This is a genomic window from Lachnoclostridium sp. An196 (assembly GCF_002160135.1).
GTDB classification, from domain to species: Bacteria; Bacillota; Clostridia; order Lachnospirales; family Lachnospiraceae; genus Hominiventricola; species Hominiventricola avistercoris.
This window is the reverse complement of sequence record NZ_NFJZ01000005.1, coordinates 1-230,686: the sequence shown is the minus strand read 5'-3', so window position 1 is coordinate 230,686 and position 230,686 is coordinate 1. Positions and strand designations below refer to the sequence as shown.

The window sequence follows — 230,686 nt, the reverse complement described above, 5'->3', positions numbered from 1 at the left end:
GATATCCAGCCGCGAGATCGGAGAGATGGTGATGGAAAAGCTGAAAGACCTGGATTCTGTTGCGTATGTACGTTTTGCATCCGTATACAGGGAATTTAAAGATGTAAATACGTTTATGGATGAACTGAAAAAAATGTTGGGATAGAGGATGACATGGACAATCTGATTTTAATTGGTTTTATGGGCGCGGGAAAAACGACGGTTGGGAAACTGCTGGCCCGGGAAAAGGGGCTGCAGTTTGTAGATACGGACGACCGGATCGTCGCCGAGCAGAAACAAAGTATCCCGGATATCTTTTCAAAGTATGGAGAGTCCTTTTTTCGCGATCTGGAAACGGATCTTCTCCGGAGAATGAAGGAGGATACCAGGCACTCCGTGATCTCCGTGGGAGGCGGGATGCCGGTCCGGGAAGAGAACAGGCAGCTCCTGCGCGCTCTGGGATGCGTGATTTATCTTACCGCGGAAAAAGAGACGATTCTGGGAAGAGTAAAAAGTGACGGCAGCCGTCCGATGCTGAACGGAGAAGATCTGGAACAGAGAGTGGAACGGCTGATGAGAGAGCGGGAGAGCAGTTACCGGAAAGCGGCCCATCTCTGCGTCCGGACAGATGGAAGGAATGTGCATCAGGTGGCACAGATTATCCGGCAGGAGACACGCCGGATTCTGGACGCCTGAAAAAACAGTTGAAATAATAGCCATTCTATTATAAAATAGTATAAACTGTGAGGATTATGCGTTCCTCACACAACGTAAGGAGGAAAACAGAATGATTTCAGCAGGAGATTTTAGGAACGGCATTACCTTGGAGATCGAGGGAAATGTTTATCAGATTTTGGAGTTTCAGCATGTAAAACCGGGAAAAGGTGCTGCTTTTGTCAGAACGAAACTGAAAAATATCATCAATGGCGGTGTAGTTGAGAAGACTTTCCGTCCCACCGAGAAATTCCCGGCGGCACGTATTGATCGCGTGGACATGCAGTATCTGTACAGTGATGGAGACCTGTTCCATTTTATGAATACAGAAACCTTTGATCAGATCGCTCTGAATGCCGACGATATCGGAGACGCTCTGAAATTCGTAAAGGAAAATGAAATGGTGAAGATCTGCTCTTACAATGGAAACGTGTTCGCAGTAGAACCGCCTCTGTTTGTAGAGTTGGAGATCACCGATACAGAGCCGGGCTTCAAAGGAGATACGGCTACCGGAGCGACCAAGCCGGCTACGGTTGAGACCGGCGCTGTCGTAAGCGTACCGCTGTTTGTAGAGCAGGGAGACAAGATCAAGATCGATACGAGGACCGGAGAGTACCTGTCCCGCGTTTAATACGGATATCAAAGATCTGAACGACATGTCAGGCGGTTTGGCCTCCGGGGCCTGGCCGCCTGATATTTTTCGCAAATTCAGGCTTGCAATCTGCAGGGGAATCCGGTAAACTGTATATCAGATATAAACATTCTTGTGCTTTCGCACACTGATTCCACAGATACAATTTCATATTGAGACGGCAGGGAAAAGAAAAGGGGTAATTATGACATACACACAATTCCTGGATATGCTGGAACAGGAGATCTGTCTGTTGGCGGGAGAAGAGGAGCATATTCACAGAGTACGTGTACTGAAGAACAACAGCGTGAAAATGGATGGCTTTTCCTGCTGCGTCAGAGGACGAAAAGAGCAGCCGACGGTTTACGTGAATCATTATTATTATGAAGGTATCCACAGAGGCGAGATCCGTAAACTGGCGCAGCAGATTCTGAAAGTGCAGAGGGAAAGCCTGCTGGAAAAAGGAAATGATCTTCTGCAGGTGCTGGAATACGAAAAAATGAAAGAACGGATTTACTACCGTCTGATCTCGCGGGAGAGAAATGAAGAACTGCTTCGGGATGTCCCGCATCTATTCTGGCTGGATCTGGCGGTAGTGTTTTATCTGAAAATCCCGGAAGAGATTATTCGCAACGCAACTGCGTTGATTCATAACAGTCATATGAAACAGTGGGGGATTGATCTGAAGGAACTGTACCATATTGCTGCAGAGAATATGGCGGAAATCCCGGTTATGTTGGAACCCATGGAGCAGCTGCTGGAGGGGTATGGTCTGGAAGGGAAGACCAGCGGTATGTATGTGCTGGGGATCCGGGAAAGGGAGTATGGCGCGGCTGTGATGCTGATTCCTGATGTGCTGCGCCGGTGTTTCCGGCAGATCGGGGAAGAGTTTTATGTGCTTCCCAGCAGTATCCATGAAGTGATCCTTCTTCCGGTCAGTTATTCGGGCAATCCGGCAGAATTGGAGGCGCTGGTAAAGGAAGTAAATGAGACCTGCGTAACCCCGGAAGACTATCTGAGCGGACATGTGTATCGTTATTTTTCTGATACGGGCGAGCTGAAAATATAAAAAAATTATAAATATTACGGATTTATTACAAAAAACATTTGCTTATTTCCTCAACTTAGTGTATGATAGTTGAGGTAATAAGCCATGCACCTGTAGCTCAGCTGGATAGAGCACGGGCCTCCGACGCCCGGTGTCGCAAGTTCGAATCTTGTCAGGTGCATTTTTCATATGCAAAAATGGCCGGCTGCTGTCGGCAGAGGTACACAATGATTATTTTGGCAGGAGGTTTGATATGGAACAGATGAAGTGGAAAGAGTTGTTTATGAAATACAAAGTTCAAATCGGAGTTGTTGTAGCGGTAATCCTTGTGGTAGCTGTGGCGGCGCTGGCAGGAGGCGGAAGCGCGGCGAACCAGGAAAGTACGGCTGAGGAAGCGGCGCAGGGCAGCGACGCGGAGACGACAGAAGACACAGCGGAAGCCGTGGAAGAAGAGCCGAATGAGCTGGAGGAGAATACTCATGCCTCTATTGAGCGTCTGATCGAGAGATACTGCGAATATATGGCGAGCGGAGATGTGGATTCTCTGGAAGCGATTGTAGACGTGCTGACGGATGAGGATAAGGCAAGCATACAGAGCCGCTCGGCGTTTATAGAAGCTTATGAGAATGTGACTTCTTACACAAAAGACGGTCCGGTGGAAGACTCCTATATTGTATTTGTATGTTATGACATGAAGCTGATTAATATCGAAACCAGCGCGCCGGATATTATCTGCCTGTATGTCGGCCCGAAGGATGAGAGCGGAAACCGCCTGATCCATTATGGAGATATTGATGAAAGCATGCAGGAATATGTGGCGGAGCTGGAGCAGGATCCGGATGTGCAGGCGCTTTACGACGATGTCCGAACCAGATACCAGCAGGCACAGGAACAGGATCCTACGCTGGCGGAATTTATTCAGAGAATCAGCGGAGAGCTGACGGAAGAATCAGCTGAGAGTCAGGAGACAACAGAGACAACGGAGACGGAAGAGACAGAGGAACCGGCTGAGGAGACTGCGGATACCGCCGAGGCAGGAGAAACCGCAGAATCTGCAGAAACGGCGGAGGAAACCGGTGAAGGAACAGTTCTGAACCGTCAGACACGAGTCGCGGAAAGCGTCAACATGCGTGCGGAAGCGTCAACGGATTCCGAGAGGCTGGCATTGATCTATCAGGGAGAGACTGTAACACAGATCCAGGCTTACGACAATGGCTGGAGCCAGATTGAATATAATGGGGTAACCGGATATGTTATGACCGAATATCTGGAAGGCAGTTCCGCTTCGGCGGATACCTCCGGGGAGGAACAGAGCGCCGGAACATCTTCCGAAAGCCGTCAGACGAGGGTGACGGAAAGTGTCAACATGCGCGCGGAGGCCTCAACAGATTCCGAGAGACTGGCGTTGGTTTATCCGGGAGAGACTGTTACACAGATTCAGTCGTATGACAATGGCTGGAGCCAGATCGAGTATAATGGGATGACCGGATATATTCTGACAGAATACCTGGAATAGAAAAGTAAAAAGCTCCATACCCTAGTAGCAACTACCAGGGAAAGGAGCTTTTTTATGTTATCAGGAGCAGACAGAGCCGTTTTAGATGAGAGTTTTCGAAACGCGCAGATGGGCCGGGAAGCGATCAACGCAGTGATCGGGAAGGTAGAGGATGATGATCTGGCATTAGATCTGAATCGACAGGCCTGCAAATTTGTGCAGCTGGAAGAGAAGCTGCAGAAGGAGTATCAGAAAGCAAAAGAGACGCCTCCGGAGGAAAAACTGCTTAACCGTACTATGTTGTGGGGAGGCATTCAGATGAATACGCTGCTGAATGCAAGTACAGAGCATCTGGCAGAACTCATGATCCAGGGAAATACCAGAGGAATTACAGATTTAATGAAGGTTGTGAAATCGAATAAAAGCGTTCAGAAAGAATATTATGAACTGGCACAGGAACTGATGGATTTTGAAGAAAAAAATATCGAAAAATTGAAGGCTTATTTGAAATAAGGCATGTTTTGCATTGACCGTGCCTGTCGGGAACGACCGGCCGGCGCGGCAATGGATTATTTACTTCTCTTGGCAAATTTGATAAGATGGTGAGGGAGGAAAACAGATATGATTCGTTTAAATAAATATATGAGTGAGGCAGGGGTCTGCTCCCGCAGGGAAGCGGACCGTTTGATCCTGCAGGGCCGCGTTCTGGTGGACGGGAAAACTGCACAGACCGGAATGCAGATTCAGGAAGGTCAGAAAGTGGAACTGGACGGAAAGCCCGTCGTGAAGAAAAAAAAGGAGCGGATTACTTTAATTGCAGTCAACAAACCTCGCGGGATCGTCTGTTCGGAGGTCAGCCAGGGCGGCGATCAGAATATTATAGAGTTTCTGGGATATCCCAGAAGGATTACATATGCAGGCAGACTTGACAAGGATTCGGAAGGGCTGCTTCTGATGACGGATGATGGCGATCTGATCAATCAGATGATGCGGGGAGCGAATCTTCATGAAAAAGAATATGAAGTCATGGTAGACAGGCCGTTTAATGAACGGTTCCTGAAGGATCTGGAAGCGGGGGTGTATCTGAAAGAATTGGACGTGACCACCCGTCCGTGCAGAGCGGAGAGAATAGGAAAGCGCAGATTCCGGATTATTCTGACTCAGGGGCTGAACCGCCAGATCCGCCGGATGTGCAAAGAACTGGGGTATCATGTACAGGAACTGAAGCGGGTACGGATTATGAACATTCGCCTGGGACATCTTAAGACCGGCGGGTGGAGGAATGTAACAGATCAGGAACTGGAAGAACTGCTGGAATTGCTGCAGACAGACAATACAGAGACGGAGGACTGACAGAATGGATAAACTGGCACGCATACGGGAGCTGACCGCCCTTTTGGGTAAAGCGTCCAAGGCGTATTATCAGGAAGACAGGGAGATCATGAGTAATTATGACTATGACCGTCTCTATGATGAACTGGCGGCACTGGAACAGGAGACAGGGGTAGTGCTGGCCGGGAGCCCTACAGCGGAAGTGGGATATGAAGCGGTGGACGAGCTTCCCAAGGAACGACATGAGAGTCCGATGCTTTCCCTGGATAAAACCAAGGACGTGGCGGCACTGGCGGATTTTGCCGGAGACCATGAGGTGCTTATGTCTTGGAAACTGGACGGCCTGACAGTGGTGCTGACTTATAACCAGGGAGAACTTAAGAAAGCCGTTACCAGGGGAAACGGAGAAATCGGTGAGGTAATTACCAATAATGCCAGAGTGTTCCGCAATGTGCCGCTTTCAATTCCATGTACTTCAGAAGTGGTACTGAGAGGTGAGGCAGTGATCCGGTATTCGGATTTTGAACGGATGAACGCGGAGATACCGGAAGAAGAGGCCAGATATAAGAACCCCAGAAATTTGTGCAGCGGATCTGTGCGTCAGCTGAATAACGAGATTACAGCACAGAGAAACGTATATTTCTATGCGTTTTCTCTGGTGCGCGCCGATGGGGTGGATTTTGAAAATTCCAGAGAGAGCCAGTTCCGTTGGATGAAATCTCAGGGATTTGATGTAGTAGAGTATAAAAAAGTGACGGGTGCAGGCGTTCCGCAGGCAGTGCGGGAATTCTCAGACGCGATTCCCGGGAATGATCTGCCGTCGGACGGACTGGTCTGCATTTATGAAGATATTGCCTATGGACAGTCACTGGGCAGTACGGCAAAATTTCCAAGAGATTCTATTGCGTTTAAATGGAGAGATGAGATCCGGGAGACTACGCTTGTCAGGATGGAATGGAGTCCGTCCAGAACCGGTCTGATCAATCCTGTCGCCGTTTTTGAACCGGTGGAACTGGAAGGGACGACCGTCAGCCGTGCCTCCGTTCATAACCTGAGTATCATGAAAGCGCTTAAGCTTGGGATCGGAGACCGGATCACGGTATATAAAGCGAATATGATCATTCCGCAGATCGCAGAAGATCTGACGGGAAGCGGCAATATCGAGATCCCGTCTGTCTGTCCGGTCTGCGGAGGGACAACCTGTATTCAGAAAACCAATGACGTAGAGTCTTTGTACTGTACCAATGCCGAATGTCAGGCAAAAAAGATCAAGGCATTCACGCTGTTCGTAAGCCGGGATGCCATGAATATTGACGGTCTTTCGGAGATGACACTGGAAAAATTTATAGGAAACGGATTTGTCAAAGAGTATGCAGACTTGTATCACCTGGACCGGTACCGGGACGAAATTGTTCAGATGGAAGGATTTGGAGAGAAATCTTTTCAGAATCTGATGGATAGTCTGGAACGATCCCGTCATACTACTTTGCCGAGGGTAATCTACAGCCTGGGAATTCCTAATATTGGCCTGGCCAACGCAAAGGTGCTTTGCCGGGAATATGGATATGATCTTGACAGTCTGAGGAGTGCGGGAGCGGAAGATCTGAGCCGTATTCCGGGAATCGGAGAAGTGATCGGAGCCGGAGTGGAGACTTATTTTGCCGATCAGGAGCACAATCGCTGGCTGGATGATCTTCTGAAAGAACTGGATATTCAGAAAGAAGAAACAAGCGGACAACCCAGGAATCTGGAAGGAATGACGATTGTTATTACCGGGTCGTTAAATTATTTTGAAAACAGGAACGCTTTGAAAGAAGCGATTGAAGCCAGGGGAGGAAAGGTAACGGGAAGTGTTACTTCCAAGACAGACTGTCTGATCAACAATGATCTGACATCCAATTCATCAAAGAACAAAAAAGCAAAAGAACTGGGCGTTGAGATCCTGGCAGAACAGGACTTTATGGATCGGTTCCTGAAATAATATACAGGAGGACTGACTATGGATGAACTGACAAAACTGGAACAGTTTCTGCCGAAAATCCTGGAAATCGGCGGTTCCCTGATCTGGGCGCTCGCCGTCCTGTTTATCGGGCTGAAACTTTTAGGACTCCTGCGTAAAATACTGCGCAGAGCATTAGACAGATCCAGCGTGGACACAGGAGTAGTTCAATTTCTGGACGCGCTGGTAAAAATTGTATCCTATGTAGTACTGGCACTGATATTGATGTCTCATTTTGGTATTCAGACGGCTTCTTTTATCACGCTTTTGGGTACAGCCGGCGTGGCAGTCGGTTTATCGCTGAAAGAGAGTTTATCCAATATCGCCGGCGGAATCGTGATTCTTCTCACAAAACCTTTTTCTGTAGGCAATTATATTCAGACCAGCGGAAATGAAGGCACAGTGGTGGAAATCAACCTTTTTGCCACGATTCTTCATACGGCGGACAACCGGAATGTGGTTCTTCCCAACGGAGCTCTTGCCAACAGCAATATTGTGAATTTTTCTGCCAATGACACACGCCGCGTGGATATGAGCGTGGGAGTGGCTTACGGCACAGATTTGAAAAAGGCGAGGGAGATTATAGAAGGAATTCTGAACGCAGACGAGAAGGTCCTGAATGATCCGCCTTACATAGTGGCTGTGGACAGTCTGGATGACAGCGCAATCACCATTCTGGTACGTCCCTGGGTGAAATCGGAGGATTACTGGGATGTGAAATGGAGAACCATGGAACTTTTGAACAATCGTTTGACGGAAGCCGGAATTGAGATCCCGTTTCCGCAGATGTCGGTTCATATTCAGAAGGGCTAGTTCTGCAATCTTAAACAATTGTTCATGAAAAGTTTATGGAAAATCCACAGAGAAAAAGGTATACTAGGAAGCGTATGCAGGGGTGAGATAAATGGATGTAAATGAGATCCTGGAGAATGTAAGATCCGGACAGATAAAGATAGAGGAAGCGGAAGAACTTTTAAAAAAACTGCCGTACGAAGATCTGGACTATGCCAAGATCGACCAGCATCGGAAGCTGCGCCAGGGATTTGAAGAAGTTATTTACTGCCAGGGCAAAGAACTGGAACACCTGATCGGCATCTGCCGCCGGATGGCGGGAGAGAGGATCAACGTTCTGGCGACCAGAGCGTCCGCAGAACAGGCGGAGTCGGTCATGAAAGAGCTGCCTGATTTTCAATATGATCCTGCGTCACGCATTCTGAAAGCCATATACCACGAGACTCCGCAGGTCGGCAAGATTGTGGTCTGTACCGGGGGAACCGCGGATATTCCTGTAGCAGAAGAAGCAGCCAGTACGGCGGAGTTTTTCGGGACCAGGGTAACGCGTCTTTTTGACGTGGGCGTGGCAGGCATCCATCGCCTTCTGAATAACATGGATGTATTTGAATATGCTAACTGTGTTATTGCAGTTGCCGGCATGGAAGGCGCTCTTCCGGGCGTAGTGGCCGGACTGGTGGACGTGCCGGTGATTGCCGTTCCCACCAGCGTGGGATACGGGGCGAATTTCGGAGGCCTTTCCGCGCTGCTGACCATGATTAATTCCTGCTCTAACGGAATTACCGTAGTCAATATTGACAACGGCTACGGAGCAGGTTATGTGGCGACACAGATCAATCGACTGGCGGTGAATGGACATGAAAAGAATCGGTAGAATTTTAACGAGCCGGCTGGTGCTGGTAGGACTGGCTATAATTCTGCAGCTGGCATGGTTTTTCTTTTTTATGGAGCGGCTGACCAGTTACTCCGTGTTTATCAACGGATTTTTCCGTGTGGCCAGCATCTTTGTTCTTCTTTACCTGATCCGCAAGGATGAAAGTTCGGCTTACAAGATCGCATGGATCATCCTGGTCATGGGTCTGCCGCTTTTTGGAGGCATCTTGTATCTGCTGATCGGCAACAAAAAGCCCAGCAAAAATCTGGCGGTCCATATGGCGGAAGTGAAAGGCGAGATGAGCGAGGAACTCGTTCAGAACGAACAGATACTGAAGGAGATAGAAGAGCATGCTCCGGATGTGGCGGGAAATATCCGCTATTTGGGTGAGTATGGTCCCTATCCGGTCTGGAAAAACACACAGGTGAAATATTACCCGGTAGGAGAAGCGATGTTCGCGGACATGCTCCGGGATCTGGAAAAGGCGGAACATTACATTTTCCTGGAATATTATATCATTGAAGAGGGGATTATGTGGAATACCATGCTGGAGATTCTGGAGCGGAAGGTCCGGGAAGGCGTGGATGTACGTTTGATCTACGATGATGTGGGCTGTGTGTCCAAACTGCCGTATCAGTATGCGCAGCGAATGAAAGAAAAAGGAATCAAATGTATGGCGTTTAACCGCTTCGTGCCATTTCTGTCAGTGGTAATGAACAACAGGGATCATCGGAAAATTCTGGTGATCGATGGTCATACCGCTTATAACGGTGGGATTAACCTGGCGGATGAATATATTAACGAAAAGGTCCGTTTCGGGCACTGGAAAGATACCGGCGTGCGGATTTACGGGGAAGCGGTCTACAGTTTTACACTGATGTTTCTGGAGATGTGGAACGCGTTCCGGGAACCGGATCTGGATTACAGTATCTTCCGTCCGCGCAGATGGCATACAGATTCTTTTGAAAGCGACGGTTATGTTGTCCCCTATGCGGACACGCCGCTGGACAATGAAGAGCTTGGAGAGAATGTCTATATCAATATTCTGAATCAGGCGAAAGATTATGTCTATATCGCTACGCCGTATCTGCTGATCAGCGATGAGATGGAGAATGCGCTCTGCCTGGCGGCGAAGCGCGGAGTGGATGTGCGCATCCTGATGCCGGGAATCCCGGATAAACCGGTGGTATTTTTCATGGCCAAATCTTACTATCCGCCCCTGCTGAACGCAGGCGTGCAGATCTATGAATACACGCCGGGGTTCGTCCATGCCAAATCTTACGTATGCGATGACCGGATCGCCACTGTGGGGACGATCAATATGGATTTCCGGAGCCTGTATCTTCATTTTGAATGCGGGACATTCCTGTACGGCTGCAGGGCGGTTTTGGACGTGAAAAAGGATATGGAGGACTGTTTTAGGCAATGCCATCAGGTGACATTCAGCGATTGCCGCCAGGGCCTTCTGGGAAATCTGTTTACTTCGGTGCTGCGTGTGCTTGCGCCGTTGATGTAGAGGGCAGTCCGTGCATGGACTGCCGGAAAAAGGGGATAACTATGAATGTGTTGTTTTTTTTGACGCCGAAAAGCGAGGTGGCTCATCTGCATGAGGAGTGGACGCTTCGCCAGGCTATTGAAAAATTAGAGCGCAGCGGGTATTCAGCGATTCCGCTGATCGACCGCCAGGGACGTTACATAGGGACGGTGACAGAAGGAGATATTCTCTGGACACTGAAAAAAAGATATAATATGAATCTGAAAGACGCTGAAAATGTATCGATCCTGACCGTGGACCGCAGAATGGACGTACGTCCGGTATCTATTGACGCTACCATGGAAGATCTGGTGCAGACAGCCATGAACCAGAATTTTGTTCCGGTGACCGACGACAAAAAGATCTTTATCGGAATCGTTACCAGAAAAGATATTATCAGGTTCTGTTACGATGCATATGTCAAAAATCAGAAGGAGGAAATGTGCTATGAAACTGGAAGAATTGCAGAAAGCCATGATTGAGGCCATGAAGGCGAAAGACAAGGCGAGAAAGGAGTCCATCTCCGTGCTTGTTTCCGCTGTGAAGAAAGCCGGCATTGACGCGGGATGCAGAGAGGATATCCCGGAAGAAATGGTAAATCAGGCTGTTTTGAAGGAGATCAAGACGGTGAAAGAACAGATCGATACCTGTCCGGCATCCAGAACGGATCTGCTGGAAGAATATCAGGCGAGATACGCGGTTATGAATGAGTTCGCGCCGAAACTTCTGAGCGCGGAAGAAGTAAAAGAAATTCTGACTTCGAAATTTGCAGAGGTGCTCGCCACAAAGAATAAAGGCATGATTATGAAGACGGTGATGGCAGAGCTGAAAGGCAAGGCTGACGGCAAGGTGATCAATCAGGCGGTTGCGGATCTGACGAAATAGGCCGGTATTTTTGTGAAAAAAGCAGTTGACAAACCGGATGATCCGGCATAGAATATAGAACAGAAAGAAGAGAAACCGTTGAGAAAGAAGAGTAAGCTTTCCGATGAAGTCACAGAGAGCCGCAGGCGGTGGGATTGCGGTATGGAGCGGATTGCTGAATGGACTTTCGAGGGCAGCCCGAAATGCGAAGAGTAGGAACTGCCGGGAACCAAACCCGTTATCAATGAGGAGCGTATGATAGTACGCGTAGAGTGGACGAACGTCAATTTGAGTGGTACCGCGATTATAGTAGATATTATAACCGTCTCAAGCAAATGCTTGAGGCGGTTTTTTGCATAGGGAACAAAGCTCTGCAAAAAACACTTCGCGGGGACCGCACTGCGGCTGCAGTGGGGATTGCTCCACAACCAGGTTTCTTCATTTCGAAAATTATTTTATATCATTGGAGGAATGAAAAATGAAAAAGAAAGCAGTGAGCATCTTATTAACCATGGCAATGACGGCGGCAGCGCTTTCCGGATGCGGAAGCACTGCGGAAGAAAGCACAGATTCCACGCAGAGCACGGAGAGCGCGGGAGACGAAGGGGCGTCCGCAGAGACGGAAGCTTCTGCAGAAGGCGGTGCCTATAAAGTGGCGGTTGTGAAGCAGATGGACCATGCTTCCCTGGACGAGATTGCAGACGCAGTCTGCGAAGAACTGGACCAGCTGGCTCAGGACAATGGGGTAACCATCGAGTACGAGGTTTATTCCGGCCAGGGTGACCAGTCCGTTCTGAACCAGATCGGAACACAGGTGATCGCGGACGGCGTAGATGCGGTGATCCCTGTGGCTACGCTTGCGGCGCAGGTGATGGCGGTCTGCGCGGAAGAGACGCAGACACCGGTGGTATATGCGGCGATCTCCGACCCGGAGGCTGCGGAGATGACAGGAATTGATTATGTGACCGGTACATCGGATGCGCTGAATACAGAGTTTATCCTCGACATGATGCTGGCACAGAACCCGGATGTACAGAAGGTAGGCCTGCTGTATTCCCTGTCGGAAGCAAATTCCGAGACTCCGATTGCGGAGGCGAAAGCATATCTGGATGAAAAGGGAATCGCATATGAAGAGATGACCGGCAATACCAATGACGAAGTGATCGCGGCAGCCAGCGCGCTGATCGCGGACGGAGTAGACGCGGTGTTTACGCCCACCGACAATGTGATTATGGCCGCCGAGTTGGCGATTTATGAAGATCTGGCGGAGGCAGGCATTCCGCATTACACAGGAGCGGATTCTTTTGTCCGCAATGGAGCTTTTGCCACCTGCGGCGTAAATTATACAGAGTTGGGACGTGAGACGGCCGATCTGGCATACGAGGCCGTAACCGCTGGTATGGAAGGTATGGAAGATTACTATCTGATGGACGGCGGCATTATCACCGTGAACACGGAGACGGCCGAGACACTTGGGATAGATTATTCTGTGTTCAATGATATGGGAGAAGTTGTGGAAGTGACGACGACCGAAGAATAATTCTCCGGAGTCAGGAAAGGATGAGAGTATAGTATGCTTTATGTAGTTCAGACAGCCCTGGAGCTGGGATTTATGTATGCGCTGGTGGCGCTGGCACTGTTCTTGAGTTACCGTATTCTGGATATTGCGGATCTGACCACGGACGGGACATTTGTACTTGGCGCGGCCGTTTCTGTGACGGTCGCCGCGGCCGGGTATCCGGTTCTGGCAGTATTTGCCGCATTGGCAGCGGGGGCGTGTGCCGGATTTGTGACCGCGTTTTTACAGACGAGACTGGGTGTCCCGTCGATCCTGGCCGGGATCGTAACGAATACCGGATTGTATACGGTCAATCTGATGGCGATGGGATGGAGTTCCAATGCGAGTCTTTTACGGCAGGATACCCTGTTTACGCTGCTGAAAGACACCGGTATCGGCGGAGACTGGTATGAAATCTTATTGGCCGGAGGGATCACGGTTCTGGTCTGCGTGCTGCTGGTCGCTTTTCTCAAAACCAGGATTGGTCTGAGCATCCGTGCCACAGGAGACAATAAGGAGATGGTGAGAGCTTCTTCTGTCAATCCCGCCCTTATGATCACGATCGGGCTCTGCATCGCCAACGCGATGACAGCTCTGTCCGGCGCGGTGGTGGCACAGTATCAGAAATCCGCGGATATCAACAGCGGAACCGGTATCGTAGTTATTGGCCTGGCATGTCTGATTATCGGGGAGACGCTGACAGGGAGAAGATCGGTGACGCGGGGAGTGATTGCAGCAGTGGTCGGAAGCATCATCTACCGTTTTATCTATGCGATCATCCTGACCACAAAGATTGTTCCGATCGACTGCCTGAAGCTGGTGGTTGCCATTATCGTGGGGCTTGCCATCGCCATGCCTACTCTGAAAGAGGGCGCGGCGTTCCAGAGACGGAAGATGGCCGCTTCCCGGAAAGGAGGACGCTGATATGCTGAGACTGGAGGATATAAAAAAGACGTTCAATCCGGGAACGGTCAATGAAAAATGTGCGGTCAACGGACTTTCTCTTCATCTGGAACCGGGAGATTTCGCGACGATTGTGGGGTCAAACGGAGCCGGAAAATCTACGCTGCTTAATGCTGTGGCAGGCAGTTTTTACGTGGATGAAGGGTCTATTCTGCTGGACGGAAGAGATATCACATTTATGCCGGAACATCGCAGAAGCCGGGTGATAGGCCGTCTGTTTCAGGATCCTCTGAAAGGTACGGCGCCTCACATGACGATTGAAGAGAACCTGGCGCTGGCATATCTGCGATCCTCTGAAGGGAAAGCTCCGTTCAGCCGGATATCCAGAAAAGACAAGGAATTTTTCCGGGAACAGCTTTCATTACTTGAAATGGGACTTGAAGACCGTATGAAGCAGCCGGTGGGGCTTCTTTCAGGGGGCCAGCGTCAGGCGCTGACGCTTCTTATGGCTACGATGGTACCGCCTCAGCTTCTGATGCTGGATGAGCATACGGCGGCGCTGGACCCGGGTACCGCGGAGAAAGTGTTGGAACTGACGAAGAATATCATCTCGAGAAATCATATTACCTGCCTGATGGTGACTCACAATATGCATCAGGCGCTGACGCTTGGGAACCGGACGCTGATGATGGACGACGGACGTATCATTTTGGATATACGGGGGGAAGAGCGCAAAAATATGACCGTAGCGGGACTCCTGGAGAAATTCCGGGTAGGTGCGGGAAAAGATCTGGACAATGACCGGATCCTTCTGTCGGCCGAAAAAGATTCGTGACCATACAGCCTCCTTTTTCATTTTTTTGAAAAAGGGGGTTGATTTTTTCCCGGGATACGGTATAGTAAACACAGAACATTCATGAAGTTCAAAGATTCAGGGGCATTCGCCCATGAGATTCCAATTAATTCATAACATAACAGCAGGACCGATCAGTATGGATATGTATTCTGTATGGGAATTTCCGCGCTTCCTGATCCTTTTATGCGGGCTTGTGATGATCGCGAAGGCTGATCTGAAAGAGAGGATCATTCCTAATCAGATGATTATGGTATTGCTGGCGATAAGAAGTATACTGCTGCTTCAGGAATGCGTTTTGTCGTCGGATACATGGACACACATTGTGCTGCCGGCCGTATGGGGAACACTTTCCGGAGGAGGCTTTTTCCTGATCTGCAGGGAGATTTCTCGGGGCGGAGTAGGAGCAGGAGATGTAAAACTGTTTGCAACAATCGGATATTATCTGGGAGGAAGAGTCTGGAACTCGATTTTATGCAGTCTTTTTCTGGCTTCAGTCTGGAGTTTGTGCCTGTTTTTGCGTGGAAAAGGAAGATGGAAAAAGAAGATTCCCCTGGCTCCGTTCGTGCTGGCCGGGACGGCTCTGGCGATGCTGCTTGAGACAGGAGGACAAGATGAGATATTTTATTTCCTGCTGTACCGATGAAGGAAGAAGAAAAAAAGGAAATCAGGATTCGATATTGGTACAGAGGGCGGTGAGCGGCCGGGAGCAGGCGGTCCTGGCGGTATTGTGCGACGGAATGGGAGGCCTGGACAGAGGGGATATGGCGAGCGCTTCTGTAGTGAAGGCATTTTCGGGCTGGATGGAAAAGGAACTTTCGCGTTTACGGTGGACAAGGAAGAAGAAGATCTTTCTTGCTTTGGATCGGGTTTTGAAAAAAGCGGATCGCAGACTGCGCGCGTACAGCGGCAGATACGGTCTTCGGATGGGTACGACAGCCACGGTTTTACTGCTGTTCCGGGGAATGTATTATATTGCGCACGTGGGAGACAGCCGTGTCTATGAGCTGGGGAAAAAAGCGCGGCAGGTTACTTCCGATCAGACGCTGGTGGCAGAGGAAGTGAAGAGAGGACTTCTGACAGAAGAGCAGGCAGGAAATGATCCAAGACGAAATATATTGCTGCAGTGTGTCGGGGGGAACGGCTGCATCCCGGAACATATCTGCGGTACGGTGAAAGAAGGGGCGGTATATCTGGTCTGCAGCGACGGATTCTGTCATGAGATCAGTGCGGAAGAGATGAAGGACACATTTTGTCCGGAGCAGATGCAGGACGAGGAAACGCTGGAAGAGCGGTGCAGGATACTGGTGGAACGGAATCTGGAACGGGGCGAACGGGATAATATCTCCGTGATTGCCATAAGGACGGAAAAGGAGAGGCGGAATGCTGGAAATCGGTTCGGTCATTGAGGGTAAATATAAGATTTTAGACGTAATCGGGAAAGGAGGAATGAGTACTGTTTACCTTGCCCTGAATGAAAGAGCAAACAAGCCTTGGGCCGTCAAGGAGGTGCGGAAAAAAGACTACGACAGCTTTCAAGTGGATAAAAAAGAGATCCAGATGATGAGAAAACTGCGTCATCCCCATCTCCCCAGTATTATCGATGTGATAGAAGGCGATGGAACTCTTTTGATCGTTATGGATTATATAGAAGGCCGGTCCCTGGAGGACATTTTGTCAGAATATGGACGTCAGCCTCAGGAAATGGTGATCGGATGGGCAAAACAGCTGTGCGGGGTGCTGTCGTACCTGCATTCCAGGAAACCGGCAGTTATTTACCGGGATATGAAACCGGCAAATGTAATGCTGAAACCGGACGGAAATGTGGTATTGATCGATTTTGGCGCTGCGAGAGAATATTGTCCGGGAAACCATGGGGATACGGTTTCTTTGGGAACCAGGGGATATGCGGCGCCGGAACAATACACAGAGACGGAACAGAGCGACGCCAGAACAGACATTTATGGACTGGGTGTAATGCTGTTCCAGCTTCTGACCGGGGAAAGCCCGTATCGGCTGCGACCGGTCCGGGAATACGTCCCGGAACTGTCAGCCGGCCTGGAAACTGTGATTCAGCGATGTACAAAACCCAGAAAGGAGGAACGTTATCAGTCCTGCGAAGAACTCCTCTATGCGCTGGAGCATTATCAGGAGATGGATTCTGAATACTGGGCCATACAAAAAAGGAAGCTGGTCTGTTTTCTTTTTCCAGTATGCCTGACAGCCGCTTTTATATTGGGAGCAGGTGTTTTCGGGGCGCTGGAAAGTCATGCCAGAGGCAGCACCTATGAGGCGTTTTTGCTGGCGGCGCAGAATTCCGCGACAAAAGAAGAGGAATTGAATAATTACCGGAAGGCCATTGATCTGAACCCGGCCGGAGAAACGGCATATCTGTGTCTTCTGAAGTACGGGTTCCTGGACGACGGAATTTTGACGGCGGAGGAGAGTGAAAGGATGCGCGGCATTTTGATTTCATATGGAAACGGAAAGCAGACCAATGAACAGATATTTCGTGAAAACAGAAGAGGATATGACATATTTTCTTATGAGGCGGGAATCGCGTATTTCTATAAATTTGAAGAAGAAAGCAACAAAAAGAATGCCCGTGGATACTTCAAGACTGCGTCGGAATCACGGACGCTGGAACAAAATCAGGTGGAAAGAGCGAAACGTCTGTATCAGATATCTGATTATTACGCGCGGATAGGGATCGTGGACGAAGCGGGAGACGCATCGATTACTTACCGGGAGTATTGGGAAGATCTGACATCACTTTCCGAAGGAAATCTGGTGGCAATGGATAATGAGAGAACCGCGCTTGTGATATATGAAGAACTGGTCAGTCAGATCATATCCAGAACACCGGAATTTATGGATGCCGGAGTGGAGAAAGAAGAGATGTTGGATCAGTTGGAGCATGTAAGAGATCATTTGAATTCGGATTTTTCCGGAAGTCCGAAAGATGGGATTCGGGAAGAGGAAATTCCGGATCTGCAGGAGGACATAGAGACAGCGAGGCGAATGGTCTGGTCCGCTTACGGCCAGGAGGGAAAGTATGACTGAGATGACAGAATATGTGGAACTGTACCATATGATATCTCGGATCTGCCTGGCAGGCGCTGGTTTTTGCTCGGCGGCCGCCGCGTTTCTTTATATCAGAATGGATATGAGAAAAGTGCTGAGATTCTTCTATGTGAGTCCGGGAAAGAAAAGTGCGTCTTATTGTGTGGACAGAGAGATCCTGATCGTTCACACGGACGAAGTCGTATAGGGAGGGGGAAGAGAATGTACAGCCTGAGACGAAAGAAAGCATTTGCAAAGGCTTTGATGTCAGTGGTACTTATTGCCGGGATATGGTATTGCAAGGGACTCCCGGCTGCGGCAGAAGAGATACAGGTTCCGGAAGAAGAACCTGTACCGGATCCGGAGATCATGCTGCCGGCCGTAAAAGAGATAGAGATCTCTCCGGCTCCGAATGAAAACGGATGGATCCGGGAAGATATAGAGTTTACAGTTACCATAGCGAGTGAAGAAATGCCATATCTGGAGTACAGAAAAGAGGATGAGACAGAATGGGTCCGGGAAGAAGAAGCGGAGGTTTCGGACGACGGCTGCTATGTGTTTACTGTTATGGAAGAGGATGAGGAGTATGAGGGAGCGTATTATTTCCGGGCAGGAGACGCGTCAGGAAATGTGTCGGAGGAAACTGCCTATTCTGTAAAAAAAGATAAGGTCGTGCCGCAGGCGGACGGTATTCTGGCAGAGTACGTTGCTTATGGAAAAGAGGGGAGTCCCGTACAGTACCCGAAAGGTCTGTTTGCAAAAGAGGATGGACTGGAAGATTACATATTTGGAAAGGAAAAGATCCAGGTAACGTTGTACTTTCCGGATGAGTTATCCGGAGTAAAAACGGTACGGTATGAATATGGAGGAACCGAGGGAACGGCGGAATGCCTTTTCACAGAAGAGTATGATGAAAATTATTACTCTGTGGTCTCCTTTCCGATTGAAGCGGAGACCGAGGATACGCTTAAGATCCTTTCAGTTGCGGATTATGCGGGAAATGTGGCAGAACATGAGGATGGTTCGGCTGTGGCAGAGGGAGCGGCCACGCTGGTAATAGACCGCACAGCGCCCGAGGTACAGGCGGAATATCCCCAGTGGGACGGGTATAGCAATGAAAAAGGCTACTGCAGGCCGGAGGACGGAGAGATATCGGAAACGGTCAGGCTGATATTTACAGAGACATATTTTCAGGTACAGGAAGACATATTTGTCTATCCCGGGATCGCGGTGTATCAGAACGGGGTGCCGATAGTCCCGGAAGATTTTGTGAAATGGGGGGAATTTTCGGAGGGACAGGTCGAGGCGGTGATCTGTTTGCCGTATCTGGAAGGGCAGGAGGCAGATTATCAGATCGGTGCAGTCTGTGAAGACCGTTCCGGGAACAGGCTGGAATGGAAAGGAGAGCTTACGCTGGACGACAGAGCCCCGGAACTGACCGCTTTTTCCGTCACGGGAGAGTCTGACCGGAAGACGGTCGATGGAATCCCGGTATATCAACAAGGATGTGTGAAGATCCTGTTTTCGGTAGATGAACGGGAAGCGGACTGGAATCCGGACAGAGTGTCGATGACGGTCAGCCATCGTGCTTCGGGAACTCCGGCGGCGTATGTAAGGGGAGAGGATCTGGAGTGGAGCACGGAAGGACAGGTTCATCAGGCAGAATATGTGTTTGAAAGCCAGGCGGAGAGCGTGCCGTCTGAATATGTCGCCGAATTATCTTATCTGGATCCTGCCGGAGCGGCTTTAAGTCTGTCGGAGGGGAATCTGGAAGAGCTGAAAGCGGCGGGAGATCTCAATGGATCCGGGGCCTATGTCAGTAAAGCTTTTATCCTGGACGAAAAGGAACCTGTGCTGAAGGTTGCGTATACCAGGGCAGAACGGCTGGTTCTGGATGAGAATATCGGAAGAGAATATGATTTACAGGAGCAGGAACCGAAAGAAGGATATACGGCTTATTATGATGGAAACATCACAGTATCTTTCACGCTGGAAGAGGACTATGCACTTCCTGTACGGAACGGGGACGAAATGACCGGACTGGGAGATTACGAACTGTCGGTCCTGGAAAAAAGCGGCGCGGCCTGCAGTCCGGATATAGAGTGGAATCAGGAGGGGAACCGCTATGAGGGAACATTTACTTTGGAGGAAGAAGGCAGTTATGTCGTTTCCATGAAATACAGGGACGCTGCGGCCAATCAGGCGGCGTATGAAAGTCCCGTCCTGGTGCTGGACCGCACGCCGCCCCGCATTCATCTGTCATATGCGGATCTGTCTATGGAAGAGGTGTCCTCTGAAGAAGGCTTTTTTTCCAGACCGGTCTATTTAAAAATACAGGTGGAAGACGAGCATGTGCGCAGCCGGGAGCTGTTGGATGTCCTGAAAGGAGCAAAGGCGGCGGACAGCCGGGGCAGAGAGATACAGGAGCATGCTTTGGGCAAATTCCTGGAAGACGCGGATCCCGCATGGATGGATGAAGAAGGACTTACATGGTATCTTCCGCTTTTGACGGAAGCGAACTATGAGATCACGGCAGGATGTGAAGACCTGGCGGGCAACAGATCGGAATATATCTCTGTGAAAAATACGGTGGATCTGACAGAACCAAAGATCAGCCTGACCTGGAGTACGGAACCGGCCGGATTTCTGGACGCGGTAAATTACCGGGATCTGGGATATCTGTTTGCGGACAGGAAGATGACTCTGTCTGTGACGGCAGAAGATATGACATCGGGGATCCGCAGGGTCTGTTTCTTCATTACAGACGAAGAAGGGAATATGGAGGAAAAAGAATATCTCAGCGAACCTTCTTTTCAGGAAGCACATGAAATCACAGTTCCTGTAGGGGGACAGGATTTCAGAGGAAGTATCCGGGTAGAGGTATACGACTGGTCCGGAAATATGGGATCGCGGGAACACGGACATGTGGTGGAGAGTGAAGAAAGACATCGGAACAGCGGAAAGATAGAGATAGAAACACTTACAGAGCCGGGCAGGACAGTGGACGGTACCGCCTATTATAATACAGATATAGATCTGCGTCTGCGCCTCCGGGATGAGTGGTCGGGGATCAGAAGCTACGCGTATCTGGGTGGACATACTTTGTCAGGGTCGGCTGACTATGCGAAAGAAGCAGGAAATGATCTGAAAGAGGAGCCGCGGGAAGACGCAGTGTGGGAATATTCGGAGAGGATGACTTTGTCCGCGGCAGCCAACAACGAAAATAATGTTCAGGTGTATGCGGAATACACGGACAACGCAGGACACATGGAGCAGATCGTACAATACTATAATATCGACGTAACAGCGCCGGAGATTATGGTGGAATATGACAGGAATGAGCCGGCGGACGGCCGTTTTTACAACCGGACCCGGACGGCGACAGTCACGGTAAAGGAGCGGAATTTCCGGCCGGAAGATGTGGAGTTCCACATTACCAGTACAGACGGAGTTATGCCGGAGATCAGCGGATGGACTTCATCCGGAGAGGGGGATAATATGATCCATGTCTGTACAGTCACATTTTTTGCGGACGGGGATTATACTTTTACAGCCGGGTTTCAGGACCTGGCAGGAAACAGGGCAGATTACAGCCGGGTAGATGAATTTACGATTGACCAGTCAGAACCGGTTTTGACGGTGACGTATGATAATAATGAGAGCTGCAACGGTTATTACTACTCAGAAAGCCGGAGGGCGGTGCTGGAGATTCAGGAACATAATTTTGCCCCGGAACAGTTTCAGGTGTATGTTACTGCCGACGGGACTCCCATATCGGGAATATCTGCCTGGAACAGCGAGGGCGACCGTCATACGGCAACGGTGCTGTTCGAAAATGATGCGGAATATACGCTGGAGGTATCAGGGGCAGATCAGGCAGGAAATTCTCTGGAGGTTTATGGAGCCGATCATTTTGTCATAGACCGTACGCCGCCGGTCCTGGAAATCAGGCAGGTATCCCATCATTCAGCCAATCAGGGAGAAGTCACGCCGTTTATTCAGGCAAAGGACAAGAATCTTGATTTTGAGCGCTTTGATATTTCCCTGGAGGGATACAGGAACTTAGAACAGGAGATCAGAGGTGACAGAGGAAGAAATACAGATGGGATGTGGATACAGATGGAAGATTTCCCATATACGCCCGAAACAGATGATCTGTATACTCTGCGGGTCACAGCCTCCGATCTGGCCGGGAATCGGAGCGAGACAATAGTTGCTTTTTCAGTAAACCGTTTCGGGTCTGTCTATACACTGGAGGGATGGACAGATGCTTATTATATTAATGAAGCGCAGGATATCCGGATTACGGAAACAAATGTGGATACGCTGGAATTCAGAGAGATCACCTGTAACTGGAACGGAAACCTGAAAACGCTGGCAGAAGGAGAAGATTATACAGTCCGGGAGAGCGGCTCGGCGGAAACCTGGAAGCAGTACGAATATGTCATAAGCCGCAGCAACTTTGAAAAGGAAGGAATTTACGCGGTAACGGTCTATTCCGAAGACCGGGCAGAAAATGTTTCCGATAATCAGTCCAAAGGCATGACATTAGCATTTGCGGTAGACCGGACAAGCCCCAGCGTCCTGATATCAGGAGTGGAAGACCGCGGAAAATACCGGGAGAACAGCCGCGAGATCACGATAGATATACAGGACAATATCTGCCTGGCAGAAACTGCAGTGATCCTGGATGGAGAGAAAAAGGTATTTTCGGCATCGGAGGTGGAAAGCCGGGATGGAATCCTCATCATTACGGCGCCGGCGCGAAACGGCTGGCAGACTTTGCGGGTGACGGCACGCGACGAGGCGGGGAATGAGTTTGTATCGGATGAAATGCGGTTCCTGGTTACATCGGATATCCTGATACAGTTTTTTATGAATAAGCCGCTGCTTCTCGGAACAGCAGGAGGAATTCTGGCGCTGACTGCCTGTATATGGCTCATCCTGGCAAAAAGAAATGGGGGAAGTATGTGAGAGGGGAATTTTACAGCTGGATTATACTGACGTTTGCCGCTGTGGTAATGGCAGGGATTCTGGGTGCAGTAATCGCGGCCGGTCTGATCACTCGCAAAAAGAAAAAATATTATATGCCCACGGGGTTTCATGCCGGAAGTCAGCTGGGGGCAGTATACGCCAGACCTCCGGAAACGGTTCAGGATACACAGACCAGCGTGCTGGGTGAAAGCCCTGCGGAAACAGGGTGCCTGGATACAGGCTTTGCATGTCCCTGCGCCATGCTGATCCGCAGAAAGACAGGGGAACGCTCGGATGTGAAACGGCCGCTGTTCCTGATCGGCAAGGAGAGGCAGCGCGCGGATTTTTGGATTGCGGATAATGAAGCGGTGAGCAGAATCCATGCGGGGATTGTCTGCAAGGGAGACGAATATTATCTGATAGACCGGAATTCCACAAACGGGACTTATCTGAACGAGAGGAGGATAGAATCCGGACAGGAAGTGCTGTTAAAGCCGGGGGACCGGATAAAACTGGCGGATGAAGAACTGGATTTCTGGTTGTAAAGTTTGGAGGGGATAGTATGTCCGGAAGCATGCTCATAGCGTATGGGGCGGAGGAATGTCAGGAATTTACTCTGCCGGAACCGGAAATAATGGATCATAGGATTCAGCTGAAGGGGAAGGTGTTGGGAACGGACCGGGGATTGACCGTTTTGTTAAAGTCAGATGGGAAGAGATGGTATCTGGCGAAGGGACGGGAGTATTCTTTGCTTCGGCAGGAAGGAGGTGAAAGAACAGAGGCCCTGTTGGAAGACCGGCTGCTGCTTTGCCTGAAGAGCATGGAAGGAGGGCAGGTATTTCTTTTGTCAATCGACTGCAATGAAACATATCCGGTAATGAAAAAATATGAACTTCCGGGTGCCGGCAGAATACAGATCGGCACGGATGAAGACAGCGCGGTAAACTATCATTTTGGAGATTACATTTCCGGAAAACACGCGCAAATATTCAAAAAGCAGAATCAATGGAGAATCTGTGACAGCAGCAGGAACGGAAGCTGGCTGAACGGGGAAAAAATAACAAAGGAGGTGCCTTTAAAATTCGGGGATCAGGTTATTATATTCGGGCTTCAGATTATATGGCTGGAAAAATATTTTGCTCTGGGCGTCCGGTTCGGCGAGTGCGAGTTAGATGAAAAAGTTCTGCGGCCGATTCTTTATAAGAAGGAAGCGGAAAGACCATGCGCGGAAACAGCCCCGGATAAAGGGCCGGAGAGAATGTATTTAAAACGCGCGCCAAAAAGAATATTGACGTTTTATACCGACCGGGTAGAAATAGAGGCACCGCCGGCCATATCCCAAATGAAAAAACGGCCGGCATATTTAACGATAGGTCCAAGTCTGACCATGGCCGTTCCGCTGCTGCTGGGATATTTTCTGACCGCTGTCGGATCCGGAAACCGGTTTTATCAGACTGCAGGAATTCTGACCGCAGCAGCCTCGGCATTAACCGGCGCTTTATGGGCGGCTGCAGGATTAAGATATGCCGGCAGACAGGAGACAGAGGAAAAGAGGATACTATGGCAAAAATATGAAGCCTATTTAAGGCGTATGGAGAAGTTTCTCCAGCAGAAGCAGGACTATAACAGAGAGGTTCTTTTTCATAATTATCCGTCAGGAAAAGAATGCTGCCGGATGGATGGACATGACTGCAGGCTTTGGGCCTGCAGCACAAAAAGCGGGGATTTCCTGCAGGTTCGGGTCGGCACAGGGACGGTTCCTTTTCAGGCGGAGATCCGTGTTTTGGGAACGGTATCTGCCTGGGAGCAGAACGAAATGGCGGAAAAGTCATTTCAGCTTAAGGAAAGATACAAGGTGCTGCATCATGCGCCCGTTACCGTAAGTATTTATGAAAAAAGCATGCTGGGGATTATAGGAGGTGAAGGAAAAAGGGGATGTTATGGAATTGTCCGCAGTATGATAGCACAGATTGCGGTAAGCAGCTGCTATACTGATGTGAAAATGGTGTTTATACACGGAAACGGGCCGGACGATTACAGGCGCTGGTCGTCTGTCAGATGGTTTCCGCACGTGTGGGATGAGTCCGGCGAGGTTCGTCTGTTGGCAGAAGATAAAAGCCAGATGGGAGAAATCAGCTGCGAATTGTCCCGGATTTTCCGCATTCGGGCAGAGGCGGGAGGAAAAAATCCTTTGCCCCATTATATTTTGTTTGTGGACTGTCCGGAATTGTTGGAGGGGGAGCTTCTGGAACATTTTGTAATGAATCCGAAACCGGAATATGGACTCACCTCCATCCTTCTGGCAGAGAGGTATGAGGATTTGCCGAATGCCTGTGAGTATGTGCTCCGGAACGACGGCAGGGCGGCGGAGATTTTCGATATCCGCGGAGAAGAAGAGAATAACAGCCTGGTTTTTGAAAGCGTGGAAGAAGAAGATCTGGACCGTCTGTCCAGAGGTCTCAGCGGGATTCGGCTGGATGATGGAGTGGTCGGGAATAAAATCCCGGATACGGCAGGTTTTCTTGAAATGTATGATGTATGTACTGCAGAACAGCTTCAGATCGCCCGGAGGTGGAAAGCGGGACGGAGCGCTGAAAGCCTGCGTATCCCCGTAGGAATAGGGAAGGGAGGCAGACCATGTTTTCTGGATCCTCACGAAAAATACCATGGCCCTCACGGTCTGGTAGCGGGGATGACCGGATCTGGAAAGAGTGAACTGCTTCAGACTTTGATTTTATCCCTGGCGGTTAATTTCAGCCCTGAAGATGTGGCGTTTCTGGTCATCGATTTTAAAGGAGGCGGGATGGCGAACCTGTTTCGCGAGCTCCCTCATATGGCGGGCCAGATTACCAATTTGTCCGGCAATCAGATACAGAGAGCCTTGTTGTCCGTGAAAAGCGAGAATTTGCGAAGGCAGCGTATTTTGGCGGAACACGGAGCAAATCATATCGACCGTTATATGAGGTTGTATAAAAAGCATCAGGTCGAAGAGCCGCTTCCCCACCTTTTTATCATAATAGACGAGTTCGCGGAACTGAAAAAGGAGGAACCGGAATTTATGGCAGAACTGATCAGCTTGGCGCAGGTGGGAAGAAGTCTGGGAGTGCACCTGATTCTGGCGACTCAGAAACCATCGGGCACGGTGGATGAACGCATCTGGAGTAATTCCAGATTCCGGATCTGCCTCAGAGTCCAGGATAGACAGGACAGCAGAGATATGCTGCATAAGCCGGACGCCTCTTACATTACACTGGCAGGAAGAGCCTGCCTGCAGGTTGGAAACGACGAGGTATATGAGGAATTCCAGTCAGGATACAGCGGAACAGAATACATACCAGGAAAAGAAAGAGAAGGAGGCCGCGTGATCCTGATCGGGAAAAACGGAAGGGAGATACGGATATCGGGAGAAACAGGACGGAGGAAACGTGATATAAAGAGAGAAACACAGCTTCACGCATTGATAAAAGAAATCGCCGGGCAGGCTGAAAAAGAACATATTCCAAAAGCCCGGATTCTCTGGCAGCCGGTACTGCCTGCCCGCCTTGCGCCGGAAGATCTGGAGGGGCGGTGCAAGACGGAGGAGAAATCCGATACCCTGACAGCGATAATGGGATTGTATGATGATCCGGCCAGACAGGAGCAGGGAATTTTTAAAATCACATTTCCGGATGCCGGACATACGGCAGTCTGCGGTATGGCGGGAACTGGAAAAAGTACTTTTTTGAAGACCATGCTTTTATCACTGATCCGAAACCGCGATCCGCGGCAGCTGCAGTTTTATGTGCTGGATTACAGCGACGGTATACTGACAGTGTTTGACGCTGTACCGCACTGCGGAGGAGTTGTAACAGAGGAAGACACAGAAAAAACAGAAAGATTTTTCCACATGCTGAGGCGGATCATGGAGGAGAGAAAGCAGCTGCGAAAAAAGGAATGCGGCGGGAAGGAAAGGGGGTTGCCGGTTATACTGATAATTTTGGATGATTATCTGAGTTTTCAGGAGAAGACCGAAGGAAAATACGAAGATATGATTGCGCGGCTGTCCAGAGAAGGAGCCGCAAACAATATTTTCCTGGTAGTTACTTCTGCCGGGACCGGAAATGGGGGACTTCCTTTCCGAATCGTAGAAAATATCCGCACTGCTGTGTGCCTGGAAATGAATGATAGTTTTAAATACGCAGAAATGCTGCGTGTTTCGAGAGTCCCGGTGCTGCCGGAGAGGGGAATAAAGGGGCGGGGAATAGCATATGTGGACGGCAGGATTCTGGAATTTCAGACCGCTGCGGAAGGAGACGGTGAATACGTCATAGCCGGCGGAAGTTGGAATGGGGAACGGGCCAGGCAGATTCCTTTTATCCCGGCCAATCCGGTGTTTGACGATCTGAGCAGTCTGGAAGAATATCAAAGGCGAAAGGAGGACAGGAGATTCTTGCCGCTGGGGTATCTGGCAGAAGACGCATCGGTTTTTTCTGTGGATCTATGGAATACTTATTGCTGGATCATCCAGGGAAGAGCGGGAAGCGGAAAAAGGAATGTCATAAAAATCCTGATGCGTCAGGCAGCGGAGAAAAAAGACGCAAGACTCTGCCTGATCGATCTGAAGAACAGCGGACTTGTCGGTGAGGCAAAGAAACTGGGAGCAGAATGTCTGGAGAATGAGAACCGTATGTATCTCTTCTTTAAAGATACTGTGGAGGAGATCCGGGAAAGGAACCTGAAGAAACAGGAGCTGACCGCTGATGAAGCCGGACCGGATGAGATTGCGCGAAAGATGAACAGCATGTCTCAGATCTTTTTGTTTTTGCCGGATCTGGTTTCGTTTACAGAGGCTTCCGGCTGTGTCCTGGAAGGAAAAGGAAGCATGCAGGCATATTTGGAGAATATTACAGAGAAAGGAAAAAGCCTTGGGATCTACTTTTTTGCGGCTTTTAAACCGGAGGAGTATTCCCGGCTTGCCGGAAACAGGATCTTTCAAAATATGTGTTCGTACGGTACAGGAATACATATGGGTGGAAATGCGGGAGGGCAAAGGTTATTTTCGTTTCCTGACATTCCCTATCAGGAGCAGGGCAGATTTCTAAAGCCGGGGATTGGACTGTTTCCGTCTGCAGATGGAGAAACGAAGAAAATTATTATTCCATGGATGAGAAAATGATGCAGCGCACGGAAAGGGGGATAGAGATGATACTGGCGGAAATAGACGTGCCGGCTATGGGAAGCAAGTATGACGTACGCCTGGACGAGAACACACCGGTTGCTCAGATCCTCGAGGAACTTGGCTCCTTTCTGATTCCGGGAAAAGAAGAGCAGAATCTATGGTTGTGCAGCTATGATTATGAAAGGATTCTTCCTTTCGATAGGACACTTTGGCAGACCGGGATTGGGGACGGAGCCAGGCTGCTGCTGGTATGAAACGGTGGAAAGCGGGAAAAGAGATTGGAAAAGATATGGATAGAAGTTGACACGGCGGGATTGGAAAATGTGATTCTGGAATTCAGGGAATATGTGGAATATGCATGGAATTGTCTGGAGACTTTTTCGGAACTGTTAAACAGGATAGACAGTATATGGCAGGGGAAAGCCAGCCGGGCGTTTCGAGCAAGGATATGGCGGCAAAAATCGGATATGGAAAGCTGCCTGAAGGAGATACGCCGTTTTGCCGCCTGCATGGAATATGCGAAGGACGAGTATCTTCGCTGTGAGCAGGATAATAAAGAAAATCTGGAAGAAATTTAAGGCATTGGGGAGTCGGAATATGGGATATCGGGAAGAAATCTATGACGCACTGAAGGTGCAGCCGGAAACACTGATTCAGGGAATCTCCGAAGCAAGGCAGATCACAGGAAATATGCGGAATCTGCTGGGCGGGATGGAGCGCGCCGCAGAAAGGTCAGGGAGATACTGGAAAGGAAAAGCCGGAGATGAACACCGCGCTTATTTTTTCAGGCTGAAACAGAACGGAGAAAGAATCCTTTCCGGATTGGGCAATTCTATTGCTGACCTGGAGCAGATAACCGCCTCGTATACCCGGACGGAGCGGGCGGCGGCAGAACGGGTCGAGGTCCTTCCGGGGGATGTAATTCAATAAAAAAGGGGAAGAACATGAAATCATCGTCAGAGATTCGGATGGATTTTAAAAAGTCGGTACGTTATGCGGAAAAACTGGACAGACTGGCAAAAGGACTGAGAGAAGAGACGGGATATTATGAAACGCTGTCTTTTTGGGAGGGAGAAGCCGCATCGGTCTGGTCGGGAAAAGCATTGGCTCTGGAAAAAGAGATAGAGACCGGGGCAGAAGAACTGGAATACGCGGCAGATTCGCTCCGCCGGGCTGCGGAACGAATCTATGACGCGGAAATGCATGCATACAATCTGGCGAGAGAACGAAGATATTATGAGTAGCAGGAGGAATAGAAGATGGCTTTAATCAGAGTAACCGCATCGCAATTACGGGCGAAGGCAGAGGAATTATCGGGACTGAACCGGCAGTTTGAGACCCAGGCGGGGGAATTGGAGGCCTGTGAACAAAAACTGTCCGGCATGTGGGATGGGCAGGCCAAAGACGCGTTTCATCAGGCGTTTGCGAGGGACCGGATTCAGATGGCAAATTTTTCGTCTCTGATAGAGAAATATGTCAGCACTTTGCTGGCTGTCGCTGCAAAGTATGAGCGTGCCGAGAACGCGAATACACAGACGGCGTCAGCCAGAAACTATCAGTAGGAGGATACAGAAATGGAAGGTATTTTGAGAGTGACGCCGGAACAGCTGGAAGCGGCTTCCGGGGAATTTTCAGCAAAAGGGACACGGATCGGCAGTCTGACTGCTCAGATGACGCAGACGGTAGAAAGTCTGGGAGGTGTGTGGGAAGGAGAAGCCGCTCTGGCCTACGCGAACCGTTTCCGGCGTCTGGACGAGGATATACGAAAAATGGTCCGTATGGTGCAGGAGCATGCGGCAGATCTGAATGAAATGGCGAGAGTCTACCGGGAGGCAGAGAATGTTAACCAGGAAGAAATCGCTGTATTGTCCGGCGATGTGATTGTATGAGCACATTCAGAATAGATACGAAGGGCGTGCCGGGGAAGATGGATTCTCTGGCACGGCTGAGGAAAAAACTGACGGAGGGCGCAGACTTATTGGATCAGTATGTCTCTGAGCTGAATTCGGAGGAATTGTCCGGAATACGGTCTGTACTGAGAAAATTAAGTAAAAAACTTCAGACAGACGCCGAAGCCGTGAAAAAACTGGAGACGGGGCTGGAAGAGGCTGCAGGGAAGTATATGATTCTGGAAAACAGGCTGAGAACTCCGAAGCCGGCCGGGGAAAATCCGGCGTATGATGAAGAGGGAAACTGCGGAGGCAGCCAGCTCTCTCCGATGGCTTTTTACCGGGGAGAAGACGGGGAGATCCGTCAGGGGATACAAAGTATTATCAGATCCTATTATCCGGGGCTTGACGACAGGGGCACAGAAAAACTGCTGGCGGATCTGGAACTGGAAGGGTGCGGATATGTGGCGCTGGCAAACACATTGTTCGGACAGTATGCGGGTAGGGAAGAGCAGTTCCTGAAAGTGTTTGGATTCCCCATGTATGCGGGCACCGGAGAACTGAATTTTGAACTGTTGGTGACGGATCTGTACTGTTCAAAGGATAAGCGCTGGAAGACCGGTACCACCAGGGAAGAACGGGAAGAAATCTGGGAGGACTATCTGGAAGAGAAAGGAATACCGGTGGATGTGCGGACAGTGGAAGTAACAGCGGAAAATTACGAGGAATTATCCTGGGAGGGGGAACTGATCGTTGGGATTAATCCCTGTATTTTATTCGATTCTGACGGTAAAAAGGTGGTGGAGACAGAAGGAGGACATGCCATGACAATAACCGGTATGACCGATGACGGAATGTTTAAGGTATCCTCCTGGGGAATGGAATATTATATCATGCCGGATGATCCGGCATATGAAAGAATACAGTTTCAGCAGGTATGCTATTAGCCGTTGCTTTTTCCCCTTTTTCCGTATTATAATAAGTGCAGTATGAAAAAGAGAGAAAAAGGAGAATGCTTATTTTATGAATATATTGTTCGTGTCCCTTGGCTGCGATAAGAATCTGGTGGATTCTGAGATGATGCTGGGGCTTCTGGCGAAGAAAGGTTATGATTTTACAGACAATGAGACAGAAGCTGATGTTATCGTAGTCAATACCTGCTGTTTTATCGGGGACGCCAAAGAAGAGAGCGTCAATACGCTCCTGGAGATGTCGGAATACCGGAAAAGCGGACGATGCCGCGCATTGATTGTGACAGGATGCCTGGCGGAACGTTACAGACAGGAGATTCTGGACGAGATTCCGGAAGTAGACGCGGTGCTGGGGACTGCTTCCTACGACAGCATAACTGAAGCGGTGGAACAGGCGCTGGGGGGGAGGCATATGCTCCGCTGCGAGGACACCGGCCGTTTGGTACTGCCGGACGCAAAGAGAATCCTGACGACGGGAGGCCACTATGCACATCTGAAAATTGCGGAGGGATGCGATAAACACTGTACATACTGCATCATCCCTCATCTGAGGGGGCCGTATCGGAGCGTGCCCATGGAACGCCTGATAGAGGAAGCGGAAGAACTGGCAGGACAGGGTGTGAAAGAACTGATCCTGGTGGCGCAGGAAACGACTCTCTACGGCGTGGATCTGTATGGGGAGAAGAGCCTTCATAAACTGCTGCAAAAGCTGTGCCGGATTCATGGGATCCGATGGATACGGATTCAGTACTGTTATCCGGAAGAAATATATCCGGAACTGGTGGAGACGATGAAGGAGCAGCCGAAGATCTGCCATTATCTGGATCTGCCGATCCAGCATGCTTCAAATCGGATCCTGAAAAGGATGGGCCGCAGAACAACCAGGGAAGATTTGAAAGAGATTATCCAGGGACTGCGCAGGGAGATCCCGGATATTTGTCTGAGAACGACGCTGATCAGCGGCTTTCCGGGGGAAACGCAGGAAGACCATGAGGAACTGATGGATTTTGTGGATGAGATGGAGTTTGACCGGCTGGGAGTTTTTGCTTATTCGGCGGAGGAGGATACCCCTGCCGCTTCTATGGAGGATCAGATTCCGGAGAATCTCAAACAGGAACGCAGGGATGAAATTATGGAACTCCAGCAGGAGATCGCATTTGAAAAAGCAGAGGAGATGGTCGGCAAAGAACTCTGGTGTATGGTAGAGGGCAAGATTGCCGATGAGTACGCTTATGTGGCGCGGACTTACAGAGATGCACCGGATGTGGACGGATATCTGTTTATCCAGACGATGGAAGAACTGATGTCGGGAGACTTTGTGAAAGTACGTGTGACCGGCGCGGAAGAATATGATTTGATAGGGGAGATAGCAGATGAATTTACCGAATAAACTGACTGTGCTGAGAGTGCTGATGATTCCTTTTTTTGTACTGTTCGCGCTGGTGGATCTGGTGCCGGGCTGCAGCCATTATATTGCAGTAGCGATCTTTATTATAGCAAGCCTGACGGATCTTCTGGACGGAAAGATTGCCCGAAAATATAATCTGGTTACAGACTTTGGAAAGTTTATGGATCCATTGGCAGACAAGCTGCTTGTCTGCTCCGCTTTGATCTGTCTGGTATCCATGGACAGACTTCCGGCCTGGATGGTGATTGTTATTATCAGCAGAGAATTCATTATCAGCGGTTTCCGGCTGGTGGCGTCTGATAATGGAGTTGTCATAGCGGCCAGCTACTGGGGAAAGTTCAAGACTACTTTCCAGATGCTGATGATTATTGTACTGTTTTTAGATCTGGGAGGAATCTTTGATCTGATCGGACAGATTCTGACCTGGGCAGCCCTGATCCTGACGGTGGTATCTTTGGTGGATTATCTGGTGAAAAACAAGAGTGTGATACTGGAAGGGGATATCTGATATGCAGAAAGAACTGGATGAACTGTCCGGGCGTGTGATCCGGCTGCTGAAGAAAAAGACTATGACGGTTACGGCAGTGGAATCCTGTACCGGCGGGATGATCAGCTCATTGCTTACGGATATTCCGGGAGCATCAGAAGTATTTAAAGGGAGCTTTGTCACCTATTCTGACGAGACCAAGCACCGGTTTGTGGGAGTTGAAGAAGAAACGCTGAAAAAATATACAGCTGTCAGCGAGGAGACGGCCCGGGAGATGGTCCGGGGAGGCATCAGGATTGTTGGAGCGGATCTGGGAGTGAGCGTTACCGGCTATGCCGGGCCGGATGGGGGAGAGCGCGGCGAGCCGGCGGGGCTGGTGTATATTGGATGTGGCTCCGGGATCCGGACAGAGGTCAGAAAATTCTGCTTTCAGGGAGACCGCGGGCAGGTCCGGCGTCAGGCGGCAGAGGAAGCCCTACGGTTCCTGGAGGAATGGCTGCTGCGGCCGGAAATTGATTCTGAAGAGGAGCAGCATGCAGACGCGCCGGCAGAGACGGTCCGCATCAAATATTTCACAGATGAGATCGAAAAGCTGTGCCGCATTACGGAAAAATCCGACTGGATCGACCTGAGGGCGGCGGAGAATGTGGAGATGAAAGCGGGAGAATTCCGCCTGATTCCGCTGGGAGTGGCGATGAAACTGCCTGGCGGATATGAAGCCCATGTGATACCGAGGAGCAGCACTTTTAAGAATTTCGGTATTCTGCAGGTCAACAGCATGGGGCTGATCGATGAAAGCTACTGCGGGGATCAGGATCAATGGTATTTCCCGGCGCTGGCAGTGAGAGATACGGTGATTCATGTCAATGACCGTATTTGTCAGTTCCGCATTATGAAGCACCAGCCGCAGATTTACTTTGAAGAGACAAATCAGCTGTCGGAGACAAACCGGGGAGGTTTCGGCAGCACCGGAAAACAGTAAAACGGAGGAAAAAGACATGGCATGTACAATGTTCGGGGCGATCGATGTAGGAAGCTATGAAATTAACTTGAAGATCTACGAACTTTCTGCCCGCAGGGGAATACGGGAAATCAATCATGTAAAGCATCGGATCGAACTGGGAAAAGATACTTACGCTACGGGCAGAATCGGATCGGCAATGGTAGACGAGCTTTGTCTGGTCCTGCAGGATTTTCAGCGTATCATGAAAGAGTTTGGAGTGGAACAGTACCGGGCTTGTGCAACCAGCGCCATTCGGGAAACTAAAAATATGCTGATTCTGCTGGACCGGATCTATCAGCGCACCGGTATCCGGCTGGAGGTGCTCAGCAATTCAGAGCAGCGTTTTCTGGGATACAAATCCATAGCGTATAATTCAGAGCGCTTCCAACAGATCATAGAAAAAGGCACAGCTATCGTAGATGTGGGAGGCGGAAGTATTCAGATATCCTTGTTTGATAAGGACAATCTGGTTACAACACAAAATATAAGGCTGGGAACGCTGCGCCTGAGAGAGCGCCTGAGCGATGTGGCGCAGAGGACGATTCGTTATTCGGACGTGCTGGAAGAGATCATGAACAATGAGCTGCGGACATACCGCAGGCTGTATCTGAAAGACAGGAATATCCGGTATCTGATGCTGGTCGGAGATTATATCGACGGTATTAACCGTTATATTCATCGGGATAGCAGGGGAGATCAGATCTCCAGAGAAGAATTCATTACGTTTTACGATACATTTATGCAGAAAGATCCTAAGGTGATGATGGAAGAACTGGGGATTTCCCAGGAGAACAGTTCCCTGCTGCTGCCTACGCTGGTGATTTACAAGAGGCTTCTGGAAGAAACAGGAGCAGAGAAAGTGGTCACTGTAGGGATGGATCTGGGAGACGGACTTGCCTATGATTTTGCGGAGCAGCAGAAAATATTAAAATCTCCCCATAATTTTGAAAATGATATTATCGAGGCGGCCAGAAATATCGCGAAGCGTTATCATACCAACCGCAGTCATACACAGGTCATGGAAAAAATCTCGCTGGCTATTTTTGACAAGATGAAACAGGTTCACGGCCTGGGCAAACGGGAACGTCTGCTTCTCCAGATAGCCGTACTTCTTCATGACTGCGGAAAATATATCAATATGGCGCTGTCTTCGGAATGTTCTTACAATATCATAATGGCGACAGAGATCATCGGGCTTTCCCATCGGGAAAGAGAGATTGTGGCCAATGTAGTGCGTTTTAACAGCGGGCCGGTGTTGGGATTTGAAGAACTGGCGTCCGGATCAACATTGGAACAGGCGGATTACATGACGATTGTGAAGCTGACAGCGATTCTCCGTGTGGCGAACGCGCTGGACCGCAGCCATAAACAGAAGATCAAAGAGGTGCGTGTATCCTGGAAAGATCCTCATACGATGCAGATTTTTGTAGATACGTTGGAGGATCTGACGTTGGAACAGGCGCTGTTCTACGAAAAAGCAGAGTTTTTTGAATCCGTTTTCAGCATCCGTCCGGTGCTGAAAGCCAAAAGAGTATAGCGGGAGGACGACGTGGTGGGAAAAGAATACAAAAAACCAGAATATTTTGAGAACAGGGAACTAAGCTGGCTGGGATTTGACGAACGGATCCTGGGCGAAGCCAGGGATAAGGGAAATCCTCTATTTGAACGCCTGAAATTTCTCAGTATTACCGCCTCCAATCTGGATGAATTTTTTATGGTGCGCGTGGCTTCCCTGAAAGATATGGTCAATGCGGGGTATACGAAAAAAGATATTGCCGGGATGACTCCGCAGCAGCAGCTGGATGCGATCCATGACCGGGTTCATACTTTTATGAATACCCAGTATTCTACCTGGAAAAGGTCTTTGCTGCCGGGGCTGGTTCAGTGCGGACTGCATGTGGTTGAAAACCATGAGGAACTGAGTCCGGAGCAGGGAAGATTTGTGGATCACTATTTTATGGAGAATGTGTATCCGGTACTGACGCCGATGGCGGTGGACTCTTCCAGGCCTTTTCCGCTGATCGTGAATAAAACGCTGAATCTGGGCGCATTGCTGAAGAAAAAGGAAGAAAAAGAAGAGGTTCTGGAGTTTGCCACTGTACAGGTACCTTCGGTGCTTCCCAGAATCGTGGAGATCCCCTCCACTGAAAAAGGAGCAAGATCGGTAATCCTTCTGGAAGAGATCATTGAGCGGAATATGGCGAAGTTGTTCCTGAGCTATGATGTAATCTGCGTGCATCCGTACCGTATTATGCGCAACGCGGATCTGACCATTGATGAAGACGATGCTTCCGATCTTCTGAAAGAAATTCAGAAACAGCTGAGAAAACGCCGCTGGGGTGAAGTGATCCGTCTGGAGGTGGAAGAGAAGATAGACAAACGTCTTCTGAAGATCTTAAGGAAAGAATTTGAGATCAAAGAAGACGGCATTTACCGGATCAATGGTCCGCTGGATCTGACGTTCCTGATGAAGATGTACGGAATAGAAGGATTCGATGATTATAAAACGCCCAGATATATTCCGCAGCCGGTGCCGGAGCTGACCGGGAAACCGGATATTTTTGAAGAAATACGCAAGGGCGATATTCTGCTCCATCATCCGTATCAGACCTTTGATCCGGTAGTGGATTTTGTAAAAAAAGCATCCAGGGATCCCCAGACGCTGGCAATCAAGCAGACCCTGTACCGTGTCAGCGGCAATTCTCCTATCATCGCGGCTCTTGCTCAGGCTGCGGAGAACGGAAAGCAGGTGTCCGTGCTGGTGGAACTGAAAGCGCGGTTTGACGAAGAGAATAATATTGCCTGGGCCAAAATGCTGGAACGGGCGGGCTGCCATGTAATCTATGGTCTGGTAGGGCTTAAGACACACAGTAAGATCACTCTGGTAGTGCGCCGGGAAGAGGACGGTATCCGCAGATATGTTCATCTGGGAACCGGAAATTATAATGATTCTACGGCAAAGCTGTATACGGATATGGGACTTCTGACCTGCTCCGAGCCTATCGGAGAGGATGCCACGGCTGTGTTTAATATGCTGTCAGGATATTCAGAACCGGCCAGCTGGAACAAACTGTGTCTGGCGCCGATCTGGCTGAGAGACCGTTTCCTGGATATGATCCGGAGAGAGACTGCCCATGCGAAGAAAGGGGACCCGGCGCATATTATTGCAAAAATGAATTCTCTGTGCGATGAAGAACTGATTGAAGCTTTGTATGAGGCCAGTGCCGCCGGGGTAAAAATTGAATTGATTGTGAGAGGAATCTGCTGTCTGAAAGTGGGAATTCCGGGCGTCAGTGAAAATATCAGCGTCCGTTCGATAGTGGGAACTTTCCTGGAACACAGCCGGATCTATTATTTCCTGAATGGCGGACAGGAAGAGATCTATCTGTCCAGCGCGGACTGGATGCCGAGAAATCTGGACCGTCGGGTAGAGATCCTGTTCCCGGTGGAGAATGAACGGCTGAAAAAAGAAGTATTTCATGTGCTGGAAATCCAGCTGCAGGATACGATGAAAGCCCAGGTCAAACAGCCGGACGGCTCCTATGAGCATATCGACCGCAGAGGGAAAACAGCGCTTTGTGCGCAGGACTATTTTATGGAATATGCGAAAAGCCTGAACAGGTCTCAGGATGAGTCAATGCATGACCGGGTATTTGTGCCTGCGGAACCGATGGAGGAATAAAAAATATGACAGAAAAAAAGGTGCTTTTTCTGGATATGGACGGGACGACCCTGAATGATCAGCACGAGATTCCGGAAGATAATCTGTCTGCCATCAAGGCCGCATCTGAAGCCGGACATGATGTGGTCATCACGACCGGAAGGCCGGAAGCGAGCGCCAGAAATCTGATGAAAAAGTACCGTCTGGATCAGGCCGGATGCAGGTATATCATAGCCAATAACGGCGGAACGATACTGGATTATCGGACGGGAGAGATCCTCTTTTCCACCGGGCTTCCGCTTCCCTGGGTGCGGGAATTGATTCAGGAGGCGCGCAGACAGGATGTTTTTATCCAGACTTACGCCGGCGAAAAAGTGGTGGCGGAAAAGGAGAACGAGGGCCTGGATTATTATGCGAAGAAGAATGGCATGGAACGACTGGTGGTGCCCGATATTATGGCCGTACTGGAGAGGGAACCCGGAAAAGTTCTGCTGATTGACATGCATGACCGCAGACGTCTGGAGAAATACAAAGACAGTATGGAAGAATGGGGCCGTGACAAAGTAGAGATGTATTTCAGCAGCAGGGAGTTTCTGGAGGTGGTTCCGAAAGGGATCAATAAAGGGAATGCGGTCAGGGCTTACTGCGATATGTTTCACATACCGGCAGCCAATACGGTGGCGGCAGGAGACGAGCAGAATGACCTGCCCATGATCCTGGCGGCCGGCGTAGGCTGCGCGGCCGCGAACGCGGTGGACGAGGTCAAGGCAGGCGCGGACTATATCACGGAAAACGACAACAATCATTCGGCGGTGGCAGAGATTATAAAGAAATTCATGCTCTCATAGCCGGACGCGGAAAAGAGTGCGTTTCAGATCTTTCCAGCAGAACGGAATCAGCGGATAGAGATAACTGCGTCCGGAGAACGTATGACACCGCAGCAGACTGATAAAAAGGAAAACCAGACCGCCCAGGAAACCGGGAAGGCCAAATATCGCGGTCAGTATCAGGAGCAGGATCCGCATAAATTTGATTGCGTAACTCAGTTCATAGTTGGACTGCGAATAATTGGCGATGGTGACGAAGGCCATATAGAGCATGACCTCGGAATTGAACCAGCCGGAGTTGACGGCAAATTCCCCGATCACCAGGCCGGCGATGACGGACAGAGGCGTACTGAGCATGTCCGGCGTATGGATGGCGGCCAGTTTCAGTCCGTCTATGGCCAGTTCCAGCAGTAAAAACTGCAGGAGCAGCGGTACATATACAGTGTCGCGTACCAGAATAAACGAAAGCCATCCGGGCACCAGTTCCGGATGAGTCATCAAGAGCAGAAAAAGCGGCGTCAGGATCAGGGACAGAAAGGTGATCAATCCCCTGGACAGACGCAGGTATGTGCCCGTAATGGGCGGGAAATAATAGTCATTTGCCTCGTCAGTGATGGTAAAGAGGCTGACGGGAAAAATCATGGCGGAAGGAGAATTGTCCACCAGAACGACGACGCTTCCTTCCAGTATCGAAGCGGCCGCGGCATCCGGCCGCTCTGTAAAACGAAATCTTGGAAATGGATTATACCAGGGGCCTGGCAGAAGAAGTTCTGCCAGGCTTTCCTGGTTCATGGTCAGCGCGTCCGTATGGATGTCCTGAATCCGTTTTCGGAGCAGATTCAGGCAGTCTTCATTATCCTTCCCTTCCATGTAACAGAGGACGATGTCAGTGTGAGAACTGTCCCCTGCATTCAACATCTCCATATGAAGCCTGGAGGAGCGGATACGTCTGCGGATCAATGCCGTGTTAAAAACAATGGTTTCCACGAAACCGTCCCGGGACCCCCTGAGGGTCCTGTCTTTCAGCGGCTCCTCAACTCCCCGGGCAGGATAGGTACGGCAGTCGATGGCCAGGCATCCTTCTATGCCGGAAAGAAACAGACAGGCCACGCCGGACAGCAGATTTTGAACCACACGGTCCATATCTTCCAGAACTTCTGTCTCCACATAAGGAAGGAATCCGGCCTGAAAAGTCTCCGGCGAGGCGGGAAGGTCTTCCGGTTTCAGGCTGTAGAAATATTCCAGGATCTTTTCCAGAATCTCATCTTTTACAAATCCGTCAATAAAGAACAGGCTGGCGCGCTGTCCGCCGATGATCAGCCGCTTTTCCAGAATGTCAAAATTGTCGTCGATGCGGAGCAGGCGGCGGAGATTCGTAATGTCTGTCGTGTAGTCGTTTGATAATTTTTCCATAAATGCACCTCGGAGAGTAGTATGGCCGGGGAGGAGGGAAATTATGTATTTTGGTGTGTTAATTAATAGCATTAGCTCCAGCGCATCTGTAATCTTGGTACAAGTGCGCCGTTTATGCAATTTTTGAGGACCATTTTTAACCGCTGATTATATATTTCAAAAGTTGTGACCGGCACTCTTTTGTGCTATGATTTACTCTGATAAATCAAACGGAGGCACACCATGGAATATAAGACTTTGACGGGAGCTCCAAAACATATTTTCTTTGTGGAAGACGACTTAAGTCTGATTAACGGCCTGTCTTTTGCGATGAAAAAGCAGGGATATGAGATCTGGGTGGCCCGGACCTGCCTGGAGGCGGAAGGACTTTGGCAGGATGGGAAATATGATCTGGTCATTCTGGATGTATCGCTCCCGGATGGTTCCGGATATGATCTGTGCAGAAAGATCAGAGAGACTTCCGGAGTGCCTGTCATGTTTCTTACCGCGGCAGATGAGGAAACGGATATCATTATGGGACTGGATATAGGCGGAGACGATTATATCACAAAACCTTTTAAACTGGCCGTATTTCTGTCCAGAGTCAATGCGCTTCTGCGCAGAAGCGGCAACTTTCCCAGGAAAGATACAGAACTGAATTCCAACGGGATCAAGGTACAGCTGCTGAAGGGTGAGGTCAGCAAGAATGGAACGAAGATTGATCTGACAGCCAGTGAATACAAATTGTTGTGTCTGTTCATGGAAAATCCGGATATAGTTTTGTCATCGGAACAGATTCTAAGCAGACTCTGGGACCGCGATGAAAATTATATAGATAACAGCACTCTGACCGTCTATATCCGCAGGCTGCGTACCAAGATCGAAGACGATCCCGCGGATCCGCAGAACATAGTGACAGTCAGGCGTATGGGGTATAAATGGAATACCCGGCATCGGAGTCCATCATGAAAATATTGGCGAACCGTAAAATTAAACGTTTATTTTGCCGGGTACTGTTTTCTTTTGCGGCAGGTATTCTGGCAGCTGCGGCCGGAGCCGGCCTGGATCCGGAAAATGCCGTATGGTATCTGCTTTTCTCATTCGCGGGTGTTGGGGCTGCCGTTTTATGCGCCATGTACCTGTATTTCAGAGATCAGAGCAGAGTCATGGAGCGGTCCATATCTCAGATTCGCGCATATATTGCGGGAGATCCGGACGCGCGGATCGAATGTGATGAAGAAGGCGATCTGTACAGACTGTTTCAGGAAGTGAATTCTTTGGCAGCTATTCTGAACGCCCATGCCGAAAATGAAGGCAGGGCCAAAAAGTTCATGAAAGACACCATATCCGACATTTCACACCAGCTGAAGACTCCCCTGGCGGCGCTGAATATTTACAATGGAATCACACAGGAAGAAGCGGAAGATGCGGCTGCGGTCAGGGAATTTTCGGCTCTTTCCGAGCAGGAACTTGACCGGATCGAGACACTGGTTCAGAACCTGCTGAAGATTGCCGGGCTGGATGCCGGAACGATCGTGTTTGAAAAATCGGAAGAGAACCTTTCTGATATGATGGAACAGATAGGAAAACAGTTTGCTTACCGGGCCGAGAGGGAAGGAAAGAAACTGTCTCTCTCGGGGGATGATTCCGTTTTTCTCTTCTGTGACCGGACCTGGCTTGCGGAGGCGGTCAGCAACATTGTAAAAAACGCATTCGACCATACGGAAAAAGGAGATACGATCCGCATAGAATGGCGGAAATTTGCTTCCGTCGTCCAGATTGTTGTAAGCGACAGCGGCAGCGGTATCCATCCGGAGGATCTGCCCCATATCTTTAAGAGATTCTATCGAAGCCGATTCTCCAAGGACACCCAGGGGATCGGACTGGGGCTTCCTCTGGCAAAGGCGATTGTGGAGGCCCACAGCGGAACCATACAGGCAGACAGTGAACTGAAAGCCGGTACCGTCTTTACTATAGATTTTTTGGTTTCCTGACTTTGGCTGCTTCAGGGCATTTTTGACGATGCCCTGAAGCAAATGTTTTACAGCACTTCTAAAAGTTCCTCGTCATCTGTTTCTGGATGTGTTTCGATCACTTCAATGATATGCCGGATCTTGTCCTCCGGCTGTTCCAGTGCAGCTGCGATTTCGGGACAGGATTGACCGTTGCGTAGTTTTTTTCGTACTAAATTTAAGAGAAAAAGATTTTGGCCGTCAATCAGTCCCTCTTTCCTGTCATAATAACGTTCTTCCCAAGCCTGCATATATTTTACCCCCACTTTTTCATTTTGCTTTACATCCCGAACTCTGCGGTGGATCCGCCGTATACGCTCGCTGTCTGAGCTGTCTGCCGCTGTGTCTGTGGTGTTCTCCAGATAATGAAGGAAACTGACCAGTTCCGGAGAGATCTCGTCATCATTCGTTCCTCTGGTGTTGAGAAAGATCCGGAAAGCCCCATCCTGAAGGATACAGCCCGGTTCTTCCCGGCAGGCTGCCTGAAAGGTGTAGATATAACGGCCGTATCCGAACAGATCGAAAGGAGTGACCATGATCACATACGACTGATTCAGATCATTGTAGTCCGGCACACCCGGTTTCAGCAGCGAAGTATCGATCATGGACTGATAGTAACGGCTGCGTTTGGCCAGATCGGTCTGTTTTTTCTTCTGCATCTCTGTATTATAGATAGTTTTCTCTTCATCCATGGAAAATACATCCATGCGGATGGAGCGGACGGAAGGAGAGACCCGTAACTCCTTTTCCGTCTCGGCACGGCTGAGCAGAGGTATCTCCCGACCGAATATGATGGAAAGAAAATCCTGCTGTGTCTGCGCGTCTTCCATAACCTCGTCAAAAAGGAAGCGGTCTGTAAGGTTCAGGTCTTTTAATGGTACTATGTGTTTGAAATCCTGTTTCATTTATATACCCCTATTGTATCATAAAAACACAAAAATGAATAGTGAAATATAATGATTCTCCGGAAAGTATCTTTAAACTGTATAGAATTTTGAAACGGGAATCTTTCGGCGATCTGCCGTTGATTTATCTTTCAGACCAAGTAAGTATAGCATATGGCAGATGGGATTACAACACTTGTTTCTGCCTTATTTTCGTCCACTTTCACATTGTCTTTTCCCGCAAACCGTAGTACAATAAATCCTGAAAAGAACAGCCGGCATGGGAGAGAAGCGCATGTCCAGACAGTTTCCGATTTTTCTGGATATTTCCAACAAGAAAATATATGTCTATGGGGCAGGAAAGATTGCGTCCAGGAGAGTGATGACTCTGCTGGATTTTTCTCCGTGTCTGACGGTCGTGGCGCCGCAGGCGTCGCCGAAGATCATGGAAGCCTCGGAAGCAGGCATGCTCAGGTGGGTCTGCGAAAAATATGAGGCGGGGACGGTCCCGGAGGATGCTTTTATGGTGCTGGCGGCCACAGATGACAATGCCGTCAATGAAGCAGTCTGGCGGGAATGTAAGGGTAAGAGGATCCCGGTCAATGTATGCAGCGACCGCAGCCTGTGTGACTTTCAGTTTCCGGGGATCGCCATAAAAGACGATGTGGTGATCGGGATCAACGCCGGGGGCGCGGACCACCGGCTGGCAAGAGAGTGGACAGACAGAATACGAAAAGAGGTAGAGAAAGATGGATATGACGATCAGGCCGAGAAGGCTCAGAACGACAGCAAAGCTCAGAAAAATGGTCCGGGAGACCAGGATGGATAAGAGTTCCCTGGTATATCCCATATTTGTAAGAGAAGGGGAGAACATTAAAGAAGAGATTCCTACGATGCCGGGCCAGTACCGGTGGAGCCTGGACCGTCTGCCGGAGATCTTGACGGAGACAGCGGACGCGGGGGTAGGCAGCGTGATGCTGTTCGGCATCCCGGATCACAAGGATGAAGTGGGCAGCCAGGCGTATGCCTGCGACGGCATTATTCAGAAGGCCATGGCGAAAGCCAAGAAGGAAGTGCCGGATCTGTATTATATCGGGGATGTCTGTATGTGCGAATATACCAGCCACGGGCACTGCGGCATCCTGAAAGGTGATTATGTAGACAATGACCTGACTCTGGAAAAGCTGGCGCAGATCGCAGTATCCCAGGTGCAGGCCGGAGCCGATATGGTGGCGCCGTCAGATATGATGGACGGACATATCCAGGCCATCCGGGAAGCGCTGGATAAAAATGGATTCGTGACCACACCCATCATGTCTTATGCGGTAAAATACGCGTCTGCGTTCTATGGGCCGTTCCGCGATGCGGCGGGATCCGCGCCTGCGTTTGGCGACCGCAAGAGCTATCAGATGGATTACCATAACCGCCGGGAAGGCATGAAAGAAGCTCTGCTTGATATCGAAGAAGGGGCAGACCTGATTATGGTGAAACCGGCCATGTCCTATCTGGATATGGTGCGTGAGATCAAAGACGCGACAGACGTCCCCATGGCGGCTTACAGCGTCAGCGGAGAGTATGCGATGGTGAAGGCAGGGGCAAAACTCGGCTATATTGACGAGGATTCGATTGTATGCGAAATGGCGGCCTGCGCTTACCGGGCAGGGGTGGATGTTTATATGTCCTATTTTGCAAAAGAGCTGGCGCATTTCATGGATGAGGGGAGGATCGGCTGATGGGCAGATCGGAAGAGCTGTTTGAAGAGGCAGTGAACCTGATACCGGGAGGTGTGAATTCTCCGGTCCGCGCATTCGGGTCCGTCGGCATGACGCCCCGGTTCATCGCTTCTGCGGAGGGAGCTTATATGACGGATGCGGACGGAAAACGCTATCTGGATTATGTGGGCTCCTGGGGACCTATGATTCTGGGACATGCCAATCCCATGGTGCTGGAAAAGGTGATGGAAGCCTGCCGCAGGGGCTTAAGCTTCGGGGCGGCTACGGAAGCGGAAGTAGATATGGCCAGGCTGATCTGCAGCATGGTTCCGTCGGTGGAGATGGTCCGCATGGTGAATTCCGGTACGGAAGCAGTCATGAGCGCGGTGCGCGCGGCAAGAGGATATACAGGCAGGAATAAGATCATCAAATTTGAAGGCTGTTATCATGGACACAGTGACGCCATGCTGGTGAAAGCCGGGTCGGGAGTCATGACGGCCGGAGTGCCGGACAGTTCCGGAGTACCGGCGGGATGTACGGAGGACACTCTTTTAGCCGTTTATAATGATCTGGACAGTGTGAAAGATCTGTTTGACGCCTGGGACGGTCAGATCGCGGCGCTGATCGTGGAGCCGGTAGGCGCCAATATGGGCGTGGTTCCTCCCGCGCCGGGATTTCTGGAAGGCCTGAGGAAACTGTGTACAGAGCACGGCGCGGTGCTGATCTTTGATGAGGTGATCACCGGATTCCGTCTGGCCCGCGGCGGAGCGCAGGAGTATTACGGGATTCAGGCTGATCTGACCACTTATGGCAAGATTATCGGCGGAGGCATGCCGGTGGGCGCTTACGGAGGACGCCGGGAGATTATGGAAGTGGTCTCTCCGGTGGGAAAAGTCTATCAGGCAGGGACATTGAGCGGCAATCCGGTAGCCATGGCGGCAGGTCTGGCACAGCTGACTTATCTGAATGAGCATCCGGAGATCTATAAAGATCTGGAGAGAAAGGGAGAACTGCTGTACGGCGGTATGGAGAACCTCTGCCGTGAGCATAACCTGCCTTATCAGGTGAATCATGTATCCTCTCTGGGATGTTTGTTCTTCTCGGCGGATCCGGTAACAGATTACGCAAGCGCGAAAAAGTCGGATACAAAAGCTTTCACAGAGTATTTCCGGCAGATGCTGGAGAGCGGCATCTATATCGCGCCTTCTCAGTTCGAAGCTATGTTCCTGTCTGCGGCGCATACAGACGAAGAACTGGAATTTACACTGGAAAAAATGGCTCAAATACTATTAACAAAATAGCAAAAATATGTTAAAATTTCTATAGCTATGGGCGGACAAGCAGCCGCCATATGGGAGGAACAGCCGGACATGGATCAGAAAAAATATGTGGCATACGTAGGGACCTATACGCACGGGAACAGCAAAGGCATCTATATCTATGACCTGGACGTGGAAAACGGCCGTGTCGAGGAGAGAAAGGTCGTACCGATCAACAATCCGTCTTATATCAAAAAGTCTCATAATGGCAAATACCTTTATTCCATCGCGGATGAAGGCGTCAGGTCCTTTAGGATTCTTCCGGACGGGGATCTGGAACCGATGAACAGCGCGTCGATTTTTGGTATGAGAGGCTGTTACCTTTCCACGGACAAGGAAGACAAGTTCTTGTTTGTGGCGGGCTGGCATGACGGAAAGGTGACCGTGATGCGGCTGAAAGAAGACGGTACCATCGGAGAGATGACAGACGAGGTCTTTCACAAAGGACTGGGCAGCGTAGCGGAGCGGAATTTCCGTCCTCATGTAAACTGTGTGAATATTACGCCGGATCAGAACTATCTGTGCGCGGTGGATCTGGGCGTGGACCAGGTGAAGATATACAAGTTCAATCACGATACAGGCAAGATCAAGCTGGTGGATATGCTCCGCTGCGAGCAGGAGAGCGCTCCCCGGATTATCAAGTTCAGTCCGGACGGGAGGTTCGCGTATCTGATCTGTGAGCTGAAGAATTATATCAGCGTATATTCTTATACCGCAGGACCGAGAGGCCCCATATTTGAACCGGTGCAGACTATTTCCACGCTGAACAACTATCATTCCGCAAACAGCGCCGCCTGTGTGCTGCGGTTTTCCAGAGACTGGAAATACGTTCTCTGTTCCAATGCCGGAGACAACAGCGTGGGAGTTTTCAGCGTAGACAATCAGAGCGGGAAACTGGAGAAGATCTGTATCCTGCCCATCAGCGGGGACTATCCGAAAGCTGCGGATTTCTTCCCGGACAACCGTCATATCATGGCTTTGAACCATGAGTCTAATACTATGACGATCTTCCGGGTTAATTATGAAGAAGGCTATTTCAGCCTGTGGGGCAAACCGCTGAAAGTGGAGACGCCCAACTGCATTCTGGTTTCAGAGACCGGAGAAGTATAAAAGTCAGTAAAGCTGCCCGGCAGCGTTACCACAATATACATTTATAAAAGGAGAATGAATATTATGAAATTCATTGTTGAAACATCTGCTCGTCACGTACATGTAACTCAGGAGGATCTGGAGACTCTGTTCGGCAAGGGCTATGAGCTGACCAAGAAAAAAGACCTGTCTCAGCCGGGTCAGTTTGCCAGCAACGAGAAAGTAAAGATCGTAGGAAGCAAGAAGGAACTCACCGCCTCTATCCTCGGACCGGTACGTCCGGAGACCCAGATTGAGCTGTCTCTGACCGATGCACGTTCCATCGGCGTAGCTGCCCCGATCCGTGAGTCCGGCGATGTGGCAGGTTCCGGCGCATGTAAGCTGGTTGGACCTGCAGGAGAAGTGGAAGTAAAGGAAGGCGTGATCGCCGCAAAGCGTCATATCCATGCAACTCCGGAAGATGCGGAGAAACTGGGCGTGAAAGACAAAGATATCGTATCCGTGAAGATCGATACCGACGGCAGAAGCCTGGTGTTCGGCGACGTAGTAGTCCGTGTGAGCCCCAAATATGCTCTGGCTATGCACATTGACACCGATGAGGCAAACGCCGCAGCATGCGCCGGCGAAGTATACGGCGAAATCGTAAAATAGACGCGAAAGCATTGAGCAGTGCCTCCCGGTCAGAGGGAGGCCCGGATGCAAGCAAGCTTGCATCTGTGACCGGACGCTGGACAGGAGATAGGGCGAAAGCCCGTGTGCCGCCCGGCGGCACAAAAAGAATATAGATAGGGAGATACATAAAAATGAAAATTTTAGTGATTAACTGCGGAAGCTCTTCTCTGAAATATCAGCTGATCGACATGGATAATGAGTCCGTCGTTGCAAAAGGGCTTTGCGAGAGAATCGGAATCGAAGGTTCCAAGCTGACCCACAAAGCAACAGGCAAAGACGATTATGTAGTAGAGAGAGAGATGCCGACTCATGTGACTGCGATCGAGATGGTTATGGAAGCCCTGCAGGATCCGACTTACGGCGTGATCAAGGATACCAGCGAGATCGCTGCAGTAGGACACCGCGTTCTGCACGGCGGCACTACCTACAGCGATTCCATTATCGTTGATGAGGATGTGAAGCGCGTAATCAGAGAGTGCTTTGATTTGGGACCGCTGCACAATCCTGCAAATCTGATGGGTATCGAGGCATGCGAGAAGGCTATGCCGGGCACCCCGAATGTGGCGGTATGGGATACCGGTTTTGGCATGAAGATGCCGGAGAAAGCATATATGTATGCAATCCCGCATGAATATTATGAAAAGTACGGCATCCGCCGTTACGGCTTCCACGGGACGAGCCATCTGTTCGTATCCGGTGAGGCGATCAAATTCGGCAACCTGGATCCGGAGAAAGCCAAAGTCATTGTATGTCACCTGGGCAACGGCGCCAGCGTATCCGCTTCCATCGGAGGAAAATGCGTGGACACTTCCATGGGTCTGACTCCTCTGGAAGGTCTGATCATGGGAACCAGAAGCGGCGATATCGATCCGGCAGTCGTACAGTTCATCTGCAATAAAGAAGGCAAGGATGTAAACGAGGTTCTGAATATCCTGAATAAAAAATCCGGCGTGCTTGGCATGAGCGGCGGCATTTCCAGCGACTTCCGCGATATCGAGAAGGCTGCAGCCGAAGGAAATCATCTGGCGGAAGTAGCGCTGGAGGCATTTGTATACAGAGTAGCAAAATATATCGGCGCTTATACCGCAGCCATGAACGGCGTGGATGCCATCGCATTCACGGCAGGCGTAGGTGAGAACGATAAGAAAACAAGAAAGAATGTCTGCGATTATCTGGGATATCTCGGTGTGAAGATCGATGATGAGGCAAATGACGTACGCGGCGAGAGAAGAGTTATCTCTGCTCCGGATTCCAAAGTGAAGGTTATGCTGATTCCGACCAACGAGGAGCTTGCGATTGCAAGGGAGACCCTGGCACTGATTAAGTAAAGAAAGTGCTTGACATCCCCTCATGCGATGTGTATAATGTAACAAGTGTGAATTCTGAGAAAAGCATAGAGGAGGTGTAACCTGTGTCTATTTGTCCCAAAAATAAATCTTCCAAAGGAAGAAGAGATAAGAGAAGAGCGAACTGGAAGATGAGCGCTCCGAATTTAGTAAAATGCAGCAAATGCGGTGCTCTTATGATGTCTCACAGAGTCTGCAAGGCCTGTGGTTCTTACAACAAGAAAGAGATTGTTGCAGTTGACTAAGACTAAAAACAAATCGGGAGTCTGCGAAAGCAGGCTCCCGATTTTCGTTAAAGCTGTGGTTTGCCCATACAGTAGGTCTGGCGGACATTATAGTCCTGCTCCAGGACCGCCAGATCTGCATCCATACCGACTCCGATCGCACCTTTCCGGTCGGCCACTCCGATACACCTCGCAGGGTTGACGGTACAGGAATTGATCGCATAGTTGAACGGAACCATGGCCTCTTCCACCAGGATGCGAAGTCCCTGGTTAAGACGCAGCGTGGAACCTGCCAGTTTGCCGGAATCCACAAGATGCGCGCTTCCGTCCGGATAGATTTCGATCTCGTTGCCGCCGAAGAGATAATGGCTGCCCACAGGCGTGCCTTTCGCCATCAGCGCGTCGGAAACCATGACAGCGTAATCCGGTCCTTTACACATGAAATAATTGTTCAGAGCCGCAGGGGTAGAATGACAGCCGTCGCAGATGATCTCGCCGTACATGGTCCGGATACGGTAAGCGGCACCAACCAGTCCGTTGGCGCGGTGATTGAACGGGGACATGCCATTGTAAACGTGGGTCATGGAACGGGCGCCGTTGGCGTATGCCATGACCGCCTGCTCATAGGTGGCTGCGGAGTGGCCGATGCTGACCGTGACTCCGTGTTCGGAAAGATAATGGGTCAGGGCGAAATCCTCGTCTGTTTCGGTGGCCATGGTAATATAGCGGATGTGGCCTCTGGCCGCTTCCTGGTAATGGCAGAACTGTTCAATGGTCGGTTTGACGATGTACTGTTCCGGCTGAGCGCCTTTGTATTTCATATCCAGATATGGCCCTTCGAAATGGATGCCGAGGATTTCAGCTCCTTCATAGCTGCTTTCCATAACTTTTGCCACATTGGCAACGGCAGCGGTCAGAACCTCTTCGCTTTGTGTGATGGTAGTGGCGAGAAATCCGGTTACACCTTCAGAGACGATGTTTTTTGCCCAGCGGCGCAATCCTTCTTCATTGGCGTCATTGGTGTCAAATTCATAGGCGCCGTGGCAGTGGATGTCCAGAAATCCGGGAACAATGCGCAGGTCTCCATAATCAATATCTGCGGGCCTGCTTCCGTATGGAAAGATGCCGGTGATCTTTCCCTTCTGAATCTCAATAACCGCTTCGGTGAACTGGTCTGCAATCCACACTTTTTTGCTTTGAATCCGCATAGTAAACCCTCCTTGTTGTATGTACCCTTATGATACCAGAAAAAAGCCGGAAAGGATATGCCGTTTGAAAATATTTTGAATGAAAAAGTATTGACTTCATGATATGGTTTTCGTATTATGATATAGATAACAAGGAGGAATAAGGATGCAGGAGCTGGTCAGAGTAGCAGTGGACGCCATGGGTGGAGATTATGCGCCGCTGGAGATTGTAAAAGGCGCGGTAGACGCCGTAAACAGCAGAGATGACATCAAAGTATTTCTGGTAGGCCGGGAAGAAGCAGTGCGTGCAGAGCTGCAGAAATATCAATATGATGCTTCCCGGATTGAAGTGGTGAATGCTGCCGAGGTTATCGAGATGGCGGAACCGCCGGTGCAGGCAATCCGATCCAAGAAGGATTCGTCCATTGTGGTAGCTATGAAAATGGTGAAAAACGGTGAGGCAGATGCTTTCGTAGGCGCGGGAAGTACAGGCGCCGTACTGGTGGGAGGACAGCTGATCGTAGGAAGAATCAAGGGTGTGGAGCGCCCGCCTCTGGCTCCGCTTCTGCCGACGGAAAAAGGAGCTTCCCTTCTGATTGACTGCGGAGCTAACGTGGATGCAAGACCGTCCCATCTGGTACAGTTTGCCAAGATGGGTTCCATTTATATGGAACATGTAGTCGGCATCTCCAATCCGCGTGTGGCGATCGTGAACATCGGGGCGGAAGAAGAGAAGGGCAATGCTCTGGTGAAAGAGACATTTCCTCTGCTAAAGGCGTGCGATGACATTAATTTTATTGGAAGCATCGAGGCACGCGATATCCCGTCAGGGTATGCGGATGTAATTGTCTGCGAGGCTTTCGCGGGCAATATCATTTTGAAACTGTATGAGGGTGTGGGAGCCACGCTGATATCCATGGTGAAAAAGGGCATGATGAGCAGTTTTCGGAGCAAGATCGGAGCGCTTCTGGTGAAGCCGGCGCTGAAAAAGACTCTGAAACAGTTCGATACCAGCGAACACGGCGGAGCGCCGCTGCTGGGATTGAAAGGACTGGTAGTCAAGACCCATGGAAATTCCAAAGCGCTGGAGATCCGCAATTCCATCATTCAGTGTGTGACTTTCAAACATCAGCAGATCAATGAGAAGATTAAAGCCGGAATCGGGGAAAAAGAAAGTTAGGAAGGAATGAAAGCATGGAATTTGAAAAATTAAAAGAGATCATCGCGGAAGTTTTGAATGTAGACGCGGATGAAATCACGATGGACACTACATTTGTGGACGATCTGGGAGCAGATTCCCTGGATATTTTTCAGATTATTATGGGCATCGAAGAAGAGTTTGACATCGAAATTTCCAATGAGGATGCGGAGAAGATCGTATCGGTCGGGGATGCAGTAGAGCAGATTAAAAATGCAATAAACTAGATGGATACCCGCAGCTTGCTGCGGGTCTTTCATATTACAGAAGGAGAGTTCCATGAAGGAGAATACGCTTCTAAAAGAACTGGAAGAGAAGATCGGATATCGGTTTCAGAATCCGGCTCTTCTCACACAGGCTATGAGCCACAGCTCTTATGTAAACGAGAGACATATGGGTAAGCTCTTATCCAATGAGCGGCTGGAATTTCTGGGGGACGCGGTACTGGAGCTGGTGACCAGCGAATTTTTATATATAAAATATCCTCAGATGCCGGAAGGAGACGCGACGAAGACCCGCGCGAGCCTGGTGTGCGAGCAGAGCCTGGCACTTTGTGCGAAGGAGATCGGCCTCGGCAGATATATCTATCTGGGAAAAGGAGAAGAAGCCGGAGGAGGAAGAGAACGTCCGTCTATCACTTCAGACGCATGCGAAGCGCTGATCGGCGCAATTTATCTGGACGGTGGTTTTACTAGCGCAAAAGAATTTATTCTGAAATTCATACTGAATGATCTGGAAAATAAAAAACTCTTTTATGATAGTAAGACCATTCTTCAGGAGCGGATCCAGGCATGTCACGCGGAGCGGCTGCACTATGAGCTGATCCGTGAAGATGGGCCGGATCACCGGAAACTGTTCGTAGTACAGGCCCTGCTGGGCGATCAGGTAATCGGCGAGGGCAGCGGGCGGACCAAGAAGGCGGCGGAGCAGGCGGCAGCCTACAATGCATTGACAGAAAATGGCAGATAGAACAGGAATGGGTGCATGTATTTAAAAAGTATCGAGGTGCAGGGATTCAAATCCTTTGCAAATAAAATTGTATTTGATTTCCATAACGGGATTACAGGCATCGTGGGTCCTAACGGTTCAGGAAAAAGCAATGTGGCCGACGCGGTGCGCTGGGTGCTGGGAGAGCAGCGCGTAAAGCAGCTGCGCGGAGGCACCATGCAGGACGTTATATTCTCCGGTACAGAGAACCGGAAGCCGCTGAGCTATGCTTTTGTATCGATTACGCTGGACAATGCGGATCATCAGCTTCCGGTAGCTTATGAAGAAGTAACTGTCGCCAGGAGGTTATATCGGTCGGGGGAAAGTGAATATCTTTTAAATGGATCTGTATGCAGGCTGAAAGATGTACAGGAGCTGTTCTATGATACAGGTATAGGAAAAGAAGGCTATTCCCTGATCGGTCAGGGACAGATCGACCGGATTCTGAGTACAAAGCCGGAAGAATCCAGAGAACTGTTTGACGAGGCGACCGGCATCGTCAAGTTTAAAAAGAGGAAAAAAACCGCTGAGAAAAAACTGGAAGATGAACACCAGAATCTGCTGAGGGTCAGCGATATTTTAAGCGAGCTGGAGAAACAGCTGGGACCGTTGGAGCGGCAGGCGGAGAAGGCCAGAGAATACCTGAAAAAAAGAGAGACTCTGAAGAAATATGAAGTCCAGGCTTTCTTGATGGAAATGGAAAGTATCCGGTCGCAGGTGCAGAAGCTGGAAGCTGCAGAGACGACTGCCCGAAACGATCTGGCAGAGACCACGCAGGCATTTGAGAATACCCGGATAGAGTACGACAGGATCGAAAAAGAGCTGGAGGGAGTCGAGCACAGGATCGACGCCGCCAAAGAAGAAGCTTCCGCTGCCCGTGTGGAAAAACAGCAGTTAAAAGGCCAGATCGCGGTGCTGAAAGAACAGATGAAATCTGCCCAGTCCAGCGGCAAACATTTTCGGGAGCGGATGGAAGGGATCGAAGCCGATCTTGCCGGACGCCGGGAAGAAAAAGAACGGACCCTTGCGGAAAAAGAGGATCTGGATCTGCAGCTCTCCCAGGCTCAGAAGATACAAAAAGAGGCGGAAGAGACGCTGGCGGCCATCCAGCAGCGGCTGTCCGACTGCCAGACCAATATAGAAAACAGTAAGAATGAGATTATTTCAGTGCTGAATCAGCGCTCTTCCATCAAAGGAAAGATTCAGCGTTACGACGCCATGGCGGAACAGATCCAGATCCGCAAGGCGGAGGTGGATCAGAAGCTGATCAAGATGAAGAGCGAAGAGATGGGACAGGAGGAACTGCTGTCGGAAGAACGGGAGAAACTTCGCGTCATTCAGCAGGAACTGAAAGAAAAGAATGAGGAACGTGCCGGGATCGAAGGACAGATCGCGGAACTGCAGCAGCAGATCACGATCTGCCGGAAACGCGTGGAAGACGGACAGACGGTCTACCACCGTGAGGCATCGAGGCTGGAATCCCTGCAGAATCTGGCAGAGAGATATGACGGTTACGGCGGCAGTATCCGCCGGGTCATGGAACAGAGAGAAAAGGTGCCGGGGATCTGCGGTGTGGTGGCGGATCTGATCCAGACAGAGCAAAAATATGAGACTGCCGTGGAGACAGCCCTGGGCGGCAGTATCCAGAATGTGGTTACCGAAGACGAAGAGACGGCCAAGCAAATGATCCGGTTCCTGAAGCAGAACCGGTACGGACGGGTGACATTCCTGCCTCTGACGGCGGTCAAGCACCCGCCCTCTTTCGGCCAGCCGCAGGCGCTGAAGGAAGAAGGCGTCATCGGCCTGGCACATACGCTGGTCAGGTCGGAGGAACGTTACCAGAATATTCTGGCGCAGCTTCTCGGAAGAACCGTGGTGGTGGAGCACATCGACCATGCCGTGGCTTTGCAGCGAAAATACCGTTACAGCCTGCGTATCGTGACGCTGGAGGGAGAATCTCTGAATCCCGGAGGTTCCATGACAGGTGGTTCTTTCCGCAGCAACAGCAGTCTTTTAAGCCGGAACCGTGAGATCGAAGAACTGAAAGGAAAGGCGGAACGCCTGAAAAGAGAACTGGAGGACACCAGGAAAAAGTTGGTGGAGCTTCAGAACGAGAGAAGCAGATGCTATTCCATCCTGGATCAGGGGGCGGCTCAGCTGCAGGAAATCCGGGTGAAAGAAAATACTGCCAGGATGAATGTGGAGCAGCTGGAGGAGCAGAAGCGATCGTCCGGGGCAGGGATGGAACAGCTCCAGAAAGAAAGTCTGGAACTGGAACGTCAGAGCGGAGAGATCCGTGAATTGAAAGAAGCGAACCGGAAAGAACTGAAAGACTCGGAAGATATGGAGAAAGCACATACTTTCGCGGTGGAGACTTATCAGAAACGCCTGGAAGAGGAGCAGTCAAGGGAAGAAGAAGCGTCGAAACTGGTAGAGACCTATCATCTGGATACGGCGTCCTTACTTCAGAAAGCAGAGTTCAACAGGGCCGGCCTGGAGCGTATCGAAGGAGAACTGGAGAAGCTCCTGCATGAGAAAGAGGAACTGTCCAGGAATGTGCAGCAGGCGGAAGAAGATACGAAGAGCAGGGAAGAAGGCGCGTCGGCTCTTCAGGAGCGTATGAATGAAATCGATGAGCGAATCAGCGCCCTGGAAGAAAAGACCGTACAGCTTCAGAAAGAAAAAGAAGAACAGACTGCCTCCCATAAATCTTTTTTCGGCAAAAGAGAAGAATTGTCTGCCCGCATGAATAATCTGGACAAGGAACTGTTCCGGATAGGCAGTCAGAAAGAAAAACTGGATGAAAATTCCGAGACGCTCATGAATCATATGTGGGAAGAATATGAGTTGACCTATAACGCCGCGCTGCCGCTTCGCGATACCGCATATGCAAGTCTTTCCGAACTGAAGAAAAACTGCGGTACCGTAAAAGAAGAGATCAAAGAACTGGGCAATGTGAATGTCAACGCCATTGACGACTATAAGGAAGTGTCGGAACGCTTCGCATTCATGGACGGCCAGAAGAATGATCTGCAGGAGGCGGAAGCGGCGCTGAAAAATGTGATTCAGGAACTGGACGGAGGCATGAAAAAACAGTTCCGGGAGCAGTTCCAGCTGATTCAGAAAGAGTTTGACAAAGCGTTTAAGGAACTGTTCGGAGGCGGACGGGGCACGCTGGAGCTGATCGATGAGGAAGACGTGCTGGAATCAGGAATCCGCATCATTTCACAGCCGCCCGGAAAGAAACTGCAGAATATGATGCAACTTTCCGGAGGAGAAAAGGCGCTTACCGCCATCGCCTTGTTGTTCGCGATCCAGAATCTAAAGCCGTCGCCTTTCTGTCTTCTGGATGAGATAGAAGCGGCGCTGGATGATTCCAATGTGGTGCGCTTCGCGAAATACTTACATAAACTGACTGAGCATACACAGTTTATTGTGATCACGCACCGGCGTGGCACGATGAATGCGGCTGACCGCCTGTACGGAATCACCATGCAGGAAAAAGGAGTGTCCACTCTGGTATCCGTCAGCCTGATAGAAAATGACCTGGACAAATAGGAGGTGCCTTTTATGGCTGAAGAAAAGAAAGGCTTTTTCAGACGTCTGGCAGATGGCCTGACGAAAACAAGAAATAACATCGTATCCGGCATGGATGCGATTTTCAGCGGATTTTCGGATATTGACGATGATTTCTACGATGAGATCGAAGAGATCCTGGTCATGGGCGACATCGGGATCAACGCCACTACGGCGATTATCGAGAACCTGAAAAAGAAGGTAAAAGAACAGCATATCAAGAAGCCGGAAGAGTGTAAGCAGCTGCTGATCAACAGTATCAAGGAGCAGATGCAGGTGGGAGACACCGCGTATGAATTTGAGCACAGGACTTCCGTAGTGCTGGTTATCGGTGTCAACGGCGTAGGAAAAACCACTTCCGTAGGAAAACTGGCCGGAAAGCTGAAAGACCAGGGACGAAAAGTGATCGTGGGAGCGGCGGACACCTTCCGCGCGGCGGCAGGGGAACAGCTGGCCGAGTGGGCGAACCGTGCCGGCGTGGAGCTGATCCGCGGAAGTGAAGGCGCGGATCCCGCTTCTGTGGTTTACGATGCCGTCTGCGCGGCAAAAGCCAGAAAAGCGGACGTACTTCTGATCGATACGGCAGGACGTCTTCATAATAAGAAAAATCTGATGGAGGAATTGAAAAAGATCAACCGCATCATTGAGCGGGAGTATCCGGAGGCGTACAGAGAGACGCTGGTAGTGCTGGACGGCACCACAGGGCAGAATGCTCTGGAACAGGCGCGGCAGTTCGGCGAAGCGGCGGACCTGACCGGCATTATACTTACAAAGCTGGATGGGACGGCCAAAGGAGGCATCGCCGTGGCGATCCAGTCGGAGCTGAATGTCCCGGTGAAATATATCGGGGTCGGAGAACATATCGACGACCTGCAGAAATTTGACGCAGACGCATTTGTGAACGCTCTGTTTCTGTCGGACGACGTGTAGAGAAGTATATATGTCTATGACGGAGAACGGTTCAACATAAGAAGGGCGGTTCCGCAAACCCGCCCGTACAGCAAGGGAGAACAAACATGATGACTTTGGAAAAATTTGAAAAGGCCTGCGAAGTAGTGGGCCGGGTGACGACAGAAACCCATCTGATGTACAGCCAGTATTTCAGCGACCAGTCCGGCTGCAAAGTGTATCTGAAGCCGGAAAACATGCAGAAAACAGGCGCATTCAAGATCCGCGGCGCTTACTACAAGATCAGCACCCTGACAGACGAAGAGAGGAAAAAAGGCCTGATCACGGCTTCGGCAGGAAATCATGCCCAGGGCGTGGCCTATGCCGCGAAACAGTACGGCTGCAAGGCGGTCATTGTTATGCCGACGGTTACACCGCTGCTCAAGGTGAATCATACCAAAGAGTACGGGGCTGAAGTGGTGCTTTATGGAAACGATTATGACGAGGCGTGCGCGCATGCTTATGAACTGGCGAAAGAGCACGGATATACTATGATTCATCCTTTTGACGATCTGGACGTGGCTACCGGACAGGGAACGATCTCTATGGAGATTTTCAAAGAGCTCCCGCTGGTGGATTATATTCTGGTGCCGATTGGAGGCGGCGGACTGGCGGCAGGCGTTGCCACGCTGGCCAAGATGCTGAATCCAAAGATCAAAGTGATTGGTGTGGAACCCGCCGGAGCCAACTGTATGGAGCAGTCTCTGGCAAAAGGAGAGGTGGTCTGCCTGCCTCACAGCAGTACCATCGCGGACGGCACCGCGGTGAGAGAACCCGGCAAGAGTATCTTCCCGTATATCCAGAAAAACATCGACAGAGTGATCTCTGTGGAGGACGACGAACTGGTCGTCGCGTTCCTGGACATGGTGGAAAATCATAAGATGATCGTAGAAAATTCGGGGCTTCTCAGTGTGGCGGCGCTGAAACATCTGAATGCGAAAAACAAAAAAGTGGTCTGTATCTTAAGCGGAGGCAACATGGATATCATCACCATGTCTTCGGTGGTACAGCTTGGACTGATTCAGAGAGACCGGATCTTTACGGTGTCGGTGCGTCTTCCGGATAAGCCGGGCGAGCTGGTGAAAGTGGCTTCAATCATCGCTCAGGAGCAGGGCAATGTAATCCGGCTGGATCATAATCAGTTTGTGAGCACCAACCGTCTGGCTGCAGTAGAGCTGAAGGTAACGATCGAGGCTTTCGGAACAGAACATAAAGACCGGATCATCGGCGCGCTGGAAAAGGCCGGATACAGCCCGAAACAGGTAAGGACGGTTCTGTAAACAGAGACTTAGGAGGAAAGATGCGTTTGGAAAAGAAGAGTGGAATGCGGATCAGAGCGGCTCTTTTGGGGCTGGGAACGGTAGGCGGAGGCGTCTACAAACTGATGCAGAGAAGAAAAGAGGAACTTCCGCTGAGGATTCATCAGGCGGATCTGGACATCAAAAAGATACTGGTAAAAAATCTGACAAAAAAGAGAGAAGGAGTTCCTCAGGAGATTCTGACCGACGACTGGGAGAGTATTGTGAACGATCCTGAGATCGATATTGTGATCGAACTGATGGGAGGCATAGAACCTGCCCGTACCTATATCCGGCAGGCGCTGGAAGCGGGCAAACATGTGGTGACCGCCAACAAGGACCTGATGGCGGAATACGGCGGAGAGCTTCTGGACCTGGCGGAGCTGCATCACTGTGATCTGATGTTCGAGGCCGCGGTGGGCGGCGGTATTCCGATTATCCGTCCGCTGAAAGAGTGTCTGGAAGGAAACGAGATCACGGAAGTCATGGGAATTGTCAACGGAACCACCAACTATATTCTGACCAAGATGACTCGGGAAGGGATGGATTTCGCGGACGCGCTGAAAAAAGCGCAGGAACTGGGCTATGCGGAGGCAGATCCTACCTCTGATGTGGAGGGTCTGGACGCCGGCCGTAAAATGGCGATTCTGGCTTCTATTGCATTCCATTCCCGAGTGAAATTCGACGACGTGGAAGTGAAGGGGATCACAAAGATCACCGCAAAGGATATCCGGTATGCGAAGGAATTCGGATACACATTGAAACTTCTGGGCGTGGCGAGGAATACAGGAGGCGGAATCGAGGTGGGCGTATTTCCGATGATGATTCCGTCCAGCCATCCGCTGGCCAATGTAAACGATTCATTTAACGCCGTATTTGTTCACGGGGACGCGGTGGATGACGTGATGTTCCAGGGCAGAGGCGCCGGAGAATTCCCAACTGCCAGCGCGGTGATGGGCGATGTGGTGGCCGTGGCGCGCAATCTGGTGTACGGATGCTGCGGAAGACTGGGCTGCGGCTGTTACCGGAGTCTTCCGATCCGTGATTCCGGAGAGTCCAAGCACAAATATTTCCTGAGACTGGTGGTGGAAGACCGTACGGGCATCCTGGCCGGCGTGGCCGGCGTGCTGGGCAACAACGGAGTCAGTATTCATCAGGTGCTTCAGAAGCCTGCGGTAAACGGCGTGGCAGAACTGGTGGTTGTGACCGATCAGGTAGAAAACCGTCATTTGAACGACGCGCTTGTGATTTTTGAACAGATGTCCATGATCCGGGAAGTGGCGTCGGTGATCCGCGTATATACGGTAAAAACACAGGAAAACTGAACGAATGCCGCGGTGGCGGATATTCCCTGCGTATTTACGGCAGAATCGGGCATGCTTTTTGTGTGTGGTTCAGAAAGGAGAATGCCAATGGAAATCCCAAAGATTACCGGAGACCATTTTCAGGCTGAAGTGACAGGCGCGGGGCGTCCGGTCCTGCTGGAGTTTTATCAGGAAGGATGTCAGGCCTGCGAAGCACAGCTCCCGATTCTGGAGCAGGCGGCAGAAGAAGCCTGCGACGTAAAATTCTGCCGGGTGGATGCCGGGGAAGAACCGGAACTGGCAGACAGATACGGCGTGACGGAATTCCCTGCCATGCTGATCCTGAACGGGGAGAAAATTTTCCGGAAAGTTACAGGGCGGCAGACGTTGGAAACCGTGCTGGAATATCTGGAAATGTAATATACGAAGTTTGAAGTAGGGCTGCCGCAAAAACGCGGCGGCCTTATTTCGGCCGCGCGGCAAGAAACCGCAGGGCCGAATGGGGAGAGAAGTATGACAGAACAGAAGCTTTTAAGCCTGGTGCGCCAGGCCGTGGAAAGATACCGGATGGTTCAGGCCGGCGATAAAATCGCGGTGGGCGTATCCGGAGGGAAGGACAGTCTGACGCTTTTGTACGCATTGTCGAGGCTGGCTTCTTTTTATCCCGAGCCTTTCTCTGTCTGCGCGGTCTGCGTGGATCTGGGGATGGAAGGCGCGGATTTTGCGGGCATAAAAGAATTTGCCGGAAAACTGGATGTGGAGCTGAAGATTGTCGCCACTCAGATCGGACAGATCGTGCTTCGGGAACGTAAAGAGAGCAATCCATGTTCCCTGTGCGCCAAGATGAGGAAGGGAGCGCTGGTGAAAGAAGCGCTGGATATGGGATGCAACAAGATCGCCTATGCGCACCACAAAGATGATTTTGTGGAGACCATGCTCATGTCCCTGATCTTTCAGGGAAGGTTCTACGCTTTTCCACCGGTTACCTGGTTTGAGGATACCGGTCTTCAGATCCTGCGTCCGCTGATGCTGGCGGAGGAAAGGCAGGTACGGTCATTCTGCCGGAAATATGAGATCCCGGTTATGAAAAGTCCCTGCCCGGTGGACGGGACCACCAGCAGGGCGTACGCCAAAGAATTGCTGGAGCAGATCTGCATGGAACATCCGGGCGCGAAAGACCGGATGTTCCATGCGCTGACAGAGGGAAAGATCGAAGACTGGCCTCCGGCATTTTCCGGGAATCAACGGGGGAGGAAAGAACGCAGTTCTTCGTAAATCTCCGGCGTGGCGGCCAGAATGCAGGAATTGGCCAGGCAGGAGACCGGACGGGCGTTCCAGTCGGTGATCCTGCCGCCTGCTTCCTCGATGATCAGGGAAGCGGCCGCGTAATCCCAGGCTTTCAGGTTATACTCCAGGAAACCGTCCACCCGTCCGGCTGCCACGTAGCAAAGATCCAGAGCGGCGGAGGCGCTTCGCCGGAAGTCCGCCGTATGGATGAATATGTTCCGGAATATAGGAAAGAGCATATCCGCTTTCTCTTTCTCGTAAGGACTGGATCCGAAAGAGATGATACAGGTGTCAAAGGCATCCCGGTGAGAAACTTTGATCGGCACGCCGTCCAGCCAGGCTCCCTGTCCTCGGACAGCGTGAAAAGTCTCTTCGGTAAAAGGATTGTAGACGACTGCCTGTACCATTTGTCTGTTCTCATAGAGTCCCAGAGATACGGCGCTCATCTGATAGTCATGGATCAGGTTGGTGGTGCCGTCGATGGGATCCAGTACCCAGTAGGAGCCGTCGGGCGTAAGATCCCGGTTTTCCTGTTCTTCGGAGAGGAGGCGTGCCTCCGGGGATTTCTGCGCCAGTTCCCTGCGAAGATATTCCTGCACGGCAAAATCTACCTTTGTCACATAGTCTGCGGCGCCTTTTACAGTGACCGAATGCGCCATGTCTTTATCCATGATAATGTCTTTGGTGCTGTGCACCAGATCGATCAGTTCTTTATGGTTCATAAAAATCTCCTCCTAAATATCGTATTTTCTTCCCAACTGCCAGAAAGCGACGGCGCTGGCGGCGGCCACATTCAGAGAATCGACTCCGTGTGCCATGGGGATACAGATCGTGTAGTCGCATCCTTCGATGGTGGCGTTTTTAAGTCCGTCGCCTTCTGTGCCCAGGATGACGGCAAGCTTTTCTTCCTTCATGAGACGCGGATCATCGATCCGAATGGTCTCGGAGCGCAGCGCCATGGCGGCGGTCCGGAAGCCCAGATCTTTCAGAAGATGGATACCTTTCTCAGGCCAGGCAGGCGAGCGGTCCAGGAAAGTCCAGGGAATCTGGAAAACCGTCCCCATACTTACACGGACGGCTCTGCGGTACAGCGGGTCGCTGCTGTCCGGAGTGAGAAGTACCGCATCCATATGCAGAGCGGCAGCAGACCGGAAAATGGCGCCCACGTTGGTGGGATTCATGACATGCTCCAGGACGGCGATCCTTCCGGCATTTTTGCAGACATCCTCGACCGACGGCAGGGACCTGCGGCGCATGGCGCACAGCATTCCTCTGGTCAGGGGAAATCCGGTGAGCTGCTTCAACACTTCAAACGGCGCGGTATAGACGGGAACCTTATCAAGACGGGAAAGAATCCCCATGGTCTGGGGATCGGAGGCGTTTTCTTCCATCAGTGCCGATATGGGAATATATCCGGCGTCCAGGGCCCGTCCGATGACCCGGGGACTCTCGGCGATAAAGAGACTTTCCCCTTCCAGGTTTAAAAGCTGCCGTTCCGATAACCGGGCGTAGATATCCAGTTCCGGCGCGGCAAAGTCTGTGATTTTGATCTCATTTAACATGCGTATTTCCTTATTTTAGAATTTCAATCTCTATAATCTCGTCCAGCGGAATCCGGGTACCGTCCGCCATGACTACTGTATTTTCGAAGGGCAGGATCTTCTTCACCTGCCCGGAGAGAGTCCGGTAGGAACCGCCCTCCTTATGAATATCCGGAACGAACCAGGTAAAAGCGGCAGAGGGCTCTTCGTCCAGTCGTTCCTGCAGGAGCATGATCTTTTCATTGAGAAGATCCGCTTCTGCCTCATCCAGTTCGATGCGCCGGTCCGTGAGTCTGGCAGTCTCGCGGATGGCCGCGCTGTGTCCGTTCAGCGCCGAGAACGGAGCGAACTGCGCGGCCCGGTCCCGCATGGACATATGCGGATGAACTGAAGATACATGGTGAGGAAGCCGGATGATGTCGTCGTACCGGCGGGAATCGTCGGATCCATGCTGCATAGAATACTCCTTTCTGAAGGCCTGCGTCATGCCTTGTGACCGCCGATCTGCTGGTTGCGCTCCACGGCGGTTGCGCCTTCTTCCAGATTGATGCCCTTTAAAATGGCGTTTTTGCCGAACTTTTTCTGGATCTCCAGCACTGCTTTCTGCATCTTCTGTTCCCGTTCCAGTATGCGTTCTTTTTCTTCCCTTTCTTTTTGCAGGGCTTCATAATCCGTGAAAAGATCCATCTGCTCATAGGTTTCTCCCACAGACACAGAGGAAGCGGATACGATGCGGTTGGCGGAAAGGCTGAGCCTGCGGACCAGCAGTTTCCGGTTTACGATGCGGTCAAAAAGGGCTGTGGCCGCGTCGGTCATCAATATCGAAGAGGAAGTATGGCAGTCCAGATTGGCAGTCCCGTGGGCGTGCTTGGGGATCCGGCGTCCGTAACGGTCTACGGTCACTTCTCCCTGATACTGGTTCCGGATATTCGGATCCGACAGGTTTTCTATGTCGTAACCGATCGTCAGGACCAGCTGGTCGGTGACAAGTCCTTTGTCCACCAGATTCAAAGCCAGAGAGTCTACCATCTCCCGGAGGACCAGACGGGCTTTATCAAAGGAGTAAGGACATTGAAGCACCTGTCCGGAGACGATGCTGTTTGTATCCGGTTTATAGGATTTGATATCGGCCAGGGTACAGGGTTCCCAGCCCCAGGCATGGTCGATCAGCAGTTCCGCATTTACACCGAAAAGCCGGTAGAGCAGTTCTTCATTATAATAGTCGGCATCAGAACCCAGGGAACACCGGGCGATATCCCCCATGGTATAGAGACCGCATCCTTCCAGTTTCCGGGCATATCCCCTGCCTACCCTCCAGAAGTCAGTCAGAGGACGGTGTGACCACAGCATGCGCCGGTAACTCATTTCGTCCAGCTCCGCGATGCGTACGCCGTACCGGTCAGGCGCGATGTGTTTTGCCACGATGTCCATGGCGATCTTGCAGAGATACAGATTGGTGCCGATCCCGGCGGTGGCGGTGATCCCTGTGGTCTCTAAAACATCCCGGATTATTTTGACCGCCAGTTCCCTGGCGGTGAGTCCGTAAGTTTTCAGATACTGGGTGGCATCGATCATCACCTCGTCGATGGAGTATACATGCATGTCTTCCGGGGCGATATATTTTAGATAGACGTTATAGATCCGGGTACTGTACTCAATATAATATGCCATGCGCGGAGGCGCTGTGATATAGGATACTGCCAGGGAAGGGTCGGACTTCAGCGCGGTGTCGTCAAAGGATTCGCCCAGGAACCGTCTTCCGGGCGCCTGCCCTCTGCGTCTGGCATTGACTTCCTTCACTTTCTGTACCACTTCAAAAAGCCGGGCCCGGCCGGAGATGCCGTAAGCTTTCAGGGACGGGGACACTGCCAGACAGATCGTCTTCTCGGTCCGGCTTTCGTCCGCCACGACCAGGTTGGTCGTAAGAGGATTGAGCCCGCGCTCCATACATTCCACAGAAGCATAGAAAGACTTCAGGTCAATGGCGATATAAACATGTTCTGACGGCACGGCGCATTCCTCCTTTCTGTATACGGTACTTATTATAATAATGTGCGGGGAAAGTTTCAAGGGAACTTATCCGGGAACAGGGCTGAAAAATGCTTGTAACATCTCTGAGAGCGTAGTATAATATACGAAAAGTATCAGTTCTGGGAGGAGTGCGGTACGCCGTATCGCCAGTGTCTAGGTTCACACACAGAGATTATCCCGTAGAACACTTGGCGGCTGATACTCTTAAAAATACGGGGATATAGCTCAGTTGGGAGCCCGGTTGAAGCGGTAAACAACCCCCGTACAGGGAACATAAAAATTAAACATCACAATCTCTCTTATCTGGGGGTATAGCTCAGCTGGGAGAGCGCTTGAATGGCATTCAAGAGGTCAGCGGTTCGATCCCGCTTATCTCCACCATCACCAAGAGATTGTGAACGAAAACCTCACTTCTTCGGAAGTGGGGTTTTTGCTTTATGCAGCGATGGCAACGATGTCCATGCCCATGCTGAACTGCTCAAAGTCAATGTTAAAGTCGATATGCAACTTGTAGTCCCGGTAGACCTCCACCCGCTTGATAAGGCAGTTGACGATCATTTTCTTTGCCTCCATGCTGGCGGTGTCGTACATATCAGCCCAAGAGATAATGTCATCGTATTGGGCGTTCAAGTGTTCCAGCACAGCCTGTCCTTCGTCATAGGCCAGTTGCGCCGCCTCAAGCTGCTGCTGAACTTCGAGACATTTTGTCTCACAGTCAGAAATCAGAGAGCCGAGCAAGTCCTGCGAAAAAGCACTTTCGCCGCGCAGGGATTTAATGACCTCGGCCTTCAGCATATTCAGCTCGGCAGATACTTTTGTATGTTCGGCCCGGATGCTGCGGAGCAGCGCTTTCCGTTCCTCCATCTTTTCTTTGTATCGGATATTGACGATCTCACTTTTGGGGACAGCTTTCATACGCTCAAAGATCTGTCGCACCACCTTATCAATGATGCCGTCAAGGGTATGTGCCGTGTACCCGGTCTGACCGTCACATTCCGTTTGCTTGCGGGTTTTGCCGTAGCAGATATACCGTACACGCTTTACAATGCGGTTTGGATCGTCCTTGCAGGGATAAGCCTTGCCGTTTGTGGTGAGTGAGAGCCGGGAGCCACAATGACCACAAAACACATTCCCGGCCAGCAGGGACTGGCCTCGGGTGTTGAGAGGAACACGGCGCTCCTGTTCGGCAGAATTGGCACGGGAAGTGCGGATATGCTGTGCGGCCTCAAAGAGTTCCGGCGGGATAATCTGCAAGTGCAGCAGCACTTGGGATCGGCTATCGCCGCTGCGGAGTACGCCGGTATAGGTGAGGTTGCAGATGATACCCCGGATGCTGGCGTGGTGCCACATCTTACCCGACCTTGCCCGATACCCGAGCTTATTCAGATAGGTGGCGATCCGCTGGGCTCCGTAGCCCTCATGCACATACTTGTCAAAGATAATCCGCACCACAGCGGCCTCGGCCTCGTTGACAACCAGCTCATAAACCTCATGCTTTCGCTTGTTGAAGCGGCCACTTTTTACGAGATCGTAGCCGTAGGGAGCAAGCCCGCCTTTGAAACCGCCGTCCTCGACAAGCTGGCCGAGGGCGGTTTTTGTGCGGATAGAAGTCTTTTCGCTTTCACCGTCAGCTTGCCAGAAGCGGATATAGTTGGTGAGTTTGTCGGTGTGGGTATCAAAACGCTGCTCACCCTCTTGGGTACTCCATACCCGGATGCCGTTCTTGACAAACCATTCCACCACAAAGGGCGTTTCGTCAGCGATACGCCCGATGCGGTCAAACATGAACACCAGCAGAATATCGAACTTGCCCTGCTTGGCCCGTTCTTTGATGATTTGGAGTTTGTCGCGGTTTTCGGCCCGTACCTTGTGGCCGGATACGCCGTCCTCCTGTTCTTCGTGAACAATCGTCCAGCCCATCTTTTCACAGAAGCGGTGGCACTCTCTGCGCTGCATGGGGATGTCGGCTTGGCTTTTATCGTCATAGTCCACTTGCTTGTCGGTGGACACTCTATACAAACAGTCAACGCGAGTTCCGATAAGAATGTTATTTTCCATATTGATCCGTCCTTTCATTTGTCATAAGGGCAAACCAAAAGAGCGAATCAATACGCGGGAGATATGAACTTTTCAAGGTACATAGGGGCTACCCCCACTATTATTATCGCTCCGATTGGGGTGGATTGCAAGGATGTCGCCGTGGGTATGCTTGGCGGCATTGTTGGCAAAAGAGGATAGCAAAATCTGTTTCACATGGCCGAGGGCCGTTGTGTTTCTGCTATCGGCAAAGGTAGCGGATATTTGATAACCGTCAATGGCGAAAGTGGTTAATTCTCTTGTGCGCTCCATAGATGACCTCCTTCACAAATGGCGTAGAACTGATTGATCCCCGTTGTCTGTTGGGGAAACACGAAAAGGCGGCACCCGCGATTGGGTGTCGCCCTTTTGCCTTTCTCCACATTGGGACAATTTGTCTCGAAGTTAGAATAAGGAGCGCCGCGCTCATTTTCTTGGCCCGTCATAAGACAGCTATACTCGGCGCGACGCTCCTTGCTGGGGTGGTGCGGCAGCTCCGGGGGACAGGCTGCCAGCCTGTCCACTCGCGGATCGTGGCCGTGGGGTGGCAAGTCCCCACTTGCGGCGTTGGTGTGGATCGCTCGTCCTCCGTGTTGGAGAAGTCCTGGCGCACCCGCCGCCCGGCTCCTCGCACTATGCCCGGAGCCGCCGCTATTCAGTTGTGGAGAGGATCAACTCCTCTCATATACCAAGGACATTTGGAAGATGTTTTTTAACCCCCTACATCAAACATTTTGCAAATATTTTTTCATGGACTTCAAACCCTGCTGGATAGATTTATGTACGGCGGCCACGCTTACGCCATCGGCCTCGGCAACCTCAGTCATGCTCTTGCCTTCAATGATACAGGCATCAATGCGAAGCCCCTGCGTTTCGGGCAAAGTGTTCAGCGCGTTCCACAGATCGCAGAAACGCTCCATGCGCTCCAGCAGCTCCTGCGGGGTCGGCTCGGAAAGGCAGGCAGAGTATTCGATCCCATCATCACAGTCGAGGGAATACTGTGCCTTATTGCGGATTATCCGCCGCTGGTAGGCAGCCTCATACAGCTTGTCGGCCCGCAGCTCGGCGGCCACTTCATCGGAAACTTCGATATATTCATCATGGGTGTGCCAAGAGTAAAAGTCCTTCAGATTGATAGTAGTCATTATATTTTCCTCCGTTCAGATTTTTGTTGTGGGTGGACGATCTGAACGGGGGATGGCGGGGATCGGCAGCCGGGGCCGCCCCTGCCTACCTCGGGACAACTTGTCCCAAGGTGGGTATAGAAAAACGCGCTCGCATGGCGTGATGCCACACAAGCGCGTGAAATGACATTATTCTTAATGTACTGGCAAATTTCGCGTCCAATGCCGGACTTGCCCGGAGGGGGAGCTACGCTTTTTTTAGCTGGTGAAGATCATGCGTACTATGAAAAAGCAAAATGAACACGACGATCCCTCCTCGGAAACCGCCGTGTTCCTCATAAAGTCGTCGTATAACGCGGCGGCTTTAATTGACAGCCGCCGAAAACAAAAGAGCCGATAATCCGCGCCTGAGGGCTAACGGGTTATCGGCTCTGCGTCTGTGCGTCTGGCTCTGTGATAACTAAAATCTTAAATTTTTCTACGCTGATTAAAGTTTCTTGTTTGCATTTAGGACAAAACAAAGGAAAGTTTTTCAGCTCAGTATCTAACCGCAGCTTGATACGAGTTTTACTGTTACAGACAGGACATAGCAGCCACTCGAAGCTATCCATATCGTTCATTTCAAATTTCCCTGAGCGTCCAAACTTTTTGAGCTGTGATAACAGAACCAATCGCAATTATCATAGCCAATAGGAAGAACGAAAACTGTATTCCACTTATTGCCACTGTGTAAACATCGAAGAATTTTAATGGCGTTAAGCAGTACAGCATTGGAGCTTCAAGATATTCGGCGGTGATGCTGATGCCATAAAAGAGCAATAATATTCCCGCGCCTATCCGAACAGCCCCTTTATAGGTTCTCGTCAGGCTGGAGGCCAGAAGCGTGATTGCAAACAAAGTCAACCCTGTCAAAAACAGGCCCAATGTGGTGGTAAAAGCAGCGTTTCTTTGCTCTAAACCGCCTAGCGGTAAAATGGCGGTAAAATAATTACATAACCCGCTGAATACCGCAAGTGCAAGCAAATTACATACACAGGCAACTGCTTTGGCACAGACAACCTTGTTGCGACCCACTGGTTTTGTAAATAGATATTCTGCCGTTCCCTGCGCCTGTTCTTTCGCTACACACGAAACACCGAGATAGACCGCATAGCTGTTGGTTAGCATCGTGACCCAATAATACATACAGCCATACCAGCCCAAAGCAGAAGTCAGATCACCGCTCACACCAAACATAGCTTTCAGAATTTTCGGAAAATTCGATATTAGCCCTGTCAGCTCATTGAGGCTTTCCTTTAGTGACAAATACTCAAAGTAAGCGAAGCCACACAAAATCAAGACAATTCCCATCCAGATCAGCAGTAGTTTTCTTGTTAAGCGCAGCTCGTTTTTCACTAACGCCTTCATTCGTTTCCTCCTTTACACAGCCAACGCAATATCCCGCTTCAAGATTTTCCAGTATGCCAGCAGCGCAAACCCAAACAGCAGGAGCAGATACCAGAGCATATAGTCCCATGAATAAGTTCCAGCATTGTGGATTTCCGCTGGACTGAAAAAAGAAAACGGCGATAAAAAGCCGATTGCCCGGATATTGACAGTCCTCGAAAAAGAAGTGATACAATATTCCACAAACACAACCAATCCGGCTGTCAGAAGTGGGGAACGATTATTGGGGTGAAATATTCCAACCATCAGTCCCAATAGTGCAAAAAAGAGGGAGATGAGAATAAACGAACCTGCCACCAAGAAAAATTCCCCGATGGGAAATCCGAAACGGAACAGAGTCATCGTTAGAAATGAAGTCGCCAGATAAAAAATCCCTGTTACACATATTCCGGCAAGCGCACATAGCAGCTTTCCCATATAAATCTGTTTCCGTCCACAAGGCTTTGTGTATAAGTATTCAGCCGTATTTCCCGTACACTCTTCTGTATGTAACGACAGCCCCAAGTGCATCCCGAAAATCCCCCCTGCAACCATAAAAAAGCCTGTGAGGAACGAGTACATACCAAGTGGCTCCATCAATAGCTCCAGAGAAATACCAACCGTTTCAAAAAAGCCTCCCTGTGTAAATTCCACAGGCAAAGTTTCCACCGTTTCAATCATGCCATAATACACTGGCGTCATGGAGAAGATACAGACCGCAAGAGTTGCGGCCCAAATCAGAATATATTTTCGTTTTCGTTTCCATTCAAATCGAAAAATCAACATAACGACCTCCTATTCGTAGTAGTGGAGGAATACTTCTTCCAATGACGGTTCCTCAATTAAAATATCCTCCAGCTCCAGCCGATGAAGCTGGTTCATAATCATCATAACTGGTCCGCTGAACATAAAGGATACAGAAGTCTTGCTCTTGTCCCACTCTAAATTAGCCGTACCGGGAACAGAAAAGAAATCCTCTGGAATGGCGCTTTTTGCTGTCAGCGAGATTTTCTTGTATCCGTTTTCCCGCAGTTCCTTCATGGATTGAACACTGATCAGCTTCCCCTCCCGCAGAATGGCTACACGGTCACAAAGTCTTTGCACCTCACTCAAAACGTGGGAGGACAGAAAAATGGTCACACCTCGTTTGTTTTCTTCTTTCAGAATATCATAGAAAGCCTGCTGGATGAGCGGGTCAAGGCCACTGGTAGGCTCGTCCATAATCAGCAACTTCGGAGAGGGTAACAGAGCCGACACAATGCCAACTTTTTTCTTGTTCCCTAAAGACAAATCGCCAATTCGCCTGGATAAGTCTAAATTCAACCGCTCCGCTAATTCTTCCATCCGGCTGTGGGCATTCACACCATAGAGTTCTGCTGTGTAGAAAAGCATTTCTTTTACTTTCATATTGTTGTAGTAACAGTTTTCGCTGGGAAGATACCCCACATCCTTTGCGATACGGGCGGGCTCCCGACTACAATCTAACCCAAAGATAGAGGCTCCTCCGTTGGAGGGTTTCAGCAGGCCCATTAGAGTACGGATTGTGGTAGATTTTCCTGCTCCATTGGGGCCAATAAAGCCGAAAACCTCGCCTTGTTCAACAGTAAAGCTAATGTTTTCAATTCCTCGATGTTTTCCATAGCTTTTTGTAAGTTCGTTTAGGACAATTACCGGCTTGCTCATGGCAAATATTCCTCCTTGTAAAAGTTGTGTTTCAACATATCTAGGATGTTTCGAAACTCTTTCATCATGCTGTCATAATCCACTCCACTTTCCAACTGAACGGACATACCCTTTGCAAGCATCATAAGCATCTGAAACACTAATTCTGCATCCTCCGGGTGTCTGAATTTTTTATAATCCCGCTCATGCAGAACAAGCGATGCGATATATTTTTCATTTGCTTCTGAAAATATGGCACTTTTCAATTCAGGCGTTGGTTCCACTGCCACACTTGCAATAAACGACGCAATATGCGGGTGCTTTTTTAAGATTTCCACTTTCATAACGCTGGCTTCCCATACACGGTCAAAGAAATCCGTAGTTTCCTCCAATGCACTCGTGTTATAGGCTTGCTTCATTTGGGCAGCGCAGTAATCAAATAAATACTGGTAAAGTGTCTGCTTATTTCCAAAATACTGGAATATAGACGCCTTTGAGATACCTGCCGCTACCGCAATATCATTGATTGACGTTTTTTCATATCCATGTCTTGCGAAACAGGCAAGCGCCGCATTACGGATTGTTGCCTGTTTCTCCTGTGAAAGCGCTAAAAATTTTTCCATTACTATTCTGCTCCTACAAATAACCGAATCGGTTATTTGTATACAGTGTAACATAAATAACCGAATCGGTCAAGACGTTTTGCGCTATTTTGAGAGGAGCGCACAAATGGCAAGCAGGGCAAGTGTAGCCACACTTGCTATTTTTGCATCCCGTGGGGGCTGCAAAAACGCTTGTTGGGGAGCCTCCCCAAACCCGGCACTTTGGGACAAGTTGTCCCGAAGTCTGTTGTCTGCGTCACCGTTGCTTATCGCTCCTGTTCCTTATTTTTGCGCTCGTCCGACAGGCCGAGCAGATGATCGATATTCGCCTTGACCGCCACGGCCTCCCGCATTTCCTGCTGGGCCGCCCGGTACTCGGCATAGAGGGCTTTTTTTCGCGCTGCAAGTTTGCGGCGTTTTTCTTTTAGCGCGTCCATCTTCGGGAGCTTTTCACCGTCCAGCAGCTCATTGAGTGCCGCCTTCGCTGCCCGGTAGTCGGCCAGCTCCGGGCCATGCTCGGCCAGATATTTCTTGCTGTACCGGGCCGCCTTGTACCCCTCGAACACAGGCCGGGACTTGGCGTACTGCACCACAGCCTCCATCAGCGCGGAGGTTTTGGCGAGGTCAGCCTCGGTCTGACGCAGTTCCCCGGCCAGCGCATGAAACCGCTGGGCCGTTCCGTCAGCTTGCGCAGCGAGCTGGTCATACTCGGTGAGCTGGTGCTCCTGCAAAAACATGAGGGCTGCTGCCATCTGTTTGAGGTTATACACCTTGGCCCACCGTTCATAGGCCGGGCCTTTGCCGGAGCGCAGACGCTCCTGTATATCCACAATGAGATTGACACGCCTGGGCGTGGGAGCCGCCGCATCGTGGATATGCGGGACGGGTCGTTTCCCGGCAATCACGGCTCGAATGTTCTCGGGATCGTAACCTTCCCCAAGGGTGGATGCCCGGAGCCGCGTTGCCCGTTCCTGTCCGGGAACAAGGAACGAGATCACACCGCCGCGCCCATGCTTGACCGCATACCCGGACTCCGCCATGAGCCGCAGAAAGTCGGCAAAATCGGCGGGGCCTTTTGCGAGAGCATCGTTGATGGCAAGGCGCAGCCTTTCTTTATAAGAGGGCTGGCGCTCGGCTCCCAGCCATGCCCCATAGTGAAGAAAGCGGCCCTTGCTATGTAGCTTGGGATTGAGGATCACGGACAGGTCATTTTCCAGACACACCCGATCCGAGAGCCGCCGCACAGCGCGGGCCGAGCCGATGAAATCCCGGAACTTCCGGGTACAATCCAGCGAAGTAGAATTGTAGTAAATATGGTTATGGATATGCTGGCGGTCTGTGTGGGTGGCAACGAAAAAGGCGTACTTGCCCTTCGTCCAGCGCATCGCCGTTTCGTAGCCGATGCGATTGGCCTCCTCCGGGGTAATCTCTCCGGGCTTGAACGCCTGCCGGATCTGATAGCACAGCACATCGGCATCCCGGCGCTGCTCCCGGCCCGTGACAGCCCGGTACTTTGCCTTGCTTAACAGGAACTCCGCATCGGCGGTCATGTGGTCGCAGGCATAGGAAGAAATCAACTCGCCACCCTGCGTCTTATCCGGGTTTTGTCCGTATTCAAACCGATCCTTCAGCGATTGCGCGATAGTTTCTCCCTTGCTGATTTTGTGCTTTTTGAGATAGGTCGTTGCCGTAGGCAGCCCTCCTTCCTGTAAGAAAAACGGCGGCTGTGTTCAGCCGCCGTCATGCTACCTTGGGACAAATTGTCCCGAAGTATCAGCCTGTGATGAAGCCCCGCAGAGCAAAGTTGAGATTGTGCAGCTTATCCACCAGCCACTCCGCGATGGCCGGGATGCCATAGGGAGAGATCAGAAACGCAAGGACAAGGAACACGATCCCGCCCAGCGTCTGGCCGCTGATGAACAGGGCCACGGCAAGCAGGGTCAGCACCACACAGGCCACAACGAAAACCGCAGTTGCCATACAGAACAGAAAAGACACCACGGCGGCCAGAACGGTGAGCACCACCACAAAGGGGGCGGCAAGGATTTTCAGAACGATCATAAGCGGCTACCTCCTGTAAAAGTTGATGGGTTTCCTCCTACCAATATTATAACTCCGCCCATATAAGCAAACAAGGATGTCGATGGCCGGGCTACTTTGGGACAAAATGTCCCAAGGATTATATCTCAATGATGCGAATTTCCTTTTCGTTTGCCTGTGCAAAACGAATGGTGTAAAAAGTGCCGCCCGTGGATCTCCCGTCATAAACGGCAATTACCCGATCCGAGGAAAGTACCATGTAGCGGTTGCGTTCATGGTAGCATTGGCGATTGGATTTTTCAGACTGAACATACACGCGATCACAACAAGCAAGCAATTCTTGAAACAAGGGAGATTTAGCATTGATACGGTTTCGATATGGGAGCGCGGCCTCCAACTGCAAACAGCTATTTTGTTTCTTTTCCGCTGCAACTATGGCGGCAAAAGTGAGATCAACACCATCGGCAAACCCGGAGATAAAACGGGTATATCCCGCTGCAATCGCAGCCAGCACTTCTTTCCGTAGTGCTTCTTCCACATACTGCTCCTTGCCGACTGGCACATCACGATGGCCTGTTACACAACAAGTTTTCTCTCCCATTATCCAAACCTCTTTTCTGAAATTGCCCCGCCTTGGTATGGGCAATATTGCCTATCACGCTTTAGGTCAATTATAGGCAATAATGTTTATATAAGCAAGCGTGAAAGGAGGTAGGCCGGATGATCTCATACGCCCCATTGTGGGAAACTATGAAGCGCAAAAATGCAACCACATACACTTTGCAGGTCAAAGGGGAGATCAGTAGCTCCACGGTGCGTAGGCTGAAAGCGAATGAATCCGTTTCTACCAACACGCTGGATGCCCTTTGCAGAATACTTGATTGTGAGCTTGACGACATAATCGCATATTTGCCCGATGAAACAGAATAATGCGGGGAGCAAGGTATAAACCTGTGCTCCCCGCGTTTTGTTATAGCTCCACCACCTCCGACAGCTTTTTAATCAGAACGGACAGCGGCCCCCACAGGTCTGCATAGTCCTTTTGCAGCGCAGCGATCTCCGAGGGGTAGATGCCGTAGGTATTGGCATGGATCGCCACTTGGTTGAGGTTGTTTGCACACCGCCGCTGCAAGGACACCAGCTCCCGCACATCCGCAAGATCAACATGGAGCACATACCCATTGAGGGCCATTTTCCGCATATATGCTCCCATATTTTGAATACCCGCCTCGGCCATGCGCTCATAGATCAGCTCCTGCTCCTCGGGCGTTACCATGACATTGAGATGGACGCAGCGACGGCGCTTTTTCGTCAACGCTCCTCGCGCTCCCTGCTGCGGCGTTTGGGCGGGATCTCCCGCACCTTATCCAGCGGCTTTTCCTCGGGCGGGAGCACCGGGGCCGGGCCGTTGTTCAGAATACCGTCGATCATATTATAGTTCTGCTCGGTGGTGAGTTCCGCGCTTTTCAGCGGGTCATACTTTTCGGGCATAGCGATCCTCCTATCTGTCGCCCCTGTCGGGGGTAGTCTTTTTCGGGGCAGCGCGGCCCCGGTCAGCCTCGGCCAGCTTTGCGGCCTCTTTCATCTGCTGGGCAATCGTGCGGGGCTTGACCTCCTGCACCTTATACATCCGCTTGTAGTCGGCGGCTCGATCCTTGAAATCCTTTTGAGCCGATGCCTCGTCTGCGTGGTAATGGCCCCAATAATAATCCCGCCGCCCGTTCTCTTCGGCAAACTGCCATGTGACAAAGGGAGCCGGGACTTTGGGGTTTCCATGCTCCGCGATGGCAAATCCCCGTTTGTTGTCAAAGAGAACGGACTCGCGGATCACATATCCGGCGTTTTTCTCCACGGTACACCTCCTTCAAAAAGTGGAAAGTATTTTGCGAAAACAGGGGTGGGGTATGAAATGATACACCCCACCCCACAAGCGGCCCCGAAAAGCCTTGATACAGGCGGTTTTTTCGGGCCTAATTTTCCACGGGTCAGCGCCTTGTTTTACGCATATAATCCCGCTTCTGTTTTCGCAGGGCAGTAGCGGAACAGGCCGCAGAGCAATACCGTGTCCGGCCATCCGGGAGGAAAGGTCGCCCACAGATCGGGCAGGGCCGCGTTTCCGGGACCGGGCCTTCGGCGGTCAGCGCCGCCTCCAGCACCGGATCATTGGGCAGAACGGCATCCCGGAAGTAGCGGCAGTAGGCTCCCGTCCAGCATTTCCCCAGCATATAACAGGGGCCGTCCAGCGGTAAGCACCCATACTCCCGATCATAGTTCGCACACAGGGAAAACACCAGCTTGCGGATCGCCCTCTTTTCCTCGCGGGTCAGTTCCCGGCTCATACCTCGTCCTCGTCCCAAGGGGGCGTATCGTCCTCGAGATCGTCAAAGGCATCCAGCTCGTCCCCGTAGTCCTCCTCAACCGCTTCTGTGGCCCGCTGCTGCTTGGGGCGGTAAACCTTGAAATACCAGCCAGCACCGCCGCCCACGGCGGCAATCGCCAAAATGAGCAGGATCGTACCCATATTGCCGTCTGTGTCCTCGGGCTGCTCCGGCTCGGGATCGTCCACAGGCTCGGTGTCCTCCACCGGCTCGGGCTCCACGCCCACGCACTCGGTCATGTTGGTGGCGCATACGGGGCAATCGGTGTTGATGGCCCCGGCCATGCACTTATCCGTACAGGCACAGGCGGGGACTTCCATCCCGGCGGCTTCCATAGCAGCCAGCAGATCGGCCTCGTCCACAATGCTGAAAAAGTATGTTTCGTACTGTTCGCCGTCCTCGTCCACGGGCTTATCGTAGTCAATGACGATATAGAATGTATTGCCGCCGCTGGTCTGGACGGTGATAAACTGCTTGTTGGTGTGCTCGTCATAGAGCAGATCGCGGGTGACAAGGTTGCCCTCGTCAGAAAAGCCTACCCCCGGCTCGGTGGTGGGGGTAGGCTCCTCCAGCCCTTCCCACTGGTCGGTAGGCTCGATGTACTCGTCACCGCCCCCGGCATGGGCCGTCACGGTAAAGCCGCACATGAACACGGCCACGCAGAGCGTCAGTAAAAGAACACGCAGCTTTTTCATTCCGCAGCCACCTCCTCGGACTTCGGGACATTTTGTCCCAAGGTTTTCCCGGCCCGGAGCTGCTGGAGCACCAGCGGCAGCTCCGCGAGAGGGATGCTCATGCCGCGCACGATGTCCACGATCTCGCTGTTTTCAGCCTCCACCTTGCGCTGTTCCAGTTCTTTCAGTTTGGTCTGCTGTTCCGCGATTTTGGCCTTGACCTTTTCGATCTCGGCTTCGATTTTCGCGCTTTTCGTAGTTGCCATAGATAACCTCCTTCACGATAACCGCCCGTAGGCGTAGAAATGAGACTGCCAGTAGCTTGTGTTGAGATTGGCATACCCGATGGGATCGCCACAATGGAGCATCCAGCCATCGCCCACATAGATACCCACATGGGAAACGCCGGGGGTATCATAAGTCCCGGTGAAGAACACCAGATCGCCGGGGCGGGGTGAGCTGGTGCGGCGGCTGATGTTATACAGCCCCTGCGCCCCCAACCGCCCAAAGTCCCAGCCGCATTGATTGTAGACATAGGACACGAAGCCGGAGCAATCAAAGGATGTGCTGGGCTTGTACCCACCCCATACATAGGGATAGCCGATATATTTCTCGGCCTCCTCCAAAATGGCGGCAAAGGTTTCGTCGGCCAAATACGCCTCCGGGATCTCATGCTCCACGGGATCGGCGGTGTACTTTGCCACATAGGGGGACGATGGAAACAGGTCTGGACGGTTGCCCAGCGCCGACATATACAGGGCGTACCGGGAGAGCTGATCCTCGCCCATAATGTAGATGGGCAGATGGGACAGGTTGAAGTTTTCCAGCGTCACGGTGCAAATGTAGTAATCGTAATAGACCCGGTATGTGTCGGTATGGGTGTTGCCCTCTTCGTCCGTCCATGTGTCCGTTTCGAGGTAGTAGCGGCGCTCCGTCACCACCGTTTCCGTCAGAATGTACTGCTTTTCAAAGAGCATTTGCAGCGTTCCCTGTACCTCGTCCACCGTCCACGCCCCTTCGTGTATGGCGCTGATAATAGACAGCAGCACATAGGGATCGTGTTCAATGTCATCCAGCTCAAAGTGGTATTCGTCATAATCGTGAGTGCTTTCGTAGCTGTCCAGATAGTCTTGCAGCTCGGCCTCCAGCCCGCAGTAGGCGGCCTCGGCCCCGCGCAGATCGGCATCCTCGGCGGCATAGGTGGACGCGCCGATGGCCCCCACCACGCCGTTGCCAATCGTCACCGCAGAGGACATACACGACTGCATGAGCACCAGCAGCAGAAAACAGGCAAGGAACAGCAACACCCCCACAGGATGCCGCTTGACAAAGGCCACGGCCCGGGCCGCCAGCTTTTCCGTTGTGACCGCCGTTTTCTCTGCGGCCTTGGCCGTCTGCTTTGCAGCCTCCCGCGCTTGCTTTGCGTATTGCCGCTTGATTTTCTGCTTTTGGATATACCGGGACACCGCGCCGCCCTTTTGCATTTCCGGGTGGGCCTCCACCGTGGCCCGGTACTGATAATCCGCCGTAGCCTTGATGTGCCTGGACTCGGCCTTTTGCACCGCTTTGGCCGGGTGCTCCCGGATTTGCTTTTTTACATACCGGGATGTGGAGCGCAGGGCGGCCTCACCGACCAGCTCGGATCGGTGGGCGCTTTCGGTGCCGACATTCTCATGCTCTACCTCATATAGCTTGCCATGCACATACCCATGAACGGTTGCACCCGCCGCCCGGCCCGCCTTTTTCACGGGGCCGGACTTTTTCGGCGGTTTCTGCTTTGCCAGCTTTTTCTTGGCCTTATCCAGTTGTTCGCCGCGCTTTTCCATACGCAGCTTGGACTCGGCGGTTTGCTCCTGCTGGCTTTTGGCTCTAAACTTGCTTTTGGGGGACTTTGGGACTTTTTGTCCCGAAGTGGCCCCGCCCTTATTCGTCCTTTCGCTCATGGGCCATATCCTCCGGGCGGGTGGTCAGCAGATTGTAAATCTCACCCTTGGGGAAACGATCCACAAACGGGATGGTCACGGAGCCGTAGAACAGCAAACCCTCGCCGGAATTGCTATGGGTGATATAGGAGAGCTGATGCTCGGAAATGCCGAGCTGCTTTGCGAGGATCGCCCGGTCACTTTGGGCCTGTGACAGCAGGATCATAAAGTCGGTGTTATCCAGAATGGCCTCGATTTCCCGGCTTGCCAGCAAGTCCTTCACATTCTGCGTCAGCGCCGAGGGGACGCAGCCCTTTTTACGGAGCATCTTCCACACGGCCACAAAGTAGCTGGCCGTCAGCGGATCGCGGAGCAGAATATGGAACTCATCAAAGTAGCACCAAGTAGCAAGGCCCTCGGCATGGTTGGTGTTGACAGCCGATGTGACAAACTCGTTTGTAATGTGCATGGCGATCTTGCGGAGGTTTTCGCCCATGCCTTTCAGAACGATGCACACCACACGGGCATCCGTCTGGACATTGGTGGGGTGGTTGAACAGGTTGAGGGAGCCTGTGCAGTAGAGCTCCAGCGCCGTTGCCACACGCCGGGCCTCCGGCTCCGGCTGTTTCAGCAGTTCCTCATACAAGTCCTGCAGCAGCGGCATATCCCCGCTACCGATCCCCAGCGCCAGCTCCCGGTAGACCAGCCGCACACAGCGGTCAATGACCGTCTTTTCGATGGGCTGCAAGCCCTCCTTGCCGCCCACGATCAACTCGCACAGGGACAACAGGAAGTCGGCCTTCATGGACAGGGGGCTGTCCTCGTCATTGGTGGATAGCTGGATGTCCATAGGATTGATATGGTTGGGGCTGTCCGGGGCGATCTCGATGACCTGTCCACCCAGCCGCCTCACCAGCGGGGCATATTCGCCCATCGGGTCTACCACCACGATCCTGTCGCTGGTGGCAAGGAACACATTGATCAACTCTCTTTTTGCCGCAAAGGACTTGCCCGATCCCGTGGAGCCGAGGTACATTCCGTTGGCCGATTTCAGCTTTTTGCGGTCAGCCATGATGACATTATGGGAAAGGGCGTTCATGCCGTAGTACAGGGCCTGTCCGTCCATACGCAGCTCACGGGTCATAAAGGGAATAAAGATCGCCGTGGAGCTGGTTGTCATACCGCGCTGGATCTCAATGCCGTTGTACCCCAGCACCAGCGAGGACAGGAAACCCTGCTCCTGCTGCCAGTCCAGTCTTTTCAGAGCGCAGTTGTATTTCTGCGCGATGCCGGACACGGTAAATACATCGTTTTCCAAACGCTGGCGGCTGGGCGCAAGGTTGATGACGGTAAAGGTCAAAAGGAACATTCGCTCGTTGCGGGATTGCAGATCGGCCAGCAGCTCTGCCGCATCCTTGGAAAAGGTAATGAGGTCGGGGGGCAAAATCTCCATATCGTACCCGGCCCGGACAGCCTTTTTCTGTTCCTCGGCCTTCATGCGTCCAATATCGGAGATTTTACCCTTGATGGTTTTAATGGCCTTGAGCTGATCCACCGTCTGAACATGGAGCGTCACCGTCAGCTCGGCATCCAGCTCCAAGATTTCAGCCAGCAGCTTATCCGACATTTCCGACGCCAAAATCTGCAAGTAGGACGCAGCTCCCCAAGACTGGCCCACCCGGAATGTACGGCTCTGCCGGAAGTCGAAGCTGTCCGGGGCAATAAAGTCTTTCGTACCCATGCCAGTTCTGGGAATATCCTTCCACGCAAATCGGAAAGGCTCCCGACTGCCGGGGTGGAGCTGCCCATGCAAGGCGGCCAGCCGATCCCGGCCATCGAGGGGCCGGGACTGTACCCCCAGCCGCTTGAAGTTGCCCATCACATCGGCCTCTACACGATCCAGACGGGGCCGGGCCTCGGCCACGCTGCCAGCGGGCAGACCAAAGGTGATGTATTTGGAGCGTTCAATGCCGTTGTTGCTTTTGGCAATCTGGCCTTTGAGCATATCCACGAACTCGCCCCGGATGCTGTTGAACGCATCCTGCTGGGCCGGGATATTCACCTTGTAACGGTGGGTAGACCGGGAACGCCGATTGACGAAAGAAAGCTGGAACGGCAAGGAACTGTCAAAGTAATTGAGGAATGAGCTCCAGCCGCCAAAGATAGCAGTCTGATCCTCGGTGGACGCAACGGCATAATTGATGTCCTCATATTCCACCGTTTTCGTGTAAAGCCCGCCGGGGAGCTGACAGATGCCGTCCGGGTGCATCGCCACATAGGGGATCGTCTGCTGGGCAGACACCACGGCCCGGCGCTTACTTGCCTTTGGCTTGCTTTTACTTTTTGTTTTCTGCAATAGGCTCCTCCTTTCCTGTGAATGACGCATAGATGTTCTGCGTCTTGTAGGGCCTCACACCGGGCCGCAGAAACCGGGTGTTGAGGATGTTTCGCAGCACCTTTTCAAAGGGCAGCCCGTCTTTTTCATACATGGCCATCATAAAGGCCGGGAGCATGATCACCAGCATGACGAACAGCGCCCCGGTGTTGCCGATGGCACCACGGGAGAGCAGATAGGCCGGGACGCCCACCGCCGCGCCGATGCCGAAACAGACAAGCTGGCGTTTGGTGAGGTTAAAGGCGATTTTCGTTTTGATTTTGGATAGGTCGTTGGGGACATTTACATAGGGCATCCGTCACACTCCTTCCTTGGGACAAATTGTCCCGAAGTCCCGGATTGTCGGCTCCACCTCGTTGCCCCATACATCCCAGCCGGGCGGGGTCTGACGGGCGAACAGCTCCACACGGGGCAGATCGCCCATGAGGGAAATAATTTTGTCCCTCGTTTCGTCCGGCTTTTTGCTATGGGCCTCGATGGGAGAAATGATAAACTGGTGGACATCGGCGGCCTGCCGTTTGGGGTGGCCCCGTGTGGCAAGCAGACAGATCTCCGCGTTGCCCCGCGTCCAGAAACCCAGCCCATAAAACCAGCTATCGGCCTTCTTGTTCTTTTTCAGCCACACAAAGGCCACGGATTTATAGTTGAAGCCCCACGCCTTAATGAGCCGCAGGGCCTCCGGGAGCTGCGGGAATGTTGCCCACATGAAAAGTGCGCTGTCCGGGGCCGCAATCTCGGCCACAGGCAGCGCACATAACTCGTCTATGCTCATGGTGGGGTAATGGTTTTCAGCCGCCCCCTGTACCTTGCTCCGCTGGTACTGCCAAGGGGGATCGGCATAGATGATGGAATATCCTCCGATATTGTCACACTCCTTTCCCGCCCCCGGCCACGGCCAGCCGCGCCTGTTCAATGCGTTCCACGGCGGGGCCGTAGAACACGGGGGCATTTTCAAAGCAGATGAAGCGGCGGCCTGTGTTCAGCGCGGCAACGGCAGTTGTGCCGGAGCCGGCGCAGATGTCAGCCACCACCTCGCCCTCGTTGGTATAGGTCTGAATGAGGTACTCGCACAGCTCCACAGGCTTTTGTGTGGGGTGGATCGTGTGCGACACCGTAGGCACAAAAAGGACGTTGCTGGGATAGCGTCGCCCATCGCTGGACTCGGTGCCGACCCGTTCAAACTTGCCATAGTTGGGACTGCTCCCGCTTCGGGCATGGGTTTTGCGGTACGGCTCCCCATAGGTGAACTGCGGATTATATACCGGGGGCTTTTGGTAGAACACCAAAATGTTCTCGGACTTTTTCAGCGGGGCGCGGTTGGCATTGAGAAAGCCTGTTCCGCGCTCTTTGTACCATATCCACTCATAGCGGAGCATGGCAAGGTTGGATGCCCCCAGCACCTTATCATAGGGGCATTGGGAAAACAGCAGCACCGCGCCGTCCGGCTTGACCGCCCAGCGCACCGCCTCCCAAAACTCGATCAGCGGCAGCGGCACATCCCAATAGTTCCGGGTCGTGCCGTATGGGGGATCGGTCAAAAGCATATCCACCGAATGACGGGGCAAGGAGCGCAAGCCCTCGATCCCGTCCATAAGGAACAGGCCGCTGGGCTCCAACACCCGGCCATCCGGGGCCTTTGGGACTCGTCGGCACAAACTCCGCTCTGCTACTTCGGGACAATTTGTCCCGAAATCCGCCCGCTCCGTTGCGCCTCCTCTCCCCACAAAGTCTGCCGACTTTGCGGGGTACCCCTTGTTTTCCAAAGTGGTTTTGTTCATGGCGTTGTCCTTTCTTAATGCGCGCCGAATATGCTCTTTGCCACCGAGCCAGTTTTGAACAGGGTGAAGCACAGCAGCACCGTATAGCCGATGCAGCTCCAGATCGCCCCGATGGGATCGCCGCTAGTGGCAATACCCTGTACCAGCACCGCATAGATGGCCACGCACACAAGGATCAGCAGACCTTGGAAACCGACAGCAAACAGGGACTTGATATAGTTCTGGCCCATACTGCCAATTTCACGGTTGGAGAGCGTAGCCACGGGTATGGGGGCCAAGCTGGTGAGCAGATATATTTCAATCATGCGCCCATAGACGATGACGAAAATAATAATGTTCAGCGCAAGCATGGTAATGTGAATGAGGAACGACTGGAGCCACAGACCCAGCAGGGGGCCGACTTCCATCGCCTCCAAGGTAGCCTCCAGATTATCCAGCATGGACGCGCTGATGTCGGTGGAGCCGCGCACCAGCCCTGCGGCGTTGGCAATCACGCTCTGGGACATATCAAATACCGCCATGACGATATTGAATGTATTGGAGAGAATGAGAATAGCCGCCGCCGTTTTGAAAATCCACTTGAAGAAAATCCAGTAGTCCAGATCGTGTAGGTTGTTCTTTTCGATAATGAGCTGGATCAGCTCATAGGTGGCAACAAAGGTTAAAATCAGACCGGCAATCGGCAGTATCACCGTTTCAGAAAGCTGCCGTATGAGGGAAAAGACCCCGGCGTTCCAAGCCGCCGGGGTCGTCCCTACTTGCACCGCAATCTCTCCGACACGGGTATTGACCGTATCAAAAAGGCCCGTGAGGTTGCCCATGATACCCTCAATCAGCAGCCCTTTTATCCAGTCTGTAAGCCAGTCGGTGAGAAATCCCATAAGCTAAACCCTTAAAACAGGGAGGACAGCAGGGGGATCAGAGTGGTGCCGAGCACGATGATGCCGCCGCCAGCCATGAGCTGCTTCATACCCTGGCTCTTCGCGCCGGGGTTATCGGAGCCGTAGCCCTCCAGCAGGTTGACAACGCCCCACACGCCAAGGCCAGCGCCGAGGGCAATAACGAGGGTCTGCAAAGTGTTGATGGCAGAAGCGAAAAACTGCATATATTACTCCTTTTCTCCGGGCTATACCCGGCCATGAAAAAAGCCGCCCCGTGTAGGGCGGCAGCGTCCGTACCTCGGGACTCGTCGGCACAAACTTCGCTTTGCTACTTTGGGACAAAATGTCCCAAACTCCGCACGCTCCGTTGCGCCTCCTCTTCCCACAAAATCGCTGATTTTGCGGGAACCCTAAAAGCCCAAGGTTTTATACAAAAGCGTCTGGATCGTCGAGGTCGTCATAGTTGAGGATGTCCTCGTCCTCTTCTGTGAGCGCCTCGGCGGGCACATCCACTTCGTACACCTCACAAGCCTCGTTGGGGCCGGGCCGCCTGCGGCGGTTTATCAGCCTGTCGAGGTTAAAGGCGTTTTTCTTGTCGGCCTCAGCCGTAAACTTGTAGTTGGGGTGTTGCTTCAGATCGTATTTGCGGGAATAGAACGGGGGCAGGCCCCGGAGCTGCAAGATGCACCGATCACCGGGCATTGTGGCAAGCTCGCTGGGGGTCATCAGCTCCCGGCCCAGCCGCTGGATGTTTTGGCTGTAACTTTCGGACTGGCCCCGTGTGCGGCCATCCGTCTGCATGGAGATCGTGGACTTGCCCAGCCAGTTTTCCGATATTTCCTTGATAGTGCTGGCCTCGCGGCCACCGAGGAATATCACGCTGTCCATGTTGCCGAGGATCGTTTCCGCATTTTTATCGTAAATGGCCTTGCATTGAGCAAGCTGCTGATAGAGCAGTACAAGGCTCACCTCGCGGGAACGAATGACGGCCACCAGCTTTTCCAGCCCCGGCACTTGGCCCGTATTGGCCGCCTCGTCCCACAGGACGCGCACATGATGGGGCAAGCGGCCCCCATGCACATTGTCGGCCCGTTCACACAGGAGATTGAACATCTGCGAAAAAGCGAGAGCGACCAAAAAATTGTAGGTGCTGTCCGTATCGCTGATGCAGAAAAATGTTGCCGTCCGTCTGTCACCCATACGGTCAAGTTCCAGTTCATCGTAGCTCATAATCTCCCGGAGCTGGGGGATGTCAAAGGGAGCCAGACGAGCACCGCAGGAAATCAAAATGCTTTTGGCCGTCTTGCCGCTGCTTAACTTGTACTTTTTGTACTGCTTCACAGCAAAGCAATCCGGCTTTCGCTTTTCCAACCCGGCAAACATATAGTCCACCGCGTTCATAAAGTCCTCGTCATCCTCCTTGACCTCCATGCCGGAGATCATGTCCACCAGCGTATTCATATTGCGATCTTCCTCCGCGCCCTCGAAAATGATATAGCCCAGCAGGGCGCAGTATAGGAGCGTTTCGGCCTTCGTCCAGAACGGATCGCCCTCTTTGCCCTCGCCCTTGGTGTTGGAAATAAGGGCATTGACGAACTTTAGGATGTCGGACTCGTTCTTGATATACGCCAGCGGGTTATAGTGCATGGACTTGGAGAAGTCGATGCTGTTGAATACCTTGATTTTGTACCCCCGCTTTTGGAGAAAGCTGCCCACTTGGGACAGGACGCCGCCCTTCGGGTCTACCACCACGAAAGAGGAATGGGCCTGTAAAAGCTGGGGCGTGAGCCAAAAGCGGGTTTTGCCCGAGCCGGACGATCCGATGACACAGGTATTGAGGTTTCGGGCGTTGGCCGGGATCTTGGGCCGGGTGTTCATGGTGAGAAACTCCGTCCCGGTCAGAATGACATTGTTTTCAAACTTGGGATCGACAAAGGGCTTGATGTCCTTTTCGTTTCCCCACCGGGCCGAGCCGTACTCCTCGTCACGCCGGAACTTCTTGGCTTTTTTACTTTTCATGTGGATGAACAGACGGAACGCCACGGCTCCCACGATACCAACCAGCCAGTCAACAGGGTTTAGCCCCGGCGCGAAATCGGCAAAGGCCGGGCCGATAGTCTGGCCGATCCCCATCACTTTTGTTAGGAAACCCGCACCAGCGGCCAGCCGATAGGCCGTACTCAATTTGAGGAACGCCCAGCCGATGAACACATACGGGATATTGGGAATGAGGAATTTTCGGAGCTTATCTGTTTTCATGCGCCGCCTCCTTCACACGCTCCCGCTGTTTGGGCTTTTCACGGGTGAGCTGATCTCCGGCCCGCTTGATCTGATCCCGGATGGGGATGCGCCTGGACTTGGACTTGTTCAGCACCTTTTTGGAATACTCCGAGAAACAGGCGGTCATGGCATCAGCCTGTCCCGCCTTGAAAAACAACAGGTATTTGTCCGGGCCTGTCTTGTAAAAGGCATAATCCACATTCCACTTCCGGGCCACCCGGTCAAAACTTTTGGTATCGCCGGACAGCTCCAGACTGTTGGTAGACACGCCATGCCGCATAAGTTGCTTGACCGTCTGTTTGCCGTGAGGGATCTGCCGGGCGCGGTGTTCTTTGGCGATTTTGCGCCCCACAGCGGCCACCACATAGGCAAGGCTCCGCGCCGTCAGCTTACTGGCCCGGACGGAAACTGCAACAGTACGCCGGGAAATATCTTCTTCTATCAGCTATGCCGCCTCCTTTCTCACCTCGGGACAAGTTGTCCCAAGGTGGGGTTATCGTTCCGTATGGCCCAGCGTGGGCCGTTTCCGTTCCCCCTCCAGCGAGGAACGGTCTATAATTTCCTTGAAAGCTGACATCTGCTCCCGGATGGACAGCTTGGGCATGGAGAAAACGCGGTGCTCGTCGGGAATGTCATCCCGGCCCGTGTAGTGCTCTATAAAGCTGCTGCGGTTGTCGGCCACATATCCACCGGGGGCATAGTGGCCGCCGTCATTGATCCGCACATCCCGCCCGTATGCCTCATAGTCGATATAATCAATGAGGTGTTCCGGGACTTCCACACCGCCGAACTCCAGCACATACATACGGCCCAGCTCCTCGTCACTACGGACACCGGAATAGAACTCAAAGCAATCCAGATTTTGCGTGAGGTTGATTAAGTCTTTTACGCTACCTGTGTATTCGCCAGCGTCTATGACCGCCTCAAACTTTTCTATATCGCTCTGATCCATTTCCGACAGCAGCGCGGCCAGATAGTTGAGCTCGTCAATGCTTTCATATTCGCCCAAGTGCTCATGCAGCCCCAGTACATCGCCGTCAAAGCTGGTTATGAAAATCTCCTCATACCGTATGCCGTCCACGCCGATGCGCTTTAAGAGGGACTGTACCTCCTCCGCCGTGGTGGGAAATTTCAGCGTTTCGCCCACAAGCTGCCCCTCGGCATATTTGCCGAGGTTGGTAATGTAGGCTTCCAGCAGGGCCGCCATATCAGCGGCGGCCCTGTCCCTTGACCGTCAAGATGCCCTCCAGCGTGGTTGCCGTGATACCCAGCCGCTGGGCAACAGCAATATCGTTCTTCATAGCCTCGGTGACGGTATGGCCGCACACCACCAGCACATGAGAGCGTTTGAGCAGATTACGGGCCATGTCGATCCCGCTTTTATGCTCCTCGGGAATGGCATCATTGAGGAACAGGGGATGGAACAGCGTGGGGCAGATGGGCGAAAAGCCCGCCTCATACACGCTGCGGCAATACTGCGCCGCCTGTTTTGCGTTTTCGGCATCGCTGCCGCACCACGCAGCGGTGATATATGCGAGGGGTCGTTTCATTGTTAAAACCTCCATTCAATGAAAAAACCTCGGGACAAATTGTCTCGAGGTTACAGGCTCTTATCCGTTTTCTTTTCGGGCTTGCCCAGCTCGGGGGGCTGCTTGGCCTTCCAGTCATCCAGCAGGGCCATGATCTGATCCTTCATCTGACGGGGGGACTTGTCCTTGCCGAAATACTTTTCCAGTTCCGCGCTATTGATAATCACCTTATCAACCTCCTTCTTTTCTTCCATCAAAATGCCGTCGATCACATCGCCGTTCAGCTTGCCCTCTTGATCCAGCTTGCGGAGCCGCTGGGCTTGGGATAGGGACGGAGAGGACTGCTGGCCCTCAATGGACACGGCGATATACTTCTGATGTTTGGGCCGGATAAAGGAAATCTCCACGGCGGGGGTAAATGCCAGCTTTTTTTCGTCCAGCATTTTCTGCAAATCCGGCACCAGCTCGGTCAAGCGGATATACCGCTGTACCTGTTTGTAGTTCATGCCGTTGCGATCACCCACGATCTGCGTGGAGCGTTTACCCGCCTCCTGTGCGTCCTCACCGGGACGAGCGCCTTGGTGCTTGATGGCCTCCACCTGCATTTTCAAAGACTGTGCCTTTTCCGTGGGCAAAATCTTTTCGCGGTGGCGCAGGTTGTCATCCGTCATAGCGAGGATGGCCTCGTCATCGGTCATGTTACGGACAATACAGGGCATATTCACAAACCCGGCCAGCTCGCTTGCCCTCTGGCGGCGGTGGCCCGCGATGATCTCATACCCGCCATCCTCGGTGGGGCGCACCAGCGCGGGCTGGTTTACACCACTTGCCCGGACGGACTCCACAAGGCCCTGCATCTCGGCATCGTCACGGACACCAAAGGGATGGTTTTTGAACGGGCGCAGCTCGGACAGATTGAGGTAGACAATTTCCTCTTTTTCTGCGCGGGTAGCGTCACGGGGCGCGGCGGGCTGCTCCGGCGCGGCAGGGGCGGGAGCCTCCTGCGGATTGGGTGCAGCATTTTCCGGGGCAGCCTTACTTTGGGACATTTTGTCTCGCGTGGGCGGCTTGGCCTTGTCGGGGGCCGCCTTGTCAGCCTTTGCCGGGCGGCCCTTGCTGGCCTTGGCCGCTGCTTTGTCCTTCGACTCCGTGGTTTTCTGCTTGGGAGCCTTTTCCTTCGGGGCCTTGTCCTTTCCGGCCTCCTCACGGGCGGCGGCGAAATCCACCACCTTGCCAGAGGGAGCAGGGGCAGGATCACTCTTGTCCGGGGTGGCAGTCTGCTTGGCCTCCTTGTCGGGCTTGAGCGGCTCGGGAGCCGCAGGGCTGGGAGCCTCCGGGACGGTGGGCTCCGCCTTTTCTGCGGGAGCTGCCTTTTCAGCCGGGGCGGGATCTGCCACAACGGGCTCGGCCTTGCCGGGAGCAGGCTGCTCCTGCGCGGGGGCCGTGTCAGTCGTTTCTGCCTCGGGGCCGATATTCTTTTTATCGTCTGCCAATGTCAAACCTCCTTTGTCTTGAAATGAAAAAAGCCAGCCCGATGGCTGGCAGCAGATAAGGGACTCCTCCTTTCAAGTTGTGGTGTATGAAAACGCCGCCCATAGTCTCACTCGGGCGGCGTAATGCTCAATATGAAATTGTTTTAGAATAAATACCTTGCTTGACAACTCGGATTTAATTTTAGATTAGATTTTTTCGCGGTGGCCTTCGTTCCACATTTTTTCATCGACATCGGCCATCATCAGCTTTAACAGGATGTCCGACATACTTTCACCGTTTTTATCATAACGGGGCTCCACGATAAAAACGCGATTGCCGATCTCATATCTTTGCGGCTCACCAGCTATATATTCTTTCTCCATACTCAACACCCCCTTTCGCTATGGAACAAGGAAATTATACCATGCGAAAAGGGAATTGCGGTATCGAGCTTGTTTTCAAATTTAGTATTGATATGCGGTCTGGCCCCAGCTATAATGAATTTCAAGAAAAACGCCGATGGTTTTGCGGCTTTTGGTGGGGTGTCCCGCGTATTGAACGCTCTATTGGCCCGATTTAGAGGGGTATGTAACCGATCTAACCGGGAGAGCGCTTGAATGGCATTCAAGAGGTCACGAGTTCGAGTCTCGCTATCTCCATTAGTGCAAAAGATACAAAAACACCGGCCGTTTAAAAACAACCGGTGTTTTTGTATACGTCATTTCATCATCAGAAAATTCAGCGATCCCGCCGGGTTTTCCGTCCCTTTTTCCAACAGAGAGATCAGTCCGAGGATGGTCTCTTCTATTTTCCCAGGATCAGATGGAACCAGTGAATTGTCTAATTTAACAGTCAGTACGATCAGTACGATCTCGGCCAGTGCGGCGGGATAGTCGAAATGGATTTCTCCCTGCTCAATACCCTGACGGATGATCTCGGTCAGTACAGGTTTCATTTCTGAGATCAGATGTTTCATATATTTCTGGCGGATAAATGCGTCTTCCTTTGCGTCCGATGTCTTGGTCTCGTCCTGGGCACGAAACTCAGTTGAGGAGTTTCTGCATGCCTGGAAGATCATGGCCATTCGTGTGAAAGGCGAAATGCTGGTTTGTTTTGCAAGATTTTTTGCTGTTTCCAGCGGTTTTTCATAATTCCGTTCTACCAACGCGTCTACGATGGAATCTTTGGAGGGAAAATAGTAATAAATGCTTCCTTTCCCGATTCCGGCCGTCTGAGCGATTTCACTGACGGAAATATTCTGTATGTTTTTATCCCCCAGAAGAGTCTGGAGGGCATCCAGAATCTGGTCCTGTTTTGTTTGGTTTTGCAAGTCGTTCACCTCTTCTGTAAGTCTCCGCCGCATTACTGCGATATCCCTAAGTATAACATGGCACAATGAGGTGCACAACTGGGAAAACTGCCGGAAAAATCGGGAAAACAAACGATAATTTATATGCCGAACAAATTGACCGGCGGTCGAAAAAGTGGTAATGTATCAGTGTGAATAAATCGACTGATGGTCGAAAAAAGAAAAAGGAAGAGAAAGATGAAATACGCGGATTTTTTTGCAGACATTAAGAGCAGATTTATGGAGGCGGATGTGAGCGACATCCACGAACATTTGGCATACCAGTTTAACATTACAGGGGAAGCCGCAGGGATTTTTTATGTGGAAGTAAAGGACGGAAAACTTTATGTGGAACCGTACGAGTATTATGACCGAGATGCCATGTTTACCGGAAGCGCTGAAACTTTTATGAAGATAGCGGAAGGAAAACTGGATCCGGTTGCGGCAGTAGGGCTGATGAAACTGAAGGTGGAAGGGAATATTGACAAAGCTCTGCGTTTCAAGGAACTGATTGACAGTAAAAGAAAATAAAGAAAGAAGGCAGGGAAGATGAGGAAGACACTGATAAGAAGTATTGCAGCGCTGCTGGGGCTTCTGACAGTCGCTGAAGCCGGGGGATCCGCATATTTTTATCGAAGAACCATGAGACGTAACCGGTTAAGTGTGGATCGGACAATCAAAATGTCCGGAACAGACTGGAGTAAGTATGCAGGCCTGATGCAGGAACGTAAAGAGTATATGATGGAGCAGCCCCATGAAGAGGTATGGTCCAGATCGAGGGATGGTCTCCGTCTTCACGCTACTTATTTTCCAAATGGAGACAGTAAAAAGATTGTGGTATGCCTGCATGGATATACCAGTCAGGGAATGAGCGATTATATCGGACTGTCAGATTATTATCTGAAGCGTGGATACGGCATGTTCTTGCCGGATGCCAGGGCTCATGGACAAAGCGAGGGGGAGTACGTGGGATTCGGATGCCTGGACCGGTATGATCTTATGGGCTGGCTTCAGTGGATTATCCGCAGGTGCGGGGAAAATGTGGAGCTTTTGCTTCATGGTACTTCTATGGGGGGAGCCACGGTGCTGATGGCAAGCGGCCTGGAACTGCCGTCTCAGGTGAAAGGAATTGTTTCTGACTGTGGATTTACTTCTCCTAAGGAAGTGTTTACGCACGTGCTTCACTCGATGTATCATCTTCCGGCTTTTCCGATGATCCAGATCGCCAGCTTTGTAAACCGCAGAAAAGCCGGATATGGATTGGATGACTGTAACGCGGCCAGAGAGGTGCGCAAAGCGAAAGTGCCGATTCTTTTCATCCATGGCAGCGAGGATGGTTTCGTGCCGTGCAGCATGTGTGATGAAATATATGAAAACTGTGCTTCGCCTAAAAAGAAACTGATTGTAGAGGGTGCGTCCCATGCAGAAAGTTACTATAAAGCTCCGGAGACATATGAACATGCTCTGGACGAATTTATCGGAGGTATCATAAAATGATGAAAAAAAGAAAAGGATATCCGGTATATCCTCTGACTGCCGCACAGAAATTTCACTTTTTCTATCAGAATTTCTGCCCGAAAAAAGAGGTGCTGAATATTGGAACCAGCCTGACTATTGGCGTAGATCTGGATTTTGGGGAACTTAAACAGGCGATTTACAAGGCCTATGAGCGCTGCGATTCCATGAGACTTCGTTTTGCCCACGACAAAGAAGGAACGTATTATCAGTACGTAGTGGATAAAGAAGAGAGGGACATTGAATATGTAGATTTTACGGGGAAGACTATGGAAGAAGCAGAGGAGACGATGAAGGCGTGGACCAGAGTGCCTTTCAAACGTGATGATTCTCCGATGAACCGTATCGTGATGATCAAGACGCCGGACGGTTACCAGGGGGTATACCTGCTGGTGGATCATATGACCATGGATGCTCAGTCTTTGATCTGCTTTTTGAAAGATATTATCGAGCTTTATTGCAACGCAAAATATGAAGGCGTACCTTATCCGAAGGATATGGCATCTTACATAGAGCAGGTGGAGAAAGATCTGGCGTATGAGGCGGGCAGTAAAGCCCAGGCGAGAGACGCGGCATATTTCCAGAGACTGATAGAGTCTTCTGAACCGATTTATAACGGTATCGACGGGCCGGAGCTGCTGGAGGCCGAGAGAAAAAGAAGCGGGAATCCGGATGCCCGTGCAGCCATCAATGTATCTGACTCTGTGGATTCTGCTCTGGATATTTTTCATCTGGAGGCAGAGCCTACAAAACGGCTGATGGATTTCTGTGAGAAGTATCATGTGTCATTGGCCACGCTGCTGCTCATGGGTCTGCGTACTTATTTCCAGAAGATGAACGGCAATGATGATGTGTCCATCAATACAGCCATTGCCAGAAGAGCGACGGTCAAGGAGAAAAAGTCCGGAGGAACCAGGATTCATTCCTTCCCGTTCCGCACGATTATATCTCCGGATCATACTTTTCTGGATGGAATCTATGAAATCCGTGATCTGCAGAACGAATATTTTCGTCATGCAAACTATGATCCGGTGGCATATTTTGCGTATCGCAGCAGACTGTATCCCAATCCTCAGGGACAGACCTATGAACCCATGTCTCTGACCTACCAGCCTTTGACGCTGAAAGAAAAAGGGCTGGATCAGCTGGGGGATATTCAGTATAAAACGAAATGGTATCCCAACGGCGCCACGACTCAGGCCATGTATCTGACTGTGATGCACCGTCCGGAAGACAACGGGCTGGATTTTAATTTTGAACATCAGGTGAAAGCCGTTTCCAGAGAGAAACTGGAATATCTTTATTATTATCTGTGCAGGATCATGTTCAAGGGCGTAGAAAACCCGGATCTGAGCATCGGAGAGATTATTAAACTGGTATAGGGAGGAAGAAAAAATGTTTGATCAGTTGGTGAATATAATCTGCAATTATGTGGAGGTGGAACCTGAGAATGTCCGTCCGGATTCCCGTTTTATGGAAGATCTGGGATTTACTTCCTTTGATTTTATGAGCATGCTTGGAGAACTGGAAGACGAATTTGATGTGGAAATCGATGAACATGAGGCTGCGGATATCCGTACGGTGCAGGAAGCGGCGGATTATCTGGAAAAATTAAAAGCAGAGGAGTAAAGGAGAGAGCGCATGCTTTGTTCAACGATTCGGGAGATTCTTGTAAATACAGAGAAAGTCTATGGACCGGAAGACGCGATCCGGTATAAGATAAAGAAAAATATCATTGAGACAAAAACCTACAGTCAGCTGAAGCAGGACAGCGAAAGTTTTTCCTGCGCACTGGAGGCGCTGGGAGAAAGAGGCAGCCATATAGCGGTGACAGGAGCGACTTCTTATCCGTGGCTCGTCACCTATTTTGGAACGGTAAACAGCGGAAGCGTGGCGGTGCCGCTGGATGTATCTCTTCCTGCTGAAGATCTCTGTGAACTGATAGACCGGGCGGATGCCACGGTACTGGTAGCGGATGAACTGCGAAAGGATCTGATGGAGATTGTAAAAAGCCGGTGCCCGAAACTGCGGTATTTAATCTCCATGCAGAAAGAAGAAAGCGATGAGGAAACTTTGTCTTTCCGGCAGCTTCTGCGGGAACATGAAGGTGTTTTCGGGTACGAACCGGAGCCGGACAGTCTCTGTACCATCATGTTTACATCGGGAACCACGGGAAAGAGCAAGGGCGTCATGCTTACACAGCGGAATCTTGCAGAAAATGCCACCTGTCTGGATATGAAGATCCCGCCGAGGACGGTGATCCTTTCGGTTCTTCCCATTCATCATGCCTATTGCCTGAGTATGGATATTCTGAAAGGAATTTCTCTGGGATCGGTAATCTGTATTAACGATTCTCTGCTTCGCGTGGTGAAGAATATCAAGCTGTTTCAGCCTAATATGATCCTGATGGTGCCATTGATGATCGAGACCATGGCGAAGAAGCTGGAAGAAGTATCAGGACTGCCGCCAAAGCTGGTAAAGTGGCAGGTGTTCGGCAAACAGTTTCATACTATCTGCAGCGGCGGAGCCTATCTGCCGCCGGCCATGATTGATTTGTTTGACCGGTATGGAATCACGATCCTTCAGGGGTACGGTATGACAGAATGCTCCCCTGTGATCAGCACTACCGTAAGCTGGAACATTCGTAAAGAATCTGTAGGTCAGCTGCTTCCCAACTGTGAGGCAAAAACGGTGGACGAAGAGCTCTGGGTGCGCGGCAGCAGCGTCATGATGGGATATTATAAAATGCCGGAGGAGACAGCTCAGACCCTGGAAGACGGCTGGCTCAAGACCGGAGATCTGGGGTATGCGGATGAGGATGGATTTGTCTATCTTACCGGCCGTAAGAAAAATCTGATCATTACCAAAAACGGAGAAAATGTGTCGCCTGAGGAACTGGAAAACAAAATTGGCGAACACCGCCTGGTACAGGAGATTCTGGTACGTGAGAAAGACGGCGTAATTGAAGCAGAAATCTATCCGGATTATGATTACATAAAAAAGAAACGCATCAAAGATGTGTCCGCCGCCCTGCAGCAGGTGATTGATGAGTACAATCAGGGCGCACCGGCGTACAAGAAAGTATACAGCCTGAAGGTGAGGGAGACAGAGTTCGAAAAAACCACGTCAAGGAAAATCAAAAGATTTTAAAGGATCTTCTGTTCTGCGGGCAGGATCACGGATACCTGAAAATGATCGGAAAGCGTCTGGAATCGGATTTGTCCGTCCAGACGCTTTACTACTGCCCGGACGGATTCTGTACCGATGCCTGTTCCATCGTGCTTTCCGGACAGGTATTTCCCATTGACTGTATGGATTTTGTTGGAAAAAGTATTTTCCACACGCAGGTAAAATTTCTGATGTTCATATGCGGTCTTCAGATGTATGGACGGAGCCGCAGAATCAGAAGAGAGACAGGCTTCATATGCATTTTCCACCAGATTGCCGAATAAAATAGTCAGATCGGTGTCGGAAAAAGGAAGTTCCGGGGGGAGTTCAGCCTGAACTGTAAAATGAATATGATTTTGCTCACAGAGCTTTTTATAATACTGCAGGATGGTGTCTACCATCAGACAGCGGCATAAAACCGTGCGTTCTTTAAAATGCAGCCGGGACTGATATTCTGACAGATACTTTTGCGCCTGAGAAAGCCTGCCCTCCTCCAGAAGTGTGGATATGACAGTCAGGTGATGACGCTGATCGTGCCGGATACGGACCGTCTCTTCAATCTGGCTGGTCAGCTCCTGATAATGAGCTTTCTGAATGGCAAGCTGCCGGGAAAGCTGACGGTACGATTCGGCAAAGGACTGGTGAAAAGAGTAGGCCCGAAGAATATCCGCCGCCAGCGCACAGAAGATGAATACAACCAGAATCTGTATTCCCAGTTCAGGAAACCATCCCCCGTAAACAGGCTCGTAGACAGGCAGCAGACGATCCCATAGGAAAAAGGCGCTGTATGCGGTGTTCCCATACAGAAGGATCCGGCTCTCCGGATGCCGTTGAAAAATTCCCCAGAAAGAAGCAGCTAAGAGATAGGCTGTCGCCAAGAGTTTAACTGCCGCCGAAAACCAGGAAAATGTCTGCATGACAGAGACAGTCAAAACGGGTGAAAGCATGCCGTATGCAAGCGCAAGGAGACTGAATGCAAGAGAAACTGTCTGGCTGACACAGATACAGACGCGGGGCGGCATACAGATACGGTTTTGGATCGTTACGGCAAGAAATATCAGCAAATAGCCGCAGAAAATTTCCAGCCCGTACCAGGGAAATATGGACAGTTTAAAAAGATGAATCAGCGGATAGGAGGTATATCCCACCGCGGCAAGACATAAAGCCGCGAAAAGCAACGCGTTTGTATGATGCATTCGAAACGCCGCGCCAAGCATCAGACCAAAAAGAATCAGGATGAAAATATCCCAGGAAGCTGCGGACAGGGATTGCATGATCCGGTAATGAAAGACAGCCTGTAATGTGCCGAATGCCGGAGGGTATACCATGCCGCTGTAAAAATGAGTATAATTGCTGACAGCCAGGATCAGACGCACATGTCCGGAATCATTTAAATGAACAGTACGGATCTGGGTTTTGGGCGTGTAGGTTTCGGGATCAGGATCGCCGGTCTGCAGAACCAGACGGTCATTGACGTAAAACCGGTACGCGCTGAAGATTTCAGGAAGCTCCAGGGCGTAGTCTCCAGTTTCCGGAAGCCAGAGATCCAGCACCCAGGTACCGCATCCAAAAGGGGTTTCCCGGGTACCCATACGGTCAAAACGGGTAAAATCTCCGATGCTGGTATAAACCATATATTCTTTCGGCGCGCCGTCGTTAAAATCTTCCGGTCCCAACAGCGTATCCGGATAGAATGCCCATCCATCGCGCAGAAAACGCAGAGGATATGTTTCCTCCGTTTCCTGCGTCAGATCCAGATATCCGTTTTCCGCCTGCGGGGCCGGGTCTGTATATTTATTGTTGAGGAAATACAGCGTAATACAGACTGCCGATGACAGCAGGAAGCTCAGAATAACCCAAAAAACGAGACGGATTCCTCTATGTACCATCATGACTTCCTCCCCTTCCTGTATTTCAGCAGACGCAGACAGATACTTCCGGTCAGAAGCAGCGCGGAAGCAGAGACTGCCAGGAATATATCCGTTGGAAATGATATGTCCGCAGACTCCTGAGAAAGTCCGGATGAATCCGTGCCGGTTGACTTTGTTGCTGTTTCAGGAGGCAAAGCTGCAGACTGTTCCTGAATTGTGAAAGTCCCGGTTTCTCTGATCTGGAAAGTCCATATGCCGGTTTCGGGATCGCAGACGCCTTTTGAGACTGTTTCGCCGGATTCATTGAGCAGATCCGCGGATGATTCCGCTGCTGATGGCTGATAAGGCACCATCAGAGTGACGGCAGGAATGTGATCGATGGAACTGCCGTTAATCAGAAGCTGTAAATCAAAAGAAGTGTCGCTGATCCACTGCAGCCTGACATTCAGCAGATCAGAGTCTTCCAGTGACAATTCGGACAGAATATTGTCCGGGAAAATGACCAAAAGTCCATCTTCGGAAATACGCAGACTGCCGGAACCGCTTTCCAGCAGTCTCTGAATCTGAGATACTGTAAAACCTTCCCCGTTATCGGAGTCCGCATCGCCGTCTGCTTTTTCGGAAGAACCGGCGCCGACTGCGGAATGGATGTCGGATTCGGAGTAAGATACGGAGTCCGGGCTGCTGCCGGGAGTTTCGGAGGATCCGTTATTGCCATTGCTGACGGCATTGTCATGATCGCCGGATCCAGATCCCTTTCCGCTGTTCTTTCCCGGATCAGTATCAGGCTCGGAGGCGGAAGATCCGGTGGAGCCAGAAGGTCCAGACGGCTCGGATGGCTCAGAAGGTTCGGAAGGTTCTTCGGACGGATCCGAAGGAGGCAGTTCTTCCTCCGGAGAGTTCGAAGGACGGTTGCCGTCTGTGTCTCCGCCGTCCCGGTCCCCGCCTGTATAGGCGTAAGAAACGGAAGTGCCATCGTTGATCACATGGACAATAACAGAATGCTGAATGCCGTCGTACAGACAAAAGTAATAGTTGCGATTTAATACCAATGTTTCCCGGGATATAAAAAACAATCCGTTGGACGTGAAAACAGCTCCCTCATCCGGATACGGCTGAAAAGCGGAGAAGGAAAGGTCGTCTTCCGAGAGAGCTTCATCGCTTTCCAGATAGTAAACCTGTACTTGGGGATAATAATCTGCCAGATAGGAAAACTGTACAGAATCCGGGAAAATACTTCGAATCGCAAGCTCAAAATCTGCGGGACGGCTGACTTTAACACGAATTTTCAATGTCTGCAGATCTTCCGACAAAATAACAGGAAAAGGATTTGATTCCGATGCTTTCAATTCTGCGGTGATGATGTAGTCGCCGGGTACAGATAAATCAAGGGCGCTGGTATCAAAGGAGACCAGTTCCAGGCGGGCTTCGGTCCCGTTCGAATCATATCCGCAGAGGCGGCTGCTTAAATATTGCTTTAAAATATTGAAGCTGTCTTCCCATTCTGCCGCTCCGTCTGTGGGAACCAAATATTGTCTGTCAACTATCTGCTGATTAAGAAGAGAGGTAATTATGACCGGCTGGGAAACGTCGTTGATCTGAACCGGAATCGTAAATTCCCGCAGAACACCTTCTGCGAAACAGTAGTTTTCAGGAGCCAGGATTGTAACAGTAACCGTATAGTTTCCAGCCACTGAAAAATCTGCGCCATGGCTGTCCAGAGAAATATCAAGAGGTATTTTGGTGTCCGTATGATCTACATACCCTCTTACTATAGTAGATAATACGCTGGACAGATTATCCAGAATCAAATCAGCCTGAGTTGTATCATAGTTTTCCTCGCGCCAGGACTGAAGCGCTGTTTCGTTGAGAATACCGGTTATGTAATGCTCCGCGGTACAGGATGCTGTGTCCGGATCTTCTGCCGCTGTTTCCGCAGCAAGTGCCTGTGCAGAATCTGATGCCCATAAAACTGAAAATATCAGAAGGATAATCAAAAGTAATTTTTTCTCAGCCTTCATTTTGCACATCCTTTTCTATGACAAATGATCAAATTGATAGTCCATATAGGTATCGTTGACAGATGCATAAAGTCTTCGGCTGACAGGAAGCCGATCTCCGTTCTGCATCAAAAAAGAATCTTTCAGCAATTCTTTCACATGATGAAGATTTACTACGATTCCCCTCCCGCAGGTCAGAAAACGGGAATCTGTGAGCAGCGGAGCTACGGTCCGCGAAAAGGTGTGTCTTGCGGAAAGACTCAGGATCTCATTTTCCAGATGAAGTTCTACAGATTTTCCTGCAGACATGACATAGAGGATTTTTCCGTAAGGAATTTCCAGATTTTTTTTGTTGATGGAAACAGTCAGCCTTTTCCTGATCCGGTCAGTCTGCTCCGTGCACAGTTTTAATATCTGCTGTACCACCTCTTCTTTGACGGGTTTAAGCAGATACCGGAAAGCGTTGACTTCATAGCCTTCATAGACATAGTCCGGGCTGTTAGTGAGAAATACGACAAAGCAGTCTTTGTCTGTTTCACGAAGAAGACGTACTGCTTCCATGCCGCTTGTTCCGCTCATAAAAATATCCATGAAACAAAGATCAAAAAGTTCAGGTTCAAAACTTTTTAAAAATGTGTCTGCGCTGCTGTATTCATTTATACTGATTAAAAGATCAGATTTTCTGGCAGCCTGCTCTAACAGACCGCGGAGAAAAAAACGTTCCTCCAGATTGTCGTCAATGACCGCAATATTCATAGATGCCTCCTTGACGGGGCGGCATTTTCCGCCTCATCTTCTTTGATATCATACATTAATTAGCGGATTCAATCAAGTGGCGGATCATTTTGCTGCCGGGAGCTGCGGCGCATGAAAATTGAAACTCCGGAGGATTTCGTATATAATACTAACGGAAAAATATGCGTGGACGAAAATAAAAATTGGAAGGCGGTGGTGGAATGGAAGAATATATATCCATCCGGGAAGCAGCAGAAAAGTGGAATGTATCGGAACGAAGAGTGAATCAATATTGTTCTGATGGACGTATATTGGGCGCGCAGCGGATCGGAAGATCCTGGGCTATTCCCGCAGGAGCGGAAAAACCGGGAGATCCACGGAAAGTACGGCTTCAGACAGAGACAGGAACTATTGATCCTTCCGGCGGACTGTGGAATGATGTTAATCTTATGCCATTGATGAACACGGCGTTTGTTCCGGGATGCTGCCGGCAAACTGTGGAGAGAATGGACCCGGGCCCCCGGAGGGACATTGCGCTGGCAGAATACCATTACTTCAGCGGACAAGCGAAAGAAGCAGCGGAAGAGGCAAAAGCTTACCTTACCAGTCAGGATATGGGAGCACGGCTGTCTGCCTGCCTCATCTGCGCTTATGCGAATCTTTCTTTAGGGCAGATCCGGCAGGTGCAGCTTGCGCTGGAAGAATTAAATACATCTCTTGTCGCTGCGGGAAGAAAGGCACCTCAGTTTCGCGCGGCTGCAGCCTTTGTTACGGCTGCCGGAGCGGTGCTGCTTCATCTGCCTCTGCCTGAGGAACTGCCGGAGATAGAGCGTTTTCTTCCTGCGCTGCCTTACGGCCTCAGGGCATTTGCGCTGTATGTGCAGGCGCATTATCTCTATCTGAAAGAGGAATACAGCCACAGCGTCGGAATCGTAGAGGCCGCTCTTGCCATGGGGGCGGCAGACTATCCGATTCCCTGCATTTATCTGCATTTGGTGGCGGTGATGGATTATATGAGCCTGAAACAGATGGAAAGGGCGAAAGCGCATCTGCTCTCCGCATGGGAGCTGGCCCGTCCCGATGATCTTATCGAGGGGTTCGGAGAGCATCACGGCCTTTTGGGAGCAATGCTGGAAGCGGTTATCAAACCGGAATGGCCGGAAGATTTTAAAAGGATTATTGATATTACCTACCGTTTCTCTTCCGGATGGCGTAGAGTTCACAATCCTCTTACGGGACATGATGTCGCTGATGACCTGACTACCACGGAATTTGCCATAGCGATGCTGGCAGCCCGGAACTGGACCAATCAAGAAATTGCCGAACATCTGAATATTTCAGTGAATACGGTGAAAAGTCATATCTCTGAGGCGATGAAAAAACTAAATGTGGAGAAACGGAAAGAACTGAAAAAATATATGCTGCAATAGTGGCGATGCCTGCGGGGACTCCGCAGGCATCATCCATTTTGGAGGGCGAAACGGGTAATAGTATTTCGTTATGCTTTTCGATATAATATTGACACGATATTACATGCAGCGGCAGGACGACGGAGGAGTATACCGGCAGAAAGCAGAGATAATGAGAATCAGAGATGGTTTGGCAGTTTACTTTACCATTTGGGAAACATTGTGAGCCGCTTGGGCAACATCGCTTGTCTTGAAATTCCCGAACTGATATTCTGTAAACAGTTTAAATTCACGACAGCAGGGGAGCGGGGGACATGGCAGGAGAGACGCGGGAAGAGATACATATTGAAAATCGCAGGCTGATGGGACAACTGGACCGTGACCTGAAAAGGTATGATATTATTTACCTGCAGGCGCCGTCCGGATGGGGAAAGTACACGTTCCTGCAGGATTATCGTGCACATGTAAAGGATTACCAGGTTTACTGGCTGGAAGAAGAGAAAGATGAAGAACTTTGCCGGTCCTCGCGAAATACATGCAGAAGGGGAAGACTGATTATTATTCCGCGGCTGGAAGAGTTCCGGCGGCGGAGCATAAATGCGGACATATGGAAATTATTGGAGGAGAGGAATACAGAGGATCGTTTCCTTTTTTCTTCCGAGCTTCCGGTTCCGGAGGACATGCTGATTCACGTGGCCTCCCGCAGTCTGATTACCTACGGGGTCCGGGAATTGAGGCCGTCCAGGGGGGAAGTAGGCGAATATTTCCGGAAGAAAGGACTTCCGCTGGACGATGAGACGCTTTTAAAGATAGAAAAAGATTTGGACAATAGACCATTATGTATTTATATGCTTGAAAATCCGCTGCGCAATTCCCACAGAGGTTATACCAGGGCGGTTCTGGAACAGTGTCTGGAAGATACATTTAGCTATCTGGATGTAACCCGTTTCCGGGCTTTCCCTCTGGGAGTTCAGGAAGGACTTTTGGAATTGTCCTGTTTTGAAGTGCTGACGCCGGAACTGCTGGAATATATGCTGAAGATTACACATCCTGAAGCTGAGCAGCTGCTCCGGTATCTGCTGGAATGCGGAAGCGTGATAGAACCCTGTGGAAAGGACTGCTATCGTTTTTCTCCTTTGTTTGGAACCTTTTTGAATCGGATTATTACGAAATATCTGGATTTGGAGGAGCATCTGGATCTCTATCGGAGAGCTATGACTTATTTTAAAGAAAAGAAGGATGAACTGGCCGCGCTCAGATTTGCTTCTTTGTTAAAGGATGAAGAACAGATGGCAGATCTCCTGAATCGCTTTCTGGAACACCATGCTTCTTATACAGATTTTGTTCTGTTGGAAGATTATTTTCTGAAAATTTCTCCGGCCTATATCCGGCAATATCCCAGGCTGATCTGTGCAGGAGCCATGTTGGAGGCAATATTGGATAATCTGGATGCGGCGGAGAAATACGAACAGTATCTGACGGATCAGATGGGAGAGTACGAGGATGGCAGGTATTTAAAAGAACTTCAAAAATGCTGGATTTATCTGAAGATATGCCGTCCGGGGCCGGTAGACAGCGACAGTTTTTTCCTAAATATGAAAAAGATGCGGGAATACTGGATGGAGGCGGGATGTTCCTGGATAGAGGATTTTATGCCCAATCAGGTATCCATTCTGCACGGGGACAAGGATTACTGTGAATTACTTGCTACAGGCCGGGTATTGTTTCAGGAAAAAGAGGAAGAACCCAAAAAAGAACTGGAAAAACTGTTTGGAAAACGGGCGAACGGACTGATCGGCTATCTTTTGGCAGAGCTGTACTATGAATATAACCAGCTTGACCGTTCGCTGAATGAACTATCCAAAAGCATGTCGGAGTCCCGGATGGGAGGAAATGAGCGTCTGATGCATATGTGCGGCGTACTGCTGGCAGATCTTCTGACTGCCAGAAATCAGGCAGAGAGCGCCGATGTATTCCTTCTCCGGCAGATGGATGAAGAGAAAGAAGACGGCTTATACTATGAAAATTTTCTGGCGCACCGGGTCTACTATGATCTGCTGCGGGGCGACAGGGAACGGGTAGACCACTGGATGAAAGAACATGCTCCGGATGAAAGCGGCCGTTTTTATACTTTTTACTATAATCGCTATCTGATGAAAGCCCGTGTCTACATATGGGAAGAGAAATATATGATGGCAAGGCTGATCCTTCAGTCGCTGAAGCAGTTTGCGGGAACATATGGCATGTCTTATCTGGGAATACAGATACGTATTCTGGAGGCGATCGCCTTTTACCGGGAAGGAAACCCGTCCTGGAAGGAACCCTTGTCGGAAGCTTTGAAACAGGCGCGCCGGTATAATTTTATCCGTGTATTTGCGGATGAAGGAGGCGCGGTGTATGATCTTCTCAGGGAGATATCTCCGCAGGACGCGGGAGAAAACGACGCTTATTTCCGGTCGATGTTATCGGCAGTGCGCGCGCAGATGCTGCTTTATCCCAGATATTTGAAGAAGAAAGAAGGACCGTCCATGCAGGCTTTTTCCAGCTATGAGATGGATGTGCTGCGTCTGCTGGCGCTGGGGGAGAAGAACTCGGAGATCGCGAAAACTCTCTGCGTCTCGGAAAATACGGTGAAGTATCATTTGAAAAATATTTATCAAAAATTGAATGTGAGCAACCGGAGCCAGGCGATCAAGCTGGTGTCGGAGTATCATTTGATCTGAGAGACAGGAAGGACTGCCCGTTCGGGTAGTGCGCTTCCTGTTTTTTTGTGGGAAAATTTAAAACAGAGAACGTGTGAGGCGGAGGGGGTGCGGCCTTGGAGCATGAACAGGAGTTTGAAGGGAAAAAACTTGCGCATTACCGGGAAACTATGGACCGTCTGACGGCAGCAAGCCATGTGAAGGTAGAATATTTCGCGGAACATCAGAAGATCGAAGGATATTATGAAGACCGTATGCCGGAGAGACTCTTCGGCTGCGACCGGCTGATGAAGCAGGATAATCTGTTCGGCACGATCCAGCTGGGATACAATCCCAACAGGGAGCGGACTTTTCTGTTCGCCAATCTGAAGACGTCCCGGTATGATACGGTGGCAAGCCGGTATCAAAAGGAAATGCGGGAATACCGGATGCGTTCCCTTCTGAAGGGAGATAACGAAAACCGTGCCTATGTATCCCGCAGAGACGAGATGTCGTCCATCCTCATCGAGAAAAAGGAACGTAAACCCTGGTCGATCCGTTCGGTGAAGACTTATCTGAGCCGGGTGAATATGGAGACAGCCGCGAAACTTTTGCCGTTTTTTTCCAGAGAGGAAGAAAGCGAAGAACTGAAAAATCTGTATGGACGCAGGAAGGAGATTCAGTCGGAGATCCGTTCTCTGCGCAGCCGGGAACGGAGTATGGGATTTACGCAAGAACAGGAGCAGAAAGAAGAACTTCAGAATATGAACACGGAGATTCGTTTCCTGCGCCGCGAGGCCACGGACAGTCTCATGAAGGAGAGCCTTCTTCAGACAATACTGGTTCGCAAAGGAGCGGCAGCGAAGGCGTTTCTGCGCCGGATAAACTATGCCTTTGATTTCCAAAAGAAAGATATTGACGAGTATTATCGGGAACGGAAAAAAACATTGGAAGAGACGAGGGCAGAAGAAGAGGCAGCGGAAGGCGCACCGGAGGATGAGGAATGAAAAGATTAGATATGGATGTCTTCCATAGCGAGAAAGAATACTATGAAGCAATGTTTCTGTGCGTGCGCGGATTTGCGGAACATTATATCCGGACATCGGTAGAAGCGGCGGAAAACGGGCTGTTAAAAAGAAACGGGGGAGTGCCTGTTTACCGGGAAGAAATATTTTCTCTGCTGAAGGACAGCAACGGAGATGACGAGGACCTGAATACGTGGAGGAATCGCTTTCTTGCTTTTCGGGAATGCGGAAGAAGGAGTCTGCGCAGCGGAAGTATAATCGCACCGGAATATCTTTTCTATATTTTTGGTTTGGATGATTTTGAGTCGTTTCTTGTTTTGAATGCGTTAGTCTGTGAACTGGATCATAATATGGGACTGCTGTATGCAAGTCTGACAGAAAAGATCAGCGGCAGAATGCCGACATTTAGTCTGTGTATCCGGCTTTATAGCGGACAGGCGTCAGAAAGGCAGAGACTTCAGCAGCAGTGTGTGGAACAGTGGGAAAAGCTGGCGCTTTTGTTTGCGGGGCTGGATGATATATATGGTGTTCCGACTACGCAGATCCTGGAGGGGTATTTTGAATCGGAGCTGAAGCTGGATTACAGGATTATGGCTTTCCTCCAGGATATGGACAGCATAGACGGCGCGTTGGAAGGTATTGTTCAATATGGTACGGCCAAAACGGCAGGAAAGGAGCTGCTGATCCATCAAAAAGCGGCGGAGTGTCTGGATCGCATCTATGTGCGCGACCAGGATCATATGGCAGTCTTTCTGCATGGAGAATTTGGCGCAGGAAAGAAATTTCAGGCGGAAAAGTTTTGTGAAAAACATGGCAGACAAATTCTTTTCGCAGACAGCAGCCGTTTGCCGGAAGCTCCGGAGACATTTCGGAAAATCCTGAAAAGGATTATGCGGGAAGCTATTTTGCAGGGAAATGCGGCGGTTTGTGTTTATGATCTGGAAAAGGATCGGGAAGAGGACAAAGTAGACCATAAATTAACAGAAAAGGTTCTGTGGGGACTTCAGTCCTGGAATGGAATGCTGTTCCTGACTTCCAGATACAGATGGAACCTCCGTATTCAGGAAGGAAGCCGCAGAATATGGAAAATTTCTTTGCCTGAAACAACGACGGAAGAGCGAATTGTGCTTTGGAAAACCTGGCTGAGGGAAGAGGAGATCCCGGAAGGGATGGACGTGGAATTTTTTGCCGATAAATACATATTATCAGCAGGATGTATCCGTACCTGTGTGGATGAGTACCGGAGCAGGCTTTGGCTTGAGGAAAGCGGGCCGCAGGAGCGGTGGCTGATGGAAGCATGCAGAAGCCAGCTGGATCACCGGCTGGGAAATGACGCGGTTCGTATCCGGGCGCAATATACATGGGATGACCTGGTATTGCCGGAACCGCAGAAAAAGATGCTGAAAGATGCGTGTGATCAGGTCATCTATCATCATCAGGTGTATCATCGCTGGGGATTTGAGGAAAAACTGGCTTATGGAAAAGGTCTTTCTCTGCTTTTTTACGGACCTCCGGGAACCGGCAAGACAATGGGCGCCCAGGTGATCGCCAACGTGCTGAATCTGGAACTCTACAAAGTGGATATGGCGGGCGTACTGTCCAAATATGTAGGGGAATCGGAGAAGAAACTGGGAAATATATTTGAACAGGCGAAAAAAAGCCAGAGTATCCTGTTCTTTGATGAGGCGGACGTTCTTTTTGGGAAAAGGACGGATCAGAAAGATTCTAACGACAAATATGCAAACGCGAGTACGGCATATCTGCTCCAGAAAATCGAAGAGTATGAAGGAATTATCATTCTTGCTACAAATCTGCTGCAGAATTTTGATAATGCTTTTTTGCGCAGATTTAAGTTCATCATTGAATTCCCGTTCACGGACGCAGTCCGGCGCAGGGAAATCTGGGAGAAAGTTTTTCCGGATCATGTGCCGAAAGAGGAACTTGACTTGGATTATCTTGCGGAAGAAATGAAATTCTCCGGAAGTCAGATCAAAAATGTGGCGGTTGCGGCTGCATTTTTGGCAGCAGGAGAGCAGGTCCCGGTGGGAATGAAACATATCCTGACGGCAGTTAAAAGAGAGATGGCAAAGACAGGGAAAACATTAATCCCCAAGGATTTCGGACCATATTATTATTTGATGGAGGAGGAATAGACATGTGGCCTTTTGGAAAGAAAAAAGAAAGAGTGCAGCCAGATTCACAGGGAAATACGACACAGAATCAGCAGCAGAATGGACAGACACAGACATCTGCAGGCAACGCTGCAAGGGCTCAAAGTATTTCCAGGGAAGAGCAGGAGAGACAGGCCGAAGAGGCCCGGGCGCTTAATCAGCTGAATGCGATTCCGGGGATGGTGAAGCAGCTGAAAGGGGCTGCTGACCGGCCTGCGTATGACCGGCTGATGGAACAGTTCAGAATCAGTTCCCGGGCGGCAGGATCAGCGCCTTCCGCGGCCAGTGCGAAGGAAAGGGCGGAGGAAGCGTTGAAAGCAGCCAGCCGACGGATCGGAAGGGCAGAGATTCAGAACAGTCTGAAAAATATCGTGGTTCAGCTGTCCGGATATAACAAAAAAGAAGATGATGGCAGTTTTAAAAACAGCGAACGTACGCTGGAAAATCTGCATGCCCGGATACAAAGCGACGGCATGGAGAGCGATAAGGGTATCAGCAGACTGTATGCCAAAGCGGTCAGCGACAAAGAAAAGGCCAAACAGCGTATAGACCGGGATAAAAAGCATAAGATGGCGGATCAGTACAGGAATATGGAGACGAGGCTCCGGGAACTGAACCAGAGAACGGATCTGAGAGCGGATGAAGCGCAGTCTCAGCTGGCCAGTTATGAATCCCAGCTGCGGGCGCTGGATCAGCTGCGCAGAAGTGAGTACGCGCTGCCGTCAGAAAATATTGATAAAGCGAAAGCGGCGGTGGAGGCTGAGATTACTTTGCTGAAAGGAAAGATACCCGGCGCCTCCAGGCAGAAAAAGCTGGATGAATATAGTACCCTGATCGCAGGAAAGAAGGGAAGTTCACTGGAGCAACTGATCGGAAAAGTGAAAAATATGCAGGAAGGAACAGGTTTTCTGCCGGGCGCCACAGGACAGACACAGCCGCAGGCACAGAACCAGACGCAGACACAGCCGCAGGGGGGCAGTTCCGGCAATAAGACCGTGGGAGAGGTAATGAAGGAAAAACTGCGTTCTCTTCCCTCTACCGTCAAAACATCTGTACAGGAGGCTTTTTCCAGTTGGAAGGCGGGTCTGGAGACGGTCTATGACAAATTAACCGGTGCTTTGGATACAGGCGGCGGAGCCAGCGGAATCGGAGCGGATGCTTCGGATATACAGGATATGGACATCGTAGTAAGGGATCTCCTGGAAGCGGATACCAGCGACGCAGGACTGACGGCTGCAGTTCTCGGAGGAGTCTCTACAGTTATGAAGACGATTAAAGGTATAGTTAGTATTATACAGTTCTTCAGGAGAAAGAGCGGGCAGACGGAGGCTCCGATTATAGACAGCCAGGAAGGATGGAAGATGGCGAGAAGCATCATGCATGAACTGGTTGATATTATTAGCGGTTTTTTTGGGGCGTTCGGACCATGGTCAAAAATGATTCCGTTTTTTAATTCTATTGCAGGTCTGTGTACGGATGGGGCGGCTATGATTGTGGATGTCATGGATATGATCACCAGTTCGGTTCATGTGGAACAGATGCGCCGGGACCGCAACCGTATCTATAACCGGATACAGGAAAAGAAAGTGAAATATTCCAGTGCGGGCAGGGCGACCGACGCAAGAGCGGAAGCGGCATATACGATAGATGAAAAATGGTACCATCTCAGGGGGACGGATATAGATGCCAAACGGAGGGCTCTGATGGAAAAAGTGGCGGCGGATGATCCTGCTATACAGAGAGTCGGACGCGCGGATCTCCGCTCCCGGAACGACAGTTACGCCCGGAACGCGCAATATGGGCTTAGCACCAGGATTCAGAACATCCGGGGCAGCAGCGCGGAAGAAAAAAGTAAAAAGCGTGAACTGGAAGCTATGGAAATGATGGAAGAGTACCGTGAAGTGGATAAGTCTCATAAGAAGATGGTAAAAGCCCTTATGCATAATCTGGAGAGCATAGGAACGGGAGCGGCCTCCATCGTCGCTAACGGATTGAAGCTGTCGGGAGAAATCTGCTGTCTGAGCGCGGTGGGAGCGCCGGTAGGCGCGTCGCTGATTGCGGCGGGAATGGCCACCGGACTTGCCGGAAGCAGCTATGAACAGGCGAGGGAACTGGGTTCCGGTACATATAAGAAGATTCGGACTCTGATCGGGACGGAGGATAATAAAGCGACGACCCGTGAGGATATGGCGATCTCTATTGTCGAGCGGATGACGGAAGTAGGAAATTCTCCGGTCATGGGCACCGACAATAAGTTTCTGGATAAACCGGCTCTTATGGCGACAGATGCGAAAGCGGTGATCCGCCAGGGACGGAACGTAGAACATCTGCATTCGGTGCTGCGCAGAGGACTTGATGCCAAAATGTCGTCTTTGGTCAAGGCTCCGGACAAAAGCAGGCTGAAAGAAAAGATTGCCGGAGCATTCGGACAGGATGACTGACGGGAGGACTGAAAGTATGAGTTTTACAATTGAGGAAAAGACAGAAGAGTTTGAAAGACTGAAAGAGTTTCTTGACAGTGTGGAGATTGCTGCAGAGATTCTTCCGCCGGGGAAACTGACAGAGGAGCCGTCTTTGCTGGTATGCCTGCCAAGCGTGGAAGATGCGGGGAGGGAAGGGGAGATCCGGCCTGAGGATCTGCATGTGGCAGCGGGATATTTTCTGAATCTGGATGACACAGAGCAGAGACTGACAAAATATCTGATTTTCTATACACAGATTGAAGCGGAATTTTCCAGCATGAGTGACCTGGAGATCCTGACACTGATCAACCAGCTGAATCGAACCGTAAGGGTGGGTCATTATTTTTATGGGAAAGTCGACGGCAGCGACGCTGCCGTAGTACAGTACAGAACCACAGTGGCGTGCGCGGACGGAGAACCGTTTGATGAAGGCGTGATCGGAGATACCATTGTCGAGATGGGAGCCGGTTATGATATTGCGAAAGAGACGTTTACCCGCGCAAACAAAGACCGGGAAACTGCCGCGGAAGAAAGGTAAAAAAGATGAACTACACAGAAGTACTGAACCGCAGAATCAAAAAAACAGGCATGGATTTTGCCAGAAGCCGCTCGGACGCGGGCACGCGCCGGGAGGTACTGGAACGCGCCCTTTCGGAGATCACGGAAGAGGCGGACCAGACCGGGACATTCCTGCCCTGGACGGAAGCCCTTTCTTTACTGGAAGCGGATTCGGTGGAGCGGGTACTTCTGTGCGCGCTCTGGGCGCTGAAAGCTGCCGGGGAAGCAGGGATGGAGATGGCTGCTCTGCGTTCCACTCTTACAGAACTCCAGGAAGGGGCAGCAGGGAGCATGGACCGGCTCCCGCCATGGATCCTGGTGGACGGCGGTTATGCCGCTTTGTCTCCGGTAGTATATGGATGGCTGGAAGGCCGCGCGCCGGATCTGCCGGAGGGCATGCGGCTGTATTTCCCGTCTGTCGGTACTGTCTATGGAAATGAATCGGTGATGGAAGACGCCGCGGCGTTTCTGGCGCTTCCGGTATCGGAGGGGGAGATCCGGGCTTTCTGCATCAGCGCAGAGCCGGGAAGCGGCAGACAGTATCTGATGGAACAGATCTGCGCAGCCCAGCAGACGCCGCTGCTCCTGACGGAGGGAGGCACATTCCGGAATACGCCCCGCAATATGAATGCGGGGGTTCTGTGCGTGCGTCTCTATGATGCGTTTCCCTGCGTCCGGCTGGACAAAGAGATACGGGAAGACCTGCTGGAAGAATTCACGGCGTGCTTCGGCGCTTTCGGGATACTGAAAGATAAGGACCGGGAGCTGGCCGAGGGGGCAGGCTGCGCGGTGGTGGAGCGCACGCTCTCCCGTCCGGACCGTCAGCTGAAGCTTCGGATAGCGCAGGATGTACTGGGAGATCTGACAGAGCGTCTGCCGGAAGACGTGTCCATACATCAGATTACGGGCAGACAGCTTCCCACGGGGGCATTTCTGAGATATCTGCATAATATACGGGCAGAGCTGGAGCTGGGAAGCGCAGACCGGGAATGTCTGCTGAGAACGCCGGTCTCCGCCCGGCTGAATCTGCTGGCGGCAAACCGCACCTTCGCGGAGCTGAAGCTCCCCGGCGCGCAGATGGAGCTTCTGAAAAAATTGTGCGCCATGATCTCTTCCAGAGAAGAGGTGATGGAGCAGTGGGGATTCGGAGACAAATTTTCCTATGGGAACGGGATCTCGGTTCTGTTCTACGGCGCGCCGGGCACAGGAAAGACCATGGCGGCACAGGTTCTCGCGGGTGAACTGGGGATGCCCCTTTATCGGGTGGATCTGTCCCAGCTCATCAGCAAATACATCGGGGAAACCCAGAAGAATATCGGCAGGGTTTTCGACGAAGCCGACAAATGCGACTGCATCCTGCTCTTTGACGAGGCGGATGCGATCTTTACCAAACGAAGCGACGTATCCGACGCGCAGGACCGCTATTCCAACGCGGAGACGGCTTACCTGCTGCAGCGGATCGAACAGTACGGGGGCGTCTCCATCCTGGCGACGAACCTTTTGCAGAATTTCGACGATGCGTTCCGCAGGAGAATCTCCTATATGGTGCATTTCCCCATGCCGGATACGGATCTGAGGACAGAACTCTGGGAAGGGATCTTCCCGGAACATACGCCGGTATCTCCGGAGGTAGACTGCCGGATGCTGGCGCAGGCATTTGAACTGTCCGGAGCGTCGATCAAAAACGCGGCAATGCACGCGGCGCTCCTGGCAAGGGCGGAGGACACATCGGTGGGGATGCGTCACATCCTGGACGGCATCCGCAATGAATATGGAAAACAAGGCAAGAATTTCAGTTCTTCCCAGAAAGAGCTGGCAGACGCATTTTTATAGAAAACGGGAGGCGCACGGATGAGGATCGGAAGTCGGGTCAAAACATGGTGGCAGAAAAGGAGTACAAAGTATGCGGCAGCGGGCACGCTCCTGCTGGCGCTGGCCGGTGCGGCGCTGGCGCTGAGTGTGGGAAACGGAGTGAGAGCGGAAGAGATTACGCTTGGGGGAGAAAATTATAATTTTGATTTTGAGAATGGCGCATATTTGATTAAAACGCAAGCGGATTTAAGTGCTTTAAGAGGTGCTTCAGGAGGGGAGACTGAAAATAAAATATTTCGTCTGGAAAGTGACCTGACGGTCTCCTTTACCGGAACAGATGCGGCTGACGGGAGTTTTGCAGGAACCTTTGATGGCGATGGACATGTGTTGACGATAGAGAATGTTAATCTTGAAAGCACCAGTACAAGTGAAGAAGATGTATCGGAAGGTATTTTGTTCGGAACAATTGAAGGTGAGGCGATTGTACAGAATTTAATTATTAATATCACAGACAATGATGCATCATATACAAGGACTTCAATAGTAGAACATAGCGATACTCAGGCGGCTACAGAGCTGACATATGGCGCAGAACCGTCAGCATCATACCAGGATGCGATATTGTCAAGCGTAAATACTAATCCAAATGAAAGCGAATTTGCAAAAAAATTAGATGCTTCGAAGTCGTGGTATGTGTTAAATGATGGAACACTTACGGATGAACGGCCTGAAGAAGGCAGGATCTATACAGAGTATAAAAGAGATGAAAAGGATCAAGAAGTAACGGAAACAGTTACATATAATCTTTCGGAACCGTCGACGGACTTTTTTGGAATCTTATGTGGGACACTTTCATCAGGGGCAACGGTATCAAAGGTGGAGGTGTGTGGCGAAAATCTGACAGTCATACAAAAAGCGTCTTCTGTTACCTATCAGGAAAGCAAAACAGGTTCTCGCTCCCAATATTTTTATTATGAGGTTACTCGGGGCACGGAAATGAAGGCGTCTGATGAAAGCGTAACTGCTACTAATGATCAGGTAAAAGTTTATGCACCGGGTGAGCAAACAGTTAACATTAATACAGGTGACAATGAATTACAAATAACAGTGACGGCGCCAGAGTATGTCGATGCAGATGGAACAATAACGTACAATGTGGCAGTAAAAAACAATTCACAAGCACAAATTGACAATATTGTTTTGGGGGCTAGTGTAAACGGAGGGTACTGGACCGCCGTAGAAGGCGGCGATGATTATGATGGTTTTTCGCTTACGCAAGGTGAAACTAAGAAATTTACATATTCTGTAAACGCTAACTCATCAGGAGATAATTTTAGTATTGAGTTTACGGCGGATTGGGAACAAAATGTTCAATATTCAAAAACAGTTTTTGTATCTACGCAACCAACGGAGGTAGGCAGTCTTGCGGTATCCGCAGTGAGGAATGACGCAAATAATAATACATTTACAGTCACTGTTGAAAATAACAGCGATCAGCAGATTTCAGGTATTAGTTTGACATCGGATATTAACGGAATGGATATAGAGGTTGATGGTGGAACGGTCATTATAGATGCTAGAAATTTTGAATTAGAAGGTAATGAATCTCAGACTTTTATATGTACTTATAGTCCACAATCATCAGAGACCGTAACTCCAAAATTTACTGTAAGTTATACTGAGTCAACCGATAAAACCACAAGTACCAGTCCCGTGAGTACGCAAGTGATTTCACCAGGAGGTTCAACAAGTGTATCTGGCAAAACTGGAGATTTAGAATGGACATTGTCTACAGGTCAAACAAATTATTTTGTGGGAGACCAGATTAATTATACGTTGACCCTTGAAAATACATGGACAAGTGCGGTTGGAAACGCTCAGACAGACAAGGAAATCGTTATTGCACAGGTTGAGCAGGGAATTACAGGGACTATTTCGGGTACGGGAATTACAGGGACTATAACGTGGAATGTTTTTGAAGATCCCGCGTCAAATGGAACATTAAATGCAGGAGAAAATATAGCGTTAACGGGGGCTTATACTGTGTCGACGTTAGGCAACGAAAATGTTCCGCTAACTTTGACTGCATCCACAGGAATGATTACTGGTGAATGTACAGATATTTATGGAAACACAAATAGTTATCAATATGTTGATTATGAGAGTTTGGACATTATAGAAGACCAGAAAGAAGAAGGGCAATATAGTGAACCTAATTACGGGAATGATGATCCACAGCCGACCAATTTAACTAAAAACTCCGGCAACAACCTCTACACCGGCGTCATCGCCGGCACCAGTTCCGGCAGCATCACAGAGGTGAAACAGAACCTTTCCTTAAATGGCACGGTAGACACTGCGGCGGAAAATGGCGCTGTGCTGGCTGTCGGCGGGATTATGGGTCAGGGCCAGAGCGGGGCAGAAGTTTCTGATCTCTATATAATAAAATCGCTTTCTGCCACGGGTAGTGGCAGCCACACAGGCAGTTTCCGAACGGTAGTGGCAAATATAGAAGACGATATAACGATTAATCTGAAAAATTCTCTGATACTGGCGGAAGGTGCTTCAGGAGTTACATCAGAAGATCAAGTTTTTTACAACATTAACTCGGGATATCAGCTGGCAAATGCAGATGGTGCCAATTGGAAGTCTTTCACCCACTATACAAGTAGTGGATCAGAAGAGACAGTATTGGATCTGTCATGGCTGGTCGTTTCTGAGGCTGAATTTGACCGAGGTGATGTAACGGCTGATCAGGATGGAAGCGAGGATGGAAGCGGTAGCTTTACGGTGTCTGTTGCAGAGCCGAAAACGAATCAGAATCTGACATATTATGTCGCTTACGAGGCGAGAAAATCGATGTCGGAGTCGTCGGATCCTACGCTGTATGTTGCGGCTAATGATCTGGCCGATTCTGAAGTTGAAGTGGAACTTGGCCGGAGCGGGTATTATACATTGCTGAATTTGTATTCAACGGATGGATTTTACCATTATATACAGGATATACCGAAAGAGGACCAAGCGACGGTTTTCCCACATAGCAATAACCCTGCTCAGAACCCATATGAAGCTGATAGCATTGGGTGGAATGTTGTGCGTATGGACGATGGCTCGGATGTCATTGAATTGACTTTTGAAACGGTAGTGAATGGAAGTATTTACTATCTTAATACGAATGGAATTCCAACAGAAGGGTCTGAAACGGCAAATATAACAAATCAGACGGCTCAGCTTCCGTTTGATGCGGAGACGGTTCAATACTGGCTGACTCCGATGATTCAAGGATATATATATCCCACGATTTCGTCTCCCGCATATAATGCTGATTCCCGCGAACCTTTGCTGAAACCCGATGTGACAATTTCCGGAGGTTATCAGGAGGACGGATCGAGGGAGGATTACCAGAGTCTGCAAGAAGGAAATGTTTACGAAAGCGGAAGCGATCTGAGAGCGGATATCAGCGGAATGGAAGGGGGGTATACGCTGCGGTATCTATTCTCCACATCGGAACCGGTTGCCGGTGAATGGGACATGACGGATGAAAGTCATAGTGGAAAGTACAGCGGACGTTATACCGGCGGTGATATTTCCGGTCTGATGGAAGGCAGCAGTGAATACGCCGGCAGTATGACACTCCCGGATTATGCTGAGACAACGACGGTATATTTGTATTTGCAGGTGTCAAAAGAGAATTATAATGATGCTGTTTACTGTTACGGACCGATTCAGGTCGGCCCGCGTACGCAGATCTCCGCGCAGGCGCTGATCCCGGAGACAGGGACGGTGCTGGAAGAGGGGGCGACCGTTGTGCCCGGGGATGTATTATCCCTCGGCAGCAACAGAGACGGCGTGACTCTCCAGTATGAGATCCGGTCCAGCGAGAGCGAAAGCCATACCTGGAGCGATTACAATGAGGCCGATAAGCCGCAGCTGGCTGCTTCCGGTTCGACCGTGTATGTCTACACCAGGGCAAGATATTCGGACAGCAGTTACAGCGCGGTTGCAGAATATACCTTTACAGCAGGGGACAGCTGCGACGGAATCCGGATATCGCCGAATACCGGTTCTTCCACCGAAGAGGGTACGCCGCCGGATGCGGGCGGCGCGTATTCGATCGACGCGGGCGAGGTGGTGAACCTGTCCTCTCAGACCTCCGGCGCGAGGATTATCTATCTGGCGTCCGGCGGGAGCTACGCACCGTTTACGATAGAGAGAGTGACAGACGCTTCGCTGGTCAGCGGGATGGCAGACGGCGGCGTGAGCGGCGGTTACACCTATTTCCAGAACGGCAGCAGATGGTACAGAGTGTCGTCCGATGAAGTGACCGTATATGACGAGGCCGACGGAGCGGTGATCCGCAATGAAGAGTCAGATGCGCAGCTTGTCTATGTCTATGCGGTAAATCTGATGGAAGATATGGAACCGGGAGCGGTGACGACTTATGTATATAATGTCAATCCGCAGCAGCAGGTTTCCGCGCCGGAAGCGGCCCTGTCCACCTATTATCTGCCCGGCGGCGAAGATCTGGAACGAACGGAGATCGATATGGGAGCCTCTCTTTCGTTCTCCAGCGCGACGCAGGGAGCGGAGCTGTATTATTCTATCGGCAACAGCACAGGAGTGCCTGATACGCCGTATGATCCGAGCACAGGAATCATTGTGGAAGGCTCTTACAGCGAGACATTTACAGTACGTGTAATGGCGGTGCGGGACGGCATGCTGGACAGCGAGATCCGTACATTTATCTACAATATCGCGGATAAGGACGCGGCGGATGCGCCTACTTCGGTTCCGACCACTTCGTCAGCGTCGCCTGCGCAGGTAGTGCCCGGCGAGAAGATCCTGCTGTCTACCCTGACCAGGGGCGCGTCCATCTATTATACGACGGACGGGACTTCTCCGCAGCTGGAAGAACTGGAAGACGGCAGTTTCCAGATCGTGGAAGGTTCTTCGACCATGCTGTACGACGCTACCCAGGGCATCGTCATGCCGGAAGGCAGCAGCGGATATTTTACTATCACGGCGGTAGCGGCAAGGACAGGGCTCGCTCTGAGCGGCGAAGTGCATCTGACATTTGCGTATCCGGGAGATGTGATGGCGCCGTATGCCAGTGTCTCGTCCGGCAGCGTTTCCGCATCTACTTCTGTGGTGCTGCGGAACCGTACGGAAGACGCGGTGATCTATTATACCGTGGCATACGGAGGGGAAGAACCGGCGGATCCGACGGTGTCCAGCCCGGTGTTTGACGAAAGCCAGCCCTTTGTGATCACGCAGACGACCACGATCAAGGCGATCGCTGTCAAAGACGGCGTTGCCAGCGAGGTGGCGGAGTTTACTTATGCTTTGATGGATACCCTGGGCGCGCCGACGGCGTCTATCGAGAGCGGCACAGTCGTATCAAGGGGAACCGTACTGCATCTTAGCGCGGCGTCCGGCGCGACGATTTACTATACGATGGACGGCAGCGACCCGACAGATCTTAGCAACACGGCGGTGGTACAGGGAGGTTCCCTGACGCTTAACGGCGCGGCGGGAGAGCAGATCACGATCATGGCAGTAGCGCGGCAGGAAGGGAAATCGGACAGTGAAGTGGCTACGTTTACTTATCAGTTCAGCGCGAACACAGGAGGCGTGACGGCGGATGTGCCGACAGGAAGCTCGGTATCCAATGGATCCAAGGTCAACCTGATGACGGATGTGACCGGAGCGACGATTTACTATACAACGGACGGCTCTTCTCCGGACGACAGCGGGATTGAAGGTTCCACGGTGACGATCCAGGGAACTCCCGGGAGCACGTTTACGATCAAGGCGGTAGCCAGAGTGGACGGAGTATCCGGGACGGTAGTCTCCTTTATGTATCGTATCAAGGAAGTGCCCAACGCGCCGACCGCTTCTCCGTCCGGAGGAACGCTGACGATAGCGACACGGGTAATCCTCAGCTCCAACGGGGACCAGATCTATTATACTACAGACGGCACCACGCCGACGGAAAGCTCCAGTCTCTATACAGAGCCTATCCTGATCGACCGCACCACGAACCTGCGCGCGATCGCGGTTTCCGCGGACGGTGAAGTCAGTGAAGTGTCATCGTTCCAGTATACGGCGGCGTCGAAAGCCGCGGCGCCTACCGCTTCCAGGGAAGACGGCGCGGTACTGGATCCGGGCACTGTGGTATCTCTGTATACGGACACTGCCGACGCGGTGATCTACTACTCGACAGACGGCACGGAACCGACTCTGGACAATATGGAAAGTCTGCTGGAATATACGGAAGAGGGCATCACGGTCAACCGGACTGTTACCGTCAAAGCGGTAGCGTACCGGGAAGACCTGCAGCTGTCCGATGTGTCTGAATTCTACTATGAAGTAGATACCATCCCGGCAGTGGAGATGAAACAGGCGGAGGCAGAGCGTCTGGCAGAGGAAGGACTGCACGATACGGACGCGTCCGGCCTTGCGCGCAGGGTGAATGCTTCTGATACTGCGGGCATGCGCCAGCTGGAGGAAGAAGAATATTATACCGTGGCTTCTTTTGCCAGGGACGCGGCGCCGGACAATGTGCGCCTGGTAACGGAAGTAATGGATTATTCAAATGCGGAACTGGACAATGTAAAAATGCTTTATGGCGACGATTACACGATACTGGCGTCCTATGATATCCGCCTGATGTCAGGAAGCACGGCGGTGCGCCCGGACGGAGATACAGAGATCGGCATCCCGATTCCGGAAGGATACGAAAACGCGGCGGTAATCATCGCCAGCATCGATGGAAACAATGCGGTCACACCGCTGGAGACAAGGCGGGAAGACGGAATGGTTTACGCGTATATGACGGACCAGAATCACTATGTACTGATCGGTCTGGAACATCCGGACGGAGCCGGCAGCGGATTCAATTATCTTCTGATCCTGGAGGTTGCCGCAGGGCTGACAGCCATTGCGGGCATAGCGTATTACATCAGTCGGAAAATAAAAAAGTACCGCGAAAACCGATGAAAGACTACCCGAACGAGTAATGCCCCCCGGAAGGGATTGTGTTAGCATACCATATAGAGGAGAGCGCATATGAGCAGAAGGCAGAGAGTATGGAAAAAATTTCATAATAAGATAAGACAGATCAGAAAACCCTCGCTTCTGGGAGCAGGCGTTCTCTGTGCGTTGGCTGTTGCGCTCCTTGTGGGAGGCAGTGTAAGGGCGGCGGTGTCAGTTTCCGGAATTTTGCGTATAAGCGATGTTGAAACAGATATGGATTGGGGAGAGGCTGAGCCGGATGATACGTTGGTATATTGGCATACTTTCAATGTTAAGTCGGATGAGTTTGAGATTGATAACAGTTATGATTCTAATCATTCGGATTCCTCAGAGAATGTAAACCCTGAAAATCCGATTGCTGTATCTGTGGAAAGCTATAATTCTGAGATAATGTTCGATCCTGTCATTTCTGATCCGGAATTGAATTGGACTGTTACCGAAAATGGAGCAACAATTGAAAGCCCTAGTAGCTGGTCAAATTTCCGGGAGGCGTTTCCAGTTTTGTATAGAAATCAGGAAACCGGGATTGCTGAATCTATAACTTATTACCGGGTATCTACAGGTACACAAGAGACAAAAGATCTGGAAGACAGTCTGGCAGAATATTATGTTGCTCATATGAGCGAATATGCCCAAAGGTATAGTAAGAACATAATGGCAGCGGTCGGGGGCGGAAACTACTGTCAGGATTTGCTGGAAAGTTTCGCACAAGAATATAATCTGGAACAGTATGACCAGGAGGAGGGTATTCCTCTGACCAGAGATGGAAAAGCGGTTTATCAGATAGAAATGCTCACGGTCAGCAATTTGAAGAGCCAGATATATGTAAACCCTTTCTCTGGTGCTGGAGGTACATTCTATCTGGACGGCCTTCTTGCCACCAGCCATATCTATACTTTTACTTACGGAACAGATGGGGAAGGAGCACCTGTAGCTTTGCAGGAACCGACCGTCTCCACCGCCAGCGGCGCAGAGATTGGATCTTCCGACAGTGGTCCTATATCCGGCGAAGAAGAGATCCTTCTCTCCACGACTGATACGGAAGGCGTCTATACCTTACAGTATGCATTAGCGAGTGAAGACAATTTGCCAGATGAATATCTTGACTGGCAGGATTACAGCGGACCGTTTTCTCCCGGTGACAGCAGCCATTTATACATAAGAAGTTACCCGGCGGAGCAGGATGACGGTACCCGATATGTGCGGAGTAACACAGAGTGTATTGAATTAACTTATTTGGATACTGCTCCTGATCCAGTGACTTCAGCTCCGGCAGCAGATAGTGAAGTTTCCGCGGGCGGAACCATAACCCTGACTGCTCCCGCAGAGGCTTCCGAATCAGGCATCCTGTACGTGATCGGAAATACGGATCCGTCCCTGACAGAGATACCGGCGGAAGAGAGGGGAGAACTTGTTCTTGACGGCGCATTATCATCAGCGGGAACGTCTTCTCCTGCTCTTGTGACAGTGGGAAGCGCCCGGTATCTGTATATCAATGACCGCTGGTACCGGTGCCCGGCAGACGCAGTGCTGGCTTCAGGCGCAAGTGCCGAAGTAAATGTAGATGACCTGCGGCAGGAGGACCGCCTGGATTCTGTCTATGTGCTGGCAGTACAGGAAGGTTCGGAGGTGGGAGACTTTGCAGAGTTTTCCTGGATGATGAAGCTGGATACGCCGACGGAATCGGATGTGACCACGCAGAGCGGAGCCGCCATAACCGGAACGTTATCCCAGGATGAGCGGATACTGCTGACGAATACACAGTCGCAGCGCGGTTCCCTGCAGTATATATTAAGTGAAACACAGTTGGATGAAGACGCGCTCGGAACTGCGTCCTGGACGAATTACAGCGGTTCTGTTTCTTTGAGTTCTGTCAGCAGCAATCAGACAGCATACCTGTATGTCCGCTGCCATACGCTGGGGAACAACGGGTACACAGACAGCGACGCCTTAGAAGTGCGGCTCGGTTTTCTGGACTCTGAGACGGCGGGCACGGTCACGGCGTCTCCGGCGGGAGGGGCTTCCGTGGATGTGGGAGACAGTATAACCCTTACATCCTCCTCTGACAGCAGCCGGATCCTGTATGTGTTCGCGTCCCGGATGCCTACCCTGACAGTATTGACGGCAGAGGAGAGAAGCTCGCTCGGGCTGGACAGCCAGGTGACGGAAGATATGGGGATCGCCGCGGCAGACGGGCAGGCATATCTGAAACTGAACGATATATGGTACCGGTGCTCGGATTCATCGATCCAGCTCACTGACAGCGCCAGTCTGGCGGTGGCGGCGGACGAGAGCCTGCGCCAGGATACCGTGATCGTATTATACGCGATGGCAATAGAAGAAGGGCATGAGCTGGGGAACTTTACATCGTTCCGTTACTATTACGGGATGAATAACCAGACGGCGGCGCCTACTTCCACGATCGCGACAAGCTCTGACAATGTAACCGAGATACAGATGGGCGAGACCATCGGACTGCTCTGCACGACTACAGGAAGCAGGATCTTTTATACTCTGGACGGCAGCGTTCCGGTCATTGATGCCAGCGGCAGCGATCTGGCCCCATCAGGAAGCACGAGAGAATACACGTCAGATTCTCCGATCATGGTGACGGAAGATTTTGCCACCTACGGCAGGACATTCACGATCACGGCGCAGGCGGTGACCTATACATCCTATAACGGCGGCGTGTACCGGATAAATGAAGACAGCGAAGTGGTCCGTTTTACCTATCAGGTGAGCGACCAGGCGGCGGTAGAGACTGTGACGTCCATACCTGCCACCAGCGCGGACAGCCCCGCGGAAGTGGAGGCAGGGTCTTCGATCCAGCTTTATTGTAATACGGACGGCGTAAGCATCTATTATACTCTGGACGGCAGCGAGCCGGTCTTTGATGAAGATACCGGCGAGGTAGGGGAAAATACATATCTGTACACCAATGGCGTCACGGTGCCGGAACCGGGGGACAATACCATGTTCACGATCACGGCGGTGGCATACCGGGAAGGGCTGGCTACCAGTGCGCTTTCCCGACTGGTGTTCCGTTACCCGTCTGCGGTTTCCATGCCGTATGCGACCCCGACAGCGGGTTCGGTGACGGAGAATACGGAAGTGACGCTGCAGTGTTCCACAGAAGGCGCGATTATCTATTATGAGATTGCTTACGGGGACGATACGCCCGCGGATCCCACCACGGAGAGCAGCGTATTTGACAGCGGGAATCCGTTCCGGATCTCGCGCAGGACGTCGATCAAGGCTTTCGCGGTCAGCAGGGGGATGGAGAGCGCGGTAGCTGCCTTTACATACGATGTTTCTACAAAGCTCGCCACACCCACCCCGTCTGTAGATACAGGGACAACGGTTCCTTCAGGAACCAGGATCACACTGGAAGCCGACAGCGGCGCCACAATCTATTATACTCTGGACGGCAGCGACCCCAAAGCCCCGGATAATACCAAAGTTCTGGTGGGAAGCAGCGTGGTGCTGTCCGGCGAGGCCGGCAATATGGTAGTCCTCAGGACTTATGCGTCCAGGACGGGCTACAGCGACAGTGAAGTGGGGACTTACAGCTACAATATCAGTTCCTATGACGGTGGTATCTACGCCGATGTGGAGAGCGGAAGCACCGTGAGAAACGGCGACGTGATCCATCTGAACACGGACGTTTCCGATGCGGTAATTTATTATACCACGGACGGATCCACACCCACAGAGAACAGCGCTTCCGGAAATGCGGTCACCATTACCGGCGATCCCGGAGAGAACGTGATCGTTATGGCCATTGCCATAGCGGAAGGCACGGAGCGGTCGATCTCTTCGGCTACCTTCACCTACACGATCATGGACAAACTGGCCGCGCCTTCGGCGTCAGTGCCTGACGGGGCCGTGTTTACCTCGGAGGGAGAGGTGTCGCTGACGGCGGAGACCGGAAGGATCTATTATACGACGGATGGGACGGATCCCACCACAGCCAGCAATCTTTACCGCACGCCGATCCTGGTAGACGAGTCCATGACGCTGAAAGCCATCGCGGTGGCCGACGACTTTGAGCAGAGCGATGTGAGCACCTATACGTACGGTTTCGCGGATCAGGTAGCCACTCCGGTGGCGAATTACGCCAGCGGCGAACTGGAGGTGGGAACTACGGTGACGTTCTCCTGCGAGACGGAAGGGGCTACGATCTATTACCGCACCGACGGCGTGGATCCCGACCCGAGCCGCGTCCAGGAACTGGAAGTGTATACGGGCCCCATCGCCGTGAGCCGGGCGACGACCTTCAAGGTGATCGCGGTCATGGATCACATGCAGGACAGCCGGATACTCACAGTGGGGTATACAGTGAGGGAGCCGGAAGCAGTGCTGGAAGAAGAGCCGGAGGAGACGCAGGTCATCACGGAGACGAGCGGACGGCTGCAGAGCCGCAGAAGCTTTTCTGATACAGAATCCGGGCCCAGTTTTTCAGGTATTGTGCTTCGTAATGCGGTCTACGGAGCGGTGGTGTCTGCCGAGGAAGAAGTCCTGCCGGAGAATGTGCAGCTGCAGGTGGAACGTACCCAGGTGACAGAATCCGTGGATAATATGGTCCGTCAGATGATCAGCGACAACTACGGCGTTGTGGCCGGTTATGACGTAACACTTCTGGTTGACGGAGAGGAAGTCCAGCCGGACGGAGAGATCGAGATCGGTCTGCCGATCCCGGTGGATTATGAGAACTCCCTGATCCGGGTGATACACGTGCAGGAGGACGGATCCATAGAAGTTTTCGACACCAGGAGATCCGGAGGCGTGGCTTATGTGGTGACGGATCATCTGAGTGTTTACGCCATCGCTGCGCCGACGGATTTTCAGGAACAGACGGGGGATTTTCCATGGCTTCCGGTGATTTATACGGCAGCAGTGGTGCTGATCGGTACGGGAGTTTTCCTTTTATACCGGTCAAGAAAAATGAAGAGAGAGGGCAGAGAGCAGGATGAATAACCGGAGATATTATTCGTTTGAACGCAACAACTATTTCTACGGAAAGCTGCTGACGTCGAGGGATTTTGAAGACGAGCAGAATTATATGAACAATAAGCGGAGACTGATCAACCGTGTCCTGCATGGAGCCGGTATCGTCTATGGACTGGATGTGGTGGCCGTGGATGAATCTTCCGTAGTGATACAGTCCGGTCTGGCATTGGATTCCAGCGGCAGAGAGATCGTGGTGCCCAGTACCCAGGTGGTGAAGCTGTCCACGATCCGCGGCTACAGCGATCTGAAGACCAGCAGCGTCTGCCTGGGAATCGCTTACGCGGAAGAGAAGACAGAGCCGGTCTACGCGGTGATGAATAAGGACGCGGACGCGCAGGAACGCCAGTACAATCATCTGAAAGAAGGATATGAATTATTTTTGCAGGACAGCCGAGACTGCGTGCGGGAGCCTAAAAAAGAGGATGAGTATATCGCCTGGAAAGTGTTGTATCAGGACGACGATCTGCGCATCACGCAGTATCTGCCTACGTTTGCGGTACCGGGCATGCTGGTAAAAGCACGTACGGAGATTCACAAGACCAGCCATATGCCTTTTGTGTGCTCTTTCAGCTGCAAAGTGGATACGGACGGCATGATCCCCGGAGAGACACAGATCCGCGCGGATAATGTGAGCCAGGAGTACGGCGAGACGATGGTGCTGGAGCAGACCTTCCGGCCGGAGGATTATATCTTTGGCAACGGAGATGTGTCTGTCCGCTTCAGCGAGATCACCGTCCAGAAATCGGGCGTAAAAGAAGCGGCGCCGGATACTTCCATGACCCTGAACCCGGTATACGGAACCGCGCTGGAATATGTGCATAAGACCAGTTACAGAGGCAATCTGGATGTGGATCTGGACCGGAAATATGACGAAAAGCTCTGGATCGCCGGGATCCAGCTGATCCGCTCGGAACGTCATTCGATCATCGACCGTGTGGAGAGGGCTCCGTTTGATCAGTATGTATATAGCAGCGAGCAGCTGATGATATTGGAAAAGCTGGAAGAATTTCTGATTCCCCAGGACGGCTCGGCAGGCAGACCGCAGGTATATGTACAGGGAAACTCTGAGCGGAGCGCTGCCGCGGCACCGGAACGGCGCAGCAATTCCAGCGGCGTGTTCGAGATGTCTCTGGGATCCGGCGGCGAAGTGGGAAAGGTCTATTTTTCCGATGAGATCATGCACGGCCTGGGCAACGGACCGGTATATGTGGATATCGGCATCGAATACATCAGCCGGGACGTGAACGCTTCCGGAGACCGGGAATCCATTATCCTTGGCGACGGCAGTATCTTCGAGTCCGACAGTACGGTGACAGATGAAAAAATCTTCCAGGTGGATCAGGCGGTCAAGATCCTGCCCGACAGGGGAACCTTTATCGTTGGCGTGCGTCCCAGAGTAAAGATGGGACGGATCGGTCTGAGGATCCGCTGGTACGCGTTCAAACCGGAGGATCTGGAGCAGCGGGTATACGACCGCAGCGAACAGAAAGGCTGCATCATGATCCAGCCGGATACCATCGTGCTGCCGCCGAAGGGAAGTGTCCATATCAATCCGGTTTTCATCAATATGCCGGAAGAGGCGCTGAGCTACACGCTGCTGGATCCGGAGGGAGGAAAGATCGACAACACCGGTCTTTATACGGCGCCGGCACAGGAGGGAGTCTACGAGATCAAGGCCGCGGCTTTGAGCGATCCGGAGATCTTTACTCACGCGTTTATCATCGTTTCCCAGAAGAAGACGGAAGAATAGTTTTTAGAATGTGAATGAAAGCGGGTGGGACCCATGTTTCCTGCATTGAATATGGAGCTGGAGATAGTCCGGACGGTTCTGCAGAACGAGGTGAACGATATCTATGTCTGCACGGACCTTCTGAAGGACACCGGCGTATTTTACACCATGATCTCCATCCGGGACACCGGATGCCGCAAGATTATGGCAGAAAAACTGAATACCGACCGGATGTTTTTCTCCAACCGGGATTTTATCGGGTCCTTTGTCTATGAGAGCCGGCTGAATCTGGTCTTTCGATACTACCATGAGAATCTGCTGTCCCTGTTGGGCGGCGTATATCTGGCAGAGTTCACGGACTGTAAGAGAGCGGCGCTGAACCTGGCGGCCGCCTGTGCGGAGTGCGGAGCGGACCCGGATCTGGGTATGCTCCTGCTGGATGAAAGAAATATCAATGTGACGAGGGACGGAGATATTCAGTTTAATTACTTCCTGGACTTTGCGGAACTGAATCCCGGGATCGAGGAGGGCGCCTGGTTGAGAAAAGCGGCGGGGACAATCTTTGGGATCCTGGAGCTGAACTATAAGGGAAGATATGAATCGCCGGAAAGCTACCCGGATGATTTACGCGTGTTCTGGCTGAAGATGCAGACGACAGGATTCCCTTCCCTGGGCCATATCATCTCCACAATCCGCAGCATGGCGGACAAACCTGTGGAAATGAGGGGGATCCTCTGGTGGATACGGAGTCATTTCCGTCGGGCAAAAGGATTTCTGTTCCGTAATTCCATGACTGCGTTTATGACAGTGCTGGTGACGGTGACTTTGATCTACGCGGGCGTCCAGATCTATACGCGCGCAAGAGCCCACAGGGCATATGAGAACAATGTCAGTTATAACGGGATCGAATACATAGGAAATGTCTATCTGGGCAATGAAGAATAATCCGAAAAAGTGAGGGCATAGATTAATGAGCAAGGTATTGAGAAGAATCATGCTGGCAGTGCTGGTGATTGCCGGGATCATTGCGGGATACCGGAGTATACAGGACAGTACCGTGCCCCTGGATTCTCTTCTGGCATTCAGTACGGCGGAGGACGGATATACAATCCTGAGCTGGTACGATGGCGATCAGACGGTGATTGCCCATGTGGGCAGGAACGGCAGCGCGGACAAATCGGTCCGTTTCCGTACGGAGAGCGGAGACTCCATGTACAATATCAAAGGTGTCGCCTCCGGCGGCAGATATACATATGTGCTTAGAAATCGTGTGAACCGCTATGACGGGACTCTGCAGGGACAGGAACTGATGGTAGTGGACTTCGGCGGATTCCGGGGAAAAACGCAGAAGGTATTTGAATTGACCGGCGAGGAAGGGTATGAATACGGATGGGTCAACGCGTCCGGCGATACGATTACACTGATCGCGGTGGACGAGTATGAGACAGAAGCGGTCCGTGAGAGCTATGAGTTCGGCACCGTGTTGGAAGACACGCTGTCATTGCGGAATACCCGGACGTATCCGCTGGCTGCAGGCGAAGGGATCTATAAGGCCATGGCCAACAGCACTGATCTGGTCTATATCTCTGATTCGGGAAAGATCTACCGGGCAGATGAAGAAAACGTGCAGGAAGTATATCCGGCCAGAACACTGGAGACACTCATGTATCCTACCTGGATCGCGTATGCGGAGAGCGGATATATCTATTTCCAGGAGCATGAGACAGGAAATGTGTCCCGGCTGAATCTGGAAAACGGCGAGGAAGAGACGGTTTTAAGCGGAAGCAGTCCTTTTTCGGGCTCCAGTCTCTATACGCCCAGAGATGTGGTGGCTATGTCCATGTCCAATCTGAATACTTTTTCGGCCCTGGTAAAGGATTCCCAGAGCGGATCCTTCCAGATCCTGGTATCTCAGGAAGGTTCGATGCATGTGATCCGGGCCGTGAAATATGGCTGGGTCTTTGTGGCGGGGAATTTCCTTGGAAACTGGTTTCTCTTTGCGGCGGCAGGCGAGATCCTGATCGGTCTTCTGGCGCTCTTTGCGGTCAGCATCCGCGGGGGGCATACGATCATGGAGCGTCTGGTCAGCGCGACAATACCGCTTCTGGTCCTGACCATGGCGCTGTTCGGGATGATCTCTTATCAATATTACCGGGGAGCGATCGAGGATAACTTCGTCAAGCAGGCGGTGGATGAAGGCAACATGCTGTCGGCGCTGTTTGGGCAGGAGTCGTTTAACGAGATCGAATATCCTTATGATTATTCCGGAGAGGCGTATACCTATCTGAGTCAGCAGCTGGCCACCAGAGATCTGTACAGCCGGGTTATCTATTATGAAAACGGCGAGCTGTATATCGGAGTGGACGCAGGCAGCCCCTGTTTCTATCCCTTCGATATCCTGATGAATACAGGGATTGAGGATCTGTACCGGCAGGCGGCCCTGACCGGCGAGGAAGTGACAGGGACGATCCGGGATCAGCTGGGAGAACGGCTGGTGTGCATCACGCCCGTGGGCGGTCTGTCCGGCGACACGGTATATCTGTTGGAGAGCGGCGTTTACACGTCGAATATCACCAGTTATACATCCACTTTTGTGAAAGATTTCGTCATCGTGTGTGTGGCGTTCCTGATCATTGTCATGGTGGTGCTGCTGATACTTTTCTATCAGATTCTGTTCCCTATAGGGGAGATCAAGAGAAACATGCAGCTTTTTGCCGACGGAGATCGCAGCATCCGGATCCATATGGCATCGGAGGACGAGCTGACGGGCATCGCCCAGGTGTTCAACAAGATGGCGGACGATATTGACGTACAGATCCTGAATCTGCAGCGGTTGAGCGAGACCTATTACCGATTTGTTCCCCCCAGTATTATCAGCCGTCTGGGACAGAACAATCTGGGGTCCCTGACGCTGGGAAGCAATGTGCGGGGAGATTTCGCAGTGCTGAATGTCCGGCTTTATCTGGAAGACACCACGGATCTGGAACGTACCGAAAAGCTCGTGAACCGTTTCTTCAATACGGTAAACCGGTTCGGCCAGCAGAGCGGCATTATCTCCATCGTAGACGACGCCAATCTGCAGAGCATGATGCTGATCTGCCAGAACGGCGTGGAGTCAGCCATTGTGACTGCCCTGACGGTACTTGCCAGGATCGACGCCGACAATAAGCTGTATGGAGAGGAAGAGCAGCTGAATACTGTCTTCGTTCTGGATCAGACCGATGTATATTTCGGTATCTGCGGAGACGAGGAACGTTACATACCGGTAGTGCTGGCGCCGGAATTTGAGAACCTTCTTTCTCATGGAGAGTTTCTCCGCCAGATGGGAAGCCGTTTCCTGATGACGGCGGCTGCCTATCGGAACGCGGCAGGCATAGATTCTTACGCGCATCGTTACATTGGTCATCTGACGGCGGAAGAGCTGGATGTGGGGTTGTACGATATTTATGATGACCGGAGCGCGGATCAGATCCGGCTGATGAGACAGACACAGCATGTCTTTGATAAAGCCATGGATCTTTATGAAAAGGAATATTACTACGAAGCGAAAAACATGTTCGCCATGGTGCTGAGAGAGAATCAGCAGGATATGGCGGCCAGATATTACATCTTCCGTTGCGAGGCGCTTCAGAACAGAAAATAAGTAACCGGTTGGGGGAATCAGCAAGATGAATCCTTTTGGTTTTTTGGGAAATATCATAAGAAGCCTTTTTCGGGGCGTAAAGGGTTCTTTCGCCTTTAACCTGGTGGGAAGTGCTTTCTCCAGAATGCGTACTGCGGTGACGAGCCCGTTCCGCAGGATCATGAGGAGAGTCGGTCAGTTCTTCAATGTGAATATGATCACTGCGAAACTGATGGCGCCTATCACGAAGAAGGTCCGCAAGATCATGAGCGCGGAGGCAAAATCTCCCGAGGATTATTATACAGTCGGGCGGTTCTGGATCTCCAAGACACTGGTTTTTATTGTAATCTTGTGTGCCTGCGCGGCTGTATTCCTCTATTTCGGATGGCTCGCACCTGCTGTGGAAGATACTACTACCACAGAGAACCTGATCACCTCCGTGTATTACGACTATGACGATATGGATCTGGGAGAATACAGCGGAAAAGCGAATATCCGGGCGGCCAATGGAGAGGTGGTGTATACCGGGGATATCTCGGCAGGCGTATGCACCGGCAACGGAACGCTCTGGAACCAGGACGGTGTCCTGATCTATGAGGGGGCTTTCGCGAATAATAAATTCGAAGGCAACGGAACACTGTATTATTCCAGCGGATCTGTTCAATATACAGGAGAGTTTCAGGACAATAATTTCTCCGGCGCAGGTATTCTGTATTACCAGGACGGCAGCATCCAGTATGAAGGAAACTTTGAAAACGGCGTGTTTTCCGGAGAGGGAGTTCTCTACAATGAGGACGGAGTCATGATCTATGAAGGCAGCTTCCAGAGCGGACTCTATCACGGATCGGGCGTAAGTTATTACGACAGCGGCATCAAACGTTACGAGGGGGAGTTCTATATGGGACGCGCCCAGGGGCAGGGAACTTTGTATTCTTCGGCAGGCAGAACACTTTTTTCGGGTCCTTTCGCCAGGGATGAGATCCACTACGAAGCCCTGCTTGGCATGACACTGGAAGACGCGGAGGCTATGTTCCAGGAAACGCCGGTGGTTTATTTCAGCGACGGCGGTACCAGTTTTCTGTTTGAAACCGCGCAGGTGATTCTGAAGACAGACTGCCTGGTGGAACTGCGTATCAGTGAGGAGGCGACTTCCGGCAGCGGAGTCTGGTATATGCCGGATGAGGAGGGAGATACCCTGCCGGAAACGGAGGACAGTCAGCTGGATCCAACAGAGGAAGAAACGGATGCGTCGGAAGAAGACGCCGTGGCCGGTGCGCTGGAAGAACTGCGTCAGTCCATGGATGGAATGACAGCTGAAGAAGCGGAGGAACTGGAAAATCTTCCGGTGGATAATATATATCATATTTACTACTATCTGGCGACAGATGAATGGCAGAGAGAGGCGGATCTGGACAAGAGCGCAGTCACCATCACGGGAGTAACGACCTATCAGGCGGATACAGATGTGAGTTTCCTGGAAGAGTATGAGATGACCCCGGAGAACGGGGCGGCATCTCTGCAGGAATGCGTGGTGATTGAGAGAATCCGTCTGACAGAACCTACTGCATTCAGCAGCATCAACTATGAAGTGACGACTTTGAATCGGACTTATCTGCAGGTCAGCGGAATCAATCTGGCGAATGCGATCTATGAAGAGGTATATGATCTGGACGGAGTGAGATACCGTCTGTGTTATCAGATGGATACTCCGAACGAGCTGAAGTTTGTCACGGTAGAAAACTATTAAGAGAGGGGGTAGATAGGAATGGCAGATTTTTCCATCATCTCAGACGTAAGCAACGAAGTGTTGAAACTTCTGCGGGAAAATATTTGTCCGGAGCTCATTCAGTCGCAGGAGTCCATCACGCTGGCGGCGCCTACGGATAAAAATGCGGATTTCCAGCTGGGATTGTATCTGTACGATATCCAGGAGCTGAGAGAATATCAGCAGTTGGATCTGGTCCGCATGAAAGGGAATCAGGCGCAGTATCCGCCGAAACCTTTGAATCTCTTTTTTGCGCTCTACATCAATACCAGATCGCAGCTGATGTCCAACGCGGAAAATGAACAGAGAATTCTGGGCCGGTCCATGCAGGTCCTGATGGATCATTCCATTTTGTATGGGACAGCGGACGAAGACGAGGCTGCTTCGTCCATCACGCTGCTGCCGCTCAGTTTTGAAGAGAAGACGAAGATCTGGTCTGTATTGTCTCTTCCGTATCAGTTGGGAGTTTATTTTAGTGTGGCGCCGGTGCTTCTGTCTTCGAGGCGTATCCGCAGCTTCAAGCGTGTGGTGGCGGCTGATTTTGATATAACACAGGAACGCGCCGCGGACGGGAGGCGGGGATGATTCGCCTGAAGATCGCGTTTGCTTTAAGGCTGGTGGATGATTTTTCCGGACAGTGCATCAGGGGAAGAAAATTCCTGTTTTTTTCCGGCGGCAGAGTGGTTCATCCGGTAGAAAAGGATGAGGGGCTTTATATTTTCCTGGAACCGCAGGAAAAGAAGAGCAGAATCCGGATTGAAGGCGGCGGTTATCACTCCTGCAATGTAATGATAGAGAGTGAGCTTCTGGATCCGGAAGAACCGGTGGCCGATGTAAGAATGTATGAATGTCCCGGGGGAGAATATTCCAGATCGCGCGGCTGGCTGACGGGGATTATCAGTGAACCGGCTGCGTTTCCGGCAGAAGTGTACGCAGAGAAGAACAGCCCCACAGGTCTTGCTTTTCGGGAATACCGGAATATTGAAGGAGAGCATTGGGTCTGGTTCCAGGGATTTACCAGAGAAAAGCTGACCGGAAAAGTCTTTTCACTGAACAGTAAAGGAGAGGATGCTCTGTTTGTACTTGGTGAAAAGCGAGGGATTAATGAATATCGGATCGAACCGATAGTCAGGCTGCCGGATGAGGTCAGCCCCGGGACACCGCTGATACGGGTCTACCGTTCCGTAACGGACAGAAACGGAGCATATTCTATCCCTGTGGATGCAGGGGAGGAAAATATCATAGGGGAAGTAAGAATACTTCAACATATATTACCATCTTAGAACGAGAGGAGGTCAAACGTGTCTATCATTGTAACGTCGGGAGCGCAGCTCATGTGCAGTTTTGGAATGGCGCCGTCTGCGCTGAATGTACTTCCGGCCGGAAAGGTTTTGTGCAGCAATATGCCTGCTGCCTGCATCATGGACAATGTGCCCATGGTAAACATCATGCCGTTTGGAATGTGCACTTCCCTGGCAAATCCGCAGGTGGCAGCCGCAACCGCAGCAGCTCTCGGAGTACTGACCCCGATGCCATGCATACCGGTGATTGCCGCGCCCTGGGCACCAGGCTCTCCAACCGTACTGGTGGGAGGAAAACCTGCAGTAAACAACACGTGTAAATGCATGTGTAACTGGGCCGGTGTGATACAGGTCGTATCACCGGGACCCGCGACTACAACTATGGTGCCATAGTGTAGAATAAAAATGTCAACCAAATGGAAAGGAGGATGGGTGAGAAGCATACGCTTCAAAACCAAACAAAAACATGGCAGAATATTTATCCCCAGGAGTATACGTAGAGGAATTTGAGTCCGGCATGAGACCGATGGAGGGTGTGAGTACCAGTACCGCAGGATTTATCGGTATGGCGGAAAAAGGAAAGACAGTAGGTACGCCGGAATTCGTGACCAGTTTCGCGGATTTCAACCGGAAATTCGGCGGATATCTGCCGGAGAGCACCTACGGAGAATATCGTTATCTGGCTTACGCGGTAGAGCAGTTCTTCGCGAACGGAGGATCCCGCTGCTACGTAATGCGTACCGTGGCGTCCGATGCGACTGCGGCGTCCGTATCAGCGAACGGCATCACGATCGCTGCAAAGAATCCCGGAAAATGGGGCAACGAGATCAAAGTGACCGCAGTGGCGGCGCCCAAGGGCAAGACGGCGGTCCTGGAGGCAACCGGCGATGACGCCACAGGCAAGGTTTATACGGTGGCAAATGGTTCCGCATTTGCAGAAGGCGATACGATCGTGATCCGCAACAACGGAAAGGTGACCGGCTATAACAAGATCGCCATGGCACAGGGCAATACCATCACTCTGGCTGTGCCGGTGAAGGAAGACCTGGTAGACAAGAATCCGGTTCCGAAGAAAACAATCTCTGTATGCGAGATGAATGTGGAAGTAACCTACAGAGATGCGGTGGAGCTGTATGAAGGCGTTTCCCTGAACGTGTCTTCCGCATCCTATATTGCAAAGGTAATGGCGAAATCCGAACTGGTGGATGTGACCGCCGGCGAGACAAAAGACGCGGTGAATCCTCTGTCTGTATTTACGGCGGCCGCGGATCCGGAGAAGGCAGTGGTCTTCCTGGCAGGCGGTTCTGACGGAGGAAAGAAAGGCATCACCGACGATGTGTTCATGGGCGTGGACGGAGGTCCCGGCAAGAGAACCGGACTGGCAGCGTTCAAAGAGCTGAATAATGTGAGCATCATGGCGATCCCGGGTGTGACGAGTCCTGCAGTACAGCTGGCCCTGGTTGCGCACTGCGCCAATACCGGCGCAAGCTTCGCGGTCCTGGATGTGCCGCAGGAGCTGGTGAAACCACAGGATGTGCTGGCGCACAGGGAAAAGATCGATTCCGATTACGCGGCAATGTATCATCCGTGGATTCAGATCTATGACGCGCTGAACAAGAAACCGGCATACATTCCGCCTTCGGGAGCTGTCTGCGGTATCTACGCGAGAACAGACAATGAGCGCGGAGTACATAAAGCTCCGGCAAATGAAGTGGTATATAACTGCATCGGACTTTCCTGCCTGTACAACAAGGCAGAGCAGGACATCCTGAATCCGGCGGGCGTAAACCTGATCCGCGCGCTTCCCGGACAGGGAATCCGTGTATGGGGCGCAAGAACCTGCTCCAGCAACAGCCTGTGGAAATATGTCAACGTACGCCGTCTCTTCATCTATCTGGAAGAGAGCATCAAATCCCAGACCAACTGGGCGGTGTTTGAGCCGAATGACGAAATGCTGTGGGCGAGAGTCGGAAGAACGATCCGCGCATTCCTGCGCGACATGTGGAGAAACGGAGCTCTGGTAGGAACTACGGAAGATCAGGCCTTCTTCGTTAATATCGGCAGAGATACCATGTCCCAGAACGATATCCTGAACGGCCGTCTGATCTGCGAGATCGGCGTGGCGCCCAGCCGCCCTGCTGAGTTCGTTATCTTCAGGATTACTCAGTTTATGGAAGAGTCATAAGGCTTATAGAAGAATAGTAAAGGAGGAACAGCAACGTGGCATATCCATTTAAAAAATATAACTATAAGGTCGAGATCGACGGCATCACCGAGGCGAGCTTTTCAGAGGTAAGCGGTTTTGACGCGAGTATCGACGTAATCGAGTACAGGACAGGCGATGAAGGCGTAAACTGGTCCAGAAAAATGAGCGGACTGACCAAATTCGGAAACGTAACTCTGAAATGGGGCATGACCAGCTCCATGAGTTTCTATGAGTGGGTAACCTCTATCTCTCAGGGAACTTCTCTGGGCGAGGATCATAACAAAGACGTGACGATCACCCTGTTTGACGATGACGGGGAGACCGCGCTGGCAGTGTGGAATCTTTACAACGCATGGCCGAGCAAATATACGGCTCCGGATTTTAACGCAAGCTCCAGTGAGATCGCGTTTGAGAGCGTGGAACTGGTGTATGAGTCCATGGACAGAGAAAGCTAAATAAGACCGGATTGACAGGGGAGGTGTCTGCGGCATGACGGCCGCAGGAATCCCTTGCGGCAGACGGAGGGCGGCGTCACAGACCCGCCCGGACCGCTGCCCGCAGGAAAAGGAGAATTTATGGAACTGATTACAGAATTTGAATTTGAACTTCCAAAAGGATATGTAGACGAGAACGGAGAGATCCATAAAAAAGGGGTTATGAGGCTGGCGACGGCGGCGGATGAGATCCTTCCGCTGAGGGATCCGAGAGTGGTGAACAACCCGGGTTATCTGACCATTATCCTGTTGTCCCGTGTGATCACTTCGCTGGGGACGCTGCAGCATATTCGTCCGGCGACTATTGAAAAATTGTTTTCCGCCGATCTGGCGTTCCTGCAGAATATGTACCAGACGATCAACTCCATGGACACTTTGACGGAGACCTGCGTGTGTCCCCACTGCGGCGAGAAATTTGAAAAACCGGTAAATTTTATGAGGGCGGAATAGCCGTGTATCCGGAGGATGAGCTGTATAAAGAGATTTCTTTCCTGGCTTATTATTTTCACTGGAGCTATGAAACCGTGATGCAGCTGGACCACCGGACCAGACGGAGATTCTGCGCGGAGATTTCGGAGATTCATAAGAAAGTATCCGGAAAACCGAAAAATATATTTGAAGTGTAACGGAGGCGGAGTTATGGCAAAATCATCCCAACAGAGCAAGAACAGAGAATTATACCGCCGGGGTTATAACTTTAATGTTTTCCTGGGCGGCATGAAGCAGGTTCCGTTCCGCAGGATATCCGGACTGGAGATGACGCGCCCGACGGAAACTTTCGTGGAAGGCGGACGAAACTGGATGGTATACAGCGTGGGGGACTCGGTCCGCGAAGAAAAGATCCTGACGCTGGAGAGAGGGCTGCTGCAGAATGAGGACGAATTTACCCAATACTATCCGGGGCGCCGGATCCGGGGCGAGGTATCGATCTATGTGCTGGGGGCGGAAGGGGAGACGGTAAAATCCTATGAGCTGCAGGGATGCATGATTCGCAAGGCGTCATTGAGCGAGCTGAATGCGGAGAACAGCGGGATCATGTCGCTGACGCTGGAGATGACGTACCAGAGGCTGGAAGAGGACGGATATCAGAAGAGCGGTATGGATCCGGACGATTGGGACTGGTAATGAACAGCAGGACGGAGGCGTTGTGATAAATGGAGACTTTGAGCCGTTTTCTGGATTTCGCGGACAGCATCATAAAAAAACACAGCGGCTTCGGATACGACTATGAATCCGCACCGATGGTATATTTAGAAGAAGAGGATCCGGAACCGGAGGGGATTCGTGAGCAGAAACAATATGTGACGAATCTTTTTCAGGTTACAAATCTGAAAGAAGAAAATTACCTGTATCGGCAGAATCTGACTTTTTTGACGCAGATTCTGGAAAACCGGATCTATCAGCCGCTTTATCCTGGTCTGGAAAAGCAGATAGAAAGAGCGGTAAGAGAAGAGATGCCCGAAGCCCGGGAACGGGTGATACGGGATTTTAGCCGGGAGATCCGCACGCTCATGAAAGAGGGCGGGACAAGGCAGCTGGAGATATTGAAAGAACGGCTGCTTCCGGCACAGAAAGAAGAAAACAGTGAGCAGAAGGAACAGACAATTCTGTTTCGGAAACTTGAAAATATATATAACAGCAGTATTTATGCGACAACGGTTCAGCAGTATTATGCGGACCGGTATCCGGAGAACCGGGTCTTGCAGCCGGGCGGACAGACCTGGTCTGTATTCCGGGAATCTGCGGGACAGTCTTTGGCGAAACGCCGGGAGAGAACAGAAATTGTACCAGAGGAGCCGGTGCATTTCAATTATCCGGAAGAGGAGTCTGCCGGACAGACCTATTTTCTGGAAAAAGCGCTGGCAGAGGCCAGAAGGCAGACCGGGAGCACAGAACAGAAAACTTCTTTTCTTTTTCAGGACGCAGGAAATGTTCTTCCGCGACAGCGTACCGATTTCCTGTCCCTGGAATATCCTGAAGAAGCGCGGACGCAGGAATATGAAACAGAAGGCAGGGCAGCGGAAAAAGCGGGGCCGGTGACGCCTGTTTCAGTGTTGTCTGCGAAAGGGCAAAAAACATCCGGGCAGCCTGCCGCACATCCCGCACAGCAGGAGGATACGGTCCGACGGGATGCACAGCAGGAAGACGCGGTCCGGCAGGACGCGCAGCAGACAGACGCGGTCCGGCAGACAGCGCCGGCAGAATTTCCGGCAGCGCAGGAGCTGCAGAGCCGGGAAGCAAAGCCTGCATCTTTAGGACCGGCAGATGAAAAAGAAAGAAATGCCTGGGACGACGCCATAAGGCGAAGCCTGGATTTTGCCAGAGAGGTGGAAGAAAAGGCAGAGCTAAAAAGAGAGCATGCAGACAGGGCGAAGGAAGTATCTGTCCGCTCAGATGCAGACATCCCGATCGTCTATCTGGAAGAGACCGGGGATCGTTCGGAAGCGGAAAGAACCCCGGAAAAACAGCCGCAGGCATCGCAGCCCCGCAGAGAGGAAATATCCGCGCGGCGGATGCCGGAAGGAGACACCGCGTCCGCGCGTCATACGCCACAGGATACCGTGCCTGCGCAGACAACGGCGCAGGATGAGGCGGTGCACCGGACATCGGAAGAACAGGAGAAAAGTGAGCCTGCACTGCAGGATCATATACAGAGAAACAGGGAATTTACAGAGTCGGTGATGAGGCATGCATCTGTCCGCGCAGATGCGGACATCCCGATCGTCTATCTGGAAGAGACCGGGGACCGTTCTGAAGCGGAAGAAATCTCGGAAAAACAGCCGCAGGCATCACAGTCCCGCGGAGAAGAAATATCCGCGCGGCGGATGCCGGAAGACACTGCGTCTGCGCGCAGCACATCAGAAGACACAAAGAGTGTGCGGCGGATGCCGGAAGATACAGTGTCCGCGCGTCAGACGCCACAGGATACCGTGTCTGTGCAGACAACGGCGCAGGGGGCAAAGGCGGTGCACCGGACATCGGAAGAACAGGAGAAAAGCGAGTCTGCACTGCAGGATCATATACAGAGAAACAGAGAGTTTACAGAGTCGGTGACGAGGCATGCGGATTCGATGTTTCATCTGAGCGCAGAGACTGGAAAGAAAGAAGGCGCTGTATTCCGGAGATTTGAGATGGCACCGGCAGTACTGGAGTACACCCGGGATGAGACGGCGCAGATCCGCCGTGAGATTATCGAAACGGTCCTTCCGGAAATCCGGCGGGGAACCGTATCTGCGGAACCGGGCATGAGTCCGGTACTTTCGGGGCGTCTGGCCGGCTATGGGATGGAACCATCCGTCATTTTGGACCGGACTGTCCATGAAACAGCAGAACAGATACTTCGGGGAGCGGATGCGGCTGCAGGGCATACAGGAGGAAAAGCGGCAGCCAGATCCGTAGCTCTGCAGCAGATAGAAAAGGTACTTGCGGATTATGCCGGAAATCGGGCAGAGGCTCCGGAGACAAAAGAAGCGCTTGAGACGGTCCTGAGAGCTTATCAGGTACGTGTACGGTCAGAAAAAATGATGGAATATAGAGGTTCCCTGACAGCGGAAAAAAACGGTGCGGGTGTCCGGATGAGATTTCCGGGTGAAAACGCGTCCTTGACGATGCGTCCGGATCCTGCTGCGATGGTTTTTGCCAGAGAACCGGATCCGCAGCAAACACAGCAGGAAACCCGACGGCTGAAAAAAGAAGTAGAAGAGATCGTCACGGAGATCAGAACTGAGAAAGAAAAGACTGTGATACATCAGGAAAAACTGATGGAACGCCAGAAGGAGATCGTCAGGGAGGTTATTACGAACCAGCCGTCTTTGCTGACAGAAGGGAAAAGCGGCATTCAGCTTGCCCGGCAGATGGAACGCGCGTTGAACCTGCAGCTGGATAAAAGCGTGGGCAGGATCGCGGACCAGGTTTACCGCAGACTGGAAGAACGACTGAAGACAGAGAGGGAAAGGAGAGGATTTCGGTAATGATTTCCAATGATGAGAGACGAAAACTGATTTGGGGAGACGGGACGCTGATCAAGGCGACTCTGACATATCCGGATCCTCTTGACAAAAACAAGAAGAAATCTATAGAGGTTCAGTTTAATCCTGCCGAGTATTCGATCAGCCGGGGCGTTAATTCCAGTGAAACGAACGGAAAAGGACAGAACGCAACGCCGGAACAGCAGCAGCAGGAGCAGGAAAGCCTGGCCACGATGCAGGTTAAGCTTCGTCTGGATACGACAACCTATGTAGAAGAAGACGATGAAGTTGAAAAATATCCGGATTATTTAAAAGATGAGAATGAACTGGCGGGGATCTGCAAAGATCTGTCCATGCTCACGAAGATCACTCCTGATTCTCATAAAAATGATCTGCTCTGCTTTTCATGGGGGACTATGGAATTTTACGGCATTGTGACTTCTTTGACGATTCAGTACCAGATGTTCAACCGAAACGGACAGCCGGTGAGGGCGAATATAGAGATGTCGATAAAAGGCGAAGAAAAAGAACTCCTGAATGATATCGGGGCAAATCCGCGCCAGTCCCCGGACCGCACAAAGTACCGCAGGATGAACCCCAGAGAGGAACTTTGGATGCTTGCGGACATGGAGTATGACGATGCGTCATGCTGGAAAGAGATCGCACGGGAAAATGGGATATTGAATCCCAGAAAAGTGGATTATACAAAACGTCTGAAGATCCCGGCGCTGTAGAAGCAGGAACGGAGGGCAGCATATGGATTTGATGAGTGTTACCGCCACCTATGCGGAACTGGAAAAGAAATACAATGGTTTTGTGTCTCCGGAGCTGGAGATTCAGGTGGGCAGCAGGAAACTGATATCGGGGGAAAAACTTCAGATCGGGGAACTGGAACTGGAGCTGACCAACGGATTCGAGGCCTCCGGGTGTACGTTCCTGGTGATCGGGGCTTATGAACCGAAACTGACAGACTATATCAGCGAGACAGACGTCCTGCAGCTGGGCGAGACCGTGGAGGTATCCTTGGGATATGTACGTCTGGAGTCGGTGTTTAAAGGATACATTAACCGGATCGAATACAGGTACGGTTCAGATGGCAGCGGCTTTGATATTTATGTGGAATGCATGGATCTGAAAGGGCTCCTGATGAAGACCCGGCGGATGGAGTTTTTTACCCAGAAAAGTGCGGACGCCGTAGTTTCGGCGGTTCTGGGAGAAACGCCGGCCAGCAGCTATCTGGCGGGAAAAGAGCTGGATCGATGTCCGGAAGAGGAAGTACCGCTGCGCAGCCACATGATGTCGGACTATGACCTGATTGTGGAGCAGGCCTCAAAGAACGGATTTGAATTTTTTGTGCTGCAGGGAAAGGTGTATTTTCGAAAGCGCAGAAAAGTGACTTCTCCGATCATGAAGCTGGTTCCGGGAAAAGGGCTGCTCAATGCCCGTTTCACGATATCGGGACAGGAACTGGTAAAAAAGATCGAGGTGCGCAGCATCGATGCTTCCAGCGGGAAGCAGATCAGCGGAGAGGCATCGCCGGCAGGAACGTATGGCAGCGGTTCCGGCCCGAAAAAAATGATGGGAGATTCTCATCAGGTTTATTATGAGCCGGGCGTTAAGGACGCCGCAGAGGCCAAATTACGCGCTCAGACCCGCCTGGATGCGGGGCTTGCCCGTTTCGGACAGATGGACTGCGAATGTATCGGAATCCCGGAACTGGCGCCGGGACGCTATGTGGAGCTGGATCAGCTGTCCTCGCGTATGAACCGGAAATATTATGTGACCTGTGTGCGGCATGTGGTGGACAGAAGCGGCTACCGTACATATTTGAAGGCGGAGGTGGACAGTCTGTGAATTCCATAACCGATTTGCTGCAGAAAGAAAATGAACGTTATGACAGCCAGACCGTCCCCGGATTCGTCCAGGGAACGGTGGTGGAAAACAATAATCCGGATTTCAAAGGAATGGTGAAAGTAGAATTCACTGTCTGGGAGACCGGGAAAAATATGTGCGAATGGGTGCGGCTGCTTTCCCCGTATACAGGAAAAGACTATGGGATGTACTGTGTTCCGGAGATCGATGAGACCGTACTTGTAGGGTTTATCGGCGGCAGTCTGAAACGTCCCTTCCTGCTGGGAAGTCTGTATCCGGAGGGGGCATCCATTGTAAATGACAGCTTTGACGATAAAAATTTAAAGAAGCATTTGAAAACCAAGGGCGGTCTGGATATCCTGATCCAGGAGGAGGAAGGGAAAGCAAATATTACACTGACCACGCCCAAAGGACATGTGATCACGGCGGACGATGAAAAGGAGAGCGTGCGCGTGGCGGATAAGGATGGAAAAAATTTTCTGGAACTGGATTATAAAAACGGCGGAGTGTCTGTGCAGGCAGATAAGAAGATCAGCCTGAAAGCAGGGAGCACAGAGCTGACCATGGATGGAAGCGGAGGAAATATCCAGCTGAAAGCTTCCAAAGTTTCTGTTTCAGCCGACAATGAGATCGGGCTGAAAGCAAACGCGTCTCTTAAGATGGAAGGGGCGCAGGTAGATCTGAAGGGACAGGCACAGGTAAACGTGCAGGCATCCGGTCCGCTGGCATTGAAGGGAGCCGTCGTACAGGTGAACTGATAGGAGCGCGGCAGTCGGAGATGAAAGGCGGGAAAGGTATGGACAGAACAAAAGCATTTTTGGGGAGAGGCTTCGCATTTCCTCCCAGGATCGACCCGGCTACCGGGCAGTTTGTGATGGCGGAGAATGAAGAAGATATCCGCCAGTCGATCTATATTATTTTAATGACGCGGAAAAAAGAGAGGGCCATGCTGCCGGATTTCGGGTGTGCGGTTCATGAGTATCTGTTTGATGTGCCGGATTCTGCATTCGCAGTGCGGATCAGCCATGAAGTGGAGGACGCGCTGACCAAATATGAGCCGAGGATCCGCAATGTGAAAGTGGATGTGGACAGGCGGAGAACAGACAGGGGGGCTGTGTATCTGAATATTCATTACACGGTACGAGCAACCAACAATCCAAATAATCTGGTATTTCCATATTATCTGGAAGAAGGGATCGGAGAACTGTAAGGCGGAAGAAAGGAGAGAGCGGAGATGATGGAGAATACATACGAAAAACTGCAGAGAACAATGAACTCCTATGTTCCGGAATTTGCCTATGAACACGGAGGGGATGATCCGGGTTCCGTCATGACCGATCTTTGCGGAAGTATGCTGGAAGAATGCCGGGAGAGATATGACAGGGTACTGGATAAGCATTATATTCAGTACCTGAATCTGTTTGAATCTTTATTAAAGGAGCCGGTCAGCGCTTCAAAAGGGTATGTGCAGTTCCGTCCGGTAACGGGGTATGAAGGTATGATCCTGGTTCCCAAAGGAACGAGAACCATGGCGGAAGCTCCGGAGACCGGAGATGTAATCTTTGAGACAGAGCACAGCCTGACGGTGACGGACGCGAATCCCGTTCTGGCGGCAGTGACGGACCGGGAGGAAGACCGGATCGTGGTTCACAGCTGCGGGCCGGAGGAACGTTCCCCTTTTACCGCTTTCAGCGTTCGGGGAGAGAACCGGGCAGAGCACCGGCTGTATCTGTGTTTTGACAGTCTGTTCGATGAAGTGCGCAGTCCGGAACTGAAGATATATGTCAGAGCGGTCAGCGAAGGGGAACAGGAAGCTCTGCTGGATTTTCTGGTATCAGATCAGTTACGGTGGTCCATGCTGGAAATAGGGGGGAAGGAGAAAGCGCTTCCGGATGTGAAAAAAGAAGAGGGGCATATTGCGGTAAGGATGGACGATTATATGCCCGGGAAAACGACTGTGGGGCAGAAAGAATGCTATTGTCTGATATTGACCTGTACCGGACAGATGCCGGACCTCTATGTGGATACGGTGAGCGTTGCCTTTGAAAAGGATAATATGATTCCGGAAGAGGTCTATGTCAACGGCGTGGAGGAAAACGCGGGCGCTTTTTATCCTTTCGGAAAACCAATGGGACTTTACAGCGGATTCGCGTTTGACGATCCGGAGGTTCTGAGCAGAAAAGGGGCGAAGGTGCAGATTCGTTTCCGGTTGGATTACCGGGTGCATGAAGAAATTCTGGAGATGCCCGAGATCGACACAGAATACAAGGCGATCATGAAAAAACCGAAAAAGCCCTTGTCCATGCGTCCGGCTGAAGTGGTCGCGGACTATGTATGCTGGGAATATCTGAGCGTGACCGGCTGGAAACGGCTGTTCAAAGAAGAACATCTGAACGCCATGTTTAACGGATCCCGGGAGGGAGAAGTGACGCTGGAGTTCGTCTGCCCGTCCGATATGGCGGATTATGATGCGGGCAGAAGGGAAGGCCGTATCCGGGCGAGGCTTTTGCAGGCAGAGAATATTTACCGGATGCCGGCCGTGTACCGCTGTCCGTTTATCTCGGCCCTGAACCTTGCCTATTCGTACGCGGACGAAAAGCAGGGAGCGGATTATGCCCTGAGCAAAAATAATTTTGATGAAAGAGATGTGACAAAAGATCTGAGATATGGCGGAAACACGAATCTTTTCTGTCATACGGAACATGGGAAACGCACCATGTACCTGGGGTTTGACGCTCCGGTCTCGGGTACGCCGTTCAGCCTGTATTTTGATATCGAGAATTACAGCGACCGTCCGGTGGATTTCCAGGTAGAATACTGGTCCGATCATGGCTTCGCGCCCGTCCGGGTGTCGGATTATACGGGCGGTTTCTGCGGTTCCGGCAATATGCTGCTGGTAATACCGGGAGATATGGCGCGCAGATCCATGTTCGGAAAAGAAGGATATTTCCTGCGGTTTATAGATTACAATAAAGAAAATCCGGAATACGCGCTTCCGGTAATCCGCGGAATCTATCCGAATATGGCCAAAGTGGTCAACGTAAATACGGTGACTGAAGAATTTTATCTTGACAGCATGGAAGAAGCTCTGGATATCCAGTTGTCCCAGCAAAATCTTTTGCGTGCTTCAGTGGAAATCCTGGAGGATACGGAAGAGGGGCGCAGATGGGTTTCCTGGAAGCGTGCGCAGCGGGCATATGAAGGCGGAAGGACATTCCAGCTGGATATGGCGGACGGGGTGCTCCATTTCCGGAAAAATACGTTTGTGAATTTCCGCATACCGGAGGAAGGCCCCCAGATTCGGGTACATCACTGCAATTATACCGGAACAAAGGCGAATCTGCCTGCCGGTTCGATCAAAGTGCTGGGATCCGCGATCCGGTATATTTCTTCGGTAAACAACCCCTTCCCTACCTACGGCGGGTACGACGGATATACAGAGGAAAGCGTGAAACGTCTCGCAGGAGGGATGCTGCGTACCAGGAACCGGGCTGTGACTAACCGTGATCTGTTTGACATTATTTTTCAGGTTTCTTACGGGGTGCGGAAGGTGAAATGCTGCAATCATACGGATGCCGAAGGGAAAGACAGACCCGGCTGTGTGACCATTGCCGTCCTGATAGAAGAATATGAAAAAGGCGCGCATGTATTTTCGGAGATCAAGAAGGCGATCCGGGAGCGCCTGATGAGAGACAGTTCGCTGATTCCTTTGGGAAAAGAACTGGTATTGATCCAGCCTCACTTTATACGGTTCAGCGTGAGAGTGTGGCTGGAAAAGGAAGGTATAGATCATGCATATGATCTTCAGCAGAGGGCGCAGGACCTGATTCGGGAATTTCTGGATCCCCTGAAAGGCGGCATGGGAGGAGATGGCTGGGAGATCGGCGAGATGCCGAGAACTTCTCAGGTGACAGCCCGGCTGCGCGCGGGCATAGTCGGGTGCAGCGTGTCGCGGATCGTGATGACGGCATATGTGGAGGGAAAAGAAGTCCCGGTGAACGAAGAGTTTTACGGGAGAATGCAGGATCCGTTTCTCATGGCGGTAAATGGAGATCATATGGTATATATCGAGGTGAGTGAATGTTAAAAGTACCAAGACTGGATGATCTGAGCTATGAACAGATGATACAGAGGGCAGTAAGCCGCATACCGGCCATGACGGACCAGTGGACGGATTTCAATAATCATGATCCCGGGATAACGGTGCTGCAGGCTTATGCGTGGCTGACCGATATGTTGAATTATTATCTGAACGCGACGGGGGATGTGCATATTGAAAAGTATCTGAAGCTTTTGGGTATCGAACCGCTCCCTGCTCAGGCAGCCAGATGCTACCTGGCTGTGGAAGGAGAAGAGGGAGAGATCCGTATCCCGGCGGGGACGCGGTTCCTGGCAGGCGAGATCCCCTTCGAGTCAGAAGAAGAGTATATGGGGACAGGAAACCGGTTCTGCTCATTTATCAGTGAAACCGACGGCAGTGCGATGGACTTGACTGCATTTGCGGGAGCAGACGGAGAATATGCCCGGGCTTTCGCGCATTATTTCCATGATTCTTCGATATTGTATCTGGGATTTGAAAAGCCCCTGTCCGACGGGGATCGGTTATATATATGTATAAAAGCAGATGAGCGGCGAAATCCGTTTGATGAGGATTTCAGGCTGTGCAGTCTTCGGTGGCAGTTTTTCGGAGAAGCGGGCTGGACGGATCTGGATACAGAAGACGGCACCTGCGGTTTTCTGAAGAGCGGGATTGTCCGTGTGGGCGGGATCAGCGCCATGGAGCGTTTCCGTCACCCGGAAGGGATGGGAGAAGCATATTATATCCGCTGCATTCTGGAGGAAGATGCTTATGATGCTCTTCCGGGCATAGGGATGATTTATGTGAATCCTTTGGAAGTAGTACAGCAGAAAACGGTTTGTAAAGAAGGCGAGATCCTTCCGGAACTGCAGATCGGACGGACGGACGGCTGCGCCGGCCAGGAACTGCTGTTTGATTATCCGGACATCTGCCGTTTTTCCCTGGCGCTGGAGACCGGGGAAAAGCACTTTGACATATGGAAATACACGGAAGATCTGGATCAGGCGGGATATCGGGATCAGGTATTCACTTATGACAGAGATACTCAGTGCGTCCGGTTTGGAGATGGTATCCACGGGGCAGTACCGCCGCAGAACTGTCTGATTCATGTGACCGGACTGGTGTGTTCTATGTATGAAAAGGGTAATGTGATGGCCGGAAGTATCAGCGTTGCCGCGGATGCTGGGGACTCATCCTGCAGGGTCTGGAATCCGGAAGACGCGCATGGAGGAAAAGGCCGAGAGACAGTTCGCCAGATGGCTGCCCGCATGGAGGAAGAATTGTTTCATCAGCAGAGGATGGCTTCTGCAGAAGATTATAAGAGCGTGATCTTGAACACACCGGGATTGATGCTGGAAACTGCACATGTGATTCCTGGTACCGTGTATGGAGAGATTACAGGAAAGCTGCGCGGCGCCAATGAAGTGGTCGTGGTTGTAAAACCTTACAGCAGAGAGAAAAAGGCGGGGCTTTCAGACATATACCGGGCGCGGATTGAAACATACATGGAGCCTTTCCGGCTGCTGAACACGAAAGTAAGCATTGAGGAGCCTGCTTATGTAGGAATTACTGTGCACGGGAAGATACATCTGGTCCGGGATACGCCCCGGGATCGGGAAAAGGTCATAGAGTGCCTGAAAGATATGATTGATTATGAACGAAAAGAACATCCGTTCGGAGCGACGATTTCCGGCGGAAAGCTTTTTATGAGACTGGAGGCGCTGGATGAGGTGGAACGGGTACAGGAGCTGACTCTGGAACGTACCGGAAGCGCGGCAGTGAAGAACGAAAGAGGAGACATTCTTCTGAGAGAAGACGCTCTCAGCTATCTGGAGGCTGCGGATCTGGGATTTTATTAAGCGGGACAAGGAGGAATACCGGCGATGGTGAAGACTGCAAAAAAAGTGAATATGTTTCGACTGGCTCTTCGGCGGGGCATAAAGTACCGGATGGAGCTTACGGACGACGATCGCCTCTGCGGGTTCGGAGGAGGATATTTTGCCTGGCTGGCACCGGTGTTTGACTCTATGGATCAGGGAGGAACCTGGCACAGGCTTCGTCTTGCAGGGATATTCGAGAACTGCAAATATGAAGTGCTGGCTGCGGCTGCCGATGCGGACCTCCGGGAAGAGATGGAAGACGGCGGCCTGACCTTCCCGCAGAAAGCCGAGATACTGAAACAATATTCCTGGATCCGCAGGGTCAATACGGACGATATGCTGCTGCATGAGCTGACAGGCAGATACCTCTGGGTGATGATCAGCGTCTCCGGAGCGGCTGCGGACAGCCGTTTCTGTCTGGAAGGATTTCAGGCCGAATTTCCGTGGCAGAGTTTTTCCGAGTATCTGCCGGAGATTTATCAGGAAGAGGGAAGAAACTCTTTTTTTGAACGATATATGGCTGCCCTTCAGAGTATGTATGAAGATTTGGAGAAAGAAGTGGATCATATTCCGGAGTATCTGGATTATGAGCTGACTTCGGAGGAAAACCTGCATGCTTTTTCTGAATGGACGGGCGGATGGGCCAGAGACAGGGAGTTTACATCCGGACAGCTTCGGGAAGTGATCCGGAATCTGCAGAGGATCCAGAGCGGCCGGGGAACGAAGTCGGTGATGCGGGATATGGTATATCTGGTCACCGGACGGGAGGCAAGGATCATAGAATATTTCAAATGGCACGACTGGATGAAGAAAAGCAAAGGGCTGCTGGAAGAATATGAGCGCCTGTTCGGGAAGAGAGAAGATACATTTACCGTGCTTATTGATATGGCTGATCCTGGTATGGAAATATCCGAAGAAAAGCTGCGCCGTTTCCTGGAAGATTTTACTCCGCTGGGCATGTGCTGCAACGTGGTATTTCTGGACTGGAACAGCCATATGGATACGCACTGTTATCTGGATCAGAACAGCTGCCTGTCTGTTCCGGAATTTGGGGATGCGGGCGGCGTAGTACTCAGTGAAAATTACATACTTGGCTGAAATAAGAGAGCGGCGGATATCCCGGGAATAAAAGGGATACGCCGCTTTTTGTGCAGGATGCATTATTTCGACGCAAAAATATGTTTTAGGCTAGATAAATTAGATATTATGTGTTATACTTCACAATGTATTAAATGGTTAAAAATCAATTACATAAGGAAGGTGAGCAATTGGAAAACTATACCAAGTATAAGTTGAAAGGGCGCGACGAACTGGCATCGGTGCTGACCGGTACGGACAACCTGTTCATCATCGCCTGTAACAAGTGCTTCAAAGAATTTGAGACCGTTGACGAACCAGATTGCGACGAATTTGAGAAAATTGTTTCAGAAGAAGGAAAAACAATCACAGGTAGTGCAAAGGTCGATTTTTTGTGCAACAAAGTCCAGACTGAGAGAAAATTGCAGGATATGATTCCGGAAGGCACGGAGCATGTTTTCGTGATTTCCTGCGGACTGGGTGTTCAGACTGTCGCGGACATGGTCAATGTTCCTGTATATGCAGCGGCAGATTCTCTGAACTATCGGGGACATCACGGTATGGCCCTGACGAAGAAGAGCTGTGACGCATGTGCTCAGTGCTATCTGAATGTCACAGGCGGTGTCTGTCCGATCGTAGACTGTTCGAAGAGTCTGGTTAACGGTCAGTGCGGCGGCGCGAAAAATGGGAAGTGTGAAGTGGACAGCAGCAAAGACTGCGCATGGGAGAAAATCTACAGAAGGCTGGAAAAACAGGGACGCCTTGACGAGTTCCTGAATCAGCCGGTACAGATGAGAGATTATTCCAAGGCGGACCACAAGTTTGTGACAGAATATGTCAAATCCGTCCGTGAGAACCGGCTCGACGGTTATTATGGCGGCGTACATCCCACAGAACGTAAGGAGTTTACCGAGCACCTTCCCTTGGAAAGATTCCCGGATCCGGAGACTGTAGTGATTCCGTTGTCCATGCACGCAGGTGCTCCGGCAAATCCTGTAGTACAGGTGGGCGACACCGTGAAGGTGGGCCAGGTAATTGGCGAGTCTGCGGGATTTATCAGCAGTCCGGTTCATTCCAGCGTCAGCGGTACCGTGACGGCTATTGAGAACCACGGACACGCTACAAGGGGAGAGTGTCTCTCCGTAGTGATCCGGTCAGACGGAAAGAATACGCTTCATGAGTCAGTGCAGCCGCATAAAGGGCTGGACGACCTGACGCCGGACGAGATTGTGGAGATTGTCCGCGACGCAGGTATCGTAGGCATGGGCGGCGCAGGATTTCCGACTTCTGTGAAACTGAAACCGGCCAAACCTGTAGACACGATCCTGCTGAACGGCTGCGAGTGCGAGCCTCTCCTGACTGCAGACCACAGGGTGCTTCTGGAGTTTGCGGACGATGTGATCTTCGGACTGAAAGCGATCATAAAAGCGACAGGCGCTGAGAAAGGCCTGATCGTCATCGAAGACAACAAGCCGGATGCCATCGAACTGATGAAAGAAAAGACAGCCGGTTATGACAATATGGATGTGGTAGTTGCCAGAACCAAATATCCCCAGGGAGCTGAGAAGATGCTCATCAAGCGCGTGACGGGAAGAAAGGTTCCAAGCGGCGGACTGCCGGCAGATGTGGGATGCATTGTAAGCAATATCAGTACCACAAAGGCCATTTCCGACGCTATCCAGAAGGGGATGCCCCTGATTGAGCGCGTGGTGACCGTGACCGGTGAAAAACTGAAGAAGCCGGGCAATTACATAGTAAAGATCGGTACGAACACTAAAGACCTGATCGATTACTGCGGCGGTCTGACAGATGACGATGTCACGATCAAGGCAGGCGGACCGATGATGGGATTTGTTCTTTCTGATCTGAATGTGCCGATTATGAAAGGCTCTAACGGCATCATCGCAGTGGAGACCGATCATACGGTTGAGCAGCCCTGCATCAAGTGCGGACGTTGTATGGATGTATGTCCTATGGAACTTTCTCCTCTGTATTTCGCGAAATATGCGGATGAAGAGAACTGGCAGGGCATGAAGGACAAGAACGTTATGGACTGCGTGGAGTGCAGATGCTGCGAATATATCTGCTCTTCCAAGATCCCGCTGGTTGCCAAGATCAAAGCCGGAAAAAATGCCGTAAGGGGGATGAAGTAATATGTTGATTACCCAGTTAAAAGCAAGAGATACGATCGCATCGCTGACAGAGGGAAAGAAAGTTTTTATCATTAACTGTCATGGGTGCAAAGAGGTGTATTTTCCGGAAAAAGAAGCCGCGGCGCTTCAGAAGGAACTGGCAGACGCCGGGAACGTGACCGGAATCATGACCACGGATTATATATGCAATCCTGAGAATATGGAGCTTCGGCTCAAAAAGCATATGGACGAGATCAATGCCGCTGATGCAGTACTGGTATTCTCCTGCGGCGTAGGAGTGCAGACAGTCTCCGCATATCTGGAGGAGAAGCCGGTCTACGCGGGCTGCGATACCTGCAGACTTCCGGGATTTCAGGGAGTGACTCCGTTGGAATATGACTGCGGTCAGTGCGGAGAATGTTACCTGAATCTGACCGGCGGGATCTGCCCGATCACGGCCTGTTCCAAGAGCCTGGTCAATGGCCAGTGCGGCGGCGCAAAGAATGGTATGTGTGAAGTGGACAATAATATGGAATGCGGCTGGGAACGCATATACAGACGCCTGAAGGAGATCGGACGTCTGGATGTGCTGAAATGCCCGACTCAGGTGCGCAATTACGCGACGGATAAAGAAGTGTCTCAACAGTAAACACAAAAAATATGATGATTAGGAGCAATGTATAATGAAGATTACAGAGTTATTTGAACGTGGTGAATTTGTGGTTTCTGCGGAAGTGGGACCGCCTAAAGGATTTCATGTTGAGCATCTGCTTGAAGAGGCGAAGACTTATCTGGGCGGTATTACAGCTGTAAATGTAACCGACAACCAGTCTTCTGTCATGCGTCTTGGTTCTCTGGCAATGTGCAAGGCTCTGAAAGATGAGGGACTTACCCCGATCTATCAGCTGACCTGCCGCGACAGAAACCGTATCGCACTTCAGTCAGATCTTCTGAGCGCGGCTATGTTCGGTATCGAGAATCTGCTGCTTCTGACCGGAGATCATACCAGTCTGGGAGATCATCCGCAGGCAAAGCCGGTGTTTGATCTGGATTCTGTTTCCCTGATCCATGCTGTGAAACAGCTGGAGGAAGGTGTTGACCTGGGGGGAAATAAACTGGTTGGAGAACCGCCTAAGTTTGCCAAAGGAGCGGTAGTGTCTCCGTGCAGCGATTCTGTGGACGCGCAGCTGGCAAAGATGGAGAGAAAGGTCTGTGCGGGCGCGGAGTATTTCCAGACCCAGGCAGTGTTCGAACCGGAAAAATTCATCAAATTTATGGAAAAGGCAAAACAGTTCGGCAAGCCGGTGCAGGTAGGAATCATCATCCCGAAATCTGCAGGTATGGCGAAGTTCATGAACGATAATGTGGCCGGCATCCACGTTCCGGACGAGATGATCGAGGAACTTAAAAAGGATAAGGAAAAAACCAAAGCAGGCATCACCGGCGTGGAGATCGCAGCCCGTATTATCAAAGAGTGCAGACCTTACTGCCAGGGCGTACATATCATGGCGCTGGGATGGGAGTCCAAAGTACCGGAACTCCTGAAACAGGCCGGAATCTAAAAGAAGGAAATAATAGCCAGGTGTGAATGTGATATTTCGGCTTGGCTATTATTTGAAACTGCTTGCCAAATATCTCCCTAAGGGGTATAATACAGACAAGAATGTCAAAAAATTAACATATCAGTTTTTGATGTGCTATTTTTGGTGGAAAGGAGAGATTTGTCAATGCACGTAACGAATGAGGATCACAGCCATTGCGGCTGCTGCCATGATCACGGACACGAGCATGAACACATGCATGATCATGAGCATAATGAGCATGCGCATGGGGAACAGTCCATGGACGAAGATACGGCGGTCCTGGCGTATATGTTGGATCACAACAAACATCATGCGCAGGAACTGGCTGTGATAGCGAAACATTTGAGAGAACAGGGCAAGGAAGATGCTGCTGCTCAGGTGGAGCGCGGTGTGGAAGATTTTGAAAAGGGCAATATGAGATTGTCCATTGCACTGTCTCTTTTAAAATAGGAGGTGAGCCTTATGTGTCTTGCGACGGTTTATGGAAAGAAACAGGACAGCGAGAGCATTTTGATCAAGAATGCCAGCCGCATTGATGTGGACGGTACGACGATCTGTATCAGGGACATCATGGGGCAGGAAATTACTGTGGAGGGTGCCATTACTATGGTTGACCTGGCGAATTCAGTTGTGAAAATCAACTGTGCCGAGTAAGTAATGATTATTGTACATGGGATGCAATAAAAACTATAAATAAAGGGGGGTGATGATGTTGAAAGTGTCAGAAGCCATGAGTAACAAAAGGCTCCTCTCTTTCGGGGTGTCTCCGCCAAAGACATAAGAGAAAAACAAAAATTAGATTTTAGGAGATGACAATATGCCGCAGACGATTGCAGTAGCAGGCAAAGGCGGCGTGGGAAAGACTACGCTGACCGGCATGCTGATACAGTACTTAGCAGAAAAAAAGAAAGGCCCGATCCTGGCGGTGGATGCAGATGCAAACGCGAATCTGAACGAAGTGCTCGGCGTGGAAGTAGAGGCGACGCTGGGTGACATCCGTGAGGAGATTGCAAAAGCGGAGCTGGCTGAAAAAAGCCCGATTCCGGCAGGTATGTCCAAGCAGGATTATGCCGAGTTTAAATTTGATACCGCGCTGACGGAGGAAGACGACTATGACCTTCTGGTTATGGGACATACTCAGGGGAAAGGGTGTTACTGCTTTGTCAACGGTCTTTTGTCCGCTCAGGTAGCCAGACGTTCCCAGCACTATAACTATGTGGTGGTAGACAATGAAGCCGGAATGGAGCATATCAGCCGGGGGATTCTGCCGAACGTGGATATCGTGATTTTGGTGAGCGATTGTTCCCGCAGAGGGATTCAGGCGGTCGGACGCATCGCCCGCTTGATTCCGGAATGTGGATTGAAGCCCAAAAAAGTAGGCCTGATCGTGAACCGTGCCCCGGGAGGGGTGTTAAGCGAGGGTGTTCAGGAGGAAATCCAGAAGCAGGGGCTTGAGCTTCTGGGAGTGGTTCCGCATGACGAAGGCGTGTACGAATATGACAGCGCCGGGACCCCGACGACCGAGCTACCGCCGGAAAACCCGGTCAGACAGGCATTATACAAGATTATAGACAGCCTGAACCTGTAAAAAGGCTGCTTAAAAGGAGATTTATATGGGAGACTTTAAATTAACAACAGTAGAAGAGTTTGAAGCCGCTACTAACCGACTGCTGGAGACGGGCGCAAAAGTGGGCGCTGATGCGTGGCAGCTTCGCGTAAAGAACCAGACACCGCATTGTAAATTTGGCGAGCAGGGTATTTGCTGCCGTATCTGTTCCATGGGACCGTGCCGTATCACCCCGAAGGCTCCGAGAGGAATCTGCGGATGCGACGCACACGGTATCGTAGGACGTAACTATCTGAAATTTACTGCCGGCGGCGCAGCTACGCACTCCGATCACGGACGCGAGATCTGCCATACTCTGTATCATGCCGCTGCAGATGGCGCTTATAAAGTAAAAGATCCGGACAAGCTGATCCGTATCGCAAAAGAGTGGGGCGTGGAGACCGAAGGAAAAGATATCTATGATCTGGCTCATGAAGTGGCTGAGATGGCCCTCATGGAATACGGAAAACCGTTTGGATATCAGCGCTGGCTGAAACGTGCTCCGCAGCACACGCAGGATCTGTGGGAGAAAGCGGAGATTGCTCCGAGAGCGATCGACCGCGAGGTTGCATGTTCCTTACATATGACCCATATGGGATGTTCCTCCAAACCGGAAGCGCTGGTCCGCCAGTCTCTGCGTGCCGGTCTCTGCGACGGCTGGGGCGGCTCCATGTGCGGAACCGAGTTCTCCGACGTGCTCTTCGGAACGCCGAAGCCGATCGATACGGAGGCAAATCTGGGCGTTATGAACGCTGACAATGTAAACATCGTGGTTCATGGACATGATCCGTCCCTGTCCGAGATGGTATGCGAATATGCGGATGATCCGGAGATGATCGCATATGCAAAATCCGTAGGAGCAAAGGGCATCACCGTATCCGGTGTCTGCTGTACCTCCAACGAAGTGGCTATGCGCCGCGGTATTCCGATGGCAGGTAACTTCCTGCAGCAGGAGAACGTGGTTCTGACCGGGGCATGCGAAGCAATCGTCGTGGACGTGCAGTGTATCTTCCCGGCTCTTGGGCCTCTGAGCAAATGTTTCCACACGAAGTTTATTACGACTTCCCCGGTGGCACAGATGCCGGATTCCGACTACATCCGTTTTGATGTGGGAACGGCAGCTGAAAAAGCAAAACAGATCGTAAAGATGGCGATCGACAACTTCCAGAACCGTAAGCCGGAACTGGTATATATCCCGGATATGAAGCAGAAAGCAACGGTTGGATACTCCGTAGAAGCAATCGTAAAGACGCTGGACGGCGTAACCAATTCCCAGGTGGATGAACTGGGAACCACCAAGCCGCTGATCGAATGCATTACTTCCGGCGTTATCCGCGGAGCAGTAGCTATGGTAGGCTGCAACAATCCGAAGATCCGTCCGGACTATGCGCATATCGAACTGATGAAGAAACTGCTTGCAAATGACATTATCGTCGTTGCATCCGGATGTTCCGCACAGGCGGCAGCCAAAGCTGGTCTGATGGACAAGAGCGCGAAGGATCTCTGCGGTGCAGGCCTGAAGCGTGTATGTGAACTGGCAGACATTCCGCCGGTACTTCATATGGGCTCCTGCGTGGATATCAGCCGTATGATGATCCTGGTATCTGAACTTGCGAAAGATTCCGGACTGAACATCTCCCAGCTCCCGGTAGTGGGATGCGCTCCGGAGTGGATGTCTGAGAAAGCAGTATCCATTGGAAACTACGTGGTATCTACCGGTATCGATACGTTCCTGGGCGTAGATCCGTATGTGAGCGGTTCCGATCAGATGGGTTACTGGCTGACGGAAGGTGTCCGTGACTGGGTAGAGGCAGCTTATACCGTTGAGACCGATATCGAGAAACTGGTTGACAAGATGATCGACCGTATCGAAGAGAAGAGAGCTGCGATCGGTATCTAATACCAAAATATACAGCAAATCTATGGACCGGAGGGTGACAACATTGAAAATAGCAATTACCGGAAAAGGAGGAGTCGGAAAGACGACCTTTGCGGCTACACTGGCCAGGTTATATGCAGAAGAGGGAAGGACGGTCCTGGCGGCCGACGTGGACCCGGATGCGAACCTGGGACTGGCGCTGGGATTTCCGGAAGAGATACTGGATTCCATTATACCGATTTCCAAGATGAGAAAACTGGTGGAGGAGCGCACGGGCGCGGGAGCCGACAATCAATTTTACAAATTGAATCCTAAGGTGGACGATATCCCCGACACTTACAGCAAGACCTACAACGGTGTAAAGCTGCTGCTGCTGGGGACAGTGGAGACCGGAGGAGGAGGCTGCGTATGTCCGGAGCATGTGATGCTTCGCCGTATTATCAGCCATCTGATGCTTCGCAGCACAGATGTGGTAATCATGGATATGGAAGCCGGGCTGGAGCATCTGGGACGAGGGACCTGCGAATCCATGGAACAGTTCATTGTTGTCATTGAGCCGGGCGCAAGAAGCGTTCAGACTTACAAGAATGTGAAACGTCTGGCAGAGGATCTGGGAATCCGCCGGGTGCGCGTGGTCGCGAACAAGGTGCGGGGTGCGGAGGACGAAGAGTTTGTCCGCTCCAGAATTCCGGAGGAAGATTTGCTTGGCTTTATACATTACAATACGGAAGTGATAGACGCAGACCGGCGCGGGCAGTCGCCTTTTGATGTGAGTCAGTCTGCGACAGAGGAAATCCGAAGGATCAAGGAAATCCTCGATCAATCGAATTAGAAATTGGAGGTACAATACCGTGACATTATTTGACAGAGTATTCAGCGGTAACGACGCAGTCTATGGCCTGACCGAGACTGCCATCGACAACGCAATTGCGCAGTACGGCGCAGACCAGGCCGTAGCTTTCCCGCACACCGCCTACAGCCTTCCCTGCTACTACGCAGTGACCGGAACGAAGGTGTCCAACCTGGGAGAACTGAAAGAGGCCCTGGGCGTAGTAAAGACCCTGATGACCAGGGAAAAAAGACTGAACGACGCGTTCATGAGCGGCGTGGCTACGGCACTCTGCGCAGAGTTCATCGAAGTCCTGAAATATATCAACAACGAGACCCCGTATGAAGAGCCCTGCAGCGGCCATCTGATGGACGCGACGATCCGTGAGCTGGGCGTGCCGCTGGTAACCGGAGATATCCCGGGCGTGGCGGTTATCCTCGGCGCAGCTCCCACGAAGGAAGAGGCTGTGGAGCTGGTGAAGAGCTATCAGGCACAGGGTATTCTGGTAACGCTGGTGGGCGGAGTGATCGACCAGTGTCTGGAGGCAGGCCTGAACATGGGCGCGGCAGTGCGTATTATCCCGCTGGGACGCGACGTGACCAGCGTGATCCACGTGGTATCCGTGGCAATTCGTGCGGCGCTGATTTTCGGAAACGTAACGCCGGGTGACGCAGGCAACCTGATGAAATACACGTTTGAACGTGTGCCGGCATTCGTAAACGCGTTCGCGCCGCTGGACGATGTGATCGTGGCGTGCGGAGCAGGCGCGATCGCGCTGGGCTTCCCGGTTATCACCAACGAGACCGAGAATATTTTCCGCGTACCGAAGAGCCTGATCGTACAGGAGGATGTATCCAGATTCAACGCAACTTCCCTGGAAGCGCGCGATATCAAGATCAAGATTACAAAGATCGACATCCCGGTATCTTTCGCATCCGCATTCGAAGGAGAGATCATCCGCAGGGGCGACATGCAGGTAGAGTTCGACGGATCCAGAAAAGACTGCTTCGAGCTGGTATGCACGAAAGAGCTGACGGAAGTAGAAGACCACAAGTTTACGCTGATCGGGCCGGATTTCGACCAGATGGAAGTAGGAAGCAAGCAGCAGATCGCGTACATCGTGGATGTGGCAGGAAAGAACATGCAGACCGACTTCGAACCGGTGTTCGAACGTAAGTTCCACAGCTATGTGAACTGTATCGAAGGTGTGATGCATACAGGACAGCGTGACATGATCCGTATCCGTGTCAGCAAGAATACTTACGAGGCAGGCTTCCGCGCGAAAGATCTGGCGGAAGTGCTGTATGCGAATATCAAGAATGAATTTGACGCCGTAGTGGATAAATGCGCGGTAACGATCGTAACCGATGCGGAGGAATGTACCAAACTGCGTCATGAACTGGCAGTTCCGGCATATGACCGCCGTGACGAGAGACTGACATCCCTGACGGACGAGTCCGTACCGGTATACTACAGCTGCATTATGTGCCAGGCATTCTCCCCGAGCCACGTATGCGTGGTAACGCCGGAGCGTCTGGGCCTGTGCGGAGCGGTATCGTGGCTGGATGCGAAAGCAACGAACGAGCTGGATCCGGAAGGACCGTGCCAGGTGATCACGAAGGAGAGAGTCATCGACGAGAATCTGGGACGCTACGAAGATGTGGATGAAGCAGTGGCGAAGTTCTCCCGCGGAGCGCTGGAGCATGTAACGCTGTACTCCATCATGGAAGACCCGATGACTTCCTGCGGATGCTTCGAGTGTATCTGCGGAATCGAGCCGTTCTCCAACGGTGTGGCGATCACGAACCGTGAGTACACGGGAATGACGCCGCTGGGTATGACGTTCGGCGAGCTGGCAAGTATGACAGGCGGCGGAGTACAGACGCCTGGATTCATGGGACATGGAAAACATTTCATTTCGTCGAAGAAATTCATGAAGGCAGAAGGCGGAGTGGAGAGAATCGTATGGATGCCGAAGGATCTGAAGGATCAGGTAGCGGAGCGTCTGAACAAGACGGCGAAAGAGCTGTATGACATCGACAACTTCACGGACATGATCGGAGACGAGACGATCGCGACCGATCCGGAGACGCTGCTGGAGTTCCTGACCGAGAAAGGACATCCCGCACTTGGCCTCGAGCCGATGATGTAACAGGGAGGAAGGAAATCAAGCACGACCGAAGGGAGTATTTGATTTCACCCGACCTGTCAGCGACAGAATCGAGGAGCAGCGAAGCTGCGGCGGACGTGCGGGGCACGGACGGATTCTGGAGCAGCACTTCCCGCGTGAAACGCGGGACGGCAGGCCCCGTAAGGGAGCATTTCTATAGGGCAAGCCTCTTTTTGAGGCATGCCCTTTCGGAATGTTATGCAGGAAATGCTTTCCCGACGGCAGGTTTTATGATATAATGCTATAGAAAGATTTTTAAGGAGGATATACCAATGCCATTCAATGGAAAATCAGGAAAATTCAATGCTTCCATCAATACAGTTGAAGTTGGCTGTGGCGAGAAAGCAATCAAAATCGGTGGCGAGAACGTGTTACCATTCTATACGTTTGATGCACCGATTGAGAACGCGCCGAAGATTGGTGTCATGATTACGGATCTTGGTCTGGAAAATGAGCCGGCAGGCGTGAAGGCGTACTATGAGGGATGCACCACTCTCGGTGAAATCGCGAAGAAAGCGGCAGAGATGCCGGGCGCAGATTTCGTATGCCTGAAGCTGGAGGGCGCAGATCCCAACGGCGCGGACAAGTCCACGGAAGAGTGCATGAAAGCGGTAAAAGAGGTCGTTGACGCCATCGACGTGCCGCTGGTAATCGCAGGATGCAAGAACGTGGCAAAAGATACCGAGCTTTTACAGAAAGCTTCTGAGGTTGCTCAGGGCAAAAATGTGATCATCCTGTCTGCAAAAGAGGAAGATTACAAACAGGTTGGCGCGGCTGCAGGACTGGCTTACGGTCAGAAAGTCGGCGCTGAGTCCGCAGTAGATATCAACCTTGCGAAACAGCTGAACGTATTGATCTCCCAGCTGGGCGTAGCTCCGTCCAACATCGTGATGAACGTAGGTACCGCAGCAGTCGGATACGGCTTTGAATATGTGGTATCCACGATGGATCGCGTAAAAGCGGCAGCGCTCGGACAGAACGATGCACAGCTTCAGATGCCGATCATCACTCCGGTTGCCGATGAGGCATGGAACGTGAAAGAGGCAATGGCTTCTGAAGAAGATATGCCGGAATGGGGAGCACAGGAAGACCGCGGCATTGGTATGGAAGTATCCACCGCAGCGGCAGTACTGGCATCCGGTTCCAACGCAGTCATCCTGAAACATCCGACTTCCGTTGCTACCATTTCTAAAATGATCAATGAATTGATGTAATCACAGGGAGGAGGAAAAATACGATGGCATTAAAAGGTTTAGATATTTTCAAAATGACACCAAAAACAAACTGCAAAGAGTGCGGCAGCCCGACCTGTATGGCATTCTCCATGAAAGTGGCACAGGGCGCGGTAGACATTTCCAAATGTCCGCATATGTCCGAGGAGGCTCTTGCAACACTGTCCGAGGCGACGGCACCGCCTATGAAGACGATCAAGGTCGGAACCGGCGACGCAGAGTATACGCTGGGCGGCGAGACGGTACTTGCAAGACACGAGAAAACTTTCGTGAGCAAGACCAGATTTGCAGTTGATGTAACTCCGGATATGGATGTTGACGCAGCGCTGGCTGAGTCCAACAAAGTAGATTATGAGCGTATCGGCGAGCGTATGCATGCAGAGATGGTATATGTGGAGTATACCGGAGACGCTGCGGCATATGTGGAAGCAGTTAAGAAAGTAAGCGGCAAAGGAAAGACGATCATCCTTGGCTGCAAGGATGCAGAGGCTGCAAAGGCAGCTCTGGAAGTCTGCAAAGCTGAGAAGCCGGTTCTGAACGGAGCTGACGCTTCCAACTATGCAGAGATGGCAGAGATCGCAAAAGGCGCAGGCGTAGTGCTCGGCGTATCCGGCGCAAGCCTGGACGAGCTGTATGATACCACCGCAGCGATCGAGAAACTGGGCTACAAAGATCTGGTACTGGATACCACCGGCGCTACGATCAAAGAGACCTTTGCTACCACGGTACAGGTAAGACGTGCCTGCCTGGCAAAGAATCCGGACAGAACCTGCGGATACCCGTCCATCGTGAACCTGAGCAAACTGGCTGCAGGGGACGAGCCGATGCAGATCGCGCTGGCTTCTCTGTTCGTACTGAAATATGGTTCCATCGTTGTCATGGACAAGATGACCTATGCGGCGGCACTTCCGCTCTTTGGCCTGAGACAGAACGTATTCACCGATCCGCAGAAGCCGATGAAGGTAGAGCCGGGTATTTACCCGATCAACGGCGGAGACGAGAATTCTCTGGTACTGACCACGGTAGACTTCGCTCTTACATATTTCGTAGTATCCGGCGAGCTGGAGAGATCCGGTATTCCGTGCAACCTGGTAATCAGCGATGCAGGCGGACTTTCCGTACTGACGGCATGGGCTGCAGGCAAACTGTCCTCCACTTCTGTCGCTAAATTCATTCAGGAGAATGTAGAGCCGAAGATCAAGTGCAGAAAACTTGTGATTCCGGGCAAGGTAGCCGTTCTGAAGGGCGATATCGAAGCAAAACTTCCGGGTTGGGAAGTGATCGTTGCTCCGAATGAGGCGGTACAGCTCGTGAAATTCCTGAAAGACCTGAAAGCAAACGGCGAGATTTAAAAGATCAGCGGCTGTCTTTCATAGGGCAGCCGCCCAAAATAAAGAATCAAAAGGAGAACACTACGATGGCAAAATTCGTAACGATTGGTGAAAGATTATCTACGACGGCTCCGGCAGTCAACAAAGCTTTTACCACCAGAGACCCCGAACCGATCATTCAGCGTGCAAAACAGCAGCTGGACGCAGGCGCTGTTTATCTTGACGTGAATATCGGACCGGCTGAGAATGATGGACCGGAACTGATGAAATGGGCAGTACAGCTTCTGCAGAGCGAGTTCGACAATGTTCCGCTGGCTCTTGACACCGCAAACAAAGCGGCGATCGAAGCTGGTATTTCCGTTTACAACCGTTCCAAAGGAAAACCGATTGTAAACTCTGCAGATGCAGGCGGAAGAATTGAGTACATCGATCTTGCAGCGGCAAATGATGCCATCGTTATCGCTCTGTGCAACGCAGAAGGTATCGCAGCTGACAACGACGAGCGTATGACTTACTGCCAGACCATGCTGGAGAGAGGTATGGAACTTGGCATGGATCCGCAGGATATGTGGTTCGATCCGCTGTTCCTCGTGATCAAGGGTATGCAGGACAAACAGATGCAGGTTCTGGAGTTCATCAAGATGCTGTCTGATATGGAACTGAATTCCACCGGCGGACTTTCCAACAACTCCAATGGTATGCCGAAGCACATCCGTCCGATTATGGACTCCGCGATGGTAGCTATGGCTATGATGTGCGGTCTGACCTCCGCAATCGTAAACCCGAACGACCTGCGGCTGATGGAGACCATCAAGTCCTGTGACGTAATCAAGAATAATACTCTGTACGCAGACTCTTATCTGGAGATCTAATATACAGCGACTGTATTCCAATACTGCCAGTATGTTTGCTGGCAGTATTTTTCTAAGGAAGCGCTTTCCTCAGCGTTTTCCCGGGAGACGCTGGTAAAAGGAAGCGTTTTTCTGAATCGGGGGTTTATATAGGGAAAAATAAGATAAGGTGGAGATTAAACACGATGCCAAACGTAATATTTCGACATGAAGACGGCACGGCGGTGGAAGTAGCCGTCACGGCCGGAGAAAATCTGCTGGAAGTGGCGCGCAAGGCGAATGTGGCCATTGACGCTCCCTGTTCGGGCAATGGTTCCTGCGGAAAATGCAGGGTAAAATACGTAAGCGGCGAGCTGGAAACTGAGAAAACAAGGCATATTTCCGACGAGGAGTTTGAGGAAGGATGGCGTTTGTCCTGTCTGTCCAAGGTGACCGGAGACGTGGAAGTCATGGTACCGGATATCGCATCCGCATACAAAAGCCGGATGAAGGTGGCGGATTTAAGCTCCCGGAAAGAAGTGGCTATATTTGATAAAGCGAGAGAAGAAGTGGCGGAGTCCGGAATTGCATTTCAGAATGTATTTTCTGTGGTGGATCTGTCCATGGATGAGCCTACGCTGGACGACACAATGCCGGATAACGAACGGCTGATACGTGCGGTACAGGAAGCGACAGGTGCAGAGCGTGTGGGCCTGACCTATCAGGCGCTGAAAAAGCTTCCGGATGTTCTGCGCGAACAGCAGTTTCGTGTGAGCGCCGTGCTAAAGAATATGGACGGTAAGCTTATGGTTTACGATGTGCGTCCTTCAGGGGAAGAGAAGCTTTGCGCGGCGGCAATCGATATCGGAACGACGACGGTATCCGGTGTGATCCTGGATATGAGAAACGGAAAGATTCTTGCAAAAGCGTCTTCCGGAAACGGGCAGATCCGTTTCGGGGCAGATGTTATCAACCGTATTATCGAATCCAGGAAAGAGGGCGGCCAGGAGAAGCTTCAGAAAGCGATCATCGAAGAAACGATCAATCCCATGCTTCACAATATGTGTCGTGCCGCCGGTATCCATGGAAGCAGCATCTATCACATGTGCGTGGCTTCCAACACAACCATGAACCATCTGTTCGCAGGAGTGAACGCCGATCCGCTCCGTATGGAACCGTATATTCCGGCTTTTTTCGAGACGGACAGCATCAATGCCTATGATCTGGGCCTCCATGTGCATCCGGATGCATCGGTGGTCATCGCTCCGAATATCGGCAGTTATGTGGGAGGAGATATCACAGCGGGCACGCTGGTGAGCATGATCTGGAACAAGCCGGAATTCAATCTGTTTATTGACCTGGGAACCAACGGAGAGATTGTATTCGGAAACTCCGACTTTATGATGAGCTGTGCGTGTTCTGCGGGACCCGCGTTTGAAGGCGGCGATATCAGCTGCGGTATGCGGGCTACGGATGGAGCGATCGAGGCATGTACCATTGACGCGGAGACGATGGAGCCTGATTTCCAGATCGTGGGTGAAAAAGGACAAAAACCGGTGGGATTGTGCGGCTCCGGTATCATCGATGTGATCGCGGAACTGTACCGCTGCAATATCATCAGCCCCAAGGGAAAATTTATCCGCGACGGAAAGAGAGTCCGCCGGGACGAGTACGGGATCGGCAGCTATGTGCTGGCGTTCAAGGAAGAGGCCGCAGGGCATAAAGACGTGGCGATTAATGAAGTTGATATCGACAATTTTATTCGTGCCAAGGGAGCGATTTTCTCTGCGATCTGCACGATGCTGCGTTCGCTGGACTTTGATGTGTCCATGATAGAGAACGTCTATGTGGCGGGCGGCATCGGAAGCGGAATCAATATGAAGAACGCGGTGACGATCGGCATGTTCCCGGACATTGATCTTGAAAAGTTCCATTATATCGGGAATTCTTCGCTGACCGGAGCGTACTGCATTGCCATGTCCGGGGACGCTGAGAAGAAAGTGCATGAAATTGCGCGCAATATGACCTATATGGAACTGAGCACGGATCCGGGCTATATGGATGAGTTTGTGGCTGCCTGCTTTATTCCCCATACGGATACTTCCCTGTTTCCAAATGTAAAACAGGAGGAAGTATAGATGGAGATTGAGAACCACAAAGAAGAAGTGCCGTTTGCCTATTACCTGGAAAAATATCAGTCTTTGGATCCGGAAGAAGCGGCACAAAGATTGAACATATTGTATGATGCGAATACAAAAAAGTTCCATTTCCGCTTCATGGGACATGAATATGAGGCAGATTACCCGGAGTTTGCACTGCGTGTGCTGGATGAGGAAGACGACGGAAAGAATCTCCTGATGCATCATCTTCCGGCCCAGACGTTTATCCTGCGTTATCTGCTGGAAGGGCAGTATGTAAAAGACAGCGGGAAATTTATCACATTCAGGGAAGTTCCCACGTACGGAGAACTCTATCTGCAGCCGTTTACAGGACGCTGCATCAAGCGCCTGACCTATGGCTTCGGTTATAAACTGGATGTGTTTGACCGGGCTATGCAGAAAATTCCGGGAGTTGTAAAGCTTTCCGCGGCAGACACAGCGTATGAGTTTGAGCTGATCAACGGTTATCGGATGCAATTTCTGTTCTGGGCCGGGGATGACGAATTTCCGCCTTCGGCTCAGATCCTGTACAGCGATAATTTTCCTTTCGGGTTCCATGCGGAGGATATGGTGGTAGCAGGGGACTTATCCATTACGATTGTGAAAAAATTGTCATTATAGTACAGGTTGTAGGATGCAGGGATGGACAGATCATTATATAATTGGTTACGTTCAAAGGAGCGAAAAACCTTTGTTAAAATTTAAACAAAAGCGCGGGGCGCGGATTTCCGGAAGATTCCGGAGATCGAGAAAGGAGTAATTCTTATGGGATTCAAATCCGACATTGAAATCGCACAGGAATGCGAAATGAGACCGATTACCGAGATCGCGGCGAAAGCCGGCATCGATGACAAGTATCTGGAGCAGTACGGAAAGTACAAAGCAAAAATTGATTACAATTTACTGAAAGAAACCGATGCAAAAGACGGCAAGCTGATCCTGGTGACTGCAATCAACCCGACTCCTGCCGGAGAAGGAAAGACTACGACTTCTGTAGGTCTTGCAGACGGTTTATCAAAGATCGGAAAGAAAGTTGTCGTAGCTCTGCGTGAGCCGTCCCTGGGACCGGTATTTGGTGTAAAGGGCGGTGCGGCCGGCGGCGGATATGCACAGGTTGTTCCGATGGAAGACATCAATCTTCATTTTACGGGCGACTTCCATGCGATCGGCGCAGCAAATAACCTGCTGGCAGCTATGATTGACAACCATATTTTCCAGGGCAACGCGCTGAACATTGACCCCAGAAAAGTGACCTGGAGAAGATGCGTGGATATGAACGACCGTCAGCTCCGCAATGTCGTTGACGGGCTCGGCGGAAAAACCAACGGTATGCCGAGAGAAGATGGATACGACATCACCGTGGCATCCGAGATTATGGCAGTGCTCTGCCTGGCAAGCGACATCAGCGACCTGAAGAAGAGACTTGCGAGAATCATCGTTGGATATACATATGGTAAAGTTTCCGAGCAGAAACCGGTAACTGCAGGCGATCTGCATGCAGAAGGTGCGATGGCAGCTCTTCTGAAAGACGCTCTGAAGCCGAATCTGGTACAGACTCTGGAAGGAACTCCGGCGATCGTACACGGCGGCCCGTTCGCAAACATCGCTCACGGCTGCAACTCCGTGACCGCTACGAGAATGGCTCTGAAGCTTTCCGATTATACTGTAACCGAGGCTGGTTTCGGCGCTGACCTGGGTGCAGAGAAATTCCTGGACATCAAGTGCCGTATGGCAGGTCTGAAACCGAATGCAGTAGTGATCGTAGCTACCGTGCGTGCTCTGAAGTACAACGGCGGCGTTGCAAAAGCGGATCTGAACAATGAGAACCTGGAGGCTCTGGAGAAAGGTCTTCCGAACCTGCTGAAACATGTAAGCAATATCACCGACGTATACAAACTTCCGTGCGTGGTTGCGATCAACGAATTCCCGACCGATACGCAGGCTGAAGTGGAACTGGTTGAGAGAAAATGTAAAGAGCTGGGCGTGAATGTGGTTCTTTCCCAGGTATGGGCAAAAGGCGGCGAAGGCGGCGTAGCTCTGGCAGAAGAAGTCGTACGTCTCTGCGAACAGCCGAACGATTCCTTCAGTTTCGCATATGATCTGGAAGGATCCATCGAAGACAAACTGAACCAGATCGTTCAGAAGGTATACGGCGGAAAGAGAGTTGTTCTGACCGCGAATGCGCAGAAACAGGCAGCAGAGCTGACCGCTCTCGGATTTGACAAGTGCCCGATCTGTGTGGCGAAGACACAGTACAGCCTGACCGATGACCAGACCAAGCTTGGCGCTCCGACAGATTTCGAAGTAACTGTCCGCAACCTGAAGATTTCCGCTGGCGCTGGATTTATTGTGGCTCTGACCGGCGAGATCATGACGATGCCTGGTCTTCCGAAAGTTCCGGCTGCCGAGAAGATCGATGTGGACGAGAACGGAAAGATCACAGGTCTGTTCTAATAAAAAGGATAGAATGATAAAAAAATACATGCGGCAAGCAGGGAACGTCTGTCCCCTGCTCGCTGTCATGCATGGAGGTTATTATGGGATTTACAAAAAACACTTGTGAAGAATTCGTGGATGTGCTCGCATCCAAGGCCCCGGTACCGGGCGGCGGCGGAGCTTCCGCGCTGGTGGGAGCCATCGGTATGGCGCTGGGCAATATGGTAGGAAGCCTGACCGTCGGCAAAAAGAAATACGCGGATGTGGAAGCGGATATCATCGCCCTGAAAGAGAAAGCGACTGCTCTGCAGGCGGATTTCCTCCGTCTGGTAGATGCGGATGCGGAAGCGTTTGAGCCGTTGTCCAAGGCATACGGCATGCCCAAGGAGACAGAGGAGCAGAAGGCAGAGAAAGCAAGAGTGATGGCGATCGTTCTGAAAGATGCCTGCGCCGTTCCCATGGAGATCATGGAAAAATGCTGTGAGGCCATTGACGTGATCGAAGAGTTCGCAGCAAAAGGCTCCGCCCTTGCGATTTCCGACGCAGGCGTGGGCGTGGTATTCTGTAAGGCAGCTTTGCTGGGAGCGTCTCTGAACGTGTATATCAATACGAAGTCCATGGCGGACAAAGAGTACGCGGCGTCTCTGAATGAGAAAGCGGATAAAATGATTGCAGATTACAGCAAAAAAGCAGATGAAATTTTCGCTGCGGTCAATGCAAGATTAAGATAGGAGAAAACAGGTATGGCAAGACAGTTATTAGGAAAAGAAGTGACTGCCGCTCTGAATGAGAGGATCAAAGCGGATGTGGCAGCGTTAAATGCAAAAGGAGTAAAACCGACGCTGGGCATCATCCGCGTGGGCGAGAGACCGGACGATCTTTCTTATGAGAGAGGCGCAACCAAACGCTGCGAGACCCTCGGAGTAGAATACAAAAAATATCTGCTTCCGGCTGACGTTAGCCAGGAAGAGCTTTTGAAAGTGATTGATGAAGTAAACAAAGACGAGAATATCCACGGCGTTCTGATGTTCCGTCCGCTTCCGAAGCACATTGATCAGACGCTGGTGGAGAACGCGCTCTGCGCAGAGAAGGATGTGGACTGCCAGACGGATGCATCCCTGGGCGGCGTATTTACCGGAAAGAAAGTAGGGTTCCCGCCGTGCACGCCTCAGGCATGCATGGAGATCCTGGATCATTACGGCATCGATTGTACCGGCAAAAAAGCAGTGGTGATCGGTCGTTCTCTGGTGGTAGGAAAGCCGGCGGCGATGATGCTGATCAAGAAAAACGCGACTGTGACCGTATGCCATACGAGAACCGTGGATATGCCTTCCGTGACCAGAGAGGCAGATATCCTGGTGGTCGCAGCCGGACGCGCGGGTGTGGTAGGCGCTGACTATGTGGCTCCGGGACAGATCGTGATCGACGTGGGAATCAACGTGAACGAAGAAGGCAAGCTGTGCGGAGACGTGGATTACGCGGCAGTGGAACCGATCGTAGACGCGATTACCCCGGTGCCGGGCGGAGTCGGCAGCGTGACCACTTCCGTTCTGGTGGGACATGTAGTGGAAGCGGCTATGAGAAAGTTCGGCTGATTAGCTGCAGAGAAATAAACTATATAAGATCTTGCATGAGGTTCGCGGCTGTTTATAAAACAGTCGGCGAACCTCTTTGGGTATTGCAGCCGATTGACAGATACAAAAATTTTTCGTACAATTTGTATCATGAGAACAAATAATGAGGTGAACAAATGAGGATCAGCATGCAGATATTGGCCGACCGGCTGCATCAGAATTATCCGGACTTTTCCGCGGGGAAAATGGCGGACGAGATGAATCTGAAAAGACCGCTTCTGTACCAGAGCGGTATGGAATTTAAAAAAAATAAAGTCTATGTGGCCAGAGAAGCGGATATTACTGAAATGCTGTTGGATGAGCACGGAGATAATCTGCTCCTGATAGTAGGTATGCGATATTGCCCGGAAGAAAACCGGATTCCAGGAGTCTGTTTTTTTCCGGATGAGATCCATTCAGAGGTACTCTTTAATACGGTGCAGCGTATTTTTGATACATATGATGCATGGGACGAAAAGATGCAGAGTCTGGCGATGACGGAACGTACTCTGAAAACGCTGCTGGACGGCTCACACCGGATTTTTCATAATCCGATCATGGTCTGTACTATGGACGGATTTGTGATTGATTACAGCAGTCTGATGGATATGATGCCGGAGTTCCAGGAGATTCTGCGTCATAATCAGGTTACGGTATATCCCGGGAAGGGTCTCGGAGACGGGGTTCCTTATGTACAGCATTATTTTGATCCGGTCACAAAAAAGAATAATTTGTTCGTGGATATCTGCGATATGAACCGGCATGTATATAGGATTATCATTGTGGAGGCGTCCCGGAAACTGAAGTTTTACGATGAATATCTGCTTCTTCACCTGGCAAAATATGTCCATCAGATGCTGGAAAAATATACGGTGGTACAATCTGACATCAGTTATACTCTGGACCGTCTGCTTTCCAATATTCTCACGGATGAAGGAATGGAGCATGTGCCCCTGGAACCCCGTTTCGAGAGTTTTGACTGGAAGAAGGAGCACACATATTTTTGCATGAATATCTATATGTCCATGGTTGACAGGCAGAATCTCACGGTGCTTCGTTTTATCTGTAACCGGATTGAAAGCCTGATCAAAGGAAGCTGTGCTTTTTTCCTGGAAGGGAGTATCGCAGTCTATACAAATCTGGCGCATTTTGGCAGACCTATGGAAGAGGCGGTAAATCTGATTACAGGTTTTCTGCGGAGCAGTTATCTGAAAGCAGGAATCAGCTATGAATTTGAAGGCCTGAGTTCTTTGAAACAGTATTACCTTCAGGCAAAGATCGCTTTGGAAGAGGGTATGAAAAGATATCCCCTGCGCTGGGTCAACCGTTTTGAGGATATTGCACTGGATTATCTGCTGGGAAAATGTACAGAGAAGCTGGGACCGGCGGCAGTGTGCAGCCGGGCGGTGCTGGAACTGCGTAAATATGACGAGGAACACAAAACAGAATATTTTGAAACACTGAAAGTGTATATTTCCAACCAGATGAACGCGGTCAGAGCCGCGAAAGCGTTGTTTATTCACCGCAGTACGTTTTTATACCGGATGTCACATATCCGGGAACTGGTCTCGCTGGATCTGGAAGATCCGGATCAGCTCCTGTATCTGCTCCTTACCTATAAACTTCTGGAAAATATGGATCATCAGGAATAAACGGGGCAGAGCGCGCGTGCCGGCGCCCTGCCCGCAGGTTACAGAAGGTTTTCCTGCAGTTTCTCCCATTGTTCGTATAAGGTATCCAGCTCTTCCCGGATAGTTTCTTTTTCTTTTGAAAGCTTTGTTACTTCCGCCACGTCAGTGAAGATTTCTTCCTTTTCCAGAGAGGCGTCGATCTCTTTATCGCGTGTCTCCAGTTCTTCGATCCGGTTTTCTGTGCGTTTCAGGTCATTCTGGAGTTTGCGGAGCCTTGCCTGCTGTTCCTTCTGCTGCTGCCAGTCCAGTTTGGCGTCAGAAGCGGCGGAGATTTCGGCGGAAGCAGAAGCAAGCGTTCCTGCCGCTTCCAGCTCTTCTTTCTTTTCCAGATAGTAATCATAATTTCCTACATAGTTGGTCAGCCTGCGGCCTGAAAGATCCAGGATACGGGTAGCCGCGGCATTGATAAAATACCGGTCATGGGAAACAAACAGCACTGTGCCTGTGTAACGGTTCAGCGCCTGTTCCAGGATCTCTTTGGAGACGATGTCCAGGTGGTTGGTAGGCTCGTCCAGGATCAGGAAGTTTGCTTCGGAAAGCATCAGCTTGGCCAGTGAGACGCGTCCGCGCTCTCCGCCGGATAGATCCCCGATCCGTTTGAACACGTCGTCTCCGGTGAACAGAAAGGCGGCGAGCACATTGCGGATGGCGGTATTGTTCAGCGAGGGATAATCATCGGAAATCTCTTCAAAGATGGTTTTTTCCATATGGAGCACATGATGCTCCTGGTCGTAGTATCCCACATGCACCCGGGATCCCAGACGGATCTCTCCGGCGTCGGCAGGGATTACTCCGTTAATGATTTTCAGAATCGTGGTTTTGCCGGTCCCGTTGCTGCCGATGAGAGCCACCCGTTCTCCCCTCTTGATATCGAAGTCCAGCCCGGAGAAAAGATCCTGGGCAGGAAATGCCTTGGAAAGCCCCCGGACAGTCAGTACGTCGTTTCCGCTGATGGTCTGCGGCTCCAGTTCGATGCGCATGTCTGCCTTCGCCTCCGTGGGTTTTTCCAGAACATCCATCTTTTCCAGCATTTTTTCCCTGCTCTCAGCCCGCCGGATGGATTTTTCCCGGTTAAAAGATTTGAGTTTTGCGATCACTTCTTCCTGATGACGGATCTCTTTCTGCTGGTTTAACCATGCCTGCATGCGGGCTTCCCTAAGCTGCGCCTTCTTCTGCGCATAATCCGTGTAGTTGCCCGTAAACGTGGTGACTTCACCCTGATCGATCTCAATGATTTTGGTTACCACCCGATTCAGAAAATATCGGTCATGGGAAACGATGACGACGGCGCCCTGATAATTCATCAGGAATGTTTCCAGCCAGGTGATGGAATCCATATCCAGATGGTTGGTAGGCTCGTCCAGAAGGATAATATCAGGACGTGACAAAAGGAGTTTTCCCAGTGCGACGCGGGTTTTCTGCCCTCCGGATAATGTGTCCACCTGTTTGCCGAATTCTTCTTCTGTGAATCCGAGTCCTTTCAGTACGCCGGTAATCTCACTTTTCCAGGCATAGCCGTTCTGCTGCTCAAATTCATGACTCATGCGCGCGTAGCTGTCCATCAATTCCTGAAGCTTTTCCCCGCCGGCCTGTTTCATATCGCGTTCAGCCTGCCGCATACGGGCTTCCAGGTCCAGGATGCCCTGTTTGACGGTCAGAAGTTCGTCAAAGATCGTATGGCTGCTGGCCATATCCTGGTGCTGTGCCAGATAACCTATGGTCTTCCCTTTGGCGATGATGACCTGTCCGCTGTCGGCAGGCAGATCGCCCATGATGATCTTCAGCAGCGTGGATTTGCCGGCCCCGTTGATGCCGATGACGGCTGTTTTCTCATATTCTTCTACATGAAAAGAGGCGTTCTTCAGCACCTGGTGATCCCCGAACGCCTTATTAATATTCTGACATGTCAGTATCATGTGATATCTCCTTTTCTATCTATCCTATCTGATGCTAACAGGAATCTGTGAAAAAGGCAATATTTGTTTGACAAAAAAATGACAGAGAATTATAATAGGTACGATAAATTATGTAGGGGACTTGTTATGGAAGAGCGTCAGATTTCAAAGGCAGTGATTAAGCGGCTTCCCCGATATTACCGGTATCTGGGTGAAATCCTGAATAGCGGAGTAGAACGTATCTCCTCCGGAGAGCTCAGCAGCAAGATGCAGGTAACCGCATCCCAGATCCGTCAGGATTTGAATAATTTCGGAGGATTTGGCCAGCAGGGATACGGGTATAATGTCAAATACCTGTACGATGAGATCGGAAAAATTCTGGGCGTAAATCAGGTGCACCCCATGATCGTTATCGGAGGCGGTAACTTCGGGCATGCGCTGGCTAATTATGCGGATTTTGAAAAGAATGGTTTTGTGATCAAGGCAATTTTTGATGTCAGAGAGGATATGATCGGTACATCAGTGCGCGGAATACCGGTGCTGATGATGGACGAGTTGGAATCGTATCTGAAAAAAGTGGATGTTGAGATCGCGGTTCTTACCCTTCCCAAGAGTAAGGTGAAAGAGGTAGCGAATCAGTTGATTGCCTGCGGGATCAAGGCCTTGTGGAATTTCGCGCATCTGGATCTGGATGTGCCGGATGATGTGGTAGTGGAGAACGTGCATCTGGTGGACAGCCTGATGCAGTTGTCATACCGGATTACCAGTTATGAGAAAAAAGAGAAGTGAGGGGCTGCTGCGGCAGCCCCTTTCAGGCGTATGGAGGAACGAAATGGTACTGGATCGGAGTATTCTGAAATACCTGCCGGCACGGAGAACAAATTCTCATAAGGGGACTTACGGAAAGGTGCTCTGTGCGGCGGGCAGCAAAAATATGGCCGGGGCGGCATACTTAAGTTCCTGCGCGGCATATCGTACAGGCGCGGGGTTGGTGCGCGTCCTGACACCGGAAGATAACCGTGTGATTTTACAGCAGCTGATTCCAGAGGCTGTGCTGACCACGTTCGATACCGGGCATCCGGATGACCGGATGTTCGGAGAATCTTTTGAATGGGCAGATGCGGCGGCCATAGGACCGGGATTGGGCCGGGAATCCTGGGCAGCGGCACTGGTGGAGAAGATGATGAAAGAATATCACAAGCCTCTGGTGGTGGATGCGGACGGACTGAATCATCTGGCAGCAAGACCGGAGCTCCTGGCATCCCATGAAGGGCCGGTGATCGTGACTCCCCATGCGGGAGAATTCTCACGTCTGACGGGTCTGCCCATCGGAGAATTTGCCGGAAAACTTCCGGACGCGGCGGCGGAATTTGCAGTATCTAGGGGATGCATCTGTGTGTTGAAAGGCGCCCCGTCCGCGGTGGCGGCTCCTGATGGAAGAACCTGGGTCAATACGACCGGGAATAACGGAATGTCTACCGGCGGCAGCGGTGATGTGCTGACCGGGATCATCGCGGGGCTTCTGGGACAGGGAACAGCGCCTCTGGAAGCGGCGCTTCTGGGCGTATGGCTGCATGGAAGAGCCGGAGATATCGCGGTACAGACAGAAGGAACCTATGGAATGATGGCGAGGCACCTGCTTGGATGTCTGCCTCAGGCCATGCAGGATAAAGGAGAAAGCAGAGTATGAAGCTGTATTTACGTGTGTGCGCGGAGATCAATCTGGATGCCGCGGCATATAATTTAAGAAACATGAAAAAGAACCTGGAGCCGGAGACGAAAATTATTGCGGTGGTGAAGACGGACGGATACGGACATGGGGCAGTGCCCATAGCTCACATGGCGGAAGAACTGGATTATATCTGGGGATTTGCGGTGGCGACTATAGAGGAAGCGGTGCAGCTTAGGAAAGCCGGTATTGAAAAGCCGGTCCTGGTACTGGGATTTGTTTTTCCGGACGGGTACGAAGACGCGGTGCGCTATGATATCCGGCTGGCCGTATTCAAGCTTACTATGGCGAAACAGCTGTCAGAAGAGGCTCTCCGACAGGGGAAAACGGCATATCTGCATATTAAAGTGGATACGGGGATGGGGCGGATCGGTTTTCCGGATGACGAGACCAGCGCGGATATCGTAAAAGAGATCAGTCTCCTGCCGGGCGTGCAGATCGAGGGACTGTTTACCCATTTCGCACGGGCTGATGAAAGGGATAAGGAAGCTGCGCGCCGGCAGCTGGACCGTTATCTTCGGTTTTCCCGGATGCTGGAAGAGAGGAAGATCGAAATCCCTCTTCACCACTGTTCCAATACGGCCGGGATCTTTGACCTCAAGGAGGCCAATCTGGATGCGGTACGCGCAGGCATCTCTATTTATGGACTTTATCCTTCCGATGAGGTCAATAAATTTGCTGTGTCCATCACTCCGGTAATGTCGCTGAAGAGCCATGTGGCGTTTATCAAAGAGGTGGAGCCCGGCACGCCCATCAGCTATGGCGGTACTTTTGTGGCGGACAAAAAGATGAGGATCGCCACCATACCGGCCGGTTACGGAGACGGCTATCCCAGATCTTTGTCCAACAAAGGGTGGGTATTGATCCGGGGCAAACGCGCTCCGATTACCGGCAGAGTCTGTATGGATCAGTTTATGGTAGATGTGACAGACATTCCGGATGTCAGGGAAGGCGATATGGTGACCCTGATAGGTTCTGAAGGAGGTCATGAGATTACAATGGAATCGCTGGGAGAACTTTCCGGACGCTTTAACTACGAGCTTGCCTGCGATATCGGAAAAAGAGTGCCCAGAAGGTTCTGGAGAAACGGAAAGATAACAGCGACTCAGGACTATTTTGAAGTAACCGGAATAGAACCCAATTAGTGTGGAAATACTCTGACTGAAAAGGCTAACAGATCGGAGTGAACAAGATGATTATCAGACGCGGAGACGTGTATTATGCGGATTTAAGACCGGTGATCGGCTCGGAACAAGGAGGCATACGTCCGGTTCTGATTATACAGAACGACGTGGGCAACCGGCACAGCCCGACCGTAATCTGTGCCGCTATCACTTCCAGGATGAATAAGGCGAAGCTGCCTACGCATGTGGAGCTGGACGCGGCGTCTCATCATATGGTGAAAGATTCTGTGATTCTGCTGGAACAGCTGCGCACCATAGACAAAAAAAGACTGAAAGACAAGGTATGCCACCTGGACGCATCCACGCTTGAAAAAATCGACTACGCTTTGAAAATCAGTCTGGAATTGGATACATAGGCTTGCCAAACCCTGATTCAGCGTGTTATATTACAAAAGAACGAAAGAAGGAAAAGGAGTGAATTTATGTCAGGACATTCCAAATTCGCAAATATAAAGCATAAAAAAGAGAAAAATGATGCAGCGAAAGGAAAGATTTTTACTATTATCGGACGCGAGATTGCGGTGGCAGTGAAAGAAGGCGGTCCGGACCCGAACAACAACAGCCGGCTGCGCGATGTGATCGCAAAGGCAAAGGCCAACAATATGCCCAACGATACGATTGAGAGAGGGATTAAAAGAGCAGCGGGAGATGCCGGATCCGTAAACTATGAGCGTGTTACATATGAAGGATACGGTCCGGGGGGCATCGCGATCATTGTGGAAGCGCTGACCGACAATAAGAACCGTACCGCTTCCAATGTGCGCAATGCATTTACCAAAGGCAACGGCAGTCTGGGCACTACGGGATGCGTTTCCTATATGTTTGACCAGAAGGGGCAGATCATCATTGACAGGGAAGAATGCGACATGGATGCAGACGATCTGATGATGACGGCTCTGGACGCGGGAGCAGAGGATTTTTCGGAAGAAGAGGACAGCTTTGAGATCCTGACTTCCCCGGAAGACTTTTCGGCAGTGCGCGAGGCACTGGAGACCCAGGGAATTCCCATGGCGGAAGCGGAGATCAAGATGATTCCGCAGAACTATGTGGCATTATCGGATGAGAATGATATTAAGTTTTTGAACCGTACACTGGATCTTCTGGACGATGATGACGACGTCCAGGCGGTCTATCATAACTGGGATGAGTAAAAGAAGATGTTTAGAGAAGGAACATGTCCCAAATGCCATCAGGTGATCCAGGTTCCCGACGACAGGGAAAAAGTAATCTGCATGTATTGCGGAGAAGAGATCCGTGTGGATGAGGCATTGGGAGCCAAAGAAGAGGTGAAGGAGATAGACCGGGAGGCCTATCAGGAATATTTTGACATAGCCAGGAACGAGCTGGAGCAGGTGATTCTTACCTGCTACAATCCGATGGAGAATTTTAAGAAAAATCTCTACGAAGGTGAATTTGAAGCGTATTATGCAGGGCGCAGGGCGTTGTTCGAAGCGCTGGACCAGGTATACCGGAATGATGAGAATCCGGAGGAAAGCCTGCAGAAACTTGTGGAACATCTGATACAGACTGCTCAGGATGAACTTCAGGAGATCAGATTCAAAGGCCGCCGCACGCAGCGGCAGCTGGATTATAATTTCCTGATCAGCGTTTATCTGGTGCCGTCTATGATGAAGTATCCGGCTGAGTTTTCAGAACCGTTTGCGGACTGTCTGATCAAGCAGTGGAACCGTACCTTCCAGACCAGTCTTGGAAAGGCTACTTATGATGATATCAATAAAGGTTTCCGCAGAAAGCTCTGCTATATCACCACGGCTGTATGTGAAGGACTTGATAAAGGAAGTGACTGCGCGGAGCTGGAACTGCTGAAGGCATACCGGGACCAGTATATGGAAGCGACGCCGGAAGGGCGGGCCATGGTGGACGAATACTATGATATCGCACCGACGATCGTAAAACGGATCGAGAAAGACGCGGACAGCCGGAAAGTTTATCAGGAACTGTATGAAGACTATCTGGTTCCATGCATTCATTTGATCCAGGACGGGCAGTATGAAGCATGCCGGGATACTTATCAGGAAATGGTTCTGGAACTGAAGAACCGGTATATGCATCAGAACTAAAAGCGCCGTCAGAGGCTGATCCAGACAAAACTGCAGAAAGAAGGGACATACATATGAAGAAAACATTCAGACCGGACACTATCTGCGTACAGGGCGGATGGAAACCGAAAAACGGAGAACCCAGAGTGCTTCCGATCTATCAGAGCACCACATTCAAATATGATACCTCGGAAGAGATGGGCGCTCTGTTTGATCTGGCTGCAGAGGGATATTTTTATACCCGTCTGCAGAACCCTACCAATGACGCGGTTGCGGCGAAGATTGCCGAGTTGGAAGGGGGCGTGGCAGCGATGCTGACCTCTTCCGGTCAGGCTGCAAATTTTTATACCATCGCCAACCTGTGCCAGGCAGGCGACCATATCGTATGCTCCGCCAAAGTATATGGAGGGACGTTCAACCTGTATGCTGCGACGATTCACAAGATGGGCATCGAATGCACCTTTGTAGATCCGGACGCACCCGCGGAAGAGATCGAGAAAGCCTTTCGTCCCAATACCAAAGCAGTAGTGGGAGAGACCATCGCCAATCCGGCGCTGGTGGTGCTGGATATTCAGAAATTTGCGGATCTTGCCCATGCTCACGGCGTGCCGCTGATCGTGGACAATACCTTTGCCACGCCGGTTAACTGCCGTCCGTTCGAATATGGCGCGGATATCGTGACTCATTCCACGACAAAATACATGGACGGGCACGCGATGGCGGTAGGCGGCTGTATTGTGGACAGCGGCAATTTTGACTGGGACGCCCACGCGGAGAAGTTCCCGGGCCTGACCACGCCGGATGAAACCTACCATGGAGTCATCTATACGAAACAGTTCGGGAAGAAGGCATTTATCACGAAGGCGACGGCACAGCTGATGAGAGATCTGGGAAGCATCCCGTCTCCGATGAATTCTTTCCTTTTAAATGTAGGGCTGGAGACGCTTCCTCTTCGGGTGGAAAAACATTGCAGCAACGCGAAGAAGGTGGCAGAGTTCCTGAAAAATCATCCCAAAGTGGAATTTGTCAACTGCGCGATGCTCGAAGGGGATCAGTACTATGAGCTGGCTCAGAAGTATATGCCGAACGGCACCTGCGGTGTGCTTTCTTTCGGTCTGAAAGGCACGAAAGAGGACGCGGTTCGGTTTATGGACAGTTTGAAACTTTGCGCGATCGTCACCCACGTGGCGGATGCGCGGACCTGTGTGCTGCATCCGGCAAGTCATACGCACAGGCAGATGAATGATGAACAGCTCCGGGAGGCGGGAGTAACTCCGGGTATGATTCGCCTGTCCGTGGGGATTGAGAATCCGCAGGACATTATTGATGACTTGGAGCAGGCCTTGGAGCAGGTGTAAGGGAGTCAAAAGCATGTCCGCCTGGCTTGCTGCTCGCGGGAATAAACAGCCGGCCTTTTGCCCATACTGATAGCAGTATGGAAGAAAGGCTGGTTTTTTTATGGCAGAACAGGACACGCTGGAAAAATACGGACAGCCGGAAGAATTACTGCCGGATCCGGAAAAATCGCAGATACAGATTCTGACGGTGATCGGAGAGATCGAAGGGCATGAATGCCTGGCTGCGAACAGTAAGACGACAAAATATGAACATGTGATTCCCATGTTGGCAGCGGTGGAAGAAAATCCGCAGATCCACGGGCTTCTGGTACTGATCAATACGGTGGGCGGCGATGTGGAGAGCGGGCTGGCCATTGCGGAGATGATCGCGTCTCTGAGTAAACCCACTGTGTCGCTGGTGCTCGGAGGAAGTCATTCCATCGGAGTGCCGCTGGCGGTGTCTACGGATTATTCTTTTATCGTGCCCACGGGAACGATGATGATTCATCCGGTCAGGATGACAGGGCTGATCATCGGTGTGGCGCAGACATTTGATTATTTTCAGAAGATACAGGACCGGATCTGCAGTTTTATCGTTGAGCACAGCCGCGTGCGGATGGATCGGCTGATGAAACTGATGCTGGAGACCGGAGAACTGACCAAGGATGTGGGAAGCGTGCTGGTAGGAAAACAGGCGGTCCAGGAGGGAATCATAGATGAAGTGGGCGGTATCCGGGAAGCCTTCCGGATGCTGCGTCAGATGATTGCGGAGCGCTGAAGGAAAGGATTTCTTCTGCAGCGCGGATCAGTAAGGGGAGGAAAAGACATATGAGCATACTGCAGGGACTTGCGCCGGAAGGCGTATGGCATTATTTTGAAGAACTGTGCGGAATTCCTCACGGCTCGCACAACGAAAAGGCGGTCAGCGATTACTGTGTCCGCTTCGCGAAAGAGAGAGGACTTACGGTATATCAGGACGAAGCCTGGAATGTGGTGATCATCAAAGAGGCTTCCGCCGGGTATGAAGATGCGGAACCCTTGATTATCCAGGGTCATCTGGACATGGTCTGTGTCAAGAAAGAGGAGTGTCCCGTTGACTTTGAAAAAGACGGCCTGGATCTGAGAGTGTCCGGGGACTGGGTATATGCGGAAGGAACCACGCTGGGCGGCGACGACGGCATCGCCGTGGCGTACGCGCTGGCCCTTCTGGACGACAACTGTATCCCCCATCCCAGACTGGAAGCAGTCTTTACTACCTGCGAAGAAGTGGGTATGGAAGGAGCTTCGGCGCTGGATGTATCCATGCTGAAAGGACATAGGGTGCTGAATCTGGATTCAGAAGAAGAAGGGATCCTGCTTGCGGGCTGCGCGGGCGGCAGCCGCATGGAGATACGGCTGCCTGTGAAACGGCAGTATACAGAAGGGAAAAGAGCAGTGCTGACACTGACCGGACTGCAGGGCGGGCATTCCGGCACAGAGATCGACAAGGGACGGGGAAACGCCAATATACTGCTCGCCAGAGTGCTCAGCGCTCTGCAGGGGGAAGTGCATTATCGGATCGTATCCCTGGAAGGCGGAGAGAAAGATAATGCGATCCCCACATGGAGCAGGGCAGAGCTGCTGGTTCCATTTGAGAAAACGTATAAACTGGAAGAGATCTGCGCCGTATGCGGGGAAGAACTGAAAAAAGAGTATGCTCTTACGGATCCGGAGCTCCAAGTGCAGTTTCAGTACGGTAACGAAACGGGAGGGGACGCTTTTGATGAGAAAAGCACGGAAACATCCCTTGCACTTCTTCTGGCGCTGCCGAACGGGGTACAGGCCATGAGCAAGGATATCCCGGGACTGGTGGAGACTTCCTTGAATCTGGGAATTATGCGGACTGACGAAAAGGGATTGGCCCTATCTTATGCGCTCCGTAGTTCCGTGGAGGCAGAAAAGAAGCACCTTACAGGGAAAATTAAGATCCTGACGGAATACATGGGAGGCATTGCGGAAACAGGCGGCATATATCCTGCCTGGGAGTATCGCAGGGACTCCGGGCTGAGGGAAGATATGGTGCGCATCTATGAAAAAATGTTCGGGAAGAAACCGGAGATTCAGGTGATCCACGCCGGTCTGGAGTGCGGAATCCTGGCCGCCAAGATCCCGAATCTGGACTGCGTATCCATGGGTCCCGAGATCCGGGACATCCATACGACGGAGGAACGTATGAGCATTTCCTCCGTGGCGCGGATGTGGGAGTATATACTGGAGATTGTGAAGACGAAAAGGTAATCCAGATACCGTCAAAAATTTATATTTTTCAGTTCAGAAATAAAAAGACGGCATATCTGATTTAAATAGCTGTCTTTACGGTATACTACGGCAAGATCCCATACACATTCTATTGTACTTTCGATTTCAAAATATATGACAGTATCCGGATGCAGACATATGTTCGCGCCTTCTTCGGGAACAAATGTACAGGCAACCTGCTGAGATACCAGATTGATAGCAGTGGTCAGGTTGCCTGTATCCATGAGAACATCATATTTTGCATGGTTCAGTTCCAGAATACGGTTAACTTCATAAGTAAGGTTTTGACCTGGTTTAAGCATAATTAGAGGAATATGTTCCAGAATTTCAAGCGAAATTCTTGGACGTTTACCAATATTGGAAGATGGCTCTTTTAAACTTGCTTGTATTGCCGGATGATGAGCGGGTGCGGCCAACAATATTTTCTCTTCATGAAAAATTTCATATGAAAGGTTCTTATAATTTATACTGCGGGGAAGGTTCATCACAGCCAAGTCGATATTGTCATTGAGCAATGCATTTTGAAGCTGGTTTGATCTCCCTTCAAATAATTCGATACGGATTCCGGGATATTTGGAATGAAACGAAGGGTAGATATCCGGAAGCAGAACAGCGCCCCTCCATAGAGCGACGCCCAGACGAAGCAGTCCGCTTTGAGAGGATTCGATATCTGCAAGTTCTCTGCGAATATTCTCATCCAGCTTTTTTGCCTGAATTGCATATTGGTAATATCGTTCGCCGGAATAGGTGAGGCGCATAGGCAGAATAGAGCGGTCAAATAATTCTACACCGAGATTCTTTTCTAATCTTTTTAAATATTGGCTTAAAGACGGCTGAGAAACAAATAGTTTTTCAGCTGCTTTTGTCAGGTTCCCTGTTTCTACAATGGTCAGAAAATAATCCAAATTTTGAATATTCAATTTTATCCTCCTTAGATATTGGTACAAATATAATTATAATGTTAATGTTATAGTAATTATAAATCTAAAAGACTTGGACGAAAAGGGGAAATATTCAGTATATTTAAAATGTAAAGGTAAAGTGCACGATTACCATATTTTGGGAAAAATACAATAGGTTAGGGAGACTGTAAAATGAAGGCGATAGTATTGGATAAAGATTATGGCTCTGTAACAGAAAGGGAATTGGAAGAGATAAAGAATGCGTATGCATTAAGTGGAATCGATCTCGAATTCAGACACTATACGTCAGAAGAAGAGATTATCGAGGGATGTAAGGGTGCAGTAGCTGTTCTGGGCACAGGAAATCCTCCAATTACCAGAAAAGTTCTTGAAGCACTTCCAGAGTTAAAACTCATCCAACGTTTTGGAGTAGGAGTGAATTCTATTGATCTGGATGCGGCGACCAAACTTGGGAAGATTGTGTTAAATATACCAGGATTTTGTGCCAAGGAACTGGCCGATCTTGCTACGGCGATGATCATGGGATTGATCCGCAATACAGTGTATTATGATCGGGAAACAAGAAAAGGGAATTGGCCCAAATGCAGCTATTTTCTTCCGCCTGATGTACGCACTCTGACATTGGGATTGTACGGATTTGGAGCAGCAGGACAACAGCTGGGGAATATCTTTCACAACGGATTTGGCACAAAGGTAATTGCCTATGATCCATATTTGCCGGAGAAAGTAAAGGCAAAATATGCATATGTGGATTTTGTATCTTTTGATGAGATGATTGTACGCAGTGATATCATATCTATTCATGTAGGTTTGTCTGCAGAGACGAAGCATATCTTCAGCCGCGATGTATTTAAGAAAATGAAAAAAACTGCAATGATTATAAACACGGCAAGGGGAGGCATTATTGACCAGGAAGCCTTGACATGGGCTCTTGAACAAGGAGAAATTCGTTACGCAGGATTGGACACTGTAGAGAAGGAGCCGATAGAGCCGGATGATCCATTATTAAAGATGGATAATGTTATATTGAGTCCTCATTGTGGGTCTTATGGGGAAGGCGCAAAAAAAATCCAGATCAAAACAGTTTGTGAATTGATTCCGACAGCGATCAGCACAGGAGAGATTCCGGTGCGCAATGTGGCAAACAAAGGAATCCTCGAAATGGAAACTGGATATAAATTTGTACAGGAGGCTGTATAATGAAAAACGGATGTAGAATAATCAGAAATATTCAAAGACCGTCTATGGAACTGGTGAATTGTTTCAAAGGAATTCCAGTGGCGAATATAGACGACAATATGGAACGTATGGGCGCGGTGGACGCGGATATTAAACCAGTGGGGATGAAAGGACAGCTTTTGGGGACGGCGTTTACGGTTCATGTACCGCAGGGCGATAATCTTATGCTTCACGCGGCGATGGATCTGGCTGAGCCGGGAGATGTAATTGTAATTGATGCGGGAGGATATAAAAACCGCGCAATTTTTGGAGAATTGATGGCTACATATTGTAAAATGCGCGGTATAAAAGGAATTATCTGCGACGGAGCGGTCCGCGATTGCAAAGGCCTTGCGGAATTGGAGGAATTTCATGTTTATGCACGGAGTTTCAGCCCCAATGGACCTTATAAAAACGGTCCTGGAGAGATTAACGTTCCGGTAGTAGTTGGAGGCAAAATTGTTCATCCGGGAGATATTGTAGTCGGAGACGAGGACGGATTGCTGTTTGTTAATCCAAATGAAGCCGTCAGTCTGGCGGAGGCGGCAAAAAGGGTAGAAGAAAAAGAAGCGAATATCATGAAAGGTATACTGGAAGAAAAAAAATATGTTCGTCCTTGGGTAGATGAAAAGCTGAATGAAATTGGCTGTGAGATTATCTGAGGATATGAAGGGTTAAGGAGGGTTTTTATGAGTCTGGCAATATTGGGAATATTGATGATTGTAGTCTGTTTTGCGCTGGTGCTGTCCAAACGCGTACATATGATCGTTCCATTTATTGTAGTTCCTATTGTGTTTGCAGCACTTTCCGGAGCATCATTGAATGAAATCAGCGAGTATGTAGTCAGCGGTGTTTCCTCTACAAATAATGCTGTAATGTTGATTTTATTCTCTGTGGCATATTTTTGTGTCCTCTCAGAGACCGGAATGTTTGATGTTATAGTAGGAAAGATCACCAGAGTAACTGGAAATAATGTAACGGTTGTAATGATCGCTACGGTGTTAATTGCTTTGATCGGACATTTAGATGGTGCCTATAATACCACATATCTGATTACGATTCCTACGCTGCTTCCTATCTACAAACGGTTAAAGATCGACAGCCGGATACTGATGTTTCTGACCGTAATGGGAGCGACAGCAATGTGCGTAGTCCCTTGGGGCGCTGGTGTAGTTCAATTGACGCCATTTGCAGGAGTAGAGGCAATAGACATTTCTACCAGAGCTTTGCCGTTTGCAATTCTCGCATTAGTTATGGCGTTTGTATGGATCGGGATTTTTACTGTGTCCTATAAAAGGCAGGGAATTGGAGCTGCAGTTATGGAGACCGCGGGAGAAAAAGAAGACGTTTCGGATAATCCAAATGCCCGTCCGGAAAAATTCTGGATAAATTTCATTGTGTTTGTGGTATCTATCATTTGCCTGTTTTTTGTACATATTCAGATCTATATTTTGTTTATGATATTTACCGCAGTTGTTCTGGTAATCAATTATGATGTTAAAACTCAAAATGCGCTTATCCGCAAATATTCTGCCACCATGCTTGCCCCGGCAATTTTGTTTATGTGTATTGGAGTAATGGTAGGAATTATGACAGGAACCGGGATGGTAGAAGCAGTGATTGGCGTTGTCCTGGATGCAATTCCCGCAGGATTGGCAAGATATACACATGTAATTTTCGGAATTCTGCTTGTACCGATCTATCTTGTATTACCATATCAGGTTATGCTGCCTATTTATCCGATTCTTACAGGTATCGGAGCATCCATGGGTATTCCAGCTGTTTCAATCATGCTTCCGTTTGTGTTACAGTACGGAACTGCATGCTCACCGTTGGTAGCGGCGACAAATCTGGGAGCCGAACTGGCTGAAATTAATGTCATTGACCATATGAAATTTTCTGCATGGAGATGTTGGATCTGCAGTGTCATCCTGATGGCGGCTATGTGCATAACCGGTGCAGTATTTTAAAGGAGGGAGATATAATAATGACAGCAGTGAGTTCGTTGAATATTATTGAAAGTACCTGCTATGAACCTTGGGAGGTACAGATAGAACCTTTTGCAGTGACAGATCAAATATTCTATGTTGGAAACAAGTGGGTAGGAGCATATTTGATTGACACAGGCGACGGGTTAATCCTTTTGGATACTACCACGGCAGAAACAGCATACCTTTTATTGAACAGTATATATAAGCTTGGGTATCGTCCTGAAGAAATAAAGATGATTTTATTAAGCCATGCACATGTGGATCATTATGGTGCGGCACGTTTCTTGAAGGAATTATCAGGGGCTGAGATCTGGTTATCCAGAGAGGATGAAGAGTTTCGCAAGACTGATGGAGCAGCAGAATCAGGAGGACTTTTCGTGCCCTTCCGGGAATACAGTTTTGAAACGGATCGGTATTATGATGATTCTACGCCTATTTTACTTGGAAACGTGGAGATTAGGACTCGGTTGACTCCCGGACATACACCGGGTGTTACTTCTTTCTTTATTTACACTGATGATAAAAAATGCGGGCGGATTGTTTCAGCTATCCATGGAGGAGTAGGCGTGCTTACTATGAGTGATGAATCTTTAGACAGAGCGGGGCTTTCTCGGGAATTAAGAAAACGCTTTATTAAAGATTGCCATGATCTGAAAGATATATCGGTAGACATCTGCCTGCCAAGTCATCCGGCACATGCCCCGTTGTTTGAAAAAAGAGAGCAGGCGGCTGATGGTGACAAAAATCCGTTTATTGATAGAGATGGCTGGGCAAGGTTCCTTGATGACCGGGTACAATATGCCATAAAACTGGAAGAAGAAGCTGACAGTCATTTTGAAGCAAAATAAATAATAAAGGGCTGTCGTGAAATAGATAGTATCAAACAAGGGCTGGTATGATTCATTTGAGTCATATCAGCCCTGTGAAATATTAGTGTTTGCCTGATGATGATTTGGTCTGCACCCTGAAAAATCGATAGGGAAATTGTATTTTCGTGTATCTGAAATTCTAGATTTTCTGCGCCTGAAGAGCTGCCAACTCTTTCTTCAGAGCCTCGATTTCCTGCTGTTGTATATCCAGTTTTTGATTCATTGCTTGAATCGTTTTATTCTTTGCATGGATCTCCTGATCTTTCACAGAAAGCAATCTCTGTTGCTCTTCCAACTCTTTCTGCTGTTCTTCAATCATATAATGCACCGTATTCCGGTCCATAATCTTTAAGGCTTCCGAAAACATATGCAGCACCTCCTCCGGTCTCTGGCGGAGCATGGCGATCTCTTTGTAGATATCCTCCGGCCACGGATACTCAGTTATCAGTTTTTCCGCGTCTTCTATGGTTTCTGTGATCAGAAGGGATAGCCATGCAGTCTGTTCACTTCTATCTTCAGAATAAGTTTTTTTTCGGAATACGTCAAGGGCTACCAGACAGTATTCCTGCAGAAGATTCATCTGAAGACCGGTGTCGAAAGTGGTTTTTCCGTGGTGAATATATTGGTCCGGATCCTGGTGGAAGATATGGGCGCTGTTCTCGAAAAGGATAATCGTATAGACCTTCCGCATATCCCGATAGGAAAAATCTTTGCCCCGGAGAGACGCTCCGGATGAAGGACCGGATCGAAGACTATCTTGAAAAACGGATCGTAAGTCAGAGGAAGGGTTTTGGCTCCCCAGAGAAAATCCAGGAGCCGTTCCCGGTACGGCGAGGTCAGATGCCGATAGGAGATATATAACACGGGATCATTTTCCAGATATGATTCTGTGAATTCTCTGGAATCGGGAGGATCCTTCCATATGGTATAGGTGTGTGATGCGGAAGTTTGCAGTAATTTGCTTTTTGATTGGTTCATAGGCAGCCTCCTTGCAGTTGGGTTTCCACATTGGAAAAAAGAGCGCAAATCTCCCTATGCGGATAAAAATTGAAACGGGAAATAGGATGAGAACTCATCTGAAATAGTCAGTCCAAAGACTTTCAATAGAGTGTAATATCTGCCAGCAGAGATATCCTCTATGTCATCCAGTTTAACATAGAGATCAGGAAAATACAACATTATTGTGCGATTTTTTTCATCATACATAGAAAAGCGGACATCAGCAAAACACTGATGTCCGTCAATCTATTGGATCATAATTTGTCTCCGGATTCCGCACGAAGCGCTGTATTTACTGGATCGGTTCAAAATCAACCGCTCCATGTTTGCAAAGCGGACAGATGAAATCCTCCGGAAGTACGTCGCCTTCGTAGATATATCCGCATACTTTGCAGACAAATCCTTTCTTGCCTTCTGTCTGGGGTTTCGGTTTTACATTGTTCTGATAGTAGGTATAGGTCATGGTATCCTTGTCGCTCATAACGCGCGCTTCGGTCACAGAGCAGATGAACATACCGTGAGTTCCCAGATCTACGTACTGCTCTACTTTGAGGGAGAGTACGGCATTAATATATTTGGGAAGAATTCTAAGGCCGTTATCCGAACGTACTTCGGTCCATCCTGCAAACTTGTCCGCCGCGCGTCCGCTCTGGAATCCGAAATTCTGGAAGACGGAGAACGGAGCTTCCACAGAAAGGCAGTTCACGTTCAGTACGCCTGTCTGTTTGATAACATGATGGGAGTAGTTTGCTTTATTGATATTCACCGCCACACGGTTGGGCGTATCAGTTACCTGAGTCACAGTGTTGACGATCAGGCCGTTGTCTTTTTTGCCGTCATTGCAGGTGACTACGTAGAGACCGTAGCCGATCCGGAACAGGGCGGTCAGGTCGTTCTTGTTGGCTGCCTCCGGAGACTGTGCGATATATTCGCGGCAAAGCTCGTCCGCCATGGCTTCCAGCTGGTCTTTGGTTTCGCTTTTGACTGCGGACATGATGCGGACGTTGTTGTTCAGCCAAGTGATCTTTTTGCTGTCGGCAAACATGCTTCTCATCACTTTTGCAGCCAGCGGAGACCAGGAGCCGTTCTCGATCAGACCGATGGTGCGGTTCTGGAAGTTGCGCTCCGTCAGATGGTCGATGAAATCTCTCATGAACGGGAAGATGCCTGCATTGTAAGTGGTGGTGGCAAGTACCAGCTTGCCGTAGCGGAATGCGTCTGCGACGGCTTTGGACATGTCGTCTCTTGCCAGATCATAGACCACTACCTTCGGACATCCTTTGGTTTTCAGTTTTTCTGCCAGGATTTCCACCGCTTTTTTCGTGTGTCCGTATACAGAAGTGTAGGCAATCATGATGCCTTCTTCCTCTACCGCATAAGAGGACCAGATATTGTACTTCTCCAGATAATGGCCCAGATTCTCGGTGAGGATCGGTCCGTGCAGCGGGCAGATGATGGAGATGTCCAGCCCGGAAGCCGCTTTTAAGAGCGCCTGTACCTGAGCGCCGTATTTTCCTACGATACCGATGAAGTAACGGCGGGATTCATCGTCCCAGTCCTCCTCCACATCCAGGGCGCCGAATTTGCCGAAGCCGTCTGCGGAGAACAGAACTTTTTCTGTGCTTTCATAAGTGACCATGACTTCCGGCCAGTGTACCATAGGCGCGTAAACAAAGTTGAGCACATGCTTGCCCAGAGAAAGGGAACCGCCGTTCTCTGCGATCAGTTTGCGGTTTTCGATATCCATATCGAAGAAATTATCCATCATGGCAAATGCTTTTTCCGTGGATACCACGACTGTATCCGGATAAGTATTTACGAAATTCTGGATATTCGCCGCGTGATCCGGCTCCATATGCTGTACGACCAGATAGTCCGGTTTGCGTCCATTCAGCACATTGGCCACGTTGTCCAGCCATTCATGGGTAAAATTGATATCCACCGTGTCCATGACAGCGACCTTCTCGTCCAGGATCACATAGGAATTATAAGACATGCCGTTCGGAACCACATACTGTCCTTCAAACAAGTCTACCTGATGGTCGTTGACACCCACATAGCGGATGCTTTCTGTAATGTTTGGCATAGAAAGAAACCTCCGTTTTTCTTAGTGATATTTTTATAATTTGCCAGTTCGTTATTATTATATCAAAAAGGATGGGAGGGGGAAAGATACAATTCATTTTTTATACAGATAAAGAAAGGTGAAGTTTTCTTAAGAATTTCCAAAGATCCGCATTTTTGAAAAAAAGTGTGTTATCTTATAAAAAGTCCGAAGGAGTCGTCTTGACAGACGGATGAAAATATATTATTGTATTAGATGATTAAAACAATAATGTATTGATACAAATAAGAATGAGCGGAGAGAGGAGTGTATGGCGCTTTGGAGACGCTGGTGGAAGTACGGGACATGTGTAAGATATACAATCCCGGCGAGAATGAGGTGCGTGCTCTGGATCATGTGAATCTGAAAATCAGCCGCGGAGAATTTGTGGCGATCATCGGTCATTCAGGTTCCGGAAAGTCCACATTGATGAATATGCTGGGATGCCTGGATGTTCCCACATCCGGAAGCTATTACCTGAACGGAAAAGATGTTTCCCATCTGACGGATGATGAATTGTCTGATATCCGGAACCTGGAGATTGGTTTTATTTTTCAGGGATTTAATCTGATCCCGAATCTGACGGCCAGGGAAAATGTGGAACTGCCGCTGATCTACCGGGGAGTCGGGAGGAAAGAAAGGGAGGCGCTGGCGCTGGACGCGCTGGAGACTGTAGGGCTTTCTCATCGAATCGACCATAAGCCTAATGAGATGTCCGGAGGACAGCAGCAGAGGGTGGCGATCGCCCGGGCAATCGCGGCCAGACCGCCGGTAATCCTGGCGGATGAGCCTACAGGAAATCTGGATTCTCATTCCACCCAGGATATTATGAGCGTTTTGAAAGATCTGCATAAAAGCGGAAGGACAGTGATTCTGATCACGCATGATAATGATATCGCCGCACAGGTAAAAAGAGTGATCCGGATCAAAGATGGAAGAGTTGAAGCAGACTATATGAATGAAGGAGAAACAGAAGGGTATGAAAAAGTTCTTGAAAAATCATAAAAAAGAAGAGACAGAAATCATCGAGAACCAGGATGGACTGGAACTGGTTTCTCTGGATAATACTACGTCACCTGCGCTGAATAAGGGACGAAAGAAAAGGGAGAAAGCAGTTCTGACACCGGCGCAGAAAAAGAAAAGAAGAAAAAAGATCATTATGGGAGCAGCTGCGGCCTGCCTGGCGCTTTTTATCGTCAGCAGGATGCTTACTCCGGCTCCGCTTCCGGTGGTGACGGTACGCGGCGCGGAAACGGCGACTATTGAACAGACGGTGGACACCAGCGGCACAGTGCAGACGGAAGTGAAAAAGACCTATTTCTCCCCGCTCAGCGCGAAAGTGGGAGAATGCCAGGTGGATGTGGGAGATACTGTGGCAGCAGGCGATGTATTGCTGACATACGATGCCGCGGATCTGGAGGAACGCAGGCAGGAAGCGTCGCTGCAGAATGATGAGGCTTATTACAGCTATCAGGATACGGTGAACAAGAGCGCTGCGGAAGCGGCGGAGTACAGCCGTTCCAGCCATGATGTGGAGATTCTGGAGCAGCAGGTGGCAGACTGGAAAGCCAGCGTAAGCGCCTTGAGACAGTATGTGACGGATCTCGGGTGCCATCTGAGAGACGCCCAGAAAGAAGGTCATGAGAATCGTTCCGTGGAACTGCAGTCCATGATAGATCAGGCGAACAACGATCTGACGCAGAAACAGGAAGAGCTGGCAGAGTTCGAGAGCGATCTGGCAGAGCAGAAATCCATCCAGTCGGCTTCCGAGGATGCGGTGCTCACGGACAGCGCAAGGAAACAGGTGACGGCGACGAAAGATCTGGCAGCGCTGCAGGCGGAAAAAGTAGAAAGTGCCGTAGAGGATGTAAAAGACGGCCTGAAGGCAGAATTCGGCGGTGTGGTCACAGATATCAAGGCTGTAGAAGGCGGTGTTACGGAAGAAAACGGAGAGCTTCTGACTGTGGAGAGCAATGAAGACGTCTGTGTGATTATTTCTTTGAATAAGAGCGACTTGGAGAAGGTAAAAGAAGGACAGAAAGCAACGGTCACTGTGGTAGACAAAGAGTATGAGGGCACTGTGACCAGGATCAGTAAATCTGCCACAAAAAATGATAAAGGAGCTTCCGTAGTGGAAGGAGAAATACATATCGACAATCCGGACGCGGATATCTTCCTGGGAGTGGACGCGAAAGTGACGATCGAAGGCAATAAGGCGGAAAATGTGATTGCAGTACCGATAGAAGCGGTGAATGTGGGCAAGGATGGAAGCTTTGTCTATGTGGTCAACGACGGAGTTCTGGAGACCAGAACCGTGGAGACAGGTATCTCTTCTTCAGAACTGGTAGAGATCAGGAGCGGCCTGGACGGGACGGAACAGGTTGTCTTAAGTATCGGAACCGGTCTGGAAGAAGGAGCCCAGGTCACGGCGGTGGAGGGCTGACGCATGGGACAGCTTTGGGAATATTTGAAGATGGCGGTCAGTGACATCCGGATGAACCGGGGAAGATCGTTTCTCACCATGCTGGGTATCATCATCGGCGTTTCTTCGGTGATCCTGATCATGTCCATCGGGAATGGAGCCAAGACGGCGATGGAAGATGAACTGTCTTCTGTTGCCGGAGGACAGATTTATATTTATGCCAACAGCAATCTGGAAGGCGAGATTCCGGTGATCACAGAGGAGGACCGGGAGGCATTGCGCGGACTGGATCATGTAAAGGGGGCCAGCTCCGTCTACAGTATGCTGAATGCAGTTGAGACACCCAAAGGAAATTTTGAAGCTCTGGTGGACTATGCCAATCCGGATTACCGGAATGCCACGAATCCTACCATGCTCTATGGTTCATGGTTTTCCTGGGACGACTATGACGCAGGTCAGGATGTGGCTGTGATCGCGGAGGAATCTGCGATTCAGATGTTCGGCACCGCGGATGTGGTAGGCATGACGTTTGAGATGGACGATGGAAGCGAGATCAAAGATATGCGGATTGTTGGCGTCAAACAGGCATTGGAAGGGACCTTTGTCTCAACCGGAACCGGAAGCTATCTGGACATCTCGGTTCCCTTAACTTCCGATTCTTACTGGGCGACGTACAATGATACGGATTCCGTGTATATATTTGGAGAGACCGGGTATACGACTCAGGTTGCGGAAGAAGCGATCCGGCTGCTGGAAAGCCGTCATGATATGGTGGGACAGGATGCGTTTCTGATGGAAGACTTTGACAGCCAGATGGCGGCTGTGTCTCAGGTGCTGGACATGATCACGATCTTTATTATGCTGGTGGCTGCGATTTCTCTGCTGGTAGGCGGCATTGGAGTCATGAATATCATGTTGGTGTCAGTGACGGAGCGTACCCGTGAGATCGGTATCCGCAAAGCACTTGGGGCCAGAACAAAGTCGATTCTGATACAGTTTCTGGCGGAATCGGCGATTATTACCTGTATCGGCGGCCTGATAGGAATTACCCTGGGAATTGCCGGAGCGTACGGAATATGCTCGATTCCTATGGTAGGGTTCGCCCCTGCCGTCAGTGTGAGCGCTATCGTGGGAGCGACGCTCTTCTCATCGGCGGTAGGCATCTTTTTTGGAATCTATCCGGCTAAAAAGGCGGCCCGGATGAATCCTATTGAGGCGTTGAGAATGAATTAAATAAAGTGTACGGAAAAGGGATCTGTCCCGGCAGGAAAGTCGGACAGATCCCTTTTTGGGGCCTAATTCATATTTGCAAACCGTTCCACTGCCTTTGTGAAACTGGCGATGGTCTTATCGGCGTCACCATGCTCGATACCATCCCGGACGCAGTGCTTGATATGTCCTTCCAGGACGATCTGGCCTGCTCTGTGAAGCGCGGATTTTGCGGCATTTATCTGTGAAAGGATATCTTCACAGGGAATATCTTCATCAATCATGCGGTCGATGGCCTGTACCTGGCCGATGATCTTTTTCAGACGCCGGTGAAGATTGTCGGCATCCATGCATTGTTTCATATCTTCCACCTCCTGTGCATACCCTTGGGGGTATTTGTATTAATCATTATCTTTTAATTTTTTTCCTTTGTCAAGAATGAGATATTTTTTCACGGAAGATCACCTGCGCCTGTGTTGACAGAAAGAGGAAACCATGCGATAGTGAGTGAGAATGAAACAGTACGTTCAGGAGGATATATAAATGAACGGATGGGTACTGAAAGGGAAAGATCTGAGCAGATGGTACGAGGGAGACGGTGTGACCGTGAGAGCTTTGGATCAGGTTTCTTTTGAAATCCTGCCGGGAGAATTTATTGTAGTGCTGGGACCTTCCGGCTCGGGGAAAAGCACCATGCTGAATCTGATGGGCGGGATGGACCGTCCAAGTGAAGGAGAATTGTATTACAGAGAACAGAAGATATCGGATTTTACGTCGGAACAGCTTTCGGATTACCGAAAGGATGCGGTAGGATTTGTGTTTCAGTTCTTTCATCTGATTCCGACTCTGACTGCGAAAGAAAATGTAGAACTGGCGGCTAGTATTACGAAAGGGGCCCGCAGTGCTGGGGAGGTGTTGGAACTGGTAGGGCTTTCAGACCGGATGAAACATTTTCCTTCCCAGATGTCGGGCGGCGAACAACAGAGAGTCTCTATAGCCAGGGCGATTGTCAAAAATCCGGAGATTCTGCTCTGTGATGAACCTACAGGAGCTTTAGATTCCAGAAACAGTATTGCAGTAGTGAAGCTTTTGCTGGAAGTAAGGGAGCGGCTGGGATGCCCTGTCGTCACTATTACTCATAATGCGGAGATGGCAAGAGTAGCGGATCGGGTCTTTCATATGAAAGATGGAAAAATCGTACGTGTGGAAACGAATCGTTGTCCGGTTGCTGCGGAGGAACTGCAATGGTAAAACTGTTGTATCTTAAAATGGTACGGGATATGAGAAAAAGCCTTGCGGCCTATTTGATCTGTATTCTTGTGGTAGGTGTGGGATTCTGCGGATACTGTGTGCTTTCCGTGGCGGCAGATCATCTGACGGCGTCTCAGAAGGCGCTGTACGAGTCCAGCGCTTTTGCGGACGGATTTGCGGAGGTCCATGAAGCCCCCGCAGCCATGAGCCGCCGACTGGAACAGATACCGGGGATCGGACAGGCTGGCGGGAGAATCGTGAAAGAAGTCCGGCTGGCGGATACCGGAGATGAAGAAGCATATCTGCTGCTGATCTCCTATGAACCGGGAGGACTGGATGTGCCCATGTTGTTTCAGGGGGCGGACGCGCTTCAGGGGAAACGGCAGGCGGTAGTAGGGAATGCTTTTTTAAATGCCAGAGGATTAGAACCGGGGGACAAGCTTCGGATTTTGATTTCCGGAAAGGAAGTGGAACTGGAGATTACAGGGGGAGGCATATCTCCGGAGAATATTTATATTGTAAGAAATATCGCGGAAATGATTCCGGATCCGGAGACTTATGACGCGGCGTTCATACCTTACGATACGATGGCGGAGCTGTTCGGGATGGAAAATCTGGCCAATAATTTTGATTTTATTCTGTTACCGGGATATACGGTGGAAGATGTGAAAGAAGAGGTGGAAACGCTTCTGGATCCTTATGGATGCTATCGAGTTTATGGAAGAAAGGATCAGACTTCGGCTTCTATTATGGAATCAGAACTGGAGCAGCTGGACGCTATGGCGGCGGTGGTTCCGGTGCTTTTTCTGGCGGTAGCCGCCATCATTCTGTATATTACCATGCACAGAATGATGGATCAGCAGAGGATTCAGATCGGTACCATGCGTGCTATGGGAATTCCGCGGAAAATCATAGGGATTCATTATCTGGGATACGGAGCATTCATCGGGGTGCTGGGAGGCGCAGCGGGCGGTCTGCTGGGGAATGTATGCGCCCGCCCTTTAGTAGAGTATTACCGGACTTATTTCAATCTTCCGGAGGCGTCAGCCCCCATATCGATGAAGTATCTGCTTTTTGGAATTTTGCTGGCCGGAAGTTTCTGCGCGCTGGTGAGCTTTCAGGCATCCCGTCGGGTGGCGGCGTCAGCCCCGGCAGAAGCCATGCGCCCTCCTGCGCCGAAGAGCGCAAAGGCCACGGCGGCGGAACGGATTCCCGGATTTTTGAATCTGTTTACAGTTCCGGGAATTATGGCGGTCCGGGGTATTGGAAGAAATAAAAAAAGAAGTGTTCTTTCACTGATTGGAATTGCCTGCGCGTTTATGATCACCGCTACGCTGGTCTCCATGAATTCTCTGCTGGATGTGTATCTGCTGGATTATCTGCAGAAATTACAAAAGCAAGATTATACGGTATATTTTGAAGAACCTTTGAAAACGTCCCGTGTGACCGGGTCTGTACAGAGCAGCCTGATCGAGAGGGCGGAGCCTTTTGCGGAAGTGCCCGCTGTTTTGATGGGAGATGAGGCGGAGATGGATGTGACTGTACAGGCGATTCCCCGGGATTCAGAGCTCTGTCATCTGTATGATGAACAGGGAAGAACTCTTCACGTAGCTTCCGAGGGAGTGGTAATATCTGTTCATATGGCAAGAACTCTTGACGTAAAGGTGGGGGATCAGATTGATGTAAAGATCGCATATCCTCAGGAACGTATTTCCAGCGCAGCGGTGACAGGAATCCTGGAACAGTATCTGGGAACGACTGTCTATATGTCCTGTGAAGGGCTTGGGAAGATCAGCGAATACCGGGATGTATGCACCGGTTTGTTTTTGAAAACTGCGCAGGGAGCAGAAGAAGAGGTGCGGGAGCTGTTTGAAGAATCGCCGGTGGTGGCCGGAGTGCAGAGCCGGCAGATCCGTCTGCAGAAATGGGATACCATGATGCAAAGTTTTGAACTGATGATCGGGTGCATGGTTTTTTTAGGGATTCTGATCGGACTTTCTGTGCTGCATACCAGTGCGCTGATCAGTTTTGAGGAATTGAAAAGGGAATTGTCTACGATGATGATGCTGGGGCTCCGTCCAGGACAGTGTCTGGAAGTCCTGAGCGTAGGACAGTGGATTCTGACTGCGGGGGGAATTATCATAGGAATACCGCTGACTTTCGCGGCAAGCAGGGCAATATCGCTTACGATGACTACAGAAATGTACAGCATTCCGGATTTTGCGAGCGTGGATGCCCTGGCAGTGTCGGCGGTCCTGATGTTCGGGGCTGTGTTTGTCAGTTCCAGGCTGATGTTGGGGAAGCTGAGAAGGATTTCTCCGGTGGAGCTTTTAACGGAACGGGAGTAAAGGAGATACGGATATGAAAAAGAAAGTAAAAATCGTGCTGGCATCGGTAATGACTGTGTGTATTTTGTCTGCAGGTCTGTGGTATCTGTTCCGCCCGGTCCGGGTGGAGACAGAGCCGGCAAAAGTAGGAGACCTGACGGAGACTTTTACGGTATCGGGAACGGCCACACCGGCCCGGAGCAGTTATATATGCGCTCCTCTGGCCGGTCAGGTGACAGGGATAAAACTGCGCAGCGGAGCTCGTGCGGAGGCAGGAGAAAATGTGATTCAGCTGGATGATTCGGAGGCCAGAGGTGAGTTGGAGGATCAGCTTGCGTCTCTGGAGCTTCAGAAGACCGGTGTGCTGAAAGACGGCAGCGCAGCAAGGGCAGAGATTGTGATGAACAGACAGCAGCTGGAGAACGAACTGGAGAAACTGAAGCTGGAGTATGAGCAGCTTTATGGAGAAAATGGTAACGCTGCAGAGCTGCTGGCTGCTGCACAGGAAAATTTTACCAGAGCAAATATTGCCTATTGGAGGGCGTATGATGAATATGCAGATTCTCACGATCCTTCTGAGAATGCGCAGCTGAGTTCTCTGGCAGCAGCAAGAGCGTCTGCGGAACAGGCACTGGCAGATGCTGAAAATGTTCAGATGGAGAGTACAAGAACATATTATGAGGATACGATTGCCTCTTATGAGAGCCAGCTGGGGATTCTGGATGGAAACGGAAGCGCGGTGTCTGCCGGTACAGAGGCGGCGGCAGATCAGCTGGACATTCAGATGGAACAGATCAGAAACAGACTGGATAAAGATGGAATAGAGGCTCCTTATGCAGGAACGGTGTGGGAGGTTCTGGTAGAAGAGGGCGACTACGTACAGGTAAACCAGCCGCTGTACCGGATCTATGAGACCGGGAATATGGAAGTGTCCGCGGACCTTCTGGACACGCAGGCATCGCTTTTGGAAGAGGGAGATCAGGCCACGCTCACCCTGGCAGATGGAACTGTGCTGGAAGGAAGTGTTTCTTTCGTGTCTGAGATCGCCACACAGGAACTGTCTGCGCTGGGAATCGAAGAGAGCCGGTGCGAGGTGATTCTGGAGGCGGATCTTCCGGAAGGAGTCGGCGCCGGTCAGGAAATCGCGGTGGAATTTGAGGCTGTGAGAAAAGAACACGTTCTGCAGGTTACGGTCTCCGCTGTTATGCCGGATGAGGATGGACAAGTGGGCGTTTATGTGGTACGGGGAAGAAAAGCCGTATACTGTGGAATCGAGACCGGCCTGCAGTGCGGCGGAAAGACAGAAGTGACCGGCGGACTGTCTGAAGGAGACCAGGTGATTGTCAATCCATATGAAGCAGAAGTGTCCGATGGAAAAGCGGTCGTCCCTGCATCTTATGATTATGGCGATGAAACAACGGGAAAATCCTATAAAGAAGACCGGTAAAATTTCTTTACCGGATTTTTCCCTTGTGCTATAATGTCCGGGAAAACAATAAGCAGTGCGTCAGACGGGAACAAAGGCGCGCACTGCGGGGATAAACCCTGCCGGTATGGTAAAGAGAGGTAAATTTGTGGCAGAACTTACACCAATGATGCAGCAGTACATGAAAACAAAAGAAGAGTACAAGGACTGCATTTTATTTTATCGCCTGGGCGATTTTTATGAGATGTTTTTCGACGATGCGAAGATCGCTTCAAAAGAGCTGGAATTGACGCTGACCGGAAAAAACTGCGGTCTGGAAGAGCGGGCTCCCATGTGCGGAATTCCCTATCACGCGGTGGAAGGGTATTTGAGCCGTCTGGTATCCAAAGGATATAAGGTGGCAATTTGTGAGCAGATGGAGGATCCTGCCCTGGCAAAAGGACTGGTACGCCGGGAAGTGGTGCGTATCGTGACGCCGGGGACTAATATCTGCGAACAATCTCTGGATGAAAGCAGAAATAATTATATTATGAGTATCGTCTATGTCAGCGACCGGTTCGGTATTTCTTTTGCGGATGTAACGACCGGCGATTATTTTGTCACGGAAGTGGATTCGGCGCGGAAACTGATGGACGAGATGTATAAATTCTCTCCCAGAGAAGTAGTGTGCAACGAAGCTCTGATGATGAGCGGCATTGACTTCCAGGACATGAAGGACCGTCTTGGATTCACCATGTATTCTCTGGAAAACTGGTATTTTGACGACGATCTCTGCAGACAGGGACTTCTGGATCATTTCCATGTAAAATCTCTGGAAGGGCTGGGCGTTTCCGATTTCGGCTGCGGGATCATAGCGGCCGGGGCGCTTCTGAGGTATCTGACCGAAACTCAGAAGACATCGCTGGAGCACCTGTCAAAGCTGATCCCCTATGTATCCGGAAACTATATGGTTATCGACAGTTCCAGCCGCAGAAATCTGGAACTGGTGGAGACCTTGAGGGAGAAACAGAAGAGAGGGTCTCTTCTCTGGGTGCTTGACAAGACCAGGACAGCCATGGGGGCCCGGACACTCAGAGGGTATCTGGAGCAGCCGCTGATCGACCGGGAGGAGATCGAGAGACGGCTGAACGCCATCGAAGAACTGAACAGTCAGATGATCACCAGGGAAGAGCTTCGGGAATATTTAAGCCCTATCTACGACCTGGAGAGACTGATCGGCAGGATCAGTTACCAGACTGCGAATCCCAGAGATCTGATCGCGTTCAAGACGTCTCTTCAGATGCTGCCGCCGATCCGTCTGCTGCTTCAGGAACTTAAGACGCCGCTGATGCGGGAGATCTGCGGAGAACTGGATACGCTGGAAGATCTGCAGGACCTTCTGGAACGGTCTATTCAGGAGGATCCTCCGGTGTCCGTGCGGGACGGAAATATTTTGAAAGACAGCTACAATGAAGATGTGGACAAGTTCCGGAAGGCGAAAACAGAGGGTAAATCCTGGCTGGCCCAGATCGAGACGAAAGAACGGGAGCGGACGGGGATCAAGAACCTGCGCATCAAATACAACAAGGTATTCGGCTATTATCTGGAAGTGACTAATTCTTATAAGGATCTGGTTCCTGAGGATTATATACGCAAGCAGACATTGACCAATGCGGAAAGGTATATTACGCCGGAACTGAAAGAACTGGAGGACACGATCCTCGGAGCGGAAGAAAAACTGACCGCTCTGGAGTATGAGTTGTTCACGGGGATCAGGGACCGGATCGCGTCCGAAGTGGTCCGGATCCAGAAGACCGCCAAGGCGGTGGCGAAACTGGATGTGTTCGCTTCCCTGGCTTATGTGGCGAACCGGAATCACTATGTGAAGCCGAAGATTAACGAACGGGGCGTGATCGATATCCGAGGCGGACGCCATCCGGTGGTAGAGCAGATGCTTCCGGGACAGATGTTTATCTCCAACGATACCTATCTGGACAACGGCGCCAACCGGATCGCCGTGATCACCGGCCCCAATATGGCCGGAAAATCCACCTATATGAGACAGACTGCGCTGATCGTGCTGCTGGCTCAGGTGGGAAGTTTCGTACCGGCGGACAGTGCGGATATCGGTATTGTAGACCGTATCTTTACCCGCGTGGGCGCGTCGGACGATCTGGCAAGCGGGCAGAGCACCTTCATGGTGGAGATGAACGAAGTGTCCAATATTCTCCGGAATGCTACGCCGAAAAGTCTTTTGATTCTGGATGAGATCGGACGCGGCACGAGCACTTTTGACGGACTTGCCATCGCCTGGGCGGTGATCGAACATATTGCGGACAAACGGATCCTGGGAGCCAAGACTCTGTTTGCCACCCACTACCACGAGCTGACAGAGCTGGAAGGCACCATGGACGGAGTCAACAATTATTGTATTGCCGTCAAGGAGAAAGGCGACGACATTGTATTTCTGCGCAAGATTGTCAAAGGGGGAGCAGACAAGTCTTATGGTATTCAGGTGGCAAAGCTGGCCGGCGTTCCGGACAGCGTGATCGCGAGGGCAAAGGAACTGGTGGATGAATTAAGCCAGGCAGATATTTCTGCCAGAGCTAAGGATATTGCCTTGGAGAACCGGGCGAAAACGAAGCAGAAAAATAAACCGAAGAGATATGATGAGGTGGATCTGGAACAGATTTCCCTATTTGATACGGTGAAAGACGACGACGTGGTAAAGGAACTTCAGGAGCTGGATATTTCCAATATGACTCCAATGGACGCTCTGAATACACTTTACCGGTTACAGAATAAACTGAAGAACAGGTGGTGAGACTTTAAAAGCAGATGGGTAAGATCGCAGTACTGGATCAACAGACAATTGACAAGATCGCGGCGGGCGAGGTGGTAGAACGTCCGGCTTCGGTGGTAAAAGAACTGGTGGAAAATGCGGTGGATGCGGGAGCGTCCCAGGTGACGGTGGAAATCCGTGACGGCGGAGTTGGCATGATCCGGATCACAGACAACGGAAGTGGAATGGAGAAGGACGACATCCCGTTGGCTTTTCTGCGTCACTCTACAAGTAAGATCCGAAGCGCTGAGGATCTGCAGGGAGTACGGTCCCTGGGATTCCGGGGGGAGGCTCTTTCCAGTATTTCCGCAGTTGCCATGGTGGAACTGATCACAAAAACCAGGGAGCAGACGATGGGAAGCCGGTGCGTGATTGAAGGCGGAGTTCAGAAGAGTCTGGAAGAGATCGGGGCTCCGGACGGAACTACTTTTATTGTACGGAACCTTTTTTATAATACTCCGGCCAGAAAAAAATTCCTGAAATCAGACATGGCAGAAGCGGGAGCTGTTTATGAGATGATGACACATCTGGCTCTGTCGCATCCGGAGATTTCTTTCAGGGTGATCGTCGGCGGGCAGATGAAACTGCAGACACCGGGCAATGGGAAACTGGAAGACGTGATCTACCATGTATATGGAAGAGATGTGGCGCTGCGCCTGATTGAGGTTGATCGCGCGGAGGGACCGCTCAGAATCAGAGGTTTTATCGGAAAGCCGGAATTATCCAGGGGAAACCGTAATTATGAAAATTATTTTGTCAATGGAAGATTTGTCCGAAGCAAGATTGTGGCAAAGGGGATCGAGGACGGCTATAAAACTTTTATGATGCAGCACCGCTACCCGTTTGTGTGCCTGGATCTGCAGGTGGACGGGCGGCTTCTGGATGTGAATGTGCATCCGTCCAAAATGGAGATCCGTTTCAGCAACCAAAACCTGGTTTATGACCTTCTGCAAAGAACGGTGAAGGACACTCTGTCGGGAAAAGAGCTGATCCCGGAAGTGAAACTTGCCGAAGAGCCGAAGAGACAGGAAAGTGCCGCGCGGCCCTGGACGCCGGAATCCCAGAAAAAAGAAGAGAGAAAAGTCCCGCTGGAAAAGATGTGGAAGACTCCGGAACCTGTGAAAGAGCCGGTGACTCCTCAGGAAAAAAATCTGGAATATTTCATGGCTCAGATGCGCAAAAGAGTGGAAGAGCGTCATATGGTGCAGGAAGAGAATGGATACGGGGCCTCCGTGCAGGAAAGCCCCGCGCCGAAAATGCCTGTTCCGGAAACGCCGGTTTGGGAAAAGACTGTTTCACCGGAGCCGGCGCCGGTGAAAACGGCGCCAGAGCAGATGACGCTGTTCGACGGAAAAATGCTCTCAAAGGAAGCGGCGGTGCGCCATGAAATCATCGGCCAAGTATTCGATACCTATTGGCTGGTGCAGTATGCGGATAAATTATATATCATTGACCAGCACGCGGCTCATGAGAAAGTGCTTTATGAGCGCCTGATGAAGAACCTGAAAGAGCGCGCGTTTCAGCAGCAGATTCTTTCGCCTCCGATCATTCTGAATCTGAGCATGCAGGAAGAGGAACTTTTTCTGCGGTATCGGAGTTGTTTTGCGGATATGGGATTCGAGATTGAAGAATTTGGGGACCGGGCGTACGCGGTGCGGGCAGTTCCGGCGGATCTGCCAGGTATGGCGCAGAATGAGATCCTGATGGAATTTCTGGACAGCCTGTCAGACATTACCGGAAATGTCAGCTCGGAGTCTCTCATGGATCGTGTGGCGACCATGTCCTGCAAGGCGGCGGTGAAAGGGAATCACCGCATGTCCGCCGCGGAGGCGAAGGCACTGATTGATGAACTTCTGACACTGGAGAATCCGTATAACTGCCCTCATGGCAGACCGACGATTATCTCCATGACCAAATACGAACTGGAAAAGAAATTTAAAAGGATTGTATAAAGAATGGAAAAAGAGCCGCTTATTATCCTGACCGGCCCGACGGCGGCGGGAAAGACAAAGCTGTCCATCGCTCTGGCCAAAGCAGTGGGCGGAGAGATCATATCCGCGGATTCTATGCAGGTTTATAAACATATGGATATCGGTTCCGCGAAAATCCGACCGGAAGAGATGCAGGGCGTGCGTCACTATCTGGTGGATGAACTGGAGCCATGGGAAGAATTTCATGTAGTCCGGTTCCAGCAGATGGCGAAAAGCGCCATGGAGCAGATCCGGAGTCATGGACATATTCCCATTTTGGTGGGAGGTACCGGATTTTATATCCAGGCAATCCTTTATGACATCGATTTTACCGAAAACGAGGCAAGTCCGTACCGACAGGAACTTGAGGCGCTGGCGCAGAGCCGGGGAGCTTCCTGGCTCCATGAGGAACTGAAAAAAGTGGATCCGGAATCTGCGGAGGCGATCCATGAACATAATGTGAAGAGGGTCATCCGCGCGCTGGAATTTTACCGGCTGACTGGGAAGAAGATCTCAGAACACAATGAAGAGCAGAGGGAGAAGGAGTCCCCGTACCGGTCTGCTTATTTTGTGTTGAATGAAGATCGGACCGTCCTGTACGACAGGATTGAAAAAAGAATTGACAAGATGCTTGAGGACGGCCTGGTGGATGAGGTGATGCGCCTGAAAGAGATGGGCTGCCGGCGGGGGATGGTATCCATGCAGGGGCTGGGCTACAAGGAGATTCTGGCGTACCTGGACGGAGAATATACTTTACCGGAAGCGGTGGAAATTCTGAAAAGAGATACGCGCCATTTTGCCAAGCGCCAGCTCACCTGGTTCCGCAGAGAACGGGATGTGATCTGGCTGAACAAAGAAGATTACGCGTGTGAGGAAGAGGCGATTCTCGCCCACATGCTGGAAATATTGCGAGAGAGGAAGATGATCCGATGAATCTGGAAGAAATGTATGAAAGCCTGGATATCAGCCGCGAGGCCTGGTCCTACGGACAGAAGATTGAAGAAAGCCTGAAAGAAAGGTTTGCCGCCATCGATGAGACGGCGGAATATAATCAGCTGAAGGTGCTGGGTGCCATGCAGCGCTGCCGGGTCAGCGACATCCATTTTGCCGCCACCAGCGGCTACGGCTACAATGACCTGGGCAGAGATACGCTGGAGGAAGTGTACGCGGCCGCTTTTCACGCGGAGTCTGCGCTGGTGCGTCCCCAGATCACCTGCGGAACCCATGCGCTGGCAGTTGCTCTGGCGGCAAATCTGCGTCCGGGCGACGAGCTGCTGGCAGTTTCCGGAAAGCCATACGATACTCTGGAAGAAGTCATTGGTATCCGGCCCTCCAAAGGAAGTCTGGCAGAGTATGGTATCACATACCGGCAGGTGGATCTGCTGCCGGACAGCAGCTTTGACCTGGAAGGCATCCGGGCGGCGATCGGTGAACATACAAAAATGATTCATATCCAGAGATCGAAGGGATATCAGACCAGGAAAACTTTATCGGTGTCTGAAATCGGAGACATGATCAGGTTCATAAAATCTATCCGACCCGATCTGATCTGCATGGTGGATAACTGCTACGGGGAATTTGTGGAGCGGATCGAGCCGACAGACGTGGGAGCCGACCTGTGCGTAGGCTCCCTGATCAAGAATCCGGGCGGCGGCCTGGCTCCCATAGGCGGTTATATCGTAGGAAAAGAGGAATATGTAGAAAACTGTGCCTACCGGCTGACATCACCGGGGCTGGGGAAGGAAGTGGGCGCGACGCTGGGCGTCATGCAGTCCTTCTATCAGGGATTTTTCCTGGCTCCTACAGTGACGGCGGGGGCGCTCAAAGGAGCCATTTTCGCTGCCAATGTCTACGAGAGACTTGGCTTTTCCGTACTGCCGGACGGCAGCGAAGACAGGCATGATATTATTCAGTCCATTACCTTTGGGACGCCGGAAGGCGTGATCGAGTTCTGCAAGGGAATCCAGGCGGCAGCCCCGGTGGACAGTTATGTGGAGCCGGAGCCCTGGGCCATGCCGGGATATGACAGCGATGTGATCATGGCGGCGGGCGCTTTTGTCCAGGGATCGTCCATAGAGCTGTCTGCAGACGGTCCGATTAAACCGCCTTATGCAGTCTATTTCCAGGGCGGACTGACCTGGGAGCACGCAAAATTCGGTATTTTGAAATCCCTGCAGAAGCTGGTGGATGCGGGGATCGCGAAATTATGAAGCAAAGCAGGAAACAGATACTTGTGGCCGGAGGCGGTGCTTCCGGACTCATGGCGGCCATAACGGCCGCGCGGCGGGGCGCGAAAGTGACGCTGCTGGAAAAAAACAAACAGACAGGGAAAAAGCTGCTAGTCACGGGAAACGGCCGCTGTAATTTTACCAACCGCAACCAGGATATGAAAAATTACCGAAGCGGGTGTCCGGCTTTTGTGGAACAGGCACTGAGAGAGTTTTCCATGGAGGATGCGGTGAAGTTTTTTGAAGATCTGGGGATTCCGGCCAGGGACAGGGACGGATATCTCTACCCGGCGGACGGCCAGGCTTCGTCGGTGGCGTCGGCGCTCCGGCTGGAGGCAGAGCGCCTGAAGGTCCGGATCGGCTGCAATACCGAGATCCTTTCCGCAGAATACATAGGAAGCAGTTTCCAGGTCAAAACAGCCGGATGGCAGTATGAAGGCGACGCTCTGATCCTGACATGCGGTTCCCCGGCGGCTCCGGGTACAGGGGCCTCCGGCGACGGTTACCAGCTGGCGGAAGGCTTCGGGCATACAGTGGTTCCGCCTCTGCCCGCGCTTACCGGGCTGTATGCGGCAGAAAAGGACTGCGCGAAACTGGCCGGCATCCGTCAGGAGGCGAAGGTGGTTCTCCTGATCGACGGAAAGGAATGTATAGAAGAGACCGGAGAGGTGCAGTTTACTTCCTATGGATTGTCCGGTATTCCTGTCTTTCAGGTGAGCAGGTATGTATCCCGGGCGCTGGAGAAAGGGAGACGCTGCGAGATCCTCCTGAATCTGTGGGAAGGACGGGGAAGCGGACAGACCAGAAGGGTATTTGAAGAAAGCAGGGAGTATACCGGGGAACGGTCCGGCACGGACACGCTTCTGGGCGTCTTTCCGGAGAAATTATCCGGCGTGCTTCTGGAACGGGCGGGAATCAGCCGGAAAAAGAAGCGGAATCAATGGACACAGGAAGAAGAAAACCGCCTTATCAGACAGGCGGAAGAAATGCGTTTTTCCGTGGTCCGCTGCCGCGGTTTTGAGCAGGCGCAGGTCTGTACGGGGGGCGTCCCGCTTACAGAGCTGAAAGGAATCACCATGGAATCTGCCTGTATGCCCGGACTCTATCTGGCAGGAGAACTGCTGGATGTGGACGGCGCGTGCGGAGGATATAATCTTCAGTGGGCGTGGACCAGCGGATATCTGGCAGGCAGCGCCGCGGCGGAAGGAACAGGAATATTATGCTGAGAATCCAACAGTTGAAAATGAAGATCCCCCATACAGAACAGGAGCTTCGGGAGAAGATCCTGAGAACGCTGAGAATTCGTCCGGATGATCTGCTCCGGTACGAGATCGTGAGGCAGTCGCTGGACGCCAGAGGGGATGAATTAAAATACGTCTATATAGTAGATGCGGAAGTGAAGAAAGAAGCGGCCATACTGAGAAAACACCCAAAACAGGTGGGAAAAGCGCAGCATATCCGCTATCAGTTTCCGAAATCCGGAACAGAGCGGCTGGCTCACCGTCCGGTCATCATAGGGACAGGGCCGGCGGGATTGTTCTGCGGCCTTGCGCTTGCCCGCGCCGGATACGCGCCGATCCTCCTCGAACGGGGACAGGACGCGGAATCCCGCGCCCGGACGGTGGAGACATTCTGGAAACTGGGGTTGCTGGATCCTCAGTCAAATGTCCAGTTTGGTGAAGGGGGCGCCGGTACTTTTTCTGACGGAAAACTAAACACTTTGGTCAAGGATACGTCCGGAAGAAATCGGAAGGTGCTGGAGATTTTCGTGGAAGCAGGGGCTCCGGAGGAGATTCTGTATGTGCAGAAGCCGCATCTGGGAACAGACCTGCTCAGAGACATTGTGACGCATATACGGAAAGAAATTTTGAACCTCGGAGGAGAAGTGTATTTTGAAACACAGGCGACGGGACTGGAGCTGGAAGGCGGTCGGATTAAAGGAGTACGGATCCGCCGCGGGGATGCGAAGAAAGAAGAGTATCTGGAAGCGGAACAGGTGGTACTGGCCATAGGACACAGCGCCAGGGATACTTTTCAGATGCTCCATGACCTGGGCGTGCCTATGGAGGCCAAGTCCTTTGCGGTGGGTGTCCGTATGGAGCATCCGCAGGAACTGGTGAATAAGAGCCGGTACGGTGAACATTATCCGGAATGTCTGCCGGCTGCTTCCTACAAGGTGACGCGGAAAACGGAAAGCGGACGGGGAGTTTATTCTTTCTGTATGTGCCCGGGAGGATATGTGGTCAACGCCTCTTCAGAACCGGGACATCTGGCTGTGAACGGGATGAGCTATCATGCCAGGAGCGGCAGAAACGCCAACAGCGCCATGATCGTTACGGTGACGCCGGAAGATTTCGGAGAAGGAGGCGTGCTCGCGGGCGTGGAATTTCAGCGCAGACTGGAATCAGCCGCGTTCCGGACGGGAGAGGGAAAGATCCCGGTACAGCTGTTCGGAGATTTCTGTAAGGATCAGCCCACATCCGTCCTGGGAGAAGTAGAGCCGTGCATGAAAGGAGACTACCGGCTTTCCAGCGTAAGAGAAATCTTTCCCTCGGAGCTGTCCGCGGCGCTGGAAGAAGGTATCCGGGGCTGCGGGTCGCTGATCCGAGGATTTGACCGCCCGGACGCGGTTCTGTCCGGTGTGGAGAGCCGGACCTCTTCCCCTGTGAGGATTCTGCGCGGCGAGAATATGGAGAGCGGAATCAGAGGGCTCTACCCCTGCGGAGAGGGCGCGGGGTATGCGGGCGGGATCACGTCCGCGGCTATGGATGGATTAAAAATAGCAGAAGCGATTGCAAAAAGATATGCTCCATGGTATGATTAAATGAATCGCTTTTGGAGGTAAACCTACATATGAGAAGTACAAAAAATGGCTGGACGCTTCTTTTGCTTGTGCTGGCCGGCGTTGTGCTTGGCGGATTTATCGGAAGTCTGACGGAAGGAATCTCAGGGCTTAGCTGGCTGAACTATGGACAGGCGTTTGGCGTTGAAACACCGATTATTCTGGATCTGGGTATCCTGATGATTACGTTTGGAATGACAATCCGGATCACGATCGCGAGTATTGTCGGGATTGTACTGGCAATTCTGGTCTATCGCTGGATATAGGACAGGAAAAAGCAAATACTAAAGGAGATGCGGATAACCGCCGGGGTGTCTGGAGGACAGGAACGGAGGTTGCCGATTATGAATGAACAGTGGAACAGTCTTCCTGAGGAAGACCGTCCATATGAAAAATGTGAGAGATACGGGGTGCAGGCGCTGACGAACCGGGAACTCCTGGCTGTCATCCTGAGAACTGGGGCCAGAGGACGGAGCGTTCTGGAACTGGCCGGAGAACTCCTTAAGACAGCGCCGGAGAAAGAAGGATTTACCGGCATCCGCCGGATGAGCCTTGGCGAGCTTTCCTCAGTCAGAGGAATCGGAAGAGTCAAGGCGATCCAGCTGAAATGCGTACTGGAGATCGCGCGCCGGATGGCGAGGGAAGAAGCGGGAGAAGGCACTTTTTTTCGAACTCCGGATGAAGTGGCGGATTATTATATGGAGGATCTGCGCCATGAAGAGCAGGAAGTCCTGCTGCTCCTGATGCTGAATCAGAAGGGACGTCTCCTGAAAGAAAAATATGTGTTCAGGGGAACTGTCAATGCTTCTATTGTCTCTCCCCGTGAGATCTTTCTTGAAGCGTTGGCCGCCAGAGCGGTGCAGATTATCCTGCTGCATAATCATCCCAGCGGAGATGCCAGGCCCAGCAGAGAAGATTTGAATGTAACAAAAAGAATTCAGGAAGCGGGAGAATTGCTGGGAATTCATTTGACAGACCATATTATCATCGGAGAGCATGCTTATGTGAGTCTCCGGGAAAAAAATTACCTGTAGTCGTTGCAGAGAAAGAGGGAAAATACCATGAACAATCATTGCTTTGGCTGTGATTTCGGATCTTATCATCTGAAAATCTATCATAAGGATGCGGACAGTTATCTGATGCAGCACAACATGGTGGCTGTACAGGACAAGAAGACGATGCTGGCTTATGGAGACGAGGCGTATGCCATGTTTGAAAAAGCGCCCGCCAATATTCAAGTATCCAGCCCCATGTCTTACGGCAATCTGGCGAGCATCAGCTATATGCAGGCGTTTTTAAAGAGTCTGCTGGAGAAAAACACCAAGGGACAGCTTCGGGGATCTGAATTTTTCGTGGCGCTTCCTACGGATATGCAGGAGCGCAGCTTTACCATGCTGATTCAGGACTCTAATATGAAGCCGAAGGCGGTGTATCTGATAGATAAGCCTGTGGCAGCCGGGCTGGGGCTTGATATTAATGTTAAAGAGGCGCAGGGAGTGATGGTCATCGATATAGGAGCGGAGACCACCGAAATCTCTGTCTTATCTCTGGGCGGCACTGTGATCAGCCGTCTGATCCAGACCGGAGGTCGTTCTATAGATGACGCAATCCAGGCCGCGATCCGGAAGGAATATAATTTCTATATCGGGAATAAGACGGCGGAGAATATCAAGAAAGAGCTGGCTTACGCGGTGGAACCGGAAGAGGGGAGCATGCAGATCTGCGGGCGCAATATGGTGATTGGTCTTCCGCAGATGCTGGAGATTACCACTGCATTTGTATATGAAGCCATCAAAGAACAGCTGAATGTAATCATGGATGCGGTAAAATCGATTCTGGAGAGAACGCCGCCGGAACTGGGGGTGGATATTATCCGAAACGGTATCTATCTGACCGGAGGATCAGCCAGGATCAGAAAGCTGGATCAACTGATACAGGAACGTTCCGGTATCCGGGTGACCGTAGATAATGAACCGGAACTGAGTGTGGCAAAAGGTCTGGCGAGAGTGATTAATGACAAGGAGTTTCGTTCGCTGGCGTTTGTTACCAAAGAACAGAAATATGAATAACGGCGGGAGCTGTGAGATATGAGACGAAGAGACCGGTTTAATATTCCCAGTAAGTATGTGTTGGCGGTGCTGACATTTCTGTGTATCGGGGCGATGTTTCTGTCATTCCTGACAGATTTTGACGGGGGACCGCTTAATACAGTTTCCAATTATATCCTGATACCGGTGCAGAAGGGAATCAATGCGGCGGGAAGCTGGGTCAGGAGCCGGGTAGACGACCTGGACGACCTGCGGGCAGTCAGAAGTGAAAACGAAGAACTGCGTGCCCAGGTGGCGGAGCTGACATTGGAGAATAACGCGCTGCTGCAGGAAAGATACGAGCTGGAAGACTTGAGGGAGTTGCTTGATCTGGAGGAAGAGTATTCGGAACTGAATACGATGGCCGCCAACGTGATTGGCAAAGACAGTGGAAACTGGTTCAATATGTTCATTATAGACAAGGGGACCAATGACGGGATTCAGGTAGATATGAATGTAATCGCGGACGGCGGTCTGGTGGGAATCGTGACCAAGGTCGGGCCTGATTGGGCTCAGGTCCGGTCCATCATTGACGACATGAGCAATGTAAGCGCTATGATTCTGAAAAACTCAGATCTTTGTTATGTCCGCGGCGACCTGGAAATGATGACGGAGGGCACGCTTCAGTTGAACCAGCTGCGGGACGAGGATAATGAAGTGGAACACGGAGACAAGGTAGTTACCTCCCACACCAGCGCGAAGTTCCACGAAGGAATACTGATCGGGTATGTGAATGAAATATCGATGGATGCCAATAATCTGACAAAGTCGGGCAGCCTGACGCCTGCGGTGGATTTTGAGCATCTGACTACGGTTCTGGTTATTACGGATCTGAAGCAGCAGGTGGATGCGGAGGCGACAGAATCAGAATAAGACAGAAGGGAAGGAACAGATAGTATGAAGCGGAAAATTATTGTTGCTCTGATGATTCTGATCAGTTTTCTCCTGCAGAGCACAGTGTTCAAAGCGCTGGCGATCGGTTCCATCAGCCCGAACCTGCTTGTGGTTCTGACATCTTCCTTTGGTTTTATGAGAGGAAAGAAAGAGGGACTCTGGGTAGGATTTTTCTGCGGTCTTCTGGAGGATATTTTTTATGGAAGGCTTTTGGGAATGCATGCGGTCATGTACATGTACATAGGGTATGTGAACGGGTATTTTAACCGTATTTTCTATGGCGAAGATATTAAACTTCCTATTTTTCTGATCTCAGTCAGTGAACTGGCATATGGACTTGGCACTTATGTGGTGATGTTCCTCATGAGGAGCCGTTTTGCGTTCTTCTACTATCTGACAAGGATCATTTTACCGGAACTGGTTTATACAGTGATCCTGACGCTGGTGTTTTATCGCATCATTTATTCGGTAAACCGGAACCTGGAGAAGAACAGCACCTGAAGGAGCGGATAATTTGTTTGACGACCTGAAAGAATCTTTTTTAAATTTTGTGACATCAAGAGTATTTGTTTTGCTGCTTATATTTCTGACTTTTTCCGGCATTCTGCTGGCCAGGATTTTCTATCTTCAGATTATCAGAGGAGAAGAGTATGCGGAAGACTTTACCATGCAGATCCGCAAGGAAGTCAATATTCCCAGTACCAGAGGAAGGATATACGACCGGAACGGAGAGGTGTTGGCAGATAATGTTCTCTCTTATTCTGTGACAATTGAAGACAATGGTACTTATCAGACTTCCCAGCAGAGACAGGAGACTTTGAATAATACGATTGCGCAAGTTATAGAGATTGTGGAATCTCATGGAGACAGCGTAGTCAGCGATTTTGGCATCCTCTATGAAAATGGAGAGTATGTCTACAGTCAGAGCGGCACAGCGCTGAACCGGTTCAAAGCAGATGTGTACGGATATGCGACGATCGACGAGATGAGTCCGGAGGAACACACCTCCACAGCGGAAGAGATGATGACATATCTCTGCAGCGATGAAAGATATAATATCTCGGAAGACTATACGCCGGAAGAACGGCTGAAGCTGGTCACGGTTCGTTATGCCATGTCCCAGAATAACTATCAGAGGTATGTGGCCACTACGATCGCGGAGAATGTGAGTGATGAGACCGTTGCCGAGATCACGGAGAATCTGGACAGTTTGCAGGGGGTGAATATCTCTCAGAGTACATTGAGGGTATATTCAGATGCCGAGTATTTTGCAAGTATAATCGGATATATCGGCAGGGCATCCCAGGAAGAACTGGAAACCTTAAATGAGGACGGCGGTGATTATGAGCTCAACGATATCGTAGGAAAAGCCGGCATTGAACAGTACATGGAAAAAGAACTGCAGGGAACGAGGGGATATCAGATTATCTACGTGGACAGTATGGGCAACGTGCTGGAAGTAGAAGAGGAAGTGCAGCCTGAGTCCGGCAGCGACGTCTACCTCACGATAGACAAGGATCTGCAGATCGCGGTCTATGATATCATCGAGCAGAGACTGGCGGGCATCCTGGTGTCCAAAATCCGCAATATGAAAGAATATACTGCGGGTCCGAACAGCTCGGCTTCCGATATTGTGATCCCGATTTATGATGTTTACTATGCGCTGATTGATAACCATGTAATTGATGCCGCTGATTTTTCGGCTGCAGATGCTTCAGAGCTGGAACAGTCTGTGTATCAGCGGATGCAGTCCCGGCTGGAAACGATGATCGGACAGATCATGTCGGAACTCCGGTCAGATAATCCGACGGCATATCAGGACCTGAGCCGGGAAATGAAGAACTACATGAGTTATATCGTGTCGGATGTGTTGATGGGAGACGCCAATATTCTTGTGAGCAGCGCTATTGACCGGGAAGATCCGACTTATCTGGCGTGGACCAGGGATGAAGTGATCAGCCTGAAAGAATATCTGGAATATGCCATATCTATGAACTGGGTGGATGTCTCCGGACTGGATGCCGGGTCTTCTTATCTGAGCTCTGATGAGATTTACAATGTAGTACTGGATTATATTTCGACAGAACTTTCAAATGATGTCGATTTCCAGAATATGCTGTATAAATATCTTCTTCTGGATGATGTGGTGTCGGGAAAAGAGATATGTTTGCTCTTGTACGAACAGGGAGTTCTGGAGTATGATGAGGAAACGATCCGGAGACTTGAAAATAATACTTACACTGCTTATAATTTTATGATCGACAAGATCAGCAGTCTGGAGATTACTCCGGCTCAGCTGGCGTTGGAACCCTGCAGCGCCGGGTGCGTGATTGTGGATCCGAATACAGGAGATGTGCTGGCTAATGTAAGTTATCCGGGATATGACAATAATCGTCTCACCAATACCATGGATTCCGCGTATTACGCGGAACTGAATCAGGATAATGCGTCTCCGCTGTACAGCCGGGCGACACAGGAGCAGACGGCTCCGGGGTCTACGTTCAAACCCGTAGTGGCAGCTGCGGCGCTGGAAGAGGGAGTAGTTTCCTCATCGGAAATTATTCATGCCACCGGTGTGTTCACAGAAGCATATGGTTCACCTACCTGCTGGATTTACAATCAGTATCATGGAAGCCATGGTAATATCAATATGGTGGATGCGATCCGGGTGTCCTGCAACTATTATTTTTATGAAATGGGATTCCGGCTTGGGGGCGGAAGGACCACTGGATATTCCTCGGAACGGGCGCTTGCCATTCTCGCAGAGTATGCCGCAGAGTTCGGGCTGGATGCTACTACTGGAATCGAGATTCCTGAAAATGATCCTCATCTGTCTGATACAGACGGTATCCGGTCTTCTATCGGCCAGGGCACGCATCTGTTCAGCGTCTCCCAGCTGACCAGATACGCGGCAACTATTGCCAACCGGGGAACTGCTTATAATCTGACACTTCTGGATAAATTGACAGATTCAGAGGGAAACACTATTGAAGAATATTCCGCGTCAGTATATAATGAAATGGATATTGCAGATTCGACCTGGAATGTGATCCAGGAGGGTATGCATGAGGTGGCGCTGGATACAGACGCTTTTGCTGATCTGAATTTAAGTATTGCTGGAAAGACGGGTACGGCGCAGCAGTCTACCAGCCATCCGAACCACGCGCTTTTTATGGGATACGCGCCGTATGAAAATCCGGAGATAGCTATTACTATCCGTATTGCCAACGGATACACTTCAGCAAACGCGGCAACTATGGCGGCGGATATTTTCAAGTACTACTTCGGCCTGGCGGAGGAAGACGAGATCCTGACGGGCACAGCGTCAGAGGCGACGACAGAAGTGATCAATGACTAGGGAGAAAGTTATGAAACAACAGACAGTTGTGATAAAGAGCAATAAATACGGGATTACGCTGTTCCTGGACAAAAATGTTTCCTTTCGAGAATTGACTGAAGATGTGGCGGAGAAATTTAAGGCTTCGTCCGGTTTTTTCAAAAACGCGAAGATGGCTCTGGCTTTTGAGGGACGTTTCCTGAGCAGGGAGGAGCAGATGGAACTGATCCGTACGATCCAGGATAATTCAGATGTGGAGATTGTCTGCGTACTGGAACAGGATTCATTGAAAGAAGCTTATATGAAAAAAGCTCTGGAAGAAAGGGAGAAGACTTCTTCCGAGGACGGACGGTTTTATAAAGGAACGCTCCGTTCCGGACAAGTACTGGAGTCGGAGACAAGTATTATTGTGCTGGGAGATGTAAATCCCGGAGCGACAGTGGTGTCCAAAGGAAATGTGGTCGTGTTGGGAACCCTGAAAGGAACCGTTCATGCAGGCGCGGCCGGAAATGAGCATGCGTTTGTAGCTGCCTTGAATATGAGTCCTATGCAGATCCGCATCGCGGATGCGATTGCCCGCTCGGCTGACGGGCCGGCAGTTCCGAAAGAAAATGGGACAGGTCCTATGATCGCCTATACGGAAGAAGGCAACATTTACATGGAACCGATTACGAAAGAAGTGATTAACGATATTCGAGTGGACTGATGCCGGAATTCATCCGGAAAGACGGATACTTAGAAAATTGGAGGAAGTAAAATGAGTGAAGTAATTGTGATTACATCTGGAAAGGGAGGCGTCGGAAAGACGACGACTACCGCCAATGTAGGAACCGGGCTGGCAAAACTGAATCAGAAAGTGGTTCTGATCGATACAGATATCGGCCTTCGGAACCTGGACGTGGTAATGGGCCTGGAGAACCGCATCGTTTATAATCTGGTGGATGTGGTAGAAGGAAACTGCAGAATCAAGCAGGCGCTGATCAAGGACAAGCGGTATCCGAACCTGTATCTTCTTCCCTCCGCACAGACAAGGGATAAGACGGCAGTTAATCCGGAACAGATGATAAAGCTGATTGATGAGCTGAAAGGAGAATTTGATTACATACTGCTTGACTGCCCTGCAGGGATTGAACAGGGGTTCAAAAATGCAATCGCAGCCGCAGACCGGGCTCTGATTGTTACGACACCGGAGGTGTCGGCAATCCGTGACGCGGACCGGATCATCGGACTTCTTGAGGCAAATGAGATCAAGAAAACAGAACTGATCGTGAACCGTATCCGTATGGATATGGTGGAGAGCGGCAATATGATGTCTATGGACGATGTGGTGGAGATCCTGGCGATCGATCTGATCGGCGCCGTGCCGGATGACGAAAATATCGTTATTTCCACCAACCAGGGAGAACCTTGTGTAGGGGACGACTCTTTGGCCGGAAAAGCTTTTATGAATATTTGCCGCCGTGTCATGGGCGAGGAAGTTCCGTTTTTGGATCTGAAGATTAAGAGCGGTTTTTTTGGAAAACTGAAAAAACTGTTCAGTTAAAGAAGGGGGAAGAATTATGGGATTTGCAGATTTCTTCCGCAGAAAAAATTCTGGTGAAGTGGCAAAAGACCGCTTGAAACTGCTCCTGATTTCCGACCGGGCGAACTGTTCGCCGGAGATAATGGAGGCGATCAAAAATGATATTATCAAAGTAATCACGAAATATATGGAGATAGACAGTGAGGGACTGGATATCCAGATTACACAGACAGAATCCGAAGGGAAAAACGGAACTGTGCCGGTGCTCTGTGCAAATATACCGGTTAAGGATATGAAAAAAAGAACTTAGAAATCAGGTGAAATATGCTTAAACAATATCATCTGAGGGATTTCAGACTGCGTTTGGTGATTTATGTGTTCGCCATCACGATTCTTGGGATTCTGCTGGTGGGGAGCGCCGATGCAGAATATCAGAATCAGCAGATTTTGGGAATGGTCCTGGGCACCGGCGCCATGCTGGTACTGGCCCTGATCGACTATCGGATATGGATGAATTTATACTGGGTGATTTATGCGGTGAACCTGGTGCTGCTGCTGGCAGTGCATTTCTTTGGAGATTCATCAGGAGGCGCAAAACGTTGGCTGGATCTGGGAATCCGCTTTCAGCCGTCGGAGCTGACCAAGCTGGCGCTGATCTTATTCTTTGCACATTTTTTCACTAAATATCGTGAGGAACTTAACAGCTGGAAGATGATATTGATATCGTTGATTCTGGTGGGAGCGCCGCTTTTCCTGGTGTATGAACAGCCCAATCTTTCCACAACACTGATGATCGCGATGGTCTTCTGCATACTGATCTTCGCGGGGGGACTCAGCTATAAAATTGTCGGCGGTATTCTTGTGGTGCTTGTTCCTTCCGTGCTGATCTTTTTCACACTGATCATGCAAGAAGGGCAAACGATCCTAAGAGGTTATCAGCTGGAGAGGATTATGGCGTGGCTGAATCCGGAAGCGTATCCGGACATTGCGTACCAGCAGCTGAATTCCATCATCGCGGTGGGTTCCGGACAGCTTTATGGCAAAGGATTGTACAATACAGACCCGTCATCGGTGAAAAACGGCAATTATATAATAGAGCCGCAAACAGATTTTATTTTTGCGGTTGCGGGTGAAGAGCTGGGCTTTATCGGATGCGCGACAATCATCCTTTTATTGACATTGATTGTTATAGAATGTCTGATGATCGGCAAAAATGCAAGAGACCGGGAAGGCATGATTCTCTGCTGCGGTTTTGGGGGATTGATCGCGTGCCAGAGTATGGTCAATATTTGTGTGGCTACCGGGCTTCTGCCGAATACAGGAGTGACGCTGCCGTTTGTCAGCTATGGACTTACATCTTTAGTTGTGCTATATATGGGGATAGGGATAGTACTGAATGTTGGGCTTCAGCCCAAAAAATATTAACAGGGGGTTAAACACGTATGAACATTGGATTGGTTGCACATGATGCAAAAAAGGTATTGATGCAGAATTTCTGCATTGCTTACAGAGGAATTCTCTGCAGGCATGAGCTTTATGCGACGGGAACAACAGGCCGTCTTATTGAAGAAGTAGCTAACCTGAATGTGCATAAATTCTTAGCAGGACATCTGGGAGGAGAGCAGCAGATGGGCGCGCAGATTGAACACAATCAGATGGATCTTGTGATTTTTCTGAGAGATCCGCTTCAGCCCAAAAAACATGAGCCGGACGCGTATAATATGGTAACGCTGTGCGATATGCATAATATTCCTATTGCCACGAATCTGGCGACTGCGGAACTCCTGATAAAATCACTGGAAAGAGGAGATCTGGAGTGGCGTGAAATGTACAAATGATATCGGCCGGATATTGACCGCTCTGATATCGGCGGTTTTAATCATATCTGCAGCAGGCTGTTCCGGAGCAGTGGAACTTGAAGACGCTTTTCAGGCGGACCGTCCCGGTCTGGGTGTGTCCGGTTCTAATGAAAGCGGCAGTATTTCTTATTTTGCAGAAGATTTATGCGTGGTAGATGAAAATGTGGAGGCAATCGAAGCGGATACATCCGAAGCGCTGGCTGCATGCTTTTTTGATCTGGATACTAAAGAGGTTCTGTATGCTAAAAACGTGCATGAGCGTATGTATCCTGCCAGCACCACGAAGGTCATGACGGCTCTGGTAGCGCTGGAGCACGGAGACCTGGACGCGCAGGCCACAGTCAGTGAAGCGGCTGTGACATTTAACGAAAGCGGTGTGACAACCGCAGGCCTGAAGACGGGAGATATGCTTACTCTCAGACAGCTGCTGTACGCTCTGCTGCTTCCGTCTGCCAATGATGCTGCCAACGTGATCGCTGAGCAGATTGGCGGAAGCAATGAAGGCTTTGTGGAGATGATGAACGAAAAAGCCGCAAGCATCGGCGCTACGAATACACATTTTGTGAATCCCAACGGGTTACATGATGAAGAACATTATACGACGGCCTACGATTTGTATCTGATTTTCCAGGAGGCCATGAAGTATGAGGAATTCCTGGAGATACTGAAAACGCCCTCTTATGCGACGACATATCTGGCTGCGGACGGTTCTTCGGTAGAAGCAGAATGGAGCAGTTCCGATCTGTTTACAAAGGGAGAAGTAACTGTTCCGGAAGGTGTGACGGCGGTGGGAGGAAAAACCGGCACGACAACGGCGGCTATGTCCTGTCTGGTACAGTTGTTTGAAGATGCGGAGGGCGCACAGTATGTGGGAATTATTCTGGGATGCAGTGAAAGAGCGATTCTCTATCAGGAAATGCAGACCTTTTTGTCTTCTTTGAACAATTAAACCTTGTATTCTGCCCCCCTGAATGGTATAATCTTACTAACAAGACAGGAACCTAAGGAGGGCATCGATATGGTACAAATTATTGCAGGAGTAAAGGGCGAGGGCAAGACAAAACGGATGCTGGATCATGCACATAATGCAGTGCAGACAGCAAAAGGCAATATTGTATATTTAGACAAATCCGTACAGAATATACATGAACTGGACAATAAAGTCCGTCTTATTAATGTTTCAGAATATCCGATCAGGAATTCAGACCAGTTTATTGGTTTTGTATGCGGAATCTGTTCCCAGGATTATGATCTGGAGGAGATGTATCTGGACGGATTTTTAAAGATTGCAAAATTGGAAGGAGAGGACATTGCTCCCGTTCTTGATCAGTTGAACCATATCAGCGAGCAGTTCAAGGTGAAGATGGTACTGAGTATTTCCATGAGCCGGGATGCTCTTCCCGAGTCTGCCAAATCTCAGGTCATCTAAACAGATATAAGATTACATAGAGAATAAAGCCCCACCTTCCGGTGGGGCTTTTCAAGTCAGAAAGCCCGGATGGAAGGAGGAGTCACATACGTGGCGGCTAATCAGAAAAGAAAAAAAGTAATCAACGTCAGAAGCCGCAGGCCGATCAATATTGATAAAGTGTTTTTCGGCGCAGTAGCGGTGTATATCTGCGTAGTCTGTTATATGGGGCTTACTTCCGAGCATATTGCGGGGTATGAGGTCGAAGCAGGGACGCTGACGGAGAATCATACTTACACAGGATTTGCGGTGAGGCCGGAAACGGTTTATTATGCAGATACTTCCGGATATGTGAGTTATTATGCACGGGCAGGGGAGCGTGTATCGGGCGCATCCTTGATATATACAATCGATGAAAGAGGGGAGACAAACGAACTGATTCAGCAGAACGCTCAGGAAGCAGATCTGTCAGATGAAGATTATTCCGCCATACGGAGTGAGATCAGAAGTTATACGGAAGAATACAGCGATCTGAATTTTTCGGATGTGTACGCATTCCAGACATCCGTAGAGAGTTCTGTCATGGACCTGCAGAATCAGAGTATGTTAGAGAGTCTGGAAGAAGCAGGAGAGGACGCAATGTTTTCCAGAGTCTATGCGGGAGGTATAGGTATTCTGGAGTATTATATGGATGGCTATGAAGGTATTACCGTGGATACTCTGACGGAAGATATGCTGGACGAAGACACTTATGAGAGGCAGGATCTGAAAAAAGATATCGTTCAGGCGGGAGAACCGGTATATAAACTGTCAACATCAGAAAAATGGTCTTTGATTGTTCCCCTTACAGAGGAAGAAGCGGCAGAGTATCAGGAGGAAGGAACGGAATACATGGAAGTGGAATTCACCAGAGACCATACAACTGCATGGGCGGATTTTTCTCTGATACAAGTGGGGAGCACGACCTGTGCAAGAATGGACTTCAATAATTCCATGGTTCGTTTTGCAGATCTGCGTTATATAGAAGTTGAATTTATGGTGGATGATGAGGCCGGTCTTAAGATTCCCAATACGGCGATTGTTGAAAAAGATTTTTACCTGATTCCGAAAGCTTTTCTGGTGGAAGAGGGTGATGAGCAGGGATTTTTAAGAGAGGTTTATGACGAAAACGGACAGGCGTCGGCAGAATTTGTGAATATGACGCTTTATTCAGAGGATGAAGAGTATTATTATGTTGATCCCAGAGAGACGGATTCTGTTACGGGAGAGGAAAAATTGCCGATTGGGAGTTATCTGATTCTGACAGATTCGCAGGAACGGTTCCAGGTAGGGATGACAGGAACGCTGCAGGGAGTTTACAATATTAACAAAGGATATACGCAGTTCCGTCAGATCAAGATTCTGAGCCAGAATGAAGAGTATACACTGGTGGAAGAAGGCACCAGTTATGGTCTGACAGTATATGATCATATTGTGCTGAACGGAGAGACTGTGGATGAAGATGAAATTATATATTAGGAGTTGATAAAATGGTTGCAGATAATTACAGAGAGGTGGACCGCAGAGTGGGCGAAGCCTGCGCGAGGAACGGAAGAAACCGGCAAGAAGTTACTCTGATTGCAGTGAGCAAAACAAAGCCGGTAGAGTTGATCAGGGAAGCTATGGATGCGGGAGCGGATGTGTTCGGCGAGAATAAAGTACAGGAGCTGTGCGATAAATATGAGCAGCTTCCGAAAACACTTCACTGGCATCTGATCGGTCATCTTCAGAGAAATAAAGTAAAATATATCGTAGATAAGGTCGATCTGATACATTCTGTAGATTCTATGCGTCTGGCGGAAGAGATCAGCAAAGAGGCGGAAAAGAAACAGACGGATGTGAAGGTTCTGATAGAAGTGAATGTAGCGCAGGAAGAGAGCAAATTTGGCGTAAGCGTGGATGAAACGGAAGAACTTGTGAGGGAAATCGCAAAACTTCCCCGCATACATGTGCTTGGATTGATGACAATTGCTCCGAATGTGTCAGATCCTGAAGAAAATCGGCCGGTATTCCGTACTTTAAAGAAATTGGCAGTTGACATCAAAATGAAAAACATTGATAATGTAAGAATGGATGTGCTTTCCATGGGTATGACAGGTGATTATCAGGTTGCCATCGAAGAGGGAGCAACGATGGTGAGAGTCGGTACCGGAATCTTCGGGGAGCGCAATTATTCGGTGTAAAGGAGTGTCCGTATGAGTATTTTTGATAAGCTGATAGATACGATGCATATTGGCAGTGACGACGATTACGATGATTACGACGATGATTTCGATGATGACGACTTTGAAGAGGAACGGCCAAGGAAGAGGAGTGTCTTTAAAAAGAAAGAAAAGGATTTTGACTATGATCTGGAAGACGATCTGGTAGAGGAATCCAACAAAGTAAAGCCGGTGAAGCAGCAGGCAAAGATCAAGCCTATGCGGTCCAGGAAAGGCGGGAATGGAATGGAAGTGTGTGTGTTCAAACCTACACAGTTTGAAGAGGCCAGAGAGATTACCGATACATTGCTGAACAACTGTACCGTGGTATTGAATTTTGAAGGGCTGGATGTGGAAGTGGCACAGAGAATCATCGATTTTACATCAGGTTCCTGCTATGCTATCGGTGGAAATCTTCAGAAGGTTTCAAATTACATATTTATTGTAACGCCGAAGACGGTGGATATTTCAGGAGATTTTCAGGATATCCTATCAGGCGCGTTTGATATCCCGACCATTTAGAGAGGAAAGAGGCAAAGGGCTGCCGCAAAAATTCAGGCTGTCAACATGGATTTTTGCGGCAGAATTTTGTTTTTAAAGCGAATATGAAAATAAAAGTAAACAAAGGAAAGAGTACAGAGTACAGCATATGTCTGGAGCCGGATTTTGAAAATCTTAAAAAAGCTCTGGAGCCTTTGGAGACGAAAGAAAGAAAGATCTGTATCGTGGCCGACAGTATCACGGCCGGACTGTATCTGCAGCCGTTGAAAGAATCTCTGGAAGGCTGCTGCAGGCAGATATCCCAATTTGTCTTTCAGGCCGGAGAAAAGCATAAGACGCTGGATACCGTCAAAGATCTGTACGAGCATCTGATTCTGGAAAAATATGACCGCAAGGATCTTTTGATGGCGCTGGGGGGCGGCGTGGTGGGAGATCTGACCGGATTTGCTGCCGCTACTTATCTGAGGGGAATTCGTTTTGTTCAGGTCCCCACCACCCTTTTGTCCCAGGTTGATTCCAGCATCGGCGGAAAGACGGGCGTGGATTTTGATGCCTACAAGAATATGGTAGGGGCGTTCCATATGCCAAGTCTGGTGTATATGAATCTGGAGACCTTAAAGAGTCTCCCTGAGAGACAGTTCGCTTCCGGAATGGGAGAGATCATCAAGCATGGATTGATCCAGGACAACGCTTATTATCAGTGGCTGACAGAGCATGGGCAGGAGATTGCGGACCGGGAATACGATGCGCTTCTTTATATGGTGTCCGGAAGCTGTCAGATTAAGAAACACGTGGTAGAACAAGATCCCACGGAACAGGGGATCCGGTCCTGGCTGAATTTTGGTCATACGATAGGGCATGCTGTTGAGAAGCTGAAAGAATTTACACTGTGCCATGGAGAGTGTGTGGCAATCGGAAGTGTGGCGGCGGCGTGGATTTCCCGGGAAAGAGGATATCTTACGGGAGACGAACTCCTGCAGATTGAGAAAGTATTTCAAAATTACCATTTGCCTGTGAGGGTCGGGGGGTTAGAACCGGATCGTATCCTGGAAGCCACTAAGCTGGACAAAAAGATGGAAGCAGGAAAAATCAAGTTTGTGCTTCTGAAAAGGATCGGAGAGGCTTTTGTGGCGAAAGATGTGGAAGATCGGGAACTTCTGGGTGCTATTCGATATATATGTGAGGAGAATGTGCATGAATAGATTTTTATGCCGCCCATGGGGAATCATTTTGTCGGTGCTGGTTCTGGTCGGGTTGGATCAGTGGACCAAGGCATTGGCGGTGCGTTTCCTGAAAGGAGCTGAACCGTTTGTGATCTGGAACGGAGTATTTGAGCTGCGGTATCTGGAAAACCGGGGAGCGGCTTTCGGGCTTTTTCAGGGACAGAGAACTTATTTTCTGTTAGTAGGAGTTATTGTATTCATAGCATGCTTGTATCTTTTTGCACGTATGTCCCGGAATGCACGTTTCTGGCCTATACGTCTGATTGCGGTCTGTATCCTGGCGGGAGCGTGGGGCAATATGATTGACCGTCTGAGATATGCGTATGTGGTAGATTTTTTTTATTTTAAGCTGATTGATTTTCCGATTTTTAATGTAGCGGACATTTACGTGAGTGTGGGAACCGCAGCGCTGGCAGTATTAATACTTTTCTATTATAAGGATTCGGATCTGGAAGAATTGATGAAAAAGAAACCGGTGAAAGAAAAATGAGCAGGATTTGTCTGGAAGTGGAAAATGATACGGCAGGAGAGCGCCTGGACAAGTACTTGAGCGTCGTGTTGCCGGATCAGTCCAGGTCTTATCTGCAGAAATTGATCAAAGATGGGCAGATACAGGTAAATGGAAAAAACGCCAAGCCCGGGATGAGGCTGGACGAATCAGATGAGGTGACGGTCGAACTCCCGGAACTGAAAGATCCGGAGATTCTGCCGGAAAATATACCGTTGGAGATTTTGTATGAGGATGACAGTCTTTTGTTTGTGAATAAACCCAAAGGGATGGTTGTTCATCCTGCGCCGGGACATTATACCGGTACGCTGGTAAATGCGGTTATGTATCACTGCGGAGATGAACTGTCAGGGATCAACGGCGTACTGCGTCCGGGAATTGTTCATCGCATTGACAAAGACACGACCGGAGTCCTGGTTGTCTGCAAAACGGATCAGGCGCATCGATCGGTGGCAGAGCAGCTGAAAGTGCATTCGATTACACGTGTCTATCGTGCAATTGTCCATGGAGTGATCCGCGAAGAGGAAGGGACGGTAGATGCGCCGATAGGCAGACATCCCACAGATCGGAAACGGATGGCGGTCAATGAGAGAAACGGCAAACGTGCAGTGACTCATTATCGCGTGCTGCGGCGATTTGAGAATTTTACCTATATTGAATGCCGGCTGGAGACGGGAAGAACTCATCAGATCCGAGTGCATATGGCCTCTGTTCATCATCCGCTTTTGGGGGATACGGTTTATGGAGCAGGAAAAAGCGTCAAAAACGTGGATGGACAGGTACTGCATGCCATGATTCTCGGACTCGTTCATCCGGTGACCGGACAGTATCTGGAGGTGGAAGCACCTTTGCCGCTATACTTTCGGAATCTGCTCGAAAGGCTGTAAGGCAGCTCTTTTCATTTACTTTCAGGGGGCCCTGTGCTATAATATCAAAAAGTCCGGGAGGAAGGGAGTATGAGGACGTTTCAGTATACCATCAGAGAGGAACTGGGGATGCATGCGCGTCCGGCTGGGTTGATTCTCCAGCTTGCCAAGGAATTTAAAAGTGATATCATCGTGACCAACAGGGGCAGGGAGGGAGATTTGAAGCATCTTCTTTCGTTGATCAATCTGGATATCAGATACCAGGATACGGTGACGGTGACAGTCGACGGTCCGGATGAAGATGCGGCAGCCGAAGAGATACAGGCTTTCTTTGAAGAAAATCTTTAAGACTGCATTTCATAGGAAAATAATAAAGGACTGGTCCTTGGGACGAGTCCTTTTTACAGGAAATTATACAGGAGATCTGACAGAAAAGGAGCGACAGAATTATAATATGAGTGGAAACCAGTCATCCGGAGGCAGGAAAAGAACTGCTTCTACCGGAAAAAATACAAAAAGAAAAACTGATACGCAGAGCAGGAAGACAACAGAACGGGAAAACAGGCTTTGGGATGAAGTTTTGCTGGTGGTTCTGCTGGTGGTTACCGTGTTTTTATTCGTGAGTAATCTGGGAGCCGGAGGGGCTGTGGGCAGTGCGGTAAGCGGTCTGATGTTTGGCTGTTTTGGGTTGTTCGCCTATCTGTTCCCGATTGTTCTGATGCTTTTAATCCTGTTTTCTCTGGCCAATCGGGAAAACTGGATAGCTTCTGTAAAGATCGGAGGCACCCTGGCGGGGTGCGTGGATATCTGCGCCCTGCTGCATCTGCTTTCTTCCGGGGACAGGCAGATCGAAGGCCTGGGACAGATATTCCAGTATTGCAAAGAATACAGAACCGGCGGAGGTCTGATAGGCGGAGGAATTTTCACGGGTCTGGAAGGCGCGTTCGGCACGGCCGGAGCGGTCCTGATCCTTCTGGGCGTCCTGATCATCTGCGCGGTTATAGTGACGGGATTTTCTTTCGTGAGCAGCATGTCAAAAGGAAGCAGGAAGGTATACGACACGGCCCGACAGGACATGGAACGCCGCAGGGAGGACGCGAAGATACGCCGGGAGCAGCGGGAGGAACAGAGACGAGAACAGCGGACGGAGAAAAAGATAAGCGGGGTATCCCGTGATCTGACGATTCCAAAGCCGGAGGAGCGGGAAGAGATATCAGAAAAGATGCCGGAAGAAGAGGTATCTATGCCTGTGCCGGAGGATGCTGTAGTACCGGAATTATCATTCCCGGTTCATAAACCTTCGCCCGTGAAGAAAGAAGAACCTCAGGAAATATCTTTGGGGACAGGGGGTATCCGGGAGATTGAATTTAACGAAGAAGATCTTTTGAAAAATGCTCTTAGCAAAAGAGAACTGGAGGAGGAAAAAGCCAGAGAACAGCAGCGTGAGAAAAAGAATGCGAATGATGTCCGTGCTCCGGAGCAGGAAAAAGAGGCGGAAGAATCCGCGGAATATCAGTTCCCGCCGCTTTCTTTGCTGAAAGGAGTAAAAAAAGATTCCAGAAAGAAAGATTCCGGCGCCCGTCTGCAGGAGACGGCAGGACATCTCCAGCAGATTCTGGAAGATTTTGGAGTCAACGCGACAGTTACCGACGCGAGTCAGGGTCCGGCAGTAACACGGTATGAGGTGCAGCCGGCCCATGGCGTAAAGGTGAATAAAATCATTGCTCTGGCCGATGATATCAAATTAAATCTGGCAGTACCAGATGTTCGGATCGAAGCTCCGATTCCGGGAAAGGCGGCGGTAGGGATTGAAGTGCCCAATAAAGAGAATTCTGTAGTGCCGCTGAGAGAACTTCTGGAGTCTGCGGAATTTAGGAACCATCCGTCCAGGGTTGCTTTTGCGGTTGGAAAAGACATCGGAGGAAATATTATGGTCTCAGATATAGCCAAGATGCCCCATCTTCTGATCGCAGGCGCTACCGGTTCAGGAAAATCAGTCTGTATCAATACTCTTATTATGAGCATTTTGTACAAAGCCAGGCCGGATGAAGTAAAACTGATCATGATTGATCCTAAAGTAGTAGAACTAAGTGCTTACAATGGAATTCCGCATCTTTTGATTCCCGTGGTAACAGATCCGAAAAAAGCCTCAGGAGCACTGAACTGGGCAGTGGTGGAGATGATGGACCGGTATCAGAAATTTGCAGAATTGAATGTGCGCAATATTGAAGGATATAACAGTAAAATTGATTCAATCGCCAAAATAGAAGGCGGGGAATACCGGGAGAAAATGCCGCAGATCGTGATTATTGTGGACGAGCTGGCAGATCTGATGATGGTCGCTCCCGGAGAAGTGGAGGACGCCATCTGCCGTCTGGCTCAGCTTGCCAGAGCGGCAGGAATTCATTTGATTATTGCCACACAGAGACCTTCTGTCAATGTGATTACCGGCCTGATCAAAGCGAATATGCCTTCCAGAATTGCCTTTGCCGTTTCTTCAGGCGTAGATTCCCGCACGATTCTGGATATGAACGGTGCGGAAAAACTGCTGGGTAAAGGAGATATGTTGTTTTCTCCATATGGGCTGCCCAAGCCTCTGCGCGTACAGGGAGCGTTTGTCTCGGATCAGGAAGTGGGCGCAGTGGTAGAATTTCTGAAAAATCAGACCAGTATGCTGCCGGCGCAGGAGACTGACGTGGAGGACAGGATGAAGCAGGTGCAGGCATCCATTGAAAGTGCCTCTGCGGCTCTGTCAGGAGGCGGAAACAATGACAGGGATGTGCTTTTTGTGGATGCGGGAAAATTTATCATCGAGAAAGACAAGGCTTCCATCGGAATGCTGCAGAGATGGTTTAAAATTGGATTCAACCGTGCGGCCAGGATCATGGATCAGCTGGCGGAAGCAGGTGTGGTAGGAGAAGAAGAAGGCACAAAACCGAGAAAGGTGCTGATGTCCATGGAGGAATTTGAACAGTACGTGGACGGGTATGTATAACGTATGGAAAGGATGCATTATATGACATGAAATGCCAGAAATGCGGAGCAGAGATTCCAGACAATAAAATATACTGTGAAAAATGCGGATCTCCTATTCAGATGGTGCCGGATTACAATCCGGTGGATGATATTCGGATCGGAGAAGAGAAAAAGGTTCCGATTCCCGAAAAAGTAACGGAAACGGTTGCGGAGGCATTGCCTTCCGGAAAAAGAAAGTATATACTGGCAGCCGTTTTTGCCGCTTTTTTAGGCGTACTGATTTACCGGACCGCGTATCGCATTATTCTGGAACCGGTTCAGGAAACGGAGACAGAGGCTGTGGTTCTTTTGGAGAAACCCACTTTCAGTCTTCCGTCAGGAACATATTCTTACATGCCGACTTTGACGATCAGTCATTCACAGAGAGAAGAAGGGGTCATTTATTATACGACAGACGGTTCGACGCCGAATGAAGACAGTCAGATCTTTAATGGCCCCATTAAAATAGGAGAAGGGAAAACGGTGGTGAGAGCTGTCTTCATTCGCAGCGATGGGATGCAGAGTGAGGAGGCGGACGGAACTTATCAGGTGGAGTTTGATTATCCTGAAGAGCCTGTGTTCAGCGTGGACAGCGGAGAATACCAGGGGAGCTTTTCTGTCATTATCACAGCCGAACCAGATTGTACTATCTATTATACCATGGACGGGTCAGATCCTGATCAGAACTCGGCTGTATACAGGAGTCCTGTTGTTATACCGTCCGGTCTGACAGTGCTGCGGGCGGTGTCGGTAGATGAAGAAGGCGGTATGAGCGGGATAATAGAAGCAATCTACAATGTGCAGGAAATTGTGCCGGCAGAGGATCCGGTACAGAATACGATGCCGGCAGAGGATGTGCCAAATTCATAAATTTGTGTTGAAATACCTGGCATTTTGGATTATCATAAAAAATGATGATTTGCAGCCGGAAACGGATTGCAGGAAGGATAGGAGGAAACATATGTTTAAGATTTTAGAGGCAGAGCAGCTTTCTGCAAATGTCTACAAACAGGTGATCCTTGCTCCAAGAGTAGCAAAATCTTGTGAGCCGGGACAGTTTATCATTGTAAGAGTGGATGAAACCGGTGAAAGGATTCCGTTGACGATCTGCGATTATGACAGAGAGGCCGGGACAGTGACGATTGTGTTTCAGCCTATCGGTGTGTCTACATACAAACTGGTTGCTTTAAAAGCAGGCGACGAGATTGCAGATTTTGTGGGTCCGCTGGGGCATCCGTCCGAGCTGGTAACAGGTGATTTCGAAGAAGTAAAAAAGAAAAAGGTTGTTTTCATTGCCGGCGGAGTTGGAACGGCTCCGGTATATCCGCAGGCCAAATGGCTCCATGAGCATGGAATCGAGTGTGATATTATTGTAGGTGCCAGGACTAAAGACCTCCTGATCCTGGAAGACGAGATGAGCAAGGTGGGGAACCTCCATCTCTGTACAGATGATGGAAGCTACGGATTCAAAGGCGTTGGAACCGCCATGCTTGAGAAACTGGTGGAGGAAGGAAAGCACTTTGATCTCTGCGTGGCGATCGGTCCTATGATCATGATGAAATTTGCCTGTCTTACCACGAAGAAGCTGGGGATTCCTACCATCGTCAGTATGAATCCGATCATGGTAGACGGTACAGGCATGTGCGGAGCCTGCCGTATTATGGTGGGAGATGAAGTGAAATTTGCCTGTGTGGATGGTCCGGAGTTTGACGGACATAAGATCGATTTTGATCAGGCGATGAAGAGAGCGGCTATGTATAAGACCGAGGAAGGAAGACGCCTTCTGAAATACCAGGAAGGAGCAACTCATCACGGCGGCTGCGGAAATTGCGGAGGTGACAAATAATGGCTGATGTATTGAAGAAAGTTCCGGTAAGAGAGCAGGATCCGAAGGTCCGTGCGACTAATTTTGAAGAAGTATGCTATGGATATAACAGAGAAGAAGCTGTGGAAGAATCCCAGCGCTGCCTGGGCTGTAAAAAACCCAAATGTGTGGAGGGATGTCCGGTATCTATCAATATCCCCGCGTTTATCGAGGCAGTGAAAGAAGAAAAATTCGAGGAGGCTTTTAAAGTCATCAGTGAATCCTCTTCTCTGCCTGCGGTCTGCGGCCGTGTATGTCCTCAGGAAAGTCAGTGTGAGGGGAAATGTATCCGCGGCATCAAGGGAGATCCGGTGTCTATCGGAAAGCTGGAACGCTTTGTGGCCGACTGGGCGAGAGAGAACGGAATCAAACCGGAAGCGCCGGCGGAAAAAAATGGCAAGAAGGTAGCCGTGATCGGTTCCGGCCCGGCAGGTCTGACCTGCGCCGGTGATCTTGCCAAACTGGGCTACGATGTGACGATCTTCGAAGCGCTGCATAAAGCGGGCGGCGTGCTGGTATATGGCATTCCGGAGTTTCGTCTTCCGAAGGACCGCGTAGTAGGACCGGAAGTGGAAAATGTGAAGTCCCTGGGCGTAAAGATTGAGACAGACGTTATCATCGGCAAGACTGTGAAGCTGGATGAGCTTCTGGAGGATGAAGGGTTCGATGCCGTATTCATCGGTTCCGGCGCGGGTCTTCCGAAATTTATGGGAATCCCGGGGGAACAGGCGAACGGAGTATGCTCCGCCAACGAATTCCTGACCAGAAATAACTTGATGAAAGCGTTCGATGAGAATTATGATACGCCGATTGTCCGCGGCAAGAAAGTCGTTGTCGTAGGAGGCGGCAATGTGGCAATGGATGCTGCCCGTACGGCGCTGCGTCTTGGTGCGGAGACTCATATTGTATACAGAAGAAGCGAGGAAGAGCTTCCGGCCCGTGTGGAAGAAGTGCACCACGCAAAAGAAGAAGGCATTATTTTCAATCTGCTGACGAATCCGGTGGAGATCCATGAAGATGAGAACGGATGGGTGAGCGGCATTACCTGCATCCGCATGGAACTGGGCGAGCCGGATGCCTCCGGAAGACGCCGCCCGGTAGAGATTCCTGGATCTGAGTTCCGCATCGACTGCGATACGGTGATCATGGCGCTGGGTACCTCCCCGAATCCGCTGATCTCCTCTACGACCAAGGGACTGGAGATCAATCGCAGAAAATGTATCGTTGCCTCGGAAGATACCGGGGCTACCTCCAAAGAAGGCGTATACGCCGGAGGAGACGCGGTGACCGGAGCGGCTACCGTGATTCTTGCCATGGGCGCGGGAAAAGCCGCCGCAAAAGGCATCCATGAGTATCTGAGCCAGAAATAATATCTGTGATAAACCGGAGGCCGGCTGTGATTTCAATGAGTCACACCGGCCTCTGTTAAGATCTGTCTGTTTCCCGATATTCCCTTCCTTCAGTTTCAGAAAAGAAATTCCTGTCCTTCTATCATGATTCCCCTTATTTCCCGGACATCCACGGGCGGATTCAACCAGTCTGTTCCGCCGTATAGATACATATAAAAGGGGTATTCCAGAGGCTCGCCTTCCTGGTCTGTAAGCTGCACATCTATCTCTGTGTCGCTGGGACCCGGCAGTCCGTAAAGCTTCAGATCCAGAACCAGAGGATTCAGCAGCACCTTGCCGACGAGATCGCCGCTCTCCAGATCCATTCTCATAGAGGTGCCGACGTTCTGAATTTTCCATGTGAATACTATGGGGCGGGACAGAAGTTCTTCTTTGTTTGTATTGCCCGAGGTGAATGTCACAGCCAGGCTGACCGTCATATCGGGATGGAATACTGATTCCGGATAGGCCCGGAAATTACTCGCTGCATAACTTCCGGTGGCCGTTTCATAATCATGCATGCCGCTGCTGCTTCCAAATCCTCCCATATGCAGGCTTTCTCCTTCCAGACCGGCGTCTGTCCAGACGGGTGTTCCCTCATACATTTCAAATCTTGGAATCGGAAAATCTTCTTCCGAAGCATATTCTTCCGGAACCGTATATTCCATAAGGATAGCGACGATCTGGTCATACATGATTGTCTGCAGCAATGTCGCTGAAAAACCGTCCTGTTCCGCCGTCTGGCGGATATCCTGTATGCAGGATCCCGGGATCGCATCCGAAAGATCGGAACTTTGGCGAAAATGTATTTCCCATCTAGGATCCGGCTCCGGTTCTTCATCCCGGAAATGATAGAGTACCGCCGCACAGACAATCGCTATTGTCAGGATGCCTGCCGAAATACAAATCCTTTTCTTCATATTTTTCATGAGTATCCCCCTTCCGGAAACCGAACAGGTATCTGTTTCTGCCTTCAGATTATCAGTCTGATAATAGTGCTGTCAATGCCTAAAGTGTCGGAAAATTTTGAAAAGGGGTTTCTCCGTCCTGGGAGACTACTTGACCAGTGCTTTTTCTTCTTTCAGCGCCACACAGGAACGTGTGTAGGATAAAGTAGATACCAGCCAGATAACTGCCACAATGAACACGGCCAGCATGCCTGTATTGAAAAACAGATTGCTGAGCATGGTTACCAGCAGAAGTACAGGGATCAGCTTCCCCAGGGTAATATATGTCCGGTAGGCGCTCCGATAGATGACTTCCCGTTCCGCTTCATCGCAGCTCTCCAGCCATTGTTCCTGGAACTTCTTGGATGCAGGATCTCCTTTCCGCTCGGGATAAGCTTTTTGTATCAGTTTGATATAACGTACCTGCCAGAAACTGTCGTAGAGCATGCAGATGATAAATATGATACAGGCATACAGAAAGTTTCCCCTGGCCGCATCGGAACTGCTCAGGTAGTTAGATGAATAGCCCAGAGAGAGGAATACGATGCAGAGTGTCTGGGAGATAATATTCATGTTGGTAGACAGAGCCACATATTTTTCTTCTTCATAATCCAGCCGGTCGGCTTCCTCGTCGTCTGCTTTCAGAAGGCGGCTCATAATTCCCTTCAGTTTCCTTAAAACACTTTCACCGGCGATGACAGAGAGAACGGTGATAACAACCAGCATCGGCAGAATGGACAGCTGGAGGAATCGGAATGTCTGCGCGGCGGCGCGGCCGATTCCCTGCCCGTAATGTCCGGTTAAAATATACATGCCAATACCGAAGACGCCTCCCACTATGGCGCCTGCCAGCATGATCAATATGATCCTGAAATAACTGTTTGATTTCCTGGTTTTCATGATTCATCCTCCTCATATACAAATATATCTTCTACAGTAGTCCGGCAGATCTTTGCCAGTTTCAATGCAAGTGTGACCGAAGGGGAATAGTCCCCGCGCTCGATCAGGCTGATGGTCTGTCTGGATACCCCCGCCAGTTTACCGAGTTCTGTCTGGTTGATTCCCAGTTTTGAACGGTATTCCTTTAAATGATTGAGTAACGGCACTTGATCACTCCCTTTCATGATTGATTTCCGCATGCGTTTTGACAACTTTTCTTGTCATATACAAAATATCATTGACAACTTTATTTGTCAATAGTTTTGACAACTTTTTTTGTCAAAAATAAAAATGACGGGGTTTCCCGTCATTTTACTTTATAAATCAGATTACTAAAACTTCCCACACCGATACGGTGTGTTGAACCTTGAAAATTCAATATTTCAGCCAATAAAAAAGGCATAAACCTGTTCCGTTTGGTATAATGGAATTGACTAGA

General features: G+C 50.6%; 205 protein-coding genes, 2 tRNA genes and 1 other annotated feature (1 of these 208 cut by a window edge). Of the genes, 158 read left to right on the top strand and 49 right to left on the bottom strand.

Features of this window, described 5'->3' with window-relative positions:
• From nrdR to B5F29_RS07890, 37 genes are all read left to right on the top strand, one after another.
• Positions 1-145, top strand: the final stretch of a protein-coding gene (gene nrdR, locus B5F29_RS08080; RefSeq protein ID WP_087154116.1) for a transcriptional regulator NrdR. The gene continues 305 nt to the left of window position 1, outside the view; only the last 145 of its 450 coding nucleotides appear in the window; its start codon lies off the left edge, out of view; it ends in the stop codon at positions 143-145.
• Positions 146-153: 8 nt separating this feature from the next.
• A complete protein-coding gene (locus B5F29_RS08075; protein ID WP_087154115.1) occupies positions 154-675 on the top strand; it encodes a shikimate kinase in 522 nt (173 codons plus the stop codon).
• Between the two features lie 91 nt (positions 676-766).
• Entirely contained in the window at positions 767-1,324 is a 558-nt protein-coding gene (efp, locus tag B5F29_RS08070; protein WP_087154114.1) for an elongation factor P, read from the top strand.
• A 205-nt stretch (positions 1,325-1,529) separates the two neighbouring features.
• Positions 1,530-2,393, top strand: a complete 864-nt coding sequence (locus B5F29_RS08065; protein WP_087154113.1) for a DUF5688 family protein — start codon at positions 1,530-1,532, stop codon at positions 2,391-2,393.
• Between the two features lie 86 nt (positions 2,394-2,479).
• Positions 2,480-2,553 (top strand) — tRNA-Arg (locus tag B5F29_RS08060).
• 72 nt (positions 2,554-2,625) lie between these two features.
• Complete coding sequence (locus B5F29_RS08055) at positions 2,626-3,888, top strand: SH3 domain-containing protein (protein ID WP_087154112.1); 1,263 nt, start codon at positions 2,626-2,628, stop codon at positions 3,886-3,888.
• Positions 3,889-3,942: 54 nt separating this feature from the next.
• Positions 3,943-4,380 (top strand): hypothetical protein, encoded by a 438-nt coding sequence (locus B5F29_RS08050; protein ID WP_087154111.1) that lies wholly within the window; start codon positions 3,943-3,945, stop codon positions 4,378-4,380.
• Between the two features lie 108 nt (positions 4,381-4,488).
• Positions 4,489-5,220, top strand: a complete 732-nt coding sequence (locus B5F29_RS08045) for a pseudouridine synthase (protein WP_087154110.1) — start codon at positions 4,489-4,491, stop codon at positions 5,218-5,220.
• Between the two features lie 4 nt (positions 5,221-5,224).
• A complete protein-coding gene (gene ligA / locus B5F29_RS08040) occupies positions 5,225-7,180 on the top strand; it encodes an NAD-dependent DNA ligase LigA (protein ID WP_087154109.1) in 1,956 nt (651 codons plus the stop codon).
• 18 nt (positions 7,181-7,198) lie between these two features.
• Positions 7,199-8,011: a mechanosensitive ion channel family protein gene (locus B5F29_RS08035; protein ID WP_087154108.1), complete on the top strand. Its 813-nt coding sequence runs from the start codon at positions 7,199-7,201 to the stop codon at positions 8,009-8,011.
• Positions 8,012-8,102: 91 nt separating this feature from the next.
• Positions 8,103-8,864, top strand: a complete 762-nt coding sequence (larB, locus tag B5F29_RS08030; protein ID WP_087154107.1) for a nickel pincer cofactor biosynthesis protein LarB — start codon at positions 8,103-8,105, stop codon at positions 8,862-8,864.
• Complete coding sequence (gene cls, locus B5F29_RS08025) at positions 8,848-10,380, top strand: cardiolipin synthase (RefSeq protein ID WP_087154106.1); 1,533 nt, start codon at positions 8,848-8,850, stop codon at positions 10,378-10,380. The genes larB and cls overlap by 17 nt, the downstream gene beginning before the upstream one ends.
• Positions 10,381-10,421: 41 nt before the next feature.
• Positions 10,422-10,880 (top strand): CBS domain-containing protein, encoded by a 459-nt coding sequence (locus tag B5F29_RS08020; RefSeq protein ID WP_087154140.1) that lies wholly within the window; start codon positions 10,422-10,424, stop codon positions 10,878-10,880.
• The gene (locus B5F29_RS08015) at positions 10,846-11,283 is read left to right on the top strand and encodes a GatB/YqeY domain-containing protein (protein ID WP_087154105.1); all 438 of its coding nucleotides are present in this window, start codon (positions 10,846-10,848) and stop codon (positions 11,281-11,283) included. Before B5F29_RS08020 ends, B5F29_RS08015 begins: the two co-directional genes overlap by 35 nt.
• 69 nt (positions 11,284-11,352) lie before the next feature.
• Positions 11,353-11,595 (top strand) — a binding site (T-box leader).
• 145 nt (positions 11,596-11,740) lie between these two features.
• The gene (locus B5F29_RS08005; protein ID WP_087154104.1) at positions 11,741-12,802 is read left to right on the top strand and encodes an ABC transporter substrate-binding protein; all 1,062 of its coding nucleotides are present in this window, start codon (positions 11,741-11,743) and stop codon (positions 12,800-12,802) included.
• Positions 12,803-12,835: 33 nt separating this feature from the next.
• A complete protein-coding gene (locus tag B5F29_RS08000; RefSeq protein WP_087154103.1) occupies positions 12,836-13,744 on the top strand; it encodes an ABC transporter permease in 909 nt (302 codons plus the stop codon).
• A gap of 1 nt (position 13,745) precedes the next feature.
• Positions 13,746-14,558 carry an ABC transporter ATP-binding protein gene (locus B5F29_RS07995; protein WP_087154102.1) on the top strand — a complete coding sequence of 271 codons (813 nt, stop codon included), beginning with the start codon at positions 13,746-13,748 and terminating at the stop codon, positions 14,556-14,558.
• Between the two features lie 112 nt (positions 14,559-14,670).
• Positions 14,671-15,222, top strand: a complete 552-nt coding sequence (locus B5F29_RS07990) for a prepilin peptidase (protein WP_087154101.1) — start codon at positions 14,671-14,673, stop codon at positions 15,220-15,222.
• Positions 15,191-15,985 (top strand): PP2C family protein-serine/threonine phosphatase, encoded by a 795-nt coding sequence (locus B5F29_RS07985; RefSeq protein WP_087154100.1) that lies wholly within the window; start codon positions 15,191-15,193, stop codon positions 15,983-15,985. Before B5F29_RS07990 ends, B5F29_RS07985 begins: the two co-directional genes overlap by 32 nt.
• Positions 15,960-17,639, top strand: a complete 1,680-nt coding sequence (locus B5F29_RS07980) for a serine/threonine protein kinase (protein WP_087154099.1) — start codon at positions 15,960-15,962, stop codon at positions 17,637-17,639. The genes B5F29_RS07985 and B5F29_RS07980 overlap by 26 nt, the downstream gene beginning before the upstream one ends.
• Positions 17,632-17,847 (top strand): hypothetical protein, encoded by a 216-nt coding sequence (locus B5F29_RS07975; protein WP_087154098.1) that lies wholly within the window; start codon positions 17,632-17,634, stop codon positions 17,845-17,847. The genes B5F29_RS07980 and B5F29_RS07975 overlap by 8 nt, the downstream gene beginning before the upstream one ends.
• Before the next feature lie 14 nt (positions 17,848-17,861).
• Positions 17,862-22,613: a hypothetical protein gene (locus tag B5F29_RS07970; protein ID WP_087154097.1), complete on the top strand. Its 4,752-nt coding sequence runs from the start codon at positions 17,862-17,864 to the stop codon at positions 22,611-22,613.
• Positions 22,610-23,158, top strand: a complete 549-nt coding sequence (locus B5F29_RS07965; protein WP_162608388.1) for an FHA domain-containing protein — start codon at positions 22,610-22,612, stop codon at positions 23,156-23,158. Before B5F29_RS07970 ends, B5F29_RS07965 begins: the two co-directional genes overlap by 4 nt.
• A gap of 17 nt (positions 23,159-23,175) precedes the next feature.
• The gene (essC, locus tag B5F29_RS07960) at positions 23,176-27,768 is read left to right on the top strand and encodes a type VII secretion protein EssC (RefSeq protein ID WP_087154095.1); all 4,593 of its coding nucleotides are present in this window, start codon (positions 23,176-23,178) and stop codon (positions 27,766-27,768) included.
• 26 nt (positions 27,769-27,794) lie between these two features.
• Complete coding sequence (locus tag B5F29_RS07955; RefSeq protein WP_162608387.1) at positions 27,795-28,025, top strand: EsaB/YukD family protein; 231 nt, start codon at positions 27,795-27,797, stop codon at positions 28,023-28,025.
• 24 nt (positions 28,026-28,049) lie between these two features.
• Positions 28,050-28,349 carry a hypothetical protein gene (locus B5F29_RS07950; RefSeq protein WP_087154093.1) on the top strand — a complete coding sequence of 100 codons (300 nt, stop codon included), beginning with the start codon at positions 28,050-28,052 and terminating at the stop codon, positions 28,347-28,349.
• Positions 28,350-28,368: 19 nt separating this feature from the next.
• Entirely contained in the window at positions 28,369-28,701 is a 333-nt protein-coding gene (locus B5F29_RS07945) for a WXG100 family type VII secretion target (RefSeq protein WP_162608386.1), read from the top strand.
• A gap of 14 nt (positions 28,702-28,715) precedes the next feature.
• Positions 28,716-29,015 carry a hypothetical protein gene (locus B5F29_RS07940; protein WP_087154091.1) on the top strand — a complete coding sequence of 100 codons (300 nt, stop codon included), beginning with the start codon at positions 28,716-28,718 and terminating at the stop codon, positions 29,013-29,015.
• A 15-nt stretch (positions 29,016-29,030) separates the two neighbouring features.
• Entirely contained in the window at positions 29,031-29,333 is a 303-nt protein-coding gene (locus B5F29_RS07935; protein ID WP_087154090.1) for a WXG100 family type VII secretion target, read from the top strand.
• A 12-nt stretch (positions 29,334-29,345) separates the two neighbouring features.
• Complete coding sequence (locus B5F29_RS07930; protein ID WP_087154089.1) at positions 29,346-29,660, top strand: WXG100 family type VII secretion target; 315 nt, start codon at positions 29,346-29,348, stop codon at positions 29,658-29,660.
• Positions 29,657-30,607, top strand: a complete 951-nt coding sequence (locus tag B5F29_RS07925; RefSeq protein WP_087154088.1) for a hypothetical protein — start codon at positions 29,657-29,659, stop codon at positions 30,605-30,607. The genes B5F29_RS07930 and B5F29_RS07925 overlap by 4 nt, the downstream gene beginning before the upstream one ends.
• A gap of 76 nt (positions 30,608-30,683) precedes the next feature.
• Positions 30,684-32,021 carry a 30S ribosomal protein S12 methylthiotransferase RimO gene (gene rimO, locus B5F29_RS07920; protein ID WP_087154087.1) on the top strand — a complete coding sequence of 446 codons (1,338 nt, stop codon included), beginning with the start codon at positions 30,684-30,686 and terminating at the stop codon, positions 32,019-32,021.
• Positions 32,005-32,547, top strand: a complete 543-nt coding sequence (pgsA, locus tag B5F29_RS07915) for a CDP-diacylglycerol--glycerol-3-phosphate 3-phosphatidyltransferase (RefSeq protein ID WP_087154086.1) — start codon at positions 32,005-32,007, stop codon at positions 32,545-32,547. Before rimO ends, pgsA begins: the two co-directional genes overlap by 17 nt.
• Position 32,548: 1 nt before the next feature.
• The gene (locus B5F29_RS17280; RefSeq protein ID WP_330397556.1) at positions 32,549-33,508 is read left to right on the top strand and encodes a nicotinamide-nucleotide amidohydrolase family protein; all 960 of its coding nucleotides are present in this window, start codon (positions 32,549-32,551) and stop codon (positions 33,506-33,508) included.
• 16 nt (positions 33,509-33,524) lie between these two features.
• Positions 33,525-35,066 (top strand): Ppx/GppA phosphatase family protein, encoded by a 1,542-nt coding sequence (locus B5F29_RS07900; RefSeq protein WP_087154085.1) that lies wholly within the window; start codon positions 33,525-33,527, stop codon positions 35,064-35,066.
• Positions 35,067-35,081: 15 nt separating this feature from the next.
• On the top strand, positions 35,082-37,211 hold the full coding sequence (locus B5F29_RS07895; RefSeq protein ID WP_330397555.1) for an RNA degradosome polyphosphate kinase: 2,130 nt from the start codon (positions 35,082-35,084) through the stop codon (positions 37,209-37,211).
• Positions 37,212-37,216: 5 nt separating this feature from the next.
• Entirely contained in the window at positions 37,217-38,038 is an 822-nt protein-coding gene (locus B5F29_RS07890; protein WP_087154083.1) for a Cof-type HAD-IIB family hydrolase, read from the top strand.
• Here the strand turns inward: B5F29_RS07890 and B5F29_RS07885 are convergent.
• Complete coding sequence (locus tag B5F29_RS07885) at positions 38,033-39,430, bottom strand: spore germination protein (protein ID WP_087154082.1); 1,398 nt, start codon at positions 39,428-39,430, stop codon at positions 38,033-38,035. The two genes, B5F29_RS07890 and B5F29_RS07885, sit on opposite strands and share 6 nt — an antisense overlap.
• 222 nt (positions 39,431-39,652) lie before the next feature.
• Here B5F29_RS07885 and B5F29_RS07880 point away from each other — a divergent pair, with 222 nt between their 5' ends.
• Positions 39,653-40,378, top strand: a complete 726-nt coding sequence (locus B5F29_RS07880; RefSeq protein ID WP_087154081.1) for a response regulator transcription factor — start codon at positions 39,653-39,655, stop codon at positions 40,376-40,378.
• Positions 40,375-41,403, top strand: a complete 1,029-nt coding sequence (locus B5F29_RS07875) for a sensor histidine kinase (RefSeq protein WP_087154080.1) — start codon at positions 40,375-40,377, stop codon at positions 41,401-41,403. The genes B5F29_RS07880 and B5F29_RS07875 overlap by 4 nt, the downstream gene beginning before the upstream one ends.
• A 47-nt stretch (positions 41,404-41,450) precedes the next feature.
• Here B5F29_RS07875 and B5F29_RS07870 read toward each other — a convergent pair whose 3' ends face one another.
• Positions 41,451-42,326, bottom strand: coding sequence for an Rpn family recombination-promoting nuclease/putative transposase (locus B5F29_RS07870; protein WP_087154079.1), 876 nt, complete (start codon positions 42,324-42,326; stop codon positions 41,451-41,453).
• 274 nt (positions 42,327-42,600) lie between these two features.
• On the opposite strand from B5F29_RS07870, the gene B5F29_RS07865 reads away from it, so the two are divergent.
• The 7 genes from B5F29_RS07865 (at position 42,601) to rpmF (ending at position 48,688) form a co-directional block, all read left to right on the top strand.
• Entirely contained in the window at positions 42,601-43,134 is a 534-nt protein-coding gene (locus B5F29_RS07865) for a precorrin-2 dehydrogenase/sirohydrochlorin ferrochelatase family protein (protein ID WP_162608385.1), read from the top strand.
• The gene (gene hemB, locus B5F29_RS07860; protein ID WP_087154077.1) at positions 43,055-44,038 is read left to right on the top strand and encodes a porphobilinogen synthase; all 984 of its coding nucleotides are present in this window, start codon (positions 43,055-43,057) and stop codon (positions 44,036-44,038) included. The genes B5F29_RS07865 and hemB overlap by 80 nt, the downstream gene beginning before the upstream one ends.
• Entirely contained in the window at positions 44,038-45,318 is a 1,281-nt protein-coding gene (gene hemL, locus B5F29_RS07855; RefSeq protein ID WP_087154076.1) for a glutamate-1-semialdehyde 2,1-aminomutase, read from the top strand. Before hemB ends, hemL begins: the two co-directional genes overlap by 1 nt.
• A 69-nt stretch (positions 45,319-45,387) precedes the next feature.
• Entirely contained in the window at positions 45,388-46,446 is a 1,059-nt protein-coding gene (locus tag B5F29_RS07850; RefSeq protein WP_087154075.1) for a lactonase family protein, read from the top strand.
• Positions 46,447-46,509: 63 nt separating this feature from the next.
• Positions 46,510-47,076, top strand: a complete 567-nt coding sequence (locus tag B5F29_RS07845) for a PduL/EutD family phosphate acyltransferase (RefSeq protein WP_087154074.1) — start codon at positions 46,510-46,512, stop codon at positions 47,074-47,076.
• A gap of 152 nt (positions 47,077-47,228) precedes the next feature.
• Entirely contained in the window at positions 47,229-48,425 is a 1,197-nt protein-coding gene (locus B5F29_RS07840; RefSeq protein ID WP_087154073.1) for an acetate/propionate family kinase, read from the top strand.
• A gap of 83 nt (positions 48,426-48,508) precedes the next feature.
• The gene (gene rpmF, locus B5F29_RS07835; protein ID WP_087154072.1) at positions 48,509-48,688 is read left to right on the top strand and encodes a 50S ribosomal protein L32; all 180 of its coding nucleotides are present in this window, start codon (positions 48,509-48,511) and stop codon (positions 48,686-48,688) included.
• A 47-nt stretch (positions 48,689-48,735) separates the two neighbouring features.
• On the opposite strand, the gene nagA is transcribed toward rpmF, so the two are convergent.
• Positions 48,736-49,875: an N-acetylglucosamine-6-phosphate deacetylase gene (gene nagA / locus B5F29_RS07830; protein WP_087154071.1), complete on the bottom strand. Its 1,140-nt coding sequence runs from the start codon at positions 49,873-49,875 to the stop codon at positions 48,736-48,738.
• Positions 49,876-50,020: 145 nt separating this feature from the next.
• On the opposite strand from nagA, the gene plsX reads away from it, so the two are divergent.
• The 9 genes from plsX (at position 50,021) to B5F29_RS07785 (ending at position 60,440) form a co-directional block, all read left to right on the top strand.
• Positions 50,021-51,034: a phosphate acyltransferase PlsX gene (plsX, locus tag B5F29_RS07825; protein ID WP_087154070.1), complete on the top strand. Its 1,014-nt coding sequence runs from the start codon at positions 50,021-50,023 to the stop codon at positions 51,032-51,034.
• Positions 51,035-51,048: 14 nt separating this feature from the next.
• A complete protein-coding gene (gene acpP, locus B5F29_RS07820) occupies positions 51,049-51,279 on the top strand; it encodes an acyl carrier protein (RefSeq protein WP_087154069.1) in 231 nt (76 codons plus the stop codon).
• Between the two features lie 52 nt (positions 51,280-51,331).
• Positions 51,332-52,021 (top strand): ribonuclease III, encoded by a 690-nt coding sequence (gene rnc / locus B5F29_RS07815; RefSeq protein ID WP_087154068.1) that lies wholly within the window; start codon positions 51,332-51,334, stop codon positions 52,019-52,021.
• Positions 52,022-52,036: 15 nt separating this feature from the next.
• Entirely contained in the window at positions 52,037-55,597 is a 3,561-nt protein-coding gene (gene smc, locus B5F29_RS07810) for a chromosome segregation protein SMC (protein ID WP_087154067.1), read from the top strand.
• A gap of 12 nt (positions 55,598-55,609) precedes the next feature.
• Entirely contained in the window at positions 55,610-56,545 is a 936-nt protein-coding gene (ftsY, locus tag B5F29_RS07805; protein WP_087154066.1) for a signal recognition particle-docking protein FtsY, read from the top strand.
• 86 nt (positions 56,546-56,631) lie between these two features.
• The gene (ilvA, locus tag B5F29_RS07800) at positions 56,632-57,843 is read left to right on the top strand and encodes a threonine ammonia-lyase (RefSeq protein ID WP_087154065.1); all 1,212 of its coding nucleotides are present in this window, start codon (positions 56,632-56,634) and stop codon (positions 57,841-57,843) included.
• A gap of 20 nt (positions 57,844-57,863) precedes the next feature.
• A complete protein-coding gene (locus tag B5F29_RS07795; protein WP_087154064.1) occupies positions 57,864-59,186 on the top strand; it encodes a homoserine dehydrogenase in 1,323 nt (440 codons plus the stop codon).
• 87 nt (positions 59,187-59,273) lie between these two features.
• Complete coding sequence (locus B5F29_RS07790; RefSeq protein WP_162608384.1) at positions 59,274-59,585, top strand: thioredoxin family protein; 312 nt, start codon at positions 59,274-59,276, stop codon at positions 59,583-59,585.
• 93 nt (positions 59,586-59,678) lie between these two features.
• Positions 59,679-60,440, top strand: a complete 762-nt coding sequence (locus B5F29_RS07785; RefSeq protein WP_087154062.1) for a tRNA lysidine(34) synthetase — start codon at positions 59,679-59,681, stop codon at positions 60,438-60,440.
• On the opposite strand, the gene B5F29_RS07780 is transcribed toward B5F29_RS07785, so the two are convergent.
• From B5F29_RS07780 to B5F29_RS07765, 4 genes are read right to left on the bottom strand one after another with little or no spacing between them, the layout of a single operon-like run.
• Positions 60,407-61,174, bottom strand: coding sequence for an inositol monophosphatase family protein (locus B5F29_RS07780; protein ID WP_087154061.1), 768 nt, complete (start codon positions 61,172-61,174; stop codon positions 60,407-60,409). The genes B5F29_RS07785 and B5F29_RS07780 overlap by 34 nt on opposite strands.
• 12 nt (positions 61,175-61,186) lie before the next feature.
• Positions 61,187-62,014 (bottom strand): TrmH family RNA methyltransferase, encoded by an 828-nt coding sequence (locus B5F29_RS07775; RefSeq protein ID WP_087154060.1) that lies wholly within the window; start codon positions 62,012-62,014, stop codon positions 61,187-61,189.
• A gap of 10 nt (positions 62,015-62,024) precedes the next feature.
• Positions 62,025-62,450: a hypothetical protein gene (locus B5F29_RS07770; RefSeq protein WP_087154138.1), complete on the bottom strand. Its 426-nt coding sequence runs from the start codon at positions 62,448-62,450 to the stop codon at positions 62,025-62,027.
• A gap of 26 nt (positions 62,451-62,476) precedes the next feature.
• A complete protein-coding gene (locus tag B5F29_RS07765; protein ID WP_087154059.1) occupies positions 62,477-64,003 on the bottom strand; it encodes a Y-family DNA polymerase in 1,527 nt (508 codons plus the stop codon).
• 326 nt (positions 64,004-64,329) lie between these two features.
• Here B5F29_RS07765 and B5F29_RS07760 point away from each other — a divergent pair.
• Positions 64,330-64,405 (top strand) — tRNA-Ala (locus B5F29_RS07760).
• 54 nt (positions 64,406-64,459) lie between these two features.
• Here B5F29_RS07760 and B5F29_RS07755 read toward each other — a convergent pair.
• The 11 genes from B5F29_RS07755 to B5F29_RS07700 all read right to left on the bottom strand — a co-directional run bounded on the left by B5F29_RS07755 (position 64,460) and on the right by B5F29_RS07700 (position 73,554).
• Positions 64,460-66,082, bottom strand: a complete 1,623-nt coding sequence (locus B5F29_RS07755; protein WP_015574134.1) for a recombinase family protein — start codon at positions 66,080-66,082, stop codon at positions 64,460-64,462.
• Between the two features lie 72 nt (positions 66,083-66,154).
• Positions 66,155-66,373 (bottom strand): hypothetical protein, encoded by a 219-nt coding sequence (locus tag B5F29_RS07750; protein WP_015574135.1) that lies wholly within the window; start codon positions 66,371-66,373, stop codon positions 66,155-66,157.
• 452 nt (positions 66,374-66,825) lie between these two features.
• Positions 66,826-67,245 (bottom strand): sigma-70 family RNA polymerase sigma factor, encoded by a 420-nt coding sequence (locus B5F29_RS07740; RefSeq protein WP_015574136.1) that lies wholly within the window; start codon positions 67,243-67,245, stop codon positions 66,826-66,828.
• A gap of 401 nt (positions 67,246-67,646) precedes the next feature.
• On the bottom strand, positions 67,647-67,835 hold the full coding sequence (locus B5F29_RS07735; RefSeq protein WP_117508171.1) for a cysteine-rich KTR domain-containing protein: 189 nt from the start codon (positions 67,833-67,835) through the stop codon (positions 67,647-67,649).
• 10 nt (positions 67,836-67,845) lie between these two features.
• On the bottom strand, positions 67,846-68,631 hold the full coding sequence (locus tag B5F29_RS07730) for an ABC transporter permease subunit (RefSeq protein ID WP_015574138.1): 786 nt from the start codon (positions 68,629-68,631) through the stop codon (positions 67,846-67,848).
• Positions 68,632-68,643: 12 nt separating this feature from the next.
• Entirely contained in the window at positions 68,644-69,435 is a 792-nt protein-coding gene (locus B5F29_RS07725) for an ABC transporter permease subunit (RefSeq protein WP_015544018.1), read from the bottom strand.
• Between the two features lie 9 nt (positions 69,436-69,444).
• The gene (locus B5F29_RS07720) at positions 69,445-70,332 is read right to left on the bottom strand and encodes an ABC transporter ATP-binding protein (protein WP_015574139.1); all 888 of its coding nucleotides are present in this window, start codon (positions 70,330-70,332) and stop codon (positions 69,445-69,447) included.
• Entirely contained in the window at positions 70,329-70,934 is a 606-nt protein-coding gene (locus B5F29_RS07715) for a TetR/AcrR family transcriptional regulator (protein ID WP_015574140.1), read from the bottom strand. The genes B5F29_RS07720 and B5F29_RS07715 overlap by 4 nt, the downstream gene beginning before the upstream one ends.
• Before the next feature lie 245 nt (positions 70,935-71,179).
• The gene (locus tag B5F29_RS07710) at positions 71,180-72,544 is read right to left on the bottom strand and encodes a relaxase/mobilization nuclease domain-containing protein (RefSeq protein WP_071429069.1); all 1,365 of its coding nucleotides are present in this window, start codon (positions 72,542-72,544) and stop codon (positions 71,180-71,182) included.
• A 142-nt stretch (positions 72,545-72,686) separates the two neighbouring features.
• Complete coding sequence (locus tag B5F29_RS07705; protein ID WP_015544968.1) at positions 72,687-72,974, bottom strand: CD1845 family protein; 288 nt, start codon at positions 72,972-72,974, stop codon at positions 72,687-72,689.
• A 118-nt stretch (positions 72,975-73,092) separates the two neighbouring features.
• Positions 73,093-73,554, bottom strand: a complete 462-nt coding sequence (locus tag B5F29_RS07700; RefSeq protein WP_015574141.1) for an SLOG family protein — start codon at positions 73,552-73,554, stop codon at positions 73,093-73,095.
• A gap of 119 nt (positions 73,555-73,673) precedes the next feature.
• On the opposite strand from B5F29_RS07700, the gene B5F29_RS07695 reads away from it, so the two are divergent.
• On the top strand, positions 73,674-73,883 hold the full coding sequence (locus B5F29_RS07695; protein WP_015544970.1) for a helix-turn-helix domain-containing protein: 210 nt from the start codon (positions 73,674-73,676) through the stop codon (positions 73,881-73,883).
• Positions 73,884-73,923: 40 nt separating this feature from the next.
• On the opposite strand, the gene B5F29_RS07690 is transcribed toward B5F29_RS07695, so the two are convergent.
• The 20 genes from B5F29_RS07690 to B5F29_RS07600 form a co-directional block, all read right to left on the bottom strand.
• On the bottom strand, positions 73,924-74,268 hold the full coding sequence (locus tag B5F29_RS07690; RefSeq protein WP_022131683.1) for a plasmid mobilization protein: 345 nt from the start codon (positions 74,266-74,268) through the stop codon (positions 73,924-73,926).
• On the bottom strand, positions 74,265-74,444 hold the full coding sequence (locus B5F29_RS07685) for a DUF4316 domain-containing protein (RefSeq protein ID WP_015544971.1): 180 nt from the start codon (positions 74,442-74,444) through the stop codon (positions 74,265-74,267). The genes B5F29_RS07690 and B5F29_RS07685 overlap by 4 nt, the downstream gene beginning before the upstream one ends.
• Positions 74,445-74,454: 10 nt before the next feature.
• Positions 74,455-74,805: a hypothetical protein gene (locus B5F29_RS07680; RefSeq protein WP_022131682.1), complete on the bottom strand. Its 351-nt coding sequence runs from the start codon at positions 74,803-74,805 to the stop codon at positions 74,455-74,457.
• Positions 74,806-74,938: 133 nt separating this feature from the next.
• Positions 74,939-75,292, bottom strand: coding sequence for a cysteine-rich VLP domain-containing protein (locus B5F29_RS07675; protein WP_015544972.1), 354 nt, complete (start codon positions 75,290-75,292; stop codon positions 74,939-74,941).
• Complete coding sequence (locus tag B5F29_RS07670; RefSeq protein ID WP_015574142.1) at positions 75,289-76,026, bottom strand: DUF4366 domain-containing protein; 738 nt, start codon at positions 76,024-76,026, stop codon at positions 75,289-75,291. The genes B5F29_RS07675 and B5F29_RS07670 overlap by 4 nt, the downstream gene beginning before the upstream one ends.
• Positions 76,023-76,271, bottom strand: coding sequence for a DUF4315 family protein (locus tag B5F29_RS07665; protein ID WP_015574143.1), 249 nt, complete (start codon positions 76,269-76,271; stop codon positions 76,023-76,025). Before B5F29_RS07665 ends, B5F29_RS07670 begins: the two co-directional genes overlap by 4 nt.
• A 12-nt stretch (positions 76,272-76,283) precedes the next feature.
• Positions 76,284-77,948, bottom strand: a complete 1,665-nt coding sequence (locus tag B5F29_RS07660; RefSeq protein ID WP_015574144.1) for a C40 family peptidase — start codon at positions 77,946-77,948, stop codon at positions 76,284-76,286.
• Positions 77,929-80,313, bottom strand: coding sequence for a VirB4-like conjugal transfer ATPase, CD1110 family (locus B5F29_RS07655; RefSeq protein ID WP_407937709.1), 2,385 nt, complete (start codon positions 80,311-80,313; stop codon positions 77,929-77,931). The genes B5F29_RS07660 and B5F29_RS07655 overlap by 20 nt, the downstream gene beginning before the upstream one ends.
• Positions 80,264-80,617 (bottom strand): PrgI family protein, encoded by a 354-nt coding sequence (locus tag B5F29_RS07650; protein WP_015544973.1) that lies wholly within the window; start codon positions 80,615-80,617, stop codon positions 80,264-80,266. The genes B5F29_RS07655 and B5F29_RS07650 overlap by 50 nt, the downstream gene beginning before the upstream one ends.
• Before the next feature lie 3 nt (positions 80,618-80,620).
• Entirely contained in the window at positions 80,621-81,184 is a 564-nt protein-coding gene (locus B5F29_RS07645; protein WP_076918096.1) for an MT-A70 family methyltransferase, read from the bottom strand.
• Between the two features lie 4 nt (positions 81,185-81,188).
• Complete coding sequence (locus B5F29_RS07640) at positions 81,189-81,914, bottom strand: DNA-methyltransferase (protein ID WP_076918095.1); 726 nt, start codon at positions 81,912-81,914, stop codon at positions 81,189-81,191.
• Positions 81,915-82,114: 200 nt separating this feature from the next.
• Positions 82,115-82,981: a VirB6/TrbL-like conjugal transfer protein, CD1112 family gene (locus B5F29_RS07635; RefSeq protein ID WP_015574146.1), complete on the bottom strand. Its 867-nt coding sequence runs from the start codon at positions 82,979-82,981 to the stop codon at positions 82,115-82,117.
• 11 nt (positions 82,982-82,992) lie between these two features.
• A complete protein-coding gene (locus B5F29_RS07630) occupies positions 82,993-83,205 on the bottom strand; it encodes a Maff2 family mobile element protein (RefSeq protein ID WP_058722652.1) in 213 nt (70 codons plus the stop codon).
• Between the two features lie 202 nt (positions 83,206-83,407).
• Complete coding sequence (locus tag B5F29_RS07625) at positions 83,408-85,240, bottom strand: VirD4-like conjugal transfer protein, CD1115 family (protein ID WP_015574149.1); 1,833 nt, start codon at positions 85,238-85,240, stop codon at positions 83,408-83,410.
• Positions 85,227-85,625, bottom strand: a complete 399-nt coding sequence (locus B5F29_RS07620) for a PcfB family protein (RefSeq protein ID WP_181966738.1) — start codon at positions 85,623-85,625, stop codon at positions 85,227-85,229. Before B5F29_RS07620 ends, B5F29_RS07625 begins: the two co-directional genes overlap by 14 nt.
• Positions 85,626-85,754: 129 nt before the next feature.
• Positions 85,755-86,468 carry an antirestriction protein ArdA gene (locus B5F29_RS07615; RefSeq protein ID WP_015574150.1) on the bottom strand — a complete coding sequence of 238 codons (714 nt, stop codon included), beginning with the start codon at positions 86,466-86,468 and terminating at the stop codon, positions 85,755-85,757.
• A gap of 1 nt (position 86,469) precedes the next feature.
• On the bottom strand, positions 86,470-86,811 hold the full coding sequence (locus B5F29_RS07610; protein WP_015574151.1) for a DUF7768 domain-containing protein: 342 nt from the start codon (positions 86,809-86,811) through the stop codon (positions 86,470-86,472).
• A 50-nt stretch (positions 86,812-86,861) separates the two neighbouring features.
• On the bottom strand, positions 86,862-88,283 hold the full coding sequence (locus B5F29_RS07605; RefSeq protein ID WP_087154058.1) for a ParB/RepB/Spo0J family partition protein: 1,422 nt from the start codon (positions 88,281-88,283) through the stop codon (positions 86,862-86,864).
• A gap of 186 nt (positions 88,284-88,469) precedes the next feature.
• On the bottom strand, positions 88,470-88,646 hold the full coding sequence (locus tag B5F29_RS16550; protein WP_015574152.1) for a hypothetical protein: 177 nt from the start codon (positions 88,644-88,646) through the stop codon (positions 88,470-88,472).
• Between the two features lie 335 nt (positions 88,647-88,981).
• The gene (locus tag B5F29_RS07600) at positions 88,982-89,593 is read right to left on the bottom strand and encodes a TetR/AcrR family transcriptional regulator (protein WP_330397553.1); all 612 of its coding nucleotides are present in this window, start codon (positions 89,591-89,593) and stop codon (positions 88,982-88,984) included.
• A gap of 216 nt (positions 89,594-89,809) precedes the next feature.
• On the opposite strand from B5F29_RS07600, the gene B5F29_RS07595 reads away from it, so the two are divergent.
• From B5F29_RS07595 to B5F29_RS07575, 5 genes are read left to right on the top strand one after another with little or no spacing between them, the layout of a single operon-like run.
• Positions 89,810-90,142: an SCP2 sterol-binding domain-containing protein gene (locus tag B5F29_RS07595; protein WP_087154056.1), complete on the top strand. Its 333-nt coding sequence runs from the start codon at positions 89,810-89,812 to the stop codon at positions 90,140-90,142.
• An 18-nt stretch (positions 90,143-90,160) separates the two neighbouring features.
• Positions 90,161-91,108: an alpha/beta hydrolase gene (locus B5F29_RS07590; protein ID WP_087154055.1), complete on the top strand. Its 948-nt coding sequence runs from the start codon at positions 90,161-90,163 to the stop codon at positions 91,106-91,108.
• Entirely contained in the window at positions 91,108-92,508 is a 1,401-nt protein-coding gene (locus tag B5F29_RS07585; protein WP_087154136.1) for a condensation domain-containing protein, read from the top strand. The genes B5F29_RS07590 and B5F29_RS07585 overlap by 1 nt, the downstream gene beginning before the upstream one ends.
• Positions 92,509-92,521: 13 nt before the next feature.
• Complete coding sequence (locus B5F29_RS07580) at positions 92,522-92,755, top strand: acyl carrier protein (protein WP_087154054.1); 234 nt, start codon at positions 92,522-92,524, stop codon at positions 92,753-92,755.
• Between the two features lie 12 nt (positions 92,756-92,767).
• Entirely contained in the window at positions 92,768-94,276 is a 1,509-nt protein-coding gene (locus B5F29_RS07575; protein WP_087154053.1) for an AMP-binding protein, read from the top strand.
• On the opposite strand, the gene B5F29_RS07570 is transcribed toward B5F29_RS07575, so the two are convergent.
• From B5F29_RS07570 to B5F29_RS07560, 3 genes are read right to left on the bottom strand one after another with little or no spacing between them, the layout of a single operon-like run.
• Positions 94,273-96,186, bottom strand: a complete 1,914-nt coding sequence (locus B5F29_RS07570; protein ID WP_087154052.1) for a sensor histidine kinase — start codon at positions 96,184-96,186, stop codon at positions 94,273-94,275. The genes B5F29_RS07575 and B5F29_RS07570 overlap by 4 nt on opposite strands.
• The gene (locus B5F29_RS07565; RefSeq protein WP_087154051.1) at positions 96,183-98,186 is read right to left on the bottom strand and encodes a hypothetical protein; all 2,004 of its coding nucleotides are present in this window, start codon (positions 98,184-98,186) and stop codon (positions 96,183-96,185) included. The genes B5F29_RS07570 and B5F29_RS07565 overlap by 4 nt, the downstream gene beginning before the upstream one ends.
• Before the next feature lie 15 nt (positions 98,187-98,201).
• Complete coding sequence (locus tag B5F29_RS07560; RefSeq protein ID WP_087154050.1) at positions 98,202-98,921, bottom strand: LytR/AlgR family response regulator transcription factor; 720 nt, start codon at positions 98,919-98,921, stop codon at positions 98,202-98,204.
• 200 nt (positions 98,922-99,121) lie between these two features.
• Between B5F29_RS07560 and B5F29_RS07555 the strand changes: the two genes are divergently transcribed.
• The 47 genes from B5F29_RS07555 to B5F29_RS07325 all read left to right on the top strand — a co-directional run bounded on the left by B5F29_RS07555 (position 99,122) and on the right by B5F29_RS07325 (position 168,507).
• Positions 99,122-100,330, top strand: a complete 1,209-nt coding sequence (locus B5F29_RS07555; RefSeq protein WP_087154049.1) for a LuxR C-terminal-related transcriptional regulator — start codon at positions 99,122-99,124, stop codon at positions 100,328-100,330.
• A gap of 293 nt (positions 100,331-100,623) precedes the next feature.
• A complete protein-coding gene (locus B5F29_RS16420; RefSeq protein WP_087154048.1) occupies positions 100,624-103,032 on the top strand; it encodes a helix-turn-helix transcriptional regulator in 2,409 nt (802 codons plus the stop codon).
• Between the two features lie 95 nt (positions 103,033-103,127).
• On the top strand, positions 103,128-103,997 hold the full coding sequence (locus B5F29_RS07545) for a hypothetical protein (RefSeq protein ID WP_087154047.1): 870 nt from the start codon (positions 103,128-103,130) through the stop codon (positions 103,995-103,997).
• Positions 103,994-106,168, top strand: a complete 2,175-nt coding sequence (locus tag B5F29_RS16745) for an ATP-binding protein (protein ID WP_087154046.1) — start codon at positions 103,994-103,996, stop codon at positions 106,166-106,168. The genes B5F29_RS07545 and B5F29_RS16745 overlap by 4 nt, the downstream gene beginning before the upstream one ends.
• A gap of 2 nt (positions 106,169-106,170) precedes the next feature.
• Positions 106,171-108,627, top strand: a complete 2,457-nt coding sequence (locus B5F29_RS07535; protein WP_087154045.1) for a hypothetical protein — start codon at positions 106,171-106,173, stop codon at positions 108,625-108,627.
• A 16-nt stretch (positions 108,628-108,643) separates the two neighbouring features.
• Positions 108,644-109,186 (top strand): hypothetical protein, encoded by a 543-nt coding sequence (locus B5F29_RS07530; RefSeq protein WP_087154044.1) that lies wholly within the window; start codon positions 108,644-108,646, stop codon positions 109,184-109,186.
• A gap of 5 nt (positions 109,187-109,191) precedes the next feature.
• On the top strand, positions 109,192-111,039 hold the full coding sequence (locus B5F29_RS16740) for an ATP-binding protein (RefSeq protein ID WP_087154043.1): 1,848 nt from the start codon (positions 109,192-109,194) through the stop codon (positions 111,037-111,039).
• 2,145 nt (positions 111,040-113,184) lie between these two features.
• Positions 113,185-118,017, top strand: a complete 4,833-nt coding sequence (locus B5F29_RS07520; protein ID WP_162608383.1) for an FN3 associated domain-containing protein — start codon at positions 113,185-113,187, stop codon at positions 118,015-118,017.
• A 69-nt stretch (positions 118,018-118,086) separates the two neighbouring features.
• The gene (locus B5F29_RS07515) at positions 118,087-123,030 is read left to right on the top strand and encodes a chitobiase/beta-hexosaminidase C-terminal domain-containing protein (protein WP_087154041.1); all 4,944 of its coding nucleotides are present in this window, start codon (positions 118,087-118,089) and stop codon (positions 123,028-123,030) included.
• On the top strand, positions 123,023-124,813 hold the full coding sequence (locus tag B5F29_RS07510; protein ID WP_087154040.1) for a hypothetical protein: 1,791 nt from the start codon (positions 123,023-123,025) through the stop codon (positions 124,811-124,813). Before B5F29_RS07515 ends, B5F29_RS07510 begins: the two co-directional genes overlap by 8 nt.
• 33 nt (positions 124,814-124,846) lie before the next feature.
• Positions 124,847-125,737: a hypothetical protein gene (locus tag B5F29_RS07505; RefSeq protein WP_087154039.1), complete on the top strand. Its 891-nt coding sequence runs from the start codon at positions 124,847-124,849 to the stop codon at positions 125,735-125,737.
• 25 nt (positions 125,738-125,762) lie between these two features.
• Complete coding sequence (locus B5F29_RS07500; RefSeq protein ID WP_087154038.1) at positions 125,763-128,435, top strand: HAMP domain-containing protein; 2,673 nt, start codon at positions 125,763-125,765, stop codon at positions 128,433-128,435.
• Positions 128,436-128,460: 25 nt separating this feature from the next.
• Positions 128,461-130,161 (top strand): MORN repeat-containing protein, encoded by a 1,701-nt coding sequence (locus B5F29_RS07495; RefSeq protein WP_087154037.1) that lies wholly within the window; start codon positions 128,461-128,463, stop codon positions 130,159-130,161.
• Between the two features lie 18 nt (positions 130,162-130,179).
• The gene (locus B5F29_RS07490; protein WP_087154036.1) at positions 130,180-130,764 is read left to right on the top strand and encodes a DUF4255 domain-containing protein; all 585 of its coding nucleotides are present in this window, start codon (positions 130,180-130,182) and stop codon (positions 130,762-130,764) included.
• On the top strand, positions 130,761-131,462 hold the full coding sequence (locus B5F29_RS07485; RefSeq protein WP_087154035.1) for a hypothetical protein: 702 nt from the start codon (positions 130,761-130,763) through the stop codon (positions 131,460-131,462). The genes B5F29_RS07490 and B5F29_RS07485 overlap by 4 nt, the downstream gene beginning before the upstream one ends.
• An 18-nt stretch (positions 131,463-131,480) precedes the next feature.
• Positions 131,481-131,873, top strand: a complete 393-nt coding sequence (locus B5F29_RS07480) for a DUF4280 domain-containing protein (protein WP_087154034.1) — start codon at positions 131,481-131,483, stop codon at positions 131,871-131,873.
• A gap of 133 nt (positions 131,874-132,006) precedes the next feature.
• Positions 132,007-133,665: a phage tail sheath subtilisin-like domain-containing protein gene (locus B5F29_RS07475; RefSeq protein ID WP_334293253.1), complete on the top strand. Its 1,659-nt coding sequence runs from the start codon at positions 132,007-132,009 to the stop codon at positions 133,663-133,665.
• 35 nt (positions 133,666-133,700) lie between these two features.
• Complete coding sequence (locus B5F29_RS07470; RefSeq protein WP_087154032.1) at positions 133,701-134,141, top strand: phage tail protein; 441 nt, start codon at positions 133,701-133,703, stop codon at positions 134,139-134,141.
• Positions 134,142-134,261: 120 nt separating this feature from the next.
• Positions 134,262-134,630: a hypothetical protein gene (locus B5F29_RS07465; RefSeq protein WP_087154135.1), complete on the top strand. Its 369-nt coding sequence runs from the start codon at positions 134,262-134,264 to the stop codon at positions 134,628-134,630.
• A gap of 2 nt (positions 134,631-134,632) precedes the next feature.
• The gene (locus B5F29_RS07460) at positions 134,633-134,806 is read left to right on the top strand and encodes a DUF6760 family protein (RefSeq protein ID WP_191393664.1); all 174 of its coding nucleotides are present in this window, start codon (positions 134,633-134,635) and stop codon (positions 134,804-134,806) included.
• A 13-nt stretch (positions 134,807-134,819) separates the two neighbouring features.
• Positions 134,820-135,305, top strand: a complete 486-nt coding sequence (locus tag B5F29_RS07455; RefSeq protein ID WP_087154030.1) for a phage tail protein — start codon at positions 134,820-134,822, stop codon at positions 135,303-135,305.
• Positions 135,306-135,334: 29 nt separating this feature from the next.
• On the top strand, positions 135,335-138,151 hold the full coding sequence (locus tag B5F29_RS07450) for a hypothetical protein (RefSeq protein WP_087154029.1): 2,817 nt from the start codon (positions 135,335-135,337) through the stop codon (positions 138,149-138,151).
• Positions 138,151-138,882: a CIS tube protein gene (locus B5F29_RS07445; protein ID WP_087154028.1), complete on the top strand. Its 732-nt coding sequence runs from the start codon at positions 138,151-138,153 to the stop codon at positions 138,880-138,882. Before B5F29_RS07450 ends, B5F29_RS07445 begins: the two co-directional genes overlap by 1 nt.
• Positions 138,883-138,904: 22 nt before the next feature.
• Positions 138,905-140,002, top strand: coding sequence for a phage late control D family protein (locus B5F29_RS07440; protein WP_087154027.1), 1,098 nt, complete (start codon positions 138,905-138,907; stop codon positions 140,000-140,002).
• The gene (locus tag B5F29_RS07435; protein ID WP_087154026.1) at positions 139,999-140,778 is read left to right on the top strand and encodes a phage baseplate assembly protein V; all 780 of its coding nucleotides are present in this window, start codon (positions 139,999-140,001) and stop codon (positions 140,776-140,778) included. The genes B5F29_RS07440 and B5F29_RS07435 overlap by 4 nt, the downstream gene beginning before the upstream one ends.
• A gap of 38 nt (positions 140,779-140,816) precedes the next feature.
• Positions 140,817-141,230, top strand: a complete 414-nt coding sequence (locus B5F29_RS07430) for a GPW/gp25 family protein (RefSeq protein WP_162608382.1) — start codon at positions 140,817-140,819, stop codon at positions 141,228-141,230.
• Positions 141,231-141,254: 24 nt separating this feature from the next.
• Entirely contained in the window at positions 141,255-144,107 is a 2,853-nt protein-coding gene (locus B5F29_RS07425) for a baseplate J/gp47 family protein (protein ID WP_087154024.1), read from the top strand.
• Positions 144,101-145,957, top strand: a complete 1,857-nt coding sequence (locus B5F29_RS07420; RefSeq protein WP_087154023.1) for a hypothetical protein — start codon at positions 144,101-144,103, stop codon at positions 145,955-145,957. The genes B5F29_RS07425 and B5F29_RS07420 overlap by 7 nt, the downstream gene beginning before the upstream one ends.
• 24 nt (positions 145,958-145,981) lie before the next feature.
• Entirely contained in the window at positions 145,982-147,076 is a 1,095-nt protein-coding gene (locus tag B5F29_RS07415; protein WP_087154022.1) for a hypothetical protein, read from the top strand.
• 170 nt (positions 147,077-147,246) lie between these two features.
• Positions 147,247-149,208 carry an electron transport complex subunit RsxC gene (gene rsxC / locus B5F29_RS07410; RefSeq protein WP_087154021.1) on the top strand — a complete coding sequence of 654 codons (1,962 nt, stop codon included), beginning with the start codon at positions 147,247-147,249 and terminating at the stop codon, positions 149,206-149,208.
• 1 nt (position 149,209) lies between these two features.
• Positions 149,210-149,836 carry a methylenetetrahydrofolate reductase C-terminal domain-containing protein gene (locus tag B5F29_RS07405; RefSeq protein ID WP_087154020.1) on the top strand — a complete coding sequence of 209 codons (627 nt, stop codon included), beginning with the start codon at positions 149,210-149,212 and terminating at the stop codon, positions 149,834-149,836.
• Positions 149,837-149,870: 34 nt separating this feature from the next.
• Positions 149,871-150,749: a methylenetetrahydrofolate reductase gene (locus tag B5F29_RS07400; protein ID WP_087154019.1), complete on the top strand. Its 879-nt coding sequence runs from the start codon at positions 149,871-149,873 to the stop codon at positions 150,747-150,749.
• A gap of 165 nt (positions 150,750-150,914) precedes the next feature.
• Positions 150,915-151,220, top strand: a complete 306-nt coding sequence (locus tag B5F29_RS07395) for a hypothetical protein (protein WP_087154018.1) — start codon at positions 150,915-150,917, stop codon at positions 151,218-151,220.
• A 12-nt stretch (positions 151,221-151,232) separates the two neighbouring features.
• A complete protein-coding gene (locus B5F29_RS07390; protein WP_087154017.1) occupies positions 151,233-151,424 on the top strand; it encodes a CooT family nickel-binding protein in 192 nt (63 codons plus the stop codon).
• Positions 151,425-151,587: 163 nt separating this feature from the next.
• Entirely contained in the window at positions 151,588-152,358 is a 771-nt protein-coding gene (locus tag B5F29_RS07385) for an ATP-binding protein (RefSeq protein WP_087154016.1), read from the top strand.
• Between the two features lie 25 nt (positions 152,359-152,383).
• The gene (cooS, locus tag B5F29_RS07380; protein ID WP_087154015.1) at positions 152,384-154,276 is read left to right on the top strand and encodes an anaerobic carbon-monoxide dehydrogenase catalytic subunit; all 1,893 of its coding nucleotides are present in this window, start codon (positions 152,384-152,386) and stop codon (positions 154,274-154,276) included.
• Between the two features lie 43 nt (positions 154,277-154,319).
• Positions 154,320-155,087 carry an ATP-binding protein gene (locus B5F29_RS07375; protein ID WP_087154014.1) on the top strand — a complete coding sequence of 256 codons (768 nt, stop codon included), beginning with the start codon at positions 154,320-154,322 and terminating at the stop codon, positions 155,085-155,087.
• A gap of 19 nt (positions 155,088-155,106) precedes the next feature.
• Positions 155,107-157,236, top strand: a complete 2,130-nt coding sequence (gene acsB / locus B5F29_RS07370) for an acetyl-CoA decarbonylase/synthase complex subunit alpha/beta (RefSeq protein WP_087154013.1) — start codon at positions 155,107-155,109, stop codon at positions 157,234-157,236.
• 290 nt (positions 157,237-157,526) lie between these two features.
• Positions 157,527-158,468 carry an acetyl-CoA decarbonylase/synthase complex subunit delta gene (acsD, locus tag B5F29_RS07365; RefSeq protein WP_087154012.1) on the top strand — a complete coding sequence of 314 codons (942 nt, stop codon included), beginning with the start codon at positions 157,527-157,529 and terminating at the stop codon, positions 158,466-158,468.
• 23 nt (positions 158,469-158,491) lie between these two features.
• The gene (acsC, locus tag B5F29_RS07360) at positions 158,492-159,838 is read left to right on the top strand and encodes an acetyl-CoA decarbonylase/synthase complex subunit gamma (RefSeq protein ID WP_087154011.1); all 1,347 of its coding nucleotides are present in this window, start codon (positions 158,492-158,494) and stop codon (positions 159,836-159,838) included.
• 65 nt (positions 159,839-159,903) lie between these two features.
• On the top strand, positions 159,904-160,689 hold the full coding sequence (acsE, locus tag B5F29_RS07355) for a carbon monoxide dehydrogenase/acetyl-CoA synthase methytransferase subunit (protein ID WP_087154010.1): 786 nt from the start codon (positions 159,904-159,906) through the stop codon (positions 160,687-160,689).
• A gap of 164 nt (positions 160,690-160,853) precedes the next feature.
• Positions 160,854-162,785, top strand: coding sequence for a corrinoid activation/regeneration protein AcsV (acsV, locus tag B5F29_RS07350; RefSeq protein WP_087154009.1), 1,932 nt, complete (start codon positions 160,854-160,856; stop codon positions 162,783-162,785).
• A complete protein-coding gene (locus tag B5F29_RS07345) occupies positions 162,786-163,427 on the top strand; it encodes a DUF3786 domain-containing protein (protein ID WP_087154008.1) in 642 nt (213 codons plus the stop codon).
• A 144-nt stretch (positions 163,428-163,571) separates the two neighbouring features.
• On the top strand, positions 163,572-165,260 hold the full coding sequence (locus B5F29_RS07340; RefSeq protein ID WP_087154007.1) for a formate--tetrahydrofolate ligase: 1,689 nt from the start codon (positions 163,572-163,574) through the stop codon (positions 165,258-165,260).
• Positions 165,261-165,343: 83 nt separating this feature from the next.
• Positions 165,344-165,973, top strand: a complete 630-nt coding sequence (locus B5F29_RS07335) for a cyclodeaminase/cyclohydrolase family protein (protein ID WP_087154006.1) — start codon at positions 165,344-165,346, stop codon at positions 165,971-165,973.
• Between the two features lie 12 nt (positions 165,974-165,985).
• A complete protein-coding gene (locus tag B5F29_RS07330; protein ID WP_087154005.1) occupies positions 165,986-166,837 on the top strand; it encodes a bifunctional 5,10-methylenetetrahydrofolate dehydrogenase/5,10-methenyltetrahydrofolate cyclohydrolase in 852 nt (283 codons plus the stop codon).
• Positions 166,838-166,992: 155 nt separating this feature from the next.
• On the top strand, positions 166,993-168,507 hold the full coding sequence (locus B5F29_RS07325; RefSeq protein WP_087154004.1) for a helix-turn-helix domain-containing protein: 1,515 nt from the start codon (positions 166,993-166,995) through the stop codon (positions 168,505-168,507).
• Between the two features lie 38 nt (positions 168,508-168,545).
• Here the strand turns inward: B5F29_RS07325 and B5F29_RS07320 are convergent, their stop codons facing one another.
• Positions 168,546-170,462, bottom strand: coding sequence for an ABC transporter ATP-binding protein (locus B5F29_RS07320; protein WP_087154003.1), 1,917 nt, complete (start codon positions 170,460-170,462; stop codon positions 168,546-168,548).
• 126 nt (positions 170,463-170,588) lie between these two features.
• On the opposite strand from B5F29_RS07320, the gene B5F29_RS07315 reads away from it, so the two are divergent.
• The 9 genes from B5F29_RS07315 (at position 170,589) to B5F29_RS07275 (ending at position 179,028) form a co-directional block, all read left to right on the top strand.
• Entirely contained in the window at positions 170,589-171,230 is a 642-nt protein-coding gene (locus tag B5F29_RS07315; RefSeq protein ID WP_087154002.1) for a redox-sensing transcriptional repressor Rex, read from the top strand.
• Positions 171,231-171,273: 43 nt separating this feature from the next.
• Positions 171,274-172,131 (top strand): NAD(P)H-hydrate dehydratase, encoded by an 858-nt coding sequence (locus B5F29_RS07310; RefSeq protein WP_162608381.1) that lies wholly within the window; start codon positions 171,274-171,276, stop codon positions 172,129-172,131.
• Complete coding sequence (gene alr / locus B5F29_RS07305; protein ID WP_087154000.1) at positions 172,128-173,315, top strand: alanine racemase; 1,188 nt, start codon at positions 172,128-172,130, stop codon at positions 173,313-173,315. The genes B5F29_RS07310 and alr overlap by 4 nt, the downstream gene beginning before the upstream one ends.
• 47 nt (positions 173,316-173,362) lie before the next feature.
• Positions 173,363-173,710, top strand: coding sequence for a type II toxin-antitoxin system PemK/MazF family toxin (locus B5F29_RS07300; protein WP_087153999.1), 348 nt, complete (start codon positions 173,363-173,365; stop codon positions 173,708-173,710).
• Between the two features lie 66 nt (positions 173,711-173,776).
• Positions 173,777-174,505 carry a YebC/PmpR family DNA-binding transcriptional regulator gene (locus tag B5F29_RS07295; protein WP_087153998.1) on the top strand — a complete coding sequence of 243 codons (729 nt, stop codon included), beginning with the start codon at positions 173,777-173,779 and terminating at the stop codon, positions 174,503-174,505.
• A 6-nt stretch (positions 174,506-174,511) separates the two neighbouring features.
• On the top strand, positions 174,512-175,435 hold the full coding sequence (locus B5F29_RS07290) for a CFI-box-CTERM domain-containing protein (protein ID WP_087153997.1): 924 nt from the start codon (positions 174,512-174,514) through the stop codon (positions 175,433-175,435).
• A gap of 53 nt (positions 175,436-175,488) precedes the next feature.
• Positions 175,489-176,772, top strand: coding sequence for an O-acetylhomoserine aminocarboxypropyltransferase/cysteine synthase family protein (locus B5F29_RS07285; protein WP_087153996.1), 1,284 nt, complete (start codon positions 175,489-175,491; stop codon positions 176,770-176,772).
• 100 nt (positions 176,773-176,872) lie between these two features.
• Positions 176,873-177,529: a ClpP family protease gene (locus tag B5F29_RS07280; protein ID WP_087153995.1), complete on the top strand. Its 657-nt coding sequence runs from the start codon at positions 176,873-176,875 to the stop codon at positions 177,527-177,529.
• A gap of 50 nt (positions 177,530-177,579) precedes the next feature.
• Positions 177,580-179,028 carry an aminoacyl-histidine dipeptidase gene (locus B5F29_RS07275; RefSeq protein WP_087153994.1) on the top strand — a complete coding sequence of 483 codons (1,449 nt, stop codon included), beginning with the start codon at positions 177,580-177,582 and terminating at the stop codon, positions 179,026-179,028.
• 11 nt (positions 179,029-179,039) lie between these two features.
• Here the strand turns inward: B5F29_RS07275 and B5F29_RS07270 are convergent, their stop codons facing one another.
• Positions 179,040-179,969 carry a LysR family transcriptional regulator gene (locus B5F29_RS07270; protein WP_162608380.1) on the bottom strand — a complete coding sequence of 310 codons (930 nt, stop codon included), beginning with the start codon at positions 179,967-179,969 and terminating at the stop codon, positions 179,040-179,042.
• Between the two features lie 174 nt (positions 179,970-180,143).
• Here B5F29_RS07270 and B5F29_RS07265 point away from each other — a divergent pair, with 174 nt between their 5' ends.
• The 4 genes from B5F29_RS07265 to B5F29_RS07250 are packed head-to-tail and all read left to right on the top strand — an operon-like array spanning position 180,144 to position 184,029.
• The gene (locus tag B5F29_RS07265) at positions 180,144-181,172 is read left to right on the top strand and encodes a C-terminal binding protein (protein WP_087153992.1); all 1,029 of its coding nucleotides are present in this window, start codon (positions 180,144-180,146) and stop codon (positions 181,170-181,172) included.
• The gene (locus B5F29_RS07260; protein WP_087153991.1) at positions 181,172-181,852 is read left to right on the top strand and encodes an RraA family protein; all 681 of its coding nucleotides are present in this window, start codon (positions 181,172-181,174) and stop codon (positions 181,850-181,852) included. Before B5F29_RS07265 ends, B5F29_RS07260 begins: the two co-directional genes overlap by 1 nt.
• A 27-nt stretch (positions 181,853-181,879) precedes the next feature.
• Complete coding sequence (locus tag B5F29_RS07255) at positions 181,880-183,160, top strand: SLC13 family permease (RefSeq protein WP_087153990.1); 1,281 nt, start codon at positions 181,880-181,882, stop codon at positions 183,158-183,160.
• Between the two features lie 17 nt (positions 183,161-183,177).
• Positions 183,178-184,029, top strand: a complete 852-nt coding sequence (locus B5F29_RS07250; protein ID WP_162608379.1) for an MBL fold metallo-hydrolase — start codon at positions 183,178-183,180, stop codon at positions 184,027-184,029.
• 160 nt (positions 184,030-184,189) lie between these two features.
• On the opposite strand, the gene B5F29_RS07245 is transcribed toward B5F29_RS07250, so the two are convergent.
• Positions 184,190-184,741: a hypothetical protein gene (locus tag B5F29_RS07245; RefSeq protein WP_087153988.1), complete on the bottom strand. Its 552-nt coding sequence runs from the start codon at positions 184,739-184,741 to the stop codon at positions 184,190-184,192.
• A gap of 600 nt (positions 184,742-185,341) precedes the next feature.
• Complete coding sequence (locus B5F29_RS07240) at positions 185,342-187,135, bottom strand: flavin reductase (protein ID WP_087153987.1); 1,794 nt, start codon at positions 187,133-187,135, stop codon at positions 185,342-185,344.
• Between the two features lie 324 nt (positions 187,136-187,459).
• Between B5F29_RS07240 and B5F29_RS07235 the strand changes: the two genes are divergently transcribed.
• Genes B5F29_RS07235 through B5F29_RS07225 form a run of 3 tightly spaced genes read left to right on the top strand, consistent with a single transcriptional unit; the run spans position 187,460 to position 190,808 of the window.
• Positions 187,460-188,158 carry an ABC transporter ATP-binding protein gene (locus tag B5F29_RS07235; RefSeq protein WP_087154134.1) on the top strand — a complete coding sequence of 233 codons (699 nt, stop codon included), beginning with the start codon at positions 187,460-187,462 and terminating at the stop codon, positions 188,156-188,158.
• Entirely contained in the window at positions 188,133-189,596 is a 1,464-nt protein-coding gene (locus tag B5F29_RS07230; protein WP_162608378.1) for an efflux RND transporter periplasmic adaptor subunit, read from the top strand. Before B5F29_RS07235 ends, B5F29_RS07230 begins: the two co-directional genes overlap by 26 nt.
• Before the next feature lie 3 nt (positions 189,597-189,599).
• Positions 189,600-190,808: an ABC transporter permease gene (locus tag B5F29_RS07225; RefSeq protein ID WP_087153985.1), complete on the top strand. Its 1,209-nt coding sequence runs from the start codon at positions 189,600-189,602 to the stop codon at positions 190,806-190,808.
• Between the two features lie 62 nt (positions 190,809-190,870).
• On the opposite strand, the gene B5F29_RS07220 is transcribed toward B5F29_RS07225, so the two are convergent.
• The gene (locus B5F29_RS07220; protein WP_087153984.1) at positions 190,871-191,146 is read right to left on the bottom strand and encodes a metal-sensing transcriptional repressor; all 276 of its coding nucleotides are present in this window, start codon (positions 191,144-191,146) and stop codon (positions 190,871-190,873) included.
• 181 nt (positions 191,147-191,327) lie between these two features.
• On the opposite strand from B5F29_RS07220, the gene B5F29_RS07215 reads away from it, so the two are divergent.
• The 33 genes from B5F29_RS07215 (at position 191,328) to gltA (ending at position 228,343) form a co-directional block, all read left to right on the top strand.
• Positions 191,328-192,035, top strand: coding sequence for an ABC transporter ATP-binding protein (locus B5F29_RS07215; RefSeq protein ID WP_087153983.1), 708 nt, complete (start codon positions 191,328-191,330; stop codon positions 192,033-192,035).
• Positions 192,029-194,383, top strand: coding sequence for an ABC transporter permease (locus tag B5F29_RS07210; protein ID WP_087153982.1), 2,355 nt, complete (start codon positions 192,029-192,031; stop codon positions 194,381-194,383). The genes B5F29_RS07215 and B5F29_RS07210 overlap by 7 nt, the downstream gene beginning before the upstream one ends.
• A gap of 13 nt (positions 194,384-194,396) precedes the next feature.
• Complete coding sequence (locus B5F29_RS07205) at positions 194,397-195,809, top strand: efflux RND transporter periplasmic adaptor subunit (RefSeq protein ID WP_087153981.1); 1,413 nt, start codon at positions 194,397-194,399, stop codon at positions 195,807-195,809.
• A 127-nt stretch (positions 195,810-195,936) separates the two neighbouring features.
• Entirely contained in the window at positions 195,937-198,591 is a 2,655-nt protein-coding gene (gene mutS, locus B5F29_RS07200) for a DNA mismatch repair protein MutS (RefSeq protein WP_087154133.1), read from the top strand.
• Between the two features lie 14 nt (positions 198,592-198,605).
• Positions 198,606-200,561 carry a DNA mismatch repair endonuclease MutL gene (mutL, locus tag B5F29_RS07195; protein WP_206414186.1) on the top strand — a complete coding sequence of 652 codons (1,956 nt, stop codon included), beginning with the start codon at positions 198,606-198,608 and terminating at the stop codon, positions 200,559-200,561.
• Between the two features lie 3 nt (positions 200,562-200,564).
• Entirely contained in the window at positions 200,565-201,512 is a 948-nt protein-coding gene (gene miaA / locus B5F29_RS16610) for a tRNA (adenosine(37)-N6)-dimethylallyltransferase MiaA (RefSeq protein ID WP_191393598.1), read from the top strand.
• Complete coding sequence (locus tag B5F29_RS07190) at positions 201,509-202,789, top strand: methionine gamma-lyase family protein (RefSeq protein ID WP_087153980.1); 1,281 nt, start codon at positions 201,509-201,511, stop codon at positions 202,787-202,789. The genes miaA and B5F29_RS07190 overlap by 4 nt, the downstream gene beginning before the upstream one ends.
• Positions 202,786-204,033 carry an NAD(P)/FAD-dependent oxidoreductase gene (locus tag B5F29_RS07185; protein ID WP_087153979.1) on the top strand — a complete coding sequence of 416 codons (1,248 nt, stop codon included), beginning with the start codon at positions 202,786-202,788 and terminating at the stop codon, positions 204,031-204,033. The genes B5F29_RS07190 and B5F29_RS07185 overlap by 4 nt, the downstream gene beginning before the upstream one ends.
• On the top strand, positions 204,027-205,631 hold the full coding sequence (locus B5F29_RS07180; protein ID WP_087153978.1) for an NAD(P)/FAD-dependent oxidoreductase: 1,605 nt from the start codon (positions 204,027-204,029) through the stop codon (positions 205,629-205,631). Before B5F29_RS07185 ends, B5F29_RS07180 begins: the two co-directional genes overlap by 7 nt.
• A 29-nt stretch (positions 205,632-205,660) precedes the next feature.
• Positions 205,661-205,915 (top strand): DUF4321 domain-containing protein, encoded by a 255-nt coding sequence (locus B5F29_RS07175; RefSeq protein ID WP_087153977.1) that lies wholly within the window; start codon positions 205,661-205,663, stop codon positions 205,913-205,915.
• Positions 205,916-205,993: 78 nt separating this feature from the next.
• On the top strand, positions 205,994-206,683 hold the full coding sequence (gene radC / locus B5F29_RS07170) for a RadC family protein (protein WP_087153976.1): 690 nt from the start codon (positions 205,994-205,996) through the stop codon (positions 206,681-206,683).
• 27 nt (positions 206,684-206,710) lie between these two features.
• A complete protein-coding gene (locus tag B5F29_RS07165; RefSeq protein ID WP_087153975.1) occupies positions 206,711-207,718 on the top strand; it encodes a rod shape-determining protein in 1,008 nt (335 codons plus the stop codon).
• A gap of 18 nt (positions 207,719-207,736) precedes the next feature.
• On the top strand, positions 207,737-208,609 hold the full coding sequence (mreC, locus tag B5F29_RS07160) for a rod shape-determining protein MreC (protein WP_087153974.1): 873 nt from the start codon (positions 207,737-207,739) through the stop codon (positions 208,607-208,609).
• Positions 208,610-208,633: 24 nt separating this feature from the next.
• Entirely contained in the window at positions 208,634-209,131 is a 498-nt protein-coding gene (gene mreD, locus B5F29_RS07155; RefSeq protein ID WP_087153973.1) for a rod shape-determining protein MreD, read from the top strand.
• A gap of 70 nt (positions 209,132-209,201) precedes the next feature.
• Complete coding sequence (locus B5F29_RS07150; protein ID WP_242955606.1) at positions 209,202-211,988, top strand: penicillin-binding transpeptidase domain-containing protein; 2,787 nt, start codon at positions 209,202-209,204, stop codon at positions 211,986-211,988.
• Between the two features lie 10 nt (positions 211,989-211,998).
• Positions 211,999-212,673 (top strand): septum site-determining protein MinC, encoded by a 675-nt coding sequence (minC, locus tag B5F29_RS07145; protein WP_242955605.1) that lies wholly within the window; start codon positions 211,999-212,001, stop codon positions 212,671-212,673.
• A gap of 51 nt (positions 212,674-212,724) precedes the next feature.
• Complete coding sequence (gene minD, locus B5F29_RS07140) at positions 212,725-213,510, top strand: septum site-determining protein MinD (RefSeq protein ID WP_087153970.1); 786 nt, start codon at positions 212,725-212,727, stop codon at positions 213,508-213,510.
• Positions 213,511-213,526: 16 nt separating this feature from the next.
• Positions 213,527-213,799, top strand: a complete 273-nt coding sequence (minE, locus tag B5F29_RS07135) for a cell division topological specificity factor MinE (RefSeq protein WP_087153969.1) — start codon at positions 213,527-213,529, stop codon at positions 213,797-213,799.
• Positions 213,800-213,813: 14 nt separating this feature from the next.
• Positions 213,814-214,914 (top strand): FtsW/RodA/SpoVE family cell cycle protein, encoded by a 1,101-nt coding sequence (locus B5F29_RS07130; protein ID WP_087153968.1) that lies wholly within the window; start codon positions 213,814-213,816, stop codon positions 214,912-214,914.
• Between the two features lie 17 nt (positions 214,915-214,931).
• Positions 214,932-215,327 carry a methylglyoxal synthase gene (locus tag B5F29_RS07125; RefSeq protein WP_087153967.1) on the top strand — a complete coding sequence of 132 codons (396 nt, stop codon included), beginning with the start codon at positions 214,932-214,934 and terminating at the stop codon, positions 215,325-215,327.
• Positions 215,311-216,297: a D-alanyl-D-alanine carboxypeptidase family protein gene (locus B5F29_RS07120; protein ID WP_162608377.1), complete on the top strand. Its 987-nt coding sequence runs from the start codon at positions 215,311-215,313 to the stop codon at positions 216,295-216,297. The genes B5F29_RS07125 and B5F29_RS07120 overlap by 17 nt, the downstream gene beginning before the upstream one ends.
• A gap of 69 nt (positions 216,298-216,366) precedes the next feature.
• Complete coding sequence (locus B5F29_RS07115; protein WP_087153965.1) at positions 216,367-216,777, top strand: twitching motility protein PilT; 411 nt, start codon at positions 216,367-216,369, stop codon at positions 216,775-216,777.
• 90 nt (positions 216,778-216,867) lie between these two features.
• Complete coding sequence (locus B5F29_RS07110; RefSeq protein ID WP_087153964.1) at positions 216,868-218,274, top strand: HlyD family efflux transporter periplasmic adaptor subunit; 1,407 nt, start codon at positions 216,868-216,870, stop codon at positions 218,272-218,274.
• A gap of 11 nt (positions 218,275-218,285) precedes the next feature.
• Complete coding sequence (locus B5F29_RS07105) at positions 218,286-218,978, top strand: YggS family pyridoxal phosphate-dependent enzyme (protein WP_087153963.1); 693 nt, start codon at positions 218,286-218,288, stop codon at positions 218,976-218,978.
• Between the two features lie 12 nt (positions 218,979-218,990).
• Positions 218,991-219,518 carry a cell division protein SepF gene (locus B5F29_RS07100; RefSeq protein WP_087153962.1) on the top strand — a complete coding sequence of 176 codons (528 nt, stop codon included), beginning with the start codon at positions 218,991-218,993 and terminating at the stop codon, positions 219,516-219,518.
• An 83-nt stretch (positions 219,519-219,601) separates the two neighbouring features.
• A complete protein-coding gene (aroB, locus tag B5F29_RS07095; protein WP_087154132.1) occupies positions 219,602-220,699 on the top strand; it encodes a 3-dehydroquinate synthase in 1,098 nt (365 codons plus the stop codon).
• Complete coding sequence (gene lspA / locus B5F29_RS07090) at positions 220,692-221,210, top strand: signal peptidase II (RefSeq protein ID WP_087153961.1); 519 nt, start codon at positions 220,692-220,694, stop codon at positions 221,208-221,210. The genes aroB and lspA overlap by 8 nt, the downstream gene beginning before the upstream one ends.
• Positions 221,207-222,115: an RluA family pseudouridine synthase gene (locus tag B5F29_RS07085; protein WP_087153960.1), complete on the top strand. Its 909-nt coding sequence runs from the start codon at positions 221,207-221,209 to the stop codon at positions 222,113-222,115. Before lspA ends, B5F29_RS07085 begins: the two co-directional genes overlap by 4 nt.
• 69 nt (positions 222,116-222,184) lie before the next feature.
• On the top strand, positions 222,185-222,442 hold the full coding sequence (locus B5F29_RS07080; protein ID WP_087153959.1) for an HPr family phosphocarrier protein: 258 nt from the start codon (positions 222,185-222,187) through the stop codon (positions 222,440-222,442).
• 106 nt (positions 222,443-222,548) lie between these two features.
• Positions 222,549-225,089 (top strand): FtsK/SpoIIIE family DNA translocase, encoded by a 2,541-nt coding sequence (locus B5F29_RS07075; protein ID WP_087154131.1) that lies wholly within the window; start codon positions 222,549-222,551, stop codon positions 225,087-225,089.
• A 26-nt stretch (positions 225,090-225,115) separates the two neighbouring features.
• A complete protein-coding gene (locus tag B5F29_RS07070; protein ID WP_087153958.1) occupies positions 225,116-225,979 on the top strand; it encodes a chitobiase/beta-hexosaminidase C-terminal domain-containing protein in 864 nt (287 codons plus the stop codon).
• Between the two features lie 91 nt (positions 225,980-226,070).
• Complete coding sequence (locus B5F29_RS07065; RefSeq protein ID WP_087153957.1) at positions 226,071-226,955, top strand: sulfide/dihydroorotate dehydrogenase-like FAD/NAD-binding protein; 885 nt, start codon at positions 226,071-226,073, stop codon at positions 226,953-226,955.
• Positions 226,955-228,343, top strand: coding sequence for an NADPH-dependent glutamate synthase (gltA, locus tag B5F29_RS07060; protein WP_087153956.1), 1,389 nt, complete (start codon positions 226,955-226,957; stop codon positions 228,341-228,343). Before B5F29_RS07065 ends, gltA begins: the two co-directional genes overlap by 1 nt.
• A gap of 95 nt (positions 228,344-228,438) precedes the next feature.
• On the opposite strand, the gene B5F29_RS07055 is transcribed toward gltA, so the two are convergent.
• From B5F29_RS07055 to B5F29_RS07045, 3 genes are all read right to left on the bottom strand, one after another.
• A complete protein-coding gene (locus B5F29_RS07055) occupies positions 228,439-229,290 on the bottom strand; it encodes a hypothetical protein (RefSeq protein WP_087153955.1) in 852 nt (283 codons plus the stop codon).
• 126 nt (positions 229,291-229,416) lie between these two features.
• Positions 229,417-230,208: a DUF3169 family protein gene (locus tag B5F29_RS07050; protein ID WP_087153954.1), complete on the bottom strand. Its 792-nt coding sequence runs from the start codon at positions 230,206-230,208 to the stop codon at positions 229,417-229,419.
• The gene (locus tag B5F29_RS07045) at positions 230,205-230,414 is read right to left on the bottom strand and encodes a helix-turn-helix transcriptional regulator (protein WP_087154130.1); all 210 of its coding nucleotides are present in this window, start codon (positions 230,412-230,414) and stop codon (positions 230,205-230,207) included. The genes B5F29_RS07050 and B5F29_RS07045 overlap by 4 nt, the downstream gene beginning before the upstream one ends.
• Positions 230,415-230,686: the final 272 nt, after the last annotated feature.

Bases quoted from the DNA above. Each gene is read 5' to 3' on its own strand.
- B5F29_RS08075 (WP_087154115.1), top strand. From the start codon at position 154: ATGGACAATCTGATTTTAATTGGTTTTATGGGCGCGGGAAAAACGACG.
- efp (WP_087154114.1), top strand. From the start codon at position 767: ATGATTTCAGCAGGAGATTTTAGGAACGGCATTACCTTGGAGATCGAG.
- B5F29_RS08065 (WP_087154113.1), top strand. From the start codon at position 1,530: ATGACATACACACAATTCCTGGATATGCTGGAACAGGAGATCTGTCTG.
- B5F29_RS08055 (WP_087154112.1), top strand. From the start codon at position 2,626: ATGGAACAGATGAAGTGGAAAGAGTTGTTTATGAAATACAAAGTTCAA.
- B5F29_RS08050 (WP_087154111.1), top strand. From the start codon at position 3,943: ATGTTATCAGGAGCAGACAGAGCCGTTTTAGATGAGAGTTTTCGAAAC.
- B5F29_RS08045 (WP_087154110.1), top strand. From the start codon at position 4,489: ATGATTCGTTTAAATAAATATATGAGTGAGGCAGGGGTCTGCTCCCGC.
- ligA (WP_087154109.1), top strand. From the start codon at position 5,225: ATGGATAAACTGGCACGCATACGGGAGCTGACCGCCCTTTTGGGTAAA.
- B5F29_RS08035 (WP_087154108.1), top strand. From the start codon at position 7,199: ATGGATGAACTGACAAAACTGGAACAGTTTCTGCCGAAAATCCTGGAA.
- larB (WP_087154107.1), top strand. From the start codon at position 8,103: ATGGATGTAAATGAGATCCTGGAGAATGTAAGATCCGGACAGATAAAG.
- cls (WP_087154106.1), top strand. From the start codon at position 8,848: ATGAAAAGAATCGGTAGAATTTTAACGAGCCGGCTGGTGCTGGTAGGA.
- B5F29_RS08020 (WP_087154140.1), top strand. From the start codon at position 10,422: ATGAATGTGTTGTTTTTTTTGACGCCGAAAAGCGAGGTGGCTCATCTG.
- B5F29_RS08015 (WP_087154105.1), top strand. From the start codon at position 10,846: ATGAAACTGGAAGAATTGCAGAAAGCCATGATTGAGGCCATGAAGGCG.
- B5F29_RS08005 (WP_087154104.1), top strand. From the start codon at position 11,741: ATGAAAAAGAAAGCAGTGAGCATCTTATTAACCATGGCAATGACGGCG.
- B5F29_RS08000 (WP_087154103.1), top strand. From the start codon at position 12,836: ATGCTTTATGTAGTTCAGACAGCCCTGGAGCTGGGATTTATGTATGCG.
- B5F29_RS07995 (WP_087154102.1), top strand. From the start codon at position 13,746: ATGCTGAGACTGGAGGATATAAAAAAGACGTTCAATCCGGGAACGGTC.
- B5F29_RS07990 (WP_087154101.1), top strand. From the start codon at position 14,671: ATGAGATTCCAATTAATTCATAACATAACAGCAGGACCGATCAGTATG.
- B5F29_RS07985 (WP_087154100.1), top strand. From the start codon at position 15,191: ATGAGATATTTTATTTCCTGCTGTACCGATGAAGGAAGAAGAAAAAAA.
- B5F29_RS07980 (WP_087154099.1), top strand. From the start codon at position 15,960: ATGCTGGAAATCGGTTCGGTCATTGAGGGTAAATATAAGATTTTAGAC.
- B5F29_RS07975 (WP_087154098.1), top strand. From the start codon at position 17,632: ATGACTGAGATGACAGAATATGTGGAACTGTACCATATGATATCTCGG.
- B5F29_RS07970 (WP_087154097.1), top strand. From the start codon at position 17,862: ATGTACAGCCTGAGACGAAAGAAAGCATTTGCAAAGGCTTTGATGTCA.
- essC (WP_087154095.1), top strand. From the start codon at position 23,176: ATGTCCGGAAGCATGCTCATAGCGTATGGGGCGGAGGAATGTCAGGAA.
- B5F29_RS07955 (WP_162608387.1), top strand. From the start codon at position 27,795: ATGATACTGGCGGAAATAGACGTGCCGGCTATGGGAAGCAAGTATGAC.
- B5F29_RS07945 (WP_162608386.1), top strand. From the start codon at position 28,369: ATGGGATATCGGGAAGAAATCTATGACGCACTGAAGGTGCAGCCGGAA.
- B5F29_RS07940 (WP_087154091.1), top strand. From the start codon at position 28,716: ATGAAATCATCGTCAGAGATTCGGATGGATTTTAAAAAGTCGGTACGT.
- B5F29_RS07935 (WP_087154090.1), top strand. From the start codon at position 29,031: ATGGCTTTAATCAGAGTAACCGCATCGCAATTACGGGCGAAGGCAGAG.
- B5F29_RS07930 (WP_087154089.1), top strand. From the start codon at position 29,346: ATGGAAGGTATTTTGAGAGTGACGCCGGAACAGCTGGAAGCGGCTTCC.
- B5F29_RS07925 (WP_087154088.1), top strand. From the start codon at position 29,657: ATGAGCACATTCAGAATAGATACGAAGGGCGTGCCGGGGAAGATGGAT.
- rimO (WP_087154087.1), top strand. From the start codon at position 30,684: ATGAATATATTGTTCGTGTCCCTTGGCTGCGATAAGAATCTGGTGGAT.
- pgsA (WP_087154086.1), top strand. From the start codon at position 32,005: ATGAATTTACCGAATAAACTGACTGTGCTGAGAGTGCTGATGATTCCT.
- B5F29_RS17280 (WP_330397556.1), top strand. From the start codon at position 32,549: ATGCAGAAAGAACTGGATGAACTGTCCGGGCGTGTGATCCGGCTGCTG.
- B5F29_RS07900 (WP_087154085.1), top strand. From the start codon at position 33,525: ATGGCATGTACAATGTTCGGGGCGATCGATGTAGGAAGCTATGAAATT.
- B5F29_RS07890 (WP_087154083.1), top strand. From the start codon at position 37,217: ATGACAGAAAAAAAGGTGCTTTTTCTGGATATGGACGGGACGACCCTG.
- B5F29_RS07885 (WP_087154082.1), bottom strand. From the start codon at position 39,430: ATGGAAAAATTATCAAACGACTACACGACAGACATTACGAATCTCCGC.
- B5F29_RS07880 (WP_087154081.1), top strand. From the start codon at position 39,653: ATGGAATATAAGACTTTGACGGGAGCTCCAAAACATATTTTCTTTGTG.
- B5F29_RS07875 (WP_087154080.1), top strand. From the start codon at position 40,375: ATGAAAATATTGGCGAACCGTAAAATTAAACGTTTATTTTGCCGGGTA.
- B5F29_RS07870 (WP_087154079.1), bottom strand. From the start codon at position 42,326: ATGAAACAGGATTTCAAACACATAGTACCATTAAAAGACCTGAACCTT.
- B5F29_RS07865 (WP_162608385.1), top strand. From the start codon at position 42,601: ATGTCCAGACAGTTTCCGATTTTTCTGGATATTTCCAACAAGAAAATA.
- hemB (WP_087154077.1), top strand. From the start codon at position 43,055: ATGGATATGACGATCAGGCCGAGAAGGCTCAGAACGACAGCAAAGCTC.
- hemL (WP_087154076.1), top strand. From the start codon at position 44,038: ATGGGCAGATCGGAAGAGCTGTTTGAAGAGGCAGTGAACCTGATACCG.
- B5F29_RS07850 (WP_087154075.1), top strand. From the start codon at position 45,388: ATGGATCAGAAAAAATATGTGGCATACGTAGGGACCTATACGCACGGG.
- B5F29_RS07845 (WP_087154074.1), top strand. From the start codon at position 46,510: ATGAAATTCATTGTTGAAACATCTGCTCGTCACGTACATGTAACTCAG.
- B5F29_RS07840 (WP_087154073.1), top strand. From the start codon at position 47,229: ATGAAAATTTTAGTGATTAACTGCGGAAGCTCTTCTCTGAAATATCAG.
- nagA (WP_087154071.1), bottom strand. From the start codon at position 49,875: ATGCGGATTCAAAGCAAAAAAGTGTGGATTGCAGACCAGTTCACCGAA.
- plsX (WP_087154070.1), top strand. From the start codon at position 50,021: ATGCAGGAGCTGGTCAGAGTAGCAGTGGACGCCATGGGTGGAGATTAT.
- acpP (WP_087154069.1), top strand. From the start codon at position 51,049: ATGGAATTTGAAAAATTAAAAGAGATCATCGCGGAAGTTTTGAATGTA.
- rnc (WP_087154068.1), top strand. From the start codon at position 51,332: ATGAAGGAGAATACGCTTCTAAAAGAACTGGAAGAGAAGATCGGATAT.
- smc (WP_087154067.1), top strand. From the start codon at position 52,037: ATGTATTTAAAAAGTATCGAGGTGCAGGGATTCAAATCCTTTGCAAAT.
- ftsY (WP_087154066.1), top strand. From the start codon at position 55,610: ATGGCTGAAGAAAAGAAAGGCTTTTTCAGACGTCTGGCAGATGGCCTG.
- ilvA (WP_087154065.1), top strand. From the start codon at position 56,632: ATGATGACTTTGGAAAAATTTGAAAAGGCCTGCGAAGTAGTGGGCCGG.
- B5F29_RS07795 (WP_087154064.1), top strand. From the start codon at position 57,864: ATGCGTTTGGAAAAGAAGAGTGGAATGCGGATCAGAGCGGCTCTTTTG.
- B5F29_RS07790 (WP_162608384.1), top strand. From the start codon at position 59,274: ATGGAAATCCCAAAGATTACCGGAGACCATTTTCAGGCTGAAGTGACA.
- B5F29_RS07785 (WP_087154062.1), top strand. From the start codon at position 59,679: ATGACAGAACAGAAGCTTTTAAGCCTGGTGCGCCAGGCCGTGGAAAGA.
- B5F29_RS07780 (WP_087154061.1), bottom strand. From the start codon at position 61,174: ATGAACCATAAAGAACTGATCGATCTGGTGCACAGCACCAAAGACATT.
- B5F29_RS07775 (WP_087154060.1), bottom strand. From the start codon at position 62,014: ATGTTAAATGAGATCAAAATCACAGACTTTGCCGCGCCGGAACTGGAT.
- B5F29_RS07770 (WP_087154138.1), bottom strand. From the start codon at position 62,450: ATGCAGCATGGATCCGACGATTCCCGCCGGTACGACGACATCATCCGG.
- B5F29_RS07755 (WP_015574134.1), bottom strand. From the start codon at position 66,082: ATGGAAAATAACATTCTTATCGGAACTCGCGTTGACTGTTTGTATAGA.
- B5F29_RS07750 (WP_015574135.1), bottom strand. From the start codon at position 66,373: ATGGAGCGCACAAGAGAATTAACCACTTTCGCCATTGACGGTTATCAA.
- B5F29_RS07740 (WP_015574136.1), bottom strand. From the start codon at position 67,245: ATGACTACTATCAATCTGAAGGACTTTTACTCTTGGCACACCCATGAT.
- B5F29_RS07735 (WP_117508171.1), bottom strand. From the start codon at position 67,835: ATGGATAGCTTCGAGTGGCTGCTATGTCCTGTCTGTAACAGTAAAACT.
- B5F29_RS07730 (WP_015574138.1), bottom strand. From the start codon at position 68,631: ATGAAGGCGTTAGTGAAAAACGAGCTGCGCTTAACAAGAAAACTACTG.
- B5F29_RS07725 (WP_015544018.1), bottom strand. From the start codon at position 69,435: ATGTTGATTTTTCGATTTGAATGGAAACGAAAACGAAAATATATTCTG.
- B5F29_RS07720 (WP_015574139.1), bottom strand. From the start codon at position 70,332: ATGAGCAAGCCGGTAATTGTCCTAAACGAACTTACAAAAAGCTATGGA.
- B5F29_RS07715 (WP_015574140.1), bottom strand. From the start codon at position 70,934: ATGGAAAAATTTTTAGCGCTTTCACAGGAGAAACAGGCAACAATCCGT.
- B5F29_RS07705 (WP_015544968.1), bottom strand. From the start codon at position 72,974: ATGATCGTTCTGAAAATCCTTGCCGCCCCCTTTGTGGTGGTGCTCACC.
- B5F29_RS07700 (WP_015574141.1), bottom strand. From the start codon at position 73,554: ATGGGAGAGAAAACTTGTTGTGTAACAGGCCATCGTGATGTGCCAGTC.
- B5F29_RS07695 (WP_015544970.1), top strand. From the start codon at position 73,674: ATGATCTCATACGCCCCATTGTGGGAAACTATGAAGCGCAAAAATGCA.
- B5F29_RS07685 (WP_015544971.1), bottom strand. From the start codon at position 74,444: ATGCCCGAAAAGTATGACCCGCTGAAAAGCGCGGAACTCACCACCGAG.
- B5F29_RS07675 (WP_015544972.1), bottom strand. From the start codon at position 75,292: ATGAGCCGGGAACTGACCCGCGAGGAAAAGAGGGCGATCCGCAAGCTG.
- B5F29_RS07670 (WP_015574142.1), bottom strand. From the start codon at position 76,026: ATGAAAAAGCTGCGTGTTCTTTTACTGACGCTCTGCGTGGCCGTGTTC.
- B5F29_RS07665 (WP_015574143.1), bottom strand. From the start codon at position 76,271: ATGGCAACTACGAAAAGCGCGAAAATCGAAGCCGAGATCGAAAAGGTC.
- B5F29_RS07660 (WP_015574144.1), bottom strand. From the start codon at position 77,948: ATGAGCGAAAGGACGAATAAGGGCGGGGCCACTTCGGGACAAAAAGTC.
- B5F29_RS07655 (WP_407937709.1), bottom strand. From the start codon at position 80,313: ATGCGTCATTCACAGGAAAGGAGGAGCCTATTGCAGAAAACAAAAAGT.
- B5F29_RS07650 (WP_015544973.1), bottom strand. From the start codon at position 80,617: ATGCCCTATGTAAATGTCCCCAACGACCTATCCAAAATCAAAACGAAA.
- B5F29_RS07640 (WP_076918095.1), bottom strand. From the start codon at position 81,914: ATGGACGGGATCGAGGGCTTGCGCTCCTTGCCCCGTCATTCGGTGGAT.
- B5F29_RS07635 (WP_015574146.1), bottom strand. From the start codon at position 82,981: ATGGGATTTCTCACCGACTGGCTTACAGACTGGATAAAAGGGCTGCTG.
- B5F29_RS07630 (WP_058722652.1), bottom strand. From the start codon at position 83,205: ATGCAGTTTTTCGCTTCTGCCATCAACACTTTGCAGACCCTCGTTATT.
- B5F29_RS07625 (WP_015574149.1), bottom strand. From the start codon at position 85,240: ATGAAAACAGATAAGCTCCGAAAATTCCTCATTCCCAATATCCCGTAT.
- B5F29_RS07615 (WP_015574150.1), bottom strand. From the start codon at position 86,468: ATGGCGGCCCTGCTGGAAGCCTACATTACCAACCTCGGCAAATATGCC.
- B5F29_RS07610 (WP_015574151.1), bottom strand. From the start codon at position 86,811: ATGAAACGACCCCTCGCATATATCACCGCTGCGTGGTGCGGCAGCGAT.
- B5F29_RS16550 (WP_015574152.1), bottom strand. From the start codon at position 88,646: ATGGAGAAAGAATATATAGCTGGTGAGCCGCAAAGATATGAGATCGGC.
- B5F29_RS07595 (WP_087154056.1), top strand. From the start codon at position 89,810: ATGAAATACGCGGATTTTTTTGCAGACATTAAGAGCAGATTTATGGAG.
- B5F29_RS07590 (WP_087154055.1), top strand. From the start codon at position 90,161: ATGAGGAAGACACTGATAAGAAGTATTGCAGCGCTGCTGGGGCTTCTG.
- B5F29_RS07585 (WP_087154136.1), top strand. From the start codon at position 91,108: ATGAAAAAAAGAAAAGGATATCCGGTATATCCTCTGACTGCCGCACAG.
- B5F29_RS07580 (WP_087154054.1), top strand. From the start codon at position 92,522: ATGTTTGATCAGTTGGTGAATATAATCTGCAATTATGTGGAGGTGGAA.
- B5F29_RS07575 (WP_087154053.1), top strand. From the start codon at position 92,768: ATGCTTTGTTCAACGATTCGGGAGATTCTTGTAAATACAGAGAAAGTC.
- B5F29_RS07570 (WP_087154052.1), bottom strand. From the start codon at position 96,186: ATGATGGTACATAGAGGAATCCGTCTCGTTTTTTGGGTTATTCTGAGC.
- B5F29_RS07565 (WP_087154051.1), bottom strand. From the start codon at position 98,186: ATGAAGGCTGAGAAAAAATTACTTTTGATTATCCTTCTGATATTTTCA.
- B5F29_RS07560 (WP_087154050.1), bottom strand. From the start codon at position 98,921: ATGAATATTGCGGTCATTGACGACAATCTGGAGGAACGTTTTTTTCTC.
- B5F29_RS07555 (WP_087154049.1), top strand. From the start codon at position 99,122: ATGGAAGAATATATATCCATCCGGGAAGCAGCAGAAAAGTGGAATGTA.
- B5F29_RS16420 (WP_087154048.1), top strand. From the start codon at position 100,624: ATGGCAGGAGAGACGCGGGAAGAGATACATATTGAAAATCGCAGGCTG.
- B5F29_RS16745 (WP_087154046.1), top strand. From the start codon at position 103,994: ATGAAAAGATTAGATATGGATGTCTTCCATAGCGAGAAAGAATACTAT.
- B5F29_RS07535 (WP_087154045.1), top strand. From the start codon at position 106,171: ATGTGGCCTTTTGGAAAGAAAAAAGAAAGAGTGCAGCCAGATTCACAG.
- B5F29_RS07530 (WP_087154044.1), top strand. From the start codon at position 108,644: ATGAGTTTTACAATTGAGGAAAAGACAGAAGAGTTTGAAAGACTGAAA.
- B5F29_RS16740 (WP_087154043.1), top strand. From the start codon at position 109,192: ATGAACTACACAGAAGTACTGAACCGCAGAATCAAAAAAACAGGCATG.
- B5F29_RS07515 (WP_087154041.1), top strand. From the start codon at position 118,087: ATGAGCAGAAGGCAGAGAGTATGGAAAAAATTTCATAATAAGATAAGA.
- B5F29_RS07510 (WP_087154040.1), top strand. From the start codon at position 123,023: ATGAATAACCGGAGATATTATTCGTTTGAACGCAACAACTATTTCTAC.
- B5F29_RS07505 (WP_087154039.1), top strand. From the start codon at position 124,847: ATGTTTCCTGCATTGAATATGGAGCTGGAGATAGTCCGGACGGTTCTG.
- B5F29_RS07500 (WP_087154038.1), top strand. From the start codon at position 125,763: ATGAGCAAGGTATTGAGAAGAATCATGCTGGCAGTGCTGGTGATTGCC.
- B5F29_RS07495 (WP_087154037.1), top strand. From the start codon at position 128,461: ATGAATCCTTTTGGTTTTTTGGGAAATATCATAAGAAGCCTTTTTCGG.
- B5F29_RS07490 (WP_087154036.1), top strand. From the start codon at position 130,180: ATGGCAGATTTTTCCATCATCTCAGACGTAAGCAACGAAGTGTTGAAA.
- B5F29_RS07485 (WP_087154035.1), top strand. From the start codon at position 130,761: ATGATTCGCCTGAAGATCGCGTTTGCTTTAAGGCTGGTGGATGATTTT.
- B5F29_RS07475 (WP_334293253.1), top strand. From the start codon at position 132,007: ATGGAGGGTGTGAGTACCAGTACCGCAGGATTTATCGGTATGGCGGAA.
- B5F29_RS07465 (WP_087154135.1), top strand. From the start codon at position 134,262: ATGGAACTGATTACAGAATTTGAATTTGAACTTCCAAAAGGATATGTA.
- B5F29_RS07455 (WP_087154030.1), top strand. From the start codon at position 134,820: ATGGCAAAATCATCCCAACAGAGCAAGAACAGAGAATTATACCGCCGG.
- B5F29_RS07450 (WP_087154029.1), top strand. From the start codon at position 135,335: ATGGAGACTTTGAGCCGTTTTCTGGATTTCGCGGACAGCATCATAAAA.
- B5F29_RS07445 (WP_087154028.1), top strand. From the start codon at position 138,151: ATGATTTCCAATGATGAGAGACGAAAACTGATTTGGGGAGACGGGACG.
- B5F29_RS07440 (WP_087154027.1), top strand. From the start codon at position 138,905: ATGGATTTGATGAGTGTTACCGCCACCTATGCGGAACTGGAAAAGAAA.
- B5F29_RS07430 (WP_162608382.1), top strand. From the start codon at position 140,817: ATGGACAGAACAAAAGCATTTTTGGGGAGAGGCTTCGCATTTCCTCCC.
- B5F29_RS07425 (WP_087154024.1), top strand. From the start codon at position 141,255: ATGATGGAGAATACATACGAAAAACTGCAGAGAACAATGAACTCCTAT.
- B5F29_RS07420 (WP_087154023.1), top strand. From the start codon at position 144,101: ATGTTAAAAGTACCAAGACTGGATGATCTGAGCTATGAACAGATGATA.
- B5F29_RS07415 (WP_087154022.1), top strand. From the start codon at position 145,982: ATGGTGAAGACTGCAAAAAAAGTGAATATGTTTCGACTGGCTCTTCGG.
- B5F29_RS07405 (WP_087154020.1), top strand. From the start codon at position 149,210: ATGTTGATTACCCAGTTAAAAGCAAGAGATACGATCGCATCGCTGACA.
- B5F29_RS07400 (WP_087154019.1), top strand. From the start codon at position 149,871: ATGAAGATTACAGAGTTATTTGAACGTGGTGAATTTGTGGTTTCTGCG.
- B5F29_RS07395 (WP_087154018.1), top strand. From the start codon at position 150,915: ATGCACGTAACGAATGAGGATCACAGCCATTGCGGCTGCTGCCATGAT.
- B5F29_RS07390 (WP_087154017.1), top strand. From the start codon at position 151,233: ATGTGTCTTGCGACGGTTTATGGAAAGAAACAGGACAGCGAGAGCATT.
- B5F29_RS07385 (WP_087154016.1), top strand. From the start codon at position 151,588: ATGCCGCAGACGATTGCAGTAGCAGGCAAAGGCGGCGTGGGAAAGACT.
- cooS (WP_087154015.1), top strand. From the start codon at position 152,384: ATGGGAGACTTTAAATTAACAACAGTAGAAGAGTTTGAAGCCGCTACT.
- acsD (WP_087154012.1), top strand. From the start codon at position 157,527: ATGCCATTCAATGGAAAATCAGGAAAATTCAATGCTTCCATCAATACA.
- acsC (WP_087154011.1), top strand. From the start codon at position 158,492: ATGGCATTAAAAGGTTTAGATATTTTCAAAATGACACCAAAAACAAAC.
- acsE (WP_087154010.1), top strand. From the start codon at position 159,904: ATGGCAAAATTCGTAACGATTGGTGAAAGATTATCTACGACGGCTCCG.
- acsV (WP_087154009.1), top strand. From the start codon at position 160,854: ATGCCAAACGTAATATTTCGACATGAAGACGGCACGGCGGTGGAAGTA.
- B5F29_RS07345 (WP_087154008.1), top strand. From the start codon at position 162,786: ATGGAGATTGAGAACCACAAAGAAGAAGTGCCGTTTGCCTATTACCTG.
- B5F29_RS07340 (WP_087154007.1), top strand. From the start codon at position 163,572: ATGGGATTCAAATCCGACATTGAAATCGCACAGGAATGCGAAATGAGA.
- B5F29_RS07335 (WP_087154006.1), top strand. From the start codon at position 165,344: ATGGGATTTACAAAAAACACTTGTGAAGAATTCGTGGATGTGCTCGCA.
- B5F29_RS07330 (WP_087154005.1), top strand. From the start codon at position 165,986: ATGGCAAGACAGTTATTAGGAAAAGAAGTGACTGCCGCTCTGAATGAG.
- B5F29_RS07325 (WP_087154004.1), top strand. From the start codon at position 166,993: ATGAGGATCAGCATGCAGATATTGGCCGACCGGCTGCATCAGAATTAT.
- B5F29_RS07320 (WP_087154003.1), bottom strand. From the start codon at position 170,462: ATGATACTGACATGTCAGAATATTAATAAGGCGTTCGGGGATCACCAG.
- B5F29_RS07315 (WP_087154002.1), top strand. From the start codon at position 170,589: ATGGAAGAGCGTCAGATTTCAAAGGCAGTGATTAAGCGGCTTCCCCGA.
- B5F29_RS07310 (WP_162608381.1), top strand. From the start codon at position 171,274: ATGGTACTGGATCGGAGTATTCTGAAATACCTGCCGGCACGGAGAACA.
- alr (WP_087154000.1), top strand. From the start codon at position 172,128: ATGAAGCTGTATTTACGTGTGTGCGCGGAGATCAATCTGGATGCCGCG.
- B5F29_RS07300 (WP_087153999.1), top strand. From the start codon at position 173,363: ATGATTATCAGACGCGGAGACGTGTATTATGCGGATTTAAGACCGGTG.
- B5F29_RS07295 (WP_087153998.1), top strand. From the start codon at position 173,777: ATGTCAGGACATTCCAAATTCGCAAATATAAAGCATAAAAAAGAGAAA.
- B5F29_RS07290 (WP_087153997.1), top strand. From the start codon at position 174,512: ATGTTTAGAGAAGGAACATGTCCCAAATGCCATCAGGTGATCCAGGTT.
- B5F29_RS07285 (WP_087153996.1), top strand. From the start codon at position 175,489: ATGAAGAAAACATTCAGACCGGACACTATCTGCGTACAGGGCGGATGG.
- B5F29_RS07280 (WP_087153995.1), top strand. From the start codon at position 176,873: ATGGCAGAACAGGACACGCTGGAAAAATACGGACAGCCGGAAGAATTA.
- B5F29_RS07275 (WP_087153994.1), top strand. From the start codon at position 177,580: ATGAGCATACTGCAGGGACTTGCGCCGGAAGGCGTATGGCATTATTTT.
- B5F29_RS07265 (WP_087153992.1), top strand. From the start codon at position 180,144: ATGAAGGCGATAGTATTGGATAAAGATTATGGCTCTGTAACAGAAAGG.
- B5F29_RS07260 (WP_087153991.1), top strand. From the start codon at position 181,172: ATGAAAAACGGATGTAGAATAATCAGAAATATTCAAAGACCGTCTATG.
- B5F29_RS07255 (WP_087153990.1), top strand. From the start codon at position 181,880: ATGAGTCTGGCAATATTGGGAATATTGATGATTGTAGTCTGTTTTGCG.
- B5F29_RS07250 (WP_162608379.1), top strand. From the start codon at position 183,178: ATGACAGCAGTGAGTTCGTTGAATATTATTGAAAGTACCTGCTATGAA.
- B5F29_RS07245 (WP_087153988.1), bottom strand. From the start codon at position 184,741: ATGCGGAAGGTCTATACGATTATCCTTTTCGAGAACAGCGCCCATATC.
- B5F29_RS07240 (WP_087153987.1), bottom strand. From the start codon at position 187,135: ATGCCAAACATTACAGAAAGCATCCGCTATGTGGGTGTCAACGACCAT.
- B5F29_RS07235 (WP_087154134.1), top strand. From the start codon at position 187,460: ATGTGTAAGATATACAATCCCGGCGAGAATGAGGTGCGTGCTCTGGAT.
- B5F29_RS07230 (WP_162608378.1), top strand. From the start codon at position 188,133: ATGAAAAAGTTCTTGAAAAATCATAAAAAAGAAGAGACAGAAATCATC.
- B5F29_RS07225 (WP_087153985.1), top strand. From the start codon at position 189,600: ATGGGACAGCTTTGGGAATATTTGAAGATGGCGGTCAGTGACATCCGG.
- B5F29_RS07220 (WP_087153984.1), bottom strand. From the start codon at position 191,146: ATGAAACAATGCATGGATGCCGACAATCTTCACCGGCGTCTGAAAAAG.
- B5F29_RS07215 (WP_087153983.1), top strand. From the start codon at position 191,328: ATGAACGGATGGGTACTGAAAGGGAAAGATCTGAGCAGATGGTACGAG.
- B5F29_RS07210 (WP_087153982.1), top strand. From the start codon at position 192,029: ATGGTAAAACTGTTGTATCTTAAAATGGTACGGGATATGAGAAAAAGC.
- B5F29_RS07205 (WP_087153981.1), top strand. From the start codon at position 194,397: ATGAAAAAGAAAGTAAAAATCGTGCTGGCATCGGTAATGACTGTGTGT.
- mutL (WP_206414186.1), top strand. From the start codon at position 198,606: ATGGGTAAGATCGCAGTACTGGATCAACAGACAATTGACAAGATCGCG.
- miaA (WP_191393598.1), top strand. From the start codon at position 200,565: ATGGAAAAAGAGCCGCTTATTATCCTGACCGGCCCGACGGCGGCGGGA.
- B5F29_RS07190 (WP_087153980.1), top strand. From the start codon at position 201,509: ATGAATCTGGAAGAAATGTATGAAAGCCTGGATATCAGCCGCGAGGCC.
- B5F29_RS07185 (WP_087153979.1), top strand. From the start codon at position 202,786: ATGAAGCAAAGCAGGAAACAGATACTTGTGGCCGGAGGCGGTGCTTCC.
- B5F29_RS07180 (WP_087153978.1), top strand. From the start codon at position 204,027: ATGCTGAGAATCCAACAGTTGAAAATGAAGATCCCCCATACAGAACAG.
- B5F29_RS07175 (WP_087153977.1), top strand. From the start codon at position 205,661: ATGAGAAGTACAAAAAATGGCTGGACGCTTCTTTTGCTTGTGCTGGCC.
- radC (WP_087153976.1), top strand. From the start codon at position 205,994: ATGAATGAACAGTGGAACAGTCTTCCTGAGGAAGACCGTCCATATGAA.
- B5F29_RS07165 (WP_087153975.1), top strand. From the start codon at position 206,711: ATGAACAATCATTGCTTTGGCTGTGATTTCGGATCTTATCATCTGAAA.
- mreC (WP_087153974.1), top strand. From the start codon at position 207,737: ATGAGACGAAGAGACCGGTTTAATATTCCCAGTAAGTATGTGTTGGCG.
- mreD (WP_087153973.1), top strand. From the start codon at position 208,634: ATGAAGCGGAAAATTATTGTTGCTCTGATGATTCTGATCAGTTTTCTC.
- minC (WP_242955605.1), top strand. From the start codon at position 211,999: ATGAAACAACAGACAGTTGTGATAAAGAGCAATAAATACGGGATTACG.
- minD (WP_087153970.1), top strand. From the start codon at position 212,725: ATGAGTGAAGTAATTGTGATTACATCTGGAAAGGGAGGCGTCGGAAAG.
- minE (WP_087153969.1), top strand. From the start codon at position 213,527: ATGGGATTTGCAGATTTCTTCCGCAGAAAAAATTCTGGTGAAGTGGCA.
- B5F29_RS07130 (WP_087153968.1), top strand. From the start codon at position 213,814: ATGCTTAAACAATATCATCTGAGGGATTTCAGACTGCGTTTGGTGATT.
- B5F29_RS07125 (WP_087153967.1), top strand. From the start codon at position 214,932: ATGAACATTGGATTGGTTGCACATGATGCAAAAAAGGTATTGATGCAG.
- B5F29_RS07115 (WP_087153965.1), top strand. From the start codon at position 216,367: ATGGTACAAATTATTGCAGGAGTAAAGGGCGAGGGCAAGACAAAACGG.
- B5F29_RS07105 (WP_087153963.1), top strand. From the start codon at position 218,286: ATGGTTGCAGATAATTACAGAGAGGTGGACCGCAGAGTGGGCGAAGCC.
- B5F29_RS07100 (WP_087153962.1), top strand. From the start codon at position 218,991: ATGAGTATTTTTGATAAGCTGATAGATACGATGCATATTGGCAGTGAC.
- aroB (WP_087154132.1), top strand. From the start codon at position 219,602: ATGAAAATAAAAGTAAACAAAGGAAAGAGTACAGAGTACAGCATATGT.
- lspA (WP_087153961.1), top strand. From the start codon at position 220,692: ATGAATAGATTTTTATGCCGCCCATGGGGAATCATTTTGTCGGTGCTG.
- B5F29_RS07085 (WP_087153960.1), top strand. From the start codon at position 221,207: ATGAGCAGGATTTGTCTGGAAGTGGAAAATGATACGGCAGGAGAGCGC.
- B5F29_RS07080 (WP_087153959.1), top strand. From the start codon at position 222,185: ATGAGGACGTTTCAGTATACCATCAGAGAGGAACTGGGGATGCATGCG.
- B5F29_RS07075 (WP_087154131.1), top strand. From the start codon at position 222,549: ATGAGTGGAAACCAGTCATCCGGAGGCAGGAAAAGAACTGCTTCTACC.
- B5F29_RS07070 (WP_087153958.1), top strand. From the start codon at position 225,116: ATGAAATGCCAGAAATGCGGAGCAGAGATTCCAGACAATAAAATATAC.
- B5F29_RS07065 (WP_087153957.1), top strand. From the start codon at position 226,071: ATGTTTAAGATTTTAGAGGCAGAGCAGCTTTCTGCAAATGTCTACAAA.
- gltA (WP_087153956.1), top strand. From the start codon at position 226,955: ATGGCTGATGTATTGAAGAAAGTTCCGGTAAGAGAGCAGGATCCGAAG.
- B5F29_RS07055 (WP_087153955.1), bottom strand. From the start codon at position 229,290: ATGAAAAATATGAAGAAAAGGATTTGTATTTCGGCAGGCATCCTGACA.
- B5F29_RS07050 (WP_087153954.1), bottom strand. From the start codon at position 230,208: ATGAAAACCAGGAAATCAAACAGTTATTTCAGGATCATATTGATCATG.